This is a genomic window from Floricoccus tropicus (genome assembly GCF_001832905.1).
Lineage (GTDB): Bacteria > Bacillota > Bacilli > Lactobacillales > Streptococcaceae > Floricoccus > Floricoccus tropicus.
Genome location: NZ_MKIR01000012.1, coordinates 173,015 through 393,964 on the forward strand (window position 1 = coordinate 173,015; position 220,950 = coordinate 393,964).

At 32.7% G+C, this 220,950-nt stretch carries 256 protein-coding genes, 7 tRNA genes, 4 pseudogenes and 1 other annotated feature (1 of these 268 running past the window's edge); of the genes and pseudogenes, 38 read left to right on the forward strand and 229 right to left on the reverse strand.

The window, feature by feature from the left end; genetic code table 11:
* The 9 genes from glsA to BG261_RS04500 all read right to left on the reverse strand — a co-directional run.
* Positions 1-1,724, reverse strand: the 5' portion of a protein-coding gene (gene glsA / locus BG261_RS04460) for a glutaminase A (protein WP_070791961.1). The gene continues 124 nt to the left of window position 1, outside the view; the window shows 1,724 of its 1,848 coding nt (coding positions 1-1,724); it begins with the start codon at positions 1,722-1,724; the stop codon falls past the left edge of the window.
* 45 nt (positions 1,725-1,769) lie between these two features.
* Positions 1,770-2,489, reverse strand: coding sequence for a Type 1 glutamine amidotransferase-like domain-containing protein (locus BG261_RS04465; RefSeq protein ID WP_070791962.1), 720 nt, complete (start codon positions 2,487-2,489; stop codon positions 1,770-1,772).
* A 28-nt stretch (positions 2,490-2,517) separates the two neighbouring features.
* A complete protein-coding gene (locus tag BG261_RS04470; RefSeq protein ID WP_206598616.1) occupies positions 2,518-3,222 on the reverse strand; it encodes a GNAT family N-acetyltransferase in 705 nt (234 codons plus the stop codon).
* Between the two features lie 40 nt (positions 3,223-3,262).
* The gene (locus BG261_RS04475) at positions 3,263-4,075 is read right to left on the reverse strand and encodes a nucleotidyltransferase domain-containing protein (RefSeq protein ID WP_083318271.1); all 813 of its coding nucleotides are present in this window, start codon (positions 4,073-4,075) and stop codon (positions 3,263-3,265) included.
* Entirely contained in the window at positions 4,068-4,928 is an 861-nt protein-coding gene (locus BG261_RS04480; protein ID WP_070791964.1) for a putative PEP-binding protein, read from the reverse strand. The genes BG261_RS04475 and BG261_RS04480 overlap by 8 nt, the downstream gene beginning before the upstream one ends.
* A 260-nt stretch (positions 4,929-5,188) precedes the next feature.
* Positions 5,189-5,653 (reverse strand): SsrA-binding protein SmpB, encoded by a 465-nt coding sequence (smpB, locus tag BG261_RS04485; protein WP_070791965.1) that lies wholly within the window; start codon positions 5,651-5,653, stop codon positions 5,189-5,191.
* The gene (rnr, locus tag BG261_RS04490) at positions 5,616-7,982 is read right to left on the reverse strand and encodes a ribonuclease R (RefSeq protein ID WP_414653944.1); all 2,367 of its coding nucleotides are present in this window, start codon (positions 7,980-7,982) and stop codon (positions 5,616-5,618) included. Before rnr ends, smpB begins: the two co-directional genes overlap by 38 nt.
* A gap of 114 nt (positions 7,983-8,096) precedes the next feature.
* Positions 8,097-8,333: a preprotein translocase subunit SecG gene (gene secG / locus BG261_RS04495; RefSeq protein ID WP_070791967.1), complete on the reverse strand. Its 237-nt coding sequence runs from the start codon at positions 8,331-8,333 to the stop codon at positions 8,097-8,099.
* 88 nt (positions 8,334-8,421) lie between these two features.
* Positions 8,422-10,149 carry a ribonuclease J gene (locus BG261_RS04500; protein ID WP_070791968.1) on the reverse strand — a complete coding sequence of 576 codons (1,728 nt, stop codon included), beginning with the start codon at positions 10,147-10,149 and terminating at the stop codon, positions 8,422-8,424.
* Between the two features lie 190 nt (positions 10,150-10,339).
* Between BG261_RS04500 and BG261_RS04505 the strand changes: the two genes are divergently transcribed.
* Positions 10,340-10,786: an NUDIX hydrolase gene (locus BG261_RS04505; RefSeq protein ID WP_070791969.1), complete on the forward strand. Its 447-nt coding sequence runs from the start codon at positions 10,340-10,342 to the stop codon at positions 10,784-10,786.
* Between the two features lie 29 nt (positions 10,787-10,815).
* On the opposite strand, the gene dapA is transcribed toward BG261_RS04505, so the two are convergent.
* The 4 genes from dapA to BG261_RS04525 all read right to left on the reverse strand — a co-directional run bounded on the left by dapA (position 10,816) and on the right by BG261_RS04525 (position 14,149).
* Positions 10,816-11,697 (reverse strand): 4-hydroxy-tetrahydrodipicolinate synthase, encoded by an 882-nt coding sequence (dapA, locus tag BG261_RS04510; protein ID WP_070791970.1) that lies wholly within the window; start codon positions 11,695-11,697, stop codon positions 10,816-10,818.
* 15 nt (positions 11,698-11,712) lie between these two features.
* Positions 11,713-12,798: an aspartate-semialdehyde dehydrogenase gene (locus BG261_RS04515; RefSeq protein WP_070791971.1), complete on the reverse strand. Its 1,086-nt coding sequence runs from the start codon at positions 12,796-12,798 to the stop codon at positions 11,713-11,715.
* A 107-nt stretch (positions 12,799-12,905) separates the two neighbouring features.
* Positions 12,906-13,544 carry a GNAT family N-acetyltransferase gene (locus tag BG261_RS04520; protein ID WP_070791972.1) on the reverse strand — a complete coding sequence of 213 codons (639 nt, stop codon included), beginning with the start codon at positions 13,542-13,544 and terminating at the stop codon, positions 12,906-12,908.
* A gap of 233 nt (positions 13,545-13,777) precedes the next feature.
* On the reverse strand, positions 13,778-14,149 hold the full coding sequence (locus tag BG261_RS04525; protein ID WP_070791973.1) for a DUF488 domain-containing protein: 372 nt from the start codon (positions 14,147-14,149) through the stop codon (positions 13,778-13,780).
* A 116-nt stretch (positions 14,150-14,265) separates the two neighbouring features.
* On the opposite strand from BG261_RS04525, the gene BG261_RS04530 reads away from it, so the two are divergent.
* Complete coding sequence (locus tag BG261_RS04530) at positions 14,266-14,805, forward strand: biotin transporter BioY (protein ID WP_070791974.1); 540 nt, start codon at positions 14,266-14,268, stop codon at positions 14,803-14,805.
* Positions 14,806-14,958: 153 nt separating this feature from the next.
* Here the strand turns inward: BG261_RS04530 and rpmA are convergent, their stop codons facing one another.
* The 6 genes from rpmA to BG261_RS04560 all read right to left on the reverse strand — a co-directional run bounded on the left by rpmA (position 14,959) and on the right by BG261_RS04560 (position 18,346).
* Positions 14,959-15,249 carry a 50S ribosomal protein L27 gene (gene rpmA, locus BG261_RS04535; RefSeq protein ID WP_070787210.1) on the reverse strand — a complete coding sequence of 97 codons (291 nt, stop codon included), beginning with the start codon at positions 15,247-15,249 and terminating at the stop codon, positions 14,959-14,961.
* Positions 15,250-15,273: 24 nt separating this feature from the next.
* Complete coding sequence (locus BG261_RS04540; RefSeq protein ID WP_070791975.1) at positions 15,274-15,591, reverse strand: ribosomal-processing cysteine protease Prp; 318 nt, start codon at positions 15,589-15,591, stop codon at positions 15,274-15,276.
* A gap of 12 nt (positions 15,592-15,603) precedes the next feature.
* On the reverse strand, positions 15,604-15,915 hold the full coding sequence (gene rplU, locus BG261_RS04545; protein ID WP_070787212.1) for a 50S ribosomal protein L21: 312 nt from the start codon (positions 15,913-15,915) through the stop codon (positions 15,604-15,606).
* Between the two features lie 40 nt (positions 15,916-15,955).
* Positions 15,956-16,036: a sequence feature (ribosomal protein L21 leader region), on the reverse strand.
* Positions 16,037-16,067: 31 nt separating this feature from the next.
* Entirely contained in the window at positions 16,068-16,442 is a 375-nt protein-coding gene (locus tag BG261_RS04550; RefSeq protein WP_070791976.1) for a YwiB family protein, read from the reverse strand.
* Entirely contained in the window at positions 16,432-17,397 is a 966-nt protein-coding gene (locus BG261_RS04555; RefSeq protein WP_070791977.1) for an alpha-ketoacid dehydrogenase subunit beta, read from the reverse strand. The genes BG261_RS04550 and BG261_RS04555 overlap by 11 nt, the downstream gene beginning before the upstream one ends.
* Positions 17,387-18,346: a thiamine pyrophosphate-dependent dehydrogenase E1 component subunit alpha gene (locus tag BG261_RS04560; RefSeq protein WP_070791978.1), complete on the reverse strand. Its 960-nt coding sequence runs from the start codon at positions 18,344-18,346 to the stop codon at positions 17,387-17,389. The genes BG261_RS04555 and BG261_RS04560 overlap by 11 nt, the downstream gene beginning before the upstream one ends.
* A 231-nt stretch (positions 18,347-18,577) precedes the next feature.
* Here BG261_RS04560 and BG261_RS04565 point away from each other — a divergent pair, with 231 nt between their 5' ends.
* Genes BG261_RS04565 through BG261_RS04580 form a run of 4 tightly spaced genes read left to right on the forward strand, consistent with a single transcriptional unit; the run spans position 18,578 to position 22,521 of the window.
* Positions 18,578-19,882, forward strand: a complete 1,305-nt coding sequence (locus BG261_RS04565; RefSeq protein WP_070791979.1) for an HD domain-containing protein — start codon at positions 18,578-18,580, stop codon at positions 19,880-19,882.
* On the forward strand, positions 19,879-20,691 hold the full coding sequence (yidA, locus tag BG261_RS04570; protein WP_070791980.1) for a sugar-phosphatase: 813 nt from the start codon (positions 19,879-19,881) through the stop codon (positions 20,689-20,691). Before BG261_RS04565 ends, yidA begins: the two co-directional genes overlap by 4 nt.
* Before the next feature lie 3 nt (positions 20,692-20,694).
* A complete protein-coding gene (locus BG261_RS04575) occupies positions 20,695-21,267 on the forward strand; it encodes a TetR/AcrR family transcriptional regulator (RefSeq protein ID WP_070791981.1) in 573 nt (190 codons plus the stop codon).
* Between the two features lie 18 nt (positions 21,268-21,285).
* Positions 21,286-22,521, forward strand: a complete 1,236-nt coding sequence (locus tag BG261_RS04580) for an aminoacyltransferase (RefSeq protein WP_070791982.1) — start codon at positions 21,286-21,288, stop codon at positions 22,519-22,521.
* A gap of 52 nt (positions 22,522-22,573) precedes the next feature.
* Here the strand turns inward: BG261_RS04580 and BG261_RS04585 are convergent, their stop codons facing one another.
* The 17 genes from BG261_RS04585 to BG261_RS04665 all read right to left on the reverse strand — a co-directional run bounded on the left by BG261_RS04585 (position 22,574) and on the right by BG261_RS04665 (position 43,820).
* A complete protein-coding gene (locus BG261_RS04585; protein WP_070791983.1) occupies positions 22,574-22,753 on the reverse strand; it encodes a DUF3272 family protein in 180 nt (59 codons plus the stop codon).
* A 79-nt stretch (positions 22,754-22,832) separates the two neighbouring features.
* Positions 22,833-23,834, reverse strand: coding sequence for a diacylglycerol kinase (locus BG261_RS04590; protein WP_070791984.1), 1,002 nt, complete (start codon positions 23,832-23,834; stop codon positions 22,833-22,835).
* 24 nt (positions 23,835-23,858) lie between these two features.
* Positions 23,859-25,832, reverse strand: a complete 1,974-nt coding sequence (ligA, locus tag BG261_RS04595; protein ID WP_070791985.1) for an NAD-dependent DNA ligase LigA — start codon at positions 25,830-25,832, stop codon at positions 23,859-23,861.
* A 108-nt stretch (positions 25,833-25,940) separates the two neighbouring features.
* The gene (locus tag BG261_RS04600; RefSeq protein ID WP_070791986.1) at positions 25,941-26,336 is read right to left on the reverse strand and encodes a hypothetical protein; all 396 of its coding nucleotides are present in this window, start codon (positions 26,334-26,336) and stop codon (positions 25,941-25,943) included.
* Positions 26,337-26,504: 168 nt separating this feature from the next.
* A complete protein-coding gene (locus BG261_RS04605; RefSeq protein WP_070791987.1) occupies positions 26,505-27,812 on the reverse strand; it encodes an MATE family efflux transporter in 1,308 nt (435 codons plus the stop codon).
* A gap of 134 nt (positions 27,813-27,946) precedes the next feature.
* Positions 27,947-29,269: an aminopeptidase C gene (gene pepC, locus BG261_RS04610; RefSeq protein WP_070791988.1), complete on the reverse strand. Its 1,323-nt coding sequence runs from the start codon at positions 29,267-29,269 to the stop codon at positions 27,947-27,949.
* 119 nt (positions 29,270-29,388) lie between these two features.
* Positions 29,389-32,898 carry a CAP domain-containing protein gene (locus BG261_RS04615; protein ID WP_070791989.1) on the reverse strand — a complete coding sequence of 1,170 codons (3,510 nt, stop codon included), beginning with the start codon at positions 32,896-32,898 and terminating at the stop codon, positions 29,389-29,391.
* Between the two features lie 157 nt (positions 32,899-33,055).
* Positions 33,056-33,631 carry a nicotinate-nucleotide adenylyltransferase gene (locus tag BG261_RS04620; RefSeq protein ID WP_233278900.1) on the reverse strand — a complete coding sequence of 192 codons (576 nt, stop codon included), beginning with the start codon at positions 33,629-33,631 and terminating at the stop codon, positions 33,056-33,058.
* Between the two features lie 4 nt (positions 33,632-33,635).
* A complete protein-coding gene (nadE, locus tag BG261_RS04625) occupies positions 33,636-34,460 on the reverse strand; it encodes an NAD(+) synthase (protein WP_070791991.1) in 825 nt (274 codons plus the stop codon).
* A 1-nt stretch (position 34,461) separates the two neighbouring features.
* On the reverse strand, positions 34,462-35,922 hold the full coding sequence (locus BG261_RS04630) for a nicotinate phosphoribosyltransferase (protein ID WP_070791992.1): 1,461 nt from the start codon (positions 35,920-35,922) through the stop codon (positions 34,462-34,464).
* Between the two features lie 128 nt (positions 35,923-36,050).
* Positions 36,051-36,731, reverse strand: coding sequence for a 5'-methylthioadenosine/adenosylhomocysteine nucleosidase (locus BG261_RS04635; RefSeq protein ID WP_070791993.1), 681 nt, complete (start codon positions 36,729-36,731; stop codon positions 36,051-36,053).
* Positions 36,732-36,741: 10 nt separating this feature from the next.
* A complete protein-coding gene (gene macP, locus BG261_RS04640) occupies positions 36,742-37,014 on the reverse strand; it encodes a cell wall synthase accessory phosphoprotein MacP (RefSeq protein ID WP_070791994.1) in 273 nt (90 codons plus the stop codon).
* 26 nt (positions 37,015-37,040) lie between these two features.
* Complete coding sequence (locus BG261_RS04645; protein WP_070791995.1) at positions 37,041-37,601, reverse strand: NUDIX hydrolase; 561 nt, start codon at positions 37,599-37,601, stop codon at positions 37,041-37,043.
* A 17-nt stretch (positions 37,602-37,618) separates the two neighbouring features.
* Complete coding sequence (gene glmU / locus BG261_RS04650; RefSeq protein WP_070791996.1) at positions 37,619-38,998, reverse strand: bifunctional UDP-N-acetylglucosamine diphosphorylase/glucosamine-1-phosphate N-acetyltransferase GlmU; 1,380 nt, start codon at positions 38,996-38,998, stop codon at positions 37,619-37,621.
* Between the two features lie 301 nt (positions 38,999-39,299).
* A complete protein-coding gene (gene pulA, locus BG261_RS04655; RefSeq protein WP_070791997.1) occupies positions 39,300-41,423 on the reverse strand; it encodes a type I pullulanase in 2,124 nt (707 codons plus the stop codon).
* Between the two features lie 124 nt (positions 41,424-41,547).
* Complete coding sequence (locus tag BG261_RS04660) at positions 41,548-42,303, reverse strand: DUF4811 domain-containing protein (RefSeq protein ID WP_070791998.1); 756 nt, start codon at positions 42,301-42,303, stop codon at positions 41,548-41,550.
* Complete coding sequence (locus BG261_RS04665) at positions 42,303-43,820, reverse strand: MDR family MFS transporter (protein ID WP_070791999.1); 1,518 nt, start codon at positions 43,818-43,820, stop codon at positions 42,303-42,305. The genes BG261_RS04660 and BG261_RS04665 overlap by 1 nt, the downstream gene beginning before the upstream one ends.
* A gap of 154 nt (positions 43,821-43,974) precedes the next feature.
* Here BG261_RS04665 and BG261_RS04670 point away from each other — a divergent pair, with 154 nt between their 5' ends.
* Positions 43,975-44,553 (forward strand): TetR/AcrR family transcriptional regulator C-terminal domain-containing protein, encoded by a 579-nt coding sequence (locus BG261_RS04670; RefSeq protein WP_070792000.1) that lies wholly within the window; start codon positions 43,975-43,977, stop codon positions 44,551-44,553.
* Between the two features lie 139 nt (positions 44,554-44,692).
* On the opposite strand, the gene BG261_RS04675 is transcribed toward BG261_RS04670, so the two are convergent.
* From BG261_RS04675 to BG261_RS04690, 5 genes are all read right to left on the reverse strand, one after another.
* Positions 44,693-45,142, reverse strand: a complete 450-nt coding sequence (locus tag BG261_RS04675) for a GNAT family N-acetyltransferase (protein WP_070792001.1) — start codon at positions 45,140-45,142, stop codon at positions 44,693-44,695.
* Entirely contained in the window at positions 45,132-45,629 is a 498-nt protein-coding gene (locus tag BG261_RS04680) for a GNAT family N-acetyltransferase (protein ID WP_070792002.1), read from the reverse strand. The genes BG261_RS04675 and BG261_RS04680 overlap by 11 nt, the downstream gene beginning before the upstream one ends.
* Positions 45,630-45,641: 12 nt before the next feature.
* Positions 45,642-46,127, reverse strand: a complete 486-nt coding sequence (locus BG261_RS04685; RefSeq protein ID WP_070792003.1) for a GNAT family N-acetyltransferase — start codon at positions 46,125-46,127, stop codon at positions 45,642-45,644.
* Positions 46,124-46,294, reverse strand: a complete 171-nt coding sequence (locus BG261_RS11450) for a hypothetical protein (protein WP_158007177.1) — start codon at positions 46,292-46,294, stop codon at positions 46,124-46,126. The genes BG261_RS04685 and BG261_RS11450 overlap by 4 nt, the downstream gene beginning before the upstream one ends.
* Positions 46,295-46,438: 144 nt before the next feature.
* Positions 46,439-46,876 (reverse strand): GNAT family N-acetyltransferase, encoded by a 438-nt coding sequence (locus BG261_RS04690; protein ID WP_070792004.1) that lies wholly within the window; start codon positions 46,874-46,876, stop codon positions 46,439-46,441.
* Positions 46,877-46,938: 62 nt separating this feature from the next.
* On the opposite strand from BG261_RS04690, the gene BG261_RS04695 reads away from it, so the two are divergent.
* From BG261_RS04695 to BG261_RS04705, 3 genes are all read left to right on the forward strand, one after another.
* Complete coding sequence (locus BG261_RS04695; RefSeq protein ID WP_070792005.1) at positions 46,939-47,343, forward strand: MarR family winged helix-turn-helix transcriptional regulator; 405 nt, start codon at positions 46,939-46,941, stop codon at positions 47,341-47,343.
* A gap of 118 nt (positions 47,344-47,461) precedes the next feature.
* A complete protein-coding gene (locus BG261_RS04700) occupies positions 47,462-47,905 on the forward strand; it encodes a GNAT family N-acetyltransferase (protein WP_070788677.1) in 444 nt (147 codons plus the stop codon).
* Positions 47,906-47,908: 3 nt separating this feature from the next.
* Complete coding sequence (locus BG261_RS04705) at positions 47,909-48,445, forward strand: histidine phosphatase family protein (protein WP_070792006.1); 537 nt, start codon at positions 47,909-47,911, stop codon at positions 48,443-48,445.
* Positions 48,446-48,529: 84 nt separating this feature from the next.
* Here BG261_RS04705 and BG261_RS04710 read toward each other — a convergent pair whose 3' ends face one another.
* On the reverse strand, positions 48,530-49,024 hold the full coding sequence (locus BG261_RS04710; protein ID WP_070792007.1) for a GNAT family N-acetyltransferase: 495 nt from the start codon (positions 49,022-49,024) through the stop codon (positions 48,530-48,532).
* A 272-nt stretch (positions 49,025-49,296) separates the two neighbouring features.
* On the opposite strand from BG261_RS04710, the gene BG261_RS04715 reads away from it, so the two are divergent.
* Positions 49,297-49,530: a helix-turn-helix transcriptional regulator gene (locus BG261_RS04715; protein ID WP_070792008.1), complete on the forward strand. Its 234-nt coding sequence runs from the start codon at positions 49,297-49,299 to the stop codon at positions 49,528-49,530.
* Positions 49,514-49,936, forward strand: coding sequence for a DUF2178 domain-containing protein (locus BG261_RS04720; protein WP_070792009.1), 423 nt, complete (start codon positions 49,514-49,516; stop codon positions 49,934-49,936). Before BG261_RS04715 ends, BG261_RS04720 begins: the two co-directional genes overlap by 17 nt.
* A 38-nt stretch (positions 49,937-49,974) precedes the next feature.
* Here BG261_RS04720 and BG261_RS04725 read toward each other — a convergent pair whose 3' ends face one another.
* Positions 49,975-51,453 (reverse strand): alpha-amylase, encoded by a 1,479-nt coding sequence (locus BG261_RS04725; RefSeq protein WP_070792010.1) that lies wholly within the window; start codon positions 51,451-51,453, stop codon positions 49,975-49,977.
* Positions 51,454-51,637: 184 nt separating this feature from the next.
* Here BG261_RS04725 and BG261_RS04730 point away from each other — a divergent pair, with 184 nt between their 5' ends.
* On the forward strand, positions 51,638-52,237 hold the full coding sequence (locus tag BG261_RS04730; protein ID WP_070792011.1) for a histidine phosphatase family protein: 600 nt from the start codon (positions 51,638-51,640) through the stop codon (positions 52,235-52,237).
* A 43-nt stretch (positions 52,238-52,280) separates the two neighbouring features.
* Here the strand turns inward: BG261_RS04730 and BG261_RS04735 are convergent, their stop codons facing one another.
* The gene (locus BG261_RS04735) at positions 52,281-54,035 is read right to left on the reverse strand and encodes an ABC transporter ATP-binding protein (RefSeq protein ID WP_070792012.1); all 1,755 of its coding nucleotides are present in this window, start codon (positions 54,033-54,035) and stop codon (positions 52,281-52,283) included.
* Positions 54,025-55,743: an ABC transporter ATP-binding protein gene (locus tag BG261_RS04740; protein ID WP_070792013.1), complete on the reverse strand. Its 1,719-nt coding sequence runs from the start codon at positions 55,741-55,743 to the stop codon at positions 54,025-54,027. The genes BG261_RS04735 and BG261_RS04740 overlap by 11 nt, the downstream gene beginning before the upstream one ends.
* Positions 55,744-55,994: 251 nt before the next feature.
* Here BG261_RS04740 and BG261_RS04745 point away from each other — a divergent pair, with 251 nt between their 5' ends.
* The 3 genes from BG261_RS04745 to BG261_RS04755 all read left to right on the forward strand — a co-directional run bounded on the left by BG261_RS04745 (position 55,995) and on the right by BG261_RS04755 (position 57,170).
* On the forward strand, positions 55,995-56,288 hold the full coding sequence (locus BG261_RS04745) for a hypothetical protein (protein WP_070792014.1): 294 nt from the start codon (positions 55,995-55,997) through the stop codon (positions 56,286-56,288).
* Positions 56,289-56,394: 106 nt separating this feature from the next.
* Entirely contained in the window at positions 56,395-56,832 is a 438-nt protein-coding gene (gene msrB, locus BG261_RS04750; protein ID WP_070792015.1) for a peptide-methionine (R)-S-oxide reductase MsrB, read from the forward strand.
* A gap of 5 nt (positions 56,833-56,837) precedes the next feature.
* The gene (locus BG261_RS04755; protein WP_070792016.1) at positions 56,838-57,170 is read left to right on the forward strand and encodes a YrdB family protein; all 333 of its coding nucleotides are present in this window, start codon (positions 56,838-56,840) and stop codon (positions 57,168-57,170) included.
* Positions 57,171-57,247: 77 nt separating this feature from the next.
* Here BG261_RS04755 and BG261_RS04760 read toward each other — a convergent pair whose 3' ends face one another.
* The 9 genes and pseudogenes from BG261_RS04760 to BG261_RS04795 all read right to left on the reverse strand — a co-directional run bounded on the left by BG261_RS04760 (position 57,248) and on the right by BG261_RS04795 (position 63,968).
* On the reverse strand, positions 57,248-58,408 hold the full coding sequence (locus tag BG261_RS04760) for an NAD(P)-dependent malic enzyme (RefSeq protein ID WP_070792017.1): 1,161 nt from the start codon (positions 58,406-58,408) through the stop codon (positions 57,248-57,250).
* Between the two features lie 29 nt (positions 58,409-58,437).
* Positions 58,438-58,596 (reverse strand): annotated as a pseudogene (locus BG261_RS04765) (2-hydroxycarboxylate transporter family protein); the annotation flags it as partial.
* Positions 58,597-58,782: 186 nt separating this feature from the next.
* Positions 58,783-59,415 carry a uracil-DNA glycosylase gene (locus tag BG261_RS04770; protein WP_070792019.1) on the reverse strand — a complete coding sequence of 211 codons (633 nt, stop codon included), beginning with the start codon at positions 59,413-59,415 and terminating at the stop codon, positions 58,783-58,785.
* Between the two features lie 136 nt (positions 59,416-59,551).
* Complete coding sequence (locus BG261_RS04775; RefSeq protein WP_070792020.1) at positions 59,552-60,217, reverse strand: hypothetical protein; 666 nt, start codon at positions 60,215-60,217, stop codon at positions 59,552-59,554.
* A gap of 137 nt (positions 60,218-60,354) precedes the next feature.
* Positions 60,355-60,843 (reverse strand): GNAT family N-acetyltransferase, encoded by a 489-nt coding sequence (locus BG261_RS04780; protein WP_070792021.1) that lies wholly within the window; start codon positions 60,841-60,843, stop codon positions 60,355-60,357.
* Positions 60,844-60,845: 2 nt separating this feature from the next.
* Positions 60,846-61,214: a GNAT family N-acetyltransferase gene (locus BG261_RS11605; RefSeq protein ID WP_233278903.1), complete on the reverse strand. Its 369-nt coding sequence runs from the start codon at positions 61,212-61,214 to the stop codon at positions 60,846-60,848.
* Between the two features lie 102 nt (positions 61,215-61,316).
* Positions 61,317-61,850, reverse strand: a pseudogene (locus tag BG261_RS11610) (GNAT family N-acetyltransferase); the annotation flags it as partial.
* Between the two features lie 154 nt (positions 61,851-62,004).
* Positions 62,005-63,207 (reverse strand): MFS transporter, encoded by a 1,203-nt coding sequence (locus BG261_RS04790; protein ID WP_070792023.1) that lies wholly within the window; start codon positions 63,205-63,207, stop codon positions 62,005-62,007.
* A gap of 140 nt (positions 63,208-63,347) precedes the next feature.
* The gene (locus BG261_RS04795; protein WP_070792024.1) at positions 63,348-63,968 is read right to left on the reverse strand and encodes an NAD(P)H-dependent oxidoreductase; all 621 of its coding nucleotides are present in this window, start codon (positions 63,966-63,968) and stop codon (positions 63,348-63,350) included.
* Between the two features lie 144 nt (positions 63,969-64,112).
* Between BG261_RS04795 and BG261_RS04800 the strand changes: the two genes are divergently transcribed.
* Entirely contained in the window at positions 64,113-64,907 is a 795-nt protein-coding gene (locus BG261_RS04800; protein ID WP_070792025.1) for an alpha/beta hydrolase, read from the forward strand.
* Positions 64,908-64,957: 50 nt separating this feature from the next.
* On the opposite strand, the gene celB is transcribed toward BG261_RS04800, so the two are convergent.
* The 53 genes and pseudogenes from celB to BG261_RS11465 all read right to left on the reverse strand — a co-directional run bounded on the left by celB (position 64,958) and on the right by BG261_RS11465 (position 99,795).
* Complete coding sequence (gene celB / locus BG261_RS04805; protein ID WP_070792026.1) at positions 64,958-66,325, reverse strand: PTS cellobiose transporter subunit IIC; 1,368 nt, start codon at positions 66,323-66,325, stop codon at positions 64,958-64,960.
* Positions 66,326-66,336: 11 nt separating this feature from the next.
* Entirely contained in the window at positions 66,337-66,846 is a 510-nt protein-coding gene (locus tag BG261_RS04810) for a hypothetical protein (protein ID WP_070792027.1), read from the reverse strand.
* Positions 66,847-66,848: 2 nt separating this feature from the next.
* Positions 66,849-67,211 (reverse strand): PTS cellobiose transporter subunit IIA, encoded by a 363-nt coding sequence (locus BG261_RS04815; protein ID WP_070792028.1) that lies wholly within the window; start codon positions 67,209-67,211, stop codon positions 66,849-66,851.
* 15 nt (positions 67,212-67,226) lie between these two features.
* The gene (locus BG261_RS04820; protein WP_233278901.1) at positions 67,227-69,215 is read right to left on the reverse strand and encodes a BglG family transcription antiterminator; all 1,989 of its coding nucleotides are present in this window, start codon (positions 69,213-69,215) and stop codon (positions 67,227-67,229) included.
* 33 nt (positions 69,216-69,248) lie between these two features.
* Positions 69,249-69,563 (reverse strand): PTS cellobiose transporter subunit IIB, encoded by a 315-nt coding sequence (locus BG261_RS04825; RefSeq protein ID WP_070792029.1) that lies wholly within the window; start codon positions 69,561-69,563, stop codon positions 69,249-69,251.
* Positions 69,564-69,573: 10 nt separating this feature from the next.
* Positions 69,574-70,557, reverse strand: a pseudogene (locus BG261_RS04830) (family 1 glycosylhydrolase); the annotation flags it as partial.
* A 38-nt stretch (positions 70,558-70,595) separates the two neighbouring features.
* Positions 70,596-71,123: a helix-turn-helix domain-containing protein gene (locus BG261_RS04835; RefSeq protein WP_070792030.1), complete on the reverse strand. Its 528-nt coding sequence runs from the start codon at positions 71,121-71,123 to the stop codon at positions 70,596-70,598.
* A 56-nt stretch (positions 71,124-71,179) separates the two neighbouring features.
* A complete protein-coding gene (locus tag BG261_RS04840) occupies positions 71,180-71,647 on the reverse strand; it encodes a hypothetical protein (protein WP_070792031.1) in 468 nt (155 codons plus the stop codon).
* Between the two features lie 347 nt (positions 71,648-71,994).
* Positions 71,995-72,213 carry a glutaredoxin family protein gene (locus BG261_RS04845; protein WP_070792032.1) on the reverse strand — a complete coding sequence of 73 codons (219 nt, stop codon included), beginning with the start codon at positions 72,211-72,213 and terminating at the stop codon, positions 71,995-71,997.
* Entirely contained in the window at positions 72,213-72,971 is a 759-nt protein-coding gene (locus BG261_RS04850; RefSeq protein ID WP_070792033.1) for a CHAP domain-containing protein, read from the reverse strand. The genes BG261_RS04845 and BG261_RS04850 overlap by 1 nt, the downstream gene beginning before the upstream one ends.
* A 4-nt stretch (positions 72,972-72,975) precedes the next feature.
* Positions 72,976-73,452: a phage holin family protein gene (locus BG261_RS04855; RefSeq protein WP_070792034.1), complete on the reverse strand. Its 477-nt coding sequence runs from the start codon at positions 73,450-73,452 to the stop codon at positions 72,976-72,978.
* Between the two features lie 12 nt (positions 73,453-73,464).
* A complete protein-coding gene (locus BG261_RS04860) occupies positions 73,465-75,327 on the reverse strand; it encodes a phage tail spike protein (RefSeq protein WP_070792035.1) in 1,863 nt (620 codons plus the stop codon).
* The gene (locus BG261_RS11715) at positions 75,327-77,240 is read right to left on the reverse strand and encodes a serine hydrolase (RefSeq protein WP_158007178.1); all 1,914 of its coding nucleotides are present in this window, start codon (positions 77,238-77,240) and stop codon (positions 75,327-75,329) included. The genes BG261_RS04860 and BG261_RS11715 overlap by 1 nt, the downstream gene beginning before the upstream one ends.
* A gap of 17 nt (positions 77,241-77,257) precedes the next feature.
* Positions 77,258-78,130: a phage tail domain-containing protein gene (locus BG261_RS04870; RefSeq protein WP_070792037.1), complete on the reverse strand. Its 873-nt coding sequence runs from the start codon at positions 78,128-78,130 to the stop codon at positions 77,258-77,260.
* A gap of 14 nt (positions 78,131-78,144) precedes the next feature.
* Positions 78,145-81,225, reverse strand: coding sequence for a hypothetical protein (locus BG261_RS04875; RefSeq protein WP_070792038.1), 3,081 nt, complete (start codon positions 81,223-81,225; stop codon positions 78,145-78,147).
* Positions 81,225-81,608, reverse strand: a complete 384-nt coding sequence (locus tag BG261_RS04880; RefSeq protein WP_070792039.1) for a DUF5361 domain-containing protein — start codon at positions 81,606-81,608, stop codon at positions 81,225-81,227. The genes BG261_RS04875 and BG261_RS04880 overlap by 1 nt, the downstream gene beginning before the upstream one ends.
* Before the next feature lie 14 nt (positions 81,609-81,622).
* Positions 81,623-81,883, reverse strand: a complete 261-nt coding sequence (locus tag BG261_RS04885; RefSeq protein WP_070792040.1) for a hypothetical protein — start codon at positions 81,881-81,883, stop codon at positions 81,623-81,625.
* 5 nt (positions 81,884-81,888) lie between these two features.
* The gene (locus tag BG261_RS04890) at positions 81,889-82,452 is read right to left on the reverse strand and encodes a phage tail tube protein (RefSeq protein ID WP_070792041.1); all 564 of its coding nucleotides are present in this window, start codon (positions 82,450-82,452) and stop codon (positions 81,889-81,891) included.
* A gap of 11 nt (positions 82,453-82,463) precedes the next feature.
* Positions 82,464-82,796, reverse strand: a complete 333-nt coding sequence (locus BG261_RS04895) for a hypothetical protein (RefSeq protein WP_070792042.1) — start codon at positions 82,794-82,796, stop codon at positions 82,464-82,466.
* Positions 82,796-83,032: a hypothetical protein gene (locus BG261_RS04900; RefSeq protein WP_070792043.1), complete on the reverse strand. Its 237-nt coding sequence runs from the start codon at positions 83,030-83,032 to the stop codon at positions 82,796-82,798. The genes BG261_RS04895 and BG261_RS04900 overlap by 1 nt, the downstream gene beginning before the upstream one ends.
* Positions 83,025-83,366: a hypothetical protein gene (locus BG261_RS04905; RefSeq protein ID WP_070792044.1), complete on the reverse strand. Its 342-nt coding sequence runs from the start codon at positions 83,364-83,366 to the stop codon at positions 83,025-83,027. The genes BG261_RS04900 and BG261_RS04905 overlap by 8 nt, the downstream gene beginning before the upstream one ends.
* Entirely contained in the window at positions 83,356-83,751 is a 396-nt protein-coding gene (locus BG261_RS04910) for a phage Gp19/Gp15/Gp42 family protein (RefSeq protein ID WP_070792045.1), read from the reverse strand. Before BG261_RS04910 ends, BG261_RS04905 begins: the two co-directional genes overlap by 11 nt.
* A 13-nt stretch (positions 83,752-83,764) precedes the next feature.
* Positions 83,765-84,061 carry a hypothetical protein gene (locus BG261_RS04915; protein ID WP_070792046.1) on the reverse strand — a complete coding sequence of 99 codons (297 nt, stop codon included), beginning with the start codon at positions 84,059-84,061 and terminating at the stop codon, positions 83,765-83,767.
* A 12-nt stretch (positions 84,062-84,073) separates the two neighbouring features.
* The gene (locus BG261_RS04920) at positions 84,074-84,967 is read right to left on the reverse strand and encodes a phage major capsid protein (RefSeq protein WP_070792047.1); all 894 of its coding nucleotides are present in this window, start codon (positions 84,965-84,967) and stop codon (positions 84,074-84,076) included.
* A gap of 4 nt (positions 84,968-84,971) precedes the next feature.
* Positions 84,972-85,439 carry a capsid assembly scaffolding protein Gp46 family protein gene (locus BG261_RS04925; RefSeq protein ID WP_070792202.1) on the reverse strand — a complete coding sequence of 156 codons (468 nt, stop codon included), beginning with the start codon at positions 85,437-85,439 and terminating at the stop codon, positions 84,972-84,974.
* A 74-nt stretch (positions 85,440-85,513) separates the two neighbouring features.
* Positions 85,514-86,923: a DEAD/DEAH box helicase family protein gene (locus tag BG261_RS04930; RefSeq protein ID WP_070792048.1), complete on the reverse strand. Its 1,410-nt coding sequence runs from the start codon at positions 86,921-86,923 to the stop codon at positions 85,514-85,516.
* 141 nt (positions 86,924-87,064) lie between these two features.
* Positions 87,065-88,315 carry a CdiA C-terminal domain-containing protein gene (locus tag BG261_RS11455; RefSeq protein WP_070792049.1) on the reverse strand — a complete coding sequence of 417 codons (1,251 nt, stop codon included), beginning with the start codon at positions 88,313-88,315 and terminating at the stop codon, positions 87,065-87,067.
* A complete protein-coding gene (locus BG261_RS04940) occupies positions 88,316-89,548 on the reverse strand; it encodes a phage portal protein (protein ID WP_070792050.1) in 1,233 nt (410 codons plus the stop codon).
* Positions 89,549-89,640: 92 nt separating this feature from the next.
* The gene (locus BG261_RS04945; protein ID WP_070792051.1) at positions 89,641-89,997 is read right to left on the reverse strand and encodes an HNH endonuclease; all 357 of its coding nucleotides are present in this window, start codon (positions 89,995-89,997) and stop codon (positions 89,641-89,643) included.
* Between the two features lie 153 nt (positions 89,998-90,150).
* Positions 90,151-90,582 (reverse strand): DUF722 domain-containing protein, encoded by a 432-nt coding sequence (locus BG261_RS04950; protein WP_070792052.1) that lies wholly within the window; start codon positions 90,580-90,582, stop codon positions 90,151-90,153.
* Positions 90,572-91,276, reverse strand: coding sequence for a putative HNHc nuclease (locus BG261_RS04955; protein WP_070792053.1), 705 nt, complete (start codon positions 91,274-91,276; stop codon positions 90,572-90,574). The genes BG261_RS04950 and BG261_RS04955 overlap by 11 nt, the downstream gene beginning before the upstream one ends.
* Before the next feature lie 2 nt (positions 91,277-91,278).
* A complete protein-coding gene (gene ssb, locus BG261_RS04960) occupies positions 91,279-91,686 on the reverse strand; it encodes a single-stranded DNA-binding protein (protein WP_070792054.1) in 408 nt (135 codons plus the stop codon).
* On the reverse strand, positions 91,687-92,541 hold the full coding sequence (locus BG261_RS04965; RefSeq protein ID WP_070792055.1) for a rolling circle replication-associated protein: 855 nt from the start codon (positions 92,539-92,541) through the stop codon (positions 91,687-91,689). It lies immediately after the preceding gene.
* 197 nt (positions 92,542-92,738) lie between these two features.
* Complete coding sequence (locus BG261_RS04970) at positions 92,739-93,050, reverse strand: hypothetical protein (protein ID WP_070792056.1); 312 nt, start codon at positions 93,048-93,050, stop codon at positions 92,739-92,741.
* Positions 93,051-93,061: 11 nt separating this feature from the next.
* A complete protein-coding gene (locus tag BG261_RS04975; RefSeq protein ID WP_070792057.1) occupies positions 93,062-93,457 on the reverse strand; it encodes a beta-sandwich lipoprotein in 396 nt (131 codons plus the stop codon).
* Complete coding sequence (locus tag BG261_RS04980; protein ID WP_083318277.1) at positions 93,454-93,819, reverse strand: hypothetical protein; 366 nt, start codon at positions 93,817-93,819, stop codon at positions 93,454-93,456. Before BG261_RS04980 ends, BG261_RS04975 begins: the two co-directional genes overlap by 4 nt.
* A gap of 22 nt (positions 93,820-93,841) precedes the next feature.
* Complete coding sequence (locus tag BG261_RS04985) at positions 93,842-94,060, reverse strand: hypothetical protein (protein ID WP_070792058.1); 219 nt, start codon at positions 94,058-94,060, stop codon at positions 93,842-93,844.
* A gap of 17 nt (positions 94,061-94,077) precedes the next feature.
* Positions 94,078-94,308, reverse strand: coding sequence for a DUF1660 family phage protein (locus tag BG261_RS04990; RefSeq protein ID WP_070792059.1), 231 nt, complete (start codon positions 94,306-94,308; stop codon positions 94,078-94,080).
* Positions 94,309-94,566, reverse strand: coding sequence for a hypothetical protein (locus BG261_RS04995; RefSeq protein WP_070792060.1), 258 nt, complete (start codon positions 94,564-94,566; stop codon positions 94,309-94,311). It abuts the gene before it with no gap.
* 2 nt (positions 94,567-94,568) lie between these two features.
* Entirely contained in the window at positions 94,569-94,784 is a 216-nt protein-coding gene (locus BG261_RS05000; protein ID WP_070792061.1) for a hypothetical protein, read from the reverse strand.
* A 1-nt stretch (position 94,785) separates the two neighbouring features.
* Positions 94,786-95,241: a dCTP deaminase/dUTPase family protein gene (locus BG261_RS05005; protein WP_070792062.1), complete on the reverse strand. Its 456-nt coding sequence runs from the start codon at positions 95,239-95,241 to the stop codon at positions 94,786-94,788.
* Positions 95,238-95,513: a hypothetical protein gene (locus BG261_RS05010; protein WP_070792063.1), complete on the reverse strand. Its 276-nt coding sequence runs from the start codon at positions 95,511-95,513 to the stop codon at positions 95,238-95,240. The genes BG261_RS05005 and BG261_RS05010 overlap by 4 nt, the downstream gene beginning before the upstream one ends.
* A complete protein-coding gene (locus tag BG261_RS05015; RefSeq protein WP_070792064.1) occupies positions 95,506-95,865 on the reverse strand; it encodes a YopX family protein in 360 nt (119 codons plus the stop codon). The genes BG261_RS05010 and BG261_RS05015 overlap by 8 nt, the downstream gene beginning before the upstream one ends.
* 170 nt (positions 95,866-96,035) lie before the next feature.
* Positions 96,036-96,260, reverse strand: a complete 225-nt coding sequence (locus tag BG261_RS05025) for a hypothetical protein (RefSeq protein WP_070792066.1) — start codon at positions 96,258-96,260, stop codon at positions 96,036-96,038.
* A complete protein-coding gene (locus BG261_RS05030) occupies positions 96,261-96,500 on the reverse strand; it encodes a hypothetical protein (protein WP_070792067.1) in 240 nt (79 codons plus the stop codon).
* 8 nt (positions 96,501-96,508) lie between these two features.
* Positions 96,509-96,694: a hypothetical protein gene (locus BG261_RS05035; protein ID WP_070792068.1), complete on the reverse strand. Its 186-nt coding sequence runs from the start codon at positions 96,692-96,694 to the stop codon at positions 96,509-96,511.
* Positions 96,694-96,873, reverse strand: coding sequence for a hypothetical protein (locus BG261_RS05040; RefSeq protein WP_070792069.1), 180 nt, complete (start codon positions 96,871-96,873; stop codon positions 96,694-96,696). Before BG261_RS05040 ends, BG261_RS05035 begins: the two co-directional genes overlap by 1 nt.
* Before the next feature lie 6 nt (positions 96,874-96,879).
* Entirely contained in the window at positions 96,880-97,137 is a 258-nt protein-coding gene (locus tag BG261_RS05045) for a hypothetical protein (RefSeq protein ID WP_070792070.1), read from the reverse strand.
* Entirely contained in the window at positions 97,134-97,601 is a 468-nt protein-coding gene (locus BG261_RS05050) for a hypothetical protein (RefSeq protein WP_070792071.1), read from the reverse strand. Before BG261_RS05050 ends, BG261_RS05045 begins: the two co-directional genes overlap by 4 nt.
* Before the next feature lie 19 nt (positions 97,602-97,620).
* On the reverse strand, positions 97,621-98,973 hold the full coding sequence (locus BG261_RS05055; protein WP_070792072.1) for a PcfJ domain-containing protein: 1,353 nt from the start codon (positions 98,971-98,973) through the stop codon (positions 97,621-97,623).
* A gap of 9 nt (positions 98,974-98,982) precedes the next feature.
* The gene (locus tag BG261_RS05060) at positions 98,983-99,438 is read right to left on the reverse strand and encodes a Cas9 inhibitor AcrIIA9 family protein (protein ID WP_070792073.1); all 456 of its coding nucleotides are present in this window, start codon (positions 99,436-99,438) and stop codon (positions 98,983-98,985) included.
* A 34-nt stretch (positions 99,439-99,472) separates the two neighbouring features.
* A complete protein-coding gene (locus tag BG261_RS11460; protein WP_158007179.1) occupies positions 99,473-99,613 on the reverse strand; it encodes a hypothetical protein in 141 nt (46 codons plus the stop codon).
* A 23-nt stretch (positions 99,614-99,636) separates the two neighbouring features.
* The gene (locus BG261_RS11465; RefSeq protein WP_158007180.1) at positions 99,637-99,795 is read right to left on the reverse strand and encodes a BOW99_gp33 family protein; all 159 of its coding nucleotides are present in this window, start codon (positions 99,793-99,795) and stop codon (positions 99,637-99,639) included.
* Between the two features lie 69 nt (positions 99,796-99,864).
* Here BG261_RS11465 and BG261_RS05065 point away from each other — a divergent pair, with 69 nt between their 5' ends.
* A complete protein-coding gene (locus tag BG261_RS05065; protein WP_070792074.1) occupies positions 99,865-100,551 on the forward strand; it encodes a DUF4145 domain-containing protein in 687 nt (228 codons plus the stop codon).
* Here BG261_RS05065 and BG261_RS11660 read toward each other — a convergent pair.
* Positions 100,508-100,633, reverse strand: a complete 126-nt coding sequence (locus BG261_RS11660) for a hypothetical protein (RefSeq protein ID WP_267887292.1) — start codon at positions 100,631-100,633, stop codon at positions 100,508-100,510. The two genes, BG261_RS05065 and BG261_RS11660, sit on opposite strands and share 44 nt — an antisense overlap.
* 72 nt (positions 100,634-100,705) lie before the next feature.
* Here BG261_RS11660 and BG261_RS05070 point away from each other — a divergent pair, with 72 nt between their 5' ends.
* Positions 100,706-100,900: a hypothetical protein gene (locus BG261_RS05070; protein ID WP_070792075.1), complete on the forward strand. Its 195-nt coding sequence runs from the start codon at positions 100,706-100,708 to the stop codon at positions 100,898-100,900.
* Here BG261_RS05070 and BG261_RS11665 read toward each other — a convergent pair.
* Together BG261_RS11665 and BG261_RS05075 are read right to left on the reverse strand one after the other, a co-directional pair.
* Positions 100,897-101,025: a hypothetical protein gene (locus BG261_RS11665; RefSeq protein ID WP_267887293.1), complete on the reverse strand. Its 129-nt coding sequence runs from the start codon at positions 101,023-101,025 to the stop codon at positions 100,897-100,899. The genes BG261_RS05070 and BG261_RS11665 overlap by 4 nt on opposite strands.
* Positions 101,026-101,057: 32 nt before the next feature.
* Positions 101,058-101,303 (reverse strand): DUF739 family protein, encoded by a 246-nt coding sequence (locus BG261_RS05075; protein ID WP_070792076.1) that lies wholly within the window; start codon positions 101,301-101,303, stop codon positions 101,058-101,060.
* A gap of 147 nt (positions 101,304-101,450) precedes the next feature.
* On the opposite strand from BG261_RS05075, the gene BG261_RS05080 reads away from it, so the two are divergent.
* The 3 genes from BG261_RS05080 (at position 101,451) to BG261_RS05090 (ending at position 104,172) form a co-directional block, all read left to right on the forward strand.
* A complete protein-coding gene (locus BG261_RS05080) occupies positions 101,451-102,236 on the forward strand; it encodes a S24 family peptidase (RefSeq protein ID WP_070792077.1) in 786 nt (261 codons plus the stop codon).
* A gap of 143 nt (positions 102,237-102,379) precedes the next feature.
* Positions 102,380-102,580, forward strand: a complete 201-nt coding sequence (locus tag BG261_RS05085; RefSeq protein ID WP_070792078.1) for a hypothetical protein — start codon at positions 102,380-102,382, stop codon at positions 102,578-102,580.
* 119 nt (positions 102,581-102,699) lie between these two features.
* The gene (locus BG261_RS05090) at positions 102,700-104,172 is read left to right on the forward strand and encodes a recombinase family protein (protein WP_070792079.1); all 1,473 of its coding nucleotides are present in this window, start codon (positions 102,700-102,702) and stop codon (positions 104,170-104,172) included.
* 10 nt (positions 104,173-104,182) lie between these two features.
* Here the strand turns inward: BG261_RS05090 and BG261_RS05095 are convergent.
* Together BG261_RS05095 and BG261_RS05100 are read right to left on the reverse strand one after the other, a co-directional pair.
* Positions 104,183-104,638: pseudogene (locus BG261_RS05095) on the reverse strand (family 1 glycosylhydrolase); the annotation flags it as partial.
* Between the two features lie 126 nt (positions 104,639-104,764).
* Positions 104,765-105,304 carry a cysteine hydrolase family protein gene (locus BG261_RS05100; protein ID WP_070792081.1) on the reverse strand — a complete coding sequence of 180 codons (540 nt, stop codon included), beginning with the start codon at positions 105,302-105,304 and terminating at the stop codon, positions 104,765-104,767.
* Positions 105,305-105,416: 112 nt separating this feature from the next.
* Between BG261_RS05100 and BG261_RS05105 the strand changes: the two genes are divergently transcribed.
* The gene (locus BG261_RS05105; RefSeq protein ID WP_070792082.1) at positions 105,417-105,821 is read left to right on the forward strand and encodes an Lrp/AsnC family transcriptional regulator; all 405 of its coding nucleotides are present in this window, start codon (positions 105,417-105,419) and stop codon (positions 105,819-105,821) included.
* Between the two features lie 3 nt (positions 105,822-105,824).
* Here the strand turns inward: BG261_RS05105 and BG261_RS05110 are convergent, their stop codons facing one another.
* From BG261_RS05110 to BG261_RS05130, 5 genes are all read right to left on the reverse strand, one after another.
* Positions 105,825-106,331, reverse strand: coding sequence for a ComE operon protein 2 (locus BG261_RS05110; protein ID WP_070792083.1), 507 nt, complete (start codon positions 106,329-106,331; stop codon positions 105,825-105,827).
* Positions 106,332-106,441: 110 nt separating this feature from the next.
* Entirely contained in the window at positions 106,442-107,296 is an 855-nt protein-coding gene (locus tag BG261_RS05115) for an aldo/keto reductase (protein ID WP_070792084.1), read from the reverse strand.
* 82 nt (positions 107,297-107,378) lie between these two features.
* Entirely contained in the window at positions 107,379-108,155 is a 777-nt protein-coding gene (locus BG261_RS05120; protein ID WP_070792085.1) for an AAC(3) family N-acetyltransferase, read from the reverse strand.
* Between the two features lies 1 nt (position 108,156).
* Positions 108,157-108,657, reverse strand: a complete 501-nt coding sequence (locus tag BG261_RS05125; protein WP_070792086.1) for an AAA family ATPase — start codon at positions 108,655-108,657, stop codon at positions 108,157-108,159.
* A 55-nt stretch (positions 108,658-108,712) separates the two neighbouring features.
* A complete protein-coding gene (locus tag BG261_RS05130) occupies positions 108,713-109,153 on the reverse strand; it encodes a MarR family winged helix-turn-helix transcriptional regulator (protein ID WP_070792087.1) in 441 nt (146 codons plus the stop codon).
* 73 nt (positions 109,154-109,226) lie between these two features.
* On the opposite strand from BG261_RS05130, the gene BG261_RS05135 reads away from it, so the two are divergent.
* Complete coding sequence (locus BG261_RS05135; RefSeq protein WP_070792088.1) at positions 109,227-109,784, forward strand: NADPH-dependent FMN reductase; 558 nt, start codon at positions 109,227-109,229, stop codon at positions 109,782-109,784.
* Positions 109,785-109,811: 27 nt separating this feature from the next.
* Here the strand turns inward: BG261_RS05135 and BG261_RS05140 are convergent, their stop codons facing one another.
* From BG261_RS05140 to BG261_RS05215, 17 genes are all read right to left on the reverse strand, one after another.
* On the reverse strand, positions 109,812-110,993 hold the full coding sequence (locus BG261_RS05140; RefSeq protein ID WP_070792089.1) for an MFS transporter: 1,182 nt from the start codon (positions 110,991-110,993) through the stop codon (positions 109,812-109,814).
* Between the two features lie 365 nt (positions 110,994-111,358).
* Positions 111,359-111,718, reverse strand: a complete 360-nt coding sequence (locus tag BG261_RS05145) for a hypothetical protein (RefSeq protein ID WP_070792090.1) — start codon at positions 111,716-111,718, stop codon at positions 111,359-111,361.
* The gene (locus tag BG261_RS05150) at positions 111,718-112,656 is read right to left on the reverse strand and encodes a sensor histidine kinase (RefSeq protein ID WP_070792091.1); all 939 of its coding nucleotides are present in this window, start codon (positions 112,654-112,656) and stop codon (positions 111,718-111,720) included. Before BG261_RS05150 ends, BG261_RS05145 begins: the two co-directional genes overlap by 1 nt.
* Positions 112,657-112,677: 21 nt before the next feature.
* Positions 112,678-112,839 (reverse strand): sporulation protein Cse60, encoded by a 162-nt coding sequence (locus BG261_RS11120; protein WP_075201840.1) that lies wholly within the window; start codon positions 112,837-112,839, stop codon positions 112,678-112,680.
* Between the two features lie 21 nt (positions 112,840-112,860).
* On the reverse strand, positions 112,861-113,601 hold the full coding sequence (locus BG261_RS05155) for an ABC-2 transporter permease family protein (protein ID WP_070792092.1): 741 nt from the start codon (positions 113,599-113,601) through the stop codon (positions 112,861-112,863).
* 1 nt (position 113,602) lies between these two features.
* Positions 113,603-114,340 (reverse strand): hypothetical protein, encoded by a 738-nt coding sequence (locus BG261_RS05160; protein WP_070792093.1) that lies wholly within the window; start codon positions 114,338-114,340, stop codon positions 113,603-113,605.
* 10 nt (positions 114,341-114,350) lie between these two features.
* Positions 114,351-115,256 (reverse strand): ATP-binding cassette domain-containing protein, encoded by a 906-nt coding sequence (locus BG261_RS05165; RefSeq protein WP_070792094.1) that lies wholly within the window; start codon positions 115,254-115,256, stop codon positions 114,351-114,353.
* A gap of 88 nt (positions 115,257-115,344) precedes the next feature.
* Entirely contained in the window at positions 115,345-116,028 is a 684-nt protein-coding gene (locus BG261_RS05170) for a response regulator transcription factor (protein ID WP_070792095.1), read from the reverse strand.
* A 192-nt stretch (positions 116,029-116,220) separates the two neighbouring features.
* Positions 116,221-118,353 carry an alpha-amylase family glycosyl hydrolase gene (locus tag BG261_RS05175; RefSeq protein WP_070792096.1) on the reverse strand — a complete coding sequence of 711 codons (2,133 nt, stop codon included), beginning with the start codon at positions 118,351-118,353 and terminating at the stop codon, positions 116,221-116,223.
* Positions 118,354-118,382: 29 nt separating this feature from the next.
* On the reverse strand, positions 118,383-120,077 hold the full coding sequence (locus BG261_RS05180; protein WP_070792097.1) for a glycoside hydrolase family 13 protein: 1,695 nt from the start codon (positions 120,075-120,077) through the stop codon (positions 118,383-118,385).
* Between the two features lie 287 nt (positions 120,078-120,364).
* Positions 120,365-121,708: an MATE family efflux transporter gene (locus BG261_RS05185; protein WP_070792098.1), complete on the reverse strand. Its 1,344-nt coding sequence runs from the start codon at positions 121,706-121,708 to the stop codon at positions 120,365-120,367.
* A gap of 85 nt (positions 121,709-121,793) precedes the next feature.
* Positions 121,794-122,186, reverse strand: coding sequence for an RrF2 family transcriptional regulator (locus tag BG261_RS05190; protein WP_070792099.1), 393 nt, complete (start codon positions 122,184-122,186; stop codon positions 121,794-121,796).
* A gap of 73 nt (positions 122,187-122,259) precedes the next feature.
* A complete protein-coding gene (locus BG261_RS05195; RefSeq protein WP_070792100.1) occupies positions 122,260-122,715 on the reverse strand; it encodes a DUF6678 family protein in 456 nt (151 codons plus the stop codon).
* Entirely contained in the window at positions 122,708-123,271 is a 564-nt protein-coding gene (locus BG261_RS05200) for a DUF3278 domain-containing protein (RefSeq protein WP_070792101.1), read from the reverse strand. Before BG261_RS05200 ends, BG261_RS05195 begins: the two co-directional genes overlap by 8 nt.
* A gap of 26 nt (positions 123,272-123,297) precedes the next feature.
* Positions 123,298-123,819: a DUF3278 domain-containing protein gene (locus tag BG261_RS05205; protein ID WP_070792102.1), complete on the reverse strand. Its 522-nt coding sequence runs from the start codon at positions 123,817-123,819 to the stop codon at positions 123,298-123,300.
* 23 nt (positions 123,820-123,842) lie between these two features.
* Positions 123,843-124,409: a DUF3278 domain-containing protein gene (locus BG261_RS05210; RefSeq protein WP_070792103.1), complete on the reverse strand. Its 567-nt coding sequence runs from the start codon at positions 124,407-124,409 to the stop codon at positions 123,843-123,845.
* 1 nt (position 124,410) lies between these two features.
* Positions 124,411-124,614 carry a helix-turn-helix transcriptional regulator gene (locus tag BG261_RS05215; protein ID WP_070788718.1) on the reverse strand — a complete coding sequence of 68 codons (204 nt, stop codon included), beginning with the start codon at positions 124,612-124,614 and terminating at the stop codon, positions 124,411-124,413.
* A gap of 165 nt (positions 124,615-124,779) precedes the next feature.
* Between BG261_RS05215 and BG261_RS05220 the strand changes: the two genes are divergently transcribed.
* Positions 124,780-125,844 carry an endonuclease/exonuclease/phosphatase family protein gene (locus BG261_RS05220; protein WP_070792104.1) on the forward strand — a complete coding sequence of 355 codons (1,065 nt, stop codon included), beginning with the start codon at positions 124,780-124,782 and terminating at the stop codon, positions 125,842-125,844.
* A gap of 39 nt (positions 125,845-125,883) precedes the next feature.
* Here the strand turns inward: BG261_RS05220 and BG261_RS05225 are convergent, their stop codons facing one another.
* The 30 genes from BG261_RS05225 to BG261_RS05365 form a co-directional block, all read right to left on the reverse strand.
* Entirely contained in the window at positions 125,884-126,813 is a 930-nt protein-coding gene (locus BG261_RS05225) for a DUF4767 domain-containing protein (protein ID WP_070792105.1), read from the reverse strand.
* Positions 126,814-126,994: 181 nt separating this feature from the next.
* A complete protein-coding gene (locus BG261_RS05230) occupies positions 126,995-127,924 on the reverse strand; it encodes a DUF4767 domain-containing protein (RefSeq protein WP_070792106.1) in 930 nt (309 codons plus the stop codon).
* A gap of 65 nt (positions 127,925-127,989) precedes the next feature.
* Positions 127,990-128,568, reverse strand: coding sequence for a DJ-1/PfpI family protein (locus tag BG261_RS05235; protein ID WP_070792107.1), 579 nt, complete (start codon positions 128,566-128,568; stop codon positions 127,990-127,992).
* A 130-nt stretch (positions 128,569-128,698) separates the two neighbouring features.
* Positions 128,699-129,046: a 50S ribosomal protein L19 gene (gene rplS / locus BG261_RS05240; protein WP_070788721.1), complete on the reverse strand. Its 348-nt coding sequence runs from the start codon at positions 129,044-129,046 to the stop codon at positions 128,699-128,701.
* Between the two features lie 148 nt (positions 129,047-129,194).
* Complete coding sequence (locus BG261_RS05245; RefSeq protein WP_070792108.1) at positions 129,195-129,623, reverse strand: N-acetyltransferase; 429 nt, start codon at positions 129,621-129,623, stop codon at positions 129,195-129,197.
* Positions 129,624-129,671: 48 nt separating this feature from the next.
* A complete protein-coding gene (gene trpA / locus BG261_RS05250) occupies positions 129,672-130,436 on the reverse strand; it encodes a tryptophan synthase subunit alpha (protein WP_070792109.1) in 765 nt (254 codons plus the stop codon).
* A 1-nt stretch (position 130,437) separates the two neighbouring features.
* Positions 130,438-131,640: a tryptophan synthase subunit beta gene (gene trpB, locus BG261_RS05255; protein ID WP_070792110.1), complete on the reverse strand. Its 1,203-nt coding sequence runs from the start codon at positions 131,638-131,640 to the stop codon at positions 130,438-130,440.
* Positions 131,627-132,223, reverse strand: a complete 597-nt coding sequence (locus BG261_RS05260; protein ID WP_070792111.1) for a phosphoribosylanthranilate isomerase — start codon at positions 132,221-132,223, stop codon at positions 131,627-131,629. The genes trpB and BG261_RS05260 overlap by 14 nt, the downstream gene beginning before the upstream one ends.
* Positions 132,213-132,986, reverse strand: a complete 774-nt coding sequence (gene trpC, locus BG261_RS05265; RefSeq protein ID WP_099098637.1) for an indole-3-glycerol phosphate synthase TrpC — start codon at positions 132,984-132,986, stop codon at positions 132,213-132,215. Before trpC ends, BG261_RS05260 begins: the two co-directional genes overlap by 11 nt.
* On the reverse strand, positions 132,983-133,987 hold the full coding sequence (trpD, locus tag BG261_RS05270) for an anthranilate phosphoribosyltransferase (RefSeq protein WP_070792204.1): 1,005 nt from the start codon (positions 133,985-133,987) through the stop codon (positions 132,983-132,985). The genes trpC and trpD overlap by 4 nt, the downstream gene beginning before the upstream one ends.
* A 1-nt stretch (position 133,988) precedes the next feature.
* Positions 133,989-134,573, reverse strand: coding sequence for an aminodeoxychorismate/anthranilate synthase component II (locus BG261_RS05275; protein ID WP_070792113.1), 585 nt, complete (start codon positions 134,571-134,573; stop codon positions 133,989-133,991).
* 1 nt (position 134,574) lies between these two features.
* Positions 134,575-135,948: an anthranilate synthase component I gene (gene trpE, locus BG261_RS05280; RefSeq protein ID WP_070792114.1), complete on the reverse strand. Its 1,374-nt coding sequence runs from the start codon at positions 135,946-135,948 to the stop codon at positions 134,575-134,577.
* Between the two features lie 618 nt (positions 135,949-136,566).
* On the reverse strand, positions 136,567-136,725 hold the full coding sequence (locus BG261_RS11470; protein ID WP_158007181.1) for a hypothetical protein: 159 nt from the start codon (positions 136,723-136,725) through the stop codon (positions 136,567-136,569).
* A 185-nt stretch (positions 136,726-136,910) separates the two neighbouring features.
* Positions 136,911-138,110 (reverse strand): ABC transporter permease, encoded by a 1,200-nt coding sequence (locus tag BG261_RS05285; RefSeq protein WP_070792115.1) that lies wholly within the window; start codon positions 138,108-138,110, stop codon positions 136,911-136,913.
* Positions 138,107-138,793: an ABC transporter ATP-binding protein gene (locus BG261_RS05290; protein WP_070792116.1), complete on the reverse strand. Its 687-nt coding sequence runs from the start codon at positions 138,791-138,793 to the stop codon at positions 138,107-138,109. The genes BG261_RS05285 and BG261_RS05290 overlap by 4 nt, the downstream gene beginning before the upstream one ends.
* On the reverse strand, positions 138,790-139,971 hold the full coding sequence (locus BG261_RS05295) for an efflux RND transporter periplasmic adaptor subunit (RefSeq protein WP_070792117.1): 1,182 nt from the start codon (positions 139,969-139,971) through the stop codon (positions 138,790-138,792). Before BG261_RS05295 ends, BG261_RS05290 begins: the two co-directional genes overlap by 4 nt.
* A 3-nt stretch (positions 139,972-139,974) precedes the next feature.
* A complete protein-coding gene (locus BG261_RS05300) occupies positions 139,975-140,466 on the reverse strand; it encodes a hypothetical protein (protein ID WP_070792118.1) in 492 nt (163 codons plus the stop codon).
* Positions 140,467-140,594: 128 nt separating this feature from the next.
* Positions 140,595-141,251 (reverse strand): GPP34 family phosphoprotein, encoded by a 657-nt coding sequence (locus BG261_RS05305; RefSeq protein WP_070792119.1) that lies wholly within the window; start codon positions 141,249-141,251, stop codon positions 140,595-140,597.
* Between the two features lie 58 nt (positions 141,252-141,309).
* Entirely contained in the window at positions 141,310-141,498 is a 189-nt protein-coding gene (locus BG261_RS05310) for a hypothetical protein (protein ID WP_070792120.1), read from the reverse strand.
* An 84-nt stretch (positions 141,499-141,582) separates the two neighbouring features.
* Positions 141,583-141,960: an ABC-2 transporter permease gene (locus tag BG261_RS05315; protein ID WP_070792121.1), complete on the reverse strand. Its 378-nt coding sequence runs from the start codon at positions 141,958-141,960 to the stop codon at positions 141,583-141,585.
* A gap of 20 nt (positions 141,961-141,980) precedes the next feature.
* Complete coding sequence (locus BG261_RS05320) at positions 141,981-142,631, reverse strand: ABC-2 transporter permease (protein WP_070792122.1); 651 nt, start codon at positions 142,629-142,631, stop codon at positions 141,981-141,983.
* 20 nt (positions 142,632-142,651) lie between these two features.
* Complete coding sequence (locus tag BG261_RS05325) at positions 142,652-143,302, reverse strand: ABC-2 transporter permease (RefSeq protein WP_070792123.1); 651 nt, start codon at positions 143,300-143,302, stop codon at positions 142,652-142,654.
* Between the two features lie 20 nt (positions 143,303-143,322).
* On the reverse strand, positions 143,323-143,985 hold the full coding sequence (locus BG261_RS05330) for an ABC-2 transporter permease (protein WP_070792124.1): 663 nt from the start codon (positions 143,983-143,985) through the stop codon (positions 143,323-143,325).
* A gap of 23 nt (positions 143,986-144,008) precedes the next feature.
* Positions 144,009-144,656 carry an ABC-2 transporter permease gene (locus BG261_RS05335; protein ID WP_070792125.1) on the reverse strand — a complete coding sequence of 216 codons (648 nt, stop codon included), beginning with the start codon at positions 144,654-144,656 and terminating at the stop codon, positions 144,009-144,011.
* A gap of 21 nt (positions 144,657-144,677) precedes the next feature.
* Positions 144,678-145,334: an ABC-2 transporter permease gene (locus BG261_RS05340; RefSeq protein WP_070792126.1), complete on the reverse strand. Its 657-nt coding sequence runs from the start codon at positions 145,332-145,334 to the stop codon at positions 144,678-144,680.
* Positions 145,331-146,194, reverse strand: a complete 864-nt coding sequence (locus BG261_RS05345) for an ABC transporter ATP-binding protein (protein WP_070792127.1) — start codon at positions 146,192-146,194, stop codon at positions 145,331-145,333. Before BG261_RS05345 ends, BG261_RS05340 begins: the two co-directional genes overlap by 4 nt.
* Positions 146,194-146,571, reverse strand: a complete 378-nt coding sequence (locus BG261_RS05350) for a GntR family transcriptional regulator (RefSeq protein WP_070788736.1) — start codon at positions 146,569-146,571, stop codon at positions 146,194-146,196. The genes BG261_RS05345 and BG261_RS05350 overlap by 1 nt, the downstream gene beginning before the upstream one ends.
* Before the next feature lie 180 nt (positions 146,572-146,751).
* Positions 146,752-147,273 (reverse strand): cysteine hydrolase family protein, encoded by a 522-nt coding sequence (locus tag BG261_RS05355; protein ID WP_070792128.1) that lies wholly within the window; start codon positions 147,271-147,273, stop codon positions 146,752-146,754.
* Positions 147,274-147,275: 2 nt separating this feature from the next.
* A complete protein-coding gene (locus BG261_RS05360; protein ID WP_070792129.1) occupies positions 147,276-147,776 on the reverse strand; it encodes a GNAT family N-acetyltransferase in 501 nt (166 codons plus the stop codon).
* Positions 147,777-147,807: 31 nt separating this feature from the next.
* A complete protein-coding gene (locus tag BG261_RS05365; RefSeq protein ID WP_070792130.1) occupies positions 147,808-148,281 on the reverse strand; it encodes a DUF2798 domain-containing protein in 474 nt (157 codons plus the stop codon).
* A 217-nt stretch (positions 148,282-148,498) separates the two neighbouring features.
* On the opposite strand from BG261_RS05365, the gene BG261_RS05370 reads away from it, so the two are divergent.
* Positions 148,499-149,131 carry an SDR family oxidoreductase gene (locus BG261_RS05370; RefSeq protein WP_070792131.1) on the forward strand — a complete coding sequence of 211 codons (633 nt, stop codon included), beginning with the start codon at positions 148,499-148,501 and terminating at the stop codon, positions 149,129-149,131.
* Positions 149,132-149,148: 17 nt separating this feature from the next.
* Here the strand turns inward: BG261_RS05370 and BG261_RS05375 are convergent, their stop codons facing one another.
* From BG261_RS05375 to cshA, 3 genes are all read right to left on the reverse strand, one after another.
* A complete protein-coding gene (locus BG261_RS05375) occupies positions 149,149-149,751 on the reverse strand; it encodes an NUDIX hydrolase (RefSeq protein ID WP_070792132.1) in 603 nt (200 codons plus the stop codon).
* A gap of 48 nt (positions 149,752-149,799) precedes the next feature.
* The gene (locus tag BG261_RS05380) at positions 149,800-151,038 is read right to left on the reverse strand and encodes a S41 family peptidase (protein WP_070792133.1); all 1,239 of its coding nucleotides are present in this window, start codon (positions 151,036-151,038) and stop codon (positions 149,800-149,802) included.
* Between the two features lie 90 nt (positions 151,039-151,128).
* On the reverse strand, positions 151,129-152,703 hold the full coding sequence (gene cshA / locus BG261_RS05385) for a degradosome RNA helicase CshA (protein WP_070792134.1): 1,575 nt from the start codon (positions 152,701-152,703) through the stop codon (positions 151,129-151,131).
* 495 nt (positions 152,704-153,198) lie between these two features.
* On the opposite strand from cshA, the gene BG261_RS05390 reads away from it, so the two are divergent.
* Positions 153,199-153,948 carry a TraX family protein gene (locus BG261_RS05390; protein WP_070792135.1) on the forward strand — a complete coding sequence of 250 codons (750 nt, stop codon included), beginning with the start codon at positions 153,199-153,201 and terminating at the stop codon, positions 153,946-153,948.
* A 256-nt stretch (positions 153,949-154,204) separates the two neighbouring features.
* Here the strand turns inward: BG261_RS05390 and BG261_RS05395 are convergent, their stop codons facing one another.
* The 18 genes from BG261_RS05395 to codY form a co-directional block, all read right to left on the reverse strand.
* Positions 154,205-155,773, reverse strand: coding sequence for a peptide chain release factor 3 (locus BG261_RS05395; RefSeq protein ID WP_070792136.1), 1,569 nt, complete (start codon positions 155,771-155,773; stop codon positions 154,205-154,207).
* 74 nt (positions 155,774-155,847) lie between these two features.
* Positions 155,848-157,206 carry a UDP-N-acetylmuramoyl-tripeptide--D-alanyl-D-alanine ligase gene (locus BG261_RS05400; RefSeq protein WP_070792137.1) on the reverse strand — a complete coding sequence of 453 codons (1,359 nt, stop codon included), beginning with the start codon at positions 157,204-157,206 and terminating at the stop codon, positions 155,848-155,850.
* Positions 157,203-158,246 carry a D-alanine--D-alanine ligase gene (locus BG261_RS05405; protein ID WP_070792138.1) on the reverse strand — a complete coding sequence of 348 codons (1,044 nt, stop codon included), beginning with the start codon at positions 158,244-158,246 and terminating at the stop codon, positions 157,203-157,205. The genes BG261_RS05400 and BG261_RS05405 overlap by 4 nt, the downstream gene beginning before the upstream one ends.
* 29 nt (positions 158,247-158,275) lie before the next feature.
* A complete protein-coding gene (recR, locus tag BG261_RS05410; RefSeq protein WP_070792139.1) occupies positions 158,276-158,872 on the reverse strand; it encodes a recombination mediator RecR in 597 nt (198 codons plus the stop codon).
* 29 nt (positions 158,873-158,901) lie between these two features.
* On the reverse strand, positions 158,902-161,004 hold the full coding sequence (locus BG261_RS05415; RefSeq protein ID WP_070792140.1) for a penicillin-binding transpeptidase domain-containing protein: 2,103 nt from the start codon (positions 161,002-161,004) through the stop codon (positions 158,902-158,904).
* Between the two features lie 101 nt (positions 161,005-161,105).
* A complete protein-coding gene (locus tag BG261_RS05420) occupies positions 161,106-161,345 on the reverse strand; it encodes a DUF1450 domain-containing protein (RefSeq protein WP_070792141.1) in 240 nt (79 codons plus the stop codon).
* A 129-nt stretch (positions 161,346-161,474) separates the two neighbouring features.
* Positions 161,475-162,170: a phosphoglycerate mutase gene (locus BG261_RS05425; protein WP_070788751.1), complete on the reverse strand. Its 696-nt coding sequence runs from the start codon at positions 162,168-162,170 to the stop codon at positions 161,475-161,477.
* Between the two features lie 75 nt (positions 162,171-162,245).
* Positions 162,246-163,151, reverse strand: coding sequence for a LysR family transcriptional regulator (locus BG261_RS05430; RefSeq protein ID WP_070788752.1), 906 nt, complete (start codon positions 163,149-163,151; stop codon positions 162,246-162,248).
* Positions 163,152-163,232: 81 nt separating this feature from the next.
* Positions 163,233-164,183 carry an ABC transporter substrate-binding protein gene (locus BG261_RS05435; RefSeq protein WP_070792142.1) on the reverse strand — a complete coding sequence of 317 codons (951 nt, stop codon included), beginning with the start codon at positions 164,181-164,183 and terminating at the stop codon, positions 163,233-163,235.
* Between the two features lie 2 nt (positions 164,184-164,185).
* Complete coding sequence (locus BG261_RS05440; RefSeq protein ID WP_070792143.1) at positions 164,186-165,139, reverse strand: FecCD family ABC transporter permease; 954 nt, start codon at positions 165,137-165,139, stop codon at positions 164,186-164,188.
* Entirely contained in the window at positions 165,136-166,101 is a 966-nt protein-coding gene (locus tag BG261_RS05445; RefSeq protein WP_070792144.1) for a FecCD family ABC transporter permease, read from the reverse strand. The genes BG261_RS05440 and BG261_RS05445 overlap by 4 nt, the downstream gene beginning before the upstream one ends.
* Positions 166,094-166,873: an ABC transporter ATP-binding protein gene (locus BG261_RS05450; protein ID WP_070792145.1), complete on the reverse strand. Its 780-nt coding sequence runs from the start codon at positions 166,871-166,873 to the stop codon at positions 166,094-166,096. The genes BG261_RS05445 and BG261_RS05450 overlap by 8 nt, the downstream gene beginning before the upstream one ends.
* On the reverse strand, positions 166,803-167,081 hold the full coding sequence (locus BG261_RS05455; RefSeq protein WP_070792146.1) for a helix-turn-helix transcriptional regulator: 279 nt from the start codon (positions 167,079-167,081) through the stop codon (positions 166,803-166,805). The genes BG261_RS05450 and BG261_RS05455 overlap by 71 nt, the downstream gene beginning before the upstream one ends.
* A gap of 115 nt (positions 167,082-167,196) precedes the next feature.
* Positions 167,197-168,630: an Asp-tRNA(Asn)/Glu-tRNA(Gln) amidotransferase subunit GatB gene (gene gatB, locus BG261_RS05460; RefSeq protein WP_070788758.1), complete on the reverse strand. Its 1,434-nt coding sequence runs from the start codon at positions 168,628-168,630 to the stop codon at positions 167,197-167,199.
* A 14-nt stretch (positions 168,631-168,644) separates the two neighbouring features.
* A complete protein-coding gene (gatA, locus tag BG261_RS05465; RefSeq protein WP_070792147.1) occupies positions 168,645-170,090 on the reverse strand; it encodes an Asp-tRNA(Asn)/Glu-tRNA(Gln) amidotransferase subunit GatA in 1,446 nt (481 codons plus the stop codon).
* Entirely contained in the window at positions 170,090-170,395 is a 306-nt protein-coding gene (gatC, locus tag BG261_RS05470; RefSeq protein ID WP_070792148.1) for an Asp-tRNA(Asn)/Glu-tRNA(Gln) amidotransferase subunit GatC, read from the reverse strand. The genes gatA and gatC overlap by 1 nt, the downstream gene beginning before the upstream one ends.
* A gap of 215 nt (positions 170,396-170,610) precedes the next feature.
* The gene (gene aspS, locus BG261_RS05475) at positions 170,611-172,359 is read right to left on the reverse strand and encodes an aspartate--tRNA ligase (RefSeq protein WP_070792149.1); all 1,749 of its coding nucleotides are present in this window, start codon (positions 172,357-172,359) and stop codon (positions 170,611-170,613) included.
* A 265-nt stretch (positions 172,360-172,624) separates the two neighbouring features.
* Positions 172,625-173,428: a GTP-sensing pleiotropic transcriptional regulator CodY gene (gene codY / locus BG261_RS05480; RefSeq protein WP_070792150.1), complete on the reverse strand. Its 804-nt coding sequence runs from the start codon at positions 173,426-173,428 to the stop codon at positions 172,625-172,627.
* A gap of 168 nt (positions 173,429-173,596) precedes the next feature.
* Here codY and BG261_RS05485 point away from each other — a divergent pair, with 168 nt between their 5' ends.
* Positions 173,597-174,109, forward strand: a complete 513-nt coding sequence (locus BG261_RS05485) for an NUDIX hydrolase (protein WP_070792151.1) — start codon at positions 173,597-173,599, stop codon at positions 174,107-174,109.
* Positions 174,110-174,167: 58 nt separating this feature from the next.
* Here the strand turns inward: BG261_RS05485 and BG261_RS05490 are convergent, their stop codons facing one another.
* Positions 174,168-175,385 (reverse strand): pyridoxal phosphate-dependent aminotransferase, encoded by a 1,218-nt coding sequence (locus BG261_RS05490; protein ID WP_070792152.1) that lies wholly within the window; start codon positions 175,383-175,385, stop codon positions 174,168-174,170.
* Positions 175,386-175,466: 81 nt separating this feature from the next.
* Between BG261_RS05490 and BG261_RS11240 the strand changes: the two genes are divergently transcribed.
* From BG261_RS11240 to BG261_RS05510, 6 genes are all read left to right on the forward strand, one after another.
* On the forward strand, positions 175,467-175,985 hold the full coding sequence (locus tag BG261_RS11240; protein ID WP_083318281.1) for an MFS transporter: 519 nt from the start codon (positions 175,467-175,469) through the stop codon (positions 175,983-175,985).
* Entirely contained in the window at positions 175,985-176,278 is a 294-nt protein-coding gene (locus tag BG261_RS11245; RefSeq protein WP_083318282.1) for an MFS transporter, read from the forward strand. Before BG261_RS11240 ends, BG261_RS11245 begins: the two co-directional genes overlap by 1 nt.
* 15 nt (positions 176,279-176,293) lie before the next feature.
* Positions 176,294-176,755: an MFS transporter gene (locus BG261_RS11250; RefSeq protein ID WP_267887299.1), complete on the forward strand. Its 462-nt coding sequence runs from the start codon at positions 176,294-176,296 to the stop codon at positions 176,753-176,755.
* A 147-nt stretch (positions 176,756-176,902) separates the two neighbouring features.
* The gene (locus tag BG261_RS05500; protein WP_070792153.1) at positions 176,903-177,874 is read left to right on the forward strand and encodes a ribose-phosphate diphosphokinase; all 972 of its coding nucleotides are present in this window, start codon (positions 176,903-176,905) and stop codon (positions 177,872-177,874) included.
* Positions 177,875-177,934: 60 nt separating this feature from the next.
* Positions 177,935-179,053: a cysteine desulfurase family protein gene (locus tag BG261_RS05505; protein ID WP_070792154.1), complete on the forward strand. Its 1,119-nt coding sequence runs from the start codon at positions 177,935-177,937 to the stop codon at positions 179,051-179,053.
* 1 nt (position 179,054) lies between these two features.
* A complete protein-coding gene (locus BG261_RS05510) occupies positions 179,055-179,402 on the forward strand; it encodes a DUF1831 domain-containing protein (protein ID WP_070792155.1) in 348 nt (115 codons plus the stop codon).
* A gap of 134 nt (positions 179,403-179,536) precedes the next feature.
* Here BG261_RS05510 and tuf read toward each other — a convergent pair whose 3' ends face one another.
* The 3 genes from tuf to BG261_RS05525 form a co-directional block, all read right to left on the reverse strand.
* The gene (tuf, locus tag BG261_RS05515; protein ID WP_070792156.1) at positions 179,537-180,724 is read right to left on the reverse strand and encodes an elongation factor Tu; all 1,188 of its coding nucleotides are present in this window, start codon (positions 180,722-180,724) and stop codon (positions 179,537-179,539) included.
* Positions 180,725-180,967: 243 nt separating this feature from the next.
* Entirely contained in the window at positions 180,968-184,147 is a 3,180-nt protein-coding gene (locus BG261_RS05520; protein ID WP_070792157.1) for a YhgE/Pip domain-containing protein, read from the reverse strand.
* On the reverse strand, positions 184,144-184,671 hold the full coding sequence (locus tag BG261_RS05525) for an Rrf2 family transcriptional regulator (protein ID WP_070792158.1): 528 nt from the start codon (positions 184,669-184,671) through the stop codon (positions 184,144-184,146). The genes BG261_RS05520 and BG261_RS05525 overlap by 4 nt, the downstream gene beginning before the upstream one ends.
* Before the next feature lie 255 nt (positions 184,672-184,926).
* Here BG261_RS05525 and BG261_RS05530 point away from each other — a divergent pair, with 255 nt between their 5' ends.
* Positions 184,927-185,442, forward strand: coding sequence for a GNAT family N-acetyltransferase (locus tag BG261_RS05530; RefSeq protein WP_070792159.1), 516 nt, complete (start codon positions 184,927-184,929; stop codon positions 185,440-185,442).
* Positions 185,443-185,477: 35 nt separating this feature from the next.
* Here BG261_RS05530 and BG261_RS05535 read toward each other — a convergent pair whose 3' ends face one another.
* Positions 185,478-186,731 carry a glutamate-5-semialdehyde dehydrogenase gene (locus tag BG261_RS05535; protein WP_070792160.1) on the reverse strand — a complete coding sequence of 418 codons (1,254 nt, stop codon included), beginning with the start codon at positions 186,729-186,731 and terminating at the stop codon, positions 185,478-185,480.
* Positions 186,724-187,545 carry a glutamate 5-kinase gene (gene proB / locus BG261_RS05540; protein WP_070792161.1) on the reverse strand — a complete coding sequence of 274 codons (822 nt, stop codon included), beginning with the start codon at positions 187,543-187,545 and terminating at the stop codon, positions 186,724-186,726. The genes BG261_RS05535 and proB overlap by 8 nt, the downstream gene beginning before the upstream one ends.
* A gap of 225 nt (positions 187,546-187,770) precedes the next feature.
* Between proB and BG261_RS11540 the strand changes: the two genes are divergently transcribed.
* Positions 187,771-187,926, forward strand: a complete 156-nt coding sequence (locus BG261_RS11540) for a hypothetical protein (RefSeq protein WP_164496960.1) — start codon at positions 187,771-187,773, stop codon at positions 187,924-187,926.
* An 81-nt stretch (positions 187,927-188,007) separates the two neighbouring features.
* Here the strand turns inward: BG261_RS11540 and BG261_RS05545 are convergent, their stop codons facing one another.
* The 13 genes from BG261_RS05545 to BG261_RS05600 all read right to left on the reverse strand — a co-directional run bounded on the left by BG261_RS05545 (position 188,008) and on the right by BG261_RS05600 (position 199,818).
* On the reverse strand, positions 188,008-188,625 hold the full coding sequence (locus BG261_RS05545) for a TIGR01906 family membrane protein (protein ID WP_070792162.1): 618 nt from the start codon (positions 188,623-188,625) through the stop codon (positions 188,008-188,010).
* Positions 188,615-190,012 (reverse strand): nicotinate phosphoribosyltransferase, encoded by a 1,398-nt coding sequence (locus BG261_RS05550; RefSeq protein WP_070792163.1) that lies wholly within the window; start codon positions 190,010-190,012, stop codon positions 188,615-188,617. The genes BG261_RS05545 and BG261_RS05550 overlap by 11 nt, the downstream gene beginning before the upstream one ends.
* A 181-nt stretch (positions 190,013-190,193) precedes the next feature.
* Positions 190,194-190,958 carry a TIGR01457 family HAD-type hydrolase gene (locus tag BG261_RS05555; protein WP_070792164.1) on the reverse strand — a complete coding sequence of 255 codons (765 nt, stop codon included), beginning with the start codon at positions 190,956-190,958 and terminating at the stop codon, positions 190,194-190,196.
* Positions 190,955-191,692 carry an acyl-[acyl-carrier-protein] thioesterase gene (locus tag BG261_RS05560; RefSeq protein WP_070792205.1) on the reverse strand — a complete coding sequence of 246 codons (738 nt, stop codon included), beginning with the start codon at positions 191,690-191,692 and terminating at the stop codon, positions 190,955-190,957. Before BG261_RS05560 ends, BG261_RS05555 begins: the two co-directional genes overlap by 4 nt.
* A 121-nt stretch (positions 191,693-191,813) precedes the next feature.
* On the reverse strand, positions 191,814-192,587 hold the full coding sequence (locus tag BG261_RS05565; protein ID WP_233278902.1) for a glycoside hydrolase family 25 protein: 774 nt from the start codon (positions 192,585-192,587) through the stop codon (positions 191,814-191,816).
* Between the two features lie 176 nt (positions 192,588-192,763).
* Complete coding sequence (gene hemW / locus BG261_RS05570; protein ID WP_070792166.1) at positions 192,764-193,882, reverse strand: radical SAM family heme chaperone HemW; 1,119 nt, start codon at positions 193,880-193,882, stop codon at positions 192,764-192,766.
* Positions 193,870-194,814 (reverse strand): bifunctional riboflavin kinase/FAD synthetase, encoded by a 945-nt coding sequence (locus tag BG261_RS05575; protein WP_070792167.1) that lies wholly within the window; start codon positions 194,812-194,814, stop codon positions 193,870-193,872. The genes hemW and BG261_RS05575 overlap by 13 nt, the downstream gene beginning before the upstream one ends.
* 10 nt (positions 194,815-194,824) lie before the next feature.
* Positions 194,825-195,742 carry a tRNA pseudouridine(55) synthase TruB gene (truB, locus tag BG261_RS05580; protein ID WP_070792168.1) on the reverse strand — a complete coding sequence of 306 codons (918 nt, stop codon included), beginning with the start codon at positions 195,740-195,742 and terminating at the stop codon, positions 194,825-194,827.
* Positions 195,739-196,011 carry a DUF1905 domain-containing protein gene (locus BG261_RS05585; protein WP_070792169.1) on the reverse strand — a complete coding sequence of 91 codons (273 nt, stop codon included), beginning with the start codon at positions 196,009-196,011 and terminating at the stop codon, positions 195,739-195,741. The genes truB and BG261_RS05585 overlap by 4 nt, the downstream gene beginning before the upstream one ends.
* The gene (pcrA, locus tag BG261_RS05590) at positions 196,004-198,328 is read right to left on the reverse strand and encodes a DNA helicase PcrA (protein WP_070792170.1); all 2,325 of its coding nucleotides are present in this window, start codon (positions 198,326-198,328) and stop codon (positions 196,004-196,006) included. Before pcrA ends, BG261_RS05585 begins: the two co-directional genes overlap by 8 nt.
* Before the next feature lie 115 nt (positions 198,329-198,443).
* Entirely contained in the window at positions 198,444-198,578 is a 135-nt protein-coding gene (locus tag BG261_RS11670) for a hypothetical protein (protein WP_267887294.1), read from the reverse strand.
* A 148-nt stretch (positions 198,579-198,726) separates the two neighbouring features.
* Complete coding sequence (locus BG261_RS05595) at positions 198,727-199,353, reverse strand: hypothetical protein (protein ID WP_143603365.1); 627 nt, start codon at positions 199,351-199,353, stop codon at positions 198,727-198,729.
* Positions 199,354-199,368: 15 nt separating this feature from the next.
* On the reverse strand, positions 199,369-199,818 hold the full coding sequence (locus BG261_RS05600; RefSeq protein WP_070792172.1) for a PH domain-containing protein: 450 nt from the start codon (positions 199,816-199,818) through the stop codon (positions 199,369-199,371).
* A 136-nt stretch (positions 199,819-199,954) separates the two neighbouring features.
* Here BG261_RS05600 and BG261_RS05605 point away from each other — a divergent pair, with 136 nt between their 5' ends.
* Positions 199,955-200,560 carry a hypothetical protein gene (locus tag BG261_RS05605; RefSeq protein ID WP_070792173.1) on the forward strand — a complete coding sequence of 202 codons (606 nt, stop codon included), beginning with the start codon at positions 199,955-199,957 and terminating at the stop codon, positions 200,558-200,560.
* A 54-nt stretch (positions 200,561-200,614) separates the two neighbouring features.
* Here BG261_RS05605 and BG261_RS05610 read toward each other — a convergent pair whose 3' ends face one another.
* The 16 genes from BG261_RS05610 to BG261_RS05680 all read right to left on the reverse strand — a co-directional run bounded on the left by BG261_RS05610 (position 200,615) and on the right by BG261_RS05680 (position 215,488).
* Complete coding sequence (locus BG261_RS05610) at positions 200,615-201,313, reverse strand: carbonic anhydrase family protein (protein WP_070792174.1); 699 nt, start codon at positions 201,311-201,313, stop codon at positions 200,615-200,617.
* Between the two features lie 131 nt (positions 201,314-201,444).
* Positions 201,445-202,017 (reverse strand): dTDP-4-dehydrorhamnose 3,5-epimerase family protein, encoded by a 573-nt coding sequence (locus BG261_RS05615; RefSeq protein ID WP_070792175.1) that lies wholly within the window; start codon positions 202,015-202,017, stop codon positions 201,445-201,447.
* A gap of 80 nt (positions 202,018-202,097) precedes the next feature.
* Entirely contained in the window at positions 202,098-202,469 is a 372-nt protein-coding gene (locus BG261_RS05620; RefSeq protein ID WP_083312981.1) for a VOC family protein, read from the reverse strand.
* Positions 202,459-205,080 carry an alanine--tRNA ligase gene (gene alaS, locus BG261_RS05625; RefSeq protein ID WP_070792176.1) on the reverse strand — a complete coding sequence of 874 codons (2,622 nt, stop codon included), beginning with the start codon at positions 205,078-205,080 and terminating at the stop codon, positions 202,459-202,461. Before alaS ends, BG261_RS05620 begins: the two co-directional genes overlap by 11 nt.
* A 37-nt stretch (positions 205,081-205,117) precedes the next feature.
* Positions 205,118-205,630 carry an LURP-one-related/scramblase family protein gene (locus tag BG261_RS05630; protein WP_070792177.1) on the reverse strand — a complete coding sequence of 171 codons (513 nt, stop codon included), beginning with the start codon at positions 205,628-205,630 and terminating at the stop codon, positions 205,118-205,120.
* Positions 205,631-205,836: 206 nt separating this feature from the next.
* A complete protein-coding gene (locus BG261_RS05635; RefSeq protein WP_070792178.1) occupies positions 205,837-206,766 on the reverse strand; it encodes a peptidylprolyl isomerase in 930 nt (309 codons plus the stop codon).
* A 190-nt stretch (positions 206,767-206,956) separates the two neighbouring features.
* Positions 206,957-207,667 carry an O-methyltransferase gene (locus BG261_RS05640; RefSeq protein ID WP_070792179.1) on the reverse strand — a complete coding sequence of 237 codons (711 nt, stop codon included), beginning with the start codon at positions 207,665-207,667 and terminating at the stop codon, positions 206,957-206,959.
* The gene (gene pepF / locus BG261_RS05645; RefSeq protein ID WP_070792180.1) at positions 207,660-209,468 is read right to left on the reverse strand and encodes an oligoendopeptidase F; all 1,809 of its coding nucleotides are present in this window, start codon (positions 209,466-209,468) and stop codon (positions 207,660-207,662) included. Before pepF ends, BG261_RS05640 begins: the two co-directional genes overlap by 8 nt.
* Positions 209,469-209,506: 38 nt before the next feature.
* Positions 209,507-210,484, reverse strand: coding sequence for a competence protein CoiA (locus tag BG261_RS05650; protein WP_070792181.1), 978 nt, complete (start codon positions 210,482-210,484; stop codon positions 209,507-209,509).
* Between the two features lie 64 nt (positions 210,485-210,548).
* Positions 210,549-211,637 (reverse strand): YdcF family protein, encoded by a 1,089-nt coding sequence (locus BG261_RS05655; protein WP_158007182.1) that lies wholly within the window; start codon positions 211,635-211,637, stop codon positions 210,549-210,551.
* A complete protein-coding gene (gene ispG / locus BG261_RS05660; RefSeq protein ID WP_070792182.1) occupies positions 211,621-212,724 on the reverse strand; it encodes a flavodoxin-dependent (E)-4-hydroxy-3-methylbut-2-enyl-diphosphate synthase in 1,104 nt (367 codons plus the stop codon). Before ispG ends, BG261_RS05655 begins: the two co-directional genes overlap by 17 nt.
* 172 nt (positions 212,725-212,896) lie before the next feature.
* The gene (locus tag BG261_RS05665; protein ID WP_070792183.1) at positions 212,897-213,631 is read right to left on the reverse strand and encodes an amino acid ABC transporter ATP-binding protein; all 735 of its coding nucleotides are present in this window, start codon (positions 213,629-213,631) and stop codon (positions 212,897-212,899) included.
* On the reverse strand, positions 213,628-214,314 hold the full coding sequence (locus BG261_RS05670) for an amino acid ABC transporter permease (protein WP_070792184.1): 687 nt from the start codon (positions 214,312-214,314) through the stop codon (positions 213,628-213,630). Before BG261_RS05670 ends, BG261_RS05665 begins: the two co-directional genes overlap by 4 nt.
* Positions 214,315-214,416: 102 nt before the next feature.
* Positions 214,417-214,551, reverse strand: coding sequence for a hypothetical protein (locus BG261_RS11675; RefSeq protein WP_267887295.1), 135 nt, complete (start codon positions 214,549-214,551; stop codon positions 214,417-214,419).
* Positions 214,552-214,637: 86 nt separating this feature from the next.
* On the reverse strand, positions 214,638-215,018 hold the full coding sequence (locus tag BG261_RS05675; protein WP_070792185.1) for a DUF4430 domain-containing protein: 381 nt from the start codon (positions 215,016-215,018) through the stop codon (positions 214,638-214,640).
* The gene (locus tag BG261_RS05680) at positions 215,015-215,488 is read right to left on the reverse strand and encodes a hypothetical protein (RefSeq protein WP_070792186.1); all 474 of its coding nucleotides are present in this window, start codon (positions 215,486-215,488) and stop codon (positions 215,015-215,017) included. The genes BG261_RS05675 and BG261_RS05680 overlap by 4 nt, the downstream gene beginning before the upstream one ends.
* A 101-nt stretch (positions 215,489-215,589) precedes the next feature.
* Here BG261_RS05680 and BG261_RS05685 point away from each other — a divergent pair, with 101 nt between their 5' ends.
* A complete protein-coding gene (locus BG261_RS05685) occupies positions 215,590-216,486 on the forward strand; it encodes a diacylglycerol/lipid kinase family protein (protein WP_070792187.1) in 897 nt (298 codons plus the stop codon).
* A 51-nt stretch (positions 216,487-216,537) separates the two neighbouring features.
* Here the strand turns inward: BG261_RS05685 and BG261_RS05690 are convergent, their stop codons facing one another.
* From BG261_RS05690 to BG261_RS05730, 9 genes are all read right to left on the reverse strand, one after another.
* Positions 216,538-217,365 (reverse strand): transporter substrate-binding domain-containing protein, encoded by an 828-nt coding sequence (locus tag BG261_RS05690; RefSeq protein WP_070792188.1) that lies wholly within the window; start codon positions 217,363-217,365, stop codon positions 216,538-216,540.
* 100 nt (positions 217,366-217,465) lie between these two features.
* A complete protein-coding gene (gene uvrB, locus BG261_RS05695; RefSeq protein WP_070792189.1) occupies positions 217,466-219,454 on the reverse strand; it encodes an excinuclease ABC subunit UvrB in 1,989 nt (662 codons plus the stop codon).
* A 118-nt stretch (positions 219,455-219,572) separates the two neighbouring features.
* Positions 219,573-219,660, reverse strand: a tRNA-Ser gene (locus tag BG261_RS05700).
* Between the two features lie 666 nt (positions 219,661-220,326).
* A tRNA-Ser gene (locus tag BG261_RS05705) sits at positions 220,327-220,414 on the reverse strand.
* A 54-nt stretch (positions 220,415-220,468) separates the two neighbouring features.
* Positions 220,469-220,542 (reverse strand) — tRNA-Ile (locus BG261_RS05710).
* A 32-nt stretch (positions 220,543-220,574) separates the two neighbouring features.
* Positions 220,575-220,645, reverse strand: a tRNA-Gly gene (locus BG261_RS05715).
* Between the two features lie 9 nt (positions 220,646-220,654).
* Positions 220,655-220,727, reverse strand: a tRNA-Phe gene (locus BG261_RS05720).
* 8 nt (positions 220,728-220,735) lie between these two features.
* Positions 220,736-220,809, reverse strand: a tRNA-Ile gene (locus tag BG261_RS05725).
* A gap of 22 nt (positions 220,810-220,831) precedes the next feature.
* Positions 220,832-220,905 (reverse strand) — tRNA-Met (locus tag BG261_RS05730).
* Positions 220,906-220,950: the final 45 nt, after the last annotated feature.

The window sequence follows — 220,950 nt, forward strand, 5'->3', positions numbered from 1 at the left end:
TTATTGATGGCGTCCTTTGAAAGATAGAGAAGCTCTGTATCAGCTTGGCACCAAATATCAAATTTTGCCTTGTCACCACTAGCAAGAGCTATTTCTCCGAAAGTCATTCCAGCAATCAAAATAGTAATTCGACGATAATTTTGGGAATTATTTCCTTCTTTTTTACTTGCCGTAACCTTACCTTTGGTAATAAAATAAATTCCTTTATTTTCATCACCAACTGAGGCAATCTTATCACCATTTTTATATGATAAAGGTTTGAGCAAATCTACAAAATCCTTAATTTGTTTCTCATCAAAATTTGAAAAAAATTCAAAGTCATTTATAGGTACTATTGATGATGAAGTATTTACATCAGGATTGGAATATTTTTTTAATATCTTTTCTTCCGCCCATTGAAGAGCTGATTCCGTACTTTTAAATACCTTAATATCCTCGTTTGTATTGTTATCCAGATATCTTCCACTAGAGTCTACAATAACAACTCTTTTCCCTTGAGCAAGTTTTTCTTCTCCAACCTCGTACATCATTTTTCTTACGATGTCTTCTTCATTGCCATCAGTAATACTCTTTACCAAAGTATTGTCATAGATAAAGATATCAATGTCATCAGCATCCTTCATTGACTCTCTTATTAGAGTTTCAGCACCAGAAAATAAAATATCTCCTTCTGCTTCAATGACTTTTGCCTTATAACCATATTTATCTAGAACTTCTTCCTCATCGGTAGTTCTTCTCAAAATTGATGGACGTTCATCAATAGTATAAATTGACTTAATCACAGAAGATGCACTCTTATTGACATTCATAATGTGCAGATTTAAGTCGCTACTTATTGTCTCAAAAGCGGCCACTCCACGCGCAGAACTCCCGTGACGGTCGAGCAATGGTGAGAAAACGGCAATAGCAAGCTGACCTGGAAGCACTCCCAAAATCCCTCCTCCAACACCTGATTTTGCAGGGATCCCAACTGACGTCATCCAGTCGCCAGCGCCATCGTACATTCCAGCCGTCATCATGACAGAAAGGATTCTTTCAACAATGCTTGAATCAAGAATTTCTTCTCCGCTGATAGGATTGACCCCATTGTTTGCAAGAGTTGCCCCCATAATGGCTAAGTCCTCTGTTGAAACTAAAGTCGAGCACTGTTCAAAATAGCTTCTAATTACTTCCTCCGGATTCCCCTCGATAATATCAAAGTTCTTCAGCATCCAAGCAATGGCACGGTTTCTGTGACCAGTCTCAAGCTCAGAATTATAAACTGCTTGGTCAAGTGATAAATCGCGTGCGGCAAATTTAGAAAAGAAATCTCTTATTCTTTCATATCTTTCTTCACTTGAAGCAGCTCTAATCAGAGAAGTACTTGTAATAGCACCAGCATTTATCATGGCATTCTTTGGTCTATGAGTGTCAGCATCCAAAGAAATCTCGTTATAGGCGTCTCCTGAAGCCTCTACGTCAATCTTTCTATCAACATAGTCAAAGCCATTATCTGATATAGCAAGACCATAAGTAAAGGGCTTAGAAATAGACTGAATGGTAAATTCGTCAGAAGTATCCCCATACTTATATACCTGTCCATCTGCCGTAGCCAAAACAAGTCCAAATCTATCTGGGTCAACAGTTGCAAGCTCTGGAATATAGTCTGCAAGCTGTCCATCATTATTCTTAATAAAACGTTTATAAATATCTTCTAGATATTTTTCAATCGGTGAGTTTGTCATTCTTTTATTTTAGCACTTAGGAGGAAAAAATAGAATATTTTATACTCAAGATAACTGATAAATTTCATCATCACTTGATAGCTGACTTATTACACCCTCACTAATTAGATAAGACTGACCATATATTTTTTCTGACTTACTATCACCCAAGAGGTAAGTTCCGTCATTAAAAGCATAAAACTTACGACCAAAACTATCTGGATAGGTTATATCCTCAAATAACTTCTTCCCATCAAGAACTTCATCTTTGACATCCTGATAATGTGGCAAAATCATCACTTTAGTAAGAGCAAGACCTAGATAAAATCTCTGATAATCTTTTGAAGTAGCTTCGCCTTCAAACTCAGGTTGAGCGTAAACGACTTCTGCGCTATTCATAGAACCAGCACTAAAACCTACAATCACCTTATCTTGATTTGATAGTAAATTTTTAAGGTCAATATCATTAAAAAATGAATTTTGTAATGGAGGATATCCTCCTGCAAGAATAATCAAATCAGCATTTGCGACCAAATATTTTGCTTGAGTCTTATTACGATTATCAAGAGTATGGAAACTTACAAAAGAAAAACCTGAATTCACAAATGAATCTTTCATAGATGCAGAATACTTATCAGTCATCTCATAAGAATCTGGGTCTGAACAAATGAAAAGACCCGCAATTTCACCATTCAAATATTTCTTAAGATTGGTCACAAAATTATTAGCAGGATTTAATTCATCTCTATCAGGATGCAGTGGACTACTTGTTAGAAAATATGGCATATGTTACTCCTTAATTTTATTAATATTTCTACAATGAATTCTTCAACATATCCGTATAAATATAATTTTCATCAAAAATGTTTGAATACGTATCAACCCATACTGGTACATATCCAGCTCTAATAGCTAATCTTTGTGAGGCAATATTTGTCACAGAAGCCGAATAAAAAGGAACAATTCTCCGTTTTAAGAGTTCTTGAGTTAATCTTGAAACTAGTTCTGTACCTAAATGGAATTTTCTATATTTCTCCAACACATCAATTCCCACTTCCCAAAATCCATCGATACAGGTTTCCGCTGCACCAGCAACTGCGACTACTTCACCCTTATCTTTGATTATATAAACTGCTTTAGTATCAGTATCACCTTTAGAGTCAAAAGAAAGAGAGTTATCAAATCCAGAAATTGCTTGTAATAGTTGAATTTCTTTACCAATGAAAAATTGGTAGTTAAATTTCATGCCTAGATCTGTCTTAATTTGACTATCATTGAAGCAATCAGAAGGAACATAATGAATTGTTTGACCGTAAACAAGAGGCAATTCAAATATTTCATCTCTTGACTTACCTTCTAAGATTTCATTTAACTTAGGAGACAATACTTCTGAAGAACAAACACCTAAACTATTATTATAAGCAAATATCTTTACAAACGAATTCTCGACATCTGTTTTTATTGTGAAAAAAAGATTATCTCCACTAAGTTGTTCTTGAGAACAATTATATTCATTCATTAAATAATCTTCAATTTTTATTTTTATAATTTTTTTCATTTCAATTCATATCATTCCAATTTAAATAATTAATAAGCTTTTCATACTTATTATACTCAATACCTAGTTTATCAATTTCGACAATGTGTTTAGTTGCTTTTAAAATTTCATCGTTTATATTCTTTGCAAAATCGCCTATTTCGCCAAATTCAACTGGAGTGTATTTTTTAAGAAATCTCTTTTGGTAAGAATCTAGTTTACTACGATTCCCTTCATACTTACTCCAATCTCCAAATGAATTAGCAATTTCACCCTTTTCGATTAGCCATAGCGAAACCAAGGAGTTTTTCATCATTAGTGTACAGTATTCAGCGTAATTATACTCTTTTCGTATGGTTCTTCGATAAAGTTCATGCATATATGCAACATATTTATTAAGAATGAAAGTAAGTTCTTCAGATGTAAAAATTGTCTCTATAATCTTTGATTCTTCTCTTAAATTTTTCAAAAAATCATCTTTATCTATAAGAATTAAAATGTCTTTTGTCCAAGGTGTTGGGCTTAAATCAGATTTATAATAAACAAAAATATCTAATTTTATAAAAGACTTAAAGTGAACAACTGCATAATTATCAGCAAGTGTTTCGACGAAAGCTATTTTATCTTGAAAGTAGTCTAAGAATTCAACTAATATTTTTGATTTTTCAAGTTGCTTTGAAACAACAATACGAAAATCTATGTCAGAAAACTCATCTGGATTCCCTTTTGCAATTGAACCACCTATAAAAATCATCTCTACATCTTTGCAAGAATCAAAATATTTTTCTATATCTGTCAATAGTCTATCTCTTACCTTCACTAAATTCTCAATCATCTTTTTTACCTAAATTTCTTATATTTTCTTTAGTAAACTTTTTCACCTCTGCTAAGTAATTTGGAAATTCAATATCTCGACCATATATTTGAGGAATGAGACTATAGTGAACAATTGCTTTTATTCCTTTTTCTTTAAGGTTATTAATAATATTTTCATCAAGGTAACCTGCTACTGCAACATCTACCTCATACTTCCTAGCTCTTTCTACAACATCCTCAATAATATTCATCATAATTTCACTATTCATCTCATGCCACTGACTATCTCGCACTGCCGCATAAACAAAGGAAGTCAAATCATTCATACCAATAACAATTTTCTTGATACCAGTCTGTAAAATATTATCCAAATCAAAATATGCAGACGGAAGCTCAATCATTGTCCCCACTTTACCACTATAGCCACTTTTGCGCAGGATATCGATAGCTTTTCTTAACTGTTTTCCATCGTTTACAAAAGGAAAAAAGACTGCTAGATTGTCATATTCACTATGTATATCATTAATAACTTTTATTTCTGCTTCAAATTCATCAAGATATTGAAGAGAACGTCTTAAACCTCTGATTCCAAATAATGGATGATTGTCGGGTAAGATTTCTTTTGTTCCCATCAAAGAATTTGCCTCTGAAACAGTCAATTCAGAAAAGCGATACCATACTTCCTGTCCTTGATATATTTTACAAACATTCTTCAAATATTTTTTCAAAAAATCCTGACAATCTTCGGTGAGTATGTTTTTACCACACTCTCTGATTGGATACTCTCCACGAATCATGCCTATATTTTCAAATATGTCTGGATATATCATCTCTTTAATTTTTTCACCACTTAAGGCAAGTTCATTCTTCATTATTCTCCAATCATTTTTGTGTCTTTAATTGCTATCATTATACTACAAAATAATATTTAAAACTTATTACATAGTCACTTAAAAATAGATTAATACATCGTTGCGATTTATACTAATAAGCTTGCTTATTAAAGTATAATCGATATCGTAGCAAGGCGTAGTGACTCATCTCGATGAACACTAGTTCTATCATCAATTCGTCGCCTTGTCTTATTTCTATTTTAATCAACTATATAAGAAAAAACCTCCAAAATTGGAGGTTATCTATTGTAATTTTTCAGTTGTCTTGCTATTTCACGGTTTTGTTCTTTGCGTTTAATAGTTTCACGCTTGTCATAATTTTTCTTACCTTTGGCAAGTCCCATTAAAACTTTGGCATAACCGTCTTTCAGATATACTCTCAAAGGAATGAAGGTCATTCCGTTTGTTGAAAGTTCTGAATCTATTTTGTCAATTTGTTTTCTATGTAGTAAAAGTTTGCGTGCTCGAACTGGGTCTACATTATAAATGTTCCCTTCATCATATGGTGAAATATGGACATTTGAAAGCCATGCTTCTCCATTACGAATACGAGCAAATCCATCCTTAAGATTTATACGAGCTGCACGGACACTTTTAATCTCTGTCCCCGTCAATACGATTCCAGCTTCAAAAGTTTCTACGATTTCATAGTCATGGCTCGCTTTTCTATTTTGAGCGACCACGTTTCCTTGACCCTTTGCCACTTCTCTTTCCACCTTTCTGACTATTTTTAGCTACTTTTTTATAAAAAGGTTTCTTCTCATTTTTCTTGTCGGAAGATTTTCTATCACGACCCTTTGAATCACCACGTTTAGCATCCTTGTCCTTAGGTCGTCTTGAATTTGGCTTAGATTTGCTTTTTTTCTCGACTAGATCAAGTTCGCTAGGTATATGGATAAAATCAATGTCCCCTGTCTGTCTATCAGATCGAACCAAATTAACCTTAACCTCTTGACCCACTTTGAAAGTAAGACCAGTTTTTTCACCTTGTAAAGTCATGGTTCTTTCTAGATAATTGAAATATTCTCCGTCAAGAGTCTTGATATGGACCAAACCTTCAATGGTATTTGGTAACTCAACAAAGAATCCAAATGTTGTGACTGATGAGATAACTCCAGTAAAGTCCTGTCCAACAAACTGTTCCATATATTCTGCTTTTTTCATCTTCTCAACTTCACGCTCAGCATCAACCGCTCGGCGTTCCATCTCACTTGAATGTTTAGCAATTTCTGGAATTTTTTCTGCCCAGTAGTCTACAGTCTTCTTGTCTGGATGAGCCATTTCTCTGATTAATCTATGAACGATTAAGTCAGGATAACGACGGATTGGACTAGTAAAGTGTGTATAGTTTTCAGCTGCCAGACCATAGTGTCCTTCATTCTTGTCATCATATCTAGCTTGTTGCATAGAACGAAGAAGCATAGTTGAAAGAACTGCATCACCTGGCTTACCTTTAATTTTAAGCATAAAGTTTTGCAAGTCTTTTTGACTCATTTTTTGGGCTGTACCCTTAATTGGTACTCCAAAAGCTGAGGCAAAATCAATAAACCTTGCTAGTTTATCTGCTTTTGGATGTTCATGTATACGATAGATAAATGGTAACTCGGCATCTTGGAAGAAACTTGCGACAGTTTCATTAGCAATTAACATAAATGATTCGATGAGTTTTTCAGCTACACCACGATTACGTTTAACAATATTAACTGGCTTACCATTTGAATCAACAATGATTTTTGCTTCTTCTGTATCAAAGTCAATTGAACCACGATCATGTCTCATTTTAACTAGTATTTCATGAAGATCTTTCATATGTTCTACGCTTTGAGCGATATCTGCATATCTTTCAAGCGTTTCAACATCTGCATTAATCATTTTATTAACATCAGTGTAAGTCATACGTTCAGCTGTTTTAATAACTGATTGAGAAATCTGATAATCAACTACCTTACCTTGATGGTCTATTTCCATAACACATGATTGAGTTAGACGGTCAACTTGTGGATTTAGAGAACAGATTCCATTTGATAGTCTCTCTGGTAGCATAGGAACTACACGGTCAGTTACATAAACACTTGTTCCACGTTCATAAGCTTCTTTATCAAGTGCCGAACCATTTGTCACATAATGAGAAACATCTGCAATATGGACTCCAAGTTCAAAATTACCATTTGGTAATATATTTATATGAACAGCATCATCTAAATCTTTAGCATCTTCACCATCAATTGTGAAGATGATTTGATCACGATAATCAACTCTTCCCATGAAATCACTTGGTTCAACCATATCAGATACTGCATTGGCTTCGTTAATCACTTCTTGAGGGAAAGCAGAACGAATATCCATACTCTCAAGTACTTCCAATACATCAATTCCCTTATCGTCTTGATTACCAATAATTTCAATAACAAGACCTTGCATTGAATCTGGGAACTCTTTTTCAATATAATGAGTAATTTCCACTTTGACTATTTGTCCATTTTCAGGACATAATCCTTTTGGACTAAGATAGACATTATATGGAACTTTTTTATTTTTACTGATTATATATCCAATTAAATCGCTCTCTTCTTCTTGCTCTTTAGTAAAAGCAACAAATTGACCTACCATGTGCTTCAAGTTACGCTCAACTACATCAATAACTTTTGCTTCAGCAGATGTTCCAGTTAAAGGATTTGCAGGTTTGATAATTTGAAGACTTACCTTATCTTGATCAAGGGCAAAATTTGTATTACCACGTGGTATAAAAACGTCAGGTTCATCAGCTGCAATAGTTACAAAACCAAACCCATTTGCATTGGCGTGAAAAACACCTTCAATTCCTGTTTTCTTACTTACTTCTAATTTTTTAAATAAGCTAACTTCACCTAAATCATTAAATTCTATTTCATGTTGTGACTCCATTAAGGCAATTACGCCTATAAATTCTTTGAAGTCTTCTGCCTTATCTAGCTCTAAATCTTTAGCCAAATCTTGAATGCTAATTGATTTATTAGGGGAATTAAACAGATAATCTTTTATTTTATTTCTAATATTCATTTCCTTCTCTTAATTTATTTCTTTAATTTTATTTGTTTTTTCTAGTCAAAACAGACTAGGAATTTACATTTCAAAAAAGCTGGGAAATCCCAGCTCAGCTTAAATTATTTACTTACTTGATAGTATTACCAATGCAAAACCAACAGCTAACCAAACGGCTACCATTACTGCTGTAAATCTTTGCATTACTGCTTCAAAACCACGTGCTTTTCTTCTTTCAAATAATTGTTCACCACCACCAGAAAATGCACTAGCTGCTGGATCTTGCTTTGATGGTTGCATAATAATTGAAATAATAATAATCACTGATAATATAAGTAAAATTGTTACAAGTGCGTTATACATAGCTTCTCCTGAAATTTTTTCAATAGATAAAATAAATTATAGCACAATTTTTTAATTTTATCATCAATAAGTTTTATTACGAAAACAATTACTCTTCTTCGTTGGCTTGCGCTTTTTTCTTTGCTTTTTTCTTACGATTATTTTTAAGATTTTCTTCTGAACGAACTTCCATTACTACTGGTAAGATAACTGGACGTCTCTTAGTTTGCTCATATAAATATTTACCTAATGCATCTCTGATTTCTTGTTTAATTTCAGTCCAATCAAATTCATCTTTTTTTAGATAATTACTTACAGTTTCATTTACTAAGTTTGCACTATCTTTTATTAAATCACGGCTTTGTTTCACATATACAAAACCTCTTGTGTGTACTTTAGCACGACTGATAATCTTTTTATCCTTCTTACTGATAGTAATTACAGCAATGAAAATACCATCTTCTGAAAGAATCTTTCTATCTCGAAGTACAATACTTCCGATATCACCAACACCACTACCATCAATCATTATATTATCTGCTGTAACTGCGCCCGCTGGAACAAATACACCATCCTCATATGAAAGAATATCGCCTCGTTTTTCAATGAAAATATTTTCTGGTTTAATACCGACTTCCATTGCACACTCTGCATGTGCTTCTAGCTCACGATATTCACCTTGAACTGGAATTAGATTTTTAGGCTGCATGATGTCAATCATTGTTTGCAAATCACGCACATTAGCATGTCCTGAAACTTTAATTTCAGCAGCTAATAATTTCATAATTCCACCAGCTTTATATACTATATTTTCAGTCTTAGCTACAAAAGTTTCCATCGAAACTGTAGGACTTGTTACGGCAAATACTAGATCGCCTTCTTTGATTTTCACCTGTTTATTACGACCTGTTGCCATATCTGCAACTGCTCTAATTGGCTCACCCATTCTACCAGCTTCTAAAATAAGAATTTCATCATCAGCATAGTTTTTAATATTTTTAAGGGGAACAATCATTCCATCATCAACAGTTAATTTACCTAGACGACGAGCAGTTTCAACAATTTGATCCATATCATGACCAGTTAAAGCAACAGCACGGCCAGCGCGAGCAGCAGCATCAATAGTTTGTTGGATACGAGCAAGGTTACCTGCAACGCTGGCAACAATAACTCTACCTTCCCAGTCAGATATCACGTCATAAATTTTTTCAGCAACTTCATTTTCACTTGCTGATTGTTCTGTTGATAAAGCATTTGCTGAATCACTTAGGAGGGCAAGAACACCTTGACTTCCAATTTCTGCCAAACGACCAAGATTTGTTTTATATCCTTGAGTTACTGCTGGATCAAATTTGAAGTCACCAGTGTAAACAATATTTCCTTCTTTTGTTCCAATTACAATACCAAGACTATCTGGAATAGTATGAGTTGTACTGAAGAAAGAGATATTTACTCCACCAAAATCAATTTCAGTTTTTTCATTTACAATATGAAAGTCATTGAATTTTTTCGTTGCTTCGTAATCTTTTACATTAAGTTTCGCAAGCTCAACAGTTAATTCACTAGCAAATACTGGAACATTAACATCTGCTAATAGGTAAGGTAAACCACCTATTGAGTCAGGATGTCCATGTGTTAGGAAAATACCAGCAACACGTTCAGCATTTTCAGCAAGGTAAGTTGTTTGTGGGATTACAAAATCAACACCAAGCATCTCTGTCTCTGGATATTTCAACCCAGCATCAAGTACAAAAATTGATTCATCAACTTCAACTGCATACATATTTTTCCCAAATTCGCGTACTCCACCTAAGGGAATTATTTTTATATCACTCATTTATTTTTCTCCAATTATTTATTTTATCCAAGTAGTAATACTTAGCTTTTACAAGTAACTGCCACCAGTTACTACCGATTGATACACTTTCCAAAGTATACCATTAATCACTAAAAATTTCAATTTTGACAGCTATCAACAATATATTTCAAAAATATGATATATTAATAAAAAGAAAAGGAGGATTCATATGACTAATGACTTAACTATATTAACTGATGATGGAAAAGTGAATGTTCGAACTGCTGCCTGGATAGAACATGATGGAAAACTTTTAGTATGTAAATTCTTTGATGGAGTGATATCTCTTCCTGGTGGAAGGATAAAGTTTGGAGAAACCAGCCAAGAAGCTGTAAAAAGAGAAGTATATGAAGAAATTGGCGAAAAACCTAAATCAGCAAAGTTTATGGCTGTAATTGAAAATCTTTTTAATCTTAAAGTTCCCTATCATGAGTATTTATTCGTCTATAAAGTCGAAATTGATTACAAATCAGAATACCAGCCTAATGAGGAAAATAATCAAACATTATTCTGGATTGATATGAATGAAATTGATTCTTTACAACCTAAAGAGTTATTAAAGTTAAAAGGATTATCTGATAATAAACTCCCCTTACACCTAGTAAATATTGACTAAAAAGGCTGTCTCACAAGAGACAAGCCTTTTTATCTTTCAACAATATCAATAATTTTCTTAGCTTCTTCACTTGTTGCAGCAACAAGTGGTAAACGAAGTGGACCGACATTAAATCCTTGATGATTCAATACTGCTTTCACCGGAGCAGGGCTAGGCAATGAGAACAGAGCATTTACTTTTGGAAGTAATTTTCTTTGAATCGCTGCTGACTCGGCAATATATCCTCTATCAATATTTTCAAAAATTTTGTAGAAATCATCACCTGCTACATGTGATGCAACAGATATAACACCTTGTGCCCCTAAAGCTTTGGCATGGAAGGCTAGCCCATCCTCACCTGTATAGACTAAGAAATCTTCTGGAGCTCCTTCAATTAATTCAGTAAGGTTTTCAACACCTGTACATTCTTTAATTGCAATGATATTTGGATGCTTAGCAAGACGTAAACTTGTAGCAACACCAAGGCTAGCTACAGTACGTCCTGGTACATTATAAAGAATAATTGGTAAATCACTTGAATCAGCTATTGCTGTGAAATGTTGAAATAGACCTTCTTGGCTTGGTTTATTATAGTAAGGAACAACAGCAAGTCCAGCAGCGAATCCACCAAAATTATCAACTTCCTTAACAAAGTTAACTGAATCACGAGTATCATTTGTTCCGACACCTGCAATTAATGGAATTCTTCCATCAACAATTTTTTGTACAGCTGCAAAAAGTTCTAACTCTTCATCATGTGTTAGCGTTGGGCTTTCACCTGTTGTACCTGCGAGAATTAATCCTTCAGTATGATGATCAATCAAATGTTCAATCAATTTAGGTAATGCTTCAAAATTAATATCTCCATTTTCTTTAAACGGAGTTACTAATGCTGTAATAATTTTAGCGTCTTTTAATGGATTAACTGTCATAATATCTCCTTGCCTTTAAATAAGGTCAAATACTAACTCTTCGGTTGCTCTAACTAGATCACGTTCATATAATGTTTCAGCGATTTGAACTGAATTCCATGCAGCTCCTTTAAGAAGGTTATCTGAAACGACCCACATATGGATACCATTTTCAACATCTAAATCTTTTCTCAAACGACCTACAAATGTTTCTTTTTTACCAGCTGCATTGACTGCTTGTGGGTAAATTTGATTATTAGTATCATCTTCTAATACTGCTCCAGGGAAAGATCCAATTGCTTCTTTAACATCCTCAATATCAGCGACTTTTTCAGTTTCTATATATACTGATTCTGAATGTCCTGTAATTACTGGAATACGTACACAAGTTGCTGAAACCTGAATTGAAGCATCTTCCATGATTTTCTTAGTTTCATTAGTCATTTTCATTTCTTCATATGTATAATCATTGTCAGTGAAAACATCAATTTGTGGAAGTGCATTAAAGGCAATAGGATAGTGTTTCTTATCACCTGAACATGGTAAAATTTCAGCCTTCAAATCAGCAGGATTAACACCGTCATTTACTACTTGACCTAATTGATCCATAGTTTCTTGTATTGCTTTTGCTCCCGCACCTGATACAGCCTGATAAGTAGACACAATAATACGTTTAAGTCCATAATCTCTACGTATTGGTTCTAAAGCTACCATCATTTGAATAGTTGAGCAGTTTGGACAGGCAATGATTCCTTTATGTGAATCAAGTGCATGAGCATTTACCTCTGGAACAACCAATGGTGCATTTTCATTCATACGGAAATGACTAGTATTGTCAACTACGACTGCTCCTGACTTAACAGCATATGGTGCATACTTAGCTGAAACACTACCACCAGCTGAGAAGAGGGCGATATCAACGTCTCCAAATGAGTCCTCAGTCAACTCTTCAACAACAACATCTTGTCCCTTATATTGCAATACCTTACCAGCAGAGCGGATACTTGAAAGCAACTTAACCTTCTTAATAGGTAGGATAGTTGATTCTTCAAGCATTTTTATCATTTGAGTTCCTACGGCACCTGTGGCACCAACGACTGCAACTGTATAAGATTTTGACATATAAACTCCTTTTTTTATTTCCATTTGGAAAATTCTAAATTTTCACCATTATACTACTTTTGTTAACAAAAAAAAAGTCCCGAGAGACTTTCCTAACACAAAAATTGTTACTCAAAATTTTTAATAAATGACCAATTACCAGTTTCTCCATATTTTTGTTTTAATATTGAACGATTGAATTCTTTAAATCCTAATTTTTTATAAAAAGTTGTATTTTTATCTTCATTTGTTACTAAAGTCATATTTTTGGCACCATTTTTAATTACCATTGGAAAAATACAGTTTTCCATCATATGACTACCTAATCCTTCACCTTGCATTTCAATATCAACAGCAAGCATTTCTAAATGCCATGTATACTCATTCCTTTTTGTTTCACAGGGCTTTAGACCATCATCTATACTTATTAGTAAAGATAAAAGAGGTCTACTAATAAAACTAGGTAAAAGTGACTTGCCTCCAGATTTAAGATAGTCAAATATCCCTATATCTTTAGATTCTGGTTCAATAATCAAAGCCATAGATACAATTTTATCATTGATAGTTCCAACTACACCACATGAATTCCTTACATAACTTGTAACTAGCACTTTAAATAATTTTTTTATGTAAATGTAATAATCATCATGGCTGTTAAAACTAGCCTTTAATCCATTATAAAATAAGGGACAAAACTCAAATGCTCTAGAAGTTAGGTCTGCAAGTCGTTCAGTATCCTCCATAGCTGCTACTCTGTATCTCACCATTTATAAATATACCTCCACAAAAGAAATATAGCACTTTCTAAAAAGAAGTACAAAAAAAGACCTAACCAAAAGATTAGGTCTTATGTGGCAAACTTTCATCCGTGGTAAGAAGGTTCACACAACTTACCAATATCTCATCAATCCTTGACGGGCTATGCCCTAGATATCCACTGCTTCGACGTGATTATAATAATCACGAATCGACTCATCGCATAAACAAGATTATATTATAATTAATCACTTTGTGCAAGCCTCTTGTTTAAAAAGTCTTCTAGTACTAATCCATGATTATGTTGTCTATCTCTTGCACCGATTAATAAAAGCACATCTTCTTTCTTCAAGATTTCTCTTACAAAATTGACAAACTCATTACTTTTAGGATTTTTTGAAAGTTCGTCCAAATATAAACTAGAAAACTCAGCAAATTTTTCTGGTTCGTGATTAAACCATTTTCGTAAGTCATTTGAAGGAGCAATATCTTTAGCCCAATAATCAAGATTTGCCCTTTCTTTAGACATTCCACGCGGCCAAATTCGGTCACAAAGAATTCTAAACCCAGAAGGAAAATCCTTGTCATAGATTCTGGTTAATATTATTTTTTTCATAATAAATCTCCTCGTATTTGATAATTATTATACCAATACAACAATAAATATAAATTATCCCCCATAATAGTTAACTTTATGTTAAAATTGTAGTTGTCAATTCAAGGAGGACATATATGAATAAAACAACTCGAGATTTAGCGCTAAGTGCAATTTTTGCAGCTCTAATCGGAATTCTATCACAATTTACAATTCCACTTGGTACTATCCCATTAACATTACAAACATTTGCAGTAGGGTTAGTTGTTACTATTTTAGGAACTAGAAACGGAACAGTTGCTGTATGTATTTATTTGATTATGGGAATGATTGGAGTTCCTGTATTTGCTGGTGGCTCATCAGGTTTTGGAGCATTATTAGGACCAACAGGTGGTTTCTTAATCGGATTTATATTTAATGCTCTATCTACGGGGATAATTATAGATAAAACAAAATCAGATTATCTATGGGCAATTATTGCAAATATAATCGGCTCTTTCGTTACCTTATTCTTCGGTACAATATGGCTTAAATATAATTTAGACTTATCTTGGACAAAAGGTTTTGCTGCTGGATTCACTCCTTTTATTATTCCAGGATTAATAAAAGCCGCAGCTGCAGGTTATTTAGGTATTCTAATAAAAAACCGTATACCTAAAAGAATTATGGGTAACTAGATAACTTTTAATATAATTGTTAATGAGTGTGAATGTTATTAAAACATTCACGCTTTTTATATGTATCTATATATAAATGTTATTTACTATATCGTAATTGCTCAATATATAAAAAAGAACATTGGTCGAAACCAACATTCCTTATATTTTTAATTAAGCTTTTTTAGCTACTGGATATACAGAAACTTGTTTTTTATCGCGGCCTTTACGTTCGAAACGAACAACACCTTCGATTTTAGCAAACAAAGTATCATCTCCACCACGACCAACGTTAGCTCCTGGATGGATATGAGTTCCACGTTGACGGTAAAGAATTGAACCACCAGTTACAGTTTGTCCATCAGCGGCTTTAGCACCAAGGCGTTTTGATTCAGAATCACGTCCGTTTGATGTAGAACCTCCACCTTTTTTATGGGCGAATAATTGAAGATTTAATTTCAACATTTTGAATTCCTCCTATTAGATTTTTTAAGCGAATTTTACAAATTCACCATACTCAGCTATTACATCCTTTATCGCAAACTCAAAGTTTTGTAAAAGAATCTGAGCAACTTTATCCTGTTCTTCGTCTATATCAGTAGGCATTTCAATATATAAGTAGCCATCTTCCATCTCATAGAGCGGTTGTACGTCTGTAAGATTTTCAATACCATTACAAGTTGTTATACCAAGCACAGACACAGCAGAACAGACAATATCATGACCAAAATCACCACTCATGGCGTGACCAGATATCTCGTAAGAAACAATTTTTCCTTGTTTCTTATTGATTTCAACTTTAATCATACCAAGAGGTAATTAAGCATTGATAGCTTTGATTACAACTTTTGTATAAGGTTGACGGTGTCCTTGTTTACGGTGAGAATGTTTTTTAGGTTTGTATTTGAAAGTTACAACTTTCTTTTGTTTACCATGTTTTTCAACTTCACCAACTACAGTAGCACCTGATACGAATGGAGTTCCAACAGTAGTTTTTTCACCACCAACAAGAACAACTTCATTAAAAGTTACTTCGCTCCCAGCTTCAACGTCTAATTTTTCAACGTAGATTGCTTGACCAACTTCAACTTTAACTTGTTTTCCACCAGTTTTTACGATTGCATAAGTCATTGTGATTCCTCCTTATTAGATTTTTATATAAGGGCATTAACCCTTTAGTCAGACTCGCCTCAGGATGTGAATAAATATCAATTTATTACTTAAACATCACTTCGTGCGGTTGCACTTCATGAAGGTATCACAAAGTCAACGTTGTTATTCTATCATAAGTCAAATCCAATTTCAAGCTTATAATCTGCAAATTTAAAATTATTTTGATTTAAACTATAATCAATTTTTACATGATTTCCATTTTTCTCAAATCTACTAGTATCCGTAGTTAAAAACTGTACACCAACTGGAGTCATTATAGTAGCCTCTGCCTGTCCTAAAATAAAGTTCATCTTAGTATTTTGCTCAGCAAATCTAGTAAGCATTAAACTTTCATCATTAAGTTTAATTACATTTTTAAAACCTTCTTCATCAACATAGGTCAAATAAATCCAACCATTTTTTTCGACCACTTGACCATCATGAATCTGTTCAATAACCTCTTCCTCACCATCAGCAAGGACAATATTTTTTATCTTAATTTTCATGCATCAAACCTTCTATGGCCTCTAATATCTCATCATCAGTTGGAATTAATTTCTCTTCTATAGATTGAGCGGCAGCAATTGGTGAAAACTTAGAACCAAGACGTTTTATCTTACCACTGAATCCCCCTTCAATAAGGCGACTTAATATTTCAGCTGAAATACCTGATTTTTCAACACTCTCTGTCAGAATCAATACACGACTAGTTTTATTAGCTGAATCAAGCAAAGTTTCAACGTCCAGAGGATTAATAGTTATGGGATCAACAATTTCAATGCTATAAGAAGTATCAATATTTTTTGCTATATTAACCATCCTACCTAAAGCGATAATAGTTAAATCATTACCTTCTTTTACAACTCTTGCTTGTCCCAGAGGAACTTCATACATTTCTTCAGGGATATTAATATCAGACTCTATTTTATAAAGTGATTTTGGTTCAAAAACAATTACCGGATTATTATTTTTAACAGCAGAAAGCATAATACCTTTTGCATCATAAGCATTGCTTGGCATTGCTACTATCAATCCTGGAATATGGGCAAGCCAATTTTCTAATGATTGAGAATGTTGTGGTCCTGCACCTGTCCCACTTCCACTCGCAGTTCGAAGAACCATAGGTACCGACTCTTTACCATTGCTTAAAAAATGAATTTTAGCTGCTTCATTAACAAGTTGATCAATAGCAACAGTTAAGAAATCAGAAAACTGGATTTCAAGAATTGGTCTTTTGCCTAGGATGGCCGAACCTGTCGCAATCCCCGTAATAGCTGCTTCACTAATGGGCGTTTCAAGAACTCGTTCTGGATATTTTTCAATGATTCCAGCTGTAGCTCCGAACCCGCCACCATATGCTCCTACATCTTCACCCAAAAGATATGATTCAGGAATTGCATCAAGAATTTGATGAAGAGATTCATTTACAGCTTGCAAATATGTTAATTTTCTACTTTGCATAAACTTCCTCTTCTAACTTATCAATATCAATCACAGCTAAATCGTCATTCCAAGCCTTTTCAGCATCTGTAATCATCTCTTGATAAATTTTTTCATCTAAAAGCGCTAGTTCATCCAATGAAAAATCATATTCACTCAAGAGAATTTTTCGAAGGTTCAAAATGGGATCTTCGTATTTCAAAAATTCTTCCTTTGAACGATATTTTTCTGCATCACTTCTTGAATGACCGCGGAAGCGATAAGTCATTGCTTCAATTAAAACAGGCCCATCTTTCAGGTCTTCTTTTATGTCTTTAAAAGCGTCAGCAACTGCCATAACACTTTGTCCATCGATACGGTAACTCTTCATATTATATGCTTGAGCACGCTCAGCTATCGTTCCTGAAATCATCTTACTTGCATCACTAGACATGGCATACTGGTTGTTTTCAATTACAAAAGCTATAGGCAAATGCCAAATACTTGCAATATTCATAGTCTCATGAAAAGTACCTTCATTTGTAGCACCATCACCAGAGAAACATACCACGATATTTTCCTTATCGTCCATTTGAATGGCTTTCGCAAGTCCTAAGGCAATGGGGAAGTTCCCTCCAACAATTCCATTTCCACCCATATTTCCAATACTATAATCGCTGATGTGCATACTACCACCACGGCCACAATTAGTTCCTGTTTTTCTACCGAAAATTTCAGCATACATCTTATATGTATCTGTTCCTTTGGCTATAGCATGACCGTGATTCCTGTGAGTAGAAAGTATAAAATCTTTGTCTGATAATTGGGAACAAATGCCTGTAGCAACCGCTTCTTGTCCGTTATACAAGTGCGTTGTTCCATATAGCTTACCAGCCTTATTATAATCATCAAGAACATTTTCAAAGTCCCTGATTCGCAACATAGTTTCATACCAAGACAACACTACACTACGTTCATATTTATTACTCATGATTTTCCTTTCTTTTAATTTTACATTTTTAAACGCGTAGCTTAATTATACCATAAACCAAGTTCATAAAAAAACTTATCAATTTAAAATTTCACAATAATTATTCATCTTTTTTTAATAAAAAACTCTAATTCTACTTGTTTAAAAATAAGAAACACTGTCTTCTTATTTTATTATTATGGTGTCTTTTTATAAAAAATTTTCGTATAATGTAAAAAGGAGAGTTTAAATATGACTGAAAAAATTGAAAAAGTTTTCCGCGATCCAGTTCATAATTATATCCATGTTGACAACGAGATTATTTATGACTTAATTAATAGTGCTGAATTTCAGCGTTTAAGGAGAATAAAACAGTTAGGTACTAGTAGTTTCACTTTTCACGGTGCAGAACATAGCCGTTTTTCACATTGTTTAGGTGTTTACTATATTGCCAAAGAAATAACGGAAATTTTTACAGAAAAATATCCTGATAAATGGGATGATAGTGAAAATTTAGTAACTTGGTGTGCTGCTCTTCTTCATGATGTTGGACATGGGGCATATTCACATACTTTTGAGATGCTCTTTGATACTGATCATGAAGCAATTACAGTTGAAATAATTACCGATCCAAGAACAGAGATAAATGCTATTCTACGTCGTGTATCACCTGATTTTCCAGAAAAAGTAGCTAGTGTCATAACGCATGATTACCCGAATCAGCAAGTTGTCCAATTAATTTCAAGTCAGATTGACGCAGATAGAATGGACTATCTATTAAGAGACGCTTATTATACTGGCGTAATTTATGGACAATTTGATTTGACCAGAATTTTACGTGTAATAATTCCTGTTGAAAATGGGATTGCCTTTAAAGTTCAAGGAATGCATGCTGTGGAGGACTATATAGTAAGTCGTTATCAAATGTACATGCAGGTATACTTTCATCCAGCAAGTCGTGCTATGGAAGTAATACTGAAACAATTGCTAAAAAGGGCTAAATTTCTTTATGAACAAGATCCAACTTACTTCAAACTGACTTCTCCTAGATTAATACCATTTTTTGATGGTTCAAGTGATCTTTTTGACTATTTGGCACTTGATGATGGAGTTATGAATACATATTTTCAAAACTGGATGTCACATAGTGATAAAACTCTTGCAGACTTATCTACTTCTTTCATTAATAGAAAGTTATTGAAATCTGTTAAATTTGATAAAAAAGACGAAGACAAACTATTTCTTTTGCGAGATATTGTCGCTCAATGTGGCTTTGATCCCAACTATTATACTATGGTCAACTCAAATTTTGATCTACCATATGATTTTTATCGACCAAATTCGGAAAAACCACGCACACAAATTGAGATTCTGCAAAAGGATGGAAGTATGAATGAACTTTCGGAGCTCTCAACAATTGTTTCTGCTTTAGCAGGTACAACTCACGGTGATAATCGATTTTACTACCCCAAAGAAATTACTGCAGATAATACTTTATTCTCACATGAGAAAAAGGAATTTGAAAAATATATTAGAAATGAGACTTTTAAACCATGATCAAACTTGTTGCCATTGATATTGATGGAACTTTATTGAACGATAAAAGAGAAATTACTGAAAATGTTAAAAATGCCATTCAAGATGCAAAGAAAGCTGGTGTAAAAATTGTGATTACAACTGGTCGACCTTTACCTGGTGTTAAGGATATTTTAGATCAGCTTAATCTACGAGAAGAGGGAGACTATGTTATCACTTATAATGGTGCATTGGTCCAAGCTACAGATACTGGTGAAGAATTCATTCGTGAGCCTCTGTCTAAAGAAGATTTTCTTGAAATTGAAACTGAATCACGTAGAATTGCTGTACATATGCACGCAATAACTTCTTCAGGAATATATACTGCAAACAGGAATATCGGACGATACAGCGTTCATGAATCTTTCCTTGTTAATATGCCACTTTACTATCGAACTGCCGAAGAAATGGGTGATCTTGAATTCGTAAAAATGATGTATATTGATGAACCTCAAATTCTTGATTCAGCGATTGAAAAACTTGACAAAGAATTTTATGAAAAATATACAATTGTTAAGAGTGCACCTTTTTATTTAGAAATACTTAATAAAAAAGCCAGTAAGGGAAATGCTGTAATGCATTTAGCTGATAAATTAGGAATCAAGGTTGAAGAAACAATGGCAATCGGTGACGAAGAAAATGATCGTTCAATGCTTGAAGTAGTTGGAAATCCTGTAGTAATGGAAAATGGAAATCCTGAAATAAAGAAATTAGCAAAGTACATTACTAAATCAAATAATGAAGATGGCGTTTCTCATGCAATTAAAACATATGTTCTAGAGGAAAAATAAGAAATGGCAAGACCACAAGTAATTACAAAAGAAATGCTTCTAAAATATGGTGTTAACTTTGTTCAAAAATATGGGTTTAAAAATATCAGTTCAAGAAAAGTTGCTAACGAGTTCGGTATTTCGACCCAACCGATCTATAATTGTTTTAAGAATATGGCTGATTATAAAGAGGAAATTGTTGACTTCATCTATAACAACATTTTTGACAAAGAATTAAAAAAGAAATATAATGAGAACCCTATTATCAATGACTCTATTGCGTTTGTACGTTTTGGTGAAAAGAATCCAAAGCTCTATTTAGCAATGTTCATTGAGGGTACTTCAAATAATAGAAAAGTATTTCTTGATGATTTAGAGAACTACTATGAAATGATAAAAAAATACCCTGAATATAGTGATGTTAGTAATGATTTTATTGAAAACATTCATATGAAGAGCTGGATAATCACTAACGGATTAGTTGCATCTTCTCTTTCAGGCTTAAGAAAATATTCAACTGAAGAACTTACTATTATGTTTGAAGAAATGATTAGAATTACATTTGAAAATCCTAATCATATAAAATTAGATAAATAAATATACTTGGAGATAATAATGTACACCTATAAAATCGGAATTAGTAAAGAAGATCATGATAATTTTGTCAAATCATCAAATTTAGTAAACCTACTTCAATCAAGTTCTTGGGCTCAAATTAAAGATAACTGGGGAAATGAGCGTATTGGGTTTTATGATAATGATAAATTGGTTGCGACTGCTAATCTTTTAATTAGGGATCTTCCACTTGGATTTACAATGATTTATGTACCTCGTGGACCAATTATGGACTATACTGATAAAGATTTAGTGAACTTTGTAATAGATTCTTTGAAAAAATATGGAAAAACAAAAAAAGCATTGTTTGTAAAAATTGATCCAATGATTTCATATTATTCATTTAAACTCGGTGAAGAAAAAAAACTAAATTCAGATGCTAATACAATTATTAAAAATATAGAAAGTGCTGGAGCTAAGTGGTCAGGACTCACAACCGATATGTCTGAAACAATTCAACCAAGATTCAATGCAATGCTTTATAAAGAAGACTTTTCCGAAAATGATCTTATAAAGAAATCAAAGAATTTTGCTAGAAAAATTAAAAAGGTTCGAAAAAGTAACACAGAAGTTAAGTTTGGTAAGCAAGAATTAGTAAACGATTTTGCTATTTTGATGCAAAAAACTGAAGATAGAAAAGGTGTTAATCTTAGAAATGGAGAATATTATAGTAAACTCCTTTCAACATATGATGATGCATATATAACTATTGTCTACTTAAATATAAAAGAACAATTGGAACTTGCTCACAATGATCTTAAAAAAGCACTTGCAGCAAGTGAAAATAATACTTCTACTGCTGAAAAAAGATTAAAAAAACTTGAAACTGATATATTAAATGCTCAAAAAAAAGTGTCCGATGCTCAAGATATAAAAGAATCATATTCTCAAGACTTGATACCAATAGCTGGTGCATTAACCGTAGTATTTGGTAAAACTGCAGAGACATTATATGCAGGGACTGATACTTATTTTACTAGATTCTATCCATCATATTTATCTTGGCTGGCTTCTACACAAAAAGCATTTGAGGATGAAGTTGGAGCTACTGAGGTAAACATGGGAGGTCTTGAAAATTCCCTATCAGAAAGCGACGGACTCTTAAATTTCAAAAAAAACTATAATCCCACAATTGAAGAAGGCATTGGAGAGTTTGATATTCCAGTTAACAAATTATTATTCTCAGCAAGTGAACTTGCCTATAAAACACGAAAAAAAATCCGTGGACAACATTAAAAAGACTGCTAGAAAAAATTCTAGCAATCTTTTTTTATATATTTAATTTATCTTATACTAATCCAGCTTTTTTAACTGCCTTATCCAATAAATAACTTTTTCTTAGTCTATCAAATAGGAAAAATCCCCAAAGTGCTGTAAAGAAAAGATATCCTCTAAATAATGAATCGGCAAAACACCAAGCTTCAATCATTGTGATTAATAAATATGGAATAAATTGGCTTCTAAACATCTTATTCTCCTTACCATATCTTTATTAGTATATTATAACATTTTTGATTTATAAAATACTAATACTTTAGTCTGAATGACTAATCATTTAAACCTTCAGTTGCTTTGATAAATTTACTTGCAACTGCTTCTCTTGCAAGTTCATTCTCGTCTCCAAGGTAACTATCATCAGAGATCTTATCTAAATTAGCAAACATTTCAATATGATTATGTAGATTAACTAATTTAACTGGTGCATCTCCACCATATTCTCCATCAAGGTTTATCATCATTCTATCATTTGAAAGGACTTCTAAGTTAATCTCACTTGTTTTGATATATTCAACTCTATCATCCTCTAGATGCTTACCACCATTAACTACAAGTCCGATTAAATGCACAAGTTCAAAAAGATTAGCAGTCTTAACCATGATAAGAGTGAAAAGACCATCGTCAAGTTTTGCATCAGGTGCAATTTGTTCAAAGCCACCTACAGAATTTGTAAGAGCAGCAAAGAACATTGATATTTCACCTTCAAATACTCCATTATCATGTGTCATTCTAACTGGTACCATCTTAATTTGTGGCAACAACTCTGCACCTTTAGTCAAATATGCTAGATAGCCAAAAACTGTCTTCAATTGACTTGGAACACTATAAGTAAGTTCTGTTAGAGTACCACCTGCAGCAATATTCATAAAATATGTATCATCATTTTTTTGACCGATATCCATTTTAAGAGTTTGCTTTTTACCAATAACACGAGCTGCAGCGATAGGATTATTTCTTGGAATTTTGAGAGCACGTGCAAAATCATTTGTTGTCCCTGCAGGGATAATAGCCATTTTAGGACGTTTCTTTAATGGAGCAATCCCATTTACCACTTCGTTTATTGTACCGTCTCCACCTGCTGCAATAATTAAATCAAAGCCAGCAAGAGCAGCACGATGCGCTTCAATTTGTGCTGATTTTTCTTCAGGTTTTGTTGAAAATGCACTTGTTTCATATCCAAAACCTTCTAAAATATCCAAAATATCCGCAATATTATCCTTCATCAATTCTTTACCACTTGTTGGATTATAAATTAATCTTGCTTTTTTCATGAGTTTTTTTACCTATTCACTATTTTATATTTTTGCAAGGTCATCTTCTGACCAAATTTCAATTCCTAGCTCCTGTGCCTTAGCAAGCTTGCTACCAGCATCAGCCCCAGCAACTAAAATATCTGTCTTTTTCGATACACTTCCACTGACGTTAGCACCTAATGCTTCAAGTTTTTCTTTAGCTTGGGTACGAGTAAATTGTTCAAGTTTACCAGTTAAAACAACAGTTTTTCCTGATAAGATACTATCTGTTTGTGGTCTAGCGCCTAAATACTCAAAGTTGAGACCTGCTGTTTCCAACTCTTTCAACAAATCCTGTACTTGCTCGTTATCAAAGTATGTGGCAATTGATGTAGCAATAACATGGCCAATTGATGGAATTTCTGACATCTCTTCTACATTTGCACGACTTAACGCATTTAGATTACCAAAATATTCAGCTAAGATTTTAGCTGCTTTTGCTCCTACATGGCGAATTCCCAGACCAAAAATCAATTTTTCAACTGAATTAGCTTTGGAATTTTGAATCGCTTGATAGATATTAGTTGCAGATTTTTCCTTGACCTTGTCCAAGGTCATCAAGTCATCTACTGATAGTTTGTATAAATCAGCTACATCTTTTACAAGACCAGAATCAAATAATTGGTTGATTACTGATGGACCAAGCCCTACTATATTCATAGCTGCGCGGCTGGCAAAGTGTGCTAAGCCTTCCTTGATTTGTGCAGGGCACATTGGATTTATACAGCGAAGAGCCACTTCCTCTTCTAAATGTACAAGTTCAGAATCACAAATCGGACAATTAGTTGGGACTTCAATCGGATGAGTTTCTCGAGTTTCTCTCTTGTCGAAAAGCACCCTTTGAACTGCTGGTATAATGTCTCCCGCCTTGTAAATAATTACAAGATCACCAACTCGAATATCTTTTTCATTAATGTAGTCAACATTGTGGAGAGTCGCGCGACTTACGGTTGTTTGCGCAAGTGTTACTGGAATCATATTTGCAGTCGGAGTTACTACTCCAGTACGTCCTACTGTCCAGTCGACGCTTAGAATTTCTGTTTCAGCAAGTTCTGCTGGAAATTTATAGGCAATTGCCCATTTTGGAGCTTTGACTGTAAAACCAAGTTCCTCTTGTTGGGCTAAACTATTTACTTTAATTACTACTCCATCAATATCGTAAGGAAGTTTTCCACGCATATCAGCTACCTTATCAATAAATGACCAAATTTCATCAATTGAACGTGCAAAAATACGATCTTGATTAACTACAAAACCAAGTTCCTCAAAATATTCAAGAACCTTTTCTTGTGTATCATGTGTTGCTGGGCTTGCTTCCTGATATAAGAAAGTTGCTAGGTTTCTCTTTGCAACAACTTTAGTATCAAGCTGTCTAAGTGTTCCAGCAGCTGCATTTCTTGGGTTAGCAAAAGGTGCTTCACCATCAAGTTCACGCTCAATATTTAGCTTATCAAAGGATTTTCTAGGCATGTATGCTTCACCACGAACAGTTATATCAATTTCTTGTGGTAAAACCAATGGAACATCCTTAATTCTTTTGACCTGCTCAGTAATATTTTCACCGATACTTCCGTCACCACGAGTTGCTGCAGTAATAAGTACTCCGTTTTCATAAACTAATGATAAAGAAAGTCCATCAATCTTCAATTCGCATATGTACTCAGGATTTGGGATTACTTTTCTTACTCGAGCATCAAATTCTTCAATCTCTTCACGCGAAAAAGCATCTTGAAGACTATATAATTGATATTGATGTTGATATTTCTCAAATTTAGAAAGTACTAAATCGCCAGTTCTATGGCTTGGAGAATCATTTTGAACTAATTCTGGATTCTTCTCTTCAAGTTCAACTAACTCACGATACAATTTGTCATACTCAGCATCTTCAACACTTGGGTTATCTAAAGTATAGTATTCATGGGCATATTTATTTAAAAGTTTTACTAATTCTTTTATTCTCAATTCTGCATTATTCATGTTTCAATTTTAACACAAAATATAGCTTTATTCATTAGTAAAAGACCTACTGAAATAGTAATTCAATGATATTTTTCGAGAAAAAAAGGCAGTAATTTGCCTTCTACATTATTCAAATTTTATTGACTTCAAATCTTCTCGCATAATTTCTATGTATGTCCATACAACCAAAATAGGTACTATAAAGAATCCGATCTTGAAATAAGTATTTGTAAAAAGATAAGGCAATCCTTCAAATAGTGTTTGGATTGCCATAAAGCAAATAAATGTCGTGAAAACTGCGGTTAGAAAAAGAATTCTATATTTTTTTAATGTGGGAAGCAAGATTAAAATAAGAATAATCAACATAATTGTGGAAAGTTTTATGGCATTTTCTCGAAAAATAGCTACTTGGAAAAAATTTTTATTTTCAGTCTTATATGTTAATTCGTTTGGCCAAGCCTTAAAGGGAAGAAATAGGGAAACTAGTAAGCATAATAATAATACTTTAATTTTTTTATTCATATCTCGCTCCTTTGACATCTATCAATATCCAATTGTATTATATCAGAAATATAAGTGATTGCAAAATTATTGAATAATAATAAAATTTTATGAATTAAATTTATATCCAATATATTATTTACATTATCTAAAATCCACAATAAAAAGCCTTAATAGGCCTTTTTATTTTTACTGGGTATTAACTTTTTTACTATAAACAATTTTTAGTACAATAAATCTAAATACATTATCAATTAAAGTTGCTAGCCATACTCCTAATATCTGCATATTAAACACTGTCCCAAGTACATAAGCCAAGGCGATTCTAATAATCCACATTCCAATACTTGTTGCAATAAACGGAGTTTTTGCATCACCCATTGCTTGTAAACTAGCAGTGTATATAAGAACCCCTGAGACAATTGGCTCAGAAATAAATGATACTAAGAGAACAACCATAGCTGCTTGGGCTGCAACAGCGTCAGTCGTAAAAAGACCAGTTATATAGGGTCCTGCAAAGAATATTACTCCCCCAATGATAGTAGATAGAATACCACTTATTATATGTCCCGCTTTTGTAATAGACTTAATATCCGCAATGTTTTTTTGCCCATATTCGCGAGCAACCATAATAGCTACACCTGTTGCCATTCCCATTCCAGCTAAATAGTTATAAGCAGTTATTGTTTCACCAATTGAATTTCCAGCGAACACTTGACTACCATAAGCGATAATAATTGCAAAAATTACCAAGTCCCCCATTCTCATGGTTAGACGTTCTCCCATAATGGGAATAGCTCGAAAAACCAAATCTTTCATAGGTGTTTTCCCAAAGAGATATTCTTTTTTTATTCTGGCAGGAGTTCTTTGTACCCTTAGGAATAAAAAGATAACACCAATAAGTCTGGCTAAGCATGTTCCTATTGCAGAACCTACAATGCCTAATTTAGGAAATCCAAGTAACCCAAAAATCAAGACCAAATCAAAAAGAAAATTTAGTATATTTACTACAAGATTAATATAAAGCGGGCTTCTGCTATCACCAGTTGATCTGACAAGCCCACCAAATACAGATAAGAGTATCATTAATATCGATGCACCAGCAACTATTTGGAAGAAGGGAAGGGTTGCTTCAAGAACCTCACCACTTGCCCCCATTAACTGGAAAATCGGTTTTGCCAAAAATATTGAAAATAAACCTAAGATAATTCCTAGGATCAAAGAAAGTTTTAAACTTGCAGCAGACTTACTACTTACAGTCTTCATATCTTTTGCGCCTAAGTAATTAGAGATAATAGTCGAGACGGCCACGGCAAGAGCAATACATACGGCTTGATATACAGCTAAGACACCATTTGCCATTGATACGGCACTAACAGCCAAAAGTGATATTTTAGCAATCAAAAATGCATCAACGAAGCCCACAGTTGTTTGAAGAACATTTTCCAGGATTGCCGGTATTGAAAATTTTAATAGTTTTTTTGCGTTTTCATTCATAATACTATGATAACAGAAAATATTCTAATCTGTAAAAGAGATATTTAAAAAAGATAAAACTGACTATCCAGCTTTATCTTTTAAATTATATTATTTTTCTTATTATGATTTAGCATTATCAAATGACATATTGATTATGCTAAAGCTCCCATTGGATCCCAAGGTGCAAGTACACGTGGTTCTGCTTCATAAGCTTTTAGCTCCTGTTCTGTAAGGAATTCTTTTCTTACAACGATTTGGTATGTATACTCATCCATCCAAGCATCACTTGCTACGAAGTAACCTTTCGCACCAACTTTATCTCCCCATGAATTTTCAACTTTCCATTTTAGAGATTGACCATTTTCATCTAAGTCCACACCTGTTAATACCATTGCATGTGTCATCAAAGATTCAGAGTAATCTAAGCGACTAGCTTTAGTTTGAGTATATTCAAGATCAAGTGCTGTTTTGAAATCATAAACATCAAGTGCCATAATTCCTTCTTTACGATTTGATACTTGACCAACATCACAACCGAACCATACAGTTTCACCTTGTTGCATTTGAGCAATAGCAAGTTCTTTGAAACGATCCATTTCAACATTTAAGTGACGAACATCGCGAGCACCTGCAACATTACCTAGAAACTCAACAGTGTAGCTTTGGTTATAAGGTTTATCTTCTGTAGGTGCATTGATGATACTCACATATTCATTAAGATCAACGCCAACAAATTTATCATAAAATTCTTTAGGAGAAACTCCTTCAACTTTATGGAATTCATTGTCTTTATCACGATATTCAAAATCAAATTTTTGTGGTGGTAAACCAAGATTTGCTGCTAAAAGATTGAATACTTCTTGAAGAAGTTCTTCTTTTTTAGCTTGAGTATCTCCACCATCACGCGCTACTTGACGTAAAATTTCAGCATCTTGACGTAATAATTTATTTAAGTATGTATTTAATTCACCTGAAGCACTTGATGAAACAGACTCAGGGTAAATATCTTTTGGAACTACACCATATTTTTGGAAGATAGCAACGATCATATCCCATTGTCCACCATCTTGTTGAGGTGTATCAAGAAGGAATTTAACCTTGCGGTCAGTTAAATCTTCTGCTTCAGTAGCAATAACATTATCAAAGAACCAATTAGATTTTTCATATTTATCCCAGAAGAATGTATATGCTTGAGATAATTCAAAGTTTTCAAGTTTGAATTCAGTCAAGATTTTATGACGGAAAGTGTTTAGTGCAGCAAACATCCAACAACGACCACTTTGTTTTTGGTTGGTAACAGCATCATTAGTTAAATCAATAGAGAATACAGGTTGGTTATTAACTTTTCCAGCACGTGTTTCCAACGATTTAAGGAAACCATTACTAGTAATAGCATTTTCAACAGCCTGATACTTCACATTTGAAGAATAGTTGTCATATAATTTTGCAGTAAAATCCTGAGTTAATTCAGTCATTATTATCTCCTTATTATTGTAAAATTAATACTTTCTAAATATTTAGAAAAGTATTCACAAAGAATATTATACTCTTTTCAAAATAAAAAATACAGTTATTCTGTATTTTTTATTTTTTTCTATTTTGTTCCAAACAAAGTAACTGCATAAACATATCCATTTACTTCATAAAATGAAACGGCATATTGGTTAAAGTTTGGATTTATCATTGATTGATGATGAACATAAGAATTAAACCAAAAACCATATGCAACATCTTGTGAGCTACCGTTACCAATAAGACTCTTATGGAAGTAACAAATATTCTCACTATAGTTTGAGTAACTTCCAAAATTATTTATTGCAGTTGTAAATGATGTACCATTTGGACGCACATGAGCAAATTTAGATACAATTTCTCTTGCACGAATATCTGCTGCACTTTGAAGATTTGAATCATAATTAAGAGGTCTTGCATTATTTTGAGCTCTCAAATTCTGAATTCTCTTATCAAAAATTGTACTCTTATTTCCAGTTGAATTATTTTTATTAGCTTTATCTTTATCCTGTGCCTGATTAACTACTGAATTAATTTCAATAAATGATTTTGCACTTTTTATTGAATTAATAAAAGAATTTTTTTCTGAAGCTTTTAAGTTTACTAGTGAGTTAACTAGTGATTGAGCTTTTGCTCTTGCAGATGATAATTCTTTCTCAAGAGCTTCCGCAGCAGCTTTTTTATCTGCTGCTATCTTATTTGCTCTATTTTTTTCATTAGCTTTATTCACAATATCATTGATAGTTGAAACATTCTTTGCATTTGTTAATAAACTTAGGAAGTTATTTTTTTCAGATGTATTCAAACTACCTAATGAGTTAATAGAATCTTTTGCTTTTATTTTAGATAATTCTAAGTTTTTCTCTATTTTTTGCTTTTCTTCATTTTGTTTATTCACTAATTGTGCTTGAGAAATAATAGATTTAATATCATTAATATTTTTCGCATTAGAATTTAGAGTTAAAAATCTATTTTTTTCAGAACTAGTTAAGAAAGAAAGAGAGTTGATTATATTTTGAGTATCACTTTTTGATTTAGCTAACTCTTCTTCTAATTTTTTTATTGTTTCCTTATTTGTTTTATCTTTTATTTGAGCTTTTGAAATGATCAAATTAATTTCAGAAATATTTTTTGAATTTTTAATTAATTGAATATATTCCAATTTTTCAGAAGGACTTATCGAACTCAGACTGTTAATAGTAGTTTGAGCTTGTATCCTTATAGGTGCTAATTCTCTTTCATTTTTTTCTTCTTCTGCTTTTTTATCAGCAATTTCTTTATTTGATTTATCAGTTGATTGAGCATTTAGTATGATACTAGTAATTTCTTTTGTGCTAAGTGCTTTATTAATTGAAGAGATAAATACTTCTTTTTCCTTATTACTCAAGTTTCCTAAAGAATTTATTTGGGAATTAGCATCTTTTTTTACAGAAGCTAATTCTTTTTCAATTTTATCTTGAGCAGCTTTTTTCTCAGCTTCTTCTTTATTCAGCTTATCTTTAGTCTGTGCTTGCAAAATAACATCTTTTAAGATAGATAAATCTTTTGCAGCATAAATTGAACCTATATATTGAGCTTTTTCATCTACTGACAAATTAGAAAGTAAATTAATTGAAGAGCCAGCAGACTGTTTTGCATCTGCTAATTCTTTTGCCAGTCTTTCATCTTCTGCTTTTTTAGCTTCCTCAGCTTTTCTTTCATCTTCTTTATCTTTAATAAGTTTATCTTTATTCAAGGCAGTTTGGAGATGACTATTTACTTCATCTAGACTCATTGAATTATTTATTTTCTCAACAAAGTCATACCTCTCATCTGTAGAAAGATATTGAAGATTTAAAATATCTTTTTTTGCTTTTTCTTTAGATGAATATAATTCTTTTCTAAGTTGTTCTGAATCCACTTTATCTTGAATTTTAGATATCTCATCTTCTTTTTCATCTATATTATTATTTTTATCATCTTCATTAACTTTATTAATTGTATCTTCAAGACTTGTATTTGAATCTGTTGATTTTAACTGCTCATCCGAAATCTTCTTAGATAATTCTTTCAGCAACTGTTCAAGTTCAATAATCTTATTGTCAACAGTATTTATATTACCAACTAATGAAGCCAATTTTTCTTTATACTCTGTTAATTTGTTTTGTAAAGCTTCAGCCTCACTACTTGATGATTGTGAATTGACATTTGGAACTTCTGATAGAGTTTTTTGAGCATCATCTAGTTTTGATTGTGCATCTACCAATTCAGATTCTATGTTTCCTTTTTCTAATTTTATAGAATCCAGATTATCCTGACTTGCGTTTAAGTCAGCTTGTGCTTTTATTAATTTATTTGCATTATCTTTTAAAGCACTATCTGCAATATTTAATTCTGATTTAAGTTGTTCAAGATTATCTTTTAAAAGTGATAAATCAACATTTTTATCATTGTTTTCTGTAGATGAATCATTACCATCTGTAGCTTCATTGTTTTCTGTAGATGAATCATTACCATCTGTAGCTTCATTGCTTTCAGACAATACATCTATTTTACTTTTAAGATTTTCTATTTGCTTTAGTAAATCGTTAACTTTTTCTTGGCTAGTATTTACTAAATATTGAGTTTGTGAAAAATCTTGTAAAGATTTTTCATTAATTTTTGTTGCTTCATCAAATTTATTTGTTACTTCCAATAATCTAGATTTAACCGATTCTAGATTTTCAGTTGCTTGATTAACTTTTTCTTGCGCATCAGCAACATTTTTATCAATTTCTTCTTTGGTTTGATTATTTGAGTTATTGAGGATTTCTGTAAGTTTCTCTTCTGCTTCCTTCTTTTGTTGCTCTAATTCCTGTTTTTGCTTTTCTAATTCATTCTTATGATTTTCTAATTCTTCTTTTTGTTTTTCAGTTTCTTTTTTCTCATTTTCAGTTTGAGAAATTGAGTTATCTTTTCCTTCAACTATCGTTGAACTATTGTTGTTACCTTGAGATTTTTTTTCTATATCAGGATTAGCATCTTTTTGTGTCGAGCTATTATCAACATTTGTATTAACACTTTCAGAATTGATATCAACTTTAGTATTAACATTAGCTGAATCGTTATCATTACTTGTTGTAACATAATCTGCTAAATTATTGACACTCGAATTTACTGGAGTATCTGTCACCTGACCAGCAACTGTATCTTCTGGATTTACTTTATCTTCTGAAGTTACGATTTTATTAGCAACAGTTTCACCTTGATTGTCTTTTATGACAATATGATTTCCATCCCAAAATATCGTTGTTCCAACTGGTATTGAAAATTCCTCTCCTGGCTTAAAACCATTCCACTCCATCAGTCTATCTACTTTTATGTTTAATACTTCGCTAATGACCCAAAAAGTATCTCCCTCTTTAAAAGTATATTTACCATCTTCAGACTTTATTGAGTTTTTCATACCTTCAATTGTTGTTGGAACCCAATTTGTATCAGCATTTGCAGAAGAACCTGTTGCTACCGCAGCTAATATTGTAGATGCTGTAAGAACACCCATCATCCATGTTTTTCTTACTTTATTGTGTTTAAAAATCTGATCTTTATTCGAATTACTATTAACTTGTATCAAAATCTATCCTCCTATAAAAAAACAAGTTGAAAAAACAACTTTGTCCTACTGTTTCCTAGCTTATCATAAATTATTAGATAAAAATATTAAATTTATTAAAAAATTTATCATCTTTGCAATATTTATTTAATAATTAAAATATACAATATATTTATTATCAATCACTATAAAGATTATTCTCTTTAATATAAGAGATAAGCTTGTCTGGTATTATAAAATTAGGACTAATTCCTTCACTTATTTCTTTTCTAATAAATGTTGATGAGATATCCATGAAAGGTAGATCAACCCATGTAACTGGATATTGTGAGATTAATATTTCATCCTTACTTCGACGAACTGCTATGAAATCAACCATTTCCATTAGCTCATCAATTTTATACCACTTGGGTAAATACTCTACCATATCCTGACCAATGATGAAATAATATTTTGTCGTTGAATTTTTTTCTTTTAAGAGCTTCATTGTGTCATATGAGTAAGAAATACCACCACGCTCAATCTCAATCATTTCGATACCTAGATCAGGATAATCTTCTAAGGCTAATTCAAGCATATCAAGACGATATTTTGCATCAATTGTTTTCTTTTTATCAACATGTGGTGGGTTTGCTTCTGGCATAAGTAAGACCTTATCAAGTTTCAACTTCTGCCTAACTTGATCAGCAATAAATAGATGAGCATTATGAACTGGATTAAAATTTCCGCCTAAAATTCCGATTCTCTCTACCATATTATTATTTCCAAAAATCATCAAAAACGGTAATAGGTAGGTGACGTTTATGTTGTCCTTTTTTCCACCAATTTTCTATGGTTTCTTGTGCTTTAGGACTTACTTTTTTCCCTTCAGTATAGTCATCAATCTCTTGATAGGTGACACCTAAAGCTACTTCATCAGCAAGACCAGGTTTTCCATCTTCAAGGTCTGCTGTTGGTACTTTTTCATAAAGTGATTTGTCAGCACCTAAATATTCAAGTAAAGCTTTCCCTTGTCTCTTATTGAGACGGAAAAGAGGTAAAATATCAGCCCCACCATCACCAAATTTAGTGAAGAAACCAGTAATATTTTCAGCTGCATGATCCGTACCCACAACTGCCCCAGCCTTTTGACCTGCAATAGCATATTGGGTAATCATTCTTTGGCGTGCCTTGATATTTCCTTTAACAAAGTCTGAAACCTCAACTTCAGCTTGAGCTAATGCTTCAACTTCTCCGTCAACAGCTGCCTTAATATTTACAGTATATAAAAGGTCTGGCTTAATAAATTCTAATGCTTTTTGAGCATCATCTTCATCAGCTTGAACACCATAAGGCAATCGAATTGCTATAAATTGATAGCTATCATCTCCCGTTTCTTCTCTCACTTCCTCAATCGCCATCTGCGATAAACGACCAGCAAGAGTAGAGTCTTGACCCCCTGAAATCCCTAAAACCAAAGTTTTCAAAAACGAATTTTTCTTCAAGTAATCCTTTAAGAAATCAACAGATTTTCTAACTTCTTCAGCAGCATCTATTTGCGGTTTTACACCTAATTCTTTAATAATATCATCTTGTAAAGTCATTTTAGTATTCCTTTCCAACACTTTTTCTTACCTTATCGATAAGCTTCATCTTGTTATCCCAAACCTCTTTTGATAAATCAACTGGATAATCCTGTGGATTTAATAATCGCTTATATTCATCCCATAACTTGTCTAGTTCATGAATGGCATATTCTTTAACTTCCCTAAGACTTGGAATTTCATATACTAACTTACCATTCTCATAAATTGGAATTAATAAAGGAACAGCATCAAAATCTTTAACAACCTTATTAATATATGTATAAGTTGGATGGAACATATAAATTTCATCAAGAGATTTTACATCTTCATCAAACTCTGTAATATAGTCCCCTTCTGATTTACCCTTAGCACGGCTTGTAATTCTCCATACTTGTTTTTTTCCAGGAGTTGATACTTTTTCTGCATTGTTAGATAGTTTAATTCTATCAGTCATTTGTCCATTTTCATCTTCAAAAGATACAAGTTTATAAACTGCCCCAAGTGCTGGTTGATCATAGGAAGTTATTAACTTAGTTCCCACTCCCCACACATCAATCTTAGCATGTTGCATCTTAAGATTAAGAATAGTATTTTCATCTAAATCATTTGAAGCATAGATTTTAGCATCAGGAAATCCTGCTTCATCAAGTTGTTCGCGAACCTTTTTTGAAATATAGGCCATATCGCCCGAGTCAATACGAACACCTAGGAAGTTGATTTTATCACCCATTTCACGTGCTACTTGGATTGCTGCTGGAACACCAATTTTCAAGGTATCAAAAGTGTCAACTAAGAATACACAATCTTTATGAGTTTTTGCATAAGCTGTAAAGGCATCGTGGTCGCTACCATAGGCTTGGACGAGTGAATGAGCGTGAGTACCACTGATTGGAATACCAAAAAGTTTACCAGCTCGAACATTACTTGTTGCATCTGCACCACCAATAACTGCTGCTCGTGCTCCCCAAAGAGCAGCATCCATCTCTTGAGCACGACGAGTACCAAATTCAAGCAATGGATCATCTCCAATTACAGACTTAACTCTTGCTGCTTTTGTGGCAATAAGTGTTTGGAAATTAATAATATTTAATACGGCAGTCTCAATAAGTTGGCATTGGGCAATTGGACCTTCTACTTGAAATATTGGTTCATTTGCAAATACTAAATCACCTTCACGTGCACTATTGACATTACAAGTAAATTCCATATTTTTTAGATAAGTAAGAAAATCTTCAGGATAATCTAAACTTCTTAAATATTCGATATCACTATCTGTAAATTTGAGATTATTAAGGTAATCAATAACTCTTTCCAAGCCTGCAAAAACGGCATATCCATTATCAAAAGGCATATTTCTGAAATATACTTCAAAAACGGAATTTTTTTCTGATATCCCCATTTCAAAGTAGGTTTGCATCATATTAATTTGATATAGATCTGTGTGTAAAGTTAGACTATCATCACGACTAGCTGAATACATATATTTTCTCCTATCCCTCAAAGGGGCAACTATAAATTATAAATGTAGATATTTTCACAATAATATTATACCTTTTTTATATAATTTATTCTATTTTTCGAAATAAAAAAACAAGCCGAAGCCTGTTTCTATTGCATTTTTTTCAAGAGATTAATAATAATCTGAGCAGATTTTTTACCTGCATCAATAATAAACTCATCAAAAGATACATTTGCATTCCCATCGGCTGTATCGCTTATAGCGCGAAGTACAACAAACGGTTTATTTAAACTGTGAGCTGCTTGAGCAATACTTGCACCTTCCATTTCCACTGCTAATACATCAGGAAAATGTTCTTTGATTTGAGCAATTCTAGCATCACTAGAAATAAACGAATCACCACTAGTTATTAGTCCTACTTTAGCATCTTCAATTACTTTTTTAAGCTCAGATACGAAGTACTTACTTGACTCATAATATAATTCTTGCCCTGCCATTTGACCATATGCATAACCAAAAGCAGTTACATCAACATCATTATAAGCTAGACGGTCTGCAATAACGAGATCACCTACTGAAAGACCTGTGCCAACTCCTCCAGCAGAGCCACTATTAATAATTGCATCTACATTGAATCTATCAACAAGCATACCTACAGCTAAGGCACTCATTACCTTACCGATTCCTGATTTGACAAGTACAACTTCATGACGTCCAATAATTCCTTCATAATAAACGTTCCCGTGTACTAATTCTTTTTTTGATTCTTCTAAGTTTTCAACTAAGAGGCGAAGTTCTTCGTCCATAGCGGCAATAATTCCGATTTTCACGATTTTTCTCCTATAATTTTAATACAGCAAAGGCTAAAGCAATAATTAAGAGGACAAGAATAACTATCCACTTATTCATACTTTTATCTCGCTCATCACGCTTTGCATTTTCAATGCGACGACTCTTATTAACCTGCTTTTTCTGCAGCTTTTGTTCCAACTTATCATATTTCCTGACAAGTTTAGTGTCATCCATCATTTCATCTTTTATTCGGCGGTCAAGATATTTCTCATCTTCCTTGTATTTCTCCAAGATTTCGTCCGTCAAAATTGGTTTAGGCATCCTATTATACCCCTTTACAAACTAATTTATTTTTTATTATTCAATTCCCAGTATTGAATTGCCATAATTGTTTTTGCATCAGCAATTTCTTCACTTGCAATTAAATCTTTACATTCTTCTAAAGTGAATTGTCCAACTTCCAATACCTCGTCATCATCTTGCGGTCTTGGATTCTCAACTTTTACGAGATTATCGATATAGTAGAGGTAAATCTTTTCATTACAGAAGCCTGGTGCAGAATAAAATTCATATATTAATTCTATATTTTCAGATGTATATCCTGTTTCTTCTTCCAACTCACGTAAAGCTGCTTCTTTGACATGATCTTTTTCTCCAGCTTCGAGTTTCCCTGCAGGAATTTCGTAAATAACTTTTTCCAAAGCTTTACGAAATTGTCTAACAAGAATAATCTTATTATCAGCTGTAATTGGAATCATAGAAACTGCACCTGGATGAAAGATTAATTCTCTTTTGGCTGTTCCAAGTCCTTGGGGAAGTTCAACATCATCAACTTTTACATCGATAATATGCCCTTTGAAAATTTCCTTACGATTTATTGTTTTTTCTTCAAAATCTTCAAATTTCATCTAACAATCCAATCTATTTAATCATCTAATTTCTTGTAATGCGGAAGTTTTTTAGCTCGACCAATCTTATCAGTCTGACGAGCACGTCCAATTGCTACTGTATCATCTGGAACATCTGAAGTAATTGTAGAACCTGCTGCAGTTAGAGCATTCTTACCAATATGAAGAGGCGCTATTAAAGTTGAATTACTTCCCACGAAAGCATGATCTTCAATTTCAGTATGGAATTTATTTTGACCATCATAATTTACTGTTATGGTACCAGCACCAAAGTTCACGTCTTCTCCAACAGTAGCATTTCCAATATAAGTCAGATGACCTGCCTTAGTATTTGCTCCAAGTGTTGAGCCTTTAATTTCCACAAAGTTACCAACATGCACATTCTCGTGTAGGATTGTTTGAGGACGAAGGTGTCCGTAAGGTCCAATATTTGATCCCGTTTCCATAATACTTGATTCTACTGTTGAGTTACGAACTTCAACATTTGAATGAAGAACTGAATCAACAATTCTACTACCATTTGTAATTACTACACCACTTTTAATTGTCGTTTTACCTTTTATTACAACGTTTCCTTCAATTAAAGCATCCGGTGCAATTTCAACATCTGCATCGATATAAGTTGTTTCTGGATCAATTAAGGTCACACCATTTACCATATGATTATGGTTGATACGTGCCCTCATTGATTTTTCGGCTTGAGAAAGAGCTACACGATCGTTAACACCGAGACTTTCTTCAAAGTCATCAAGTGAATAAGCACATACTTTTTGACCAGCATTTTTGAAAATCTCAATAACATCAGTTAGATAGTACTCACCTTGATTATTATTGTTATTAATTTTTGTCAATGCATCAAATAATGCTTTATTATCGAAAACATAAGTACCTGTATTAATTTCAGGGACTGCTTTTTCTTCTTCATTAGCATCCTTTTGTTCAACGATCTTAGTAACTTGTCCACCTTCACGAATGATGCGTCCATACCCTGTTGGATCTGGTGCAATTGCAGTTAAAATAGTTGCCGTTGCTCCTTCTGATTCATGATAAGCAAAAAGTTTTTCAAGGGTATCCCCTGAAATTAATGGTGTATCTCCTGCAATTACAAGAGTTGTCCCTTCATCTTTATCTAATAACGGAGCTACAATCTGTACGGCATGCCCTGTTCCTAATTGTTCTTCTTGTTTAACAAACTCAGGTCCATCAGCTAAGCTAGCAAGAACATCATCAGCACGATGTCCAACTACAATTACTTCCTTGTCAGGGCTAAGAGCTGAAACAGCCACTCTCACATGGTCTAACATAGTCTTTCCAGTAACCTTGTGTAAAACTTTTGGTAAATCAGATTTCATACGCGTACCCTTACCAGCTGCTAAAATAATTGCATATTTTTTCATTCAATATTCTCCATTACTTTATTATTATTCTGCACCTATTTTACCATAATAGAACCGATTTTTCACATATGTAGTAATGTACCAATGAAACTGTATCTCTATAACCATTATACCAATTATTAATTTAAATAAACTTACAGAATTGTAAGTAAAAAATACGACAACATTTATCGTTATCATATTTTCAATAATTATCTGCATTATTACTTTTTTCTTTTTTTAATATCTCTAATTATTAAATATATAACTAGTATAAAAATAAAGACATAAAATGATAATTGTCCTAATTTGTAGTAGTCCATTATTTCTCCTTTTTCATGATTGTTACTGAGATTGGTGGAAGTATTCTCGAATTATCTTGTTTACCATGACTTGACAGAATCACTTGATAGTCTTTAAGTTCTGTATCTTCTAATTTATTTTCTTTTTCAGAGGCATTTAAGACTACAATGTACGATACTTTATCATCTTCAAGTTCATAAGCGATTAATTTCTTTTTAGTTTGAAGGGCATGGATATGCTTGTTTATTTGATCAAAAGTTGTCAGTCTAAATAAGGGCTCTGATTTTCTTAGCTTAATCAATGAACGGAAGAAATCAACATTTTCTGCATATTCATATGGGCGATTCCAATCAAATTCGTTGATAGAATCGGGTGATTTGTAGCTATTTTCAACTCCATCCTTTGTGCGCATGAACTCTTGTCCCGCATGGAAGAAAGGAATACCTTGAGATAAAAGTGGGATACTTGTTCCTAAGAGATGGCGTAATCTACGAGTTTCCGCATCATCATCAGGGTTTGTCAGAAGAAGCTTGTCATATAAAGTATAGTTGTCATGGGCTTCTAAATACTGCACGACTTGGTCTGGTCCAGAGAAATTATAGGTCTTACTATCTAGGTCCTGTCCACCCATAATATTTTTAAGGAGCAGTTTTTCCTGACGGCTTGCACCATTGATAAAGCCAGGCTCGTCATCGAAAAAGACACTACCCTTGGCGGTATCGCGGATTGAATCATTAAAGTGCGCAATCCTAGGCATTTCAACAGCATTCTTTTGAATGGCTTTTTTATCTTCAGCAAGTGCCGTATTTAAGTCCCATCCTTCACCCAAGATGATAATAGATGGGTCAATTTCATCAATAGCCGCACGGATTTCATTCATAGTCTCAATATCATGGATACCCATCAGGTCAAAACGAAAGCCATCTAGCTTAAAGTTTTCAGCCCAATATGTCAGGCTATCAATCATATATTTTCGCATCATAGCACGTTCAGACGCTGTATCACTTCCGCAACCAGTCCCGTCTGATAGCTGACCAGTTCTTGTATAGCGGAAAAAGTAACCTGGAACTGTCAGGTGAAAGGCGTGTTTCGCAGCATTGAAAACATGATTATAAACGACATCCATAATCACACGCAATCCCTGTTTATGAAGTCCATCTATCATTTGTTTCATTTCAATAATTCGAGTCTGAGGATTATTCGCATCTGTCGAATATGAGCCTTCAGGTGAATCATAATTTTCAGGGTCATATCCCCAGTTAAATTGTGGAACATCTGGCTTTGATTCATCAACTGATCCATAATCAAATATTGGCAGAATTTGGATATGACTGACTCCAAGACTTTTTATATAATCTAGTCCTGTTGGCTTACCTTTAGAATTTAAAGTTCCTTCTTCAATTAAACCTAAGAATTTTCCTTTATTTTTTATGCCACTGTCTGCCGCAATTGAAAGATCACGAGTATGAAGTTCATAGATTATGGCATCCACAGGATTTGTAAACTTAGTCATACGTTTAAAGTTTTTAAGTTTTACCTCATCCGGATTTAAAACAACACTTCTTTTTCCGTTTACGACAACTGCCTTGGCATAAGGGTCTCCCGTGTAATTGACTGTTCCATCTCTGAAAGTTACACGATATTGGTAAGAAAGACCGTTTTGATTACCGTTAAGAAGACATGAATAGACACCATTTTCTTCCCTATTCATGGTAAATGTACCAAGTTGCGGTGCCTCTTCCTGATTGTTTTTAAAGACAATCAATTCTACCTTGCTAGCTGTTGGAGCCCATAATTTAAAGTTTGTTGCTTGAGGTGAATAAAGGGCACCAAGTTGACCATCATAGGCAAAAATATTATCAAATTCATCTGTGCGAACAACAGCTCCAAAATAAACTGGAGTTTCAGTGCCAGCAAAAATTATTTTATAATTTTTTTCTAAATCCAGTCTTGCTGTTACTATGGTCAAACGTTCTTTATCACGCTTATAAGTTTTTATGTTTCTAATTTGATAAAAACTTCCTTCTTCATCTGTTAGTTTTATATCGAGATTATCCAAATCCCAACCGTCTATACTTGATTCAAAATGAAGATTTATTTGATTTATCTTATCAATCAGTGCCTTTGTTAATTTAGTTGCCATTTCAACTCCTTGCCCAATATTTTATATTCTTATAATATTACAAGTTGTGAAATATCGCAACAAACGGTTGCATTATTTAAATAATATAGAAAAAGACTGATTTTCAATAATCAGTCTTAATATTCTATTCAATCATTTTCTTTATTGCGTTCATTGTCATTTCTCGTGTTTGATCTTCAGTGAATTCTTTAATTTGATCTTGTGTGGCTTTTGGATTTTTCATCATAAATTCCTTAACCTTTTGAGAAATTACTAATTTCATTTGTTCTTGCTGAGCTTGTAGAGCTTTTGGATCAGCTGACTTTTGTTTTTCAGCTAATTTTTTAGATTGATCAGCAGTCATTGCAAGCCAAGTTTTTTGAGGAACTGTAACTAATGTTTCTTCAGAAATTAATTCATTGTCAGTTTCATCATCAACTTCAAATAATTTCTTAAATGTCTCATTTTCCCAAGTCCAAGTCTTTTTAGTAGTTACAATAGTTGGTTCAGTAACGTTTGCTACTTTGTAAGTTGCAGTCTTTTTGACTGAATCAACAATATTTTTCTTATCTGGAGCAAAGTGTGCTTCAGCTTTTTCATCAGTTTTTTTATCTCTATAAACTAGAACATAATTATTTGAATCAGTACCCACTTCTTGAGTTACTAAGATACTTACAGGAGAATCAACTTGAGCCGCCGTATAAATACTATTTGAAGTATTGGTATCTGTTACTTCCTTCATTCCCCAGTGGCTATTCAAATGAGCTGATAAGGCAAGAGCACTTGCTAATAATAAGAGTGTAGAAAGTGTTCCTAAGGTAATTTTCAATAATTTGTTAGGAATGAGAAACCATGAGAGTACCATTGCTATTGTTAATCCAATCATTATAGGTATAATCATTATTTAGCACCTCCTGCATTATCTTTTTTAGCTCTGAGGAAGAAGATTGTAATAATCAATCCCACTACTGCAAATCCTAGTCCTACTGCAAACGATACTCTGAAACCATCCATTGAGGCATCAATTGTTTTGCTTGCGAATTCCATTGGATTTGTATCCTTCATAGCTTTAGCTGGACTATTTGTATTGATAATATTTTGTGTGATTGATGTGAGCAGCGCTACTACTACTGATGAAGCAAGCTGACGAACTGTGTTGTTGGCAGCAGTACCGTGTGTTGTTTCTTCAATCGGTAAAGCGTTCATAGCACTTGTAGTAAGTGGCATCATTGTAAGAGCGATACCAGCCATACGAATTGCGTAAAGCACTGTGATAAAAATTGTTGGTGTAGTCGCTGATAGGAAGACAAAAGGAATTGTTCCGATAGCGAGGATTGTAAGACCAACAAGTGTAAGATTTCTTACACCTACTTTATTGTAAAGAATACCAGCGATTGGTGAAATTAGTCCCATCATCAAAGCACCTGCAAGGAGGGTAAGTCCTGAATCAAGTGGTGATAGACCGTGCACATTTTGTAAGTATGTTGGAAGCATCATTTCCACTCCATACATTGCCATAGTTACCAAAATGATAATAAGGGCGGTGATGGTGAAATTACGAACCTTGAATACTCTGACATCTAAGAACGGTTCTTTTAATCTTAATTGTCGAAGGACAAATAAGATGATAAAGATTGTACCTGCAATAATTGGAAGAATTACTGAATTCATTGAACTCCATCCATCCATGGCAACGTTTGTGAAGCCCCATAGGAAAAGTCCAAATCCGATACTTGAAAGAACTAATGAAAGTACATCTAATTTTATCTTCTTGTTTGGAATTACATCTTTCATCACAAATGGTGTTAGTAATAAAACTAATGCAATTACAATCATTGGGATGACAAAGATTGTTCTCCATGAAGAAACAATATTGATACCAAAGATAACATGGTCCTTATCTAATATCCAACCTGAAAGTGTTGGTCCAATGGCTGGTGCCATACCAACTACTAGTCCTCCAAGACCTAAAGCTAGAGCTCTTTTATTTTCTGGGAAGACATTAACTGCTATTACCTGCATTAGTGGCATTGTAATACCTACTGCAATTGCGGCAAGTATACGCCCTCCAAGGAACATAATCCAATGGCTACTATCTTCTGGAGTAAGATATGTAATTGTCATCCCTCCAAGGAGTAAGGCATAGGCTGTAAACAGGAGCCATTTCGTTGATGTCCTTGTCATTAGATATGCTGACAATGGGACTACTATACCATTAGCAAGTAGAAACCAAGTTGTTGCCTGTTGAGCTGTACTTAAGTTTATATCAAATGCCTTCATCAATGTTGGAATAGCTGTTCCCAAAGATGTTTGCATGAGCATACCAGCAAATGTTCCAACTAACAAAAGAATGAACATTAACCAGCGATTATATTTTTTACCGTGAATATCTAACACTTGATCATTTGAGCTAGGCATATATACCTCCTATATTTAATTTTAAAAATAACAAAATTTAATATAACACTTATGACTATTTGAAAAAAGAACAAAATGAGACACAATGTCTCATAATGGATTATTTTTTAAATTTTTATTATAATTTGTTCAATCATATAGGAGAATATTAGCAATGAACATAGATAAAGCAACAATAACTAAAAGAAAAATCAAGCGAGCCTTACTTGATTGTATGGAAGATAAGAAGTTTGATTTGATAACAGTTAATGATATTGTAACTAAGGCATCTGTGAATCGAAGCACCTTTTATCGCTACTACGATGATAAATATGCTTTACTTGATGAAATTGAACTAGCAGTTATTAAACATATTAACCAATATCGTGATTCAAATGCCATATATATTGAAGGAAAAGGTTATATAAATAGTCAAAATATCATCTCCATGCTTCGACACCTTAAGAAATTTGATTTTATAATCAATAGACTTTTAAGCTTTAATGGAGATCAACTTTTTGAAATCAGATTGAGAAATCAACTATCACAACAATTCTATAAAAGTATTAAAGTAACAACTTCCAACGAAAAACTTGAATTAATCAAAGATTTTCTGGGACATATTGTAATTGGAACCTTTAGATACTGGACATCTCAAGACGAAAATATGAGTGAGGAAGATCTATCACAAGTCATTGAAGATCTCCTAACAAGTGGTTTCATGAAGGCCGTAGAAAACGCCCAAGAAAATTAAAAATCTAGCTCTGGATTTATTCAGAGCTAGATTTTTTTATAGTTGATTGAAATAGAGAGAAGACGAGCCACTACGACTTCGCTTCGATGTCGATTGTACTTAAATAAGCAAGCTTGTTAGTACAAATCGCAACGACATATTAATCTATTTTCAAGTGACTATTGATTTCTAATTTAAACCCATAGCTCCCCCTATGAAAACCATAATTTTCATAAAAGTTATGAGCATTTTCTCTGTCAGAATTTATTCCAGAATTAAGGGTCATAGCAAATAGTCCTTCACTTCTTCCCCATTCTTTTATATAATCCAAAATTTTTCCTGCAATACCTTGTTTACGATAATCAGAATCAACAACTAATGCTAAAATTCTAATGTATTCAACACTTTTTTCAAACATATACATTGTACAGATCCCTGCAAAGCCAACTACTTTTCCATCAATCTCAGCGACAATTAATTGATAACTTTGATCGCTAAGAATTTTTTCAAGCCTTTCTTCAAGTTCTTCTTGATTAACTGGATAGCCTAGTTGACTATATAATGCTGGAAGGTCTTTTAAATCTCTTTCTTGATAATTTCTAATCTTCATATTTTTTACCTAAGATATCCAAATCACGCTCCACATCATCCATCAATGCTACTTGAGGAAGATGACCCCATTCCTCAAAACCATTTTTCTTGAAGAGATTAAGACTGGCTTTATTGTGACCAAAAATAAATGATAGCAAGGTTGTCACACCTAGTGTTTCAAGATTTGATTCTGCAAACTCAATTGCTTTTTGTCCCAAGCCCTGTCCTTGAGCGCTATTATCGAGATAGATTGAAACTTCTGCAGTTTTTGAGTAAGCTGGACGTCCATAAAAGTCTGATAAGCTAATCCAACCAAGAACTTTTTCGCCATCCTTGATTAACCAGAGCGGGCGTGTCTCAGGATTATGTGCATTGAACCAGTCAACACGTGATTCAACTGATATTTCTTCTAAATCTGCTGTCGCAAGTCTACCTGGGATAGATTGGTTATAAATGTCTACAATTTTTTCTAGATCTTCAATTTTAGCATTAATGTATTCAACCATTTAATTCTCCTTTTATCTTAAACTTTTGGATAAACCGAGTTCAACAGAACTTGTAATCGCCCCTTCTTCCGGTGCCTCAATAAATGTAATTTTATCATAACCCACTCCGGTCCAAAATTTAAGACCTTGATAATTTGATCCAGAGACTAACAACTCAGACCTACTAAATCCTCTATTTCTATAGTCTTCATCAAGAAGCTCAATCACTTTTTTAGCAATGCCCTTTTGACGATATTCTAGACCAATATACATATGAAGGATGTAATAACAATCATCACTTTCATCAAATATCCACATCCAACCTACCAACTTATCTTTGTAGAAAATACTCAGGCAGTGACATCTGTCTTTGGGAATTTCTGGGATAATTTCATTTATATCAATTAGTGGTGGCAGAGGGTCCCTTCCTTCCACTTCATTAAAATATGGCTTTGCTTCTTCAAATAATACATTTAACTCTAACTTATCTTGTTCATTTGATGATTCATATCTAATCATTTTTTACTCCCATTGTTAATTCTAATTAATATTAAAAGAAGGACTGCTACTGCAAAAAAGATTGCCATCCAGTATCTACCGACTGCTGGATTGATGAAACTATATACCATCATTCCAAATGTAAAAATCAATAAAATAAGACCGATAATTGCTACTATTCTTTTCATAATTTCTCCAATGTATTCGATATTTTAATTATACAACATTGGAAAAGAAAATTATTTATTTTTACCAGAATTATTTATATTTCCTATGAAGAGACTTATTCCAGATAATATTACTAATAAACCACAAATTATTCCTAGCATAGATTATTCCTCCATATACTTCATCATTATATGCTCTGTTCCTTCAAGGATAAAAATTTCTCCAGAGGTTTGAAATCCATTTTTCTGATAGAACTCTTTAACATACGACTGGGCTTCTATTATCAGCTCCTTATCTGGCCATTTTGATTTATAGACTTTAATCAACTCTTGAGTAAGTTCTTTGCCCAGTCCCAAGCCTCTTGAGGCGCTAGTTGTTACGACTCTTCCAAAAGTCACATGTCCGTCATGTTCAAAGATTCTTGCGTAAGCCAGGACTTCATCTTCTTCATTTTTATAGTAGACATGATAGGCTGATAAATCATTGTCATCAAGGTCATGGAAAATTCTTTTTTGCTCGACAACGAAGGTGTCTATTCTTAATTTTTCTATTTTATAAAAATCTAAACTTGAGATTTCTGTTAATTTTTTACTATGCCACATGTAATTCTCCTTTTTGTGAACTTATGATAAGATAGGGTTAAAACTTAGGAAGGTAAAATCTTATGGATGATATTCAACTTTTTAGAATACTTGGTTCGATTTCTCGCAAGGCTACGACTGAAATGAACGGTTTGGTGCGTGATTTAGGGCTTGATAATAATCTATTTCTTTATTTGCTGAGAATTGCTGAAAATGAGGGGCTTAATCAGGTTGATCTTTCAAATCTTCTTCAGATTGACAAGACTACTCTAAGTCGTGGACTTAAAAAGCTTGAGATTCTTGGATATATTGAGAAGAGAACAGGCTCTGAAAATAAAAAGTACAAGCAACTTTTTACTACTATTAAGGGTAGTGAGGTTGCAAATGTTGTTGCTAATCTTGAAAGAGACTATGTAAACTCTTCTTTGAAAGAGCTTAATCAAGCTGATAAGGTTAAACTTGCTAAGATTTTAAGTAATATATCATAGTTGATTGTTGATATTTTACCACCTTATAGTTGCATATGCAACTATAAAATTAGACGAGTTTATAAATTACTATTTCTTTCTATAGTGATATAATAAGTTTATATTAGGAGGTAATACTATGAAGATTATTGAAATTCAAGATAGAACGCCACACCTTATTCAGGAATTAATCAGGGTATGGGAAAGTTCAGTAAGAGCTACTCATTTATTCTTATCTCAAAGAGAACTTGAGGAAATTAAAGGAAATGTTAGACAATCAATTGTTGAAATTCCATCACTTTTAATTGTCGAAAATGATGATAGACTACTTATTGCCTTTATGGGGCTTGAAAAAGAAAAACTTAAAATGTTATATGTAGCTAATGAAGCTCGAGGTAAAGGAAATGGTCGACTTCTTCTTACTCATGGAATTGATAACTATCAAATTCGCGAGTTGACAGTTAATGAACAAAATCCTTTAGCGCGTGGTTTTTATGAGCACATGGGCTTTAAAGTTTATAACCGAAGTGATTTAGATGAACAAGGTTATCCTTATCCAATTCTCTTTATGAGACTTTCATAATTTATGAAGGTATTTTTCATTAGGCATAGCGAACCTGACTATAGCAAGGTAGCTTCTCCATCATACTTTGGTTTTGCAAGGGACTTTGCCCCGCTTACCGATAGAGGCATTGAAATTGCAAAGCAATGTTCTGCTAATATTAATCTTTTTAAAGGTGCTGAAATTCTAGTTTCATCTCCATACACAAGGGCACTTCAAACTGCTGCTTATCTTGTACAAAACAGAGATATTCCTTTTGAAGTTGCTGTCGGTCTTCATGAATGGAGACCTGATGTTACTGGACTTGAATTAGGAACTGCTGAGCAATCTAAACAAGCATATAAAGAGTTTTTAGAACATGATGGAAAATTATTTGATGGCGCAAGTTTCAAATACGAAGAAAGAGAACATGTGAAACAAAGAGTTTCAAACGTCCTCGACTCTTATAAGGAACGCGGATTTAATTCGATTGCTGTAGTCTGTCACCAAGTAGTGATTAAACAATTCATTGATATTGATACTGATATAGACTTTTGCCAATCATTTATCTATAACTATTAAAAAAAATCTCTAGAGAGTTAAAATCCTAGAGATTTTTGATTACATATTTGTGAGCTACTTCTTATAGCACAAAATGATAAATAATTATAATTTCCACCATATTGTTTCATCTCTGTAGTACTCAATAAATCCACATTTTTGTAAGACACGTTGTGAAGGAAAATTATCGCTTTCTGTTTCTGAAATAATATACTCCACTTCTTTATGCTGTTTTCCCCATGCGCAAAAAGCTTCAACAGCTTCTGTCATGTACCCATGATTCTTATGTGATTCTCCTAAACCATAACCAATTTCAACTTCTTCATTGATATTAGGGATATCCTTAAAATCAATGGTTCCAACAACAACTTTATCCTCTTTTCTGATAATCAACCAAAATGTTAACCATAAATAGTCATTATCTTTTTCTTTGACTTTTAAACTTTGATTTAAAATAATTTTTTTAAAAATGCCTTTTATCACCTGGCCTTGATAAGAACAATCTAATTCTCTTTCTAATTTCGAAATATTATTTACCAGTTTAGGCAGTTGACTCGGGGTAAGTGCAATTATTTTTAATCGCTTTGTATCAATATCCATTATTTAATGTCCCTTCTAAGATATATTTGAATGTATCAAAGGACTTACGCAATAAAATACCTCACATTTTCATTTTTGTATTATTATATCAGTTCAAGATACACACTACAATGAAAGTATTTAAAAATCGTTTAACTCAAAGTAAAAATTCTTTCATATTTTTAATATAAAATATTTTTTTAAATTTATTATTTTAACTTGTATATTGTATATTAATGTTTTATACTGAAGCCAGCTTCACATGAAGTTAACTTCAGTATAAAGGAGTATAAATGAAAACTAAAGTAAAAGAATACCGACTAAGAAGGAACCTAACTCAACAACAATTAGCTGACCTCGTTCAAGTATCAGCAAGAACTATTATTTCTCTCGAAAAAGAAAAATATAAACCTTCTCTATTCTTAGCCTATAAGCTCGCATTATTATTTGATACAAGCATTGAAGAACTTTGTTGTATGGAAGAAAATATGAAAGATGAGGAAAAAAAATATGAAAATTTACAATAAAAAAGGATTAATAATAGGAATTATTTCATTTGTAATAGCAGCACTTTCGCTTTTTACTTCTTTATTTTTAGAAAAAAATATAAGTATTAAAACATTAGTACTACCAATTATTATGTTAATATGTGGATTTACAAATATAAAAGATGCGTTCTCAAAAAATAGAACATTAGAAAATAAAATTAACGAAAATGATGAAAGAAATCAATTAATAAAATTAAAATCACAAACGATGTCTCATAAAATTTTTTCTAATATAACTATTACCATAGCTATCTTATTTTTATTACTTTATTTCATTAACCGAAACATATCTTTTCTCAATATTTTTATTGTTGCTTCTATAATATGGTCAATAATTAATATCATCGATATATTTACTTATTTCTATTATGAAAAAAAAGAATAAATCAAAAGTACAAGTGTAATTTCACTTGTACTTTTAATTTATTTTTGACTATTAAATATTTGTTGAGCTACTGCTTCTTGTACATAGATAGAGACTTGTCCTCCGCCTACTGGGAATAATCCTTTACCGTTATTATCTAGTACTACTTTTGCTTCATTATTTCTCAATACGTCGACAAAAGTCTTACCTCGATGAATAGCACTGATTGTCATTTCTTTTTCATTTTCAGGTCCATTTGTCATAATTACTGCAACACCTGAATCTGGTTCATTTAAATCACCTGTAAGAACCCATCCAATACAGTTGGCATCATCAAAGTAATCAATTTGATTTCCAAAATGGATTTTCTCACGTAATTTCAAAAGGTCAATTAAATCTTGTCCAGCAGGGTTAATTCCTTGTGATGGAATTCCGTATAAGTCTCCCCAGAATACAACTGGAATACCAGTTTTTCTAAGTAGGATTAATGAATAAGCATGAATTTTGAACCATCCTTCAACCCATGACTCAAGACTTTGTCCTTTTTGAGTATCATGATTATCAACAAAAGTAACTGAATAATCTGGATGAGTCTCAGCAAGTGTGTTTGAGAAGATATTTCTCATATCAAATTGTCCATTTGATTTTGAAGCATTAAAAAGATTGTTGTGTAAAGGCACATCAAATAATGAAATCAAATTACCTGATGAATTAAGGTAGTTTGTAAGAGCTCCTAAGTCGTTTGACCAATACTCTCCAACTACAAACATATCAACACCTTTTTCAGCACGACGATTTAAAAGCCAGTCAACAAAGAAATCAAATTGAATATGTTTCAAGGCATCTAAACGATATCCATCAATATCAGTAATCTCCAAATGCCATTTTCCCCAAGCATCAAGCTGCTCAATAGTCTCTGGGTACTGCATATCCAAGTCACAACCCATTAAATAGTCGTAATTTCCATTTTCCTTATCAACGTCCTGGTCCCATCCGCGGTCATCGAAGTTGAAAATAGCATGAGATTTTGTACGTTCGTCGTAGTCTACACCTGAAAAATTCTTCCAAGTCCACACATAGTCATTATACTTACCGTTACGACCTGGGAAAGTAAACTTAGTCCAAGCCTCAATCTCTTCTTCACCACTTATTTCTTCATTTCGATTGTTGGCGTCATAGGCTGTGGCCGAAACCATTTCAGTTTCATCAGCACCAAGCATTTGGTTAAAAACGATATCAGCGAATACTTCAACATCTTGGTCCTTAAAGGCTCTAACAGCTGCTAAATAGTCGTCTTTGGTACCATATTTCGTAGGTACTGTTCCCTTTTGGTCAAATTCACCCAAGTCATAGCGGTCATAAGTTCCGTAGCCGACATCATTAATCCCTGCTGACGCCTTATTTGCTGGTGGAAACCAAATTGCAGAAAATCCTAAATTTTTAATTTCCTCTGCCTTACCTGCTAGAGTTTTCCAGTGACTTCCGTCTGCTGGCAAATACCACTCAAATCCTTGTAGAATCATTTTTCTTTCAGCCATCGTCATCCTCTTTCGTTCTTAAAATATTAATTTATTAAGTTCTTCTATATCACCATTCTATGTTTTTTTGAATTTTCTGGCAAATTATAAGTAGTTTAATAGTAAATTATTTTCTTAATCTTGAATGAAAAAGTACTCTTATTTAGATATAATTATCTTAATAAGAATATTTGAGGGAGAAAATATGAATCTATATTTTGCTAGGCATGGTCACACACCGTGGAATGAAGAAAAAATAATTCAAGGAAGTAAAGATATTGAACTATCAAGTAAGGGAATCAAGCAAGCACATGAGCTTGCTGAAAGTCTATCCAAGGTAGAATTTAATATATCAAGAATATATACAAGCCCTTTGAAACGTGCTGAATTAACTGCTAAAATTTCTGCCATTGAAGTAGATATTCCTTTTCAAATTATGACTGGACTTGAAGAAATAAATCTAGGTGATTGGGAGGGCAGGACTTGGAAAGATGTTAAAAAAAATTATCCAAAGGAATTTGATACTTGGTTACATAATCGTAGATTAGAAAAAAGTCCTAATGGTGAATCATATCAAGACTTAATAGAAAGAGTGCTGCCTGCCATCGAAAATATTATTAAAGATAATAATTCAGAAGAAAATATTCTTGTCGTCACACACAGTGCAGTAATAATGTGTCTTCAATGCTTGATAAATCAAGTATCATTTGAAGAGATGGATAAATATAAGCTTGGAAATACTGAGGTAATTAGGCTTAATACTGAAGATATAGAAAAAGCAGTGAGTTTATTAAATGTTGAATAGATGTAAAACCCCTGAAATCTGTTTTAGATTTCAGGGGTTCTCTTTATGATGCAAACTGTGCTTTATATATATCGTAATAAGCACCTTGTTTTTTAAGTAATTCTTCATGATTTCCGATTTCAACAATTTGTCCTTTGTCCATAACTAAGATTTTATCGGCGTTACGGATTGTTGACAAGCGGTGAGCAATAATGAAGCTTGTTTTTCCTTCCATCATTTTTAGAAAAGCATCTTGAATTTTTGATTCTGTTAGGCTATCAACTGAACTTGTCGCTTCATCTAATATAAGCATCTTCGGTTTACTCAACATGGTTCTTGCAATAGTTAAAAGTTGAGCTTGTCCTTGAGATATTTTAACTCCGTGTTCTCCAAGCCTTGTATCAAGTTTCTTGGGTAAACGGTCAACAAACTCGAACATGTAAGATTCTTTCAGAACATTGTATACTTCTTCGTCAGTAGCATCTGCATTACCATAGGTAAGATTTTCTCTAATCGTCCCATCAAAAAGCCAGGTATCCTGCAATACCATACCAAAGTTTGACCTTAAACTATCACGTGTAACTTGTCTGATGTCATGACCATCAACAGATACTTCACCTGTATCAACATCATAGAAACGCATAAGCAAGTTTACCAGCGTAGATTTACCTGCACCAGTTTTTCCAACAATTGCTATTTTCTCACCAGGCTGTGCCGAAAAGTTAAAATCTCTAATCAGTGGTTGACTAGGAACATATGCAAAATCTACATTTTCAAAGGCAACTTTACCAGTTACTTGATTTAGATGTGGCAAATTATCATCAGGTGTTTCTGGTTTTTGGTCGAGAATTGAAAAGGCTCTGACTATGCCAGCAAGTCCAGTCTGAACTGGTGTAATGATTCCTGAAATTTCAATGAACGGCTTCGTGAATTGTGAAGCATAAATGGTGAAAGAGGAAATCAATCCTACCGTGATATCTGCCTTGGCAACTAAAATTAGATAAGCACCTGTGAAACCAACTGCAACATAAGCTAAGTGGTCAACAAAACGTGACGATGGGTTAGTCAAAGATGAAGAAAATTGAGCTTTTTGTCCTTTATCATAAAGTTGATTATTGAGTTTTTCAAAAATTTCTTGACTATTTTTCTCCTGTTCAAAGGCTACTACTATCTTTTGATTACCAACTCGCTCGCTAATAAATGAAGAAATCTGCCCCACCATCTCTTGTTGTTTAGAGAAATTTTCTTGTGAAGATTTAGCAACCAACCATGAAACAATAAAAATTATTGGGGTTGAAAGAAGAACGACAGCTGTCAGTATTAAATTAGAACGTAGCATAGTGATTAGAGCGATAATAATTATTGCAAGTCCTGAAAATACCTGATTATAAACTGATGAAACCGCGAGTGAAATATTATCCATATCATTGGTAAAACGGCTTGTGATATCACCGTGTGGTGTACTGTCATAATAACTAAGTGGCAAATCATTTAGATGTGAAAATGTATCCTTACGCAAATCACCTACAGAAAGATAAGCTACTCGATTACCTAAAACTTTTATTAGCCACTGTGTGCTAGCAAGCACTACTACCAAAATCAAAAATAGGATGCTTATTTTTGCAAGACTGGAAAAGTTGACTTGACCAACTCCCATCATTTGGTCAATTGCATGCCCTATTTCTTTAGTTATATAAACAGATGAAATCCCTGATACAATTCCAAGAATGATTGCTGAAAAATTCTCCACCTTATATTTAGTCATATATGGGAAGAATCTTTTAAGAGCTGAAGTATTATTATTTTCTTTATTCTTCATCTTCTTCCTCCTCTTGCGATTTTGCAATTTCTTGATATAACTTACAAGTTCTTATTAATTCTTCATGTGTTCCTAATCCTGCCATTCGACCATTATCTAAAACAAGAATTTGGTCAGCATCTTCAATTGATTTTAACCTTTGAGAAATAATAATTAAAGTACTATCAATTCTCTTAAGTGCTGTTCTCAACTGTAAATCCGTTTGGTAATCAAGAGCCGAAAGAGAGTCATCAAGAATTAGAATGTTAGATTTGGCAATCACAGCACGCGCAATCGCAAGTCTTTGTTTTTGACCACCAGAGAAGTTTTTACCACCTTCAAAAATTTCAGTATCAAGTTTATCTGGCAAAGCCTCAACAAAATCTAAAGCTTGTGCAATTTCAAGAGCCTCAATACATTCTTGGTCACTGGCATTAGCCTTACCCCACTGAAGATTTTCTCTTACAGTTCCAGAAAATAGAACTGCTTTTTGTGGTGCGATTGACGTTTCCTTACGTAAATCATGGAGTTTCCAATCACGCACATCTAAGCCATTAACCTTAACTGAACCATCCGACACATCATAAAAACGTGAAATTAATTGAGTAAGTGTCGTTTTTCCACTTGCAGTTGGGCCAATAATACCCAAAGTTTGACCAGCAGGAAGTTTAAAACTTATATCCTCTAAAGCAAGTCCGTAGTCATCAGAGAATCTAAAGTTAACATGATCAAATTCAATATCTCCTTCTCCACTTGCGTCCTTAGCATTGCTTGCTTCCTTAACCGAAATATCAGTTGCCAGTACTTCTTCAATACGATTATTTGATGCGTATGCTCTAGTAAAAATTACTACCAATTCTGAAACAACTATAAGAGCTAGTAGCATCTGATTCATATAATTAACCAAGGCCAATACTTGTCCCTGTTGTAAGTTACCTATATTTACCTTATAACCACCAATATAAAATACAGCCACTACTCCAATATTCATAATCAAAGTTGTTGCTGGGCTCAAAAGAGCAGAAATATTAGTAACACGTAAATACTCCTTTGATAAATCATCAGTAGCTTCATTGAAGTTCTTCTTTTCAGTATCTCTTCTAGCAAAAGCTCTAATTACCCTGACACCAGATAGATTTTGATTAACTAATTCATTTAATCTATCAAGCTTTGCTTGTACTTTGGCATAAAGGGGAATGGACTTTTTAATAATGAAATATAGAAGAACACAAAAAATGGGAAGAAGGGCTAAAAAGATTAGTCCTATCTGAAAGTCAATGTAAAAAGCCATGACTACTGAACCAATTGATAAAAACGGAGCTCTTATAACAAGACGAATAAACATTGCCATCGCTAATTGCAGTTGATTAATATCATTAGTCATCCTTGTAATCAAGGTATCTGTTCCAAATTCATTAATCTCTTTATAGGACAATTTATTTATCTTTTTCATCAGTTCATTTCTGATTTCTGTCCCAAATCCCTGCGAAGCAATTGAAGCATAGTATTGACAAACAATTGCTGCCACAAGTCCTGCAATAGATAAAATTATCATCCAAAAGGTCATTTGGAGAACTTTTGACCAATCATTTTTCAAAATCCCCTCATCGACCATGACTGCCATTAAAAGTGGTAAGAAAAGTTCGAATACAGCTTCAAGAAACTTAAAAAAAGGGCCCAGTATTATTTGTTTTTTGTATTTTTTTGCATATCTAATTAGTGAAAACATATATACTTCCTAACTATTGGCACACGCCAAGACTGTTATTTATATTATAGCATTTTTGAAAGATTCTTTAAGAATGATAATTAGAATTAATAATATTTTTATTATAAGACCAAGAAAGCTCAAAAAATCAATCTATTGTTTTCTTTTATTATAGTTTTGTACTAAAATAAACTTACAAAATTATTTTATGACATAAATAAATTATTACCGATTATACTTATTTTTCAAACATCAAAAAGGAAGGTACAGAAATGAAAAAAGATTGGATATTTGTCCCAATGTTATGTGGGTTACTTGGATTTTTTTTAGAGATTTTTTTTAAAAGTAAATTACTTTTTAGTATATCTGGAATACTTATTTCAATATCTATTATTCTAGTGTCTTATAAACTGGGTGTAGAAAAAGACCGCTCGTTACTTAGTATTGATTTTGATTTTAGTGATACATATTTGAAATTTATTTCATTTTTTCTATTAGTTTTAGGAATTATTGGAATTTGTTTCTTTATTGTAATTAACTTTATCGATATAAACATGAAATTTTAAGTTGATATAATGATAATCTAACTGTAATGTGTGAATTTTAAAAACATATTAAGTGGAAAACTACATATCTTTTGCTATCATAAGATTAATAACAGGAGGTAACACAATGCAAAATAACAAAGAAGAATTAATCAAACGTTTAAGTCCTACAGAATATGCTGTTACTCAGGAAAATGCAACTGAAGCTCCTTTTACTGGTAAATATGATGATTTCTACGAAGAAGGATTGTATGTTGATGTTGTTTCTGGAGAACCACTTTTCACTTCAATGGACAAATTTAATGCTGGATGTGGATGGCCTGCCTTTTCAAAACCAGTAGATAGAAAAGATATTAAGGAAAAACGTGACCAAAGTCATGGAATGGAAAGAATTGAAGTAAGGTCAAAAGAAGCTGATTCTCACTTGGGACATGTATTCAATGATGGACCAAAAGAACTTGGTGGTTTAAGATATTGCATAAATTCTGCTGCACTAAAATTTATTCCAGTAGAAGACCTTGAAAGTCAGGGTTATGGTCAATACTTATCGCTTTTTAATAAATAAAATGTATGAAATTATTAAATGATGGATTTGCATTTTTATTAGAATTAGTTTCTATAATAGTTTTAGCTTACTGGGGTTTTAACTTGTCTTCAAGTAAATTAATATCAATAGCTCTAGGAATCATTATTCCACTGACGTTTATTGTTGTCTGGTGGATTTATCTAGCACCAAAATCATCACATCGTCTTGATGGTATGCAATTGATAATTCTCAAGCTACTCTTATTTTCAATAGTGACCTATACCCTCATTTCAATAAATAAAACAAATTGGGCATTTGTATTTATGATTTTTGTGGTAATTAACTTGGTATTAAGCTATATTTGGAAAACTCTTTGATATATTATAATACGTAAAAAAAGACCGATTGGTCTTTTTCATTTTATATTCATTTCTTTTAATAGACTGTTTTTTTCTTATTCAACCGCATCCATTACTGATTTTGCTACTACTTTTGCAACTCCTTCTTGGAAGGCATCTGGAATTACATAGGTTGTTGTAATTTCGTCAGCAGGGATAAGGCTTGCAATGCCTTGGGCAGCAGCAATTTTCATTGCCATTGTAATTTTCTTAGCTCTTGCATCAAGGGCTCCACGGAAGATACCAGGGAATGCTAATACATTATTGATTTGATTTGGAGAGTCACTTCTACCTGTACCTACAATATAAGCTCCACCCTCGAGTGCTTCATCTGGATAAATTTCTGGTTCTGGATTTGCCATGGCAAAAATAATTGGTTTGTCATCCATATCCTTAATCCATTCCTTTTTCAGAACGCCTGGAGCTGATACTCCAATAAAGATATCTGCACCCTCTAGTGCTTTATGTAAATCACCTGATATATGGTCTTTGTTAGTCAATTTTGAGATGTCTAAATGATGTGGCGGTAATTTATCTCCATCTTCTTCATTTAATATTCCCACCTTATCAACTACAATAAGGTTCTTTGCGCCAGCTTCTAGGAAAATTCTTGCAACTGAAAGTCCAGCAGCACCTCCGCCATTTACAACAATTTTTACATCTTCAATATTTTTATTGATAAGCTTTAAACTATTAATGACAGCCGCAAGAACAACGATTGCAGTTCCATGCTGATCATCGTGGAAAACAGGAATACTACATTCTTCAATTAATCTTTGTTCAATTTCCATACATCTAGGAGCACTAATATCTTCAAGGTTAACACCACCAAAAGTTGGAGCAAGTGCCTTTACGATAGAGATAATTTCTTCTGTATCTTGTGTATCTAAGACAAGTGGAATTGAATCAACGTTTGCAAATCTTTTAAATAGTGCAGCTTTCCCTTCCATTACTGGCATAGCAGCTTCTGGACCAATATTTCCTAATCCTAGAACTGCTGAACCATCACTTATCACTGCTACGGTATTTTTCTTTGTTGTTAATTCATATGCTAGATCTTTATCACCAGCTATTTCCATAGAAACCGCTGCAACTCCTGGAGTATAAGCGATACTTAAATCTTCTTTGTTATCAATTTTTACTTTAGGAACAACTTCTAGTTTCCCACCATGTTCTTTTGCTTGTTCAATTGCTAGTGCTTTAACATCTTTTGTCATTTTCTTCTCCTTTAATTATATTATACTACTTAAAATATTACTCTTAATATCCCAGTCATGCTAATAACAATTATTGCTCCACCTAATCGTGTAGCTACTTGAGCAAAAGGCATCAAATTCATTCTATCAGCTGTACTTAGAATTGCTACGTCACCTGTTCCTCCCATAGAATATTGACATGTAGAGATAGAAAAAATATTTTTGATTTTATTAAGAATCATCTATGCGTCAGTGAATAAGTATACAAAATATCTTAAGGAACATCATTATGTAGATGATAAGTCTATATACACAAAAGTTGGCAGACCTTATAAAGTATTTTATAAAATATAAAACTATCAAGAAATTTCTCCTTGATAGTTTTTTTAGTATTCTCAAATGATTTCTGACAGTTTTTGCCAATCCTCTTCTATAACATTCTTTAACTTACTATTATAAAGTACCGCCGCCGGATGATAGAGTGGAAAAATTTTATATGTTTCATGTGATAATTGATAACCATTAGCTTCATCATTTAAAACTTGTATTTTAGAATCAAATAATTTTCCATGCCAATCCGATATTTTATATTGATTTCCCAAAAGTCTGTGTAATGCAGAGTTACCCATAGGCGCAAGAATTTTAGGTTTAATAGATTGAATCTCAAAATCAATCAGAGGTGCATGGATTAATATTTCCTTTTTTGTTGGAGTTCGATTTGGATGAGAAAAAGTAAATTCACCAGTTTTCTTATTTAGCTTTTTTCTAGTATGAAAGGGTCTAGAACGCACTACACTAGTAATATAGATATCACTTCGCTTCAAATTAATGGACTCTAGCCATTCGTCTAACCATTTCCCAGCCTGACCACTGAATGGAATATGTGTTTCGATTTCAGTTCGTCCTGGAGCTTCACCAACAAACATGACTTTGGGCTCAATGCTTCCCTGTCCCGATAGGAAACCTTCAAGAGGCATGTCTTTTGTCGCCGCTAAAATTTGTTTAACTAATTTTTTAGGATAATCCATTTTTGACTTCTCCTATTAATATTATTTGTTCTTATTATAACACGTGCTTGGTTAAAATTTTTCCAAAAATATTTTAACCAAGCAAAAAAGAGGTAAAAATGACCTCTTTTAAAAATAGATTTCTTATTTTTTTGAATTACTTTTTAGGATCTAAAACTGCATTGAATTCGTGTTCTTCGTTTTCGTTATCATCACCTTCTGCAGTGGCTTTAAATGATACATTAATTGATTTAATTTTTGCTAAATCATAAGAATCAGATTTTTCAAATTTGAAATGAATATATCCTTCTTTATCACCTTTTGAAAAAGCACTTGACAAAGTATTTCTAAATGATGTGGCTTTTATTTCAGTACCATCTTCAAGAATAATTGTTGCATCTTCTGGATGAAGTTTAACCTTCTTATCACCGTCATTTGTAAATGAATAATGTAGTGCTAATGCACCAGAGTATTCAACTTCATCTTCATTTTCTTTGAATTTTTCAGTATCTACAACTTTTGCTCCATCGATACTAAGTACAACATTTTCCCATGAATCATCCTTATAATCTAAGGCAAATTCATATGTACCTTTTACTTTAGGATTTTTACTATCTGTTGCTACTTCTTCAAAATCTCCGATTTTAGAGAAGTCTGATTCGACACCTGCAACTACGTTACCTGAACTATCAGAAGTTGCCACAACTTTATCACTTTCTTTTACTAAATCGCCACTAGTTTTTTCCTTTTGAGAGCAGCCAGCAAGACCAAATGCAAGAAATGTCGCTGCAAGAGTCATTGTTAAAATTTTTGTTTTTTTCATTTTAATATCTCCCTTCTTAAGCAAAGGATAACAAATAAAGAAAATATATGCAAAAATAAAGTTACGAAAAAAATATGATTTTATTAAATCTCATATATATAAAGTTTTTAAATATATCTTCTACTACAAGACTATTCTTATAAATCAAACTTCATCACATACTCTTCTACTTCTTCATCAGATCTTGTAAAAAATTTACTATCAACAATTTTAAAATTATTTTTTTGATAAAAAGAAACTGTCGGATTTTCGGCTAATACTTCGAGATAAACTTCTTGATATTTTTTACTTTCAGCATAATTTATCACTTGATCAAGTAGAATTTGTCCAATACCATTTTTATGGTATTTTTTAAGAAGATAGAGAGTTGCTAAATAAAATTTTCCATCACGTATTTCAATTGAAGAAAAGCCAATAATATTATCTTCGTCATCTACCGCTAAATATATTGGTAGGTCAGAATACTTAAGATTATTAATCCACATTTTCTTTCTGTCTTCATATTTAAGATTGTCAAGGAATTCTTGATTTACAATTCCAACATATGCTTCTCTCCAAGAATCAACGTGAACTTTTGAAATTGCATCCTCATCCCCAATACAAGCTAATCTATAGTCAATCTTCATATTTATTCCCACTCATGAATCATTATAAATTCATCTTCATCGTCACGCTCATAAGTATTTACGAATCCAAGTGACTCATAAAACCCAATAGCTGCAACATTCTCTTCTTCCACCGTCAAGTACATCTTGTTCGTCAGATTTGCTGACAAAATTTTGATATAAGAGATTAGTTCCTGAAGTGCTCTTTTCCCATATCCCTTGCCTTGAAAATTGCGATCTATGAAAAAGTGCCATATAGAATACATCTTAAGCTCCACATCATAATTGATAGAAACATATCCAATCAATTCTTGTCCTAAATAAATACCAAATGCACGCGCCTCTTCTTTATTAGCATATATGTAAGCTAGGCTCCTTGGAACATCAGCCACAAAATTCTTCTGCTCCTCTTTGACAGTAAGCTCCAAAATATCATCAATATTGGAGTTGTTTACTTCAACAAGCTCAATATCCCTTGAACTGTTTAGATATCTCCACTCACTCCTTAAAATTCCAAATTTAATGGAGTCATAATATTTATTTTGGTAAAATCTAACTTTACGAATCTTGGCTTCTTGTGTCATAGATAATTTTTGACCCAATCTAATCATACCTTTATTACCTGACCAAGTAGTAAATCCAAGTCTTTCAAGTTCGGGATAGAGGTCAAAAAGATATTCTATCCATAGTGTCAGTGAAGCTCTTCCTATTCCTTTGCTCCAATCATCTTGATTATAGATTACAAGACCAAATTCTAACCACTTTCTTAAATTACCATCCTCCCAGTAAGCTGAAACAGTAGCTACTAATTTTTCATCATAATAAATTAAGCCGAAATTATCATCATCAATTCTTTTGCTAAAATGATTTTTAAATTCTTCCCAGTTTAAAATAGGGTCGTTAAAATATGGTCCATTCCACTTCATCCATTCTAAATCAGCTTTTGAACCAAAAGAAATGTCATATAATTCTTTTAATTGATTTTCTGTTAACCCTTTAATCTCTATTTTTCCGCTCTTTAAATACAAATTTTGCCTCTTTCATTTTTAATATATAAGTATCTGAGCAACTATTTGTTAAACTTTTCATTTTTTCTCTCCTTCTTCACCGTGAACTTCACTTATTTTATTCAAGTATAAAGGATTAATATTGTATTTACAATAAAAAATAGAGTTGATTATATCAAACTCTAGATTTACTTTTATTTATTGTGTATCCATACATTATTATTAGAATTGTAAGAGCAACTACTAAATAAAGTACTAGATTATAGTTATTGAAAATTTTCAATGATAGATTGCAGACTAGCACTCCTAACATACCACTTATTTGATGTAGTAGCATATTAATTGATAATAATTTTCCGACTCCTGAAATGCTTTCTCCCGTAATTATCGCTGCTGCTTGGGATAGAATACCTGAATAAGTGATTCCAAAAATAAAAACAAAAAATGAAAATTTTATTAATGGAGCTATTGGAGTAATCATTAATATAAATGCAATCGTTCTTAATATGAGTAATATTAAAAGTAAATTTTTTCTGTTTTTGAATAGTTTATCCGATAATATTCCTACACTTATCCCACCGATTATTACAAATAATCCGAAGGTAGACATTAATCTTGAAATAATGTCTTTATTAAGCAGCTCATTTTTCATTAAGAGAACTAAATTAGTATCCATAATTCCCATGGACATTCCACATATACATGACGAAAGTATTGAAAATTTTATTTTTGAAGAAGAAAAAATATTTTTAAAAGCTAAAATCCATGAATCTGATTTTATTATTTTTCTTGGCTCAACTTGCTTGTCTGTTTTGCCAAGTAAGAAGATATTTATTGGAGCAATAATAATGAATGAAAAGAGAATAATCTTGTATCCAAGTTTCCATGAGTTTGTACTTGCTAGGCTAGTCCATAAGGGAGAGAATAAGGCAAGTCCAAAAGCATTACAATTTGCAAGCATTGAAAGCGCAAATCCTTTTTGTTCAGGATATTTTTTTGAAATATAATACTGTGTAACTACTCCCCAAGACATACCATAACCAAAGCCACCGAGGAGACCAAAAGATATGTTAAACAAATGATAATCTTTTGTCAGAAGAGATAGGGATAACGAGAGAATAATTACGAGGTTTCCATACAGGAGTGTTTTTTTTACTCCAACTTTATCAAGAAGCCAGCCGGCAAATAGGCTTGATATGCCAGATGTCAACATGAGCATGCCGGATGAGAGGGCAATATTTGTGCTTGATGTATGGAAGTAATCTGCAATAGGACCTAAGAAGAATTGAAAGGAATTTCTCAAAGAATTAATTACAATCCCATAGAGGCAGGTGACTGTCAGACAAATAAAAAATCTAAAATCTTTAATTACTTTCAATGTGAACCCCCATATTATCTAGCTATAATAATTATTTTACTCTTGTTTTAGAAGATTGTTCATATAGTTTTTTTATGAGGTCATAAATTTATTGAATGCAAAAAAGAACTGAGATTCCCTCAATTCTTTTAAACTTTATATTAAAATTCTTTTGCAATTGCTACAGCTTTTTCAACTGCATTGTTGATGATTTCTTCAGTACGTGCTGGATCATAATCAGCACCTTCGATGAATACTTGTTGAAGGTCATCAATACCGATGAAGTTAAAAATTGTTTTAACATATTGTGATGCTGGATCTTCTCCACCATATACACCACCATTTGCTTGAATATGAACAACTTTTTTACCATCCGCAAGTCCCACTGGTCCTTCAGCAGTGTACTTAAATGTTTTACCTGCAACGTTTATAGTATCAAACCATGCTTTAAGACGAGTTGGGATGTTAAGATTCCATAATCCGTTTGCAACGATAACTTTGTCAGCATTTACGAATTGTTCAGTTGATTCATTGAAACGAGCAATTTTCGCTTGTTGATCTTCTGATAAATCTGTGAAGGCTGCACCTGATTGAAGTGCTCCCCAACCAGACATGATATCTAAATCGATTTCTGGGAAATCTTCATTATATAATTCAACTACTGTTATTTCATCATTTGGATTAGTTTCTTCATAAGTTTTTAAAAATTCTTCAAAAACTTTCATTGATTTTGAGTTTTCACCATCTAATGGGTGACCTTTGATAGCAAGAACATTTGCCATGTTAATTCTCCTTAAATATTAATTAATTTACTTTGTTATTATATGCCTAAAATTTACATATGTAAATTAAAATGTCTTAAAAGTTTTACATTTATTTTAAATGGCTAAAGTGCTATTATTAAGAAAAAGACAAAGGAGATCAATATGGCACTATTTAAAATCAGTTATTTCTCCAATTCTCTAGCTAAAGAAATGGAAATGGAAGTTATTCTTCCACAAAAAACAGAAAATACACCAGATTGGACGCAAGATCAACTCTCAGATTTACCAGTTCTCTATCTTCTTCACGGTATGGGTGGTAACGAAAATAATTGGTTACGTAGAACTCGGTTTGAACGTCTTATAAGAAATACAGCTCTAGCCGTAGTCATTCCAAATGGTGACTTATCTTGGTACAATAATACGACTTACGGGCTTAAGTATTTTGATGCCCTAGCAATTGACCTGCCAAAAATCGTTCATGAGTTTTTTCCTCAAATATCTCAAAATCCTGATAAAAACTTTATTGCTGGAGCTTCAATGGGTGGGTACGGTGCTTTCAAAACTGCACTAGCAACTAAACAGTTTGGTTATGCTGCCTCACTATCCGGTGCTCTCTTGGGAATTGAAAACAAAGAACTAAGATCATTTAGGGATGCTGAATATTGGTATGGAGTTTTTGGTGATCAGTTTGAAAATCCGAAAAATAATCTACTTGAGCTTGCTCAAAGAAAAATTAAAAACATTGATGAAATTCCTAAACTATTTGCTTGGTGTGGAAAAGAAGATTTCCTTTTTGAAGATAATCAAAAGTTAGTTAGTGACTTCAAAAACATAGGAATTAATATTGACTATAGAGTTGATGAGGGTAAACATGATTGGTACTATTGGGATCAACAAATTGAAACAGTTTTAGAATGGCTCCCAATTGATTATGTCAAAGAAGAAAGATTAAGCTAAATTTACATATATTATAAAAGTGCTGGGCTTAGACCCAACACTTTTTATTTTTATTTTGCTTCAACTGGATTTTGAGTTGTTTTAACTCCTTGTTCTTCTTTGTATAGTTTGCTGTCATACATTTTAATAAATGGGTACCATATTACAAATGCCACTACTGAACATACCAAAGATAATATAATTGCTTTCCAATCTCCACCTGACCCAATAAAAGCTCCAATACCTACCGGTGATGGCCAAGGCATCTGAGCGACAATTGGCCTTACGATTTCTAATTTAATCGCAAAGTATGCAATTGAAGCTGTAGTCATCGGTGCTAAGAAAAATGGAAGTGCAAGGTATGGATTATAAACAATCGGTAATCCAAAAATAAGCGGTTCATTAATATTAAATATACCTGGTGTAACAGAAGCCTTTCCTAATACCTTCAACTGGTCTGATTTTGCAAAGAATGCTAAGAATAGAACCAATCCTAATGTTGCTCCTGAACCGCCATTGATTACATATGAATTCTGGAATTCTCCTGCAAAAGGATAATTTGCTCCATTTGCATTTGCTGCCATATTTGCTAATACGATAGGAGTTAAGAATGAACCGATAATAGTTGCTCCATGAATTCCCACTACCCATAGTGCATGAATTAAGAAATATATAACCAGAATTCCTATCCAACTATTGGTTAGATTAGTTACGAAACTAAATGGAATATATATAAGTTTGAATATATCTGTACCTAAGAATATCAAGATACCATTGATTAATATAATAGCAAAAGCTATAACAAATGTAGGAATCAAGGCAGTAAATGAACGAGATACACCGGGTGGTACTGTATCAGGCATCTTAATAACCCAATTTCTTCGAACACACATGAAGTATAATCTAGTCGCTACTATAGCCATAATAATTGCAGTGAATATTCCAATCGCTCCTAATCGATCTACTCCACCACTAACTCTAAAACCACTGATTACCTTTTCATTATCAGTAACAATATTTACCAATTCCATCCTTCCGTTATTCATAACAATTTCAGGCAATGTCATAAGGAAGGCAAACATTGAAAGTAAAGCACCGGTCACAGGACTTACATTTAGCTTTTCTTCATCACGCTCAATTTTAGTTAACTCATAACCAATTACAATACCAAAATATAAAGCAAGCATTCCCATAGTTGCAGTATTTGCAACCATGTATAAGCTACTATACCTATAGATTGTATTATTAAAAAGATTTTCTAATGCAGCATTGTTGAATGCCATAGGTATTATATTTAATACTAAGAACATTGATCCTACAATTGTGAATGGAATTGAGGCCATACCTGCAGCCATTACTGCTCGAACTATTTTAGTCTGGGCAAGTTTACCCATTGGCTTCATTAAATGTTTTTCCAAAAAATCAAAAGTTTTGTTCATTTTTATTCTCCTTAAGAATGTATTTGAAGCGATTTTTCATATTGTTTAATTCTTTGATAGTGTTTATCTTCATCATGACTTATTTTTTTAAGCCTTTGTTCTACAAATATACACAATATTATTCCAAGTAAAGCAAAAGATGCAATTACTAATCTTGCCAGAAGAGTAGAATTCATGAAAGGATAAATATAATTAAAAGTATTATTACTTGTAGATATGACTATTAAAGCGTTTACAAAAAATTGTAAAAAATAAAATATCTTGGTGTAAGGTACCTTGTTAGTAGGAGTACTATATAATTTAATTTGCTCAAACATTGCAGGTATCATTACAATAATTAAAATTGCAGGAATTATAGCAAATAAAGATTTACTAAAGACTAATAGGATTACCCAATAAAGGTTAGCAAAAAAGAGGGTGGCAGTAATATAGCGAACTATCAAATAACGGTTATAGTACATTGATTGCAAACTAGTTTGTTTTTTCCTTGCTTCTAAAGCTGCTTTCTCATGATTATTCATTATCAAGCTCCCTTTAATTCCTTAATTAAATCTAAAATTTCCCTGTTTTGGCGATATACATTAATTAATTCTTGTGCCATTTCATTAAGAGTCATAGTTGTCATTAGGTGATCTTGAGCATGAACCATGATTATTTCCATTTCAATTTTCTTACCAGATGCATACTCTTTTAATAAATCTGTTTGGGACTTATGAGCTAGTAGAATCTGCTCATTAGCATCTTTCAACAGTTGATCTGCTTCATCAAAGCTCCCCTCCCTCATTTGAGAGAATGCTTGGTGAATAGTACTTCTCGCCTCACCACTATGTAAGATAATCTCGAAGGCGGCTACTTGAATATCTTCACTTTTCATTTCTTCATTCATATTTTCTCCCTCCTTCTAATCAATTAATCTAAGAAAATTATTTCGAAAATGCTCAAAAGTTATATCTTGTAAAATATCATTTTGCAAGTTCTCAGACTCGACAAGTTTTACAATTGCCTTAGTTATGGAAATCAAATTTTCATTTTCAATATATGATGGTGATATCAGAAATACAAACTTTACATTGGCATATTCATCATTCCAAGAAAAGCCCTTAGGTATCACTCCAATTGCAACCTTTGTAGTCATTCCCACAGGAAGAACTGGGTGAGGCACTGCCACAGTTTCGCTAAATAGAATTTGCCCCATTGATTCCCTTTGGTTAATTTGCTCAATCATCCGTTCCTTATAGTCTTCACGCTCACTTTGAGACGCTTTCGCCAAAAGTTCATCTAAAATACATTTTTTAGAAATATTCTCTCCTTCGAAAATTTCAAACATTTCTTTTGAAAGTTGACTATCAAAAATCTGTTCATTCCTTTCAGCATTAGAATTATTTTCCAACATTATCTTCTTGTCTTTGTTATTCAAACTAGAAATTATATTTCTAATAGAATATGTATCTTCGCTATTTAAAAAGACACTTACATGAACAACAGGAACTTTAAATACCATGGAAGAAAGGCTTATAGAGGAAATTATTAATTCGGCATCTCGTAGACTTTCCTCACATATTTCGTAATAACCAAGAACATCAACTATAGTCAGATAATTTGAAAATTCTTTTTCTACTCTAGTCTTCAATAATTGAGCACTTCCATACCCTGTTGCACAAATTATCAAAGTTTTTATTTTTTGATTTTCCTTATATTTTTCGATTGCCGCCATAAGGTGGAGAGTTAGATATGCCCACTCGCCATCATTGATTGTATATTTTCTTAAACTTGATATCTCACCGAGACGCTTTTTAGTTAACTCAAAAGTTGCTTGATAATTCTTTACTATTTCACTAAGAAGAGGGTTGTCTTGTACTATGTTCCTCTCCAAACGCACAAGCATTGGACGAATATGATCAAGAAGACCATTTTTTAAGTTAATATCTGAGGATAGCGGATATCCAGTTTCCTCTTCCATAACCTCAAGAGCTTGATCAAGCTCTGCTTCTAAAATATCACATGATTTATATCCTGAGATACTTGATTTTGACATTAAATGAAGGGCTAAATAGGCAACTTCTTCTTTGGGAAATTTAATATTTATTGATTCTTCAATTCTTTTAATAATCCTTTTTGCTACTTCATATTCGGTTGAATTATTGATATCTAAATCAATTCCTAGATCCTTTATTTCAGAACCCACAAGAATTCTTTTAATGCTTAAGGATAAATGAAGCACTAAATTTTGAATTATATAATCGGAAAGCTTGATCTTTTCTTGTCTACATTCATCAAGAATAATGATAGTCAATTCCTGAAAACTAATTTGATTAAAAAAGTTATTAAAATCAATATATTTCTTCACTGTATCTAGGTAAGAATTGCCAAAGAAATACTCTAAAATGAAATGTCTTTTATTTCTTTCTTTACCTTCGATATAAATTTCTTTTTTGCTTTTCTTAGCTAGTTTTAGATTATAAGGTTCAATAATTTCTTTAATTTCATTAATATCTTTGTTTAAAGTAGATTTGCTAAAGAACATTTCCTTAGATAATTTATCAAGGATTATTACTTCATCTTCAAGTAAGAGTCTATTGAGGATAAATTTTTGTCTCTCACTTGCTTCAGAATAATCAGTATCAATCATTGAAAAATTCATGCGGTGATCAACTTTGTTTAGAAATTTATCAAATAACAATCGATCATTAATGACTAAAGAGTACCCTTTCCCCTGTTTAGATTCGATATCTGCCCCATTTTTGCTTAATAACTCCTTAATATTAGATAAATAGGATCTTACCGTTCTATCAGAAATTGACATATGAGAAGCTAGATACTTACTGGTCAGAAAATCTCCATGTGCTTTTATTAAAAGTTGTAATAACTCTTTTTCTTTGCCTTTCATCATAAGTAAGTATCTCCCAATAAATATTTCATAGAATTAAATATTTTCTTCCACAACTGCTACTAGTTTTTCAATTCCTGACGGAATTGGTACGTAAGCTTGGAATGGTATGCTTACGACCGGCTTACCAACCTCTTGCCCATTTTTCTGAAATCTTTCCAAATACATTGATGTCTGCGGGCTGATTAGGAATAAATCAAAATCACTATCTTTGATCATTTGCTCACCTTGTGTTGCAGGAACAGCATCAAGTTCAATTTCTTTACCTTGGTTAGTAAAAAAATCAGTTGTTTTTTTTGCCATCATAGAAGATGACATTCCTGCTGCACAAATTATTAATGCTTTTTTCATTTTATCCACCCTAAAGCTTTTCACCATTAGATTCAATTACATCTTTATACCAGTAGAATGAATCTTTTTTAGCACGTTCTAGACTTCCTTCACCCTTGTTATCCTTATCAACATAGATGAAGCCATAACGTTTTTCCATTTCTCCAGTTCCAGCAGAAACTAAGTCTATACAACCCCAAGGAGTGTATCCCATAAGATCAACACCATCTTCAACAACTGCTAACTTCATTTGTTCAATATGGGCTTTAAGATATTCAATACGATATTCATCATGTATTGAACCGTCATCTTCTACCTTATCATAAGCCCCAAAACCATTTTCAACTATAAACATTGGCTTGTTGTACATATCTTGGAACCAGTTTAGTGAGTAGCGAAGCCCTTCAGGGTCGATTTGCCATCCCCAATCAGAAGCTTGTACGAATGGGTTTTTAACTAAATCTTTTGATTCATCATAATCATAGTAAGAATCTGATCCATTATGCTTAATTGCAAATGACATGTAGTATGAGAATCCAATATAGTCTACAGTACCTTCAAGTAAGTCTTTTTTATCTTGTTCAGTAAATTCAACTGATATTCCCTTTCTTTCCCAGTTATTCAAAATATACTGAGGATAAAATCCATGGACATGAACATCAGCAAAATAATATCTGAGTTCCATAGCTTTCTGAGCCATCAAGATATCCTTAGGATTACAAGTTGCTGGATAAATTGGGCACATGGCAATCATGCAACCAATCTCAAAATCAGGATTAATTTCCTTAGCTATTTTCACCGCACGCGCACTAGCAACAAGCTCATTATGTGCTGCTTGATACATTATCTCTTCACGGTTATCGCCTTCTTTGTAGTAAATTCCTGAGTTAGTAAATGGTGCAAAATCTTCATTATAATTAGCCTGATTATTTATTTCATTGAAGGTCATCCAGTACTTAACTTTATCTTTATAGCGTTTGAAACAAACTGTCGCAAAGCGAACGAAGAAGTCAATCGTTGCCCCTAAAACACACTAAATAAAAAAAGCAGATGTTAGTCTGCTAGTTCATTTCTTTGCTTTTCAAGTTCATCTATCAGCTCTTTGATTGTGATTGCTTGAACCCCACTTTTTTCAGCTTTATTAATTTCTTCATTCAGCTTACTAATTTCAGATCTTTCTTGAGGAGAATCAAATGGATCAGTCGAATAGTATTCAGTATAAATATAATCTGAAATATATTTGAATCCCAATTCTTTGTATTCATTGAAAATTGGATACACTTTAAACTGCGGTCCATACGCCATTAAATCTTCTAGTGCATATTTTAATAGTTCATCTAATGATATTGTATACTTAATATCGTCTTGTCTTTCAAGAGCTAGAAGCACATTTAATGTATCTCCAGGAGTTAAATTAGTAACCTCAGCAAGTGCTTGAATAACTTCAACTTTCCAGGTCTTAACTTCCCGATTACTTGAATTGAGCAATGTACTTGTTGGAATTCCTGTGATATTTGAAACTTCATTTCTTGTTATTTGGTAAGGCTCTAGGTACTTATCCATCACTTTTTTGTCAGTCATTATTTCTCCTTTATTTAAAGAAAAACCTCTGAATTGAGGCTTTTCAAATTTTATATTTAGAAAGTTCTTATTGTAGTATCTAATACTTTGAATGAACATCTAGGCTTGTCATATTGAATATGTGCTAGTGCGACTGAGTTATCAGTACGAGAACCACGAATTGTAACTCTTATTGTTTTGCCGTTTAACATTTCTAATCCATCTAACGACTGCTCTTTACCTTCATCGTCTTTTTGAGTTTTTTCATAATAGCTAAATGCAGCCCACATGTTTTTTAAAGAAAAACCGAGGTCGGTCCTTTCAATAACATCATAATCAACCCCGTTAATATCAATAGTCATAACTTTTTCCCATTGATCATTAACTAAATAGTTTATTTCGTCTTTTTTACCAATCTTCACATCTTCAGGTTCTTTGAAACCAGTAACCTTACTAATTTCTAAAAGACAATTTTCTAGTTGAGCTACTTCTTTTTGGCTTTTAGTGATAATTTCGGTATTGTAAATTTTGTGAGTTTGTTTCATTTTATTTCCTCTTTCGTTTTCTGAGGAACTTATGCTATAATTTTCTTAGAGCGCAAGTTCTAGTTCTAAAGAGTTACTCATTGATTTTCGAAGGTCTTGAGTATCTCTTTTTTGTTATCTTTACTATACTGTTATTATATCCCATTTTTGGGATATTGTAAAGCAATAACTATAATATTTTTAAATTTATTTTTAAACCAATAAAAAAAGCCCTAGGAAATGCTAGAGCTAATACACTATTTTAAAATTTATAGGAGTATTTCTCCTTTCTTTATAGATTTTCTACTAAGCTAGAATGGTAGATTAAGGAGTTCCTCTCTTTCTTTATTTAATTTGACTGCAGAGGCTTAGTGCAGCAATGTTTTGAGCTTATTCATATCAAGACCTGTGAACATCTCATCATCAATTTTAATAACTGGTGCTGATCTAAATCCTGCTTCTTTCAGCTCGTCTATATAATCAAAAATACTTAATTCTTGGAATTCAATTCCTTTAGACGTTAAGTGTTTTTTTAATATTTTGCAGGGTTGACAATTTGACTTAGTGTATATTGTTACTTGCTGCATTACCTAAAACTTCCAAAATTCGTTACTCGACGTCCATTTTCAGAATTTCCAACAGCTACGTAACGACGATTACCACTCGCTGCGATGTAAGTAACCCAAATATATCCGTCACTATCAAGCCAACCATCATAGTTGATTTCCATAGAAGGACCATAAGTTGCCACTACGTTACCTGATAAGCTTGCTTTGTCTCTTACATTCAATGCTGAAACTTCTACTGTAAATGTTCCATACTCTTCATTTACTTTTGTTGATGTTCCACTTGTGGGCGGTTTAGTTGCTGGAGTATCTGAGTAAGGAGGATAAAACCACCCTAGAATTTCTCCTTCAAAGTCTGCGTACTCTCTGACAATGTAACGAGCTGGTCCACCAATTTCAAGTGCCTCAGGATGATATTGACCGTCTATCACACCTTCCACATTTTGTTCAACTGTTTCCAAGGTATATCCGTCGCCGTCTTTGATAACTAGACCTGTGTGTCCATACGGGTGATCGTACGTTTGCATTACAAAGAATGCTCCTGCTCTAGCAACACTATTAGGATTGTTCCATTCGTTATATTCAACTTTAAATCCTTGTGCTGCGGCGCTATTTAATAGGTCAATAGCATTACCCCATAATGCTACACCAAAGAACTGGGTACAAATCCAGTTTGGCAAATCAACACATTGAGTACCGTATACTCCATCTGCATCAACTCCTACACCTTTATTTGCTAAATCGCATGCATAATTAATTACTTCGTTTTTTTTTGTCATTTATTTACGCTCCTTTTTCATCATCTTTTTCAATTTGTTTCAAGGTATTATCAAGAACTATAATCTTAGCTTTTGAATTATCTAGTTTTCTTATTTTAGACTGTAGTTCCTGATCTGCAGATAAAGTTTTACTTAAAAAATCTCCTACATCGAATTCAAAAATCAAACTAAGATTTGCTACTATACTTGCTAGTTCTTTACGACTGTACGCTACAATAACTGGTGGCATTGCTATCTTTGCAATTCCTAAATACTGTTCAATCGTCGGCACATCAAACATATCAGCAAAATCTATAACTAATACAACGACTGTAAATAAGATAAAGGCAATGAATTTCTTCATTAAGCCCTCGTTTCCTTTGTCTGATGAATAAAGATTATTTTTTTTTGAAACAATCGTTCCTAAGATATAATCTGTAGCGAGTATGATAGCGAAAATTGTAACTAGCACTACCATCGTTTTATTAAATAGTAAATCCATTTTTCTCCTTTTCTATAAATTCAAGTTATGCCACTTAGTCGCAGCTCCATTGCTATCAAAGCTTGCAGCTATTGCTACACTTCCAAGACCTTTAAATTGGCTTATGATTGCTAATACATCATCCATCGTCCACAATTCATTTTTACTGTTAATCATTCGCATTGGTACGTCAACAGTCATACCACTAAAACCGCTGTAAAACTTTCCTTTTGGATCAATGGTCAGCGCTGATGTATATGTCGTGTCTCCTGTCGCTTTCTTATATAAGAAACCAAGATAGTCTCCTGTGTCTTCAAGCCTTAGAGTAACACCCCTCACATTCACATCACTTGATTTAGAGCTTGTTCCTAATCGTCCAATTTTGCGAGTGCCATACCAGAACTCCATGCCGTCGTCATTCAATACTGCAGTTTTTACTCCATCTTTAAAAAACTGCATTCCATATTGATCAATATTTAAGTTCATTTTTGAGTTCTTAAAAAATTGGATACGATCTGAATACAATTTAATATTAGTAGAGCTATTATTAAATCCTACTGTGATTGCATTAACATCAAGCTTATCTGCTGTGATGCTGTTTGCCATAATTGCATCAGCAAGGATTCCACGACCAGTAATAGCATTTTTGAAAGTTTGTCCACCATCGTCTGAAATTCCAACCCCTGCAGCGTTTAGTATTACTATTAGATTTGGATTATCCTTATCCACTGCTAGCATGCTTCCGTCGTCGCTAAATTCAAATTGAGTATTTACTGACTTAAACATTTTAGTGACTATCTGAATCTCGTCGCTCATAGCCTGGAATGGCAATTTCTTACGACCTTCGAGAATGTCAGTAATATTATTAACTGCGTTAGACATCTTTCCTTGATATCGTTTGACAAGTCCTTCGGTTCCAAAAGTGAATTTGAGGTCTAGTATTTTTCCTAGCCAATTTCTTGTTATCTGACGAGAGACCACTCGAACCTCTTCATTCAATCCTATGCGTTCATCAATTAGTAATACATTGTCGCCTAAATTACTTTGAGCATATGGATAGCCCTTTTCCCTCAAGTCGACTAAATCAGCTGTTACTGAAATCTTAATCGATTCATCAACTAACTTCTTGAGAGCCTTGTCCATAGTAGCCGAGTCTTTCATTCGTCCATCTTTAATTGGTGGAGCATGAAGTTCACCTAATAATTTAGCAAGTGGACTAGTATATTCACGTTTCAACTTAGCATTTTTAATGCCTTCCTCAGAATCTTCGTAGTTTCCATATCCTCTAGCATATGTCCAGTAAGATTGACCGTCCACCTCTTTTACTATGTTCGAGGCATTTAGTCTGTGTCTATACATTACGTTACTGTCCGAACCAATTCGCTCTCTAATGGTTACTACATTCCCTGTGAAGGTGAATTCTGCTCCAATTCTGTCTAGAATACGCTGAAATGACTTCAAACAAGTATCACCATCACCAAAACCTTCAATTTTTATGTTGTTCCAGGCACCAATCAATTTATGAGTATATGGTGTTGGCTTAAAGCAGATATTAAATAACTCTTCAATAGAAAACGAGCCATCATACCTGTCATAAACTCTTTTAGAGTCTAGATCAAAATATAGCTTAGGAATTGCTTTAATTGATTTTTTTTGATATTTTCCTGAACCTTGCGACTTACAAATAATTATTCTATATGTAATATCATCATCACTAACTAATTCCCAATGCTGCTCAAGTTTATCTAAAAAAAGAGAATTTACCTTATTAGGTAAAATCTCCATAGATAGATTCATATTACCATTTATTTCATCAGATACGGTGTACGTGCCTAATAGAAAGTACTCTTTTCTCTCACCTGTTTGTTTATCAGGCTCAATATCTCTTACATACATTAAATATACCCTCGTGCATTAATTATTTTCTGACCGACAACACGAGACATTGTATTCGCTGCGGTATTGGAGCTTGGTAACATCATAAGGTGAATAGCATCTAGATAATTAATTACATCCCCTTCGTACATCACAGGACCACTGCCCGACTTGATATCTGAAGCTTTCAGCACAATACTCTCATTGAGATTTGATACATTTTCAAGCATCAAAATAGCTGTCATCACTTTAGTCATAGATGCTGGCATGATTGAATCATTCTCGTTGATTGAGTATAAGCTTTCTGAAGGAACGTTTGTAAAATATGTAGGATTCTGAACGGGAATTTTCATGATACTCGCTGCCTGCACTTTTGGTACTGACGTTGGTGTATAACTAGCATTCTTCAACTTTTGTTTTGCAATATCAGCGACTGCTTTAACTTGAGCATACCTCTCAGGACTTCCTGCATCAACATCAGTGCCCATGACGACACATGCGAAGATATCTTTAGTATCTTTAGCTTGAATCAATGTAGTGGCATTGAATAATGTGCCTAATGTCCCTGATTTCCCGCCTAATATGTCGTACTCTGCTTCAAGTCCATCATGATGCACTGTCGCATCTATGACTACGCTTCGAGCTTTAGGTCCTTTGACATTCACTGTATACTGCTTTCTTCCCCAATATTTCAATAAATCTGAATAAGCTAATGCATGCATTGTCAGTAATAAAAAATCTCTTGAACAAGATACTTGTCCAGAGATTGCTAGCCCAGTAGAATTTTTAAATGTCGTCTTAGACATACCAAGATATGCTGCTTTTTTATTCATTTCTGAAACGAAAACTGCAGAACATTCATCATCACTAGCTTGAATTTTTTGTCCCGAATCGTCAGGTAGAACAACTGGTGGTGTACTAGATTCTTTTGACATCTTAGAAATCTGACTACTTAGAGCAGCGTATGTCTTCGCAAGAGTTAATTCAATACCTTTTTCTGATGCTTCTAGGTTCTTGAAATCAACTTCTTTAACAGTTTTTGGCTCGTTTCCTTTTCCGTAAATATCTGTTAAGTCATATATCGATAGCTTTCTTATCTTACCTGTCAAATTTGCTGAAGATATACTTCCTACATAAACAATTGAATCTCCTGCAAAAGTATCAGAAGTAACAAGAATTTCTGAGATGTTTTCAAAATCATTCTTATCTGACACTCTTGTTAATCCTATATTTTGATTACCACTCTTGAAAGCTCCGTTGAACTGAACTCCACACAGTCCTTTAACATATCTGCTTACCGCTACATCGAATGTAACAAAGTATGCATGACTAGCTTTCAATTTAACTTTCTGATTCACTTGAGCAGATGTCTGACTATCCATAGTCAGATTATTAAATCCATCAGTATCTTTTGCGATTGTTACAGTCCCTGCATTATTAGACCAGAATGCTAAATTATTATTAAACCATCCATTTGAAAAAAGATTAATTGCGAAATCTTCAGTATTGTTTTTGATTGTTTCTTTGATTTTCTCAAGTTCTTCTGCAGTTACAGTCAATTCGATCCAGTCAGACCATTGGTCGACTTTAAAAGCTCTCACATATTTCTGAGCAGGATTATTGAGATCTAGGAATTCTTGATGTACATACACCCCCGAATTGCTAGATACCACTTGCAACATTCCGCTAGCTTTTGCTGGTGGATAATTTGTTCCGCCAGCTACAAAAAAAAGACCTCCAGTTTTATACTCATTGAGATCTACATTATTTAATCCTACGAAACGACTATTTACTGAATCTTTAATTTCTTTGATGCTATTCTCAACAGAAACAGACATTTTTTTCATATCATCTGGAATTCCTTCAAATAACTTGAAATTTTCATTAATCTGATCTAGATTTTGACGATTCCATTGAGGACCTATAATTTTCATTGCCATATTTTTCCTTTCTATCTATATAAAAATTTGAAATCAAATTCAATACTTGCGCTTGTACAGTCGTAAATCTGAAACGTGTTCCAGCCTGGCTTTAAGAAAATAAAATCTTTAGCTGTATCTTTCAAAGCTGCTAGTTTGTTTCTTGTTACATTTGCGCCCTCATATCGCCATACATCAGTATTTGCTACAGGTTTATTGATTGTAATCTTACTATCTGTCGTAAGATTTTTCAGTTTAAATCTTGTCGTAGAACCTGCAACTTTTTTTATTGTGATGTTCAACATTGATTCAAATGGATGCACCTCGACATTACCTGCATTGAATACTTTGAATGTAGCAGTTGATTCTGCATTGTGCGTATATATCAACTCAGTATCATCTACAGTTTCAAGTCCCATTCCCCACGCCCATGATGAGTCACTTGCAAGAATACCCTGAAGTTGAAGCTGTTGTGTCGTTAAACTGCTTTTTGCATAAGGAGTTTCAGTGGTCTCAAATTTCAATTCACCTTGAAGAACATTGAGATTTTGCTTTAACTCAAAATTGTCAGCAAGTCTTACTATGTATTGTTTAGGAGAAATACTTTCATCAACAAGACTATAATTGCTTATTTCTTGAATTAATAATTCTTCATCTTCATCAATCATTGAAAAAAGCTCATCTCTTACCATTCTTGCATCATAAAGATATTTTGATTTCGAATAAAAAGGTATTCTTATCGTTCGATAACTTGAGTCTGAGCCAAAATCAATTCTTCCACTTCTGCCTTCTAATTCCTGAAAATAATTTTTTTTATTTATAGAGGAGATAATAAAGTCAATTGCAGATATGTTAATATCACTTAATTTAAACTGTCCTTTTTTTGATGTAATTAATGCATCCAATGTTCTCCTCCTTACTACACTCTGAATACTCTAATTAAGTCATCAGTAGCATTTTCTTGATTTACATAGGTTCTAATTGTTTCTAAGTCACTTTCATTTGTGATATAGATGTTAATTGGCTGTTTAGTATTGATATCTTCTGATAAAGATTTGTTATCTTTCTTGTCTTGTTTTGCTCCTTCCATTGCGTACTTAATTCCGTCTGAGTTAGATAAAGTATTAATATTATTTCTTTCAAATACAACTTTGGCCTGCATATTCTCACCATTGAATTTTTCTAATTCATCAGCAATCATATTTCTATTAATATTGAAGCTGTCAGCAAGTTCATCAGCCATATCAGATACTGTGTCTTTTACACCTTTGAAATTCTCTTGCAAACTTGAATTTAAACCATACATGATTGCGGCACCTGCAGGAATTAAAAGTTTTTTATCATAGCTTATTGGTCCTTTGTGCCTTGCTATCCAATCTGCAATGCCACCAACGAAATCTGTAACAGCTCCCCAAGCTGATTTCAATCCACCAAGGAAACCATTCATGATTGCAGCACCTGCACCACTAAGATCTATATTTGCTAGGCTACTAAATATATTCTTAATGCTATCAATAATGCCAGATATGCTTGATCCTGCACTTGAAATAGCACTTACCATCCCATTCCACGCGCCACTCACAATTGATTGCATGCTATTACCTGCACTACCTAAATTACTGAAAAAAGAGGTAATATTGCTTATAACACCACCAATCGCACCACCAACCATTGAAATAACTGATTGAATACCTGACCATGCCCCACTAAGAACTCCTTTTAAAACATTACCTGAAGAGCCTAAACTATTAAATATTGATTTAATTACATTAATTACTGCAGAAATACCACTTCCAGCAACTGATATAACTGATTTTATGTTATTCCATGCACTAGAAATTATAGATTGTAATGTCGTTCCAGCACCACTCAAACTTCCAAAAATACCAATAACTGTCCCAACCCATGATGCAACTTGCGTTAAAGCAGGTACACATGCATTAAATATGTCGACTAAAAAGCTTATAACTGGAGTAAGAAATCCAACTGCTGTAGTAATCAAATCAAAGGTTGCTGATAAGCTTAACAGTATCCCCTTAAACACTCCACCTATGAAGGCACCTAACACTTGCAAGACTGGCATTAATGCACTCGCTAATACTGTAAGCAAAGGTTGAATTGCATTCCACATTTGTGAAAAAGATGCTACAAGTGTTTGAATTGCCGGAGCTACTATTGACATCATTGTGCTGAATGCATTAGCTATTGCAGGTGCAAGAGCTCCAATAACTGCTTGAATACCGCTGAAGTCTAAACTTGTAAATGCAGTTACTAGTGACTCTATTACAGGTTTAATATTTCCAATTGTTGTAGATAATATATCGAATGCTGTCGAAATCCCCACAAAAGCTGCTTTAAATGCGCCTCCTAAAAAGTCTCCCAATGTCTGAAATACAGGCATTAAGCTATCTGCAACAAGTGATAATAAAGGTTGCATAGCATTAATCAAGTTAGTAAATGACGTATTAAGACCTTCAACAGCAGGACCTGCAATTGATACTATTGAACTGAATGCTTGAGCAAGTGCTGGGGCAATTGAAGAAACAATTGATTGTAAACCACTTAAATCTATATTTGAAAATGTTGAACCGACTTGACTAACTATTGGAAGGATATCCCCGATAGAACCTGATAAAATATCAAAAGCCTTAGATAGTCCTTGAAATGCTGCATTTAATGTTCCACCTACAAAGGTCCCAATTGATTCAAATACAGGCATCATCTGTGATGCTAGGGCTAATAGTAACGGCTGTGCGTTATTCCAAAGAGTTACAAAAGAATTAGAAACTGATGCGATAGATGGACTAATTAGATCTAGCATTTTCCCAAATGCATTGGTAATTGCTGGAATAACTGAAGTGATTACACTTTTCAAACCTGTGAAGTTTAATTTTGTAAATGCTGTTGTAATAGACATAATCATTGGAGAAACTGAATCACCAATTGTTTTGAATAATTGAGGTATTTGACTGAATGCTGTTTTAAATCCATCAACTACAGGTTTAATAGTTGACTGAACTTTTGCACCTAATCCTTTCATTTCCGAAGTAATACCTACTCCCAACGCTTTCAATAAACCTTTACCACCGTTGATGAATTCTGGAGTAGCTGCTTTGAAAAAAGTCGCAATCGCTCCTGGTAAGCCTTTTAAGATATTTCCTACCATTGGAATAAAATTACCGAAAAAGAAAGTTGATGTAGTTTTTGCAAGTGCATTCAATGAAGGCTTAATATCATCACCTAATGCTAATTTACCTAATACATTAGAAAACGATGCTTTCATTGCTGCTAATGAACCACTGAATGTTTCAGATGCTTCTTTAGCAGTTGTTCCAGTAATATCAAGTTCTTCTTGTACTGCATGAATAGCTTGATAAACATCATTCAGATTACTAATGTCATAATGCACACCTGTTAATTTCTCAGCATCAGTTAACAGCCTTTGCATTTCTTCTTTAGTCCCACCATAACCTAGTTTTAAGTTATCCAGCATGGTGTAGTTTTGTTTCGCAAATCCCTGATAAGCATTTTGAATGTCGCCCATATTGGTCCCCATTTTATTTGCATTATCAGACATATCAATCATGGCCATATTTGCAACATCTGCTGCCTTTTCAGTATCACCACCAACAGATTGTAATAGACTTGCACTAAAACCTGTCACGTTCTCCATATAAGAGTTTGCTGATAGTCCTGTAGTTCTGTAAGCTTCATTAGCATAGCCTTTTACTTTATCTGCATTATCTTTGAAGAGAGTCTCAATTCCTCCCAACGATTGTTGAAGATTTGCACCTTCGTTTAAAGTTGCTGATAGTGCCTTGCCAATTCCTGCAGCAACAATTACACCTTTAGCAATTGCTACTAGCTTTCCACCTAGACTCTCACCGGCACTTGCACCTGCTGCTGAGGCTTCTGGATCTAATTGTCCACTAATAGCACCTCGAATACCGCGCATTGATGGCATTATTTGTATATACGCTTGACCTATTTCTGTTGCCATTAGTCAACACCTCCTTTCCCTGCTTCAGCTATTATTTTTTTACGCATAGCTTCAAATTCTTCACTTGAATTAAATGTCATTTCCTTTTTTTCTTCCTTCTTATCATTTGTCAGAAGATTTAATATTGAAGAAGGTCTATTCTTGTTTTTATGAGCATCTTCTGTTTTCGCCCAAAGCAAAAGACTTACTTTATCAATAAGCCCAGCTAGTAAAAAGGTGTCAAGCGGAACTTTCTGATCACTCATTTTCAATTTAATTCTTGAATCGTCCCTAAGCCCATACGAAAAAACAGCTACCTGTATTAAAGGTAGCTGTCGGTAATCATATATATTGTAAGTCTCAGCTAGATCGCATATTAATGCTGATTCATCTAGTTCAATCATACCGGCAAGGACAATTATTTTTTTATTTCTGGGCCTTGAAAAATGTCTTGAAATTCTTCCATCATTTTATCAGCAGCAACTATTCCATTTTCATCTCTGACATGTTCCTTAAGTTTTTTAGTTTGTTCTGAACCTAGCAACATTCTCATCACCGTTGAGGCAACCAAAGGATTAGTTTCAATTTCTGAAATTAATTCAAGTAATTCATAATTATTTAGATTTTCTTCCGGGACTTTATAAGCAAATCCTGTTTTAGTCTTACCTTTAATATCCATTTTTATTAAGCTCCTTTACCAAGTTTTTGTATGTATTCATAATGTGAATTACCATCTTTATCTGGCATTGCTGTTAATGTTGTTTCATACCCAATAGCATCACCATCTGTATACGAAATCTCCCCTAATTCAGAGACTTGGCCATTAGGAATAACAATACGTTTCAATAAACCATTTTTCAGAATCATGTCAATAACAAGAGCATGTTCCTCAAGTGGTGTAGCATTTGCTTTGATTGTAATACCAGTTGCGAGTGTTCCGCTGACGTTATCTTTCCCATATACTTCTTTGAGAACATCTACATTAGTTGCTTCAATTAATGTGTATGTAAAAGTATCTTCTTTTGAATTTTGAACAATAACAACTGTATCCCCACCCCACGCCTTGATTGTGTCAGTATCTGGGGTATTTTCGTTAGTCAATCCGTCTTCTGAAATATAGCCCAAACCCTTGAAAGCAGGATTAAGAGCAGTTGTTGCATCTGTGGGTAGAGCAGTACCGAGTGGAGCTGAATATATCGCACCGTCCACTTTAGGTTTTGCTGTCGAAACATTTTCTACTGTTGACATTTATTTCTCCTTTAATATTTAAAATCGAATACCGCTTGGTAGCGATATTCTTTAGTTTCTGTATCTGTAAAGTTGTAGTCACTATTTAACTTAACACTAGCAATCTCATCACTTTCAATTATTGATTCAATCACTTGTTTTAGTTCTTCGTTTAATACAGCTGCATCATACATAGATTTTGCATAACTTTGAAATGCAAAAGTTGCTGAATTAATGTGATTGCGCTTTGCACTACTTGTCTTTTCAAAAAGTACAAATCTTTCAGGTACTTTCTTTGGACGCTCTAAAAAGACGGGCACTGAAATGTGTCCGTCTAGAAAGTTATTTATAATCAACTCAATCATTAGCGCACCGCCTTTAGTAGAGTATTATTTTTTTTGTTATCTTTTTTTGCTTCATATGTAGAAGCGTATACCATTGCATTTGCACGAGTTTTACCAACATATATATCCTTTTTATATCCTGGTCCTGCTCTTCCTTGCACTTCACTAGCTTTCTCTTCTAACATAGATTGCATACCTGATGATTTCATCAATTGACCAATACCAGCATAATTAAGCTTAAAACCTTGTTTACTCAATTCGCTCTACCATCACTTTCTCATTCCAATCTAATGGTATCAATTCATCAATACCTTTAAGGGGTATACCAAAAGTTCTCCATTTTTTATCAAAGAAAACAACTTCTTTGTTTTCCCAATCATTAGTATCCCCTTTTGGAATCGCTAAAGTGTATACTGCCTTTCTTCCATCAATACTTAATTGATTTATTATATCATCAGCAGATGTAGGACTAACCAAAACATTATCTACTTCAATTTCCACATCTTCATATATTGGATGCTTAAAAGGGTCTTTACCGACATTCTTTTTATCAAGTAAGATTACAGTTATACCTTTAAGTTTATTGGCCATAAAAATCTATCACCCCATATCGTTGTTTTCTAAGTCCTAGACGACTAAGCTCTGAGTTTTTTATGAACAGACCGCCTCCAGGGACAAGATAAGAACCTGACCATGAATAACCAAGCGCACTTTCACTTGTTTGTGTCATCGGTTCTTGATCTGTCGAAGTCATGAGAGTTCTTGCAACGATATCTACAGTAACTGACTTAACAACGTTCAAGAAGTACACAGGGCTTTCAGAAATCATCTTATCAAGGTCTTTTGAGACTTTATTAGCCTCCATGCGTAAAGAGTCAGAAACGACTTCAAGAAGCTTTTCAGCTCTTTCAGTCTCATCATGTTTCAATGCCCGCCATAATGTAGTCACATCATCAATTGTTGCAAAAGGTTTCATGGTTCTCCTTTCATTAGCCCATCATTAAGTCATAGAGTTCTTGCTTTTTCGCACGTGGATTAAATTCAATTCCTTGCGCAGTCAGTTCCTGCTTGATTTGAGCAACTGTAATCCCGTCAAAATCATCATCATTTGATTCAGATTTAACAGCATCAGAATCTTCATTTGTAGTTTCAATTGGAGGGATTTCCTCAGATTCAATCGTCTCTACAATCTGCGACTTTACAGAATCATTAACAAGTACCCAATCTCCAAGCATTTGACTTACAGCATCTATAATTACATTGGTCTTTTTATTAATGTATCTCATCAACTACTCCTTTTATGCTTCCTCAACACGCGCAAATGCATCTGTATCTAGAATACCCCATCCGATGTAAGCTTCTGCACGTAAGCAGATTTCATTGTATGCTTTCAAGTCACGCCCAGTTTGATCAGGATCACCATATTCAATAATTTCCATTGGAATGTTCTCTGCATATCCCCATTTAAAGGCATTGGCAAAATCACCAGCAATGATATGATCTATTTTTGAAGTTCCGCCTTTTGTAACAAGCGTCTTATTAATATCTGAAGTCATACCATAAAATCCGTCTGGATTTTGACCAAAACGAAACTCAGGATATTGAGCAATCCCATTTACTTTTACCTTGCTTAATGCAGTCCCCGCAGCAGGTGACAAAGCAAGTCCTGTTACTGTTCCGCCATTTGCTGAAACTGCAGCAACGGCATCATCAATATTATCTTCAACTTTTGAAGTGTCATAAGTTAGAACATTTGAAGTTACTAAGCCATCAAAACTATTTGTAGCTTTGAATGTTGCATCTGTCATAGATTTTGGTTCTAGTCCATGAATTGCAGCGATATCAAATGCTTCAGCAATCTTCTTAGCATAGCCTTCAATAAATGATTCAAGATATTTCAATTGCTTCTCATCAGATGCTTTCATAAATTCATCTGTAACACGCGCCTGATAGATAATTTTGACTGGTTTAATTATCTTGCTTGTAACAGTTGCTTTCCCTTCTTTCTTCTGTTCTCCCTCACCAACAATTTGAGCATTTCCTTCTAAATTGAAAATAAATTGTTCTGTGCCTGTAAAAGGAATTGGAGTTTGAGAAGACAGTTTAGCAAGAGATGAGTGCCCCTTTACTTTTGAAAAAATATCAAGAACTGTTTCTGTTGGAAATAAGCTTCCGCTTTTTAATGTTGTCATTTAGTTATTCTCCTTTATTAGTTAAATCTTTTAACATAGATTTCAAGTTATTTTTAGCAGCATCACCAGGATTAGTTTCCAAAGATTTCAAAGGCGGTTTTGGTCCATTTGATTTTATAAATCCACTGAGTCGCTCAGCATCACTTTGAAGCGCTGATTCATCATCACCGACTAATCTATCCGCGAGATCATATGGTAATCCATTACTTAGTGCAATTTTTATTCGCAATTGTGCCATTTCAGATGCATTTGCTTTTTTTGTTAATTCTTCAATTTTACTTTTATAATTACCCTCACTTTCTTTTGCTTCATTAGCTAGAAATTCAAGTTTTCCTTCAAGATTTTTATTTGCTTCTTGAAGCTGACTATAATCTGAAAACTCACTTTCAATACTTTCTTTCTGTCGAGCAAGTCTGCTTTCAATAATCTTATTTAACTCCTCTTGAGTTTCAATTGGTTTAAAATCTGACATAACGTTTCCTTTCCCAGCTTTCCCGGCTGTATCGGTAATTTGTATAAGAAAAGCTCCTACATTCATAGAAGCCATTAATACCATATTTTTTGTTTTTTCTTGGGCTTAACATTAGAACAAGCCCAATGCGCAAGTAAAGCGCTATCCATTATACTGATGTCCATATCATCGAACTGTGACTTATAACCAAAGCCTCCATTAGTACCAATATTCCTTTTTGAACAGTTTGTTACAACTGTTGTCATAGATGGCTGCCCATTATGGCAAAGAGTTTTTTGATAAATTGCTTGTTCCCACATTGAATTAGCACTAATAATCTCGCTTACTTTAGGAAGTAAGGGTACTTTCAAACTAAAATCTTTCATTTCATTTGATAAAAGATTTTGTCCACTAGCACCATCAATCACTACTGCCTCAACATCTGCGTTCTTTAAAAAATTAATTATCCAATGATTGCCATTTCTTACTGACTGACAATCAATAGTTTCTACAAATATTTTTCCTGATAGTGTCTTGACTGCAACGCTCATAGATACATTAGAACCATCATTAGCATATTTGATTCCGACAAACAATTTTCCTTTTAAAACAGGCATTGCTTTGACTTTCAGTAAATTCCATTCTCCTTCAGTGATTGCTGATTTCTGATTGTAAGTTGGCCAGTAACCTAACCTTTGAATATTGTGGTCCAGCTTATCATTACCTAGCTCGGCTTCAATCTTCCTCTCGGTCAAATGATACCCAAGCGACGGATTAGAATTATACCAAGCATCAATATCTTGAATATCTTTAATACTGTCCACCGACCACTCAGCCCAACCTGAATATTTTAATTTACCTGCTAAAACATTCTCACGATACTTTGTAAATACTGTACCGCTTGATGATGGTGTCGGTGGTGTTCCACACATGATTGTCATAGGGTTATCGCTATCCGTCACCGTGTATTTCAAAGCAGCTTCTTGATCGGAAGTATATTCTTGAGCCTCATCAATGATTAGTAAGTCAAATCCTTCACCAAGTCCTCCACTTGAGGTTCTCGTTCGATACTGAATTATTCCTCCAGTTGCATATAACTCTAAACGTTCTTGACCTTTAGCTTTAATTGAATTAAAGTCATCACCTTCAACATAACCAGAATCTTCGAGGTACTTTTTCAATTTCTCATACGAAGAATGAGATGTAGTTATTCTGTGAGCTGTATGTAGTATATTCAATCCATTTTCCAAAGCCCACAGTTCAAGCATGTACACAATCTCTGTTTTACCATTACGTCGAGATATAGAATATCCATACTTTTGATGTGCCCAAAGACCATTTTCATCAACTGCCATTACATCTTTTAGAAGATACTCTTGCCACTCATAGCATTTTAACTTCGTTTTGTTATAAAAGTCGATTGCTTCGCGATATTTTGTTTCAGTATACGGAACAATTACTGATTGAGTTGGATGTTGATTACCACGTCTTACTTTAGTAGTCATATATATCCTCTCTTCAATCATTTCAGCATGATAACCCTATCGCATGGGATAATTTCTTGATTATTTTTTAATTATGAATTATAATAAAAACATAAAGAGAGTTAGTTTCGCGCCCCTTGTACTTTATGTACGGCGCCATAGTCAACTCTCTTTTTTTAGTACATCAATTAATGTATTACCCCTTTTAATAACTACAATATTAAGTCCCCTGCGACCACTTCGATAGATTTTTTCTAGCTGATTTTTCACATCATTATCTGTCAATTTGGACTTAGTAATATCAATAATTATATTCTCAGATTGAACTTTAGCTTTTTTCATATTGCCGTCAATTACATTTTTCCCATTACCAGTAATTTCTTTCAAGTCGTAAGCAATTCCATTTACAAGGTAGTCCGGAGTTTTCATACCACTAGGGTAATTTACTCTAGGTACAAATTGAACATGCATTCCGAACTTTTCAGCAATCCATGATGCTACTTCTTCCTCTTTGCCGGAATAGTCTAAAACCACCTTTTTACCATCTACTAAATACACAATCCCTTGATGTTCCCATCGAGTGAGTTCTGATACTTTAATATTTTTTGAATTAAAGTTCTTAAGCCATTCGTCCTTTAAACTTATATACGATTTATCTACCTTGCTATCATATAGATTCAAGGTTTTTCTTCTTGTAAGCTCATCACTATCATGCCATTGTTTTGTATGTGAATTTTGTACTCTCTTCCCTTTTCTAGGATTATATTCAACTAAACACCTACAATTTTGATGTCTTTTATAAAAGTCTGGTGGCTCAGTACCGTATAAAAAAACACCCGCAAGGCTTCTACACCACGCGCATGCTTTACCTGATACTGTCCTTTTGATGGTTGGAGACAATCCAGATTTGAAATGGAATTCAACATTCTTCTTAATTGAGTCATCAACTATACTCTGTGTGAAATTAACAATTGGATCTTTAAGAATCCATTCGATTTTATTGAAATCATCCTCTGAAGAAATTCTATTTATAAGACCATTAATCCTATTTTGATTTATATCTGGAATCTGTGCTGCTATTCCAATTCCAGACCTTTCATTCAATAGATTTTGTACTTCTTCAGCATATTTTGACACTAAATCATAGTTATTTTTAAGAGTCTTATTTAATACCCTGTCCGCAATGTTAAAATACATCTTCCCATCAGGAAGAATGTCTGCCGTAATATTTTCTCGAAATACTGATGATAAAATTTCACCAATTTCAATAGCATATTCATTAACAGATAAGTAATCAGCGTCCCCATCTTGCAAAAGTCTAAGTAACTTTTCAATTTTTTTACTTTTTTCGCTTTTATTGTCAAAACTTGATGATATAGCTTCTAACAATTCTGGAACAATATCATCATGCATTTAATTTGCTCCTTTAACTCCGATTAAATCTTGCAAAGTGTTAGCATCAATGTATCCTTCAACTGCTTGGTTGAGCTTAATAGCACCATCTCCAACTAGAGCTAACATACTTGCATCAGCTTCAAATAAAGGTTCCCATTTTGGTTTTGTTTTTACAAATTGTCTGCGTTCATATTGAAAATCGTCTCTAAGGCATGCTGCTAAAAACGCTACATTTAGCAAACCTGCTCCTAAACTTCGTTGTGCTTTACGACCTGCTAGTCTCAAGCTTTCGTGACTAGCTTTCATTGCCTCAACAGAAGATGGATTATCTGAAACAAACCCTAGATCATCTAATGTCAACCCTGTTTCTCCTGCAAAACCTGCAGCAGCTGTTCTTAATTGTTCGGTAAATGGTGACATGCTTGGTGTTGTAAACTGGCCAAGTTGAGGTTTATCTCCATCTTCATCTTTTGAAAATTGAAGCATGCTCGCTACTGTGGCTTTCCAACTGTCCATCGGTTCAGCATCAGAACTTAATCCAACAATATATTTTTGTGGAAATGAGTAAAATTCTGCAGTAATGTCTGCACGCTCCATTGTCCTTTTTGCATATCGTTGATAGTACATTCCAGAACGTGTGATTCTTGAGCGGCCGAAGGGTCTTACTGCATCTGGCCTATGAATTACTGGAACTAATAAAGGATGACCAGTAACATTTTCTATTAGAAGGTCTTTTTCTGGTTGATTCTTGTAATAAAAGTATGTTGCATCCGAGGTGAAATGTGCCTCCAAGGAAGGATTTCCATAATCATCTCTTTCTAATACTGCATAACCTTCAGTCAACAAACCAGTTATAGGATCAATGATACCAGTTGCATTATTCGCTTCAATTACTTGTAATCTTGGAAGTTCATTTTCGACTTTAGAAATGTAAACAAAAGAGCAAGATGCAATCAATGATGACAAGACAACACTGTCAAAAAACACATCTGGATTGTTTGCATTGAATATTTCTTCAACTTTGAAATCATCATTTTCAAATTCACGAAATACCAACCTGTCTGCAAGACTGTCAACTCCTTTAGCACACCAACCCAGGATGGAATTGTATCTCCTCCTAATATTCTCTGGTATTGTCATTCCTACAACTGCATCTCGATATTTCATTGAGTATTGTGCATATCTCATAGTAACTCTGCTGCTATGCTCTACAAGCTTTTTTCTGAGGTATTCAATGCCTTTCTCCGTCATTTCATCAACTCCTTTCATATCACGCGAGAAAAAATGTACAGTGACGGCGTGAAGGGCGCTCACGCCGACAGGGAGGGTGGTACCCCCCTATATTATTTTGCTTTATAGTTAACCCAATCAATTGATTGTGGAAGGTTACGGTTGCCTAATACTGTAGTAGTTTTTTCTTTATTATTGTTATTATTATTTATTTTATTATTAAATAATTTATCTGATTTTTGTCTATTACATGTCCAATGAGCGAGCTGTAAATTATCTATGTCAGACGGATGTCCACCCTTGCTGACCGGAATAATATGGTCAACAACTGCGCTCATTGGATCTGGTGCTTTCAATTTCTTATCTATAAGTTGTCCACATATACCACAAACATTATCAGTCTTTAACAATCTCTTTCGATTCTTTTCAAATGCGACACGGTGTGGTCCTTGTTTGTCTGCACGTACCATCTCGACTCCTTTAGTTAATACAAAAAGTCTACCTGTGAGGGTAGACTAAAAATTAGAAGATTGTATGAAAAAGTTTTAATCGTTTTGCTGAAAAACTTTATGCTATCATAATATCTTTATTTCAATTAGACTTCAATAGCTGAAAGTCTACACTTATAGTCTGCCGGAGATTCTCGCATAAGCATTTAAAATATATTTCCTTTTGTTATATATGCTCGCTTTAGAAAGATTATATAAACTCACTTTAGGAAGATTGCAGGATTTAATCATATCAGTCCACTCGTAGTCATTTAACCATCTCAATTCGAAAATATCTCTATGAATTTGTGGTAGAGTTTCTTGGAGTTCATCTACATTCTTCTTAAAATTATAATAACTGCACAGCTCCCTATCTTCGCTGTACTTAATAGCTAGTGATTCAGGTTGTCTTGATATGATTCCACTGGGACTACCTACTCTTTCATCTTGCTCAGCATTTGTTGAGATTTCTTCTCTTCTTCTTTTAATCTTTCTGTCTATATCTTTATAGCTTTTTAATTCTTCTTCGTACGCATCATACTGTGAACGTGTTAGTTCAACTTTCATCTATATCCTCCTCTGCATAACCGCCAATTTTCATTTTCTTTATATCGTCAGCATCTAACTTTACACCCCACATGTGATATTTGTTTTTAAACTCTGTTACACCAATGATATGTTTCTCTTGATGGTGTATGCTACATAACGCTGCAAATGTAAATTGTGTGTTATCAATCTTGTTTCTGTTACGTCTTCCAACCGCATGGTCAAAGTGATCTATCTCTGCATGCTTACCACAAATACAACATGTCCTAGACATAATACACTTATAGAAATAGTGGTCTTGATTCTCAGGTAATATCTCATAACCCTCTTTGAAAGGAATATCATTTTCAAATATAAAATCCAATACTAAATTGATTAGAAATGTTACATCCGATACTGAAGTATTGCTTGCAGACAAAGACATTGCATCGCCTGTCACATCTTCATACATTGAATAAAAGTATTCTTGCAAACTACTCTTTGTATGATCAGTAGCCATACTAATATCATTAAGCAATGCAAAAAAGAATTTCCTTTGTCTCTCTGAGACTTTTCTTGGGTCTTGAAATTTGATTATGACTTCTCTTGGATATTCATCAAACCCTTCATAAATCTTTGATAATCTATTTATATCAAGCTTCTCATTTAATTGAACAAGTAGCTTGTCATCATCATAGCCTCTCACTACTGCTGTATACTTGTTCAGATATTCCATGACTAATCTTCATCTTTCCAGATAGGAACTCCATAGTCATCACGTTCTATCATTGATTCATCTAACTCTTGCCTTGTTTGTCTATCATCTTGTTTTTTACGTTCCATCAAAGTAAGACTACCTACGACGATTTCAGTAACGTATATACGTTGTCCTTGGTTATTTTGAAAATTTCTTGTTTGAATACGCCCTTCGATACCAATCAACTCACCTTTGTGAGTATGCATTGATAAAATTTCTGCAGTTTTATTCCAAGCGATACATTGAACAAAATCAGCATCATACTCTCCATTTTGATTTTTAAATTTTCTAGTTACAGCTAGTGTAAAATTTGCATACTTTCCATTTGCTGTTTCTTTTAATTCAATATCTTTTGTTAGTCTACCTACTAACACGCTATTGTTAATCATTTATATTCTCCTTCGCATTCTGTAATACAATCTAGGCCCTCTGAATTCATCATACCTATAATCATATTTAACGAGTTCTTTCTGATTGGTTTCTGGATTCACTCTTTCAAATTCAATTAGCTCCCAATCTTGATTATTCTTTTCAAGTTGTTCAACTACTTCATCATTTGCAATCCATTTATCAATCATACTTCTTGTATATTTAAAATTTTGAGTTCTTGCAGTAACAGGCTTTTTCATATTCCCTTTACTCGCAAACCACTTTCTCTTGCCTTTGCGATTCTCTTGCTTGAACTCCTTAGTAAGATATGCTGCTATTACTTCTATTCCCGGAACATACTTTCCATAAACTCTTTGCTTTGAAATTCGTCTTACATTTGCAATACCAAGCGATAATTTATTCTTACCTCTTCCTTTACACCATAGTGATTCTATTTCATCACGAGATAGCTTGTTATCCATAATAAAGTGATGATGTAATCTCTTCTCGTAACGCCCTTCAATCACAGCCATATACTTCACTGGCTCTATATTTCTCTTAGCACGCGCACGGTTTACTCTCTTTATGAAGAGTCTTAATTCTTTTTCAGCATCTTCTATTGTTTCTGGTAAGAAGTCATCATCATACGTAAGTGTTCCAAATAAATCTCCATTACTGAAATTTGTAATAGCATTCAATCTAAACCATGTTTGTGCATTACGATAATTCAAATTCCTTTGCACTGGTCTAGAAATATCTTCTTTTCTCTTTCTTGGTTTTCCATCTCTTACAAAATCTACTTTTTGATCTTTACCAAGAATTACTGATTCTTTATAATTATCTCCTGCTAACCTAGTTACATTTCTCATAAACATAATAATTAATTCCTTTACATTTATTTAACGACCTGAAGATAATACCTATTACAAGCCGTCTAAACGCTATTAGTTATAGCGTTTGTGTTGAGAAATCAACTGTTATATGCTATGATTAGCTTACGAGTAATAATTGATTTCTATCAATAATCAAGAGCTGCCTTTTGCCGAGGTAGCTCTTTTTTTGTATTTGTTGCTTATTCCCAAGATATTATTATTATTTCTACATTGGTAGGACTTTGGAATACATGTTCCCTTTGAGCAGTTCCTGTTCGTATTTCAAAGCCTTCCCCAAGTTTCTCTCCTAATAATTCAGCAGTTAATTCATTAAAAATTCTACTTCGTGAATATTCGCTATCAACTTTGTCGCTTACAATCATGTAGCTTCCTTCACCTTTATCTGCTTCAATTTTTAATGTTTTCTCTAGTTGTAAGTTTGCATACCAGCGTTCAAACCACACTTTATGACATTTGATTTTTCGTTGTTTTAATTCATCTGCTAAACTCATTTTCATATCTCCTAGTCTTTTTTAGTCAATGTGTATGGCACTATGCTCTCTGGCATGTAATTAACTTCATACTTGTATTTATTGACCTTAGCACCTTCTAAATCTTCAACTACATACATATTCCAGTCTGTAAGGTTTATTAGATGCTTTTTGTATACTTCTTTTTCAGTCTCAGCTACAATTACAAGCTTTGTCTTATCTGATGTATCAACTGATATACGACCAATTACTTCAAATTCAACTTTATCTGTTCTTGTATTAATGATTGCTACACGTCTTACAACGTTGAAATTATCAGCCTCTTGACTTACATTGTAAGAGACTTTACTTGCTTGACTTTCACACCCTGCTAGTAGAAAAATCATAATTACTGAACTCATTAGAATTACTAGTTTATTTCTCTTCATTTTATCCCCTTATTTATTCCATACAGTAGAGCTACTGCTATTTGAGCATCTGCTAATCCAAAGCTGTTTTTATCTTCCCACTCCCTGAATTCTTTACTTTTAGGAATCCAAGGTTTTGTTGCAAACATATCGTATTCTTCAAGAATTTGTTTTATGTAGCTACAATTTTCATCCACTAAGATAAGTTGCATAACCCCTAAGAACGTTGCACCATCTTCTCGTAGTTCATTAAAGTATTCAATTCGCTCTATTACTGCATCTGGAAGATTTGTAATAGGTGGATGTATTTTTTGTTCATCATCAATATAAAATCCATTGATGTTTTTCATCGCAACTCTTAAATGATCTTTTGTATCACTCATTTTCTTCTCCTTTAACATTTAGTTATTTTAATTTTTCATCATTTTCATGTACAAACTTACTTTGAGTTATTGCTATCTTCCTACCACAACTAGAACAATAAAATTTTTTTATCATATAAACAGTCATTGCTCCCTCAAATATAAATTTTCCATTTTTATAAAGATCTTTTTCGTTTCCTTTGTACTCAACCTTTACTTTAAATACATCGCAGTTGCACTCAGGACACTTTCTAATTTCCATTTTTATGTCCTTCTTAACTATAATCTAAAAGATTTTTTTATTTCATCTTCTAATTGTGAACCAGCTTTTCTCATTTCCTTTAGTTTTTCATCCCGAGTCAAATCGCTATTCATAATATTATTAACAGAATTCTTAAATTGTATATCTAAAGCATAATTTTGATACCTACATCGGCTGCAATATGGTCTTACATCGCTAATTGGATCAAATGCAAGTTTATGTCCAAATATTTTGCATAACAATTTCATTTATTTATCCTCGTAATAAAGGTGGTTATTATATAATCTTGGTGTCATATGACCATCGTAGAGAAAATACTCCATGCCAGTCTCGCTGTCTTTTATGATTTGAGCTGGCTTGTCGCTATCTCCGATAGGTACTATGGTTACAACATCTAAAGTCACGCGCCTTTTGTTTTGTTCCTCACTGGTTCTCTTACAACCTGTTAGAGTAATTGCTGATATTAATAATGTAATTATCAATAATGTCTTAGTTATTCTTTTCAAATTTATTTACCTCCATTAATGATTGGTAAAGTATATGTGATATCAGTTAATACTGTTTTGCAAAATATTAATAGAAATACTAATGCTATTACTTCACCAAGCTTTATTGGTCTTAAACCAAAATATGCTGCAATTGAATGGTTGAATGCTAATTGAATAAGACAAGATATAAAAATCACTATGATGGATACTTGCAATAATGCTTTAATATATTCCATTTCATTCTCCTTCATTATCTGTACTGCCAAATCCACCTTCACGCGCATTGATTGCTTCATCATCATCTGCTTTAAGGTATTTACTGAATACTCCTTGCATGATCTTATCGCCCTTTTTGATTTCAATTGGACCATCTGTGATATTTGTAAACTGGCCAAAGAAGTGACCTTCATTTGTTGGATTGTTAAAATAGTCTGCATCAACGACTCCAACTGAATTTGTAAGAACAATACCTTTTTTACGTGGATTGCTACTTCTGTCATATAGATATAGAACTTCATCATCTTGCATATAAGCTTTCAGACCTGTTGCAACTAACTTTATTTCATTAGGTTGGATAGTTACATCTTCTGCTGACTCAATATCATATCCTGCAGCATTCATAGTTGCTCGCTTAGGTATGTTTATTCCTTTATGTTCAAATGCTGATACTACTTTAAATCCTCTTAGTTTCATAATTTCTCTCCTAGACTAGTCCATGTGATTAACAAAGCAGTGTTCCATGCTCGATCATAAACACCGAATCCCTTGCTTTCTAATTCTTTCCTAATTCGTTTTGCAAATTGAAAGAGAATATTGTCATACTTCTTGTAGATTATCAGCTGACACTTTTCGTTTTCAGCTTCGTGTTTGATTCTTTCACTTAGTTCTTCAACTGCAGATAATTCTTTCAACTCTACTTTTCTACGAGTTGCAACTATCTTTCTTGCTTCTGATGCATTAATCATTTAACAGCTCCTTGTTCTCGTAAATATTTCCAATGACTTCTGAATAATAAGCAAATTTACTTAATAAGATATTTTCGCCTAAAACATATGTAGCATTATCTTCTTTCCAATTCACAACAAAAGTATCGTTGTAAAATTCATCGTACGGATAATCCGAAATTTTAAGTATGTCTTTTTCATATATTTCAATGCCATTTTTGTCTTTTAACCCTGTGTATTGCATTACTTTATATTGCTCAGGACTCATTACTGCAAAAGTTAATATTGTACCTGCACTACCATATTTCATTTCTTGACCAATATTGTGATTCTTAAATGGTGTATACCATGCTCTAATTTTAATCTTCCTCATGAAGTCTCCTTCCGCACATTGGACAGTAATTGATGGTTAATATAGTAGGTAAACAAGCACAGTAACTGTCAGACAAAATAACATCGTTGTTTTCATCAATGGTGATATATGCTTCCGTTGTTGGAGTTGATATTTCTTTGCTTTCTTCTCCAAACTTACAGTATCCACATTTATTTTGCATCCACTGACTCCAAATTTCCGTACTTTACATTTACATGATGTCCACAGCTAATCAGCACCATAAAATCTTTTTTATTGAACGATATCACGTCTAACACAACAGTTTTATTCCTTAGCTCTACCACGCGCCCTATGAACTCATGCTTTAACTTGCTACTTGTACCTTTATAGATATCTCCTACAGATACCTGACTTCTTGGAACTCTTCTCTTCATTTAATTAATCTCCTTCATTTCATGAAATCTTGCATCATACCATGCATTAGCTGCTTGTGCTTTTATCTTATTTTTATATCGAATGGCTTTTGTCTCATCACATGACCATTCAACAACTTTGCTTGCATTGCTACCTGAATACTGTTTCCCATTGTATTCTTTAGTTCCATATGCATCTGTCTCTAATGTTTTGTAAGTTAGAAACTTCCCATCACATTTTCTTTTTAATATTATGGCCATAAATATTTTCACTCTTCCCTTAGAAACTTCAATTCGAATGGTTTTGCATCAGTTGTCGTTTTTTGATAGGCTCTAGAACCATAGTCCATAACTCGTGAAGGAGCTATTCCTAATTCTTTTGCAATCTGATAGATAGTTCCTTCAGCAACTACTTCATTACCCTTATGCAATTCGTAAATTCTTCTGTAATTCATTACTCTTCTCCTATATACACTAATCTGAAGGAAGTAGCTTCATTAGTTCTTTTACAATATGCAGGATATCCAAAGTATTTTAATGATTTTACTTTCATCTGCATCAGTTCCGCTATCTCCTCGAGAGTTCCATCACACAGGTTCTCTTCTCCTCTATACAAAGAATAGATTTTAACCATAACTTCTCATAGCTCACTTCTTTTAATTATCTTATGAGCAGGTGGTATTGGTGTTTCTACATCTTTCAATGATTGGCCATGATATTTTGCACCTTGAAACCATTTATCATTTCCTGGCACTACACAATGACCTTTAGATGATTTTCTTACTACTTCACTTCTTGTTTGATAAAGAAAGCCACCTAGGATATTTGCTACTTCATAAAATACATATCTAAACTGGTTACCACGTTGATACCAACCTCTTTTTAATTTAACTGTCATTCCTCTATCCCCATTGATACACCTTCAAGGCTAATCTTCAAGTTCTTAGGAACTGTTTCTATATATTGAATTAACTCACTAGATTGAACTTGCGTATACTCAAGGTACACTCCGTTAGCCCATGCGTATGCAAACTTCTCTTCACGGTCTTTGTATCTTTTTTCATCTTTCAACCACGTCATAGCCTTTTCTTGAATATATCTTGCACGGCCTGAAGGTGCTTTTGTTTTTTCATCCATTGCTTCAGATAAAGAATAATCTTTTCCTTTACTGAACATGATCCACAAGCCAACTACAGCAGGAACCTCATGTCCTCTTTTAATAAAGATTTCAACCTTATTTAGATCAACTGCTTTAACAAATTCATTTTTCTCATAGAGACTTACTCTCTTTGCTTCTACATGAATTAATACATCTTTGTATTCTTTTCCTTCGTATTTCACTATTAATTTTTCTAATATCATTTAATATTCCTCGTTTCTTTTATGCTGCACTGTGAAGCTTCGCTTGTTTGTTTTTTTCTTTAACCAACTCAACCCATTTATCAACAACCTTTTTAAGTTCTTTTGATGGATCACAATTTTTCATTCCTCTAACCTGAATTACTTTATCCTTATATTCCATAGTAAAAAATGGTGTATCCAACTTATTTTTTTCCCTAATAAACACTATCGAAGTAGAGCCTTTAAAATGCCCTTCAATATAGCCTCTACCACCAACACAATGCATTAGACACCTACCCTCATTTATTAAGTCGTATGGAGTTTTGGGCAAAACAAAGATATAATTGCCTATTGTCATTTCAAAGTGACTTCTATTTTCTAAAATCTTCTTTGATAATTCAGCTTCATTTTTTAATTTTTCTTCTATCGATCTAGCTCGCTCTATATCTTTGATAGCATTTAATGAATTTACAGCCTCATCATGAGATCTTTCTAAATTTTTTGGCCAAATAACATTTTTTGATGTGGTTTCAATTCCTAGTTCTTCAAGTAAATCTCTGTAGTCCTTATAATATTGAAATTGTTTTTCTTGTTTCAATAAGTAATTCTGTAATTTTAGTAAGCCTATATTTTTTGGTAGCTTATTCAAGTCACTAACTTGCATATAATTACCAATTCCTGGTACATATTTAATCCCTCTACTTGTAATTTCATACTTCAACAAGAATTCATTTGAAGAAACATCTGAATTTTTTAAAAAACTTTTATTGCTTTTTAATTTTTTCATGGTCATTCTTCTCATATCGACTCTATTTCCGTACAAATCAGATATAAGGCCACGTGCATGAATCTTTTCGACATACTCAATCACATCTCGATATTTGTAAACATGATCAAGCTTATCTGAAGAAATATATTTCAATTGCAAATATTTTAATTCCGATTTTTTTATCAATTTATCTTCATAACCATTTTCATAAAAAGTTATTGATGGATGATAAATCCCGAAATCTAATTTACCGAAATAGTATCCTCCGTTATTACTTGCACTGACAAAAATACATTCATCAGATTGCAATACTTGGATGCTCACTAAATTATTAGTAAGTCTTTGTTTCCCGTCTTCAATAAATGAACATATACTATAAGTCTGCTTCTCTATTCTCTTTGAAGAACATAGTATTATTTGAAAAAATTTTTCCTTATGAAAAAAGCTTAACCTTGAATTTTTTGTTAATCTCTTTTTAATGGTATGTATATGTTTTTTATCTGAAGCAACAATTTTTTTATTTTTATTGGCCCAAATGAAAGTTGGAATTTGATAGTAACACCAATCGAAAAATGATTTAGGAGGTTTTAGACAACTTTCTGCGTAATCTTGTGCTGTTTTCATTCCTACCTCCTACATGAAATCGAAAATTGTCGTTTGATTTGGATCAATATCGTTCTTTTTCTTCTTTGTTTTTATAACTGCTGCATTTTTTAACTTTTTATTTTGCTTTTCTAAATTTCTTCTTGCTCTTTCACCAGGATCACTTAAAGTTACTCTTGCTACTGCAGTAGCATCTGAAAGATAGTATTCTCTAACCCATTCAAATACTTGGTCATGTTCAACCATTGCACATCCTTCAAACGCTTGTTCTCTTGATTTTGACCCTGCATAATTGAAAGCATTTGAAATCGTCTTACCTGACTTGAGTATTGAAATAAATAGCTCTTCATCATCTTGATCACACAACCAATTATGAATCGTATGTATTGGTTCATAACTTGTATGTTCTACTTCTTTCAACATCTTTTTTAATGCTTTATCTTTATTGCTGATATTCTTATCAGTTTGTATTTCAATTATTTCCATGTTATAATCACCTTATAATCCTTTTCAATGTCGCTCACGGTTGCAGCCTAGCGACTTTTTTTGTTGTCTTCTTTTCCTCTTTCTCCCATTTTCGAGTCATTTCTAACCATGAAAAAAATATTGAAAATAAGAAGAATACTAATAGAACTAATAGCGTTCCGAATAGTTCATCCATATTAATCTCCTTTCGAATCTATTTTAAGAATGTATCTTTTTCATTTTTTCATCAAATATATTTTCTAATGCTGAGTAATATCCAGTCATTGTTAATGGAATAATGGCACCCTCTATTGAATCTCTTTCTTCACCATCAGCCATTATATGTGTTACTTTGTATTTTTGGTTTTGTCTCTTCATTTATTTCTCCTTTATATGTTATATAGATTGTTTATTTGTTATAATTAAAATAAAAATGTGAGGTACAAAATGTTACAGTCATATGAGATTAAACTTGGTTTATATAAAGATGTAATTTGTGTTGATGTGAAAGAAACTTGCCCTTTTTGCAACTTAGGAATAAAGCCCATTCATGTAACGTCAACAACATTCGAAAATATCGATAAGAAAACTGCTTTTTTATTACTTAACCAATGTCCATCATGTAAGCATCACTGGTCAGATGAATATCTTATAATTGAACCTAATGGTAATGGAACATATACTGGTTATTTAACAAATCCCAAATTATTTCTTCCAATTCCAGATGAAATTACAGAAGAGATTACAAAAGTTTCTCCTGAAGGTGTTAAAATATATACCCAAGCATTACAAGCAGAACAACTGGGATTTGATAGCTTAGTCGGTATAGGTATGAGAAAATCTATTGAATTTTTCATAAAAGACTTCTTAATATACACAAATCCCGAAAACAAAGAAAAATTTGAAAAGATTCAATTAGGGGATGCAATAAAAAATTATATCGATAATGAGGACTTAAAAGCTCTAGCAACAAGTTCAAATTGGCTTGCTAATGATGAAACACACTATGTTAAAAAATTTACTGATAAAGATATAAATGATTTGAAAAAATATATGAAGTCTTTAATTAAATATATTGATTTCCAAATTACTATTCTTGGTGCTCATGAGTTGACAAATTCAAAGAATACTTAGTATCTAGTTCATCTAGTTTTTCAGCTATATAAGTTACAGTTCTCAATATTTCATTGAGGGCTATTTTTTCTAGTTCGTTCACTCCATTCTCCTTTCTATGTCATACTCTACTTATATCTGTTATAATCTCCTTATAGAAAGGAGGTATGTTCTTATGAAAAATTATATTATTGAAAATCTTAAAAATGGTAATAAGATAATTTTAGTATTTAACAAAGAATTCAGGCGAGTTGCTATCGGTCTCGTTGATGAATTACCATCTGACGAAAATTCATTAGTTATTAAAACAAATGAATTTGATGCAATAGTCAATTTAAGTACTGTTAAATATGCTTTTATTAAAAACTAAAACAAATTAGATAACGATCTATACAATTCAGATAATGCTGACACCATATCTGGATTGTTTTTTGTTGTAGGTTCATTACAAATTTCAACTATTAAATCTTTTAATTTTGATGATACTTCTTCCATTTTTATCTCCTTTCTATGTCACGCACAATACTTCAAGTTGTTTGTTCGGTTTTCTGTACAACAGGTGTAAAAAAATATTTGCCTATTTGTGTCATAGGAATTTCTAATTTTTCTGCTATTCTCTTAATCTCCTTTTGAGTAAAGTTACCTTTATTGTTCAGTTTTAAGTTTAATGAATTCCGTGCCATATTCACTTCATCAGACAAAGTAGATTGAGAATACTTCCTATTCTTCATTCTCTCTTCTAGCTCAGTATAGTCATATACATATTTTTCCATATCTCTTCCTTTCTGTTCAGCTTTCTGTACAAGTCGAGTTTATAACTAAATAATATATTTGTCAATACATTTTGTACATTTTTCTGAACTTATTGTTGTCAATATTAAAATAGAATGCTATTATATATTCAGGAGGTGTTCAGAATTATGAACAGTTTTAAAAATAGATTGAGAGAAGCTTTAGACTTAAGAGGCTACTCTCAAGCCGAACTTAGCCGACAAACTGGCATTGGAAGAAATTCAATAAGTGATTATCTAAATGGCAAGTATGAAGCAAAACAAAATAAATTATATGCTTTAGCAAAAAGTTTAGATGTTGATGTTGCTTGGCTAATGGGCTACGATGTTCCAATTGAAATTAATTCAATTGAAGAGTCATCACCAATTGTTAATAATTCTGATTCATCAATTACTGATGATATAATAGAGGCTATTGACAAACTTTCTCATGAAAGCAAGAAAGAAGTTCTTGAATTTGCTAAATTAAAAGCTACTGAAGAGAATGAAGTATACCCAGCACCTATTCAATTCAATAACTTTAGAAAACGTCTTGATGGAGTTGTTGCAAAATCAGCTGCTGGATTTGGTTATAGTTATGATGATAATGAATTCTATTCAGTTTATACAGATCGAAATGATTTACCTGACTACGATTTCGCGACTTTTGTAACTGGAGATTCTATGGAACCTGCTTTCCATGATGGCGACGTAGTGCTTTGTAAGCAATCCTTCTCTACCCCAGAAGGCGGTATTTTTATAGTTGACTATGATGGTAAATCATTTATTAAACAAACTTGGACTGAAGATAACAAGCTTATCCTTCACTCTTTAAATCCCAAATACGAAGATAAAATACTACCTATTCCACCCGATGAATACACTTATTGGAATATCGCCGGTGAAGTGATTGATAGTTTTACACCTATAGATTAAAAGTATGAATAATAATCAATTAATTGATGAAATAAAAAAACTCTCTGACAAAGACAAAGAGGAGATTAAAAATAAAATTAAAGAATTATTAACAAAATAAAGAAACTCTGATAAAAATTATATCTAGAAAGTGATATATCAAAATGAAAATTGGAATCAGAACACCTAGCCCAAAGAAAAGCTTAAAAGCGATGACTACTGGAAAAGTTAAAAGAGCTGCAAAGAAATCTATTATCCCAGGATATGGAAAAAAAGGAACTGGCCTTTTAAAAGATCCAAAAAAAGCTACTTACAATAAAGTTTATAATAAAACTACCAAATCAATATTTGATATTTTTAAGTAAATAAAAAACGTCACTCCAACTTTGGTCGGTCCGAGTGACGTTATCTTTAAAAAACCAATAAGAAAGGCTTTTTCTGTACTCTATTTTATCATATTAGAGACAAAAAAGATAATTAATATATGATAAAGAAAATAGCAATTTATGTCCGTGTATCTACTCTTGAGCAAGCTGAACATGGATATTCAATTAATGAACAGATTGAAAAACTAAAGAAATATTGTGAGATTAGAGATTGGCATCTATATGATACATACATTGATCCTGGTTTCTCTGGTTCGAATATTGAGAGACCTTCTATAAAAAGATTAATTTCTGATTGTGAAGAAAAAAAGTTTGACACTGTTCTTGTATATAAATTAGATAGACTTTCTCGTTCACAGAAAGATACATTATATCTTATTGAAGATGTATTCTCAAAAAATAATGTTGATTTTGTCTCACTCAATGAAAATTTTGACACATCTACTTCTTTTGGAAAAGCAATGATTGGTATACTCTCAGTTTTTGCTCAACTTGAAAGAGAGCAAATAAAAGAAAGAATGCAACTTGGACGCTTAGGACGAGTTCGTTCGGGTAAGGCAGCCAGCTGGGCTGTACCTCCGTTTGGTTACACTTATAACAGAAAGACCGGCCAACTGGAGATTAATTCAGTTCAATCTAAAATTGTTGAAGACATTTTCTCAATGTATCAATCTGGGATCTCTATTTCAAAAATTGCTGATAAACTTAATATCGATGGGCACATTGCCAAAAAAAGAAAATGGAGCAGAACTAGTATAAAAAATATACTTTTAAATTCTACTTATTGCGGAATAGTCGAATATAAAGGTAATATTTTTGAAGGTAAACATGATCCAATAATTACCAAAGAAAGTTTTGAGCGAACAAAAGAGGAACTTGAAATTCGACAACCTAAACGACTAGAAGCATTAAATGTAACTAAACCATTTCAAACCAAATATATGTTGTCTGGACTCGTATTCTGTGGCTATTGCCATGCGCCTATGGATACTTTATTAGGACATGTTCGTAAGGATGGAACACAGCTAAGAAAATATCAATGTAAGAATAGATTTCCTAAAAAAACTACAACTAATAAAATTTATAATGAGGGTAAAAAATGTGATTCTGGTTATTATTTCATGGAACAATTAGAGACAACTGTAATAAATGAACTTTTAAAATTACAAAATACACCAAGTCTATTCAACTCTATTACTAGTAAAAAAAGCAAAAATAAGGAAATAAATATTCCACAAATAAAAAAAGACATCAAACTAATCGATGACAAAATAAATAAAATAACTGATTTATATATAAATAATATAATCGATTTAGAAGAATCCAAGATTAGAAATATACGTTTTCAAAAAGAAAAAGAGTTTCTCATTAATCAGCTTAACACTGACGATACAACAAAAGAAATTGAAAAATTAAAGGAATATGAAAAAATAGTTAAGGATTTCGATTTTGGCGCAGAGGATTACGATAAACAAAAAATACTTTGCAATAGATTGATAGAAAAGATATACATCTATAAAGATAAATTAAAGATTGTATGGAAATTCGAATATCTTAATAGAGTGTTTTAGACAAACTCATTTCGATGAGTTTGCGATTTCTAAATCCACCATATTCAGTTACTAAGTGGTATGGCAACTCGAAATGCGAAAGTGTGACTACTGGCTCGATTCCATTTTTCAGACATTCATCAAATAAATCATCATAAAATTTAAGTCCTTCTTCATTTGGTTCTGTTTCATCACCGTTTGGAAAAATTCTTGTCCAAGCAATTGATGTACGGAAGCACTTGAAGCCCATTTCTTTAAATAAAGCAATATCTTCCTTATATTCATGGTAAAAATCAATTGCTTCGTGATTTGGATAATATTCTCCATCAACAATTCCTTCAGTAATTGAACGGTAACTAGTAGATGAACCAACTGTCATAACGTCTGCAACACTAGGTCCTTTACCACCTTCTTGCCATCCACCTTCAAGTTGGTGAGCTGCTACTGCTCCACCCCATAAAAAATCTTTTGGAAATCCTTTTGACATCATTTTCTCCTTTTTCTTTAAAAGTTTTTCATGTGTATATTATAACATGTAAGCCCTATCTTTTGTAACAGACCTTTTCCTTAATGATATGGCAAAATAAAAAGAGTAGATATTTTTCTACTCTTTTTATTCATTAAATTCATCGTAGGTTATGACTTTCGCAAAATTTTTCAAGGAGGCCAAAAAAGATAATTGTACATATTTTGAAGATATTAATTCTTCATCAAAATATAAATCTTTTGTCGCTGTTCCATCGGCGATGAGTATAGGTTTAAGTCCTAATTCATTGCTTGCTCTAGTTGTTGAATCAACACACATATGTGTCATCATTCCACAAATTATAACTTGCTCTACTTTTAATTTTTTTAAAGTTGATAATAATTTTGTTTTATAAAAAGAATTTGGAAATTGTTTTTCTATTATTATAGAAGAATGATTAAGTAATAATCTTTCTTCCAATTCTGAACCGTGTGAATTTTTAGCAAAGAAATCAGCTTTTAAATCATTTTTTATATGTCGGATGTAAATAACAGGAAGATTAGCTTCGTAAAATTTTCGTTCCAGTTTGTTTATTATAATAAGTGCATTTTCTGTATTATTTAATTCCATTTTCCCATTTTTAAAATAATCGTTTTGAACATCAATTATTATTAAAGCTTGCTTCATATCTAATTCTCCTTTATTTGATATAATAAGTATAATTAATAAAGTAAAAATATAAAATAACCTAGTGAAAGAATTTGGATTATTTGCTTTTCACAATGAAAGAATATATAAAATGGATGACACTGATAAATTAATAATAAAAAGATTAAAAGAAGATAGTAAATTAACAAATAAAGAAATTGGAAAATTTGTTCATTTGAGCGGACAAGCTGTTGGATTACGTATTTCAAAATTAATAGAAAAAGGGATAATTGAATCTTATACAGTAAAAGAAAACTTTAAATATACTCAATTTATTAGGATCTTTATGAATTCTAACAAATTTATAGACTTTGAAAATTATATAAATAAATTTGAGAATGTGTCATCACTATATAAGACTAGTGGACAGGCTTGCTATCTAATAATTACACATTTTAGTCAAGATGAACTCCAACATTTCCTTGAAGAAATATCTAGATGGGCAAGATACACGGTGGAAAGTATGATTGAGGACAAAACAAAAAAAGAACTATAAAAATTAGTTCTTCTTAAAAAAATTCCCAAATGATATATTTTCAAAGTATTTAGGATCAAGTTTTACTTGTTCAACTTCTACACCTACATGGTCAATTAGTTCTTTGGCATATTCATTATTTTTATAATCATTTAGATAGTAAATCTTTTTGATTCCAGCTTGTAAAATTGCTTTTGTACAAGGAAGACAAGGAAAATGTGTGACATAGATTTCTGCACCATCAGTTGAGACACCTAGTTTAGCACATTGAAGTATGGCGTTTATTTCTGCGTGTATGGTGCGGATACAGTGACCATCCACAACATAACAACCTTCATCAATACAGTGACTATCCCCACTTACTGAACCATTATATCCACCAGCAAATATTCGTCTATCTTTTACAAGTGTTGCCCCTACTTCAAGACGAGTACATGTGCTACGAAGAGAAAGCAATAAGGCTTGTGCCATAAAATATTGATTCCATGGTATACGTTTGTCTTTTGTTTGATTTATGTTGTTTTCTGCCATTTCATTCTCCCATAAATTTACATGATTAAAAAGTTTTAATTAATTTTAACTTTTTTATTATGGTTTGCATAGAAAAAGTTGAAATTCTTATACGAATTTCAACTTTTTAATTATTTTCTACGTTCTTCAATAAATTTAACAAACATTTCTACTGTTTCTGGTGCTTGATGATCAAAGAATAAGCTTGATTCTTGATCAATTTTTTGAATTTCCTTCATATCTTGGTCTGATAACTCAAAATCAAAAATTGAAAAATTTTCTTCCATTCTAGATTTCTTGGTTGATTTAGCAAGTGAAACAATATCTCTTTGAAGTAACCATCTAAGAATTACTTGAGCAGCAGACTTACCATATTTTTTACCAATTGAAGTCAAAGTTTCATTATTGAAAATATCATTTCGACCTTCTCCAAATGGAGCCCAGGCTTCCATTTGAATTTCTTCTTTAAGCATATATTCTTGTGCTTTTATTTGTTGGTTGAAAGGATTGACTTCAACTTGATTGACTTGCGGAACTACGCTATTAAAAGCTGCAATATCTGCTAATCTATCAGGAGCAAAATTACTAACACCGATTGCTCTAATTTTGCCTTCCTTATATAATTTTTCAAGTTCATGGTAAGCAGCATAATAATCTGAAAAAGGTTGATGTAAAAGGACTAAATCAATGTAATCTACTTTTAATCTTCTCATTGAATCTAAAATTGACTGTCTTGTTATACCTTGTCCATAATTATCAATCCAAACTTTGGTTGTTAGGAAAATTTCTTCCCTTGGAACTTTTGTTTCAGCAAGGGCATATCCAACTTCTTTTTCATTAAAATATGACTGAGCAGTATCTATTAGTCTATACCCTACTTCTAATGCATCAAGAACTGCTTGTTTACAATCTTCTTTTGGAATTTGATATACACCAAATCCTGCCATTGGCATTTCAATCCCATTGTTTAATTTTGCATATTCCATGTTTCTTCCTCCGTTGTCAGTTTACATATCTACACAGTATATAATACTCCCTAACAATATTTGGTCAAATTATTACTACGAATCATTTCCTATTTTCTTCAATCCAACTTACTGCAAAATCTATTAGTTCTCTTTGATTCATACATTTTACAATAGCATCGCCAATTTTTGTTTGATTAACAGAATGTTCTTTTTCAAAAGCATTCCCAATTTGAGTAAAGTCATCACCATCCACAACAAGTGTCTCATAATCAATCCATTGTCTTTTACCATTTTTAGTTATTACACTGCTATTTACTTCCGTTTTCTTACTTGGATAGTCTGCTAGTTCATCCGCCAAATGGATTGAGGTATTTTTATCATAGTTCACCCCAAGCAAAATTATCTTCCCATTTAACTCATATAATTTTCCTAAAGGAGAGGTCTTTCCGAAAATATCACTTAAATCATGATTTTCTATCAAATACTCTGCATTCATACCATTTGCAGAAAAAGAGCGTGCTGGATGATCGCTCCTAAAAGTTCCAGGCCAAGTACGAAACATTTCTGCAACTAGCCCCATTGTGTTTGTTGGAGTTATATACTTATCATAAGCGGGCAAATTTTCTCTTAAAATATCCCAATCAACTCTCTCTACTTCGTAATGAACGCCAGAATTAGGATCAAGATTTTTCCAACTCTGTGTTGGCATTAAAACTGTACCATTACCACCTACAGTTTCAAGCAGAGCCTCTATTACTGTCTGAGCACCACCACAAATATAGCCCATTTTACTCATTGAAGTATGTACGATTACATTATCACCTTTTCTTAATCCTAGTTCTTCAAAATGTTTAAGCAAATCAATCTTGGTTATCATTTTAATCACCTTTTGTATTTCGAATTATTAACTGCAAAACCTCATCCTGATCCTGATTTTCAGTTATTGTAATTTCTCCAAGAAAATGCAGTCTGTCTTGTTCTAACCACCATGACTTCATTTCTTTTTCGCCAAATTCTTTTGATTTATCTCGTCCACTATGCCGTTTGAGAGTTTCTTCAAATGAAATATCGAAATAAAAGGATGAAACATTTCCGTTAAATAAGTCATATAATTCTTCAAACATCTGTTTATATCTGGCTGTTGAAAAGATACCTTCAATAATCACATATTCAAAATTTTTGTTGCCATATTTTGCCATTTCAAATATTAAAGCAAGCGAAGGATTATTTGGTAAATCATCGACTGCTAAGATTTCTCTTCTTACCATATCCTGTGATATTAACATAGCACTTCCTTTTGGTAAGGATAACAGTAATTTTTTAGCAGTTGTAGTCTTGCCACTTGCTGAATTTCCTTTTAAAATTATGAGTTTTGACATTATTTTACTCCTATCTGAAGTTTAAATTCGTTCTGTCACTTCGTTGTCCATGAAACTACTCTTCTCTTGCTGTATTTACTGAATCTACAAGTAATTCTAATGATTGTTTTATTTGCTCAAGTTGATCGTCTTCTAAATTTGCGAATGCTTTATTTAGTGCCTTTTCTCTTTCTTCTATTATTTGCTGATAAATTTTTTGCCCAGTTTTAGATAAGCTAATTTCTCTAACTCGCATATCTTCCTGAGATTCTCGTGAAATTAGCAATCCTTCTTTCTCAAATTTATCAATTTGTCTACTCACTGAAGAATGGTTCTTCCCTAATTGTCCAGCTAGTTGACCAACAGTGGTTTTACCCATCTTTCCAATTCTCATAATAATTGGCATAAGATTAGGACTTTCTTTAATCTTTAAATTCTTTAATAGTATATTGTCGTTCTTCGGGTCGTTAAAAAAGTTTACTAGTTCAAATAGTAAATCAAATATCTGATTGTTCATACTTGTTATTATATCACTTTAATGATATTATTTAAGTGCAAGTTGCACATAAATTGAAAATGGAGATAATAATATGACTAACAAAAAAATCGGAATTATTTTAGGTACTAATAGACCAAAAAGAATTGGGCTGGATATTGCCAATTGGGTTCAATCAACGATGAAACATGAAAAACTTCAATTAGATATAATTGATTTAGCGAAAGTAAACTTACCTTTTTTAGACGAACTAGATATACCTGCCCATAGAAATTACCAAAACCAACACACAAAGGATTGGAGTGAGTTAATCAAATCTTATGATGGTTTTGTACTATTGTTCCCACAATATAATTGGGGCTACCCAGCAGTTTTGAAGAATGCTCTTGACTATTTATATAGTGAATGGGATAAAAAACCTGTTAGTATAATGGTTTATGGTGGTCATGGTGGCTTCCAAGGTTTGATATCTATGAAGTTGGTTACTCAAGGGTTGGGAATGTATAATATGTCAGTTAACCCGCCACTATCAATCTCACAAAAAATGTTTGACGAAGATGGAAAATTTATTGATATCGATAAGTCTTTTGAAATGATAAGACCTCAAGTTGAAATGGTTTCCCAAGAATTTGTAAATCTATTGGAGATATAAAAAAACAGCATTCGCTGTTTTTTTATATTAACTTCTATTCTTTCTTATCCTCTCACAAATAATAACACCTACAAACATGACAACTCCAAAAATCCCGTAAGACTTACTATAACCTAATCTATCTACTCCGTATCCAAACGCTGGATCTCCTATTGTAAAAAATGCATTATCCAAAAGACTTGAAATAGAAAGCATAGTTGTTCTATTCTTCGAATCAATAATAGCGTTAATTTTTTCCGCAATGATCGGTTGAACAAAATCATCAAATGCGGCAACTACAGATATCACAATTATCCAATAATAGAGTCCATCAATTAATAGCAAAAGTGTAAGTATAGCTGTAGTTAAAAGGGTTATTATCATAAAAGTTTTCTCTTTAAATATATTTAAAATATATTCTCGATTTCTTAGAAGAATTATCGAAAGAACTTTTGAACCTGCAATTATAAAACCTGTATATTTTAGTTCTAATCCGTGAGAAATCAAAATTGGCGATGTAAATTGATCCAAATTACTTGCTAACAAAATCATTAACGAAGAAAAAAGTGAAAGGAAAATAAAAGTTTTATATTTAGTAAAAATAGAAGATTTTAGAATGCCAAAACTACTAAATTCTGTGAGACTATCTTCTCCTTCTTCTTTATAAATATCCGATTCTTTGATAAAAAAGACTGATAAAAAAATTATGAAATAGATTGCAATACTAATAATATAAATTAGGTGTTTATTCATTTGGTAAAGATAAGTGGCTATGATAGAAATGAATATTGAAATAAAGATTGTTCGAGATGAGTTTTTGGATAGAATTTCAGAATACTCATTTTCTTTTCCATATTTTTTGAGACTATCGTATAAAATCGATGAGTCAGTTCCACTTATAAAACAAGTAGCAATAGAAAATATTATTTCTGAGATCATGATTGTGGTAAAGGTTTTACCCAGACAGAGAATTATTATAAAAATAAGATTTAAGAAATAACCAATTACTAGATTCTTCCTTCTCCCCAATCTATCCGCAAATACTCCTAATGGAACTTCCATGATTGCAATTACTATACTTCCTATACTATTTAATATACCAACTTCAAAGAAAGATAAGCCTTTTGACAGGTATATCAATATGATAACTGGCCATAGTACTATCATTGATTTCATTATTCTAGTAAAATTTATAATCTTGACATTATCAAGCTTTTCTCTAAAAAACATTGTTTTCTCCAATTCTAGTCTACAAGAGACTCATGCCATTTTTATTTAATGGTAGTTAATAACTAATCTGGATCTAACATTGTTTTATGTTTTAGTAAATTTTGTAAGGTAAGCAAAAAGAACCCACTACTAGTCGGCTCTTAATTTACAATTATAAACAAAGTGTTTACTAACACTTATAATTATATTGATTAATTTTTAGGCAGAATAGCATGGTAAAAACATATGTTAGATTTATCTAACACACGCCGACATAACAAAATTGTATTTGTAAATCGGAAGTAAACCATTGCCTTTCTCCTTCTCTTATTTATTTCATAATATCAACACTGTAAATACATGTCAATGTTTTTTTATTTTTTCATTTATTTATTGCTATCATTCTCAATCCTAATATATGAAAATACTAAAAGTAGAGTCACAAGCAGCCCTCCAATTCTTGACCACCAAATATTAATTGGCATTTTTTCTAAAATATTTCTACTTACAAATGTTCCTATGCCAACAGAAATTAAAATTCCAAAAGTACCTATTCCTACTTTACTCTTTATACTTTCATCATACTTAAAGTATAAAAATGCTCCAAAGAGTGCAACAAGTAGTCCTCCAATTCTTGACCACCAAATATCTATTGGCATCTTTTCTAAAATATTTCTACCTACAAATATCCCTATCCAAACACCAACCATAATTCCAAGAACATGTTTTTCAACTTTCTTATCCATTACCTAGTCTCCTTAGCATTCCCTGAAAATAAGGGAAAATCAACTTCAATTTTAAATTCATTTCCAAGTAAACTTGCCTTGATTTCACCACCAGATGACTGTACAAGTTGTTTAGCAATATAAAGTCCTAAACCGTTTTGTCCATCAGATCTACTCTTGTCTGCGGTATAAGTCCTATCAAAAATCTGTGAAATATCACCCTCACTAATTTTATCGGTATCGTTAGAAAAAACCACGCGCAACTTATCTCCCATAACCATCGAACTAATATTCAAATAAGAACTCGCATAACGCAAAGAATTTTGAATGAGATTAAGAATAACCCTCTCAACCGACTTCCTATCTGCCCAAATATCATTTGAAAAATTTTCTTCGTTAACTACATCAACTTTAATATTCTTTTCTTCAAAATCCTGATGAAACATAAAAAGCAGTTCGAAGAATACCATTGAGAAATCTAGTTTTTCTAATTTTATCTGTTCATCTAATGAATCAATTTTTGACATATCGTAAAATAAATTCACAGTTGAAAGCAAATTATCAATTTTCTTTTGAATAATATCCAAATACTCAGCTTTCTTTTCTTCAGACAAATTATTTTCTGCTGAAAGCAGTGCAGAGAACCCTTTGATAGAAGTTAATGGTGTTCTAAAATCGTGTGAAATATTGGTAATTTCCTCTTTTAATTTGAGATTATTCCTGCGAGAAATTCTTTGCTCTTCCTTATATACCTTGATAATTTCATTAATCTGTGAAGCTAAGAGGTTCAAATCTTTATCATTAAGACCAACTTTCAGCAAGCTATTTGATTCAAGGTCTTTTTTCATATCATCAAGTTGTTGATTCAAGCTAACAACTTCTTTTTTATAGATGAAAAACTTAGCAATAATCACTGCTATTATCAATATTAAAACTATAATTATCGCTAGCTTAATCATCCTCTTCTCCTTCTTTTATAATCACAATTCTTTATAAATAATCATGGCTGAATAACCATAAATATTGGAAGAAAATTTAATATTTATGACCTCAAAATTATTTTCTTCTAAACCACTAATAAATTCATTTATTCTTCTATCTAGCCTTTTTTCACTAAGACCAATAAACGTTTTAACTCTCATTTTAAATCTCCTTATTATATTCTATATATCTTTTTTGTTGAATGACCTCATACCAACTAGGTATGAAACTACTGAAATTATTATGCCAACAATCCATGGCACTATCATCAAATAACTACTTCCATCATAAAACCGAGCAAAATTCTCAGCATACAATGTTGAAGGAAAGTAGCTAAAAATTGATAGATTTATATCTAGTGCGCTAATAAATTTATTAGCTATTTTTATTATTGATGGTAAAAATCCAATTAAAATAAGTACCAAGGTAGGATTCCCTGCATTAATTAATAAAGCATATCCAAATACCACCATACTAATAACTAGTGGAACAACATTAATAATAGAGATTAGATAGTTCCTAAATAAAGTATCACTTGTTGGTAAGGTAACTTGAGTAAGAGTACTCACACAGAAAATACTTACAAGACAAAGTACTACAAAGAAAATCAGACCAATCGCTAATTTACCAAAATATATGGAATTTCTTTTTGTTCCAAAAGAGATAGTATTTTTAAGATAATTATTCTTATTCTCGGTCAATAGAGCAACTATCAATAGTCCAATAAATGATTCTAAATATGGTGAATAGATGATAAAACCGTAAATGTGCCTTGCATTACCGTATGGAAATCCTTCAACATTCTTAAATTGATTAAGAATCATCAAGTAAAGTAACGGAATCAATACGGCTACCAAGGCGATAATATAGAAAGAAACTTTTCTTAGCAAAAGAAATTTTTCACTGCGCATATAATTTATCATGTTAAATATCCTTCCTCTCAAAAATCTTCAAGCTCAAAGTCAAAGCAATAAAAATTATCAATACAGATACCCATAATGCTCTATAGTCGTAGCTTGCAGATTTACTTGACTCCATCAAATTCTGGATATTTGAAATTAATATATCTGGAAAAAAGTTAAATATTTTAACATTCAAATCAAATAATGAAGAAAGCTTGATTAATGCCTTTCCTAAACCCCCATAAAATATTAAAACAGTTATTAGTGTATAAATTTCATTTACTCCTAAAATATTCATGCAATAGACAATTGTAAGTGCACTAATAAGGAGAGGTAGAATTTCCAGAGCAGCAATAATTTGAAGTTTCAAATCAAAATCCGCAGATGTTGCTACTGACATGATAATCAAAGTTGTTGATATTAGTATTAATAGATAAATCAAAATAAAAGAGCTTAGGACGACAATATATTTTGCCCAAAAGATATCTTTACGACTTATCCCATAAGCAACCGAATTTTTTAATATTTTCAGTTCCTTACCAGTCAATAACCCACTTAGAAGAACTGCAAAAATTATTGCAAGAATTGGAGTCGCAAGAAATGTACCGTAATATTGAAGCTGCCTTTGATTTGGATCTTTAATAATAGAAGCAATGCTTAATAATACAAGGTTTACTAAAAGCAATGCTCCACCAAGAAATATGTAAAAGCTTTTCTTGTGTAAGATATTATAAATCTCACTCTTGAGGTAATCTTTCATTGTAAATTCCTCAATTTTCTACTAATTTTAAGAAATAATCTTCAAGGGAGATATTTTCTACTGCAAGTTCCTTGACCTCAACTCCATTTTTCATTAAGAGCTGATTTAAGCTAGCACTTTCTTCCAAATGATTTTCTACTCGAATCCAATCTCCTTCTAAAACTGTAAGGACAATATCTGGAAAACTTTCTTCTAAGCTTTGTAGTGCCTTTGAGGGATTATTAACTTGAATTTTAATCTGTTTGCGGCATTTTTCATCAAGCTCTTTTTTAGATATATCTTCGACAATTTTACCTTTGTTTATAAATATGAAGCGGTTAGAAACTAACTGCAATTCAGATAAAATATGACTAGAAATTAAGATGGTCAATCCTTCTTCCTCGTTTAAACGTAACATTAAACGTCTAATTTCATTAATTCCTTCTGCATCTAAACCATTGGTTGGTTCATCAAGAACTAAGCAGTCTGGGCTAGCAAGTAAAGCAAGTGCCAGACCCAAACGTTGTTTCATTCCCATTGAGAACTGTTTGAACTTTTTCTTACCCGTATTCTCTAAGTCAACGATATGTAAGACTTCATCAATTCTCTTTTTTTCAACAACTCCCCTTTGAATACGAAAATATTCAAGATTTTGTTTGGCTGTAAAATTATCAATAAATGCTGGCTCTTCAATCATGAATCCAATTCTCTGACGACCTTTTGAAAGTTCATTTTTCGAAAAACCAAAGAGTTCCATTTCTCCGTTGGTTGGAAGTACCTGCCCTGAAAGCATCTTAAATAGAGTGGACTTCCCTGCACCATTTTTCCCAATCAAAGCACATATATCACCTGAATTAATATCAAGATTAACCGAGTCAATCGCCTTAACTTCCTTATAAGTTTTGTCTAAATTAACAGTTTTTATAACTTTACTCATTGAAATCTCCTTTTCTTTCCTTATGAGCTTATTTTATCTAAGAAAATCTTAAATAGCTTTAAACAAAACATAAAGATTTCATAAAGTTTTAGACCATGATAAAGCCAACACCCCAGACGGTTTTGATGTATTCGTCACTATTTATCTGCCCCAGCTTCTTGCGAAGGTTGGAAACATGGACGCTTACAGTATTGTCATCGCCATAATAAGGGCCATCCCAAACATTTTCATAGATTTCTTTCTTGCTAAAGGCATGTTCCGGCTGTCTCATAAAGAGGGCTAAAATATCAAATTCAGCATTTGTTAAAGATAAAGTTTTTCCCTGTAAACTCGCTTCCCTTTTTTCTGTATCCATCTGTAAATCTCGCCAGTGAATTAGCTTCTTACCCTTTGGAGAAATGCTTGCTCCGTGCCTTATTTGTACCTCAACTCGACCTAGTACTTCCTCACTATTGAATGGTTTAGTGATATAATCATCTGCACCAAGGCGTAAAACTTTGACCTTTTCTGCAATGTCTTGTTTTGCTGAAATAACCATAACAGGAGTTTGATTTCCACTAGCTCTTATCTTTTCAAGCAATTCCTCACCAGTCATTCCTGGTAGCATTAAGTCAAGCAAAATAAGGTTATAATCACTATTTTCAATCCTCAATATTCCCTCACTACCAGAATATGCTGATGTAACCTGATAATTTTCCTGTTCCAAAATACTCTTTAATAATAAATTTATTTCTTGGTCATCTTCTATTACTAAAATACTTTTCTTTTCCATTTTCTATCCTTTTAATTTATTATTTTAAGTATATTATAGCAAAAGATTAAGCAATTGATTTTATTTATCTATTTTTACAAATTAGCCAAATAAAATACAGCTCTTACATTATAGTAAGAACTGTAAAATTTATTAATTAATATTTTTTAACTATGTTTATTTATGACTAATTTTTTCTTTTAATTAAAAACTTTATTTGTCTTTAATATAAAGTGTTGCAGCTTTATCACCTGTTTTTATTACATATGAATTACTAGTCCACAATATATTTCCTTGACCATCTTTTTTAACTAATCTACATGTAATGGTTTTATTAACTGGTAAATTTACATCATAGAACCAATTTGGATATTTTGCAATCGATTCAGTACCATTAAAAATCGGACCAACAGCATCTTCAAGCTTATTCATTCCAAGTTCTGCAACATCACCAACTATATAAAGCTCTTCACCCAAGTTAGTATTAAAATTATTTACCATTAATCTAACAGGAATTTGCTTATCAGAAAGGATTTCAAAGTTATTAAATGTATTACTTAATGCTCCGTTAGAGTTTCTTATAGCAATGTTCTGATATCCAACTAATCCATCAGGAACATTAACTTTTATCAGTGTATCTGTCCATAAAGTTACATTTGCTGCAGTATTTCCAAAAAGAACTTGACCAGTTTGTGCTCCGAAAGCTTGTCCTGAAATAGAAATTTCATTTCCCGAAATCCCAATTGAAGCTCCCACATTACCAATTTGTGGTTCTGTGGATTTATTTTCAACTGTCCAAACAGCTGTTTGACCTGCTTTTAATTCATATGATCCAACTTTACCACTCTTATCAATCGTTAATTGTCCACCACCCATCAAACCGTCCAGTTTATCTTTATAGATACCTGTAGGTAGGCTAGTTAAAGTTCCACCTATATTAAAGTTTTGAGACTGACTTTTATTAACAGCAACAATAGCAACGTCATTTCCAAACTTACGTTCGTAAACAATAACATCATTATTTACCCAACGTTCTTCGGTGCCACCATATGCTAGAGCCTGATTTTGCTTCCTAAGAGGCGCTAGTTTACTGATAATCTTGTATGCCTTTGTAGTATTGTTGAAACTTGGTATATCACCTCTATTTTGTGGATCTTCCCCACCTTTTGCATATTGCTCTGATCCATAATATAGATTAGGAACTCCTCTAGATGTAAGGAGTAATGCATATGCTTGATTCAATGCCGTATCGTTTCCATTTGTTATTGTTGAAAAACGTGGCATATCATGATTATCAATGAATGTTACTTGATCTGAAACTTCATTGTATTCTGATTCTGTTGCTTTCAATACAGAATAAAAATCACCCATTGTGTATGACGGATTGGTATACAGACTTCTAACAGAATTTGCAAATCTAAAGTCAAGAAGACTCATTCCACTTGTATTTACAAATTTATTCATATCTGCTTCACCAGAGGTTCCACCAGCAAACCATTCTCCAAAAACAAAAACATTATTTTTTTCGTAAATGTCACTTAACCAATTTTTCTGCCAACCAAGCGACATATGTTTCACTGCATCAACTCTTATACCATCAATACCCATACCAAGCCATTTTTGGATTGACTCTTTCATATAAGTATCAACTGTGGGATTAACATTATTAAGGTCTGCCAATCCATACATTGAGTGATAAATTCCATTTTCATATGTTGAAAAGTCAGTCCAAGGCTCATGATTAAATAAATTATTTGGATCATTTCTTAAACTTCCAAGTTTTACACCATCTTTATAAAGTGCTCCGTCATCAGGAAATTGCAGGTTTCCATATTCTGCAGTCGATGTATGGTTAGGAGCAAAATCAATTACAACTTTGATTCCTTTTGAATGAGCAGTATCCACCATATTTTTAAAATCATCAAAAGTTCCAAAATGACTATTCGTCTTAAAAAAGTCTCTTCCCCAATATCCATGATAAGCAGCACTTCCATTTGATGGATCAATTAAATCTAGATTTTCAACTGGTGATGATACCCAAATCGCTGATATTCCCATTCCAGTTAAATATCCATCATTAATCTTATCAGTGACACCTTGCCAATCACCTCCGTGATATTTTCTTGGATTTGATGGATCATATACATCGGAAGAACCATTGTTACCAGCGTTCCCATCCTTGAATCTATCCGTCAGGATTTGATAGATTGTATCTGTTGAAAAATCGGCCTTATTACTTACACCTGAATTTTCACTTGCACTTACTCCAGGACCTAAAAGTCCTAGAGTAAGAATTGTAGCAAGTGAGAATAAGGCTTTTTTAGTCCTATTTTTTATTCTAAGCATCGCTTCTCCTTATTTATAATTAAAAAATATTAATGTCTACTAATTACATATCCTTGGGGCTTAAGATTATTGTTATCAAATTCATTACTACTCAAAATGTTATCTATACTAATTTCCTTAACCTCATCACCATTATTTATTACTAATTCAATTGTATCTCCATTAAATGTTCTCTTTATTAATAGCAAGTCTTCATTGTAATCAATGTTTATTTCGCCTTCTTTAATAATTTCATCAGAGTGGATAGTGATTAATTCTTTTACCTTATCAAAAACTTCATTATTCCATTTTGATTCGTCCCAATCAAATCCACGTCTTGAATCTGGATCATAGCCGCCTTCCATTGCAATTTCAGTACCGTAATAAATACAAGGAATACCAATGAAAGTAAATAATAATGCTAGACCAGCTAATAATTTATTTTCTGATTTACCAACCTGAGTATAAAATCTATGAGTATCATGCGAATCTAATAAATTAAGGTTCATCCTATTAACTTGCCAACTATTACGCATTAAAATATTTGATAATCTTTCTGACATTCCTTTTGAATCCAATTCATCAAAAGCAAAGTAATCAAGACAGGCTTTTGTAAATGCATAATTCATAATGCTATCATATTGATCACCCATCAAATAAGGATATGCATCATGCCAATTTTCACCAATTAAAATGGCATCAGACTTTTCATTTTTAACAGCTTCCCTAAACTTTCGCCAAAATACATGTGATACTTCATCAGATACATCCAAGCGCCATCCATCAATGTCAAACTCCCTGATCCAATACTTTCCTATTTCAATTAGATGATTTTGTACATCAGTATTAGATGTATTCCACTTTGGCATGTAATTACATCCTGCAAACATTTCATAATTATTTAATTCCATCGATGGAGCATCATCATGAGTCATAAACCAATTGAAAAATTTTGATTTACTACCATAGGCTAATACATCTTGAAACTCAACACTACTACTACTTACATGATTGAAGACTGCATCAAGAATAACCCTAATCCCATTTTCATGTGCTTCTTCAATAAATTTTTTTAGTTGAAGCTTATCTCCGAATTGAGGGTCAACAGTATAATAATCATCTATATCATATTTATGGTTACTTATTGATTGAAAAATTGGTGTTAAGTAGATAACATTGATTCCTAAGTCTTTCAAATAAGAAATTTTCTTACGAATTCCTTCTATATCTCCACCAGCAAAGCTTTTAGGTGTAGGTATATCACTCCAATCCATATCGATATATGAATCGTCTTTTTCCATATCGCCTCGGTTAAACCTATCTACAAATATTTGATAAAATACTGCATCTTTAGTCCAAGGAATTAAAGGTAAGATATCAGCATCGTTTATATATGGCATTTGGAAACAATTATAAAAACTGTTGTCAAAATTATACGTTGAAGACAGGCCATCTTCACTAAAATAATATATTTGATCATTTTCAGTTATTTGAAAAATATATGCTAATCTAACATCATTTAGAACTAGTTTATGTTCAAAATATGAATAAAGATTATCAGTATATCTTATTTCCATATCAGTATATTCTTGAAACTGTTGAAAACCATATTTAGGTCCATGAACCAGTTTGACTTTTATATCTGAATCTTCCTTTGCAATTCTAAATCTTATCACAAGTTCATTTTTTGATATAGGAAAACAATATCTTGAATCAGGTATATGTGTCATTGCTGCAATATTCATTTTTTCTCCTTAAATAACCAGTAAAATTTATTAATCTAAAAAAAGTAAGTTTTCTATGTTGAATACATGTAAATGTAAGTTCAAGGTAATATTACCATATCAATTATTTTTATGCAATCGCTTTCTTTTATTTTTGTATAATTAATATTTATGTTTAATAGTAAAGCAAGCAATTTATGATAATATCAAAATTCTCCTTACCATAAATTCATGTTAATTTAAACAATCGTTTGCTTAAATATAGAAGTAAAACTGCTTATTCAAAGTACGAATAAACAGTTTAAAAATTATTTAATATTACTTACAAAAAATTTTTTCAATAATATAAAGTTTAGGATGAAAATTAAGCATTCAGATGTAGGTTGGCTAAGCCATAGACCATTATTCCCTAAAAATATTGGAAGTGAAATGATTAGTACTGGATAGATGATCAACTGTCTCAATATATTAGAGCCAGTAGCAAATTTTGCCTTCCCAATCAATGATAAAATCATAGGAACCATTGAATTAAAAGCAACTAAAGGTAAAAGAAAATTGTAGAGTCTTAAACCATTTGCAGATATTGCCCTAAGATTTGCATCATTTGAAAATATTGATACCATTTGACTTGATAAAAATTGGATGGCTATCCAAGCAATAACTAAAAATAAGCTCGCAAATTTTAGAGAATTGAAGAAAGTTTTATTGACTCTTTCTGAATTTTTTTGTGCCACATTATAAGATAAAATTGGCATTATTCCTTGATTAATTCCACTTACAACCATCATTATGAGCATTGTTATAGATGATATTGTTGCCATCGCACCTATATATAATACCCCTCCATAATTTTGAAAGGCAAAGTTTGATATAACCTGTGATATTGAAATGGATAATTGAGTAAACATTGGTACCATTCCAACAGAAAAAATTCCTGAAAGAATAATTTTATTTAATTTAAAATCATTCATTTTAGGTTTTATGATGGATTTTGTCCTATTCATATAAAGTAAGCTAATAAGCATTACTAGAATTTGCGAAATAATAGTTGCCACTGCAGCTCCTTTTATTCCCCAACCAAATGAAAATAAGAAAATCCAGTCAAGTACTATATTGAATACTGCACCCGTTAACATGATTAAAGAAGCAATATTAGGACTTCCATCTCCTCTTATTAAGACAGGTAGAGCAAAGCTGAGTATTGAAAATATTGTCCCAAACATTAGAGTTGAAATAAAATCGTTTGCATAGTCATAAATTTCTGGGCTTATTCCAATTAAATTAAAAATTGCATCTTTAAATAAATAGTAAAAAATTGTAATTAATAATCCAGAAATTACTGAAATAGTAAGGGCATTTCCGACTACTTTTTTTGCTTTGGATTTATCGGCTTGACCTAAAGCCATAGAAATTTGTGCAAGTGAACCAAATGCTATACATGCTGCAACTGCCATTACTATGGTTGTTATAGGCATTGTTGCACCAATACCTGAAAGTGCTAGACCTCCTCTATGGTCTGGTAAATTTCCTATAAATGCCCTATCAATCATGACATAAGCAGCATTTATGATAAGTCCTATTATTGCAGGCATTGAGTATTTAAAAATTAATTTATTAACTGGTCCATTTCCCAGTTCTTCTACTTGATTCATTTCATCTCCTTTTTGTAGATATTATAGAGTTAGGTTGTCGTTAATTGAAAATAATAAAAAGTAAAGATTAATCTCTACTTATTATTTATAAACCTTCTAATTCAGATAGTTTTTGTAATTTAAGATAGTCCCACATGGCAATTTCAGCAGCTTCTAAAGTTGTATTTATAGGGCACTTATTCTCTTCATTACCACTTAAGCACTCCTTATTATCAGTCAATGCTTCTGTTGCCTTTATAACGTCAAAAAAAGTTATGTCATTAAAGTTTGACCCAAGTTTGTAGCCACCTTTTACACCTGATACAGAACGAACTAAATTTTCTTTTGCCAGTAGGGTTAAAATTTTCGATAAATATGACGGTGAAACTTCAAATTTCTCAGCTAATTCATTTATTGTCAGATTAACCTTGTTAGCATTATTTTGCACCATGTAAGTCATGACATGTAAGCCAATATTTGTAGCTTTAGTAAACTTCATATTTTACCTTCTTTCAATTAGCGATAAGCACAGTCTATAATATCTTTTTAATTAAGTCAAGAAATTTATATTCTTACCCTGCTTTATATCCATATATCAAATATGTATTATTCTTCTCAATTTCATAATGTATTTTATATTTATTTAGAAAATATTCGAGCTCATCACAGGCATCTATCACATCATATGATAAATTTTGCCTATTATACACATGAAGAATGGGATGGATTCTAATCCATTCAATGTGAAAAAATTCTGCATCTGTCTTGAAATAATAGCATCCATCTCCCCAGTCTCCAGTATAGTTAATAATTCCTTCAAAACTATAATAGCTTCCCTCATCACGTTCTTCTAAAAGATATTTTATATCGTAGAATGGTTTAAAGGGCATTTTTGTGTTCATTGCTTCTACTAAATTTCTCCATTTCGTATTATTCATATAGGACGTCAATCCTCTTTGATTAATTACATCTTTTGCCTTAAGCTTCGCTATTCTTTCTTGCTCATCAAAATTTTGGTTTTCAATCATTCTCCTCTTCCTCCATGGCAACTGTACGAGAAATGTTTTGTTTGATTAGTTTAATTTTCTTACGACGATCACCAAAATAATATCCAATAGATAATGCTACAGGAGATAGTATATTACTCAAATTAAAGTCAAAAAATGATTTTTTAAAAGTTATGATATTCATAATTCCGACAAGAATAATGAAAAGAATAAAATAATATATAGAAAATTTAAGGGAACTAAGTTTTGCTTTTTTTTCATACTCCTCAAGCTGATTTGGATATATAGTAATAAAATTTAATCTCGCTTTTTCAACAGCATGAGATACGTAATATTCTATTCCACCTACATAAATTGTCATGTTTAATAAAATTAGTAATTGAATCAAATTTCCATTAATTCTTGGGTAAAAAATCACTAACAATACATTAGATATTACAATGTAGGCACTTGAAAAACTCAAAGTATTATTACCTATTCGATTAATTTCCTTTTCTGTATATTCGTCAATTGGTCCTTCAATCTTATAAAATTTTCTTATTATCTTTAACCATAAGTTATCTTTTACTTCATTCATAACAACATCTCCTTTTGAAAATATAATTAATCAATATTTGCTTCCTCAAACGACTTTCTCATAATATTGAGTCTTACAAGATACATGTTTATTCCAGCTACAAATGACCAAAGTATTGAAGCAATAATGTCTTTAGTACTCAGACTTTTTTCAATAAGAAATGTAAGCATACATAAGAAAATAAATAAAATTATCGCAGCTATGAAACTTTTTCTTACATCTTTTTTTATCATTTTGTTAGATACAGTCTGATTAACTCCAGCATTATAAGCCATTAGTTTTGTTATTTGTGTTGATGTATAAATAGCTAATAAAAATATTCCAAAGACTAGCGAAATTAAAGCAATAGATAGAAAAACTTTTTTGTCTAAAAAGAACCAAGATAACAGTAATATTATGAAATCAGTGACTAAACATGCCACAGATAATAAAAAGTCAACTTTTCCAACTTTATTTATTTCTTCCACAGTATATTTACTGGTTGGCTCCTTTATTTTATATATTTTTTTAACATTTTTTATCCAAAATGTTTCTTTTTCCTTCCCCACAATTTTCTCCTTTTGATATTAAATTAATCTTCTTCCATTGCCTCATTTGCTCTTATCGATTTTTTGACTTTATTTCGTCTACCAAAATACATCAATAATCCCCAAAGTAAACCACAAATTATTTTCGATATCATATTCTTTAGACTAAAAACTTGCGACCATGATGTACCGTCAAGCTTAATTGCAGTAAATAGTACATCCATTAAAAATATTCCACACGTAAAACTTATAGTTGCAATAGTCAATTTTTTTCTTTCACTTTTCATCACCCTATCATAGTCTTCTGCTGTAATATCAGAAAATCCGACTATTTTATATTTATTCATTGAATAGGACATATAAAAAGTAATTATTGTTAGATATAAAAACAAATAAATCATTAGTGAAATTGGAAAATTATCATAGCTTAAATATTCCCAAGCTATTAATAAAAGAGGGGCACTTATTATTATGTATATTGCAGAAAATATAAAGCAGAAATTTCCGATTTTATTTATAGTTTTCTCAACATATTCATCTACTGGACCTTCAATTCCATAAAATCTTTTCATTATTTTAATCCACAATGTTTCGCTATTATCTTTTTTCACCCTAGTCTACCTCATTCCTGCTGTCCCAAAACAAAGTATTCAAATCCGTTTCAAGAATCTCTGCAATTCTGATACACAAGTCCAAAGACGGATTATATTTGTCGTTTTCAATCATATTAATAGTTTGCCTGGCTACTCCAGCTTCCTTGGCCAAAACTTGCTGGGATATTTTCAGGTTTTTTCGATACTCACGCACCTTATTCATTATTAAACCTCTTTATTATATTTCCGGAAATGTCATATATATATGACTTAATTATATTTTAGCACTAGATTAGTTTTTGTCAACTATATATGACAAAATTAGAACATTTTTCATTTACTTACTTTTTTCATATCTATGATAAAATATAAAAATAGGAGAACTTATATGACATTACTGTATACATTATTAGCATTTATTGCTTTGATACTACTTATTTTTATTATTTATATTGCATATCTTTTCACCACATATAAAAGACTTCCAGATACACAAAATCTAAAAACCGAGATAAGGAATACTAGCAAATTAAAAACCAATACAAGCTACCGAGCACTATCCTTCAATATCGGTTACGGTGCATATTCCGCAGATTATAGCTTCTTTATGGAAGGTGGAAAAAGTTCTAGAGCATATAGCCCCGAGGCTGTGAAAGAAAATATAAACGGACAACTGCAAGAAATTGAAAGTGTTAATCCTGATTTAATTTTCTTGCAAGAAGTTGACATTAGAGGACATCGTTCAAAAATGGTCAATGAAGTACAGTTTTTCAACGATAATTTACCTGACTATTCAAGCGTTTTTTCACAAAACTACAATTCAGCTTATTTATTTTATCCATTCACAAAACCAATAGGAAGTGCTAAATCTGGTATTTTAACCCTAGCAAAAGCAAAACTTGAAGACTCTATTAGATATTCACTACCTATTGATACTGATTTTAATAAATTAATGGACTTGGATAGATGTTTCTCAGCATCAAAAATCCCCCTAGAAAATGGAAAATATCTACAAATAGTCAATACTCATGTGTCAGCCTACAGCAAAAATGCAGAAGTAAAGATGGAACAATTTGCAAAACTATTCAACTTTATTGATAAAAGCTACCAAGATGGGAATTACGTAATTGTAGGTGGAGATTTCAACCACGATATAATTGGAAATAGTCCTCAACTATTTAATGGTACAAGCGAACGAGAAGTATGGGAACAACCTTTCCCAATTGAAGATATACCTGATGGATTTACACTTTTTAACGAAGGGCTTGCAGAGGCTGTGGTCCCAACAGCACGTGGACTAAATATTCCTTATAAAAAAGGGGAAAGCAAATTAATGATAATAGATGGATTTCTTATTTCTAATAATGTTATAGCAGAATCAATTCACGCTATAGATTTAGAATTTGCACACTCTGATCACAATCCTGTATACATGGATTTTAAATTAATATAGACAAAAACGATTCAGTTAGAAAACTGAATCGCTTTTTATTTAACCATTCATTGCAGAAAATTCATTTATTAAATCTTGATCATTTGAAATATTAAAATGAATTCTTCCATCAGGCATTTCTATATTTTGACGGGTTAGCAAGACTATAGGCTGCCCATTTTGATAACAAAAAAGATATAAATATCCTGTCAATTTTGCTTGACTAATATATCCATAGGATGCAACTACTACATAATCTGCATCTCCAATTCCATTTGGCGAGAATACCATACTCACAGGTTTATTATCAACTGAAAAAGGAACCTTTCCAATATCACTTGGAAAAAATAATCCGAAGAAATCTATATCTTTTCCAAGTTTTCCTTGAGAATAGGGCTGATTCATAATTTCACTCCAGTAATTCATAAAATCTGCAAACTTTTTATCTTTTTGATCATCCCATAAGTCATTTGAGTTGGATACACTTGCTTTTGATTCTTCCTCAGTTTTCTCAGAAGGATTATTTTTCGTTTCCGAGTTAGTAGATTCTATTGACGTACTTGATGTACCAATCGCTTTCGGTTTACCTTTGTCTTTTCCATCACTATTTTCTACTAACATTTTTTCAACTTTCAATTTCACTTCTTGTGCATAATTTGAGCCTGATTTTGATGAATAGAATTTACTACCTGCTTTAGGCTCTTGGCTGATAACCATATAATCAGACCTATTTTCTTTCGTTATTTTTTTACTATCAATATTTGTAATAATGAAATTGACCTTGGCTTCTCCGTTAGAATTTTTATATACTTCCTCAGCCTTGCCATTATCATAAACATTTATATCAGAATCTTTAAGGTTTATTCCAACATAATCTTTTAAAATATATTCATCACTACTTCCCTTGGATTCATTTTTTCCCTTACATCCACTAAATATCATCATGCAAGATAACATTATTATGCTTAAAATAAGTACTTTTCTTTTCATATACTATTATCCTTCACACTTTAATATTCTAAATAAATTATATCATAATTGTTTGTCACTAATAATATACAAAAAAGTAGCGTGATAATCGCGCTACTCAAACTCTAATTAACTAAGTAGATATTCTGTATATCAACATCAGTTTACAAAGAACCAGTTATTCCAACTAAATCATTTTATATTAACTATTTAATGCTGAAAATTCATTTATTAAATCTTGATTTTCTGTATACTTGAAATGAATTCTTCCATCTGGCATTCCTTGATTTTGTCCAGTGACTAAGACAACTGGTTGACCATTTTGATAACAAAACAGATATAACCAGCCAGAATTTTTTACCCCACTAATATATCTATAAGTCGCTGCTACAACATAGTCAGCATTACCAATACCGTCAGGCGAAAATACCATACTCACAGGTTGATCATTAACAGAAAAGCCAACTACTCCAATATCACTTGGTAAAGAAAGACCAAAGAAATCTATATCCTGTCCAACCTTACCCTGAAGATATGGTTGTTGATTCATGGTTGCACTCCAATTTTGCATGAACCCTGCTAACTCTGTATCTTTTTGATTATTCCATAAAGCAGACTTAGTTGTGCTTTCTTTTGATTCTACTTTTGACTCCTCTGGAATCTCTTTTTTTGTTTCTGAATTAGTAGTTGATGTTGAAGAAGTTGATGCTTCAGCAGTACTTTCTTTACTCTTATCTTTTTCACTACTATCACTTACTGAAACTTTTTTGACTTTTAACTTCACTTCTTCAGCATAATCAAATTTAGATTCCGATGAAGAAAATTTACTTCCAGCCTCTGGTTTTTGATCTATAATTTTATAATCACCCATATTATCTTTAGTTATGGCCTGACCGTCTTCATTTTCAATAATAAATCTAACCTTGACTTCCCCTTTTGAGCTTTTGTATGTTTCTTCAGCTTCTCCACTATCTGAAATATTTATATAAGAGTTTTTCAAGTTAACTCCTTTATAGTCCTTTAAGGTGTACTCATCACTCTTAGCCTTAGTTTCATTCTTTCCCTTACAACCAGTAAATATCATCATGCAAAACAACATTATTAAACTTAAAATAAATACTTTTCTTTTCATTAATCACCTCAGTAGCCAGTTTCTATTCATATTATAAATAAGATTCGTTAAGTATCATATTTTTATTAAAATCCCATTGCATCCTTAACAAGTTTCTTATTTTTCTCTCCACTTAATTTTGACAACAATTCAAATGCTACATCAGCTGCTGTTTCTGGACAGTAAGAAGTTATAACATTTCCATCAACTACTACCCTTTCATTTACAACATCCACACCAAAATCTTTTAGTTGCTTTTGTCTATAGCCATTCTTTAAATGATATGTTGTATCTTTTCTATTCTTCAAAATCCCACTTTTTCCAAGCGGTAATGCTGCAACACAAATAGATGCAATAGTCTTATCTTGATTATTAAATTCTCTTATTAATTCTAAAAATTTATCATCAAATGCTTCACTATAAAAATCAAACTCTTCAAAACCACCAGGAATTGCTAATGCATCATAATCTTTTACTGAAATTTCATCTATAGTTCTATCCATAATTATAGGGACATTAAATGTGCTCATTACAGTTTCAGTAAAACCACAGGTTTCAACATCTACTGGTATATCAAAGTCATTCCTAGCCCATCCCATAACATCAATAAAAACACTAAACTCCATTGCTTCAAAGCCTTTTGCACAAAAAACTAATATTTTCATATGTTATCTCCATTTATTTAATCATTTTGATAAATTATAATACATAGTATATCATATAAAATATTAGAATCATTATAAAATTAATACAAAAAAACTCCCTTTCGGGAGTTTCAATCTATCGTAAGATATCTTAACGACGGATTTCTTTAATACGAGCTGCTTTACCTTGTAATGCACGCAAGTAGTAAAGTTTAGCACGACGTACTTTACCGTAACGTACTACTTCAATTTTGTCTACACGTGGAGTGTGTAATGGGAATGTACGTTCCACACCAACACCGTTTGAAATTTTACGAACTGTGTAAGTTTCGCTGATTCCAGCACCACGACGTTTAATTACAACACCTTCAAATAACTGAATACGTTCGCGAGTTCCTTCGACAACTTTCGCGTGAACACGTACAGTGTCACCAGGACGGAAAGCAGGGATGTCGCTACGTAATTGACCTTCTGTTAAAGCTTCGATTAATGGATTCATTTTTTCTATTCTCCTTCTCGATAATCTTATAATTCTATTTTTACAGCGGATTACCTGTGATATTTTTATATGTCCATCACATACCTGTCTACTATATCAAAATGATATTTCAATGTCAAGACACTTACAATCATTCCTTCTAATGAATTTACTTAATCCAAGACATGGTAAACTCTTTCTCATTATTATCTTCATCAATATTTTCAGACTCTATAATAAAATCTGCCTTTTTATAGAATTCTATTGCTGATATATTTTTTTCATAGACACTGAGTTTTAAGCTAGGTTTTATTTCTTTAATATAATCAAGTAACTTACTTCCTATACCTTTAGCTTGATAGTCATTTCTTACAAAGATTCCAGCAATATAGTTATCTGTTAGCCCTACAAAACCAACTATCTGCCCATCAGTTTCTTCTTCAAAAACATAAACCTCTGCCTGCGGTAAAATTTCCTTTACCATTTCAAAATTATTTTTCCAATAATCTCCTGGAATAAAATCATGTGCTGAAATATTTGTATCAAGCCAGAGCTTCATAATATCAGTCAAATCATTTTCTTCAAATTTTCTTATCATAGTCAAATCTCCCATTCAAAAAATAATTATACCATGATTTTCTTTCAATTATTTAACATCCACTGCCTTAGAAATAAAGTCAGCTACTTCTTCTGTGTCTCCTTCATAAAGTTTTTCTACTATATAAGAACCCACAATTACACCATCTGATACCTTATCAAATCGTTTTACATCATCAAGGGTAGAAACGCCAAATCCTGTAACTACTGGGATTGGAGAAAGCGCCTTAAGGTCTGCTAAATGCTTATCTAAACTATCTTCATAAGAATTTTTGCTACCGGTAACACCATTTATCGACACTGCATAGATGAATCCTTCAGCATCCTTGACCAACTGTTCCTGACGCGTCTTATCAGTCGATAGAGAGACCAGTCTGACAAAAGCGATATCGGAAGTATCCACGTATTTGCTAACGAAATCCTCATGCTCATAAGGAAGATCTGGAATTATCACTCCCTTAACGGCTGTTCCTTTCAAAGCTTCAAAAAAGTTTTCAATACCGTACTGATAGATTGGATTGAAGTAAGACATGATAACAAGAGGTGTGTCAGTTTCAATATTTTTCAACTTATCAATAATCTTGCTTAAGCTTGTGCCATGTGCCAAACTCCTAAGCCCTGCCAACTCGATTACAGGCCCGTCTGCGACTGGGTCAGAAAAAGGAACTCCAATCTCAATTGCTGAAACTCCAAGATCCGAGAGAAACTTGACTGTTTCTTCTAATCCATCAAGCCCATCTTTATGGTCTCCAGCCATAATGTAAGGAATGAATACTTTATTTTTTTCAGATAATTTTTTTGTCAAAGTTTTCATATTAATTTTCACCTTTCTCTGCTAGAATCTTACGAACTTGATCAACGTCCTTATCTCCACGACCAGATAAGTTAACAATCATAGTTGCATCGGGACCTAATTCTTTTGCTAGTTTGATAGCATATGCCACAGCATGTGAACTTTCAAGTGCTGGAATGATTCCCTCTTTTTGACTTAATAATACAAAGGCTTCCAAGGCTTCTTTATCAGTAGCACTTTCATATTTAGCACGACCAGTTTCATTAAAGTGACAATGTTCAGGTCCTAATCCGGGATAATCAAGACCGGCTGAAATTGAATATGCTTCTAAAATTTGTCCATTTTCATCTTGTAAAATATCCATAAGTGTACCATGAAGGACACCTGGTTTACCTTTAGTAATTGTTGCAGCGTGTTCATTTGTATCAAGCCCAAGACCTGCAGCTTCAACCCCGTAAAATGCTACTTCTTCATCATCTACAAAAGGATAGAATAAACCAATTGCGTTACTTCCGCCACCTACACAAGCAACAAGAGCATCTGGTAATTTTCCTTCAGCTTCTAAAATTTGTTTTCTTGCTTCACGACCAATAACAGATTGGTAATCACGCACAATTTCAGGATATGGATGTGGTCCTAAGGCACTTCCAATTACATAATGAGTATCTTCAACTTGAGTAGCCCACGCGCGTAGAGCTGCATTTACCGCGTCTTTTAACACGCTTGATCCATCGGTAACTGATACAACTTTCCCACCAAGAAGCTCAATTCTAAATACATTAAGAGCTTGACGTTTTACATCTTCTGCTCCCATATAAATAGTACATTCCATCCCGAACAAAGCTGCTGCTGTCGCAGTCGCAACTCCGTGTTGACCAGCTCCCGTTTCAGCAATAATCTTATTTTTGCCCATTTTTTTAGCCAGTAAAACTTGACCTAAAGCATTGTTAATCTTATGAGCTCCTGTATGGTTAAGGTCTTCACGCTTCAAATAAATCTTAGCACCACCAGCATATTCAGTAAGGTTCTTAGCATAATAAAGAGGATTTTCTCGTCCAACATAGTTTTTCAAAAGATCATCAAATTCCTTTTGAAATTCTGGATCATTCTTGCTTTCTTCATAGGTCTCTTGAAGCTCCTTGACGGCTGCCATCAAAGATTCGGGAATAAATTGTCCTCCAAATTCTCCGTAAAAGCCCTTTGCATCTGGATTAGAATACGTCATAATTTTTTGTCCTTTCTATAAAGGATTTAATCTTAGCTAAATCCTTGACTCCGTTAGTTTCAATACCGCTCGAAACATCAACTCCTAAAATTTTGTCACCAAAGAATTCCACTGCCTGTACCACATTCTCTGGATTAAGACCTCCTGCTAAAATAAATTTTGCTTCAATCTGTTCAAGGGGAAGACTGTTCCAATCAAATTTTTGTCCACTTCCACCAACTGAACTATCAAGAAGTATTGTCATATCTTTAAGGTCATAATAATATATTTTCTTATAATCATCAAATGATTTAATAACTGGTTTGATAATTTTTCTAATGTAGTCCATATCCTCTTGACCATGAAGTTGAACAATATCTAAACCAGCTTGGTTAGCAATATCATTTACAAAATCAATATCTTCATTTACGAATACACCAACTTTTTTTACATTACTTGGAACATCTTTGGTAATTTCAATCAATTGCTTAGGAGTTATTTGTCTTTTTGACTCACTAAGGATAAATCCTAGATGAGTTGCCCCACTAGCAACTGCACAATCAACAGCCTCTTTAGTTCTTAATCCGCAAGTTTTAATAATCATTGCGTTCCACCTTAAGTGATTTGAGAGCCTCTTCCACATTAGAAGATCTCATCAATGATTCACCAACAAGAATTCCATTGACATAAGGAGCTACAAATTCAGCATCACCCTCTTCTTTAATTCCTGATTCCGAGATATAAAAGCGATCTTCTTGAAAATATTTAGAAAGTTTCTCAGTAGTATCAAGAGATACTTCAAATGTTTTGAGGTTACGATTGTTAATACCTATCAACTTTGCGCCAAGTTTGTGAGCCTGTTTTAGCTCTTCTTTATTGTGAGTCTCCACTAAAACTTCAAGACCAAGACCAGTAGCATAATCATACAGCTCTTTTAATTTATTATAATCTAAGGCTGCTACAATCAGTAGAATCACCGTTGCGCCATTATTGACTGCCCTGTTAATCTGCTTCTTGTCAATGATGAAATCTTTGTTGAGAGTAGGAATTTTAACCTTACTTGAAATTTTCCTCAGATACTCAATGTCTCCCTTAAAATATACTTGATCAGTTAGGACTGAAATTGCCATAGCTCCTGAACCTTCATATGATTTAGCCTGAGCTATAATATCAGCATTAGTATTTATATCTCCCAAAGATGGGCTCGCCTTCTTAACCTCAGCAATAACTTGGAGCTCCTGTGAATTTTTCGACAAATAATCGACAATTTTGTAGGTCTCTCTTAACTTACCAGGCTTTTCATCTGATATTTCAGCAACTTCTTTCCTTTTTTCCGTCAAAATCTTATCTAAAAAATCCATCCTCACCTCTGATATTCCTGTAAAAGTTCAAGTTTTTCAAGTGCTTTCCCCGACTTAATCAAATCACGCGCCATAACACACCCCTCTTCAATCGAGTCCACCTTGCCATTAGCGTAGAAACCCAATCCTGCATTTAAAACAGTAGTCTCTAGATATGCTGAATCCTCTCCATGCAGTACTCCCAAGAGAATTTCTGCATTCTCCTTAGCATCTCCTCCTCGAATATCATCAGGATTTATTTCCTTAAGTCCAATATCACTGGCTGAAAATTCCTTTACCGAAACCCTTCCCTTGTCTAAAAAAGCATATTTATTTACTCCAAATAGACTAGCTTCATCCATACCATTTGCTCCACTTATTACCAAGGCACGTTTACGACCTAACTTATTAAGAACTTGAGCAGTTTGTTCAAGCATCTCTGGTTTACTCGTTCCAAGTAACTGGCATTCTAAATTAACTGGATTAATTAATGGTCCGATTAAATTCATAATGGTTGGTATACCAAGTTCAAGCCTAGCAGGCATAACTTCCTTCATCTTGGGATGTAGATTCTGAGCGAAGAGAAATACAATCCCTATTTCCTCTAAGACTTGAGCTAATTTTTCAGCAGGAAGTGAGAGATTGATACCTAATTCTTCCAAGACATCAGCCGAGCCAGACTTACTAGAAATACTACGATTACCATGTTTTGCTACATTGATTCCACCAGCTGACAGTACAAAGGCTGTTGTAGTTGAAATATTAAATGATTGACTTCCGTCTCCACCAGTTCCACAATTATCCATTGCATCTGTGACATTTGTTGGAACAAAAACTGTCTTATCAGCCATCGTTTTTGCAAGACCTGTTACCTCATCAACAGTTTCACCTTTCATCTTAAGAGCTGTTAAAAAGGCAATTATCTGTCCTTGACTATAAAGTCCTGAAAAAATATTTTCAGCTACTTCTTGCATTTCCTCAACAGTTAGATTTTCAAATCTTGAAATTTTATCTAAATATACTTTCATATCAGTTACTTGATTCATCTACAACCTCCAAAAAATTATCTATCATTGCCATTCCATCTGGTGTTCCAATACTTTCAGGATGAAATTGCAGTCCATATATCTTAAGTTTCTCATTTTCAATTGCCATAATTTCATCGTCATCCGTAGCAAACCCTGTGATTTCAAAATTGTCCAATTTTGATTTTTCATCCATAACGATTGAATGATAACGCATTACTTCAACTTCAGAAGGAAGTCCTTTAAAAATTTTATTGTTTTGGTCTTGCTTCATTTGAGATTTTTTTCCATGCATTACTTGTTTGGCAAGCCTTAACTTTCCTCCAAATACTTCAACTATTGCTTGAAAACCTAAGCAAATTCCGAGGATTGGTTTCTTCCCTGCATAATATTCAATCATCTTTTCCATCTGCCCCGCATCTTTTGGCCACCCTGGACCTGGTGAAAATATTAAGGCATCAGCCTTGTATGCAAGCTCGTAAATTTTTTGATGATCGTTTCTTAGTACGTGAACCTCATCGTGTTTATCCCCGACATACTGGGCTAGATTGTGAGTGAAAGAATCGTAATTATCAATTATTAAAATCATATCAGTCTCCTAGATTCATAAATAAACGGGCTTTGTTAAGGCATTCTTGGTACTCTGATTGTGGGTCGCTATCATATACGATACCAGCTCCCGCTTGAACGTAAGCTTTGGAATTTTTCACTAGCATGGTGCGGATAGTAATTGCAAAATCACAAGTATCATTATGTGTTATATAGCCAACTGCTCCTCCGTAAAAGCCACGCTTAACTTTTTCAAATTCGTAAATTCTTTGGTAAGCTCTGTGCTTAGGTGCCCCGCATAAAGTTCCGGCCGGCAAGGTAGCGAGCAAAGCATCAACACTGGTTAATCCTTTTCTCAATCTACCTTCAACGATTGAAACTAGGTGCATCACATATCTGTATCGCTCAACCTTCATGAAAAGTGGTACTTCAACGCTTCCATAGTTGGAAATCTTTCCAATATCGTTTCTTCCAAGATCGACAAGCATTTGATGTTCCGATATTTCCTTTGGATCCCTGACAAGACTCTCTGCAAGTTCGATGTCTTCCAACTCGTTCGCCCCTCTTTTCCTTGTACCAGCTATTGGATTTGTTGAAACAATGCCATCTCTTACTGCTACCAAGCGTTCAGGTGATGAACCGATAATCTGAAATTCCTCAAAGTCTAAATAATAAAGATAACTAGATGGATTCTCAACCCTTAAGCGCCTATAGTAGTCAAAAGGATTTTGTCTTATATCTGCCTCAAAACGTTGACTAAGAACTATCTGAAACATATCTCCCTGCCTGATTAATTCACGTGCTTTAGCAACTGATTCAATAAATTCATCTTTTTCAGTCATGCTTGCAAAAGATAATTTTTCAAGATTATTGTCTTCAAACTCATTAGATGCAATTTTATTAAGCTGCGCCAAATCATTTTTGATTTGATTCTCTAAGTCTTCTTTACTTCTGCCAGAATATATATTGTCTTCAACAATTGTTACAAGTTCTTCTTTGTGGTCATATATAAAATATGATTCAAATAGCATAAAGTAAAAATCTGGTATGTCAAAATTGTCACTTAAATCAATTTGTAAGTCCTCGTAGAAACCATACATATCAAAACTCACATATCCAATAGCTCCTGATTGAAAAGGAAAATCTAAGTTTGACTCTTTATTAGATTTTGGAGTAGTCACAATATTTTCCAGATATTTGAAAGGATCATCTGTTTTGATTTCCTCATCGTCATGATGTAAAGTTCCATCTTGAAATTTAATATGACTTACTGGATTAAAAGCAATTATTGAATATCTAGACTGACTACTGTCTCTTGGAATACTCTCTAGAATTACCTTATTCTTCCCCATGAGTCTTAGGTAAATGCTTATTGGTGTTAGTGAATCTGCTTTGATTACTTTTTTAATTAACATAAGTTCCCCCATATAGTTGTTTGAAATAGAATAATAAGGGAAGATGAGTTGAAATATAATATCGAATAGCTATAAATACAAAAAAGCCCACAGGCAATATACATTACCTGTGGGCGTATTATTAGTCATAATTACGCGGTACCACCACATTTAGAATCATTTTATTGATACGTCAAATAGGCTTGAATTTATATAAACTATTAGAAAAATATTTTTCTTCAAGTATACAAAATCCATTAACTCCAATGACTAAATCTTTTAATTTACAATAGGTTATTGTAAATTACGATTCCATCTCTCATCCTCCAACAAGGACTTGTCAGATATCGGTGACCACCGTGGTTCTCATTGTTTCAAACCAATATATACAATAGCAGATCTAAAATAAAATCCAACTATCAAACAAAGCCCATTCACTTTTTTCCCAACACCGACTCACACTAACCGTCGACTCCCTGAAGATATTCTAAAAGTTACTCTTCTTTGTTTCTTATTGTTGATAATAATATATTATTTTAAATTAAGTGTCAAGCACTTTTTTTAATTTTCTAAATATTATCTATTCATAAATAATTTATTTTATAGCATTTACTTATAATATATAAGCTCATTCATAAATTATTTATGTTCTCTTTCTAATCTTTTCTCTTTTTTCTCTTCTTTTTTATGAGCTACTTTTTCCTCAGCTCTATCAATCTCTTTTTCTGCTTCTTTCTTTTTGTTGCTCTTTTCGAATGAATAACGATCTTCCTTTAGTCCGTCTCTCTCTGTAGCCATAATATTTATATTCCTTTCTTTATAGTGGAATGATTTATATAAAAGATCCCGTACGTTCTAATCTGATTACGAGTACATTGTATCAAAAATGATAAATATATAAAAATATTTGCCTATATTTTTATAATTTGGGCAAATATTTTATTATTTTTAATTTAAAAGTTATTAATATATAAATTAAAACTCTATCTTAATATATCAATTAAATCTTTTTTAGATGCTTCAGATGCTGGCATCACTGAGAATACTAGACCGATAAAAGTTGAGACTCCGACTGCTATCGAAATAGTAAAGAGATCTACAGAAATAGGTATCTTCATTATTTTACCTGCAATTGATGCAATACCAATTCCAATCAAATACCCAATAAAACCTCCTGTTAAAGTTAATATTAAGCCTTCAATTAAAAATTGAAGCATAATTGATTTTCTGGTTGCTCCTAAAGCTCTACGAATACCAATTTCTTTGGTTCTTTCTGAAACAGATATATACATCATATTCATAACACCAACACCAGCAATTACTAAAGAGATACCTGCAACAGCTGTTATGAACATAGTGATAGTACTAAAGATTTTACTTAATCCTTCTGTTAAAAGCTTAGTATCATATACTTCATACTTCCCAACATCACGCATACTACCTTTTTCTTTTAACTCCTTTACTGCTTCCGTTGTTACAACGTCGGGTTTAGCACCTTCTTTGAGAGTTATTTTTACAGAACTTTTATCTTTATCATTTTCGAAATATTTATGATAGGTATTTTTAGGAATAAAAATATTGTCTTTTGCCATTACAAACATACTATCTTTTTGCGTACTTGTAGTAATTCCAACTACATTGAATAATTGCCCATCAATTTCAATACCTTGTCCTAAAGCACTTTCCGCATCACCTGCTAAATCTTCTGCTGCTGTTTTATCAATAACAGCCACCTTATTTTCACTATCATTATCAAATTCAGTCAAGTTACGACCAGCAAATAATTTTTGATCTGTTGATTTAGCAAGAGAAATTGCTTCATTTTTATTCTCTTTTGGAAAAGAAATTTGCTTGTAGATTGCTGATTCATCTTGCTCTGCATAGTCTGCTTTTTTTACGTCATTAATTCCACTTAGTAGATTAATATCAGAATCCTTGAAAAAATCAACATTAGCTTGGTAAAGATTAGTATCACTTGGGGTAAAATTAATTGTAATTTCTACGTTCTTAGAGTCACTATTAGTTAAATTTTTTATAGTTGCTTTTTCGAAACCACGCCCGATGGCAAGTATTGCAATTACTGCTGCTATACCGATGACGATACCAAACATAGTCAAAAGACTTCTCTTTTTATTGTTTTTGACTGCCTTAAGTGCAGATTGGAAGTTAACATAAAAGTTCATATAATTATTACCTCCTCATCACTTTCAATGGCACCATCACGGATTTTTATTAGTCTATGACAATATGGTACAACCTCTGGATCATGAGTTACAACTATCAAAGTTACACCTTCATCATCATTCAATGATTTGAAAAGTGTCAAAATTTCTTCTGAAGTCCTTGTATCAAGGGCCCCGGTTGGTTCATCTGCAATAATAAATTTGGGTTTCATAATAAGTGACCTAGCAATGGCAACCCTTTGTTGTTGCCCACCTGAAAGTTGTTTAGGATATTTTTCTCCCTTGCCCTCAAGTCCTACTTTCTTCAAAGCTGCTTCAACCAACTCACCTGTTTCAGATCTCTTATAACCACCATATAATAAAGGAAGTTCAACATTTTCATAAACAGTATTATTTTCAATCAAGCTAAAATTTTGAAAGATAAAACCAACAGTTGAATTTCTGATTTTTGAAAGTTTATCATCATCAGATGTCACAAGAGACTCTCCCTCAAATAAATATTGACCTTCAAATTTTTTATCAATGAAACCTATTAAGTTTATTAAAGTAGATTTACCTGATCCCGAAGGACCCATAATTGCAACCATTTCTCCAGCAGATATATGCAAATTAACATCTTTCAATACATGGAACACCTCATCACCTGTATTGTAATATTTATTTATACCAACTAGATCAATCATTTATTATCCGCCACTTTCACTTCTTTACCATCTTTGATTTCCTTGTCAGGCTTAACAATGATGACATCTTTTGCATTTAATCCCTTATTAACCACATCAATATTTCCAGCTTCACTAACAGTAACAGCCTGCTTCTTAGCTTTCCCATCTTTATAAAGGAATACATAATTTCCATCTTCTTCTTTTAAGACCGCACTTTTAGGAATTTCAAGGGTGGTAGATTTAATAGAAATTTGTACATTTGTTCCATACTGCATATTTTCTTCAGGTTGAACAGTGAATGAGTAATTTGAAACAGATGATTTATTTGCATCAGCTCCAGCTTGTCCAGATGTTTCTGGCAATTGGTTAACATTTGTTACTTTACCTTTAATTTTTTTGTCATCACTAATTGACTTAATATCAACTTCCTGATCTTTTTTAACCTTCTTAAAATCATACTCTGAGACTGTCCCATTTACAACAGTTTCAGGACTTACTAATGTTGCATAGGCAACGGTTGGATCAACCTTACCTTTTTCGTTGATATATACAATCCCATCCGAAGGTGCTGTAACTGTAGTTGTTACTCTCTTCTGTGCACGTTCAATTGATTTACTAGCATTCGATAAATCTAGATTTGCAGAATCAAGAGCCTGTTGGGCTTGATTAACAACATCCTTTTGTGCACTTAAAGCTTGCTTACTTGCTTCAATTGAAGCCTTGTCATTATCAATTCGTGCATTAGCGAGTTGAGTTTCAAGCTCCCCTTGTTTATCAGTTGCAACATTCAGATTATCTTGAGCATTTGAAACAGCAAGGTTAAATTTATCTAAAGATTGACTTTGTTCATCTGCTTGATCTTCAGCTGTAGCATTTTGATAAGTAGCAATCACTTCGCCAGTTTTCACATTTTGACCATTTTGGACAGAAATATTACTAATTTTTCCTTGGCTTTGGTCAAAATTAAAATATTGCGTATCCTTAGGTTGCACAATTCCCTTTAAAATCAAAGGGTCTTTTTCTTTGACAATTAAAATCTCATAAGAATCTTTTTCATCTTTTTTGCTGTTATTTGTAGAATTTGCCTTATAGATAATAGCACCAATTAAAAGGAGCAATAATAAAATTCCACCAATAATGCTATAACGAACCTTTTGTTTCTTAGTTAATTTCTTTTTTACTCTACTCTTAGACATAAATTAATCCTCTGAATCCAGTTTAAATAAATTTCTCAATGTCATTAATTGTGGAACAATTGCAATTGCCAAACCAACAATCATGCTTACTATACCAATTATTATGACAAAATTACCCATTCCTCCAACACTGCCCATATCAGGTGTAATAAGAAGATTGATAATAACACTTAAAACCGACCATATAATAGCACAGTAGTAAGGCACTTTAGAAGGTATAATTTCATTTTTTAATTTATTATTTGCCTTAAAATACATTACAAGTAAGATAATAGATATAACTAGTGATATAATCGAAATCCCTCTATTTAAAGGTGAGGCCAAGTATTGGGACATTTTATCCCCATACTCTCCTAATTCTTTATAATCCTTATAATTTGCTGTAAATAAAGTATACAACGAATATAATCCAGACAAAACTCCTATAAATTCTAGAACTAAACATACCATATTCCAAAATTTTGCTTTTTTGAAGTAAATTTCTTTTTCTTGCATAATAAATTCTCCTCTTTATTTTTAAAGTAATGGATATCATAACTTTCCCATATTATATATCTTTTTATTTTGTTTCGATTATAAAATTCCCAAAAGGTCCTTTAAAATTCCTAAAAGGTAGTTTTTGTCTACATCAAAGTTGCCATATAAATCACTGAATTTGTTGAAGACATCACCATATTTATTTGATTTATGATATCTTTTACAAATATATTTTCGTCACTATTTTTAAACTCTTTAACCTTAGACTTTAGTTCTTTTTGTTCAAATTTAGAAAAATATTTTTTTATTAAACCCGAATTTTGTAAAAGAATAGTTAATATAATAACTTCCTGTGATAAATTTCCATTTTCTAATAGCTCCGATCGAACTTTCCCAATAATCTCAGAGATTACATCAATTCTAGGTATGTAAGCTTCTTTCTTAAATATAATACCTGCTTCAGACGATCTTCCAAGGTTTTTATCCCTTAACGAAGTCATTATTAATTCACAAATGGAATTCTTCTTCGAAGTAAAAGAAAACTTTTGCACAATTTCACTTAATTTAACTGGTTTCGATTGATTTATATAATCATATAAAGGTTTTAAATACCATAGTCTTTCAGATAAAAGTCCTGAAATTAAAACAACCTTTTTTTCTATCTGTATACAATCTTCAAGTTGCATATCAAGTAGTGATCCCGCTACTATACATCCTGAAATTGCAGGATAGCTAGATGGTATGACTCCATGGTCATTTAATGCACAAATATAATACTGTTGCGTTATTGATAAATCACTCATTTTTTCCCCTTTATCCCTTTATATTGAACACTAATTTTCAAAAGTTATTATATTATGATTAAGCAAATTCTTTTTCATTATAAAAGTGTTTAGTAATAATATATGAAATTAATAACAAAATAATTGAAATAATTAAAATCACTATAGATATACTTTTTACATCTCCGTCAATTATATCAACAATGAAGTCCATAACACCTTGTATGGGCAATATTACATATAAAAGAAGACCAGAACCTGCTAACATACTTAGCGATATCAATCCATACTTACCAAACAAAATAGATATCGGAAGATTAAGCGTCAATGATATTGAAGAAAATATTATACATTATATTACTAAAAATATAATTTCTTCAGAAGAAATCGTCTTTGTTTTAGTTAGTAGCAATAAAAACAAAATAATGATATTTATGACAAAAAATAATAAACTTAGTAAGTATTTTGCCTTAACAATCTCTTTTCGAGTTATTGGGGTAGTAATTTCCAATTTTTCATAAGAATATTTTTCATCATATCCACTAGATGCCTGAATCAATGATGGAATAATTATAAATGGAATTAATATTGCCGTATTAATAATAAAACCATAAATTGTTTTTGCAAAATAATTTATCAGAATAACAATAACGTAATTAAATAAAAAAGAAGCAAATCTTTTTCTAATAAAAAAATTTTCATAAATATCTTTCGCAATTATACCTTTCATAAAACTATCTCCTAAATCTTTTAATTAAATTCTTTTTTATTATAGAAATGTTGCGTAACAAAATATGAAATAAATAAAAATATTACTGCAATTATTAACAATCCTATTAACAACTGATTTTTATCCATAGTAATCAACTCATTAGTGAATTCAATTATTTTACTGATTGGTATTATGACATATATTAATATACCTATTCCCATCATTATAAACATTGGAATCATGCCCCAATTTCCAAACAATATTAAAGATGGATAATTTATTGAAATTGAAAAAATAGAAAAGATTATACCAAGAATACCTAGCAAAATTACTGTATTTTCATCTAATCCGTTTGATTTCATAAATAAAAGTATAAATAATATTAGACAATTAAATGTTGTGAATATTAAACCTAATAAATATTTTGCACTAATGATATCTTTTCTTGTTACTGGCATTGTTATTTGGTATTGTTCATATTTATATTTTTCATCCATAGTAACTGATGATTGAATCAATGTTGGTGCTAGGATAAATGGAAACAGTAGTGTTGCAGCAAATATTGGTCCAAAAATATTATCCCCAAGTATAATAGGAAGTAAACATAATCCATATGAAGAAAATATGCTTAAAAATCCTTTTTTTATTAGAAAATTTTCATATAAATCTTTCGCAATTTCGCCTTTCATAAAACTATCTCCTTAATCTTTTACTTAAATTCTTTTTTATTATAGAAATGTTGCGTAACAAAATATGAGATCAGCAATAATCCTAAAGCAACTATTACCGAAATGATTAATACATACAATATATTTACAGCAGTAATACCCTTAAAAAATTTAATTATTTTACTGAGTGGGAAGACCAAATATATAATCATACCTATCGCAAAAGATATTATCATTGGAATCATGCCCCAAATTCCAAATATCATCAGAGAGGGATAATTGATTGCTAAGGAATACAGCGAAATTATCATTGAAATAAATGATAATAAAAGTAAATTTTTTAATTCTGTATCATGTAGTCTAGTTAGTAAAAATAAAGTTAATAACAAATTATTAAATATCATAAAAATGATACCTATTAAATACTTACCATTTACAACATCTTTCCTAGTAACAGGACCTGTTATTTGATACATTGGATAATCGTATTTATCATCCAGCATAGATGTTGTCTGTATTGGTGAAGGAATTAATAAAAATGGAACGAATACTGTAGATACAACTATCGGAAGAAGCATAGAGTCTCCTATTGCAACCTGAATCATAACAAATACATATGAGGATAAAAAACCCATTAAATTTTTTCTAATACCAAAAAACTCATACAAATCCTTTGCTATTACACCTTTCATAAAGCTATCTCCTTAATATTTTACTTAAATTCTTTTTTGCTATAAAAATGTTTAGTGACAAAATATGAGATCAATAAAGTTGCTAGTCCTAATACTAATGAAATAATTAATAAAATTTCAACATTCATAGTTGACATATCTTTTGCTGATTCTACTATTTTTTCAATTGGAAATATCGTCTGTAAAATAGCACTAATTAGTATAATTATTCCAAGAGGTACCACTCCCCATTTTTGAAAAAACAATAAACTTGGACAACCAATTGATAATGAAAAAATTGAAAGTATCGTTGAAATAGCAACTAGTAAAAGTATTGCTTTCATACCCCAAATATTCACATTGATTAGAAGCAGCAAAAATAACACTATGCTATTTATAATCACAAAAACCATACTCATTAAATATTTCGCATTAACTATATCTTCTCTATCAACAGGACCAGTAATTTGATACTTTTGATAGCCGTATTTCTCGTCTAACTTTGAGGTTAGCTGAACTAATAAATTTGTTAATGCAAATGGAATCAATACTATCGATCCAAATATCTGAACCACTGGAATCATAAATGAATTAACAAAAAAAGTTACTTCAATCATTATAGATACGTAAATAAGTAGAAAATTAATTAAGTTTTTTTTAATTCTAAATATCTCATATAAATCTTTTGCGATTACACCTCTCATAAGTCTCTCTTTCTATACCAGATTTAGTCAAGTTCTCTTTTGCTAAATATTTTTTTCGATATGTAATAAGAAATAAATAAAATTATTACTACTAAAAGAAGTGATAAATTTATATATATCTTTTGGTTTTCATTTACTGAAAAACTTTGAAGTATATTAGATGCGTAAAGAATAGAGAGTGCAACAATATCAAGAAATTGAAGAAAAATGAAGGTAATAAATATTGACGAATTATTACCCAAGGTGTGAAATAAAAATGGTAAAGTAAAACCTGCGAATAGAATACTAATGATCAACGATATTATACTCAAAACCATTGCTTGATTTGCTGTCATGTTTTTATTCAATATTGAAGTTAAGTAAAAGAATAGTGTATTAAAAATACAAAAACCAATTAATTCAATATATTTTGCTGATACGATTCTTGATCTGGAAATTGGCATTGTATCCTGCACCTTCCAAAAGTTACTCATATAATCGCTATTCATAGTTTTTTGAACAAAGAATAAATTACAAATTGGTAAAACAATCAAGCTAGTGGACCAAAAAAGATAAATATTTTTTGTTAGTATAACTATAAAAAATATAGTCCCATAAAAAATTATATGAGAGAGTAAATACTTTCTATTTCCATATTGCTGATATAAATCTTTAATAATTTCTGCTTTCATAAAATTCTCCTTGTCTCAAAATTAACCAAAATCTTTTTTATTGTAGAAATATTGAGTTATGAAATATCCTACAAGCGAAATTATTAGCGAAACAATTACTGCAATCGATAAAATTTTATGAATATCAGAAACTGTAATGTTATTGACTGTATGTAAGTTGAAAAATAATGCACTCATAATCCAAGACCCTACTATCATTGCTCCTATCCAAATATAGGTACTGATTGATTTACTTCCAAATAACATATAGACTGGGTAATTTACTCCAAATGAAATCATAGAAATTATTAAAATTAATACTAAAATATAAGGAATGTATTCAATCTTAATTGCTCCAGTAACTTTATTATTTAGAAAAAGCAGAAGAGTAGATAGTAACATATTAAATAGATAAGAGAAAATTCCGATTATATATTTACCATTCACAATTTCATTTCTTTTAATAGGATAAGTTAATTGTAAATTTGAAAATCCGCTAACATCATCAGCTCTCATTGTCACTTGAAGTATATTTGGAGAAAGAATCATTGGCCCAATATAGATAATTATTATATAAATAAGAAAAACATTTTTTGTAAATATTGCTCCTATTGTAAATATCAAGTATAGACATGTATAAATTAAATTTTTTCTAATACCAAAATACTCATATAAATCCTTTGCTATTACACCTTTCATACTAGCTTCTCACCTTTTACGGTATAGAGCATCAGGTCTTCTAGGCTTGCATTTTCAATAACTAAATCCTTAAATACTTTTCGTATTTCATGCTTATTATTTATGAGTACCTTATAAGAATAATCGTCCTTGCGATAAGCTACTACATCTTCTGGTGACAAAGCCTGTAAAGTATTCAAACCACATGTCACTATTCCAAAGTTCTCCTGAATTTCATCATAATCTCTGATAAAGACAAGTTTCCCATGATTGATGAAAGCTACATAGTCCGCAATCTTATCTAAATCGCTAGTTATATGGCTAGACATAATAACAGTGTGTTCCTCGTCTTCACTATAGTCACGTAAAATATCCAAAATCTCATCCCTAAAAATCGGGTCCAATCCACTAGTTGCCTCATCAAGAATCAATAACTTAGTATCGTGACTCAAGGCAACGGCGAATTCAAACTTCATCTTCATCCCTCGTGAGAATTCCTTAAGTTTTTTATCCTTGGGCAAATTGAAATTCAGTAAATAGTTTTCAAACTTACCATTATCCCAGGTTTTATATACATATTTCATAAAGCCACTAACAAGTTTTGGTGTAAACTCTAAATCAAAGTGAGTTTGGTCGAAAATTACTGCTATTTCTTCTTTAATTTCCTTTTGATTTTGCTCAAAGTCTTTACCGAAATATTGGAGAGTGTCGTAGCTTGAATTAATAATCCCTAAAATAGCGTTGATGAATGTCGATTTCCCTGCTCCATTTTCTCCGACCAGTCCAAAGATACTTCCTTGTGGAATTGATAGACTGATGTCACCTAGAGTGAAATCCTTATATGACTTGCTTAAATTTTTAACAACAACTGCACTTTTCATTAATCTTCCTCCGAGTATAACAATTCCATAGTTTTGAGTAATTCAGCAAGGGAAATTCCATTTTCCTTTGCTAAGACCACTAGGTCCCCCATCATGTCCTCAATCCTTCTGCGATTTTCTTCAGCGATAAAATCCTTATTACTATTTGATACAAATGTTCCCTTAGCTGGAATTGTTTCAATGAATCCATCAGCAAGCAATACTTCATATGCCTTCTGTGTCGTTATGACACTAACATGAAGGCTTTTTGCGAGTTTTCTCATCGACGGTAGGGCCTCACCAGATTTAAGCTCACCCTTCATTATCAACTCCTTTATTTGGGAAACAATCTGCTCATAGATTGGTTTATCAACCGAACTACTGATAATTATTTCCAAAAGAGTACTCCTTTTTAACTGTACTTAAGTTACAAGTACAGTATATACAAATAAAATGTACAGGTCAAGTAAAAAATTAACAAAATAAAAAAAGATGTTAATTACACACCTTCTTTCAAATCTATTGTCATAATATAATCATCTATACTTAATAATTTCCATAAATTTCCCAATCTTAAATTATAAAAGTTTTAAAAATCTTCCATTCCATATATCTTCATAAAAATTTATAGTATTTTCTGCTGACATATAATCATTATCATATGTTGTAGAGAGTCCTTTAACCATTTGTAAATCGTATCCAAGACCATGAGCAAACTTTATAGTTGAATCAACACAGAACTGAGTTTGAGCACCACAAATTTCAAGTGATTTGGCATTTATTCTTTGTAAAATCTCTTGGAGATTTGTCTTATAAAAGGAATTAGCATGTTTCTTTTGAACAAAATAACTTCCTTTTTCGCTCTTTAACTGGTCAACAATTTCCCAATCAGTTTGACCTTCTGTAAGAATTTCATCATTATGTTGGATGAATATAATTGGAAGTCCTTGACTATAATATTGGTCAATTCTTTCATTAACGCCCTTAATGACCTTATCAAAATTATAAATTTGATAATCCTTACCGTCCCACTCAAAATCACAAACACCTTTCTGGAGGTCAATAACTAATAATGCATCGACTAGATTATTCTTTGTCATACTTATATCTCCCTCTTATATCGTAGTGTTTTGGTTGCTTTTGCATCAAGCCAGTTGTCTTGCTCAGACTGAAAAATAAATCCTCGTGCTTCGTAAAATGGTATTCCTTTTTGATTTTCTTTGACTACTGAAACCCACTGAGTAGTTGCACCCCAATCTTTTTGTTGGTCGGTCACAGCCCCAAGTAACAAACTGCCGATTCCTTCATTCCTTCTAGTTGGGTCAAGATAGATAACAAAAAGTTCACCTGTTTCATCGCCCGTCATTCCACCACCTGCTGCTCCAACAACCTGGTCACCATCAAGAGCCACAAAGTAGCCACCCCAATCTTTAGATGAATTCTCAACTTCCTTCAAAACACGCTCGTCATTATAAAAGTCACTAATCACCTTTTCAATATATTCTTGCGTGTGCAGGTCCACATAAGTTGCCCGGTACCCATCACTACAAACGCTCACAATTCCTTCAACATGCTCAGGTCTTGCTCGAACCACTTCAATCATAAAATGCCCCTTTTCTTTTCATTTTACCACATTATTTTATATCTTGAATAGTTCCTACTGGGAAAATACCTCTGAAAATCTTCCTGACTATTGGTCCTGCGATAAAAATTTGCAAGGGAAGAGCCATTACAAAATTTCTAGGAATATTTATCAGCCAAGCTTTAAACAAATTATAATTCAATCCATTGTGCATAATAGCTCCAAATAAAGACATACAAATTACCATTCCTGTAACCATGCAAGTTGAAATGATTAATATTTTTAAAATAAGTGGACTATCTTCCTTAATAAATTTAAAGGCGAGTCCTTTAGCATTTGGAGATACCAAATAAACGTCACAAATAAATCCTACAATCAAAGCAAGTGGTAAACTTACCCATGCTCCTATAAATGCTTGACTAGAGAACCCTATCTCTAAAACAATATTGTAAACACTCATGATATAAACCATGAAGAAACACATTAAACTCGTGTAAATCAAGCTTTCTTTTTTATTAATCGGCATACAAAACCTCTTTCAATTTTTTTGACATTGATTATCATAGCAAATTAAAAAATTTCTCGTAAGTACTTTTTGTGTCTTTTCTCCACTCATGAATTATATATAAATATCAATTTTTTACTATATGTATCAAATATCTTTTTTTACAATCTCCTACAAGTAATCGCTTTCCACATTCATGTTATAATAGGATAAACAATAAAATATAGGGGGATTTAAAATGAATATTTTAATCGTCGGCGCAAATGGTCAAATCGCTAGAGAAGCAATTGACCTATATCTTGAAAATACTGATTTCAACCTCACTCTTTTTCTTAGAAACTCTAGCAGACTAGCTAGTCTTGAATCAGACCGCGTGAAGGTTATCGAAGGTGATGTAACTAATCTATCTGACCTTGTTGAAGCAACAAAGGGAATGGATGTGGTTTATCTTAATCTTGCGGGACCTGTTGAAGAAGGTACAAAAAACGCTATCGCAGCCATGAAAGAAAATAAAGTTGATAACGTAATCTTGATTACAACTTTAGGAATTTATGACGAAGTTCCAGGAGAATTTGGAGTTTGGAATAACGCAAATATCGGACCATATTTTGGACCATATAGAGCAGCTGCCGATGCACTTGAAGCTTCTGGCTTAAGCTATACAGTTCTTCGCCCAGCTTGGCTAACTAATAAAGACGAAATTGACTATGAAACAACTGAGAAAAATGAACCTTTCAAAGGAACTGAAGTTTCAAGAAAAAGCGTTGCTGATTTAGTTGTAAAAGCATCACAAGATAGAGCAAAATACCATAACAAAAACCTTGGTGTTGATAAACCAGGAACAGATGGGCCAAAACCATCTTGGTACTAAAAAAATAAAGGTAGTCTTTACAGATTACCTTTTTCTTTGTCTAAAATTTCTATGACTTGATTCAAATAGCTTAGGGCATGTGGTAAGTAATTCAATTTGTTTAAAAGTAAATTCGTGTCATTAAAATTCAAATCATAAATTTTTCCATCACTAATTCCAGAAAAAATATTTTTTAGTTCATTAATTTTAACAAGAAAAGCACCTGCTACTTCTTCATCCTGTAAATTAATAGATGATAGAATATCCGAATTAATTTTTCCAATATATGTATGAGCAAATTCCCTATCATTAATATCTTCAGTTAATATCTCATCTGGAATAATACCGATTTTTGAAATATTTAAATCTTTTATGTAAAGACCCAGTTCCTCATATACTTCTCTTTGGAAAGCAATCTCAATATCTTCATCATGATCAATGTGACCAGCAGCTGATAAATCATAACAAGATGGAAAATTTTTCTTGTGCTCTGCTCTTTTTTGTATCAATAAATATTCTCCATCCACTATCAAATAAAAATGAACAGTCTCATGCCACAAACCACGCTCATGAACGGTATCTCTATCTAACACCTGTAAAAAATTCATATCATCGTCAAAGGACTTAATGTATTCTGGCATTTTTTAATTCCATTTCTTTTTTATAAAATATAATTATAAGCATAAAAACTACAATACATACTCAATCATCTCATCATAACCGTTTTTCTTAGCTGATAAACTTTCAACAATTTCAATGTCTGGTGCTACGCCTATATTATGATGAACAGTTCCATCAGGAAGTAAAACTTTTTTAGCAGTTATCTGGAAATAAGACTTTTCATTTAGTGGTATCCATGTTGGTTGACCAGTTGATCCAGCAGAATATTCTCCAATAATTCTAGCTCTTCCCTTATTTTTAAAAATCATCGCAAAATTTTCAGCTGAAGAAAATGTAATATTATTTTGTAAAATTGAAACCTTTTTTTCTATAAGTAATCCTTTGTATTCCAAATAATAATCATTATCAATATAATTTTCCAAATACTGATGATTATAGGTTTCAATATCTCTTATTTCTGGACTACCTTGAGAACTATTGGCAAAGGATTGCATATCAATAACTTGTCTTCCACTTAATTCAGTTTCAAATTCTCTTTCAAAAAAAGCTTGAGCAATTTGATTTGCATAACCAGAATTACCACCTATATTATTTCGAATATCAAATATAATTTCATCTGATTTTTGCAACAAATCTAAATTATCATAAAAGTTTTGTACGATACTTTCTGACATGAAATGTTTTAAAACCACAAATATTTTATTTTCCTTCTCATAAATTTCAATGCCATCTTCTTTAACAATTTCTTTCATATTTTCATAATAAGATTTTTCGTTAGTTAACTTATCATCGTCTCTAGATGCATTAATAATGATATTTTCACCATTTTCAAACTTTATATCTAAGTACTTCGAAACTATCATTCCAGCAAGATTCCCAAATTCTCTAAGAGCAAAATTAATCTTTGATGACCAAAAATATTTCTTAACATAAGTATCAAGAAAATCATTAGTCTTATAACCATTTATACTTTCAATTTCAAGATTTAAGAAGTTTTCATATTTTACAGATGACTTTGATATTACCAATTTCTCATCATAAATTTGCAGTTCAATTGGATATGTTGGATAGTCTTCATATATTTTACTATATGGTCGAAAATATGTATGACCGTCTTCTAATAAATTAGTGAATTCCATTATTTGCAAGTAATAGTCCCTATCATTTTCTAGCTGACCACTAATTATTTTTTCTAATATCTTATGACACTCTATTTCCCATTTCGATAGCAAATCATCCGTCCAATAAGGAAAAATAAACTTACTTTCATTGTAAATTCTCAGCAAATCAAATATCTTATCATCCATTATTTACACCCTCACTTTGTATAAAGTATATCATAAAATATATAAGGAAAGTATAAGAAAAAAATCCCTCAAGTGAGAGATTTTGATTTCTTATTTATCACCACGGTTACGCATCACGAAACCAGGTTTCTTTTCTGATGCTTTAGGATGTGATTTTTTCTTGTCGTTTGAGTAGTAGCCTTTTTTCTTATCGTTGTTACGATCGTTACGATCATTTTTACCTTTGTAACCACCGTTACGACGATTTCCACCGTTGCGATTTCCACCATTACGGTTTCCACCACCACGATTATTGCGTGAACGGCCATTACCGCCACCTTTTCCACCACCGTTAAATGGAAGTGGTTTTTCAGCTGCGATTTCAACCTTAGGTTGGTTGTCTGGATCTTTTACTTTTGCTTGTAAAAGTAAAGCGACAAGTTCTTCTGCTGAATATTTTTCAAGAAGTTTTTGAGCATCTTCATCGAATTTTCCAAGTTTACTTACTAATTTCTCGTCAGCAAGATCACGGTTAATTTCATCGAATGCTACAGATAGACTAGCTTTGTATGCTTCTTCTTTTGTAGGAGGACGCATTCCAGTCATTTCTTTCTTAGTTAGGTTCTCAATAGCTTTAAGGTAACCCATTTCGTTATTTGTAACGAAAGTAATTGATTGACCAGATTTACCTGCACGACCAGTACGACCAATACGGTGAACGTATGATTCTTGGTCTTGAGTAATATCATAGTTATAAACGTGAGTAACACCTGAAATATCAAGTCCACGCGCAGCAACGTCTGTCGCTACTAAAATATCAAGGTTATCATTTTTAAAGTCACGTAAAACACTTAGACGTTTTTGTTGTGCTAAGTCTCCATGAATACCTTCTGCACGGTATCCTAGAAGTTTAAGTCCACGAGTAAGTTCATCTACACGACGTTTTGTACGACCAAAGATGATTGCAAGCTCAGGACGTTCAACGTCAAGAAGACGAGTAAGAACATCAAATTTTTCAAATTCTTTAGTACGAATGTAAAATTGTTCAATGTTATCAGCTGTCATTTCTTTAGTAGCTACTTTTACATGTTCAGGATTAGTCATGAACTTAACACCGATACGTTTAATAGCATCAGGCATTGTAGCTGAGAAAAGTAGAGTTTGACGTTCATTTGGAACGCTCTTGATGATATCTTCAATATCTTCTAAGAATCCCATGTTAAGCATTTCGTCTGCTTCATCAAGAACAAGTACTTTAACTTGGTCAAGTTTAAGAGCACGACGACGGATTAAGTCTAAAAGACGACCTGGAGTACCAACAACAATATGAGTACCAGATTTAAGTCCTTTAATTTGTTTTTCGATGCTTGAACCACCATATACTGAGCGTACTTTAACGCCTTTATCACGTCCAAAACGGAATAATTCTTCTTGTGATTGTACTGCTAATTCACGTGTAGGTGCGATTACTAATGCTTGAATACCACCATTTACGTCAATTTTATCAAGAGTAGGAAGTCCAAAGGCTGCAGTTTTACCAGTACCTGTTTGAGCTTGTCCAATAACGTCGCGTCCTGCGATTGCTAAAGGAATAGTTCCTTCTTGAATAGGTGATGGTGTTTCAAAACCTGCTTTTGTAACTGCTGACAGAATGTCTTCTGACAGTCCTAATTCATTAAAATTCATTTATTCTCCAATTTTCTAAATATGGAGGATTCGGTTAAAGTTATTCTTTCAAAATATCTATAGATGTTTCAAATAGAAGTCTGATAAGAAAGCGAACTTTCTCATACTGTCGATTATACAAAACTAGTCAACCATAATAATTCCATTGTTTATAAAACTATTACAATAATTTGCTAGTTTTAAATCACAGCTCATTTTTATTAGTCATATGCTAATTCTAAACGCCTATAAATTATGCCCATTCAATTTATGGGCCCCTGTACCAAACACTCCATTATAAATAAGGTTAGTGCAACTTTATTAGTTTAACACAAAAATAACCGTTTAACAATCTTTATGACTTAAACAAATGAAAATGAAAATCATTTGAAGAATACTCTTTGCAAATTTTCACAAACCTTACAATTCTGTAAGAAAAAAAGCTAAAATGGTCAGATTAGTCCACAAAAAATTTTATATAATTAATATATAAATTTTATTTAGAAAGTACTTATTATGTTTAACAGAAATCAATTAAAAATCTTTTTTATGGCCCTAATGACCTTAGACCATATTGACCTCTTTGTCTCTGGTGAAACAGCAACATTCTTTCATGCAATAACCAGACCAGTAGCTGTTTTCTTCGCTTATATGTTGGTGGAGGGTTTTCACTATACTAGAAGCAAAAAAAGGTATCTAACTCGTCTCTACCTATGGGCTGGAATTATGTATCTTGGAAATTTCATCATTAATTTGATTGTGAAGGATCCAATGTATCAGGTTCATAATAATATATTTATGACTCTAGCTGTAGGAGCAACTCTTCTATATATGATAGAAATTATTAAAGCTAAAGCCGATAATACTGCCTTAAGAATTGGATTGACTATATCTATTATTGTAATAACCTTCCTTGGCTCTTTTCTAACTGAAGGTGGATATGTTGTTCTACCATTCATCTTGGTTTCTTACTTTACTTACGGTAAATATAAAGCGCGTGACTTGAGCTACATCGCTCTTTCTGCAGTTATTTTCTTATTATTTGATATGACACCAATACTTGATTCAAATAATGCGCGTGAATTTTGGCTTAACTTTGGCTACAACTCTGACTGGATGTTTGTATTTGTTATTCCGTTTCTTCATCTTTATAATGGGAAAAAAGGAAGTGGCAAACCAATATTTAAATACCTATTCTATATATATTATCCAGCTCACTTGTGGATTATTGCCTTACTAGCGAACTATTTACAACTTAAAAAATAATAATCCTATCTTCTAGTTATTACTAGGAGATTTTTTTGATTAGTACTATTAATTTTTTTAAAAAAGAGTCTGACCCAAAAAAGAATTTTACGTAAATTTATAAATGAATTTGAATAGCAATAGCCTAAACTTTGTTGAAATCCATAAAAAAAACACGAATTATATAAGGACATTCAGCAAATGTTTCAAATATAGTTTGTGTTTGTTTTTTTGTAAAATTTATTCTGTAAATTATGTATATTTCTTATTTAATTTACTACTCAGTTGGTGGTGTTGCACTTAATTCAACATCTGGATATTTATCAGCAAACCATCTTTCAGCAAATTGATTTTCAAATAGGAATAAAGGATTATCAAATCTATCACGCGCCAAAATATTTCTACTTGAACTCATTTTTTCATCAAGTTGTTCTGGCTTAATCCAACGAACAGTTTTATTACCCATAGGTGTCATATTAACTTCAGCATTATATTCGTTAATCATTCTATGTTGGAATACTTCAAACTGAAGATGCCCAACTGCACCTAGCATATATTCATTCGTTTGATAGTTTTTATAAAGTTGGATTGCTCCTTCTTGAACAAGTTGTTCAATACCTTTATGGAAACTCTTTTGCTTCATAACATTTTTCGCAGATACACGCATAAATAATTCAGGTGTAAATGTTGGAAGTGGCTCATATTCAAAATTTTGCTTACCAGTTAATAAAGTATCTCCAACTTGATAAGTACCAGTATCATAAACCCCAATAATATCACCAGCTACAGCTGACTCAATATTTTCACGACTCTCTGCCATAAATTGAGTTACATTTGAAAGTTTAACTTTCTTATTAGTACGAGCAAGCTTAACATCCATACCACGTTGAAATTCTCCTGATGAGATACGAACAAAAGCTATTCTATCCCTATGAGCAGGATTCATATTAGCTTGAATTTTAAAGACAAAGCCAGAAAAATCGGGTTCATAGGGCGAAATTTCTTCCCCTTCAGTTGTTTTATGAGCATGTGGAATTGGAGCGTATTCCAGGAATGTATCCAAGAAAGTTTGTACCCCAAAGTTTGTAAGGGCTGATCCGAAGAATACCGGAGTAAGTTCCCCAGCAAGTACTTCTTCTTCATCAAAAGGATTACCAGCTTCTTGTATCAATTCAATATCATCCAAGGCTTGTTGGTAAAAAGGATTTTGTCTTAAATGATTATCTTCTGGTACTTGACCATCTTCATCAAGTTCGATAAATCTTTCATCTCCTTTAAACATCTCAATACGATGATTATGCATATCATATAGACCTTCAAAAGCTTTACCCATACCGATTGGCCAATTCATAGGAGTTGATTGAATACCTAGAGTTTCTTCTAACTCCTCAAGTAGATCAAGTGGCTCACGACCATCACGGTCAAGCTTATTAATAAAGGTAAAGATTGGAATTTCCCTATCTTTTACAACCTTAAATAATTTCTTAGTTTGTGCTTCAATACCCTTTGCAGAGTCAATTACCATGACAGCAGCATCTACCGCCATCAATGTACGGTATGTATCTTCAGAGAAATCCTCATGTCCTGGCGTATCAAGGATATTAACCTTTTTACCAGCATAATCAAACTGCATTACTGAACTCGTTACAGAGATTCCACGTTGCTTTTCAATATCCATCCAGTCAGACTTAGCAAAATTCCCAGTCTTCTTCCCCTTAACAGTACCAGCTTCTCGAATGGCTCCACCAAACATTAAAAGTTGCTCTGTAATTGTTGTCTTACCAGCATCCGGGTGACTGATGATGGCAAATGTTCGACGCTTGTTTACTTCTTCTTGTAAATTCATTATTAATTATCTCCGTTGTTATATTAGTTCATTGCAATAACAGCGTATTCTACATGTCTCTTCCTCTTTTTTTATCAAAGTAGCTTTTCCACTACCTTGCTCAAGTTCATACTATTGCTACCTTTAAGTAGAATCTGATCATTAGCTTTAAGATCATTAGATACATCATTGATTAACTCATCAAGCTCATCAACTTCATCATCTTTCCTATAAAACTTCAAATGTCCTTTAGGAAAAATATCTTTTGCATACTCAACTAAAGCTTCCATCTCCTGTCCATAAAGGTATAATCTGTCAATTTTATCAGGATCAATAGCAGTAATCATTTGTTCATGATATTTAGATGATTCTTCACCTAACTCTTTCATATCAGCAAGAACAACTGCCTTTGCTCCATCAGTATTTTCAGGTATAGCTTGGAATGTTTCAAGTATCAATCTCATGGCAGTGGGATTTGCATTATAAACATCTGATAGGATATCTGCACCATTAGAGGCTACTAACCATTCCGTACGGTTCTTAGTTAATTGAATATTTTCTAAGCCTGATCTAATATCATGTTCTTTTACACCTAACACTTTACCAACATAAGCCGCAAGCATAGCATTAGTTGCATTAAATTTCCCTGGTAATGGAACAATAAGTTTAGTATCTAAGAAATTAACTTCAAATTCTAAATAATCCTTATGTTCAACTAAATTATCAATATAAATATCTTCATTAGGACCAAAACGTACTACCTCTTGGTCATTAGGTAAAAATTTATTAATTATCTTGTCAGCTGGTGCTACCAAAATACCTTGGTGCATTCCATCAGCAATCTGCATTTTCCCTTGGGCAATTTTTTCACGACTACCGAAAAATTCGATATGGCTCTCACCAATTAAAGTAATGACCGCAATCTTTGGTTTTGCAATATCACTTAGTAAATGAATATCTCCCATGTGATCCTGTCCCATTTCAAGAACAAGTTTTTCAGTGTCATCTGGCATATGCAAAATAGTATAAGGCAAACCAATTTCATTATTGTAATTACCTTGAGTTTTATATGTCTTATACGTTGTAGATAAAACTGAGTCAATCATATCTTTGGTAGTTGTCTTACCATTTGAGCCCGTTACTGCCACTACCTCAACTTGAGTTTTTTCAATATAAAAAGCTGCAAGTTTTTGAAAGGCTGCAAGGCAATCCTCTACCAAGATATAAGGATGATTTTCAATTTCAACTTCTGATAGAGTGACTACTGCACCATTTTCAAAAGCAGTCTCGATAAAATCATGTCCATCACGTTCCCCTTTTAAAGGTAAGAAGATATCACCTACCTTTATTTTTCTACTATCAAACTCAATGCCACTTAATTCAATATTAGGAAACTTTTCAAAATTATTCTGAGCATCAACTGCATCAGCAAGCTCATAAAATTTCAATCTCATTTCAAATGTCCTTCACGAACTTCAAATGCTTCTTTAGCAAGAATAATCAATTGTTCAATTAAATCAGCATATGGAAGTCCCATATTTTCCCATAAAAGTGGATACATTGAATATTGTGTAAATCCTGGAATTGCATTAATCTCATTAAGATAATATTTTCCATCTTTTGTTAAAAAGAAATCACATCTACTCAATCCACTTCCATTCACTGTACGATAAGCGAGCTCAGCATAAAAACGGAGTTCTTCCATAATTTTCTCATCAACATGAGCAGGAATATCCATTGTAATCTTATTATTGATGTATTTTGAATTGTAGTCATAAAAGGCTACATCTTTAACAACTTCTCCTGCAAGAGTTGATTTAACATTCAAATTGCCAAGTACCGCAACTTCAATTTCTCGGGCATCAACACCTTGTTCAACTGCAATACGATTATCAAATTTAAAGGCTTCTCGGAGTCCTTCCTCAAGTTTATCGGCAGAATCAATTTTAGATACTCCAACACTAGACCCCATATTCGCTGGCTTAACAAAAACAGGATATGTTAATTTTTCATTAACTTCAACCATCTTTTCATTAATTGACTCTGAACCTACAACTGCAACATAAGGAACTTGTGGAACTCCAACAGCATCAAGTACATGCTTAGTCATAATCTTATCCATAGTAACACTAGCCGCAGTAATATTTGGTCCAATATAAGGCATTTTTAATATTTCTAAAAACCCTTGTATTGACCCATCTTCACCCATAGGCCCATGAAGTACAGGGAAAACTACAGCACCTTCTTCATAAATATCACTTGGCTTAATTTTTGCAGATAAGTCAATTGAAATGTTAGTCATTAATTTTTCATCATCCGCAGGTTTTTCATCAAATTCTTGTGTTTTAATAAAATCACCATTGTGACTAATAAAAAATGTCTTCACAGTGTGTTTTGAATAATCAACAGCCCTCATTACGCTTTCAGCTGATAGCACTGAAACATCGCGTTCTGCACTACGTCCACCATACAATAAAATCAAAACTTCCTTCATATCATACCTCCCATTTACAAATAGTAAACTTAAATTTCCTTTCTATTTTCAACAGCCTTTAATAATGTTACTTCATCCGCATATTCAATATCACTACCTACTGCAAGACCACGAGCCAAACGAGTTACTTTAATACCAGATGGTTTAATTAGGCGCGATAAATATATTGCTGTAGCTTCCCCTTCACTTGTTGCATTAGTAGCTATTATGACTTCCTCAACCTGACTATCAATCAGCCTAGTTATCAAGCTCTTAACATTGATATCATCTGGAGATATCCCATTCATAGGAGAAATAGTACCTTGCAATACATGATATAACCCGTTGTACTCTCTTATTTTTTCAATTGCTAAGACATCCTTACTATCTTCAACAACGAAAATTGTACTTCTATCGCGATTCTCATCTGTACAGATACTGCAAGGATCTTGATCAGTCAAGTTCCCACAAACACTACAAAATTTCAAATCACGTTTTGCAGATAAAAGATTCTTAGCAAATAAATTTACATCTTCGTCATCCATTCCAATTGTATAGAAAGCTAAGCGAATTGCAGTTTTTTGACCAATTCCTGGAAGCTTACTATATGATTCAATTAGTTTAGCAATTGGTTCAGGATAGTACATAGACTATCTCACCTCCTTTCCCTTTCCATTTATTTAAATCCATACATGCTATTGTAAAGATTAACAATATCACGTGCGATATAGTGATTAACGTGAGTATATGCATCAGTTAAATCCGGTACCATTGCCCCTATTGCAATTTGGGGATTATCTGTTGGAGCATACGCCACAATATTATTTGCAGTAGTTGCAATAGTATTACCATTTAAATCAGTTGTAAAAGTTTCAGCAGTACCAGTCTTAGCACTTATGGGAACACTTTCTCCTTGACCGACTTCAAGACCTGTAGCTAATGCACCACCATGTACTACCCTATAAAAACCTTCTTTAATTAGTGCCATGTTATCTTTTGAAATATTAACCTTGTTTAATTCTTTAGCATCAATGGCTTTAACTTCTTTCCCGAATTTATTTCCATCTGAACCATCATATATCCCTGATACAATATGTGGTGCATAACGTGTGCCACCATTTGCAACAGTCGCCGCATACTGAGCAAGTTGAAGAGTAGTATAAGTATCATACTGACCAAAACTGAGGTCTAGAAGCGAACCAGCACTTGATTTTTCAGCAGAAGGTACCAGTCCTCTTGTCTCACCTGGTATATCAAATCCAGTTAAAACACCCATTCCATATTCTCCGAAGCCTTCTCTCAACTCTTTGAAAACTTTATCTTTATTAGTAGGGTCTAGATTCATATTATAGTAATACGGCTGCCCCATCATTCTTAATGTAAGTTGAAGCATGTAAGTATTAGATGAATATTCCAATGCTTGGACCGCATTAATAGGTAAACTACCTCCATTGGTAAACCATGATTGCTTAACTGGACTTCCAGCAATTTGAATTGGTTGATCTACAAGTATCTCATTTCCAGTTATTGCACCAGCATTCCATCCACTTGTTAGAGTTGCACCTTTTACAACTGAACCAGGTACAAAAGCTCCTGTAAATGTTTGAAGTGAATCCTTAGTCAACTCTCCGGTCTCTTTATTTTGAGAAAGACCAGCCATAGCAAGTACAGAGCCATCATTTGGATTCAATACCACCGCATAAGCTCCTTCAGAAACATTTGCATGTCCTTGTGATTTAGCTTGTTGAAAATATTTTTGTAAAATATTTTCAACACCTTCTTGGAATTTTAAATCTATAGTTAATTTTAAATTTTTCCCTGGCTGTCCTTCAGATATAACTTTATTATCACTAATATTCCCATTTTTATCTAAGTATACTTCACTGATTTTTCTTGAACCTTGTAAATATTCTTCGTACCCTTTCTCAACATAACTTGTACCTACTCTATCATTTCTTGAATAGCCTTTGCTTAAATATGTATCAAGTTCTTCCGCTGGAATTCCAGCTCTCTCAGAGGAGATAGTTCCCAAAAGAGAACGAAGAGCCGTATTTGCATACTCACGTTCCCAATCGGTACCAATGCTTATACCTGAAAGGTTACTCTCATTTTCAGCAATTGTTGCAATTTGAACGTCTGTCAAGTCATCTGAAATAATTACAGTAGTATTAAAATTAGAAGTAGCATTCATTCTTTTAAAGATTTTAGCAGCTTCTTCTAGTTCAGGAGAAAAAATTATCTGATTATCAGTAACCTTAGATATATAAAGTGCATAGAGACTTCCTTCAGAAAGTTTATCACCAGTTTTCTTGTCATATTTTTCATCAGTAGTAGTAGCTTCTTGTATTTTTCTTAAATTATCAGCGTTTGCTAGATAGAAATCTTTTTTATCTCTTTCTGTTAAAGGTTCATTTTCCAAAGCACCTGGAATTATAGTTACTAACTTTTCAGCTACTTTTCTCATTTGATCTGCACTTATCTTATTAGATCTAGTAAACTTTATAGCTGTTTTTTCTTTATTACTAACTAGTACAGTACCACTTGCATCATATATTTGACCACGAGGTGTAGCTTCAACAACCTTTGTTACTGATCCTGCCTCTTCTAATTTTTTCAAATAAAAGTCATGATGAACAATTTGCATATTATAAAGCCTTGCTATTAGTATAATAAACAAGGTAAAAATAAGGAAAAACAGCAAATTTATTCTCATCGGAATTGCTTTTATCGAATTTCCGACAGACTTATTTTCTTTTTTATTTTTATCATTTTTAGACATATATACCCACCTTAAATACTGTTTAATTTTACACTATTTTTAGTAATTATTAAAGTTTTAAATGGGGTCTAAATGTAAGTAAGCATGCAGTATAGATTAATTTATAGATCCTTATACCACTCGGTAACTTCATTATTAATTAAAAGTTCAAGACCTGTTGCATCATCACTTGAAATAATTTTCCCTTCAAAAGAACAATAAAGGCTTTTAGCACATAAACTACACTGACTTAAACAATCACTAACCAAAATATCAATATCGCTTCTTTCTTCTAAATGTTCTAAAACTATTTGACTTCCTTTGAGTAAATTAAATTGACAGAACTCCACTAGTGGTAACATCACATATTTCCTTTTCATTCTTAATATATCTATCTTACTTTATAACTTAATCTTTGACAATGGACGCGACTTATTTAACAAAAAAATCATAAGACAAAAGTCCTATGATTTAATTTAAATAATTAAATATTATTTAGCTTCCAAATAGTATTCATCAACGATGTTTAAGTTTTCATCTAATTCAAATACTAGTGGTGGGAAGTTTGGAATTTCAACATCCATAATTTCATCATCTGATAGATGTTTGATATGTTTAACAAGAGCACGGATTGAGTTACCATGAGCTCCAACTAAAACGTTTTTACCATCTTTAAGAGCAGGTGCAATTTCATCTTCCCAGAATGGAAGAGCACGTTCAAGAGTAACTTTTAAGTTTTCAGCATCTGGTACAACTGAGTCATCAAGTTTTGCATAACGACGGTCAGAATGTGCAGAGTATTCGCTATCACGTGGCATATCTGGTGGTAGTGTATCATATGAACGACGCCAGATGTGTACTTGTTCGTCACCGTATTCAGCAGCAGCGTCAGCTTTGTTAAGACCAGTAAGTCCACCATAGTGACGTTCATTTAAGCGCCAAGATTTAAGAGTTGGTACCCAAAGTTGATCAGAATACTCAAGAATATAGTTTGTAGTCTTGATAGCGCGTTTAAGAACTGAAGTGAAAGCAACATCGAATTCGATTCCTGCTTCCTTAACAAGTTTACCAGCAGCGATTGCTTCTTGAGTTCCTTGTTCAGCTAAGTCTACATCTGCCCAACCAGTGAAAAGATTCTTTTCATTCCACTCAGACAAGCCATGACGTGCAAAAACTAATTTTACCATTTGTTAGTGTCTCCTTTTAGTGATTTATTTGACAAGTCCATTTTACAGTATTTTTCAGAAAAAATCTAGAAACTCTTAAAATTTATTCTTTTCAAAATAGTCTTCTAAACTTGCTCTATATGACTGAGCAAATTTACTCAAATCATGACTTTTTTTCTTAAACAGAATCAAGGCATTTTCATTCCCATCTTCAATCGATAAGACAGCAATGTTATGAACACTTTTACCATCAATAAATCCACTACCCGTTGCATAGCTATCAGTTCGCTCCAAGATACCATTCAAGGTGGCACGGTCGGTTACATTATAGATTAGAGTATCCTCAAAAGTTTCAACAAGGTCTTCTGAGTAATACAAATATTGATCACTTTCTTGTGTAAAACGTGCACGACTTAGGCTTTTTAAATCTTCAGTATAAATCTTATCCTTTTTCGTAAGTGGATGATCATTTCTCACATAAATATGTGTTTTAAAGTTCATTAACTCGATCTCTTCAAGTTCTAACTTATCAAGCATTCTCATAATACCTGCTCGATTATATTTATTTAGATAGGCTATTCCAACTTCACTATGTCCATCAGCCACTTCTTGTAAAATGTTAAACGTTGTACTCTCAAAGACACGGAAATTCTTCACTTCAGGATTTTTATTAGTGAAATCAACTCCCACAGGAGCAAGAAAATCATAATGCTGGCTTGCAACTGAAAATGTTTTTGCTACCTCATCGTTTTTTGTATATCGTGATTCAAAAGATTCAAAATTTCTTAAAATTGTTTGAGCTTGTTCATAGAAGCGCTCCCCTTGTGGTGTTAATACTGCTCCACTATTTGTACGTTCAAAAACTAAAAATCCAAGTTCTTGTTCTAAGTCTTTAATTGAAATTGATAAATTTGGCTGGCTTACAAATAATTGCTCGCTAGCTTCCCTAAATGTTCCTGTATTGGCTATTGCAACCACATATCTAAGATGTTTTATATCCATTTTATTCCTACATTTCCATATTTTGCCACAAAAAAATGACGTATCAACTATAGTATACATCATTATTTTTATTTTTCTAGATTATTTATTTGTTTGATCTAAAATCGCATCAACATAAACTGGTAGTAATTTTTCAGTAGCAGTTGGTCCTGCAAAGTAATAAACTTGATCAAAGTCCATTTGAACTACTTTTTTATCTTGAACAGCTTTTATTTTTTGCCAAACTGGATTTTTTGTTAAAGCTTCATATTGAGACTTATCAGTATTTTTAAAGTCAATAAATATATAATCTGCGCTTAGATTAGCTAGGCTTTCAACATTAACCTCTTTAAAGCCACCTGCATCAGTAATTTCTTGCATTTCTTTTGATTGTTTGAATCCCAATCCACGTGTAAGCACTTGACCACCACGTCCAAAGTTACTACCATAACTATAAATTTTATTACCCGATAGTTCAATAATAGCAACTGTTGATTTAGAAGGATCAATTCCTTTATCAGTTAAACGGGCAGTTTCCTTTTTAGCCGTAGCATCGAATTCTTTCAAAAACTCATCTTTTTTATCTTCAGCATTAAATAATTTTGAAAAATATTCAAGTCGACTATCAATGTCTTTAAAGGCTTTGTCATTATAGTCTAAAAGAATTGTCGGAGCAATCTTTTTGTAATTATCAACCTGATCTTCATCCATCGTGATAATTAAATCTGGTTTATCCTCAGCAATTTTTTCAGCGTTCATTGGAGCACCTAGATCTTTAATTTTTTCGGTTGCTTCTTTTGGTAGATGAGGGTTAGCATATGCATAAGTATCAGTTCCAATAACATTTTGTCCAAGTGTTACTGCCTCATCTGAATAGTTTTGAACTACGATTTTATTTAATTTATTTGGTATTTCAATTGTTCCATTTTTTGCCTCAACCTTATGAGTTCCAGTATCTTTCTCCTCCTCTTTAGAAGACGAAGAATTATTTGAACATGCTGCTAAACCAAGGATAACAACTCCTGCTAATAATAAGCTAGTAAATTTTTTCAAGATTAAACCTTTCTGTTTATAAGGAACACAAAGTACGGAGCTCCTATTAAAGCTACTACAAATCCTAAAGGAAGTGTACTCGGTGATATGATATTTTTTGCAATAATGTCAGCAAGTAGCATTATAATTACGCCAACAAGCCCCGTGTAAAACAAACGATTTCTTGCTTTAAAGCTAGTTAAGCTCCTAGCAATGTGTGGTGATATTAATCCAACAAAAGATACTGCCCCAACTGCTGCTACACCGATTGATGTGAAAACAAGCGTTAAGAAAAATAACTGTTTAATGGTTTTTTCAACATCAATTCCTAAAGATGTCGCAAGCTCTTGGCCCAGAGCAAGACCATCAAGTCGATTAAAGAAAAACGGAAGAACTAAAAGTCCTAAAAATAAGCAAATCGTTAAAAAGAAAATGTATTTATAATCAGTCATCCATACATCACCTGTTAACCAGATTGCTAACTTTTGAAAATCAAATGAATTTAAAGTCAATTGTAAAATTGTAATAAGTGATTGGAAGATAGCGGTAATCGCTAAACCACTTAATATTAATCTTAATTGAGAAAAATTTTTTCCCATTGTCAGACCTCTTAATAAAAGGTAAGCAATACATGCACCAATTACAGCAAAAGCTGGATAAAGGAATGTTGTCCATGCTGGCATTGTTACTTTCTCTGATATAAAAATCAGGAGAACAATAGCAAAACTTGCTCCACTAGTAAAACCAAGCATGCCACTATCAGCAAGTGGATTTAACGATATATTCTGAACAAGAGCACCGCTAATTGAAATAGCAACTCCTGCAATCAAAACTATCAATAATCTTGGTAATCTAAAATTGAGAATTATAAAGCTCAAACCTGACAAGTCACCACTTAGTATTTTATCCCCGAAAAGATCTAAAACAATTAAGAAGATTATTGTGAGAATTAGCAAAAGAGTTCGTGATTTTTTCATATCCTCAGCCTCCCTGCTCTATTTACTAGATATAAGAAGAAAGGTGCCCCAAGGAGCATAAGTATACTTCCAACTGGAAACTCGTATGGCTTAAAGAGATTTCTCGCTAAGAAATCCGCAACTGTAACAAGTACCATGCTTATAAGTGTTGATAAGACGAAGGTTCTTCTAAAAGATGAATTACCAATCAAAGACCTGGCAATGTGTGGGCCAATAAGTCCAACAAAACTAATGACTCCTACTGTCGAAACTGTTGCTGCACTTGCTAATACCACTAAGAACATAATCAAGAATCTAACAAAAGTTATATTAACTCCTAAACTTGTTGCAAGTTCAGAGCCAAAACCAATTAACTTGATTTGATTTGAAAAAAGTAGAATTAAGGCAATAAAGACAACTGATGCAAACAATAATTCATACATTTTAATTTTGTTAATTCCAGAGAACGAACCAACAATCCACATAAAATACTGTTGTGAATTCTTTTTATAGTAACTAATAGCAGACGCCAAGCTTGTACAAAAAAGCCCAATTGACGTTCCAACAAGTACTACCCGTAAGGGATCAAAACTATTTTTAGCCGTTAGGAAAAATAAAAGTCCAAAAGCGATAGTTGATCCAACTATTCCAACAATTATTAAATGAATTGGATCATTTGGAATACTTAAGGCAAGCGATATGGCAATAGCAAGACTTGATCCACTTGAGATACCTAATGTTGACATCTCAGCAATCGGATTCTGTGTTAGATTTTGCATAAGAAGACCACTACCAGAAAGCAGAATAGCAACGCAATATGCTGCTATTAACCTTGGCATACGGATTTCCATTACAATTTCATTAGACAAAATTCCCTTTAATGGGTAATTTTCAATTCCCTTGGTCAAAGTAAGTAAGCTGATGATAAATAAGCCAATTAGTAAAAGAAAAATATAACTTAAGAAACTTTTTCTTTTATCCATTTGATACGCCCCAAATCATTGGAGTTTCAGCATATGAATCTGCACCAATATGGACACGAATATCATACGTATCTTTTATCACATTCTCATTAAATACTTCTTTAACTGGACCCTGTGCGACAATTTTTCCGTCTCTCATAGCAATAATTTCATCAGCAAATCTAGCTACCATATTTAAGTCATGCAACACATAGATAACTGTTTTATTGAGTTTTTTCGCAAACATCCTAAGTAAGCTTAAAACTTCAAGCTGATGAACAATATCAAGATAAGTTGTCGGCTCATCAAGCAAAATTATTTCACTATCCTGAGCAAGAACCATAGAAATCCACACTCTTTGTCTTTGACCACCACTCAAATCCTCAATCTTTTTTGATCTAAGATCCCATACGTTAGTTTCCATCATAACCCGACGTACCATATCATAATCTTCCTTAGATAAATTCGTAGCGAGCATAGATTGATGGGCAAAACGTCCTAAGCTAACCAAATCAAGAACGGTGATATTTTCAGGCGCAACTGGACTTTGTGGAAGAATCGCCATTATTTTTGCAATATCAATATTTGATCTTTTAAGCAAGTTTTCATCCTTGAAAGTTACCTGACCTTCATATTTTATCAAACGTCCAAGAGCCTTTAACAATGTAGATTTACCACATCCATTTTTACCAATGATTGCAGTAGTTAATCCCTCTTTAATCTCAAGCGAGAGATCCTGTATCACTTTGTTGTTCCCATAACTCACAGTGATATTTTGAGCACCAAAGTACATCGTCTTCCTTCTTTCTATTTTGGTAGTCAAAAAGTTCGTCGACTGTTACATCAAGGAAACGTGCTAGTTTGAAAGCCAAAGCAAGCTCTGGGTCATACTTGTCATTTTCAATGGCATTAATAGTTTGACGACTTACGTGAGTAAGACGTGCTAAATCTTCTTGTGAAAATTTCATTCTCTTACGATAATCTTTTATCCTATTTTTCATTTTACACCTCCGATTTCATTTGTTTTACCACATAATAAGTAAAACACTTTTTACATTTTTAGTCAATATTATCAGAAAATAAAAACAGAACTAGTCTGCTTTTATCTTTATTATATTATAATTTAGCTAATTCTTCTTGCAATAAGCTTTGAAGAACTTGTGGGTTTGCTTGTCCTTTAGTTGCTTTCATAAGTTGTCCAATAAAGGCCTTGGCAGCATTTGAGTTACCACCTTTATAGTCGTTAACAATCTTTTCGTTGTTAGCAAATACTTCTTGAATAATAGGAACAAGGACGGCTGGATCTGAAATTTGAATAAGTCCTGCAGATTTGACATATTCTTCAGCACTACCACCTTCTTTAGCTAGGTGTACAAATACTTTTTTAGCCATCTTGCTTGATATAGTTCCGTCAGCAATCAACTTCAACATTTCTACTAAGTTTTCAGGAGTAAGTTCAATCTCAGCTAATTCTTTTGATTCAGAGTTTAAATACTGAGCAACTTCACCTTGCAACCAGTTAGAAATTAATTTTGCATCTCCACCTAACTCAACTGATTTTTCAAAGAAATCAGATACTTCTTTGTTAGCTGTAATTTGAGTAGCATCATAATCAGATAAACCAAGTTCTGATGTATATTTAGCACGACGTTCTTTAGGGAATGATGGAAGAGATTTACGAACATCTTCAATCCATTCATCTTCAATTTCAAAACGTGGTAGATCAGGTTCTGGGAAGTAACGGTAATCACTTGATCCTTCTTTAACACGCATCAATAATGTTTCACCCGTTGATTCATCATAACGACGTGTTTCTTGTTGGATAAGTCCACCTGAACGAAGAACTTTAGCTTGTCTATCAACCTCATAAGCAAGACCTTTACGAACAAAGTTAAATGAATTCAAGTTTTTAAGTTCAGTTTTTGTACCAAATTCTTCTTGTCCATATGGGCGAAGAGAAATATTGGCATCAACACGCATCGAACCTTCTTCCATCTTAACATCAGAAATTCCAGTATATTGGATAATTTCTTTAAGAGCTGTTAAGTAAGCATATGCTTCTTCTGGGCTTCTCATATCAGCTTCAGATACAATCTCAATAAGTGGAGTTCCTTGGCGGTTTAAATCAACATAAGAATATCCATCAGTTCCGTGAGTATTCTTACCTGCATCTTCTTCTAAGTGAGCACGTTCAATACGAATATTTTTCTTAGTACCGTCTTCTAATTCAATTTCAATTGATCCATTATATCCAATTGGCTCATCAAATTGAGAAATTTGGTATGCTTTGGGATTATCAGGATAGAAATAGTTTTTACGGTCAAAATGCATTGATTGGTGAATGTCCATGTTAAGAGCAAGAGCAGCTTTTATACCATAATCAATAACTCCACGGTTCATAACTGGAAGCATACCAGGATATCCCCAGTCAACGATGTTAGTGTTTGTATTTGGATCAGCACCAAAGTGGGCAGGTGCTGTTGAAAATATTTTAGAATTTGTTTTTAATTCGACATGGACCTCAAGTCCAATGACTGTTTCAAAGTTCATTTAAGAAGTCCTTTCTATTCAAAAATTACTGGTTTATTTTTATGGAAGTCAGTTGTTGCTTCAAATGCCGCTGCAACTTGATAAATTGTTTCTTCATCAAATGCTTTACCAATCAATTGCATACCAACTGGTAATCCATCTACGCTACCTGCAGGAATACTAATTCCTGGAAGTCCAGCCAAGTTAACTGGAATAGTAAGAAGGTCAGCTAAATACATTGCAACTGGATCATGAGATTGAGTTCCAAGGTCATAAGCAACACTTGGTGCTGTTGGTCCAAGGATTAAATCATAGTCTTCAAAAACTTTAGCAAAATCATCCATGATTAATGTACGAACTTGCCCTGCTTTTTTAAAGTATGCATCATAATATCCTGATGATAGACTAAATGTACCTAGCATGATACGACGTTTAACTTCTTCACCAAAACCTTGGCTACGTGATTTAACATACACATCTTCAAGATTTTCAATATCTTCAGCACGGTATCCATAACGAATTCCATCAAATCTTTGTAAGTTTGACGATGCTTCACTTGAAGCAATAATATAGTAAACAGCAACACCGTATTTTGAATGAGGAAGACTTACCTCATCAATGATTGCTCCAAGACTTTCAAGATGTTTAGCAGCTGCTTGAATTTGTTCTTTTACCTTTTCATCAATACCTGGTCCAAAATATTCTTTTGGTAAGGCAATCTTAAGTCCTTTAATATCTTTACCAATTTTACTTGTAAAGTCAGGTACCTCAACTTTTGATGAAGTTGAATCTTTTGCATCATATCCTGAGATTGCTCCAAGTAAATGTGCGTTATCTTCAACATTTTGAGAAAATGGTCCAATTTGGTCCAACGAAGAACCAAAAGCAATAAGACCAAAACGTGAAATACGTCCATAAGTTGGTTTCATACCTACAACTCCATTAAATGAAGCTGGTTGTCTGATTGAACCACCGGTGTCAGAACCTAGTGATAGTAACACTTGGTTAGATGCTACTGCAGTAGCTGAACCACCTGATGAACCACCAGGAACTTTAGTCTCATCCCAAGCATTTTTTGTAGTTTTAAATGCTGAATTTTCAGTAGAACCACCCATAGCAAATTCGTCCATGTTAGTCTTACCAACGATAACCATATCACTTGCATGCAATTTGTCTACAGAAGATGCATTGTAGATTGGGTTAAAGTTATAAAGCATTTTACTTGCCGCAGTTGTGATAATATCTTTTGTCACAATATTATCTTTAACCGCAATCGGAATACCTGCTAATATATTGCTAGCGTCAATTCCCTTCTCATCGATTGCTTTAGCAGTCGCAAGAGCTTCATCTTCAGTAATTAATAGGAATGAATCAACCTTGTCTTCACGACTTTTAATCCCAGCAAGCGTTTCTTGAGTAAGTTCTAACGCTGAAATTTCTTTATTTACTAATTTATCATGTAATTCTTTAATAGTTGCCATTATGCGTCACCTCCACCATCAAGAATTGCAGGAACTTTAATAAATCCATCTTCACTTTCAGGCACATTTCTCATAAGTTCATCACGATTCCAACCTGGAGTTGAAACATCTTCTCTCATAAAGTTAGTATTATTTGCTACATTTGATGTAAATTCAACACCTTCAGTGTCCACCTCATTAAGCAAATCAATCATTTCAATAATTTTACCAAGTTGCTCTGCGTATGCAGTAACTTCTTGATCATCAAATTCTAATTTCGAAAGATTCGCAACATGGCGAACTTCTTCTTCAGTAATTTTACTCATTACTTCTCCTATTTCTATTTAAATATTCATTATTATAGTAAGTCCTTCTTTTGGAAAAAAGTATTTCACTTACTTGATACAAATGATATCTTCATTAAGTTACCAATATAGGTGTATTAATTATATAAGTAACTTTAATGCTTATATTCTACCAAAATTTTCCCTTCATATATAGAATTATTGTTCAAATTATATATATTCAAGGCAGAAATTATTTATTTAAGGGCAATATTAAGATCACTCAGTTGGTATTCATCTACTGAACTTGGAGATTCTAACATCAAATCTCGACCAACTCCATTTTTTGGAAATGCCATTACTTCACGAATATTTTCTTCACCAGCCAGAAGCATCACTAATCTATCGAGACCTAAAGCAAGTCCACCGTGAGGAGGGAAACCATATTCTAATGCTTCTAAGAAGAAACCAAAATCACGTTCATAGTCTGAAGCATCCATTCCTAATAATTGGAACATTGCTTCCTGCATGTCTCTTTCATGAATTCTAAGACTTCCACCACCAATTTCATAACCATTTAAAACAATATCATAAGCATATGACTTAACTGTTTCAGGGCTTGCCTTTAGCTCATCAGCACTACCTACAGTTGCTTGAGTAAAGGGATGATGCATTGCCTGGTAGCGTCCTTCTTCTTCATTGTATTCAAGAAGTGGCCAATCAGTTACCCAAAGAAAATTAAGTTTAGTTGGATCGATTAAATCTAATTTTTTGGCCAAACGAAGTCTTAAGGCACCGAGAGCTTGTTGAACTTTATCCTTTCTCCCAGTGACGAAAAAGATTAAGTCTCCATCTTTTGCATCTAAAGCTTGAAGAACTTGGGCATTAGATTCCTTAAACGTTGATTTCATACCTCCTGAAATTATGCCATCTTCAACTGGGGCAGTCGCAAATGATGTAATCCCAAATTCCATCATTGCTTGCTTAATATTTCCAAGCTCTTTATTAGAAAATTTTCCTGAGCCTTGAGGTAGATTTATTGCTTGAATACTACCATTTTTTTCTTTTAAAGCTTTGGTAATAAAAAGAATTTTACTATCTTTTTCAATTTCAGTTAAATCAACCAATTCTAATCCAAATCTTGTATCCGGTTTATCAGATCCAAACCTCGTCATTGCTTCATCATATGAAATTTCAGGAAATTTATCCTCAATTTCAATACCTTTAGATTTTTTCACAACTTCCTTAAGCATTGACTCAACAAGATTTTGGATGTCCTCTTGCTTTACAAAACTCATTTCAAGGTCAACTTGGGTAAATTCAGGCTGTCTATCACCACGCAAGTCTTCATCTCGGAAACATCTTACTATTTGATAATATCTATCAAAACCAGCACCCATCAAAAGTTGTTTCAACATTTGAGGACTTTGTGGTAGAGCGTAAAATTGATTCTTCTGTAATCTACTTGGAACAAGAAAATCACGCGCTCCTTCTGGAGTTGACTTAGTTAGATAAGGAGTTTCAATATCAACAAATGATTCCGAATTTAGATATTCTCTAATAGCTGTCGTAACCTTATGTCTTAACATAATATTAGATGTCATTTTTTCACGTCGAAGGTCAAGATAGCGATATTTTTGTCTTATTTCGTCACCAGTATGTGAGTATGCATCAAGCTCAAAAGGTAAGTCTTTACTTTGAGAAATAAGTTTTATCTTTTCAGCTTTTAACTCTACTTGTCCTGATTTCAAATGATGATTAACAAATTTAGCATCTCTTTCCACCAATAAACCAGTAACTTCAATAATACTTTCTCTTTTTAATTCATGAACCATATCAAAATCAGCTGATGATTCATCAACAAAGACTTGTAAAATCCCAGCACGGTCACGTAATTCAATAAATGCCAATTTCCCATGATCACGTATATTAGCGACCCACCCCTGAACTGTTACTGTTTTTCCAACTTGCTCTAAACTATAATCACCTACAAAAATCTTACTCATATTGTCCTCCTTCGTTAATTTTTTATAAAAAAAGACCACGTCTTCATCCTACTCATAGGACGAAATTCGTGGTACCACCTAAATTTAAGACTATCATTTCATTTTATGAAGCGATAAATCTTATCTCTTATCTTAACGCGATTAACGTCCATGTTTTTAGCATGAATCTAAAGTGTGTTTTTCAATAAATTTAAATATGTACTTTCCAGCAGCTGTACACTCTCTAAAATTTTCATTTATTTACTCTTACTTATTATTGATTTTTTTAAAAATTACGTTCTTTCAATTTGTCATAAATTCCGTCATTTACGACTTTAAGATAAGTACCCTTCATACCGAGCGAACGGCTTTCGATAATCCCAGCACTTTCTAGCTTGCGTAGAGCATTTACAATAACTGAGCGAGTAATCCCAATCTTATCGGCAACTACACTTGCAGTTAATCGTCCTTCAGTTCCACCAAGCTCTTCTAAGATAGCATTTACTGCCTTAATTTCAGAATATGATAATGTATTAACAGCCATAGCTACTGCAGTTTGTTTACGGATATCATCTTCCATATTATCCATTTTAATATATGAAAGTTGAACACCGATTACTGTAGTTGCAAGTTCAATAAGAACTAAATCGTCTTCGTTAAATTCGCTATCATTTTTCCAGATAATAAACGTTCCCAAACGTTCACCACCACCATAAATAGGTGCAATAGTTGTTAATCCTTTTGGAAACTCATCTTTAGCTTCATCAGGGAAAATAGATAATTTAGCATTTACATCTAAATTAGCTTCCACATCATAAACACGAGTTGTTTGAACAACATAGTCTTTAGGGAATTTACGTGTATCAAAGAATTCTTCAACACGATCGTTATTTGTTTTGTACGGCATTGCGTAGCCTAATAGGTTACCATCAGTATCTATAACACAAGCATTACAGTCAATAACCTCAGCAATACGGGCTGTCATTTCCTTATAAGGCAAAATATCATTTTCGTTAGCATTTAACCCTGTAATATCCCCATCTTGCAGGATTGCAGTAATTTTTCTTGTTTTTTCTAGTAAAGAAGCCATAGTTTCTCCTTAGCATTTAATTTCGTCTAATTATAACAACAATTGATCACAAATGCAAGTAATTTTCTGAATATTATCTATTAAACAACAGAAGTAATATTTTGTTTTTTTAAAAAGTATTTATTTTGTTTTTATGATATTATTAAATCAACAATACAGGAGGTTTTCATGTTAAATAATTTTCACGATGCTTTTGGCGTTTATGGAATCATTCATCAAAACGACCAAATATTAGTAATCAAAAAAAATGCTGGACCTTATATCAACAGATATGACTTGCCAGGTGGTAGTCAAGAATCTGGTGAAAGTTTAGCTGATACCTTAATCAGAGAAATTGAAGAAGAAACAGCAATTATTGCTGAAAAATTTCAACAAATCGGAATAACGAATTTTATTTTTCCGTGGGAATACGAAGACAAAAATATGAACAATCATTTAGCTGTGTTCTATAATGTAAATCAATTTAGTGGTAAACCCCGGATGGATGCAATAAATTTCGATGGTCAAGATTCATTAGGTGCACTTTGGCTTCCAATCACTTCTATTAATTCTAGCAACGCTTCGTTGCCATTGCTAAAGGCAAAAGATTTTCTCGAAAATAATAAATTTAATAGTAAATCTTGGCGACTTAAACATTGGGAAGTATTAGAAAAACCAACTTATCACTCTTCCGTATTCTAACAATTTATTTAGAACAAATAATCCATTGGAGTTTTAACTCTAATGGATTATTTTTGTTTTAAAATTGCTTATAATGTGACAAAAAGTCTGTCATTTTTTCTTGAATTTTTGAAAGCTCATCTACTCTTGGTAAATAAACTATCCTGAAATGATCTGGTTGATTCCAATTAAAACCACGGCCATGAACAAGAAGAATTTTTTTCTCCTTTAAGAAATCTAATGCGAATTGTTCGTCATCATTTATATTGTACATTTGAGTATCAATTTTAGGGAAGATGTAGAAAGCAGCCTTGGGTTTCACAGCTGTAATTCCTGGTATATCATTCATAGCGTTATATATGAATTCTCTTTGCTCATATACTCTTCCACCAGGCAAAAGAAGTTTATCAACAGACTGTGTTCCACCAAGAGAAGTTTGAACAATTTGTTGAGCTAATACATTTGAACATAGGCGCATACTTGCCAACATATTCAAACCTTCAATATATCCTTTAACCCTTGATTTATTACCTGATAAGACCATCCAACCCACACGAAATCCAGCGACTCTGTGTGATTTTGATAGTCCATTTAATGTAACAACGAATAAATCTGGAGCCAGAGTTGCAATTGGAATATGTTGCAGCCCATCCATCACTAAGCGATCATAAATTTCGTCTGAAAAAATAATTAAATTATTTTGGCGAGCAATTTCAACTATCTCCTCTAGTATTTCTTTAGGATAAAGAGCTCCTGTCGGATTATTTGGATTTATTAAAACTATTGCTTTAGTATTTGACGTAATTTTTGATTTAATATCTGCAATATCTGGATTCCATTCAGCCTGCTCATCACATATGTAATGAACAGCATTTCCACCAGCAAGTGTTACTGCAGCAGTCCATAACGGATAATCAGGCATTGGAACAAGAACCTCATCACCATTATTTAAAAGGCCCTGCATACACATAACTATTAATTCACTAACACCATTTCCAGTATAAATATCATTGACATCTACATTTGGAAAGCCTTTTAATTGACAGTATTGCATAATTGCCTTGCGAGCTGAAAAAAGACCTTTAGAATTACTGTAACCTTCTGAATCTCTTGCGTGGATAATTAAATCTCTGATTACTTCATCTGGTGCTGTAAAGCCAAATTCTGCCGGATTACCTGTATTTAATCGCAATATCTTTTCTCCGTTAGCTATCATTCGATCCGCTTCATCTAAAACAGGGCCTCTAATATCATAACTCACATGTTCTAATTTATCTGATTTTTCGAAATTTTTCATAGACCACCTCTTTATTCTTTAACTTATTTTAAACTGAAAGGTATCTTTTTTCAAATAAATTTATATCATAAAATAAATATTATGACAGAAAACAATAAAATTAGCCATTTAAATGGTATCGATTCGTGGAAAAGAAATTTTTATATTCTCTTCACTGGTCAGCAACTTTCGACATTTACTAGTATGATTGTACAATATTCATTGATTTGGTATCTGACTGATAAATCAAAGAGTCCCACGATACTTGCTATAAGTACAATTATGGCCTTCCTTCCAGGTATCTTTATTTCTCCATTTATTGGGCCGTTGATTGATAAAATCAATAAAAAGATTCTATTAATAGCTAGCGACTGGATTGTAGCCTTTTCAGCTATCATTTTAGCCCTTATTGGTCAAGGTGGAAATTTACCTTTCTGGATGATTTGCTTAGCACTTTTTATTCGTAGCCTTGCTGGAACTGTCCAAACTCCCACAACACAATCTATCATTCCAACCTTAGTTCCAGAGGATTTTGTTCCCAAAGTTGGAGGGCTAAACGGCGCTTTTAACTCAGCTTCAATGCTTGTTACACCTGCTATTGGTGCATTTTTTATGGAATAATGCCAATCTCCCAAATCATGTTAATTGATGTATTAGGTGCAGTTTTTGGAACAATAGCAGTTTTAATGATTAAAATTGTTAGTTTTCAAGAAGAAAATAAGAACGAATCATACATAAAAGAATTAACTGAAGGATTTAATCTCGTTCGATCAAATAAGTCAATATTTCAATTTACCATAATTATTACTCTAATTATGATGTTTTCAATGCCTGGATTCAGTTTATATCCCTTAATTACAACTGAACATTTCAAAGGAACTATCTCTGACGCAAGCTATGTAGAAGTTGCTTAGGCTACTGGCTCACTGATCGGTGGTGCAATCATTGGGTTTGTCGGAAATACAAAAAAACGATTAACTAAGGGAGTACTTTGGTTTACTCTTGCTGGTATCTCATTTATTATTATGGGACTGCTTCCAAGTGATAGAAATAATTTGTGGTACTTTTTAGCCCTGCAAGTACCTGCAGGTATTGGCTATATGGCGACAAATGGATTATTCATTTCTATAGTTCAACAAGCATACCCAGCCGAACAAACTGGAAGAGTAATGTCAATAAGTATGTCATTGACCTCATTAGCTTCGCCTATTGGTCTTATATTTGCAGGACCTGCTGCTGAAAAATTAGGAATTCCAGCATTACTTATTATTTCTGGCGCGAGCATTCTTCTTGGAAATATTTTTTGTTTAAAACTACCTAAGGTAAAGCAATTAGATTATATAAAAATAAAGACTAATGCAGGAAGTTTTTCAGATGAAAATATTGATTAAAATAAAAACACACTTTAGATTTATCTTAATAAATTTGAAGTGTGTTTTTTATGGCGACTTAGTTAAAGATTTTTTTCAATTTACTGGGAATAAATACCATTTTTTGATAGAATAATATATATATTGCTTTCTAGAAGGAGAATAACATTGACAGACAAGTACAAAGACTCCCATCTTAAACTTTTCAGCCTAAACTCAAACGAAGAACTTGCTAACAAAATTAGCGGACATGCCGGTGTTCCTCTCGGGGATCTATTTTCAAGACAATTTTCAGATGGAGAAATTCAAATCCATATTGAAGAAAGTGTGCGTGGATTTGATATCTACATCATTCAATCAACAAGTTACCCAGTAAATGATCATCTATTAGAATTACTAATTATGATTGATGCTTGTAAACGAGCAAGTGCCAACTCTATAACGGTTGTAATGCCTTACTTTGGATACGCACGTCAAGACCGTACAGCAGCTCCTCACGAGCCAATAACAGCAAAACTTGTTGCAAATATGTTAGTGAAAGCTGGAGTTGACCGTGTTGTTACTTTAGATCTTCATGCAGTTCAAGTTCAAGGATTCTTTGACATTCCTGTTGATAATTTATTCACTACACCACTATTCGCTGAATATTATAGCGAAAAAGGTATTTTAGGTGATAACGTTGTCGTTGTTGCTCCTAAAAATAGTGGTGTTAAACGTGCTAGAAGCTTAGCTGAGTACTTAGAATCACCACTAGCAATCGTCGACTATGAAGACGATGATAAGCATCGTGAAAACGGTTATGTAATTGGTGATGTTGCCGGAAAAGATGTTATTTTAATTGATGATATCTTAACAACAGGTAAAACATTTGCTAGTGCTTCCGCAATCGTTAAAGAAGCCGGTGCAAAAGATGTTTACGTTGTAGCAAGCCACGGATTATTTACACCAGGTTCAAGTGACCTATTAAATAATACTGAAATCAAAGAAATTTTAGTTACTGACTCAGTAAAGACAAATACAATCAAGCCTGACAAGGTCAAATATCTTACAGCATCAGAACTTATTGCTGATGCAATTATCCGTATTCATGAAAATAAACCAGTAAGTCCACTGTTTGAATTCGATAAAAATCATCATTAAGATTTACTTAGGCTTAAGAGACTATTGTTTCTTAAGCCTTTACTTTACAAAAGGAGAATCATGGTATATTTAGATAACGCCGCCACTACTCCAATGTCGCCAAGTGTCATTGATGCTATGCTTGAAGTAATGACAAATCATTACGGTAATCCCTCAAGTATCCACAATTATGGACGTGATGCCTCAAAAATCATTCGTCAATCACGCCAAACAATTGCTGATATACTGGAAGTTCCCGCTCATGATATAATTTTTACATCGGGTGGAACCGAAGCCAACAATACAGCACTTATCGGATATGCGCTCGCAAATCAAGATAAAGGTCGCCATATAATAACAACATCAATTGAACATCACTCAGTTCTACATGCTACTGAATATTTAAAAAAACGTTTTGGTTTTGAAATAACCTACATAAATCCTGATGAAAATGGACTAATTACAACAAATACTATTAAAAATGCATTGAGAGATGACACAATAATAGTAAGTACAATGTTTGCCAATAATGAAACTGGGAGTCTCTTACCAATAAAAGAAATTGGAGAAATTCTTAAAGACCATCAAGCAGTATATCATGTAGATGCAGTTCAAGTAGCTGGAAAAGTTCCAATACATCCAAAAGAATTAGGCATTGACTTCCTTTCTGCTTCAGCTCATAAGTTTCATGGACCAAAAGGTATTGGTTTCTTATACTCAGACTCCAATAAATTTGATAACTTACTTCACGGTGGCGAGCAAGAAGATGGACGTCGACCAAGTACTGAAAATATCGCAGGAATCGTTGGAATGTCTCAAGCTTTAATAGAAAGCTCAAAAGAATATGACAAAAATTTTTCTTATATCGAAAGTCTTAAGGAAGATTTTTTAGAAGCAATCTCAGATTTAAACTTTTACAAAAATGAGTTTGGTCCAACAATGCCTCATGTGTTAAATCTCGGATTTCCTAACCAGAATCAAGATATGCTACTGATGAAACTTGATCTTGCAGGAATAGCTATTTCCACAGGTAGTGCTTGTACTGCTGGTGCTATAGAACCTAGCCATGTATTAAGTTCAATATATGGCGAAAATAGTCCTAAACTTAAAGAGAATGTCCGAATTAGTTTTTCGGAATATAATACAAAAGATGATGTTGATAAACTTGCAAATAAATTAATAGAAATTTTAGGAGAATAAAATGGCTTTTGAAAAAGAAATTCACTTAGAAGATAGTAAATACAAATACACTTTATCACCTAGTATCAAAAAATATACTTTAAAAGATACAACTTTTAAAGAAACAAAAACAGGAAATTATGAATTAACACGTAATCTTGAATTTATTCCAAACTCGAATGATGGTTTCCTATTAAAAATAACTGTAAATAAAACATTAGATGGTTTCAAAATGATCATCACTGATAAGTCAGGTCTAAGAAGAGTTAATATTTTTGATTCAGAAGAAAATGAACCTCTTGCAGAAAAGTTTTACTTCCAACTTGATTCATTAATAGATAGAAATGTATTTACTAAAGAAGAAATTTAAAATAAATCACTCAGAACTATCTGAGTGATTTATTTTTTTACAATACAAAAAGGCTCGAATTAACGAGCCTTTTTTCAGAAGGTATACATCTGTTGTCCGACCAACAGATACTATATCTTATTCAAAACTTAAAATTAAGCTTCGATTTCTGAAACGATACCAGAACCAACAGTACGTCCACCTTCACGGATAGAGAATGTAGTTCCTTGTTCGATAGCGATTGGGTGGATAAGTTCAACTTCAATAGTTACGTTATCCCCTGGCATTACCATTTCAGTTCCTTCAGGAAGTTTGATGCTACCAGTTACGTCAGTTGTACGGAAGTAGAACTGTGGACGGTAGTTATCGAAGAATGGAGTATGACGTCCACCTTCTTCTTTAGAAAGAACGTAGATTTCACCTTTAAACTTAGTATGAGGAGTGATTGAACCTGGTTTAGCAATAACTTGACCACGTTCGATATCATCACGTTGTACACCACGTAGAAGTACACCAACGTTATCTCCAGCAAGACCTTCGTCAAGTTGTTTACGGAACATTTCAACACCAGTTACAACAGCTTTAGTGCTTTCTGGTTTAAGTCCGATGATTTCGATTTCATCATTAACACGGATAGTACCACGTTCGATACGTCCTGATGCTACAGTACCACGTCCAGTGATAGAGAATACATCTTCGACTGGTAATAGTAAAGGTTTGTCAGTATCACGTTCTGGAGTTGGGATATAATCGTCAACGATATCCATAAGTTCTGAAACTTTTTCAACCCATTTTTCTTCGCCGTTAAGTGCTCCTAGAGCAGATCCAGCTACGATTGGAGTATCATCTCCTGGGAAATCGTATTCAGATAATAGATCACGAACTTCCATTTCAACCAATTCAAGTAATTCTTCATCGTCAACTAAGTCAACTTTGTTAAGGAATACTACTAGGTATTTAACACCTACTTGGCGTGAAAGAAGGATATGTTCACGAGTTTGTGGCATAGGTCCATCAGTTGCAGCTACTACAAGAATAGCTCCGTCCATTTGGGCAGCCCCAGTGATCATGTTTTTAACGTAGTCCGCGTGTCCTGGTGCGTCGATATGCGCATAGTGACGTTTATCAGTTTCATACTCGATGTGAGCAGTATTGATAGTAATTCCGCGTTCGCGTTCTTCTGGTGCAGCATCGATTGAAGCAAAGTCAGTTGCTTCGATACCTTGTTTGTCAGCTAATACTTTAGAGATTGCCGCAGAAAGAGTAGTTTTACCGTGGTCAACGTGTCCGATTGTACCAATGTTAACGTGCGGTTTGCTGCGGTCATATTTTTCTTTTGCCATTTTTAAAAAAAGCCTCCTATGGTTTTTATAAAATATAATCAGATAGTTTGGGCATAACAACCTATCATTACTATACTATTATACTTAAATTTCGTGAGATTGCAAGCGTTTTGTAAGGTATTGTCTGTGTTTACTTTTCTTTTACAAAAGATTTTTATTTTCTAATTATTCAGTTTTTTACTATATTGAAAATTGATTAAAATATAGAAAAAGTTAATCAGTTTTCACTGATTAACTTCCTTTTTACCATAATGTATAGCTACCTTTATTATCATAGTTATCATCCATTAACTTTTGATTATCATTAAGTTGTGAATAACCTGCCATACCTTTTTTGAACAAATGTTTCATTGACAAGTATAATAGTCCAATGAACGCTGCTGCTGTTACAAGTAATATGAAGAATGAACTTGTAAACATTTGATTACCTAGACCACCTGAGATTGCTTGACGCAAGCCGTAAATTGAGTATGTCATAGGAACATATGGATGGATTACATTGTAGAATTTACTAATAATTTCCATTGGGAATACACCACCAGCTGAACCTAATTGTAGAACTAGGAGGATCATAGCGATGAAACGTCCTGGATTATCAAGAGTCATTGCTAGGAACATTACTAGGAACATGTAAGCCCATGAAGTGATTAAAAGCATTGCGAAGTATTCAAACTGATTATCAACTTTAAGACCAATCATTTGCATTACTAATCCAATAACTAGTGCCATTGCTGTCGCAACCATTCCACCTACTGCTACCTTACTTGAGAACCAATTGGCAGCTGTTGCTTTCTTACGATTAGCAACCTTACGAATTGGATATGCAAAGTTAAATACTAGAGCACCGACATAAAGTGAAACACTCATGAAGTATGGTGCTAAAGCATGTCCATAGTTTGGAACTTCACTGTATTTACTTTGAGTAGTTTTGTCTGGTGAAGCAATCATATTTGCATTCTTGTCTGTAAGATTTACTTTTTTGATTGTTTCAGAACCAGTTTGAAGTTTACTTGATAATTGACCAGTTCCTGTTACTAGCTGACTAGTTCCACCAAGTAATTGGCTTACACCATTTGTTAAAGCTGGAACATTTCCATTAAGTTCAGTAAGTCCATTTGCAAGTTTGCTTGAACCACTGTTTAGATCTCCTGATTTGCTATCCAGAGTCCTAGTACCATCAACAAGTTTGTTACTTCCATCAACTAATTGTTGTGCTCCCTCTGTAAGAGCAGGGATATTTCCATTTAATTGATTTAAACCATTTGATAATTTATTTGAACCGTCATTTAAATTTGATGAGTTTTCGTTTAGTTCAGTAGTACCTTTAACTAGCTTATTACTACCATCAACTAATTTTTGTGCTCCGTTTGTAAGAGAAGGAATATTCCCATTTATTTTATTTAAACCATTTGATATTTTAGAAGAACCATCATTTAAATCTGATGATTTTTTATTTATACTGTTTGCCCCTGCTTGAAGCTCATTTACAGCTGATACAACTTGTTTCGATCCATTATTTAATTCTGATGAATTTTTCACTAGTTGGTTAGCTCCAACTCCTAAACTTCCAATACCTTCAGACATTTGAGAAAATTTATCATTTAATTCACTCATTCCACCAGACAGTTGAACAGCTCCAGGTACTACTTGAGTTTTCACTTTTACTAGTCCATCAACAGCGCTTGTTAAAGCAGGTGTTGCAGACTTAGATGCAATTGCCAATGCATTTGTTTTTTCTTTAAGTTCAGGAAGAACAGACATTGCATTTTTCATTCCTGAGAGATCTATATTACTTGTAGAAGAAATTTCACTCATTTTAGAAGCAATATTTCCAAGACTAGATTTTGCTTGGCCCAATTCTGAACTTATTAAAGAATTAACTTGGCTATTTGATGCGTTGTTTGCTAAAGCATTTCCAACTTGGGAAGTTTGTTCTGATGTAAGTTCAACCCCACTATTTTTCAATGCACTTATGACTGCTGAAGTATTTGACTGAACATCTGATTCATTAGCACTTGAAATACCATTTTGAATATTTTGAAGACTTGAACCAACTGTTTGTAATTCGGTCGCAACAGATTCTAAGTTTGACTTTATATTCACTAAATTATCTAATGATGAAACATCAATTCCATCAAAAGATGATAATGTCGAATTTACTGTGTCCAAATATGTATCAACGTTTTGTAAATATGAATCTAATTGACTCTGACTATCCACAAAACTTTGAGGAATATTATTTAAGCTTTCTTCAAGTTTTTTTGAGCCATCTGTAAGAGTAGATATTCCTTTTTCAAATTCTGGAAGTTTACTATTTAATTGATTTAGCCCATTCGAAATTTGACCTACTCCCACTGTATATTGATTAATACCATTATACAAGCTTGATATGCCAGGACTTAGTTTATTTAATCCGTTTGAAACTTGACCAACACCTGCTGTATATTGTTGAATACCTGAGTTTAGTTGACCTGCACCTGAATCTAATTGATTAACACCTGATGCCAAAGCTGGAACTTTACCACTTAATTGATTGATTCCATCATTAAGTTGATTTTGACCAGTTGCTATTTGACCTACTCCTGCTGTATATTTTTGAATGCCTGAGTTTAGTTGATCAGCACCTGAATATAGTTGGCCTACACCTGATGCTAAAGCTGGAACTTTACCACTTAATTGATTAATTCCATCATTAAGTTGGTTTTGACCAGTTGCTACCTGGCTAACTCCTGCTGTATATTGTTGAATACCTGAGTTTAGTTGACCTGCACCTGAATCTAATTGATTAACACCTGATGCAAGTGTTGGTACTTTCTCATTCAATTGACTAACTCCGTCATTTACCTTATTTGTACCATCGTTAATCTTTTTAGCACCATCTGCCGCTTGAGTCATACCATTTCCAACAGTTTTAATTGTTGAGAAAATTGCTTTGACATATGAATCACTGACACTTTCACCAACTTGCGCCTTCAATTGTGTCATTGCGGTATCACTTACTACTTCACCTAGGAAGTTAACCCCTGGGTTTGTTTCATATTTTAAGTCTAGTTTTTGTGGATCTGGATCTAATACTGTTGCTGCATTCTCAGAAAAGTTTTCTGGAATTGTAACTATCATGTAGTATTTACGATCTTTTAATCCATCTTTTGCATCTTTTGCTGAAACGAAATTCCAGTCAAGAGATTTATTACTCTTAAGGTTATTTACAACCTGATCACCCACATCAAGTTTCTTTCCTTGGAAATCAACTGATTTATCCTCATTTACTACCGCAACTGGTAGATTGTCCATGTGACCGTATGGATCCCATATAGATTTCAGGAATACACCTGCATACATGATCGGTAAGAGTGATATAACTACAACTGTTGCAAGAAGCAATTTGTTGGAGCGAATTTTCTTAAATTCTTCTTTAATCACGATTTATCTCCCCCTTTTAATAATCTTTTTACTAACAATTCATTTTTCGGAGCATATTCGTTCCAGTTAGTAGTTTTAAATATTTGTCCGTCTAAAGATTCATTTACTAAATCTTGGATAGTCACGCTCGCAAGACTTGCACGCCACTTTTCATCTGCTTCTTTAAAAGCACGGTGTAGTCCAACTTCTGCCTTATTAATCTTGTCATCATCTGTTACATTTCCCAAAACTTTACCAATAAGGCTGGTATTTGGAAAAGTATCAACCGGACCTTCAATCGCCTCAACAACGTCAAGATATGAAATTTCTTCAGCCGGTCTTGCCAACATAAATCCACCTCTTTGTCCAGAAACAGAAAGAACAAGATTTGATACAACTAGTTTCCTTACAATTTTTTGAATGTAAGTTGCTGAAGCACCCAAATGCTTATGAATACTATATGAACCGAGCGGTATATCTTTTGTTTGTGTCGTAAGCATTGCCATTACACATACACTTTGTTCAAAAGCCTTCGTTAATTGCATACGCACCTCCTTCTTTAGTAGATAATCTTTATCTGTTACGGATTTTAAATATCCATTATAGACATTTTTTATCCACGAAAATTATTATATATCTTAATAAATCTTTTAGCAAGAGAAAAAGCTTAATATTTTTTCAGAAAATCACAGGAAAAACACTTTGAATTTTTCATCATATAATATCGCTTATTTTATTAATTTTTCCTTATATGGTATGATATAAACAATAATTAAGATGATCAGAAAGGAACAATATATATGAAAATTAGAGCACTTGAGAGAACTGACCTGCCTAACATCCACAAAATTAATAATCATAGAGCTACGATGGCTTACTGGTTTGAGGAACCCTATGAATCACTGGATGAATTGACAATTCTTTACGATAAACATATTAGAGATTCACATGAACGTCGTTTTGTTATTGAGTTAAATGATGAATTTGTTGGTATTGTTGAGTTAATGGATATTGATTATATCCATCGCAACTGTGAAATTCAAATTGTAATTATCACTAAATTCCGTGGTCAAGGTCTAGCAACTGAAGCTTTACGAAAAGGTATCGAATATGCTTTTCTAATGCTAAATATGCATAAAGTGTATTTATATGTTGATGTTGATAATCTTCCAGCAGTACATATCTACAAAAAATGTGGCTTTATTATAGAAGGAACTATGAGAGATCAATTCTTTAGTAATGGTGAATACCATGATTCATACTTTATGGGACTATTAAAGAATGAATATGAAAAAATTGAAGAAAATAATGAATAGTATTCAAAAAGGACTGGTTTAAACCAATCCTTTTTCTATTCTCTAATTTGTCCTTCACCGTAAATAATATATTTTGTGGAAGTCAATTCTTCAAGTCCCATCGGACCACGCGCATGTAGTTTTTGAGTGGATATACCAATTTCAGCACCAAAACCAAAAACGAGACCATCTGTGAAGCGAGTAGAAGCATTTACATATACCGCTGCCGCATCTACTTCTGCTAAGAATTTTTGAGAAGCAAAGTAATTATCTGTAACTATTGCTTCTGAATGCTTGGTATTATACTTATTAATATGTTCAATCGCTTCTTCAATTGAAGATACAATTTTGACAGCCAAAATATAGTCAAGATATTCAGTTGACCAGTCATCTTCTTCAGCAGGGATTGCTGATTTCAAATACTTTATAGCTTGCTCATCTGCTCTTAATTGAACCTTTTTTTCGAGTAATAATTCCTCTAATTTCGGCAAGAATTTTTCAGCGATATCTGAATGGACAAGGACAGTTTCTGCAGCATTGCATACCGAAGGACGTTGCGTTTTTGCATTATTTACTATATTCAATGCCATATCTATTTGTGCATCTTTATCAACGTAAACGTGATTATTACCAGTACCAGTTTCAATAACGGGAACGGTTGCACTTTCTTTTACACGTCTAATAAGACCTGCCCCTCCTCGAGGTATCAAAACATCAAGATAATCAGTTGCTTTCATCATTTGATTTGCTACTTCATGGCTTGTATCATCAACAAATTGAATAGCATCCGGTGAATAACCTTCAACAACAAGGGTAGCACGTAAAACCTCAGTAAGTATCTTATTAGAATTGTAGGCATCTTTTCCGCCTCGAAGAATAACAGCATTCCCAGTTTTAAAGCATAACGCCGCTGCATCAGTTGTTACATTAGGACGTGATTCATAGATAATTCCTATTACTCCTAGAGGAACACGTTGCTTGCCGATTAAGAGGTTGTCCTCATTACGCCACATCTTATCAACTTGACCAATTGGATCTGAAAGTCCTACAACCTGACGAATACCATCTGCCATGGCAGTAATACGTTCTTCAGTAAGTCTAAGTCTATCCTGCATAGTCTCACTAATACCATTAGAGTCTGCTTGAGCTAGGTCTTTAGCATTTTCCACTAAAATTTCTTTAGAAACTACTTCAAGTGCTTCAGCCATTTTACCAAGTAAAAAATCCTTTGTCTTAGAATCAAGTAAAGCAAGCTCGCGAGAAGCTTTTTTTGCTCTTATTCCCAAAATATCTATATAATTTTCAGTCATTTTCTCTCCCATCATCAACTTTTGAAAATAAAGTTCCTATTTCTTCACCAGCCACAATATCCAAAATTATTCTTGGATCACTACCGTTAGCTAAAATCATTGATTGATTATTTTCTAAAATGAGCTTTGCAGCCTTTAATTTACTAGCCATACCCCCCGTACCAAATCTAGAACCAGCAGCTCCAGCTCTTTCCATCAAGTCATCGTTAATTTCTTGAACCTGACGATAGAGTTTGGCATCTGGATTCTCAAGTGGATTTGCTGAATAAAAACCATCAATATCTGAAAGCATTATTAATAAATCAGCATTGGTAAGTCCTGCGACAATCGCAGATAGCTTATCATTATCACCAAATTTTGTCTGATGATCCATCTCTTCAACTGATACAGTATCATTTTCATTTATAATTGGAATAATATCCATTTTTATAAGCTGTTCAATAGTATTAGTTACATTTTCACGGCTAACCGGATAGTCTATTATATCTCGAGTTAAAAGAACTTGCGCAGTCTCTTGATTATATGATGAAAATCTTTGAGAATAAATATTCATCAGGGTTGCTTGTCCAAGCGCAGCTATTGCCTGTTGCTCGGGAATTGAAGTTGGTCTTTTTTTGAGATTCAATTTATCAAGCCCAACTCCAATCGCCCCAGAAGTTACCAAAATTACTTCCTTTCCTTCCTTTTGTAAGGCAGAAAGAGAAAATGCAAGTTGATCAATACTTGCCAAGTTCACACTTCCATTAGCATAAATTAAGGAGCTAGTTCCTATTTTAACTACAATTCTTTGAGATTTTTTTATTGATTGATTCATTAATATTTCTTCCTAAATGTATAATATACTTATTGTACCAAATTAACGGATTTAAATAAATTCATCTTATTATTCAAAATATATATTTTGTCTTTCCTGAAAATTTCTGGTGTTATTCCTAATTATTTGCTATTAAATTAATTGAGTGCTATACTAAAGATTGGAATTTCGTTATATTAATTGATGCCTTTCAAAGAAATATTATAAAGAAAGGAGAATGCAAATATGACATTCTATAAAAATAATAATGAGTTAGACTATCGTGTAACACTCAATACTGATTTGAACCTTTTCATCGTTTTTGATAAAAATGATTCAAACCATGTAGCAACCGGTACTACTATTGAACAAGCCGTAGCTGAACTCAACAAAACTGCATAATTAGAAAGTGAGAACCCAATCATGGTCGATTGTGATTCGCAGTAAAAAAGCATTTACCCCAGAACAAGGTAGATGCTTTTATTATTGTCTTTTTTTGTTTTTTCTAAAGCCTGATCTATAAACTAAATAGAAGAAAAGGAAATATAAAACAGCAAATATTATAAAACAGTGCATAAAATATTCTTCTGGTAGTACATTGATTATCGGATCCGTATTTGGATCAAACATCCAGGAATCATCTGAGAAAAATATTTTATGGAAATTTATAAAAATCATATCAAAACTTGTAAAGAAACCTACAAGAGCAATCATTATTGGCAGCGCTAGGAAGAAACGTAACACATTTCTATACATTAATGCTAAATTACGACGCATAAAGCTAATAAAGAATGGGAATCCAATTAAAGTTGTTCCAAAAGCAATTTGGAAAAGTCGTTTTACATCAGCAAAATGTTTTGCTCCAGGTTTTGAGGTAGGAAAATCTGGCATATTCAACACTTTATCAAATGGATAGATTAAATAGTGCATAAGTATGTTGAAATTATCCACTATAGTTTCCTTAGTTTGGTTTGCATATTCAGGAATCTTCAAATAGTCAATATCAAAATGAAATAGTGGAACAGAAAGTAATACCGTCAAACTCACAGCACTTCCTATAATAAATAAAATTGTAAAAATTAATGTAATTCTATTCTTCATCAAAGCAAGCAGCCTCTGCTCTTCTAATTATATTTTCAAAATCATCAGGATAGTAACTACCATCTTCATAGATCGTACGTAATATATTCTCCCCTTCATCATTTAAGCCAACAGTTTTTAAATTTCCATCTTCAAGAATAACTTTAAACTTACCTGCTTTTGAAGTTTTACTTGCATCAGTCTTTGGTTTCTTTTGGATATTAAAGCCAGTTCCATCTGCTCTCTCACCATAAGATGCTTTCAGAGCAAAGCGTTCTGTATCACGAGTAAATCCTTCTTGAAGAAGTCCTCCACCTGAACCAACTACAATATTATCAGCTGACCATCCAAGGTCTGTTAATTTTTGATAAAGCTCTTTGATACTTTCTCGCTTCATACCATCACCTTGAATTACACCGACATTACTATTTAGAACCTTATAGCCTTTTTCATTTTCACTATATCCAAATATCTTTCCTAATTCTTCTATAACTTGAAGGGGTGTGTCAATTGGATTCCCTGAATCCGGTCGGAAAACGACACGGCCAGGACGAGCGACAATTTTATTCTTTATTTTGTCAGATCCAACCACATCTTTAATAAAGGCAAATGTATCATATGAATCGATAACGATTGAAATTGCAGTATTTTCATCAGAACGATCTAACTGAGCATTTAGGTATTCAAACTCTCCTTGTTCAGGCCCATATGATGTGGCAACTGAATGTTCTGTTGCCCAAATACTTTGTCCACGACCACTAAAGTCATATATGTGTTCAATAGCAAGATCTGCAGCCATATTATCTGTTCCTTGGAAGTTGACTAGATGAGCAGCGCCACCACGTTCTCCTGCTTGTAAACTTGTTACACCACGTAATCCAAAATCATTAACTGCCCAAGGAAGATTTGCGATATCGCCAGTATTCTTAAAGAACGGTACTAAATCTTTTTTTATGAAAAAATCATTTGTTGCAATAGTCGTTGGATACCATACATGCATCAGCATTGTCTCCAAAGCGTTTAATGTGGTAGCAAACCATGGCTCAGTGGATTCCAAAGTAAATAATACAGTTCCAGTTGGAACCAAAGTCCCTTCAGGAATCGCCATAATTTTCACAGGCCAATAGCCTAGATCACGAACTTTTTCCCACACTGGACGATTGAAGTATTCTTTTGTCCCAAAAGTCAATTCAGCTACTTTCTCAGCTTCATCAATCATCTCATCAGTTATTGGTTCTAGAAAATGGTCGTGAATTACCATTTGTAAACCAAAGAAAATTGTTTGGTCGAAAACTCCCCCTTTTCGAGCTTCACCGTATGAATAAAGCTTAGTTAATCCTTCTGGATACTCTTTCCAATGAGTAAGTTTATATGCGTCAGTATTTAAAATTGGATTTTGATAAGTCATAGTGCCAACTTTCTATTATTGATTTTTAATACATCTATTTTATCATATGTTATAAAACTTACAAAATATAGACTACAAAAAGGAAATCATATGATTTCCTTTTTAGGTAATGCTATTATCTAAAATACTATGGAATATATAAATGAGCTAATCATAATATATTGATGGGCTCTTTTCTATGCTAGAATTCCCAGTCGTCCAAAGAATCAATTACATATGTTGGTGCAACTGGTAGATTAGGTACATCTTCTTTTTGTGTAAATCCTGTCAAAACAAGTAAACTATCAATATCGTTTTCAATTCCAGCATTAATATCAGTTAGGTAGTTATCCCCAACCATTATTAAATCTTTCTTGTCAAAGCCAAGTTTATCCACTGCCTTGTCCATAATTACAGCTTCTGGCTTACCAATTATTACTGGTTTAACCCTTGTCGCTACTTCAATCAACTTGATTATTGAACCTGCACCAGGTAATAGTCCACGTTCAGTTGGAATATTCAAATCAGGATTTGTTCCAATGAATGTTGCACCAGACTGCACTGCTAGAGTTGCAAGTGTCAATTTATCATAAGTTAAATCATTATCAAGGCCTACAACTACATATGCAGGATTTTCTTCTCTTTCAATATATCCAGCATTGTAAACTGCGTCTTTAAGACCTTGTTCACCAATAACGTATGCTGTTTTTTCACGTCCTAATTCGTTCATATAATCAACTGTAGCAAGGCTTGCTGTGTAGATTGTTTCAACAGGAGTATCAATATCAAACATTGTAGTTAATCTATGTTGAACATGCTCTGGTGTCTTCGTAGTATTATTTGTAACAAATAAATAGGGAATATTATTTTCTTGCAGACGCTTAACAAAACGAGTACCTGCCTCTATTTTATTTTCTCCTAGATAAATAGTACCATCTAAATCTAACAAGTAACCTTTATATTTCATTTATTTCTCTTCCTCCAAATAATTTCAGCTTGAGCATTTTTCTCACTACCTGTGTAAATTTCATGATAAGTAGTCGAATCTTCCACTAGAACTTTACTCTCAACCTGACTTCCGTAATGAATTTCTTTTATATATTTAAAGTACATTGTCGTTGGTTCATAATCTGTTAAAAATTGATCATCAAGTACATCTACTAGCCAATCAAAATACTTTGTATTATTTACATGACCGTTGATGTCTAAATCATAGAATCTTACAGAATATGGATGTTCTATTGTATAATTTTCAATTTTTTTATATTTATTTCCACGGACAAGTTTATTTAATTTTTCTGAGTGATAAGGTGCGACAATTTCATCAGTAATATTTTCGATTTTTCTCTCTTGTAAATTCATAAGTGACCAAGTTGAAGATATTTTAACTAATTCTTGTCCATCCTGATCATAATAAACAAAATCACGATAGGTGAAAAATTTATTATAAGATGTAGCTTCGGTAACAATTTTTAGTTTTTCTTCATACACAGGTAAGCGAGTAATTTCGAATTTATATTCAAGTACCACCCATGCACATCCATATGTGTCAATTAAATATTTATCACTCCTACCAAGTACGCTACTTTGTTCACCAGAAACTTCCAATGCAACACTCATCAAATTTGGTAACTTCATATTACTGTTAACATCTGCGTCAAAATAGCTAACAGTATAGTCTTTTGAATATTTTAATCCCATAGTCATCTCTCTTTCCTGTTTTAATTTTATCATAAAAAATTAAAGACTTCTTCTATCAATTATCCTTGCATTATCCTAATTAGAATTTTTCAACAAAAAAAGAGCCTAAGCTCTTGGAATTCTATTTATAAGTAAATATCTTTTCATAGTCTTCTCTACTAGTTGCAATGTTAAAGTCTAATTGATTAGGATAACCATTAAGTTTTCCTTGCGAAGTATATTGATGGAGTTCATAGTGTTTATCCGTTTCTGGTCTAGAATCAAGAAATCCCGTATCTCCACCATAATGTGCAAACCATATGGCATTAAATTTATCAATATTTATTTGAAAAGCTGATAAAAACCAATCTTGAGTATAAATACCAATATTTTCTACTCCTAGGCTTTCAAGCTCGTCTCTAAATGCCTCAACTCCTGCGTTCATATCGGTCATAGTCTCTTCTTCAACATCAACCCACCAATAAGTTGGAGTATATTCTTTTGCTCTGTCATAAAAGTCGCGCGCTTCCTTACGCATCTCTTTCTCACTTCGACCATTTGCATAAGCATAAACTGCAACAGGGACATTCCTATTTTGAAATTCTTCAATATGTTTCTTGTAAGATTTATCTTCACCTGAGGAAGTTGAAGCAGCATTATTTTTAACAGAACCACCACCATGTTGAACCCTTACTATAGCTCCAACAATTTGACTACTTATCTGATCATAGTCCATTTCTTGAGGAAGTTGCCAGCCAGATATATCTATTATCGGAGCTTGAACATTTACCTCTTCAAAATTTACATTATTAAGTTGCCTGTTATGTATATTTTGGGTAATAGAATCATTAGCAGATCCTTCAAAAATACTTGTGAAACTAGAATTCTCATACAAACTAGACAAAAAAACTAACACAATAGCTCCAAAAGATATCATGAAAATAGTTTTTAGTTTCAGTTTATTTCTCATATAATTTATATTTTTTTCTTTTCAAAAATTTCAATCCTATCTATACAATTTAATGTATAAAAGAAAGATATTTAATTCTATCATAAATAAGTTAGTGAGTCATCATCATTTAGACCTATCTACTAATCAAGTAAAAAACTTTCAAATACTTCATTTCCCAAAAGAAAACCTTTTTTGGTCATATAAATACTTCCATCTTGAATTTCAACAAGTTCTTGAGTGATTAATTTTTTCACTTCTTTTCCAAAAAGTTTTTCAAAATCTTCCTCAAATTTTGCTTCGAAATCAGAAATGTTTACTCCTGATTTTTTTCGCAATCCAAGAAACATTTCTTCTTCCATATGAGCTTTCTTATCCAAAACTTCTTCTGAAACTATCTTATTTTGATGGGATAAATAATGATGGACTGGGCCAAAATTTTTATAACGTGTATTATCAATAAATCCACTTGCACCAGCCCCAATACCATAATATTCTTCGTTATTCCAATAAACTAAATTATGTTTACTTTCAAAACCAGGTCTTGAAAAATTGGATACTTCATAGTGTTCATAACCTTCGAGTTCTAAATTATCAATTATATATTGATACATTTCAGCATCAGTATCTTCATTAGGTAAATTAAGTTTTCCACGTCTCATACGATTCATAAAAATTGTATGATTTTCTAAAATTAGACTATAGAGCGCTACATGCGGAAGATCCAAAGCAAGAACCTTTTTTAAATCCTCTTTAACTTGATCAAAAGTTTGACCAGGTAAAGCATAGATTAAATCAATCGAAATATTTTTAAAACCATGATTTTTCAAAAGCTCAATATTATGATAAACATCTTCACTAGTATGGCTACGACCAATCTTTTTTAAAAGCTTGTCATCAAAAGTTTGGACACCCAGAGAAACTCTATTTACAGGACTATTTTCAAGGACTGAGATTTTTTCTTCATCCAAGTCCCCAGGATTTGCTTCAATAGTAAATTCTTCTAACTTCGATAAATCTAAATTTCTTGTAAGTCCAACAAGCAATTTTTCAAGCTGATGACTATTTAAAGCTGTCGGAGTACCACCACCAATATACAAAGTTCGTAATTCTTCAATGTTGTAAGAATCAAACTCAGCTATTAAAGAATCAATGTACTCATCAACTGGCTGATTTTTTATGAATACTTTTGAAAAGTCACAATAATAGCAAATTTGTGTACAAAAAGGAATATGAACATAGGCGCTTTTTACTTGACCCATTTTCTAGCCTTTTCTTCATCATCTTTTAACTGTTCAACTAACATTTCGATACTATCAAATTTAACCATATCTCTTATACGATCAAGCCAGATAAGTTCTAATTTTTCACCATATATGTCGCCTGAAAAATCTAAAATATTAACTTCTAAGCGTAATTCTGTGCCGTCAAAAGTTACATTTTTACCAACACTTGCCATTCCACGATAGGTCTTCCCATCATAATTTACATCAACTACGTAGACACCATCATCAGGTAAATGAACATTATCGGTTAAGACAAGATTAGCAGTTGGAAATCCTAATGTCCTACCACGCGCATCTCCGTGAACCACGATTCCTTCAATCATAAAATTATAACCAAGTAAATTATTAGCTAGTTTTATATTTCCTTTATCAATAGCATCACGTATTCTTGAAGAAGAAATTTTATCGGTTAATTCTTCATTTTCTCCATATTCTAAAGGTTCTCTAACTGCTGGTACGGTTACCACTTTGCCAGAGAAATTTTTTCTTAAATACTCTGCTCCCATACGTTCATTACCAAATGTATAGTCAAATCCTGTAACTACTACTTTAGCTCCAAGATCTTCAATGTAATTACGAATAAAATCATCAGCTTTAGTATGAGCAAATTTTGAAGTGAAATCTGTTAAATATAAAGAATCGACACCATACTCTTCAAATTTCTTTAATCTATCCTCGGTTGTTGATAAATGTTTTAATAAATCAGGCTTAAATTTAGTGAATGCTAATTTAGGACTTTCTGGAAATGTAAGAACTGAAATCTTCAAATTTAATATTTGAGATAATTTTTTTGCCTCATCAAAAAGAGCCTTATGCCCTCTATGAAGACCATCAAAATATCCCAAAACTAAAATTGTATCTTCTGTTTTTTTTACATCATATATTGTATCTATTTTTATAACTTCCACTATATTGCTCCTAATTTTCTATAAGTACTTTTTTAGGCTTATAGGATTCTTTTTTTGTTGGATGTGGCATATAAATTGCCACTAATTTGTCTTGATAAAATGTTGCTAAAAGCTCTTGTGTTTCCAAAACCTGACTTGGAATTTCTGACACTTCTAAAAACTTCCCTACTATTACTCGTTCAAATTGTTCATCACTTAAATCAAGTCGAACCATATCTGCTACACCATACTCCATAGGCATGAGGATTTCATCAATTCTTCCCTCGTCCTTAAAATTGGCTACTTCAGATAATTTATGTGCTTGCTCAATTTGCAGTCCGGCACTGGCTGATCTTTTTAAGCTAGACATGTGTCCAGCATAAGATAATTTGGCAGCGAGGTCAACAGCTAAAGTACGAACATATGTTCCCTTGCTACAAACAACACGGAAGTCAAATCTAGCAAGGTTATCTTCATAGGTAATCGGACTTGTTCTTTCAAAGTCATAAATTGTAACCTCTCTTTGAGGTCTTTCTACTTCTTGCCCAGCTCTAGCATATTCATACAGCTTTCGCCCGTTAACCTTAACTGCTGAGTACATAGGGGGAATCTGAATTATTGGACCCACAAACTCTTGCATGGTAGCATCAACAAGCTTTTCATCAAGTTTTTCAGTTACTGGAGTTTTCTCAACGACTTCACCAGAAGCATCCTCAGTTTCAGTCGAGAACCCAAGAGTAACCTGGCCTTCATAGACCTTACCAGCCTCTGTCATAAATTCAAGAACTTTGGTAGCCTTCCCGACCGCGATAGGCAATACACCTTCTACATCTGGATCAAGCGTCCCACCATGTCCGATTTTTTTCGTACCAAGAATTCGTCTCAGCTTAAAAACACAATCGTGCGAAGTCATCCCAGCTTCCTTATAAAAATTTATGATTCCATTCATTTGATTCTTTCCTTTAATTCAATATTCACTGTATCACCATAGGTCTTATTAATAGACTTTCTGATTTCCCTTCGAACACCTAAGATGTGGCATTCTGTTTTCATTCTTACTAACTGACCATGATAGCTAAAACCATCAATTAATACATCGACTAATACTCTTTTCTTACCAAAAAGAGCCTCAACATCAAAAGGAATTTCAATATAAGAAGCATCCATATCTGGATTCTTTAGAAGTTTTGCCTGAAATTTTATCTTCTGACTAGTCATCCGTTTTCTTCTCAATTGGTGCCATCTGAGCTAAAAGTCGTTTCATACCAACTTCTGGGAAAGATATTTTCAGCTCCATTGCCCTTCCTTCACCTTTAACGTCAAGGACTGTACCTACACCCCATTTTTTATGAACTGCTTTATCACCAATATCCCATGAAGTTCCACTAGATTGGTTGCTATTATCTTGCTTAAGCGGTCTGGTTCTAGCACTTGCTGATGCGCTCCTTCTTGCTTGATTTTCTGCATTACGTGAATTACCATTATTCATCATTTGTGATAATGACATTCCTTGACCACTTCCAAATTTATTAGAAAGTGATGACGAATCTCTATAAGTAGCATTAAATGCAGTTCCGCTACCAGCAGGTCTTGCTTGTCCAGTATAAGTTAATAAATCTGAACTTATTTCATTCAAGAAACGACTAGGACGATTATAGCTTGATTTACCATACATAGTACGACTTGATGCATTGGTCAGATATAAAACTTCCTCTGCACGAGTAATCCCAACATAGGCAAGACGACGTTCCTCTTCAAGTTCATCTGGCTCCTCAGTTGCTCGGTTAAGTGGGAAAATACCTTCTTCAAGACCAATTACAAAGACAACTGGAAATTCCAAACCTTTTGCAGCATGAAGAGTCATAAGAGTAACCTGTGACTGCTCTTCCTCATAATCATCTGTGTCAGCAATCAATGAAAGATCATTTAAGAAACGGCTTAAACGTTCAAGTCCAGTCTCACCCTCAATCTTGTCAGCTTTCTCATCAAAATTTTGCGTAACAGTATAAAATTCTTCAATATTCTCAATACGAGCCTGACTCTCGAGATTATTTTGCATCACAAGAGCGTCCATATAGCCTGTCTTCTTCAAAACTTCCTTAGTTAAGTCCGTAATTGTGTAGTTATCCATATTATCAGCCAAGTTAGACAAAAGCATGCTTAGGTCAAAAATAGCTTGCGCTGCTTTCCCTTTAATTCCACTCAAAGTGACTTCACGTCCTGCTTCTAAAAGTGAGTAGTCATAAGCTAATGCAAAATCTCTTAGTTTTTCAACAGTTCCTGGACCAACTCCACGTTTTGGTTCATTGACTATTCTTTCAAAACTCATATTATCACGCTCATTAGCGATTACATTAAGATATGAAATTACATCACGAATTTCCTTGCGACTGTAGAACTTTGTTCCACCAACCATCGTATAAGGAATATTGGATTTTAGGAATGCTTCCTCAATGTTACGGCTTTGAGCATTTGTACGATATAAAACTGCAAAATCACTATAAGTCCTATTATTTTGGCTAATCTCTGAATTTATCATTCCAGCAACAAAAAGAGCTTCATCTCTTTCATCATTTGCACGATTATAAATAATCTTTTCACCTTCATCACGACTTGTCCAAAGTTTTTTATCACGACGATTTATATTGTTTTTTATTACATCATTAGCTGCAGCTAAAATATTTTTAGAAGAACGGTAATTTTCTTCTAATAAAACTACCTTAGCATCAGGATAGTCATCTTCAAAATCTAAAATATTCTGCATATCAGCACCACGCCAACCATAAATTGATTGGTCAGCATCACCAACAACACAGATATTTCTGAAACGAGCAGCTAAGGTCTTAACTAACTGATATTGCGCGTGGTTTGTATCTTGGTACTCATCCACATGAATATATTGATAACGACTTTGATAGTATGTAAGCACCTCTTGATTATCAAATAATCTTAAGGTGTTCATAATCAAATCATCAAAGTCCATTGACTCACTTCTTTTTAATTCTTTATCATACTCAAGATAGCACTTAGCAACTACCTCTTGATACATATTTCCTGCTTTATTTGCATATGCTTCTGCAGTTAATAAATCATTTTTTGCATTTGAAATTGTTGAAAGAATACCTTTAGCATCCCATTTTTTAGGGTCTAAATTCATTGCTTTCAAAATTCTTTTCATTAGTGTTCTTTGTTCACCAGGATCAACAATTGTAAAATTACGATTATAACCTATTTGATCAGCATCACGACGTAATATTCTCACACACATACTGTGAAAAGTTGCAATTAAAGAATCTTGGGCTCTTGGAGTCAGTGCAACTGCACGTTCCCTCATTTCTCTTGCTGCTTTATTGGTAAACGTTATGGCTAATATATTCCATGGATTAACCATCTTCTCTTCTATCAAGTAGGCAATACGGTGAGTTAAGACACGTGTCTTCCCAGAACCTGCTCCCGCCATTATTAAAAGCGGACCTTCAGTCGTTACAACTGCCTCAGCCTGCTTGTCATTCATCTTATCTAGTAAAGGATTCATTCTTATCTCCTTGTAAAAAAATCTTCCTCCATTATACCAAAAAAACACCTGATTTTCTCATCAAGTGTCTCTCTTCTTTTGAAGTAATCTCCTCATTATAACAAATAACAAAATCTTATTTTTTCTTAAATGCTAAATAAAGAATTATCAAGAGTAAAATAAATCCCATTGCCAAAACAATCGGCATATTATTTCTAACAAACATTGCTGTATCGGTATCTGTTCTCCCTACAACACTCCTTGAATTCATAAGATCCCCCAATCAGATTTTCTAAATTCTTCCCATATATACAATATCATATTTAAAAGTTAAATTTTGTTGATTATCTTAAAAGGTAAAAGAATATCATAAAAGGTTTAAATCAATAGATAGCTAGAATAATTTATTTAATATCAATTCACATATTTATATTAATTATTAATTTATCATATAAATCGTTAGATTCAAAAATATCTACAACTGAAATAAGTAGAGACAATAATATTATTGCTAGGAAAAACCAACTTGTTGTTTGGTACTTAAAACTTTCCATCAAAGAATAAATAAATGTAACAATTGTGAGGCAAAGAGTAATAACAGAAACAATGCTTATTGTAATTGAAATAATAAACAACCAACAGAATTGCTTGAAATTACTATCATTTATTTTCTTTAATAAATTATATAACTTATACTTTTGAAAAATGATACTTATTAACATAATCAGAAGTATCACTACCAGAATTACTAGCAGCAAAATGATAACCAATGCTATTATAAAACCACCCAAAATTATAATCCATCCAAATCCAGGGTTATCTTCTTCATTTATTAGTATGTTATTTAAAGCTCCCAAAAATAAACATGATATAAGCTCACATACGAAGAGTATTACAAATGCTGACTTCTGATTTTGTTTTAAAGAATCTATTAATCTTTTCATCATAAATAATGGATTATCTACAACATTAGGAGAATCACCATTTATGATTTTATCTTCGATCCTCATGCTATTAATCTCTTGATTATATTTTTCCTTATTCATAATTTAATATGCTTTCTAAAGTATCTGCTCAGATTTGCAGTATTGACATTTAGCATATTGTCCTCTAGTACCAGAAATTTGCGCTCCACAAGTTATACACTTTGTTGTAACTTTACTATCATTTTTTGATTTGATTAAGTTAGTAATCTCCTCAATCCATTTTTGTCGGCTAGCGCCTCTATCAAAACTAAAAATTAAACTTCTATCCTGAAAATCAATTTCTAAGTACTTAAGATTGTGTTTTTCAACTTCAAAAGCTTGAACATTCCCATCAATTATTTTTATTTCATCAAGTGAAAAATAATCAATTTTTTTATTATCTCCAAAAAAACCTTTATTTATATAAATTATATTTTTATTAGTAAATATCACCTCATCAGTGGCAAGTGCCATTGATAAATCAGGTGTAATACCACTTTCTTTTAAGATGATATATTCATCATCAAGTAAATTTATTTTTGCCATATCCAACCAACACATTCTATAATTCGTTAATTATAATTATATATTATTTACTTTAATAATTATATAAAAATTATTTATTGAACTATTATCTACTACACTATATAATGTAATAAGTAAAAGAAAATTAGGAGAATTCATGGAAAAGCCACTACCAAAAATAATTATTGCTTTATTAATTGCAATTTTTATTGCCAACTATTCAGATACACTTACTGTAATAGTATTTCTAATTTCGTTATTGCTGTTTATATATGGATTAGTGATGTTATTCATTTACCTTTATCAAAAAAGACAAAATGTTAGATTACCTTCTATAATTTTGATTATTTCTTTTGCATTATTTGTAGTAAGTTTATCTTCTGGAGTAATTCATTCATCTGAAGACTCACCCTATATTCAACAAATAATTAAAGGTAAGAACAAAAAAACTGCACAGCAAAATAAAACATACAAATCTGATGGCTATGAGAAAGTCCCTAATACATTTTTAATGAAAAAAGAGGATGTTGAAAAAGAAATAACTGACCTTGGGCTCAAAGTTCGATTCTTTGATGCTAACTTACAAAGTGAAGCCGATAAAAAAAGAATATTAATTCCCGAAGGTACTTGTAACAAAGCAGAAACAGATAATACAAAATATTTTACGGAAAAAGATACTCCTGATGGCGAATCAGGTTACTATGCAAAAAAAGGGGCAACAATTATTGTTGGATATGCTACTAAAGATTACGATGGCAGATAAAATAAGGAAAAAGCATTGGGATTAACTAATCCTAATGCTTTTTTTAAATGAATATCATTTATAATAAATGTCTCTATCTCTTCTATCTTGAAGTGGTCGATTATTATTAGCTAATATTTCTTCCGAAAATTGATTTATAAAATTTCTAGACATTTTACCAATTTTATCAAAGACAAACCAATTTATTGGACCAGACGTTGGCGGTGTTGTCAGTGAGCCTAAATAATGGAAGAAGCTACTATCATTTGGTAAAAAAATACTTGGATTAAAAAATTCTTCATGATTTTCAAAATCCCAAATATTTTCAGGATTATTATCATCAATCCAATTCAATTCATCACTTAAATTATAAAGTGCACCAAGAACTAAGTTTTCTTGATGATTATTTGTATGTACTAAATGTACTTCCAAATCGTAAGTTTTACCGTTTATTTCATGCTCGCAAGGTAAATGAAAATGGATATCAGTTAAATGATACTTTTCTCCTTTGAAAACAACATAGCTTTCAGTATTATAAGGAACAAAATGAATTGTATTTTTAAACTCTTTCTCAGTAAATCTCTCTCTCAAATGATGGATTGATAACTCTTCCTCTATCGGAAGGCTATCACAGTCCTTTACGTTTAGAGAAATTGGAGACTGATATGGATACTTCGCACCTTCAGAATACCAGTCACAAAGGTTATGCCAATTCTCAGGACCCAGATCACCTGTGTAGTTCCACTCTACATCCATATTTCTTTTTATAGTCATGATAATGCTCCTATTCTATACTTTTAGATAGTATAGCAAAAACTTTTAATTTTCAATCAATCTAAAGCTTAAATATAGTATTTATACAAATATATCTGTATCAAAAAAAGTAGGAAAATCCTACTTTTTTATCATTGTTTAAGAAAGTCTTCAAACGTTGGGGCTGACATATCTTTTTCAGAAATCTGTTCAAGATCGTTAATATCAATATCAAGCGGCCACTTAATTCCTAATTTAGGATCTAATGGTGTCAAAGCCACTCCTGACATTCCTTGAGCCCATTCATTATCAAAGAAGTAAAGATATTCAGTATCATCAGTTAGCGCCTGAAACCCATTACAAACTCCTTGAGGCACAAACACTTGAACACCTGGCAGAAGTTCAACAGTTACCACATTTCCAAAAGTGCTGCTATCTCTTCTCGTGTCAACATAAACGCCAAAAGCTGAACCATATGCAACAGTAACAAGTTTTGACATAGCTTCGCCATGAAGACCACGAACTGCTCCACGTTTTGTACGTGTCAAATTAATTTGCTTCCATGAACAACCTGATTCCAAATTAATTGAAGAGTAGGCACTTTCCCTGTATAACTCACGTACAGTTCCTCTATTGTCTGTTACTCTTTTTGTATTAATTATTTTCAAGTCTTTAATCTTTGATTCTGATGCCTTAAAAGGTTCTATATGTAACTCTGCTTCCATGATAACCCCCTACATTTGTATTTTTGTTATTAAAATTCACTAATGTTATTTTGCAAGCCTTAATAACTAACTACTTCTTATTAATCTTCGATTACAGCAAAATATGTTCCTTCAATATCTGCAAAATTTGTAACTCTTACACCGTTATCAAATGTCATAATATCACTTGTTTGACCACCAGCTGCTTCAATTTTTAAATTAAGAGCTTCTAAATCAGATGAATGGAAAAGTACTGAAGGTTTATTGTCAGCAACTTCTGGCGACATCATTCTTACTTGCTCTATATCATACAAATTAAAGATAGTATTACTATCCAATGTTGGTTTAATAGTAACCAGTTTAGCTCCTGAAAAGTCTTCAGTCTCCGTTACGATAAATCCAATAGCATTCCAGAATGCTGCACTAGCTGCAACATTCTCCACATAAAGCATTACTTCCGTATTATTGTTCAATTGTTTGTCCTACTTTTTCTAGCAGTTCTGAAATACCAGCTGCATTTGTTCCACCTGCCATAGCCATATCAGGTTTTCCACCTCCACGACCATCAATAAATGGTGCTAAAGCTTTAACCAAGTCACCAGCTTTAATGTCTTTATCTTTGCTTGCTACTAGTAAGTTTACCTTGTCTCCAATAGCTGCCACTAAAACTAAAACTTGACTTGCATCTTTTTGCTTCCATACATCAGCAAGATTTCTAAGAGCTCCAGCATCCTTAACTGATACTTGCTCAGCAATATATGACACGCCATTTGCTTCTTTAACATTTTTGAAGATTTCTTCTGATTGGCTCGTTGCAAGTTTAGCAGAAAGACTTTCATTTTCTTTTTGTGCTTGTTTAAGATCTGATTGTAGATTTGTTACCTTATCAACCAACACTGAAAGTTGAGGCGCTTTAACCTGACTAGAAATTTCATTAAGGATTTTTTCTTGATCCTTAAATGTTTCATATGCTTTTTGACCAGTTACAGCTAGGATACGACGAGTTCCTGAACCAATTCCTTCTTCTTTAACTATTTTGAAAAGTCCAATTTCACTTGTATTACCAACATGAGTACCTCCACAAAGTTCAACTGAGAAATCACCAATAGTTACAACACGAACTTCTTTACCATATTTTTCACCAAATAGTGCCATAGCACCCATACCTTTTGCAGTCTCAACATCAGTTTCAATTGTATTGACATCAATTGCATTCCAAATTTCTTTGTTAACAAGTGTTTCAATTCTTTCAAGTTCTTCTGGAGTTACTGCAGAAAAATGAGTAAAGTCAAAACGTAAGAATTCTACTTCATTTAAAGAACCAGCTTGAACTGCGTGATTTCCAAGTACTTCATGAAGTGCAGCATGTAGAATATGAGTTGCAGTATGGTTTTTAGTAACACTATTACGACGCTTTGTATCAATTTCAAGTGTATATTTTTGACCTTCAACTAGTTCACTAGCTAATTCAAGTGTATGAAGATGTTGTCCATTTGGAGCACGTTGAACATCAACTACATTAGCTACAACCTGCCCTTCGCCATCTTTAATCACACCATAATCGGCTACTTGTCCACCCATTTCAGCATAGAAAGGTGTTTCAGCAAAGATTACTTGACCATAGTCATTAGTAGATTTAACACGTTCATCATCACGTACAATTGCAATTACTTCAGACTCCAAAGTTGATTTATTATAGTTAAATACTGAAGTATCTGTAAGACTAGATAGAACTTCACTTTGTGCACCCATACTACCACCTTTAACAGCACTAGCACGCGCACGCTCTTGTTGTTCCTTCATAGCGGCTTTAAATCCTTCATGGTCGATTTGGAAACCTTGATCTTCAGCAAGCTCTTCAGTTAATTCAACAGGGAAACCATATGTATCATAAAGTTTGAAAATATCTTCCCCAGATAGAGTATCTTTTCCATCAGCCTTAAGTTTTTCAAGCAAATCTTCAAGTAAACTTGAACCTGCATCAATTGTGCGTGCAAAAGTTTCCTCTTCACGTTTAACAATTTTTTCAATAAATTCTTTTTTCTCAGAAACTTCTGGGTAATAAGATTCCATAATTCGACCAACAGTTGGAACTAATTTATAAAGAAAGGCATCGTTAATTCCAAGTTTACGACCATGCATTACAGCGCGACGAAGTAAACGACGTAGCACATACCCACGACCCTCATTTCCTGGTAACGCACCGTCACCAATTGCGAATGCAAGAGAGCGAATATGGTCAGCAATAACTTTAAAGCTCATGTTATCCCCATAAGGATCATATTCTTTACCTGATAATGCTTCTACTTCACGAATAATAGGCATAAATAAGTCTGTTTCAAAGTTTGTTGGCGTTTCTTGTACAATTGAAACCATTCTTTCAAGACCCATACCTGTATCAATGTTTTTATGAGGTAGTTCTTTGTATTCACTACGAGGAATAGATGGATCAGCATTAAATTGGCTAAGAACAATATTCCAGATTTCGATATAACGATCATTTTCAATATCTTCTGCTAGTAATTTCACACCAACGTTTTCAGGATCATATTTAGTTCCACGGTCAAAGAATATCTCTGTATCAGGTCCGCTTGGTCCTGCACCAATCTCCCAGAAGTTATCCTCAATTGGAACAAGATGACTAGGATCAACGCCTAATTCAATCCAACGATTGTAAGAATCAGTATCGTCAGGATAATATGTCATATAAAGTTTATCCTTTGGAAAATCAAACCATTCTGGACTTGTTAATAATTCAAATCCCCATTCAATTGCTTCATCACGGAAATAATCTCCGATTGAAAAGTTTCCAAGCATTTCAAACATGGTATGGTGACGAGCAGTCTTACCAACATTTTCAATATCATTTGTACGGATTGCTTTTTGAGCATTTGTAATACGTGGATTTTCTGGGATTACAGAACCATCAAAATATTTTTTTAATGTTGCTACACCAGAATTAATCCATAGTAAGGTTGGATCATTTACTGGAACAAGTGAGACTGAAGGTTCAACTGTATGTCCTTTACTCTTAAAGAAGTCCAAAAACATTTGACGAACTTCTGCTGATGACATTTTTTTCATTATTTATATCTCCTATATGTTTATTATTAATTTTTGTTTAATTTCCTGAATTCGAAGAGCTTGATGCACTTCTACTTGACGCTTCTTGTTCTTTCACATAATCTATTGCAATGACAAGTGAAATTACTACATCTGAGTATTTTTCATCATATACTTGTATGTCATATGTTGAAGTGAGCTTAAACCATTTTTGACTAATACTAGCTACTTTTTTATTTCCTTCGAGAAGAGAGAAATTCATATTCCACCAGTCTCCTTTGACAGAAAGACCTAAACCATCAATTTGATATCTTGATTTGAAGAAAGTAAAATCTTTTTTTATTCTAAAATTTTGTCCATTAGCTAGGGATACATCGAATTTTGGTAAAAATTGAAATATTACCTTTGTAATTGTTGATACTCTATTTCCAAAAGAATCAGTAATTATAAATTGTTTGGGTATCTTCATAAATGAACCAGTGACATAATAATTAACGGCTCCATATTGATCAGTAATTTCAAATTTCCCACCAATTGACCAGAATCTTTGCTTAATTCTATACTCTTTCATGTGAATTTTCTCCCAATCTAAAAAGAAAAAACTCCACTGTAATGAGGGGCGAAAACCGCGGTACCACCCTCTTTTTACAATGAAGTTTCATTATCTCGTATTGTTTGATAAAAGTGTTTTCTCACCTTATAGCTTTTTAAAGCCGCACAAGTCAATTGTCTATTCTCACCATCTAAGACTCTCTGTATAGTTAACTATATTTTAAATTATTTTTTAGTAGTATCAGTAGTATATTGTGATAATGCATTACTGAAAGCTTTCTCTTTAATTGTAACATTGTATTCTTTTAGAAGATTACCAATTACACTAGATGTATACTTAGAATCAGACTCTTTTTCAGTCTTAATTGACTTTTCAAGGTCCTTTTTATACTTATTCATATCGTTACCTTTTTTGCTATTTTTTTCCATTTTAACAATATAGTAACTAGAAGCGCCTGTTGCTTGACTTGAAACTGTAATCACATCACTTACTTTACCATCTTCAAGTTTAAAGGCAGCATCCTTAACTTCCGTTGGAAGCTCAGTAGAATTAGAATCAAATTTCATTTCTCCGCCTTTATCTTTAGCAGAACCTACAGATTTTTCTTTTGCAATATCTCCAAATTTAGAATCATCTTTTTTAACTTCCTCAAGAACTTCCTTTGCAGTCTTTTCATCTGAAACTTGGATTACTCTTGCAGTTACTTCTGGATGGAACTTATCCCATGCAGTCTTCATATTTGCATCAGTATATTCTTTCTTAACTGCTTCATCAACAGCATATTTAACAAGTAGATTTGTCTTGATTGATGATTTATATGATTCTTCAGTTAAACCAGCCTGAGTTAAGGCAGTAGCAAATTGATCCCCATACTGTTCTTTAGTTTTATCATATTCAGCATTTACATCTTTATCACTTACTTTACCTTTATACTTATCCTCTAAGACATCATCTAGCACTAATTGTTGGACAATTTGCGTACCATTTGCAGAAGTATTAGATTTTGCAGCATTATAGAAATCAGTTACACGAATTGTATTACCTTTCATCGTAACGATATCAGTATTAGTTGAAGCCTCTTTTTGACCACACCCAGCAAGAGTAACCATGGCAAGTGCTGTTGCTGCTGTCAAAGTAATTTTTTTAAAATTCACAGTATTTCTCCTTTTTCTCTATAACGAGTTTATTATATCACAAAATCTTAAATACTTCTTAAAATCATGAATATAAAATTTTAAAAATAAATCTTTTAAAATAAAAATACATAATTTCAAAAATTAACATTTCAATATAAGATTTGGACTCTCATTACAGATATTCTAATTCAGATAGCTTATAGAAAACTTAATCCAAATCTAAATCAACATCCTCTTCATTTTTACGAATCATTAATATTCCATCACTCATTGGAATTAAACTTGCTGTCAATTTTTCATTATTAAGTACAGCATCGAATAACTTATTTAATCCCCTATGAATTGTCCTTTGCCCTCTTCTAATATCTTCAATGGGACGAACCACATCACCACCCTGAAATACATCATCAATTATTATGACACCACCTACTTCAAGCTTTTCTAAAATGTATGGTAAAAATACTATGTATTTTGATTTCGCTGAATCCATAAATACGAAATCAAATTTTTCATTGATTGTTGGTAGAACTTCCTGTGCTTCACCCTCTAAAAGAGTAATCTGACTATGTTTATCAAATTTTGCAAAATTTTCTTTAGCAAAAGCTATCATTTCAGGGTTTCGGTCTATTGTTGTAATCTGAACTCCAGGGACAGATTCTTTCATCAAAAGTGCCGAAAAACCAATTGCAGTTCCAATCTCCAAAATCTTCTTAGGTTGGATGGCCTGCAAAAGAAATTGAAAGTAAACAACTGTTTCATGTGGAATAACGGGAATATTCTCACGTTGAGCAAAATCAGCCAAGTCAGCCAGATAACCATCTAGCTGCTTTTGACTTGTTCGTAAAAATTCTACTATTTCTTCCTTAACAACAGGGCGACGCATGTTGCGATTGCTTCGTTCCCCGTATGACTTAACCATTTAGATGCGCTCCTTTAGCAACTAATTCCTCTAACTCAGTTAAACGAGTTTCAAAAACCTTAAATGCTTCGTCAAGATAGACTGAATTAGTCATATCCACACCTGCACGAGCAATCACATCAAGTGGATAATCACTGTTTCCAGCTTTTAGATAATTTAAATAGTTTTCCTTGTCTTGTTCAGTTCCGTGAACAATTTTTTCAGCTAAATAACTCGCAGCTGCAAAACCAGTTGAATATTGGAAAACATAGTAATTATAATAGAAATGAGGAATACGTGCCCATTCATATTGAATTTCTGGATTTTCTTCTTTTGAAATACCATAATACTTCTCATTTAAATCTGCATATAAATTATTAAGGAATTCACTTGTTAAAACAGTTCCAGCAGCATCCGCTTCATGAATATCATGTTCGAACTCAGCAAATTGAGTTTGACGGAATACAGTACCACGGAAACCATCCAGATAATGATTAAGAATAGCAAAACGAGTCTTATCATCCTTAATTTCTTCAAGTAAAGTTTCAGTTAATATATTTTCATTAGTTGTTGATGCAATCTCTGCTAAGAAGATTGAATAATCACCATATACATATGGTTGATTCTCTCTAGTAAAAGTTGAATGCATACTATGGCCCATTTCATGGACTAAAGTAAATAAGTTATCCAATGTATCGTGCCAGTTTAAAAGCATAAAGGCATCAGTATCGTATGAACCACCTGAATAGGCACCACTACGTTTTCCTTTATTTTCCTCAACATCAATCCATCTTTCATCAAATGAACGTTTCACACGTTCTAAATAATCTGGACCAAAAATTTTAAGTGTGTCGATTGTTTTATCAACTGCTTGATCATAAGTGAATTTATAATCAAGATCAGAAAGAGGTGCATACATATCGTACATTTTAAGATCATTGATTCCTAAAATTTCCTTACGCAAATTAACATAACGATGTAAAAGAGGAAGATGTTTATTAACACTCTCAACTAATGTATCAAATACACTTTCAGGAATATGATTTTCAGCAAGTGCGGCAGCTCGAGCTGAACTATATTTACGAGTTTTTGCTTGGAAGTTATGTACTTTAACGTTAGAACCTAGGGTCTTAGCATATGTATTTTGAAATTGATTGTAAATACTGTATAGAGCTTGGTATGCATTTTTTCTAATTTCACGGACCTTATTTTCCATAAATGAAATATAATTACCATGTGTTAATTGGACATCATTTCCTTCTGAATCTTTGATAGTCGGGAAGATAATATCTGCATTATCAAGAATTTCAAAAGTCTCAGCAGATGCTCCAAAAATTTCTCCGGCACCTGCTAGTAATGCTTCTTCAGCAGATGAAAGAACATGAGCTTTTTTACTTAATAATTTTTCAAAGAAATGATTAAAATCATTAAGTTCAGGCACTTCAACTTTAAACTCAGCTAATTCACCATCAGTAAGAGTCATGAATTCTGGCTCATAAAAGGCAAAAGTTTCACCAAATTTAGCATATAAAGCTGTTGCTTTTGCTTGTAATTCTTGATACTTAGCCACAGTAGTATCTTGGTCGTTCTTCATAGAAGCATATACATAAAGTTTCTCAACACGTTGAGCAATAGCTAGTTCAATCTTTGTGGTAGCAAGTAAAGATGCAGCTGAATCTGTTAGATGTCCAGCTAATTTCTTAGCGTCATCAAGTTCTTTAGAGACCACCTCGTACTCATCATCCCAAGCTTGATCAGTATCAAAAACACTAGTTAGATCCCATTTTCTATCTTCAGCAATTTCATTTCTATTTTTTGCCATAATAATCCTCTATCTTAATATTTTAAAATTTTGTCATTTTACATTTTACCATAAAAAGCAGGTGGGTACATCAATTGTCGACTAGTTTTGTCTCTTAATTTATAATATTTTATAAAATTCTCATAATATGGGGATAAATCCCTATTTATCTGTAAAAAACTACTATGATCACTTCCATTAATTAGCCACTTGTAGTAATTAAAACCTAGAGGAAAATACTGCACAGGATAATTTTTTATATCTCTTAAACTCAACCCTTTTTGATAATAAAGTCCAGCAAGTTCCATCCACTTGCCATTTTTTCGACGTAAATTCTGGCTTATATATAACTCCATGTCAGAAATTTTCTTTCCTTCAATTACTTCAGATTTTTGTTTCCTATATGGGAAACGCAATATATCTAATAAATTTCCTTTAAAAAAAGGGAATATTTTTTCTTTATAAATCAAGTTTCCTTTTAAATCTTCATGAATTAAATATTTTAAAACTATACATTTTTGTTTATTATGTAGTTCCCAGTAGTAGAAACCACAATTCATTGAAAAATATAAAAAGTTCATATTCAATCGATTCATTTTTTCACCCAAATGTAAGTTCTCTCCCAAAAGCCATAAAACAGAACATCCAATTTTCTTATATGATAAGGTTCTTTCACTTAAATATTTTAGTGAAAGAGAGCTACACTGTACTTCTAATGCAATATTTGATTCCACCATGATATCAGCTATTTGCATAATTTCTGGCAGATAATATTCAACTTGGGCATAAGTATCATAGTTAAGCCACTTATATAAATCCATTTTCAGTTGCAAATGCTCCTGACTCTCATTTTCTGAATAAAATTCGCAATTTTTTAATGATTTATGAGCAAAGTGCCTTGCTTTAATACTTCCATTTTTTAGGACAATTTTTCCTTTACAACCTGGGCAGAAAAATTCCCTCTCTTTAATATATTTAATGTTATCAACCTCCAATAAATTTATTATTTCCCCCGATAAATCTACAGCTGTTAACATATTAATCTCCTTTATTATTTATACGTTTTTATAAAAGAAAAATACCACCCTATGGATGGTAATGTTATACTGCATTTCTTGTAATATAGTTTGTAAAGATAACAAGTAATATATTCAATATTAAAATAAAAATAAGAAACTTAAGATGTTTTTTCTTATTACTATTTAAAACTGCAATAAATTCACGAATAAATGCGGGAATTCTATAGTACATTGCTGTCTTACTTCCAATACCCTGAGCATTTAATCCTAATTCTCTGGCAAATAATGCTGCTCTAAAAACATGATACTCACTTGAGAAGAAAAGAAATTTTTCCCCAATCACTTGAGACTTCTGTTCAATAATTCTTGAAGAGAAAACTAAATTCTCATAAGTAGTTCTGCTTTTATCTTCCAAAATAGTATGGTCCTCTGGATAATTCATGTTTTGAACTGCATAGTCTCTCATAGCAACTGCTTCAGGAACAAGTTCATCTGGTCCTTGACCACCAGAAAAGATAATTTGAGCCTTTTCTTGCTGCTTATTAGAATGATTTACGGCAACTTCAATTCTTGATCCTAAGAGCTTACCTATTTGATCACCATTAATTAATCCAGCTCCTAAAACAACAAAATAATTAGCTTTAGCACGCTTCATGAGCCAACCATAAATTACACTTGAGGCAAAGAAGACAATAAACTGCCAACCAATGTACATAATTAAAATTGGATATACATAAGTTAAAATTTTTAAATAGTCATATTTGGGAGGTAAATTACTTATTTTGCTAATAATTTTACCCATCAACCAAAAAGCTAAAAAACTTAAAGGAAGTAAGAGATTTGCTATACTATGGCTTTCTCTGCGCCAAACTTTAATACTTTCAACAATAATACCGATAAAAATAACAACCGAAAATATTAAAAATCCCATGACAAGAGTGATTGCTTCAATAATAAGCACACCTTCTGGTATGACACCTTGACCATTCAAATATAAAAGCAAGAGGTTGATACTAACAAAGATGAAGAAGGCCGAAAAGATTCCCCATCGACCTAGCTTCAAAGTGCGTGGATCAGTTCTAATCAAATTGATAAAAACCGTTAGGCACACAATCATTGGAACAACTGAAAATAAAATTATATAAAAATATGGATCACTCAGCATCTTCATGTAACTTACCTGTCTCCTGATAAAGTTTATACATGGCATCTATCTCTTTTTTGAATTCTTCAAGCATGACTTCTTCAGGTACAGTCTTAATAATTTTTCCTTTTTTGAAAAGCATACCTTTTCCGTCTCCACCTGCTAAACCAATATCTGCTTCACGCGCTTCCCCTGGACCATTTACACCACATCCAAGAATAGCAACAGTTATTGGTGCTTTGATATTAGCAATGTATTTTTCAAGTTCCGCAGCAATTGGAATTAAATCAATTTCAATACGTCCACAAGTTGGACAAGAAACAAGAGTTGCTGCATTATCAATTAAATTAAATGATTTTAAAACTTCACGAGCTACCTTGATTTCCTCCACAGGATCTGCAGAAAGTGAAATCCTCATTGTGTCACCAATTCCAAGTGAAAGCAGTGCCCCCATTCCAGCTGCAGATTTTATTGAACCAGAGAATAAAGGTCCTGATTCAGTAATTCCCAAATGAAGAGGATAATCAAATTCTTCAGCCGCAAGTTGATATGCCGCAAGTGCAAGTTCAACATTTGAAGCTTTCATTGAAATTATTATATCGTGAAAGTCTAAATCTTCAAGAATTTTTACATGTTCACGCGCACTTTCAAGCATTCCCATCGCAGTTGGATATCCATACTTTTTAAGGAATTTCTTCTCAAGCGAACCAGCATTAACCCCAATACGAATAGGGATGTTTTTTGCTTTACATGCCTCTACAACTTTTTGCACACGGTCTGTACGCCCAATATTTCCCGGATTGATTCGAATTTTATCAACACCCGATTCAATTGCTTGTAAGGCTAAACGATAGTCAAAATGGATATCAGCCACTAGAGGAATCGAGATCTGTGCTTTAATATCCTTAAGGGCAAGAGCTGCTTCCATGTCAGGAACCGCAACACGTACTATCTGACAACCAGCTTCTTCAAGTTCATGTATTTGAGCTACAGTAGCCTCCACATCCTGTGTTTTAGTAGTACACATTGATTGGATGATAACTTTATTACGACCACCAACCACAACATCACCAACCAATACAGGTCGGGTATTTCTTCTATGAGTTAAAGACATATAGTCACTTCTTTCTTTTTTAAATCAGAGTTCATTTTATCATACTTTTAAAAAAAAGATATTAAAATCACTCTATTCAATTTTAACTGATATTTAAATTCTTTTCAATCAATACAAAAAAGACCACTACAAGTATTGCAAATCAATTCTTGTATAAGTCTTAAAATACTAATTATAGAACTTTAGATAAGAAATCTTTTGTTCTCTCTTCTTTTGGATTTCCAAATATCTCCTCTGGACTAGCCTCCTCAATGATATGTCCTTGATCCATAAATAGGACACGATCAGCTACTTCTTTTGCAAATCCCATTTCATGGGTTACTATTACCATGGTCATACCTTCTTTAGCTAGTTTTTTAATTACTGCTAATACTTCTCCAACCATTTCTGGGTCCAAGGCACTTGTTGGTTCATCAAAGAGCATTACATCTGGCCCCATAGCCAGTGCGCGTGCTATAGCAACACGTTGTTGCTGTCCACCTGATAAACTCTGAGGATACACATCAGCTTTGTCAGCTAATCCTACACTTTCAAGTAATTTTAAAGCAATATTCTCTGCTTCAACTTTTGGCATATTTTTATTTTTTATAGGAGCTAATGTCAAATTATCTAAAACATTCATATTTGAAAATAGATTAAATGATTGAAAAACCATACCCATTTTTTCACGGTACTTAAATATATCGACCCCTTTACCTGCTAGATCTACCCCTTCAAAAATAACCTGACCTTCTGTTGGGACTTCAAGCATATTCATAGTACGTAAAAATGTTGATTTTCCACTACCAGAAGGACCAATCATGACAACCACTTCACCTTCAGAGATTTCAAGATTCAATCCTTTAAGAATTTCATTTTTCCCAAATGACTTATGAAGATTTTTTATTTCAATTATTTTCCTACTCATTTAACATACCCCTTTGACATTTTCTTCTCTACAAGATTTAAGAGCTGACTCGTAACAAAAGTAATCACTAAATAGAAGGAACCGGCAAATAATAGTGGTTCAAGTGCAATGTATGTTGTACTTGCAGTTGTTAATCCACCATTATAAAGCTCCATAACACCTATAGTAGACAAAAGAGAACTATCTTTAATAATAGTAACAAATTCATTACCAAGTGATGGCAGACTTATTCTAAATGCTTGTGGCAAGATAACACTTTTCATTGCCTGATTAGGACGAATTCCTAATGAATATGCAGCTTCCACTTGACCCTTTGGTACTGATAAAATTCCACCACGAATAATTTCTGCAACATAAGCACCACTGTTCATGCTAAGAATAATAATTCCAGGAATCAAACGTGAAAGATCAACATCTAGTATTCCAAATGTAAAAGTTGGAAGAAAGTTCATTTTAACACTTACAAAGAAAACCATGATTTGAAGAATCATCGGTGTCCCACGAAAAAGTTCAATATAAATATTTGCCAACCATTTTATTAGTTTAATCTTTGATAATTTAGCCAACGCAAGTAAAATTCCAAATATTGTACCTAAAAAAACTACGATAACAGAAATCCCAATTGTGATAACTGTTCCATCTGTAAAATATGGTAGGAATTTTGGAAGAAACGAAAAGTTCATGTATCTACCCCTTAATATTAATTAATTTTTATTCATTATAACATATTTAATGTATATTTATACATATTTTTGCATTTTTCTCATAAAATAAGAAGAAATTATTCATTTCTTCTTATCATTATCAAATTCATTTTCATCTATTTGATCGAAAATAAATTTCCCTGCTGCTATTGTTGCTACTGTTAGGACTGTTGAAAGGACCAATGACTTAGCTGCTTCTTTAATTATTCTATTCATGAATAAAACCTCCTAATTAACATAAATATACTTTTAAATCTTATAAAATGCAATTTTTAAGTATGTAAAAAATCCTTTCGGACTTTTTACATACTACCAAGTTCAAAGTATATCTTATCACCGTCTTTTAATTCTTGCTCACCAGCACCCTTATTAGCCATCTCACCGTTTAACTTATATAACCAGAATTTATTAGCTGACTCATCTTGCTTTACTCCATCAATTGCTGTGATGAATCCTTTACTTTCCTCCACCTGAACCTTTTCTCTTAAAACAGTTATTACCGTTGAATCAGCGTTAATAGGAATATCTTTAAATTCTTTTGTATTTTTTTCATCGAATTTAACTGTCAAATTTACTTTTCCAGTTTCTTCTTTATGTTTATCTGGTTCAGATTTCTTATTTGAACATGCTACTAAACTGATAACAAGAAAAAGCGATAAAGTTAAAGTAATTTTTTTTTTCATATTTTAAACCTTTCAAATATATTATAAATTAATGGATAAAAAATCATAGTACTTATTGCATGCATCATATCAAATCCCAATCCTGCCAAATAGAATGGCCAAAAACTTGCCTTAAAAATACATGCTGAGAATAATGATATTATAAAACCATAAAGCATAGTAAGCATACCTGCAATAATCATTTGATAAACAATTTTTGACATATACTTATAAGTAAATTTCCAAATAATCAATATTACTGCAAAAGAAATAACTTGGAATAGAACCATAATGCTCATTCCCATATATATTCCAGTAATAACCATAGTAAGTGTCATAACAATTATAGAATCATAAATTCCCCAAAAGACAACTGTAACCAAAAATAGTGCTGTTATAGGTTTTATGTTAGGAAATTGTGCAAATGCAAATCTAGAAACTACTGCTATAGCTACCAAAATTGAAATGCGAGAAATTTTTTTCACGTCCATTTAATAATTATACACAAAATAATATATTTATTGCAAGATAAATTATAATCTAGTAAAAAAAATTAACTTAATTCCAAGTTTTGTGTGATATAATTTTGAATATGAAGTATTACTTATTAATAAATCCCACATCAGGTGGTAATAGAGGACATAAGGTTGAAAAAACTTTATGTGAATTTCTAGATAAAAATAAAATTGAATATGTTAAGTATATTAGTCAAAGACCGAAACAAGAAAGAGAGCTTGCAAGAGACATTTCTAAGGTTATAAATAAGGAAGATATATTAATAATTATTGGAGGAGATGGAACTTTATCAAATGCTATAAATCAATTACCCATTGATTTACCTTTTGCGTACATTCCTGCTGGTAGTGGCAATGACTTTGCAAATAGCTTAAATATTTCAAAAAATCCAATTGAAAATTTCAAACAGATACAAAAAAAACAAATGACAGATATTTACATAATTAAATATGATAGTCCAAGTCTTTCTGGATTTGCTATCAATAATTTTGGTATAGGACTTGATGCAGCTATAGTCCATTCAACAAATTCTAGTAGACTAAAAAAATCACTTGCTAAACTAAATCTTGGTGGGCTAGCATATTTTTCTAATGCCCTAAAAGTACTTTTAAAAAAGAAACCATTTGATGTAAGAATTAATAACAAAGAATTTAAAAACGCATTTTTATTGACAGTAACAAGCCATCCATATTTTGGAGGTGGCTTTAAAATTGCTCCAAATGAATCTTCCTTAAAAGATAGTTTAACCTTAGTGGAGCTCCCTCGAATAAGTTTGATCGAAATATCTAAAATTATTCCTCAATTATTAAAAGGAAAACATTTAAATAATAAAAATGTTTTCCATACAGCTAATACATCATTTCAAATAGAAACATCTTCCCCTCAACCAATCCAGATTGATGGTGAAATGTTCCTTGCAACACCTTATGAATCAATTAATATGAACACTCAAAAAAGAGTAATAATTAGATAAATTAAAAAAAGTTGACTAAATAGTCAACTTTTTTTAATTTCAAATAATATTTTACTCAACTTGTTTTGCTTCTTTTGCTAAATCGTAGTTATCTTTAACACTCTTATTAAGAGAATCATCTTTTTTAAGATCAGCAATGATTTTATTTACTTCTTCTTGAAGAGTTTTACTACCTTTTGTCATTGCAATTGCATTACTTTCTTCATCATCAGATTTGAATGTAATATCTTTTATAACTTCTAAATCACTATTAGCTGCAACATAACTTTCAGCAACCATATTATCTAAAACAACAGCATCAACAGTGCCATTTTTTAGCTCATTAATCATAGCTCCTGACTTTGGAAGTGAAACAAGACTCGCGTCTTTAATTTCATTTTTTACAATGTCTTCTTGTATACTACCTTTTTGTGCTGAAACCTTAGCACCTTTAAAATCAGCAATTGTTTTATATTTATCTGAATTTGATTTTTTTATTACGACTATATTCTTAGTCTTATAATATTCATCAGAAAAATCAAATGCTTTTCTTCTTTCAGAAGTTGCAGTTAAACCAGAAATCGCCATATCAGCTTTTCCACTTGAAACACTTGCAAGTACATTGCTAAAGTCCATAGTATCAATTTTCACTTTTACACCAATTTTTTCAGCAATCTTATTTGCTAAATCAACATCACTACCTACAACCACATTTTTTCCATCTTTAATCATTTGAAACTCAAATGGAGCGTAGTCAGGGCTTAGAGCAACTACAAGTTCGCCTTTATCTTTTATTTTTTGTAAAGATTTATCGCCCTCTCCTGAGCTACTTTTACTTCCACAACCTACTAATGTCACAAGTGCTAATGAAGCTATTATTGCTGTAAATATTTTTTTCATAATCTTCTCTTTTCTGTATATTATTCTTTATATATTTATAATTATACAAATAAAAAAATTTTTGTCAATAAAAAAGTGAATAAATATTCACTTTTTTATTTTAATCCATTGCTTTTATTTCCATAATTGTATCTCTTATTTGTGCTGCTAACTCAAAATCAAGAATTCCTGCTGCTTCATTCATCTGTGTTTCAAGCTCTTTAACAGCATCTTTACGTTCTTTTTTATTCATTTCTGAATAATCAATAACTTCTTCTTCACCATCTTCAGTTTTACGAGTTATTACAATATTATCTCTAATTTCTTTGATAATCGTCTTAGGAGTTATTCCATGTTCCTCATTATATTCCATTTGAATTTTTCTTCTTCTTGCGGTTTCGCTAATTGCAATTTCCATACTGTTAGTCATCTTGTCTGCGTACATGATAACTTTACCTTCAGAATTTCTTGCGGCACGTCCAATAGTTTGTATCAAACTTCTTTCACCACGAAGAAAACCTTCTTTATCAGCATCCAAGATAGCAACTAATGATACTTCTGGAACATCAATACCCTCGCGGAGTAGATTTATTCCAACAAGCACATCAAATACACCAAGACGTAAATCTCTAATTATTTCAGTTCGCTCAAGTGTCTTAATATCACTATGAAGATATTTAACTTTAATACCCATTTCCTTAAAATAATCAGTTAAATCTTCTGCCATTTTTTTGGTTAGAGTAGTCACAAAAACACGTTCATTTTTATCAACTCTCTCATTTATTTCTCCAAGTAAATCATCAATTTGACCCATTATTGGTCGCACTTCAACAATCGGGTCCAATAGACCTGTAGGTCGAATAATTTGTTGAACTATTGTATCAGTTTGTTCAGCCTCATATGGTCCTGGGGTTGCAGATACATAAACTACTTGATGAACATGTTCCTCAAACTCCTCTAATCTTAAAGGACGATTATCTAAAGCAGAAGGTAGTCTAAATCCATAATCAACTAGCATTTGTTTGCGAGATCTATCTCCATTATACATTCCTCTGACCTGTGGCATTGTAACATGTGATTCATCTACCATTATCAAAAAATCATCAGGGAAAAAGTCTAAAAGAGTGTAAGGTGGTTCACCTTCTGCACGACCTTCCATGTGACGGGAATAATTTTCAACCCCATTTGTATAACCCATTTCTCTTAACATTTCAATATCGTAATTAGTTCTTTGTTCTAATCGCTGAGCTTCTAATAGTTTTCCTTCCTCATTAAAATGTTTAAGTTGTAGTTCAAGTTCATTTTGTATACGGGAAATCGCTTCTTCCATATGGTCATCATTAGTAACAAAGTGAGTTGCAGGGAAAATTGCCAGGTGATCAACTTCACCTAATACGTGCCCAGTCAATGCATCTATTTCTCTTATTCTATCAATCTCATCCCCAAAGAATTCTACTCTAAAAGCATGTTGATCACGGCTTGCTGGAAATACCTCAACAACATCTCCTCTAACTCTAAATCTACCACGTTGAAAATCAATATCATTTCGTTCAAACTGAATATCTACTAAACTATTTAACAGTTTATCTCGTGAAATTTCTTGACCAGGTCTTAGAGAAACAACACTGTCTTGATATTCATTTGGATTACCCAAACCATAAATACAAGAAACTGATGCTACAACAATAACATCATTTCTTTCAAGTAATGAAGACGTAGCGCTGTGACGAAGCTTATCTATTTCATCATTAACCGAACTGTCTTTTTCAATGTATGTATCACTTGAAGGAACATATGCTTCTGGTTGATAATAATCATAGTATGAAACAAAATATTCCACAGCATTATTAGGAAAAAATTCTTTAAATTCTCCATATAATTGACCAGCTAAAGTTTTATTATGGGCAATAACAAGAGTTGGTTTATTAACTTTTTGTATAACCTGACTCATAGTATAGGTCTTACCAGTACCAGTAGCACCTAGTAAAATTTGAGCTTTCTCACCGTTTTCAATACCTTCAACCAATTCTTCTATCGCCTGAGGCTGATCTCCAGCAGGTTCATATTTTGAATGAAGTTCAAATTTATTATTTTCTATTCTATCTATCATAGTTCCTCTTTATTATATTTACAATATTTATATTTCTATAAATAATATTTTTATTATAATTCTATTCTACCTTTTTAAAACAAAAAAAGCTATTGGATCAACTATCCAATAGCAGTTACGGAGAAGAAGGGATTCGAACCCCCGCACCGATTTCCCGGTCTAACGATTTAGCAAACCGTCCTCTTCAGCCTCTTGAGTACTTCCCCATGAAAATATTATATCAGAAAAATTTTTCCAATTCAATATCTAAAATTACAATCATATTAATCTCGCAAAATAATTACAAATAAAAAAATATAACTCTCTATAATTTCTAGTATAGGTAGCTAAAACCATTCACACTTTTTGATTTAAATAAAAAAGCGTATGACTCTCTGTTAGAATAGTTAATAATGACAATTACATGCCACAAGAGAAAAGACACATACCTAATAAAGATTCCATTAGAAATATACTAAGAGTTGAAGACTCAAAGATTACTTTTGTCCTTGCCTCATTAACTAGATTACCTCAGAGATATAAATGAAAGGTTGGTAAGAGAAACTGAATTAAACATGAATAATTCACCTCTGATATCCTACTTACTCCTGCGTTCAAATATAAAACCTATCTTAGATTAAAGAAATATAAAAAAGATGTGGTACTACTAAAAACGAGTGAAACTAATATTATTATGAAAAACAGTCATATATCTCAAAATGTCAAACACTCTACTGCTTACAGAGTTTCCAAAGCGTTCAAATTTTACTACAGCTTGCTAAAAATACCTTCCTAAACAAAAAAAAGTTGCACAATAATCATGCAACTCAAACTCAAATTAACTGAGCACATATTTGTTCAAAACTATAGCATAAATTATTCTATAGCTATTACGGAGAAGAAGGGATTCGAACCCCCGCACCGGTCTCCCGGTCTAACGATTTAGCAAACCGTCCTCTTCAGCCTCTTGAGTACTTCCCCATGAGAATATTATATCAAATATCTCTTTTTAACTCCAATATAAATCGAAGCTAGTGGGCACAAGTGGACTCGAACCACCGACCTCACGCTTATCAGGCGTGCGCTCTAACCAGCTGAGCTATGCGCCCTAATATATATATGGTATGAACTTTAAGTTCAAAGCGGGTGACGAGAATCGAACTCGCGACAACAGCTTGGAAGGCTGTAGTTTTACCACTAAACTACACCCGCTTATTAAAATGGCGCGAGACGGAATCGAACCGCCGACACATGGAGCTTCAATCCATTGCTCTACCAACTGAGCTACCGAGCCAAAAAGAATGGACCTTGCAGGACTCGAACCTGCGACCACTCGGTTATGAGCCGAGAGCTCTAACCAGCTGAGCTAAAGGTCCTACAAAGTAAAAATTAAAAATATAGCGGCAGAGGGGATCGAACCCCCGACCTCCCGGGTATGAACCGGACGCTCTAGCCAGCTGAGCTACGCCGCCATTTTGATAAAATATCAATCGGGAAGACAGGATTCGAACCTGCGA

Excerpts from the sequence above, each read along its gene's own strand:
- BG261_RS04465 (WP_070791962.1), bottom strand. The coding sequence starts at position 2,489 with ATGCCATATTTTCTAACAAGTAGTCCACTGCATCCTGATAGAGATGAA.
- BG261_RS04470 (WP_206598616.1), bottom strand. The coding sequence starts at position 3,222 with ATGAATGAATATAATTGTTCTCAAGAACAACTTAGTGGAGATAATCTT.
- BG261_RS04475 (WP_083318271.1), bottom strand. The coding sequence starts at position 4,075 with ATGATTGAGAATTTAGTGAAGGTAAGAGATAGACTATTGACAGATATA.
- BG261_RS04480 (WP_070791964.1), bottom strand. The coding sequence starts at position 4,928 with ATGAAGAATGAACTTGCCTTAAGTGGTGAAAAAATTAAAGAGATGATA.
- secG (WP_070791967.1), bottom strand. The coding sequence starts at position 8,333 with ATGTATAACGCACTTGTAACAATTTTACTTATATTATCAGTGATTATT.
- BG261_RS04500 (WP_070791968.1), bottom strand. The coding sequence starts at position 10,149 with ATGAGTGATATAAAAATAATTCCCTTAGGTGGAGTACGCGAATTTGGG.
- BG261_RS04505 (WP_070791969.1), top strand. The coding sequence starts at position 10,340 with ATGACTAATGACTTAACTATATTAACTGATGATGGAAAAGTGAATGTT.
- dapA (WP_070791970.1), bottom strand. The coding sequence starts at position 11,697 with ATGACAGTTAATCCATTAAAAGACGCTAAAATTATTACAGCATTAGTA.
- BG261_RS04515 (WP_070791971.1), bottom strand. The coding sequence starts at position 12,798 with ATGTCAAAATCTTATACAGTTGCAGTCGTTGGTGCCACAGGTGCCGTA.
- BG261_RS04520 (WP_070791972.1), bottom strand. The coding sequence starts at position 13,544 with ATGGTGAGATACAGAGTAGCAGCTATGGAGGATACTGAACGACTTGCA.
- BG261_RS04525 (WP_070791973.1), bottom strand. The coding sequence starts at position 14,149 with ATGAAAAAAATAATATTAACCAGAATCTATGACAAGGATTTTCCTTCT.
- BG261_RS04530 (WP_070791974.1), top strand. The coding sequence starts at position 14,266 with ATGAATAAAACAACTCGAGATTTAGCGCTAAGTGCAATTTTTGCAGCT.
- rpmA (WP_070787210.1), bottom strand. The coding sequence starts at position 15,249 with ATGTTGAAATTAAATCTTCAATTATTCGCCCATAAAAAAGGTGGAGGT.
- BG261_RS04540 (WP_070791975.1), bottom strand. The coding sequence starts at position 15,591 with ATGATTAAAGTTGAAATCAATAAGAAACAAGGAAAAATTGTTTCTTAC.
- rplU (WP_070787212.1), bottom strand. The coding sequence starts at position 15,915 with ATGACTTATGCAATCGTAAAAACTGGTGGAAAACAAGTTAAAGTTGAA.
- BG261_RS04550 (WP_070791976.1), bottom strand. The coding sequence starts at position 16,442 with ATGAAAATTAAGATAAAAAATATTGTCCTTGCTGATGGTGAGGAAGAG.
- BG261_RS04555 (WP_070791977.1), bottom strand. The coding sequence starts at position 17,397 with ATGCAAAGTAGAAAATTAACATATTTGCAAGCTGTAAATGAATCTCTT.
- BG261_RS04560 (WP_070791978.1), bottom strand. The coding sequence starts at position 18,346 with ATGAGTAATAAATATGAACGTAGTGTAGTGTTGTCTTGGTATGAAACT.
- BG261_RS04565 (WP_070791979.1), top strand. The coding sequence starts at position 18,578 with ATGACTGAAAAAATTGAAAAAGTTTTCCGCGATCCAGTTCATAATTAT.
- yidA (WP_070791980.1), top strand. The coding sequence starts at position 19,879 with ATGATCAAACTTGTTGCCATTGATATTGATGGAACTTTATTGAACGAT.
- BG261_RS04575 (WP_070791981.1), top strand. The coding sequence starts at position 20,695 with ATGGCAAGACCACAAGTAATTACAAAAGAAATGCTTCTAAAATATGGT.
- BG261_RS04580 (WP_070791982.1), top strand. The coding sequence starts at position 21,286 with ATGTACACCTATAAAATCGGAATTAGTAAAGAAGATCATGATAATTTT.
- BG261_RS04585 (WP_070791983.1), bottom strand. The coding sequence starts at position 22,753 with ATGTTTAGAAGCCAATTTATTCCATATTTATTAATCACAATGATTGAA.
- BG261_RS04590 (WP_070791984.1), bottom strand. The coding sequence starts at position 23,834 with ATGAAAAAAGCAAGATTAATTTATAATCCAACAAGTGGTAAAGAATTG.
- ligA (WP_070791985.1), bottom strand. The coding sequence starts at position 25,832 with ATGAATAATGCAGAATTGAGAATAAAAGAATTAGTAAAACTTTTAAAT.
- BG261_RS04600 (WP_070791986.1), bottom strand. The coding sequence starts at position 26,336 with ATGAATAAAAAAATTAAAGTATTATTATTATGCTTACTAGTTTCCCTA.
- BG261_RS04605 (WP_070791987.1), bottom strand. The coding sequence starts at position 27,812 with ATGAATGAAAACGCAAAAAAACTATTAAAATTTTCAATACCGGCAATC.
- pepC (WP_070791988.1), bottom strand. The coding sequence starts at position 29,269 with ATGACTGAATTAACTCAGGATTTTACTGCAAAATTATATGACAACTAT.
- BG261_RS04620 (WP_233278900.1), bottom strand. The coding sequence starts at position 33,631 with ATGGTAGAGAGAATCGGAATTTTAGGCGGAAATTTTAATCCAGTTCAT.
- nadE (WP_070791991.1), bottom strand. The coding sequence starts at position 34,460 with ATGACTTTACAAGATGATATTATTAAAGAATTAGGTGTAAAACCGCAA.
- BG261_RS04630 (WP_070791992.1), bottom strand. The coding sequence starts at position 35,922 with ATGTATTCAGCTAGTCGTGATGATAGTCTAACTTTACACACAGATCTA.
- macP (WP_070791994.1), bottom strand. The coding sequence starts at position 37,014 with ATGCCTAAACCAATTTTGACGGACGAAATCTTGGAGAAATACAAGGAA.
- BG261_RS04645 (WP_070791995.1), bottom strand. The coding sequence starts at position 37,601 with ATGAAATTTGAAGATTTTGAAGAAAAAACAATAAATCGTAAGGAAATT.
- glmU (WP_070791996.1), bottom strand. The coding sequence starts at position 38,998 with ATGAAAAAATATGCAATTATTTTAGCAGCTGGTAAGGGTACGCGTATG.
- pulA (WP_070791997.1), bottom strand. The coding sequence starts at position 41,423 with ATGGCAACTAAATTAACAAAGGCACTGATTGATAAGATAAATCAAATA.
- BG261_RS04660 (WP_070791998.1), bottom strand. The coding sequence starts at position 42,303 with ATGATTATACCTATAATGATTGGATTAACAATAGCAATGGTACTCTCA.
- BG261_RS04665 (WP_070791999.1), bottom strand. The coding sequence starts at position 43,820 with ATGCCTAGCTCAAATGATCAAGTGTTAGATATTCACGGTAAAAAATAT.
- BG261_RS04670 (WP_070792000.1), top strand. The coding sequence starts at position 43,975 with ATGAACATAGATAAAGCAACAATAACTAAAAGAAAAATCAAGCGAGCC.
- BG261_RS04675 (WP_070792001.1), bottom strand. The coding sequence starts at position 45,142 with ATGAAGATTAGAAATTATCAAGAAAGAGATTTAAAAGACCTTCCAGCA.
- BG261_RS04680 (WP_070792002.1), bottom strand. The coding sequence starts at position 45,629 with ATGGTTGAATACATTAATGCTAAAATTGAAGATCTAGAAAAAATTGTA.
- BG261_RS04685 (WP_070792003.1), bottom strand. The coding sequence starts at position 46,127 with ATGATTAGATATGAATCATCAAATGAACAAGATAAGTTAGAGTTAAAT.
- BG261_RS11450 (WP_158007177.1), bottom strand. The coding sequence starts at position 46,294 with ATGAAAAGAATAGTAGCAATTATCGGTCTTATTTTATTGATTTTTACA.
- BG261_RS04690 (WP_070792004.1), bottom strand. The coding sequence starts at position 46,876 with ATGTGGCATAGTAAAAAATTAACAGAAATCTCAAGTTTAGATTTTTAT.
- BG261_RS04695 (WP_070792005.1), top strand. The coding sequence starts at position 46,939 with ATGGATGATATTCAACTTTTTAGAATACTTGGTTCGATTTCTCGCAAG.
- BG261_RS04700 (WP_070788677.1), top strand. The coding sequence starts at position 47,462 with ATGAAGATTATTGAAATTCAAGATAGAACGCCACACCTTATTCAGGAA.
- BG261_RS04705 (WP_070792006.1), top strand. The coding sequence starts at position 47,909 with ATGAAGGTATTTTTCATTAGGCATAGCGAACCTGACTATAGCAAGGTA.
- BG261_RS04710 (WP_070792007.1), bottom strand. The coding sequence starts at position 49,024 with ATGGATATTGATACAAAGCGATTAAAAATAATTGCACTTACCCCGAGT.
- BG261_RS04715 (WP_070792008.1), top strand. The coding sequence starts at position 49,297 with ATGAAAACTAAAGTAAAAGAATACCGACTAAGAAGGAACCTAACTCAA.
- BG261_RS04720 (WP_070792009.1), top strand. The coding sequence starts at position 49,514 with ATGAAAATTTACAATAAAAAAGGATTAATAATAGGAATTATTTCATTT.
- BG261_RS04725 (WP_070792010.1), bottom strand. The coding sequence starts at position 51,453 with ATGGCTGAAAGAAAAATGATTCTACAAGGATTTGAGTGGTATTTGCCA.
- BG261_RS04730 (WP_070792011.1), top strand. The coding sequence starts at position 51,638 with ATGAATCTATATTTTGCTAGGCATGGTCACACACCGTGGAATGAAGAA.
- BG261_RS04735 (WP_070792012.1), bottom strand. The coding sequence starts at position 54,035 with ATGAAGAATAAAGAAAATAATAATACTTCAGCTCTTAAAAGATTCTTC.
- BG261_RS04740 (WP_070792013.1), bottom strand. The coding sequence starts at position 55,743 with ATGTTTTCACTAATTAGATATGCAAAAAAATACAAAAAACAAATAATA.
- BG261_RS04745 (WP_070792014.1), top strand. The coding sequence starts at position 55,995 with ATGAAAAAAGATTGGATATTTGTCCCAATGTTATGTGGGTTACTTGGA.
- msrB (WP_070792015.1), top strand. The coding sequence starts at position 56,395 with ATGCAAAATAACAAAGAAGAATTAATCAAACGTTTAAGTCCTACAGAA.
- BG261_RS04755 (WP_070792016.1), top strand. The coding sequence starts at position 56,838 with ATGAAATTATTAAATGATGGATTTGCATTTTTATTAGAATTAGTTTCT.
- BG261_RS04760 (WP_070792017.1), bottom strand. The coding sequence starts at position 58,408 with ATGACAAAAGATGTTAAAGCACTAGCAATTGAACAAGCAAAAGAACAT.
- BG261_RS04770 (WP_070792019.1), bottom strand. The coding sequence starts at position 59,415 with ATGGATTATCCTAAAAAATTAGTTAAACAAATTTTAGCGGCGACAAAA.
- BG261_RS04775 (WP_070792020.1), bottom strand. The coding sequence starts at position 60,217 with ATGAAAAAAACAAAAATTTTAACAATGACTCTTGCAGCGACATTTCTT.
- BG261_RS04780 (WP_070792021.1), bottom strand. The coding sequence starts at position 60,843 with ATGAAGATTGACTATAGATTAGCTTGTATTGGGGATGAGGATGCAATT.
- BG261_RS04795 (WP_070792024.1), bottom strand. The coding sequence starts at position 63,968 with ATGGCAAATGTTCTTGCTATCAAAGGTCACCCATTAGATGGTGAAAAC.
- BG261_RS04800 (WP_070792025.1), top strand. The coding sequence starts at position 64,113 with ATGGCACTATTTAAAATCAGTTATTTCTCCAATTCTCTAGCTAAAGAA.
- celB (WP_070792026.1), bottom strand. The coding sequence starts at position 66,325 with ATGAACAAAACTTTTGATTTTTTGGAAAAACATTTAATGAAGCCAATG.
- BG261_RS04810 (WP_070792027.1), bottom strand. The coding sequence starts at position 66,846 with ATGAATAATCATGAGAAAGCAGCTTTAGAAGCAAGGAAAAAACAAACT.
- BG261_RS04815 (WP_070792028.1), bottom strand. The coding sequence starts at position 67,211 with ATGAATGAAGAAATGAAAAGTGAAGATATTCAAGTAGCCGCCTTCGAG.
- BG261_RS04820 (WP_233278901.1), bottom strand. The coding sequence starts at position 69,215 with ATGATGAAAGGCAAAGAAAAAGAGTTATTACAACTTTTAATAAAAGCA.
- BG261_RS04825 (WP_070792029.1), bottom strand. The coding sequence starts at position 69,563 with ATGAAAAAAGCATTAATAATTTGTGCAGCAGGAATGTCATCTTCTATG.
- BG261_RS04835 (WP_070792030.1), bottom strand. The coding sequence starts at position 71,123 with ATGACTGACAAAAAAGTGATGGATAAGTACCTAGAGCCTTACCAAATA.
- BG261_RS04840 (WP_070792031.1), bottom strand. The coding sequence starts at position 71,647 with ATGAAACAAACTCACAAAATTTACAATACCGAAATTATCACTAAAAGC.
- BG261_RS04845 (WP_070792032.1), bottom strand. The coding sequence starts at position 72,213 with ATGCAGCAAGTAACAATATACACTAAGTCAAATTGTCAACCCTGCAAA.
- BG261_RS04850 (WP_070792033.1), bottom strand. The coding sequence starts at position 72,971 with ATGACAAAAAAAAACGAAGTAATTAATTATGCATGCGATTTAGCAAAT.
- BG261_RS04855 (WP_070792034.1), bottom strand. The coding sequence starts at position 73,452 with ATGGATTTACTATTTAATAAAACGATGGTAGTGCTAGTTACAATTTTC.
- BG261_RS04860 (WP_070792035.1), bottom strand. The coding sequence starts at position 75,327 with ATGTATGTAAGAGATATTGAGCCTGATAAACAAACAGGTGAGAGAAAA.
- BG261_RS11715 (WP_158007178.1), bottom strand. The coding sequence starts at position 77,240 with ATGAAAATTATAGGTCCTCAATGGAATCGTCAAAATCTAGATCAGATT.
- BG261_RS04875 (WP_070792038.1), bottom strand. The coding sequence starts at position 81,225 with ATGGCAACAGAAATAGGTCAAGCGTATATACAAATAATGCCATCAATG.
- BG261_RS04880 (WP_070792039.1), bottom strand. The coding sequence starts at position 81,608 with ATGATTGAACTAGATGAATCAGCATTAATATGCGATCTAGCTGAGACT.
- BG261_RS04885 (WP_070792040.1), bottom strand. The coding sequence starts at position 81,883 with ATGGATATTAAAGGTAAGACTAAAACAGGATTTGCTTATAAAGTCCCG.
- BG261_RS04890 (WP_070792041.1), bottom strand. The coding sequence starts at position 82,452 with ATGTCAACAGTAGAAAATGTTTCGACAGCAAAACCTAAAGTGGACGGT.
- BG261_RS04895 (WP_070792042.1), bottom strand. The coding sequence starts at position 82,796 with ATGATTGAGTTGATTATAAATAACTTTCTAGACGGACACATTTCAGTG.
- BG261_RS04905 (WP_070792044.1), bottom strand. The coding sequence starts at position 83,366 with ATGGCCAATAAACTTAAAGGTATAACTGTAATCTTACTTGATAAAAAG.
- BG261_RS04910 (WP_070792045.1), bottom strand. The coding sequence starts at position 83,751 with ATGAAACCTTTTGCAACAATTGATGATGTGACTACATTATGGCGGGCA.
- BG261_RS04915 (WP_070792046.1), bottom strand. The coding sequence starts at position 84,061 with ATGAGATACATTAATAAAAAGACCAATGTAATTATAGATGCTGTAAGT.
- BG261_RS04920 (WP_070792047.1), bottom strand. The coding sequence starts at position 84,967 with ATGACAACATTAAAAAGCGGAAGCTTATTTCCAACAGAAACAGTTCTT.
- BG261_RS04925 (WP_070792202.1), bottom strand. The coding sequence starts at position 85,439 with ATGTCAGATTTTAAACCAATTGAAACTCAAGAGGAGTTAAATAAGATT.
- BG261_RS04930 (WP_070792048.1), bottom strand. The coding sequence starts at position 86,923 with ATGACTACTAAAGTAAGACGTGGTAATCAACATCCAACTCAATCAGTA.
- BG261_RS11455 (WP_070792049.1), bottom strand. The coding sequence starts at position 88,315 with ATGCATGATGATATTGTTCCAGAATTGTTAGAAGCTATATCATCAAGT.
- BG261_RS04940 (WP_070792050.1), bottom strand. The coding sequence starts at position 89,548 with ATGACGGAGAAAGGCATTGAATACCTCAGAAAAAAGCTTGTAGAGCAT.
- BG261_RS04945 (WP_070792051.1), bottom strand. The coding sequence starts at position 89,997 with ATGGTACGTGCAGACAAACAAGGACCACACCGTGTCGCATTTGAAAAG.
- BG261_RS04950 (WP_070792052.1), bottom strand. The coding sequence starts at position 90,582 with ATGAAAGTTGAACTAACACGTTCACAGTATGATGCGTACGAAGAAGAA.
- BG261_RS04955 (WP_070792053.1), bottom strand. The coding sequence starts at position 91,276 with ATGGAATATCTGAACAAGTATACAGCAGTAGTGAGAGGCTATGATGAT.
- ssb (WP_070792054.1), bottom strand. The coding sequence starts at position 91,686 with ATGATTAACAATAGCGTGTTAGTAGGTAGACTAACAAAAGATATTGAA.
- BG261_RS04965 (WP_070792055.1), bottom strand. The coding sequence starts at position 92,541 with ATGTTTATGAGAAATGTAACTAGGTTAGCAGGAGATAATTATAAAGAA.
- BG261_RS04970 (WP_070792056.1), bottom strand. The coding sequence starts at position 93,050 with ATGAGTTTAGCAGATGAATTAAAACAACGAAAAATCAAATGTCATAAA.
- BG261_RS04975 (WP_070792057.1), bottom strand. The coding sequence starts at position 93,457 with ATGAAGAGAAATAAACTAGTAATTCTAATGAGTTCAGTAATTATGATT.
- BG261_RS04980 (WP_083318277.1), bottom strand. The coding sequence starts at position 93,819 with ATGAGTGATACAAAAGATCATTTAAGAGTTGCGATGAAAAACATCAAT.
- BG261_RS04985 (WP_070792058.1), bottom strand. The coding sequence starts at position 94,060 with ATGGAAATTAGAAAGTGTCCTGAGTGCAACTGCGATGTATTTAAAGTA.
- BG261_RS04990 (WP_070792059.1), bottom strand. The coding sequence starts at position 94,308 with ATGAAATTGTTATGCAAAATATTTGGACATAAACTTGCATTTGATCCA.
- BG261_RS05000 (WP_070792061.1), bottom strand. The coding sequence starts at position 94,784 with ATGGAATATATTAAAGCATTATTGCAAGTATCCATCATAGTGATTTTT.
- BG261_RS05005 (WP_070792062.1), bottom strand. The coding sequence starts at position 95,241 with ATGAAACTAAGAGGATTTAAAGTAGTATCAGCATTTGAACATAAAGGA.
- BG261_RS05010 (WP_070792063.1), bottom strand. The coding sequence starts at position 95,513 with ATGATTAATGCATCAGAAGCAAGAAAGATAGTTGCAACTCGTAGAAAA.
- BG261_RS05015 (WP_070792064.1), bottom strand. The coding sequence starts at position 95,865 with ATGAGGAAGATTAAAATTAGAGCATGGTATACACCATTTAAGAATCAC.
- BG261_RS05025 (WP_070792066.1), bottom strand. The coding sequence starts at position 96,260 with ATGAAGAGAAGAGTTCCAAGAAGTCAGGTATCTGTAGGAGATATCTAT.
- BG261_RS05030 (WP_070792067.1), bottom strand. The coding sequence starts at position 96,500 with ATGGCCATAATATTAAAAAGAAAATGTGATGGGAAGTTTCTAACTTAC.
- BG261_RS05035 (WP_070792068.1), bottom strand. The coding sequence starts at position 96,694 with ATGAATTACAGAAGAATTTACGAATTGCATAAGGGTAATGAAGTAGTT.
- BG261_RS05040 (WP_070792069.1), bottom strand. The coding sequence starts at position 96,873 with ATGGTTAAAATCTATTCTTTGTATAGAGGAGAAGAGAACCTGTGTGAT.
- BG261_RS05045 (WP_070792070.1), bottom strand. The coding sequence starts at position 97,137 with ATGACAGTTAAATTAAAAAGAGGTTGGTATCAACGTGGTAACCAGTTT.
- BG261_RS05050 (WP_070792071.1), bottom strand. The coding sequence starts at position 97,601 with ATGATATTAGAAAAATTAATAGTGAAATACGAAGGAAAAGAATACAAA.
- BG261_RS05055 (WP_070792072.1), bottom strand. The coding sequence starts at position 98,973 with ATGAAAACAGCACAAGATTACGCAGAAAGTTGTCTAAAACCTCCTAAA.
- BG261_RS05060 (WP_070792073.1), bottom strand. The coding sequence starts at position 99,438 with ATGGAAATAATTGAAATACAAACTGATAAGAATATCAGCAATAAAGAT.
- BG261_RS11460 (WP_158007179.1), bottom strand. The coding sequence starts at position 99,613 with ATGGATGAACTATTCGGAACGCTATTAGTTCTATTAGTATTCTTCTTA.
- BG261_RS11465 (WP_158007180.1), bottom strand. The coding sequence starts at position 99,795 with ATGAAGAGACAAAACCAAAAATACAAAGTAACACATATAATGGCTGAT.
- BG261_RS05065 (WP_070792074.1), top strand. The coding sequence starts at position 99,865 with ATGTTACAGTCATATGAGATTAAACTTGGTTTATATAAAGATGTAATT.
- BG261_RS05070 (WP_070792075.1), top strand. The coding sequence starts at position 100,706 with ATGAAAAATTATATTATTGAAAATCTTAAAAATGGTAATAAGATAATT.
- BG261_RS11665 (WP_267887293.1), bottom strand. The coding sequence starts at position 101,025 with ATGGAAGAAGTATCATCAAAATTAAAAGATTTAATAGTTGAAATTTGT.
- BG261_RS05075 (WP_070792076.1), bottom strand. The coding sequence starts at position 101,303 with ATGGAAAAATATGTATATGACTATACTGAGCTAGAAGAGAGAATGAAG.
- BG261_RS05080 (WP_070792077.1), top strand. The coding sequence starts at position 101,451 with ATGAACAGTTTTAAAAATAGATTGAGAGAAGCTTTAGACTTAAGAGGC.
- BG261_RS05085 (WP_070792078.1), top strand. The coding sequence starts at position 102,380 with ATGAAAATTGGAATCAGAACACCTAGCCCAAAGAAAAGCTTAAAAGCG.
- BG261_RS05090 (WP_070792079.1), top strand. The coding sequence starts at position 102,700 with ATGATAAAGAAAATAGCAATTTATGTCCGTGTATCTACTCTTGAGCAA.
- BG261_RS05100 (WP_070792081.1), bottom strand. The coding sequence starts at position 105,304 with ATGAAGCAAGCTTTAATAATAATTGATGTTCAAAACGATTATTTTAAA.
- BG261_RS05105 (WP_070792082.1), top strand. The coding sequence starts at position 105,417 with ATGGATGACACTGATAAATTAATAATAAAAAGATTAAAAGAAGATAGT.
- BG261_RS05110 (WP_070792083.1), bottom strand. The coding sequence starts at position 106,331 with ATGGCAGAAAACAACATAAATCAAACAAAAGACAAACGTATACCATGG.
- BG261_RS05115 (WP_070792084.1), bottom strand. The coding sequence starts at position 107,296 with ATGGAATATGCAAAATTAAACAATGGGATTGAAATGCCAATGGCAGGA.
- BG261_RS05120 (WP_070792085.1), bottom strand. The coding sequence starts at position 108,155 with ATGATAACCAAGATTGATTTGCTTAAACATTTTGAAGAACTAGGATTA.
- BG261_RS05125 (WP_070792086.1), bottom strand. The coding sequence starts at position 108,657 with ATGTCAAAACTCATAATTTTAAAAGGAAATTCAGCAAGTGGCAAGACT.
- BG261_RS05130 (WP_070792087.1), bottom strand. The coding sequence starts at position 109,153 with ATGAACAATCAGATATTTGATTTACTATTTGAACTAGTAAACTTTTTT.
- BG261_RS05135 (WP_070792088.1), top strand. The coding sequence starts at position 109,227 with ATGACTAACAAAAAAATCGGAATTATTTTAGGTACTAATAGACCAAAA.
- BG261_RS05140 (WP_070792089.1), bottom strand. The coding sequence starts at position 110,993 with ATGTTTTTTAGAGAAAAGCTTGATAATGTCAAGATTATAAATTTTACT.
- BG261_RS05145 (WP_070792090.1), bottom strand. The coding sequence starts at position 111,718 with ATGGATAAGAAAGTTGAAAAACATGTTCTTGGAATTATGGTTGGTGTT.
- BG261_RS05150 (WP_070792091.1), bottom strand. The coding sequence starts at position 112,656 with ATGATTAAGCTAGCGATAATTATAGTTTTAATATTGATAATAGCAGTG.
- BG261_RS11120 (WP_075201840.1), bottom strand. The coding sequence starts at position 112,839 with ATGAGAGTTAAAACGTTTATTGGTCTTAGTGAAAAAAGGCTAGATAGA.
- BG261_RS05155 (WP_070792092.1), bottom strand. The coding sequence starts at position 113,601 with ATGATAAATTATATGCGCAGTGAAAAATTTCTTTTGCTAAGAAAAGTT.
- BG261_RS05160 (WP_070792093.1), bottom strand. The coding sequence starts at position 114,340 with ATGAAAGATTACCTCAAGAGTGAGATTTATAATATCTTACACAAGAAA.
- BG261_RS05165 (WP_070792094.1), bottom strand. The coding sequence starts at position 115,256 with ATGAGTAAAGTTATAAAAACTGTTAATTTAGACAAAACTTATAAGGAA.
- BG261_RS05170 (WP_070792095.1), bottom strand. The coding sequence starts at position 116,028 with ATGGAAAAGAAAAGTATTTTAGTAATAGAAGATGACCAAGAAATAAAT.
- BG261_RS05175 (WP_070792096.1), bottom strand. The coding sequence starts at position 118,353 with ATGCTTAGAATAAAAAATAGGACTAAAAAAGCCTTATTCTCACTTGCT.
- BG261_RS05180 (WP_070792097.1), bottom strand. The coding sequence starts at position 120,077 with ATGAATATTGCAGCAATGACACATATACCTGATTCAAGATATTGTTTT.
- BG261_RS05185 (WP_070792098.1), bottom strand. The coding sequence starts at position 121,708 with ATGAATCAAGTAGAAGAACTGGGAAATGGACCAGTTAATAAATTAATT.
- BG261_RS05190 (WP_070792099.1), bottom strand. The coding sequence starts at position 122,186 with ATGAAGTTTACTAAAGCTACAAATATTGGCTTACATGTCATGACTTAC.
- BG261_RS05195 (WP_070792100.1), bottom strand. The coding sequence starts at position 122,715 with ATGATTGAAAACCAAAATTTTGATGAGCAAGAAAGAATAGCGAAGCTT.
- BG261_RS05200 (WP_070792101.1), bottom strand. The coding sequence starts at position 123,271 with ATGAATGAAGTAAAAGATAACTTATGGTTAAAGATAATAAGAAAATTT.
- BG261_RS05215 (WP_070788718.1), bottom strand. The coding sequence starts at position 124,614 with ATGAATAAGGTGCGTGAGTATCGAAAAAACCTGAAAATATCCCAGCAA.
- BG261_RS05220 (WP_070792104.1), top strand. The coding sequence starts at position 124,780 with ATGACATTACTGTATACATTATTAGCATTTATTGCTTTGATACTACTT.
- BG261_RS05225 (WP_070792105.1), bottom strand. The coding sequence starts at position 126,813 with ATGAAAAGAAAAGTACTTATTTTAAGCATAATAATGTTATCTTGCATG.
- BG261_RS05230 (WP_070792106.1), bottom strand. The coding sequence starts at position 127,924 with ATGAAAAGAAAAGTATTTATTTTAAGTTTAATAATGTTGTTTTGCATG.
- BG261_RS05235 (WP_070792107.1), bottom strand. The coding sequence starts at position 128,568 with ATGAAAATATTAGTTTTTTGTGCAAAAGGCTTTGAAGCAATGGAGTTT.
- rplS (WP_070788721.1), bottom strand. The coding sequence starts at position 129,046 with ATGAATCCATTAATCGAAGCTTTAACAGAAGGTCAATTACGTAGCGAC.
- BG261_RS05245 (WP_070792108.1), bottom strand. The coding sequence starts at position 129,623 with ATGATAAGAAAATTTGAAGAAAATGATTTGACTGATATTATGAAGCTC.
- trpA (WP_070792109.1), bottom strand. The coding sequence starts at position 130,436 with ATGAAAACTTTGACAAAAAAATTATCTGAAAAAAATAAAGTATTCATT.
- trpB (WP_070792110.1), bottom strand. The coding sequence starts at position 131,640 with ATGACGTATTCTAATCCAGATGCAAAGGGCTTTTACGGAGAATTTGGA.
- BG261_RS05260 (WP_070792111.1), bottom strand. The coding sequence starts at position 132,223 with ATGATTATTAAAACTTGCGGATTAAGAACTAAAGAGGCTGTTGATTGT.
- trpD (WP_070792204.1), bottom strand. The coding sequence starts at position 133,987 with ATGAAAGTATATTTAGATAAAATTTCAAGATTTGAAAATCTAACTGTT.
- BG261_RS05275 (WP_070792113.1), bottom strand. The coding sequence starts at position 134,573 with ATGATTTTAATAATTGATAATTACGATTCTTTCACTCACAATCTAGCC.
- trpE (WP_070792114.1), bottom strand. The coding sequence starts at position 135,948 with ATGTTAATTAAAAAAGTAATCAAAGCAGATTCACTAACACCAATAAGC.
- BG261_RS11470 (WP_158007181.1), bottom strand. The coding sequence starts at position 136,725 with ATGGCTACAGAGAGAGACGGACTAAAGGAAGATCGTTATTCATTCGAA.
- BG261_RS05285 (WP_070792115.1), bottom strand. The coding sequence starts at position 138,110 with ATGAACTTTTATGTTAACTTCCAATCTGCACTTAAGGCAGTCAAAAAC.
- BG261_RS05290 (WP_070792116.1), bottom strand. The coding sequence starts at position 138,793 with ATGATTGATCTAGTTGGTATAAATAAATATTACAATACAGGTGATGAG.
- BG261_RS05295 (WP_070792117.1), bottom strand. The coding sequence starts at position 139,971 with ATGTCTAAGAGTAGAGTAAAAAAGAAATTAACTAAGAAACAAAAGGTT.
- BG261_RS05300 (WP_070792118.1), bottom strand. The coding sequence starts at position 140,466 with ATGCAAGAAAAAGAAATTTACTTCAAAAAAGCAAAATTTTGGAATATG.
- BG261_RS05305 (WP_070792119.1), bottom strand. The coding sequence starts at position 141,251 with ATGAGTGATTTATCAATAACGCAACAGTATTATATTTGTGCATTAAAT.
- BG261_RS05310 (WP_070792120.1), bottom strand. The coding sequence starts at position 141,498 with ATGTTAGCAGGTTCTGGTCTTCTTTTATATGTAATATTGCCCATACAA.
- BG261_RS05315 (WP_070792121.1), bottom strand. The coding sequence starts at position 141,960 with ATGAAAGGTATAATTGCGAAAGATATTTATGAAAATTTTTTTATTAGA.
- BG261_RS05320 (WP_070792122.1), bottom strand. The coding sequence starts at position 142,631 with ATGAAAGGCGAAATTGCGAAAGATTTATATGAAAATTTTCTAATAAAA.
- BG261_RS05325 (WP_070792123.1), bottom strand. The coding sequence starts at position 143,302 with ATGAAAGGTGTAATAGCAAAGGATTTGTATGAGTTTTTTGGTATTAGA.
- BG261_RS05330 (WP_070792124.1), bottom strand. The coding sequence starts at position 143,985 with ATGAGAGGTGTAATCGCAAAAGATTTATATGAGATATTTAGAATTAAA.
- BG261_RS05335 (WP_070792125.1), bottom strand. The coding sequence starts at position 144,656 with ATGAAAGCAGAAATTATTAAAGATTTATATCAGCAATATGGAAATAGA.
- BG261_RS05340 (WP_070792126.1), bottom strand. The coding sequence starts at position 145,334 with ATGAAAGGTGTAATAGCAAAGGATTTATATGAGTATTTTGGTATTAGA.
- BG261_RS05345 (WP_070792127.1), bottom strand. The coding sequence starts at position 146,194 with ATGAAAAGTGCAGTTGTTGTTAAAAATTTAAGCAAGTCATATAAGGAT.
- BG261_RS05355 (WP_070792128.1), bottom strand. The coding sequence starts at position 147,273 with ATGACAAAGAATAATCTAGTCGATGCATTATTAGTTATTGACCTCCAG.
- BG261_RS05360 (WP_070792129.1), bottom strand. The coding sequence starts at position 147,776 with ATGATTGAAGTGGTTCGAGCAAGACCTGAGCATGTTGAAGGAATTGTG.
- BG261_RS05365 (WP_070792130.1), bottom strand. The coding sequence starts at position 148,281 with ATGCCGATTAATAAAAAAGAAAGCTTGATTTACACGAGTTTAATGTGT.
- BG261_RS05370 (WP_070792131.1), top strand. The coding sequence starts at position 148,499 with ATGAATATTTTAATCGTCGGCGCAAATGGTCAAATCGCTAGAGAAGCA.
- BG261_RS05375 (WP_070792132.1), bottom strand. The coding sequence starts at position 149,751 with ATGCCAGAATACATTAAGTCCTTTGACGATGATATGAATTTTTTACAG.
- BG261_RS05380 (WP_070792133.1), bottom strand. The coding sequence starts at position 151,038 with ATGGATGATAAGATATTTGATTTGCTGAGAATTTACAATGAAAGTAAG.
- cshA (WP_070792134.1), bottom strand. The coding sequence starts at position 152,703 with ATGAATTTTAATGAATTAGGACTGTCAGAAGACATTCTGTCAGCAGTT.
- BG261_RS05390 (WP_070792135.1), top strand. The coding sequence starts at position 153,199 with ATGTTTAACAGAAATCAATTAAAAATCTTTTTTATGGCCCTAATGACC.
- BG261_RS05395 (WP_070792136.1), bottom strand. The coding sequence starts at position 155,773 with ATGAATTTACAAGAAGAAGTAAACAAGCGTCGAACATTTGCCATCATC.
- BG261_RS05400 (WP_070792137.1), bottom strand. The coding sequence starts at position 157,206 with ATGAGATTGAAATTTTATGAGCTTGCTGATGCAGTTGATGCTCAGAAT.
- BG261_RS05405 (WP_070792138.1), bottom strand. The coding sequence starts at position 158,246 with ATGAAGGAAGTTTTGATTTTATTGTATGGTGGACGTAGTGCAGAACGC.
- recR (WP_070792139.1), bottom strand. The coding sequence starts at position 158,872 with ATGTACTATCCTGAACCAATTGCTAAACTAATTGAATCATATAGTAAG.
- BG261_RS05415 (WP_070792140.1), bottom strand. The coding sequence starts at position 161,004 with ATGTCTAAAAATGATAAAAATAAAAAAGAAAATAAGTCTGTCGGAAAT.
- BG261_RS05420 (WP_070792141.1), bottom strand. The coding sequence starts at position 161,345 with ATGTTACCACTAGTGGAGTTCTGTCAATTTAATTTACTCAAAGGAAGT.
- BG261_RS05425 (WP_070788751.1), bottom strand. The coding sequence starts at position 162,170 with ATGGTAAAATTAGTTTTTGCACGTCATGGCTTGTCTGAGTGGAATGAA.
- BG261_RS05430 (WP_070788752.1), bottom strand. The coding sequence starts at position 163,151 with ATGGATATAAAACATCTTAGATATGTGGTTGCAATAGCCAATACAGGA.
- BG261_RS05440 (WP_070792143.1), bottom strand. The coding sequence starts at position 165,139 with ATGAAAAAATCACGAACTCTTTTGCTAATTCTCACAATAATCTTCTTA.
- BG261_RS05445 (WP_070792144.1), bottom strand. The coding sequence starts at position 166,101 with ATGGATAAAAGAAAAAGTTTCTTAAGTTATATTTTTCTTTTACTAATT.
- BG261_RS05450 (WP_070792145.1), bottom strand. The coding sequence starts at position 166,873 with ATGTACTTTGGTGCTCAAAATATCACTGTGAGTTATGGGAACAACAAA.
- BG261_RS05455 (WP_070792146.1), bottom strand. The coding sequence starts at position 167,081 with ATGAAAAATAGGATAAAAGATTATCGTAAGAGAATGAAATTTTCACAA.
- gatB (WP_070788758.1), bottom strand. The coding sequence starts at position 168,630 with ATGAACTTTGAAACAGTCATTGGACTTGAGGTCCATGTCGAATTAAAA.
- gatA (WP_070792147.1), bottom strand. The coding sequence starts at position 170,090 with ATGGCAACTATTAAAGAATTACATGATAAATTAGTAAATAAAGAAATT.
- gatC (WP_070792148.1), bottom strand. The coding sequence starts at position 170,395 with ATGAGTAAAATTACTGAAGAAGAAGTTCGCCATGTTGCGAATCTTTCG.
- aspS (WP_070792149.1), bottom strand. The coding sequence starts at position 172,359 with ATGAGTAAGATTTTTGTAGGTGATTATAGTTTAGAGCAAGTTGGAAAA.
- codY (WP_070792150.1), bottom strand. The coding sequence starts at position 173,428 with ATGGCTTCTTTACTAGAAAAAACAAGAAAAATTACTGCAATCCTGCAA.
- BG261_RS05485 (WP_070792151.1), top strand. The coding sequence starts at position 173,597 with ATGTTAAATAATTTTCACGATGCTTTTGGCGTTTATGGAATCATTCAT.
- BG261_RS05490 (WP_070792152.1), bottom strand. The coding sequence starts at position 175,385 with ATGAAAAATTTCGAAAAATCAGATAAATTAGAACATGTGAGTTATGAT.
- BG261_RS11240 (WP_083318281.1), top strand. The coding sequence starts at position 175,467 with ATGACAGAAAACAATAAAATTAGCCATTTAAATGGTATCGATTCGTGG.
- BG261_RS11245 (WP_083318282.1), top strand. The coding sequence starts at position 175,985 with ATGCCAATCTCCCAAATCATGTTAATTGATGTATTAGGTGCAGTTTTT.
- BG261_RS05505 (WP_070792154.1), top strand. The coding sequence starts at position 177,935 with ATGGTATATTTAGATAACGCCGCCACTACTCCAATGTCGCCAAGTGTC.
- BG261_RS05510 (WP_070792155.1), top strand. The coding sequence starts at position 179,055 with ATGGCTTTTGAAAAAGAAATTCACTTAGAAGATAGTAAATACAAATAC.
- tuf (WP_070792156.1), bottom strand. The coding sequence starts at position 180,724 with ATGGCAAAAGAAAAATATGACCGCAGCAAACCGCACGTTAACATTGGT.
- BG261_RS05525 (WP_070792158.1), bottom strand. The coding sequence starts at position 184,671 with ATGCAATTAACGAAGGCTTTTGAACAAAGTGTATGTGTAATGGCAATG.
- BG261_RS05530 (WP_070792159.1), top strand. The coding sequence starts at position 184,927 with ATGAAAATTAGAGCACTTGAGAGAACTGACCTGCCTAACATCCACAAA.
- BG261_RS05535 (WP_070792160.1), bottom strand. The coding sequence starts at position 186,731 with ATGACTGAAAATTATATAGATATTTTGGGAATAAGAGCAAAAAAAGCT.
- proB (WP_070792161.1), bottom strand. The coding sequence starts at position 187,545 with ATGAATCAATCAATAAAAAAATCTCAAAGAATTGTAGTTAAAATAGGA.
- BG261_RS11540 (WP_164496960.1), top strand. The coding sequence starts at position 187,771 with ATGACATTCTATAAAAATAATAATGAGTTAGACTATCGTGTAACACTC.
- BG261_RS05545 (WP_070792162.1), bottom strand. The coding sequence starts at position 188,625 with ATGAAGAATAGAATTACATTAATTTTTACAATTTTATTTATTATAGGA.
- BG261_RS05550 (WP_070792163.1), bottom strand. The coding sequence starts at position 190,012 with ATGACTTATCAAAATCCAATTTTAAATACTGACGCATATAAACTTACT.
- BG261_RS05555 (WP_070792164.1), bottom strand. The coding sequence starts at position 190,958 with ATGAAATATAAAGGTTACTTGTTAGATTTAGATGGTACTATTTATCTA.
- BG261_RS05560 (WP_070792205.1), bottom strand. The coding sequence starts at position 191,692 with ATGGGATTAAAATATTCAAAAGACTATACTGTTAGCTATTTTGACGCA.
- hemW (WP_070792166.1), bottom strand. The coding sequence starts at position 193,882 with ATGGGTCAAGTAAAAAGCGCCTATGTTCATATTCCTTTTTGTACACAA.
- truB (WP_070792168.1), bottom strand. The coding sequence starts at position 195,742 with ATGAATGGAATCATAAATTTTTATAAGGAAGCTGGGATGACTTCGCAC.
- BG261_RS05585 (WP_070792169.1), bottom strand. The coding sequence starts at position 196,011 with ATGACTAGTCAGAAGATAAAATTTCAGGCAAAACTTCTAAAGAATCCA.
- pcrA (WP_070792170.1), bottom strand. The coding sequence starts at position 198,328 with ATGAATCCTTTACTAGATAAGATGAATGACAAGCAGGCTGAGGCAGTT.
- BG261_RS11670 (WP_267887294.1), bottom strand. The coding sequence starts at position 198,578 with ATGAATTCAAGGAGTGTTGTAGGGAGAACAGATACCGATACAGCAATG.
- BG261_RS05595 (WP_143603365.1), bottom strand. The coding sequence starts at position 199,353 with ATGAATAAGGAAAAATATAATCAAGAGATTAATAGCATGAGGATCGAA.
- BG261_RS05600 (WP_070792172.1), bottom strand. The coding sequence starts at position 199,818 with ATGGCAAAAATAAATTTACTTGATGATGAATATATCATCTTAAAAGAA.
- BG261_RS05605 (WP_070792173.1), top strand. The coding sequence starts at position 199,955 with ATGGAAAAGCCACTACCAAAAATAATTATTGCTTTATTAATTGCAATT.
- BG261_RS05610 (WP_070792174.1), bottom strand. The coding sequence starts at position 201,313 with ATGACTATAAAAAGAAATATGGATGTAGAGTGGAACTACACAGGTGAT.
- BG261_RS05615 (WP_070792175.1), bottom strand. The coding sequence starts at position 202,017 with ATGGAAGCAGAGTTACATATAGAACCTTTTAAGGCATCAGAATCAAAG.
- alaS (WP_070792176.1), bottom strand. The coding sequence starts at position 205,080 with ATGAAAAAAATGTCATCAGCAGAAGTTCGTCAAATGTTTTTGGACTTC.
- BG261_RS05630 (WP_070792177.1), bottom strand. The coding sequence starts at position 205,630 with ATGAAAGAGTATAGAATTAAGCAAAGATTCTGGTCAATTGGTGGGAAA.
- BG261_RS05640 (WP_070792179.1), bottom strand. The coding sequence starts at position 207,667 with ATGGTTAAGTCATACGGGGAACGAAGCAATCGCAACATGCGTCGCCCT.
- pepF (WP_070792180.1), bottom strand. The coding sequence starts at position 209,468 with ATGGCAAAAAATAGAAATGAAATTGCTGAAGATAGAAAATGGGATCTA.
- BG261_RS05650 (WP_070792181.1), bottom strand. The coding sequence starts at position 210,484 with ATGTTAACAGCTGTAGATTTATCGGGGGAAATAATAAATTTATTGGAG.
- BG261_RS05655 (WP_158007182.1), bottom strand. The coding sequence starts at position 211,637 with ATGAAGATGCTGAGTGATCCATATTTTTATATAATTTTATTTTCAGTT.
- ispG (WP_070792182.1), bottom strand. The coding sequence starts at position 212,724 with ATGTCTTTAACTCATAGAAGAAATACCCGACCTGTATTGGTTGGTGAT.
- BG261_RS05665 (WP_070792183.1), bottom strand. The coding sequence starts at position 213,631 with ATGAGTAGGAAAATAATTGAAATAAAAAATCTTCATAAGTCATTTGGG.
- BG261_RS05670 (WP_070792184.1), bottom strand. The coding sequence starts at position 214,314 with ATGAACTTTTCGTTTCTTCCAAAATTCCTACCATATTTTACAGATGGA.
- BG261_RS11675 (WP_267887295.1), bottom strand. The coding sequence starts at position 214,551 with ATGAATAGAATAATTAAAGAAGCAGCTAAGTCATTGGTCCTTTCAACA.
- BG261_RS05675 (WP_070792185.1), bottom strand. The coding sequence starts at position 215,018 with ATGAAAAAAAAAATTACTTTAACTTTATCGCTTTTTCTTGTTATCAGT.
- BG261_RS05680 (WP_070792186.1), bottom strand. The coding sequence starts at position 215,488 with ATGGACGTGAAAAAAATTTCTCGCATTTCAATTTTGGTAGCTATAGCA.
- BG261_RS05685 (WP_070792187.1), top strand. The coding sequence starts at position 215,590 with ATGAAGTATTACTTATTAATAAATCCCACATCAGGTGGTAATAGAGGA.
- BG261_RS05690 (WP_070792188.1), bottom strand. The coding sequence starts at position 217,365 with ATGAAAAAAATATTTACAGCAATAATAGCTTCATTAGCACTTGTGACA.
- uvrB (WP_070792189.1), bottom strand. The coding sequence starts at position 219,454 with ATGATAGATAGAATAGAAAATAATAAATTTGAACTTCATTCAAAATAT.